Annotated in this window: 182 protein-coding genes and 4 tRNA genes; 110 read left to right on the forward strand and 76 right to left on the reverse strand. The window is 58.8% G+C overall.

Going from position 1 to position 180,249, the window contains the following annotated elements; all coding sequences use genetic code 11:
* Positions 1-215: 215 nt before the first annotated feature.
* The 50 genes from birA to bfr all read left to right on the forward strand — a co-directional run bounded on the left by birA (position 216) and on the right by bfr (position 36,807).
* Positions 216-1,175 carry a bifunctional biotin--[acetyl-CoA-carboxylase] ligase/biotin operon repressor BirA gene (gene birA, locus KGB18_RS21905; RefSeq protein WP_123720596.1) on the forward strand — a complete coding sequence of 320 codons (960 nt, stop codon included), beginning with the start codon at positions 216-218 and terminating at the stop codon, positions 1,173-1,175.
* Positions 1,165-1,914, forward strand: coding sequence for a pantothenate kinase (locus KGB18_RS21910; RefSeq protein WP_052967039.1), 750 nt, complete (start codon positions 1,165-1,167; stop codon positions 1,912-1,914). The genes birA and KGB18_RS21910 overlap by 11 nt, the downstream gene beginning before the upstream one ends.
* Before the next feature lie 7 nt (positions 1,915-1,921).
* Positions 1,922-2,362 (forward strand): hypothetical protein, encoded by a 441-nt coding sequence (locus KGB18_RS21915; protein WP_123720595.1) that lies wholly within the window; start codon positions 1,922-1,924, stop codon positions 2,360-2,362.
* 142 nt (positions 2,363-2,504) lie between these two features.
* A tRNA-Tyr gene (locus KGB18_RS21920) sits at positions 2,505-2,589 on the forward strand.
* A gap of 24 nt (positions 2,590-2,613) precedes the next feature.
* Positions 2,614-2,687: transfer RNA gene (locus tag KGB18_RS21925), tRNA-Gly, on the forward strand.
* A 26-nt stretch (positions 2,688-2,713) separates the two neighbouring features.
* Positions 2,714-2,789, forward strand: a tRNA-Thr gene (locus KGB18_RS21930).
* A gap of 84 nt (positions 2,790-2,873) precedes the next feature.
* Entirely contained in the window at positions 2,874-4,067 is a 1,194-nt protein-coding gene (gene tuf, locus KGB18_RS21935; protein WP_007896619.1) for an elongation factor Tu, read from the forward strand.
* A gap of 53 nt (positions 4,068-4,120) precedes the next feature.
* Positions 4,121-4,196: transfer RNA gene (locus KGB18_RS21940), tRNA-Trp, on the forward strand.
* Positions 4,197-4,241: 45 nt separating this feature from the next.
* Positions 4,242-4,610, forward strand: coding sequence for a preprotein translocase subunit SecE (gene secE / locus KGB18_RS21945; protein WP_007896620.1), 369 nt, complete (start codon positions 4,242-4,244; stop codon positions 4,608-4,610).
* 9 nt (positions 4,611-4,619) lie between these two features.
* The gene (nusG, locus tag KGB18_RS21950; protein WP_007896622.1) at positions 4,620-5,153 is read left to right on the forward strand and encodes a transcription termination/antitermination protein NusG; all 534 of its coding nucleotides are present in this window, start codon (positions 4,620-4,622) and stop codon (positions 5,151-5,153) included.
* Positions 5,154-5,270: 117 nt separating this feature from the next.
* Entirely contained in the window at positions 5,271-5,702 is a 432-nt protein-coding gene (gene rplK / locus KGB18_RS21955) for a 50S ribosomal protein L11 (protein WP_008008888.1), read from the forward strand.
* Positions 5,702-6,397 carry a 50S ribosomal protein L1 gene (gene rplA, locus KGB18_RS21960; RefSeq protein WP_007896626.1) on the forward strand — a complete coding sequence of 232 codons (696 nt, stop codon included), beginning with the start codon at positions 5,702-5,704 and terminating at the stop codon, positions 6,395-6,397. Before rplK ends, rplA begins: the two co-directional genes overlap by 1 nt.
* A 198-nt stretch (positions 6,398-6,595) precedes the next feature.
* Positions 6,596-7,096 (forward strand): 50S ribosomal protein L10, encoded by a 501-nt coding sequence (rplJ, locus tag KGB18_RS21965; RefSeq protein WP_007896629.1) that lies wholly within the window; start codon positions 6,596-6,598, stop codon positions 7,094-7,096.
* Positions 7,097-7,176: 80 nt separating this feature from the next.
* The gene (rplL, locus tag KGB18_RS21970; protein ID WP_008073881.1) at positions 7,177-7,542 is read left to right on the forward strand and encodes a 50S ribosomal protein L7/L12; all 366 of its coding nucleotides are present in this window, start codon (positions 7,177-7,179) and stop codon (positions 7,540-7,542) included.
* A gap of 220 nt (positions 7,543-7,762) precedes the next feature.
* Positions 7,763-11,836: a DNA-directed RNA polymerase subunit beta gene (gene rpoB, locus KGB18_RS21975; RefSeq protein WP_007896631.1), complete on the forward strand. Its 4,074-nt coding sequence runs from the start codon at positions 7,763-7,765 to the stop codon at positions 11,834-11,836.
* Positions 11,837-11,900: 64 nt separating this feature from the next.
* On the forward strand, positions 11,901-16,100 hold the full coding sequence (rpoC, locus tag KGB18_RS21980) for a DNA-directed RNA polymerase subunit beta' (RefSeq protein ID WP_007896632.1): 4,200 nt from the start codon (positions 11,901-11,903) through the stop codon (positions 16,098-16,100).
* A gap of 216 nt (positions 16,101-16,316) precedes the next feature.
* Entirely contained in the window at positions 16,317-16,688 is a 372-nt protein-coding gene (rpsL, locus tag KGB18_RS21985; RefSeq protein ID WP_002555494.1) for a 30S ribosomal protein S12, read from the forward strand.
* Positions 16,689-16,806: 118 nt separating this feature from the next.
* Positions 16,807-17,277 carry a 30S ribosomal protein S7 gene (rpsG, locus tag KGB18_RS21990; RefSeq protein ID WP_002555493.1) on the forward strand — a complete coding sequence of 157 codons (471 nt, stop codon included), beginning with the start codon at positions 16,807-16,809 and terminating at the stop codon, positions 17,275-17,277.
* Positions 17,278-17,307: 30 nt separating this feature from the next.
* Positions 17,308-19,413 carry an elongation factor G gene (gene fusA, locus KGB18_RS21995; protein WP_038981309.1) on the forward strand — a complete coding sequence of 702 codons (2,106 nt, stop codon included), beginning with the start codon at positions 17,308-17,310 and terminating at the stop codon, positions 19,411-19,413.
* A 31-nt stretch (positions 19,414-19,444) separates the two neighbouring features.
* Positions 19,445-20,638, forward strand: a complete 1,194-nt coding sequence (gene tuf, locus KGB18_RS22000; RefSeq protein ID WP_007896660.1) for an elongation factor Tu — start codon at positions 19,445-19,447, stop codon at positions 20,636-20,638.
* A gap of 157 nt (positions 20,639-20,795) precedes the next feature.
* Positions 20,796-21,107 carry a 30S ribosomal protein S10 gene (gene rpsJ, locus KGB18_RS22005; RefSeq protein WP_003186070.1) on the forward strand — a complete coding sequence of 104 codons (312 nt, stop codon included), beginning with the start codon at positions 20,796-20,798 and terminating at the stop codon, positions 21,105-21,107.
* 80 nt (positions 21,108-21,187) lie between these two features.
* Positions 21,188-21,823, forward strand: coding sequence for a 50S ribosomal protein L3 (gene rplC / locus KGB18_RS22010; protein WP_123720594.1), 636 nt, complete (start codon positions 21,188-21,190; stop codon positions 21,821-21,823).
* A 12-nt stretch (positions 21,824-21,835) separates the two neighbouring features.
* Complete coding sequence (rplD, locus tag KGB18_RS22015; protein ID WP_007896707.1) at positions 21,836-22,438, forward strand: 50S ribosomal protein L4; 603 nt, start codon at positions 21,836-21,838, stop codon at positions 22,436-22,438.
* On the forward strand, positions 22,435-22,734 hold the full coding sequence (gene rplW / locus KGB18_RS22020; protein WP_002555488.1) for a 50S ribosomal protein L23: 300 nt from the start codon (positions 22,435-22,437) through the stop codon (positions 22,732-22,734). Before rplD ends, rplW begins: the two co-directional genes overlap by 4 nt.
* A gap of 14 nt (positions 22,735-22,748) precedes the next feature.
* Positions 22,749-23,573: a 50S ribosomal protein L2 gene (rplB, locus tag KGB18_RS22025; protein WP_003176423.1), complete on the forward strand. Its 825-nt coding sequence runs from the start codon at positions 22,749-22,751 to the stop codon at positions 23,571-23,573.
* Positions 23,574-23,589: 16 nt separating this feature from the next.
* Positions 23,590-23,865: a 30S ribosomal protein S19 gene (gene rpsS, locus KGB18_RS22030; protein ID WP_002555486.1), complete on the forward strand. Its 276-nt coding sequence runs from the start codon at positions 23,590-23,592 to the stop codon at positions 23,863-23,865.
* Positions 23,866-23,878: 13 nt separating this feature from the next.
* On the forward strand, positions 23,879-24,211 hold the full coding sequence (rplV, locus tag KGB18_RS22035; protein WP_003103908.1) for a 50S ribosomal protein L22: 333 nt from the start codon (positions 23,879-23,881) through the stop codon (positions 24,209-24,211).
* A 13-nt stretch (positions 24,212-24,224) separates the two neighbouring features.
* Positions 24,225-24,911 (forward strand): 30S ribosomal protein S3, encoded by a 687-nt coding sequence (gene rpsC / locus KGB18_RS22040; protein WP_003176422.1) that lies wholly within the window; start codon positions 24,225-24,227, stop codon positions 24,909-24,911.
* A 12-nt stretch (positions 24,912-24,923) separates the two neighbouring features.
* Positions 24,924-25,337, forward strand: coding sequence for a 50S ribosomal protein L16 (gene rplP / locus KGB18_RS22045; protein WP_007896757.1), 414 nt, complete (start codon positions 24,924-24,926; stop codon positions 25,335-25,337).
* The gene (rpmC, locus tag KGB18_RS22050; RefSeq protein WP_002555481.1) at positions 25,337-25,528 is read left to right on the forward strand and encodes a 50S ribosomal protein L29; all 192 of its coding nucleotides are present in this window, start codon (positions 25,337-25,339) and stop codon (positions 25,526-25,528) included. Before rplP ends, rpmC begins: the two co-directional genes overlap by 1 nt.
* A 2-nt stretch (positions 25,529-25,530) precedes the next feature.
* A complete protein-coding gene (gene rpsQ, locus KGB18_RS22055; protein WP_003176419.1) occupies positions 25,531-25,797 on the forward strand; it encodes a 30S ribosomal protein S17 in 267 nt (88 codons plus the stop codon).
* 23 nt (positions 25,798-25,820) lie between these two features.
* The gene (gene rplN / locus KGB18_RS22060; RefSeq protein ID WP_002555479.1) at positions 25,821-26,189 is read left to right on the forward strand and encodes a 50S ribosomal protein L14; all 369 of its coding nucleotides are present in this window, start codon (positions 25,821-25,823) and stop codon (positions 26,187-26,189) included.
* Positions 26,190-26,200: 11 nt separating this feature from the next.
* Complete coding sequence (gene rplX, locus KGB18_RS22065; RefSeq protein ID WP_003176416.1) at positions 26,201-26,515, forward strand: 50S ribosomal protein L24; 315 nt, start codon at positions 26,201-26,203, stop codon at positions 26,513-26,515.
* A gap of 20 nt (positions 26,516-26,535) precedes the next feature.
* Positions 26,536-27,075 (forward strand): 50S ribosomal protein L5, encoded by a 540-nt coding sequence (rplE, locus tag KGB18_RS22070; protein WP_003176415.1) that lies wholly within the window; start codon positions 26,536-26,538, stop codon positions 27,073-27,075.
* 13 nt (positions 27,076-27,088) lie between these two features.
* A complete protein-coding gene (gene rpsN / locus KGB18_RS22075) occupies positions 27,089-27,394 on the forward strand; it encodes a 30S ribosomal protein S14 (protein WP_003176414.1) in 306 nt (101 codons plus the stop codon).
* 209 nt (positions 27,395-27,603) lie between these two features.
* Positions 27,604-27,996, forward strand: coding sequence for a 30S ribosomal protein S8 (gene rpsH / locus KGB18_RS22080; protein WP_003186040.1), 393 nt, complete (start codon positions 27,604-27,606; stop codon positions 27,994-27,996).
* Positions 27,997-28,008: 12 nt separating this feature from the next.
* Positions 28,009-28,542 carry a 50S ribosomal protein L6 gene (gene rplF, locus KGB18_RS22085; RefSeq protein ID WP_123720593.1) on the forward strand — a complete coding sequence of 178 codons (534 nt, stop codon included), beginning with the start codon at positions 28,009-28,011 and terminating at the stop codon, positions 28,540-28,542.
* 10 nt (positions 28,543-28,552) lie between these two features.
* Positions 28,553-28,903 (forward strand): 50S ribosomal protein L18, encoded by a 351-nt coding sequence (gene rplR / locus KGB18_RS22090; RefSeq protein WP_003186037.1) that lies wholly within the window; start codon positions 28,553-28,555, stop codon positions 28,901-28,903.
* 3 nt (positions 28,904-28,906) lie between these two features.
* Positions 28,907-29,407, forward strand: coding sequence for a 30S ribosomal protein S5 (rpsE, locus tag KGB18_RS22095; protein ID WP_003186035.1), 501 nt, complete (start codon positions 28,907-28,909; stop codon positions 29,405-29,407).
* A gap of 2 nt (positions 29,408-29,409) precedes the next feature.
* Complete coding sequence (gene rpmD / locus KGB18_RS22100) at positions 29,410-29,586, forward strand: 50S ribosomal protein L30 (RefSeq protein ID WP_003186033.1); 177 nt, start codon at positions 29,410-29,412, stop codon at positions 29,584-29,586.
* Between the two features lie 3 nt (positions 29,587-29,589).
* On the forward strand, positions 29,590-30,027 hold the full coding sequence (gene rplO, locus KGB18_RS22105) for a 50S ribosomal protein L15 (RefSeq protein ID WP_007896782.1): 438 nt from the start codon (positions 29,590-29,592) through the stop codon (positions 30,025-30,027).
* On the forward strand, positions 30,028-31,356 hold the full coding sequence (gene secY, locus KGB18_RS22110; protein ID WP_008073883.1) for a preprotein translocase subunit SecY: 1,329 nt from the start codon (positions 30,028-30,030) through the stop codon (positions 31,354-31,356). It begins immediately after the preceding gene.
* A gap of 27 nt (positions 31,357-31,383) precedes the next feature.
* Positions 31,384-31,500: a 50S ribosomal protein L36 gene (gene rpmJ / locus KGB18_RS22115; protein WP_002555468.1), complete on the forward strand. Its 117-nt coding sequence runs from the start codon at positions 31,384-31,386 to the stop codon at positions 31,498-31,500.
* A 130-nt stretch (positions 31,501-31,630) separates the two neighbouring features.
* Entirely contained in the window at positions 31,631-31,987 is a 357-nt protein-coding gene (gene rpsM, locus KGB18_RS22120) for a 30S ribosomal protein S13 (RefSeq protein WP_003186020.1), read from the forward strand.
* Between the two features lie 30 nt (positions 31,988-32,017).
* A complete protein-coding gene (gene rpsK / locus KGB18_RS22125) occupies positions 32,018-32,407 on the forward strand; it encodes a 30S ribosomal protein S11 (RefSeq protein ID WP_002555466.1) in 390 nt (129 codons plus the stop codon).
* Positions 32,408-32,425: 18 nt separating this feature from the next.
* On the forward strand, positions 32,426-33,046 hold the full coding sequence (gene rpsD / locus KGB18_RS22130; RefSeq protein ID WP_003176404.1) for a 30S ribosomal protein S4: 621 nt from the start codon (positions 32,426-32,428) through the stop codon (positions 33,044-33,046).
* Between the two features lie 22 nt (positions 33,047-33,068).
* Positions 33,069-34,070 carry a DNA-directed RNA polymerase subunit alpha gene (locus KGB18_RS22135; RefSeq protein ID WP_003186012.1) on the forward strand — a complete coding sequence of 334 codons (1,002 nt, stop codon included), beginning with the start codon at positions 33,069-33,071 and terminating at the stop codon, positions 34,068-34,070.
* 42 nt (positions 34,071-34,112) lie between these two features.
* Positions 34,113-34,499, forward strand: a complete 387-nt coding sequence (gene rplQ, locus KGB18_RS22140) for a 50S ribosomal protein L17 (protein WP_007896790.1) — start codon at positions 34,113-34,115, stop codon at positions 34,497-34,499.
* 239 nt (positions 34,500-34,738) lie between these two features.
* Complete coding sequence (locus KGB18_RS22145; protein WP_223570463.1) at positions 34,739-36,187, forward strand: catalase; 1,449 nt, start codon at positions 34,739-34,741, stop codon at positions 36,185-36,187.
* A gap of 155 nt (positions 36,188-36,342) precedes the next feature.
* Entirely contained in the window at positions 36,343-36,807 is a 465-nt protein-coding gene (bfr, locus tag KGB18_RS22150) for a bacterioferritin (protein WP_123359019.1), read from the forward strand.
* 71 nt (positions 36,808-36,878) lie between these two features.
* Here the strand turns inward: bfr and uvrA are convergent, their stop codons facing one another.
* Complete coding sequence (uvrA, locus tag KGB18_RS22155) at positions 36,879-39,713, reverse strand: excinuclease ABC subunit UvrA (protein WP_123720591.1); 2,835 nt, start codon at positions 39,711-39,713, stop codon at positions 36,879-36,881.
* A gap of 191 nt (positions 39,714-39,904) precedes the next feature.
* On the opposite strand from uvrA, the gene KGB18_RS22160 reads away from it, so the two are divergent.
* Entirely contained in the window at positions 39,905-41,302 is a 1,398-nt protein-coding gene (locus KGB18_RS22160; RefSeq protein ID WP_052967046.1) for an MFS transporter, read from the forward strand.
* A 9-nt stretch (positions 41,303-41,311) separates the two neighbouring features.
* On the forward strand, positions 41,312-41,836 hold the full coding sequence (locus KGB18_RS22165) for a single-stranded DNA-binding protein (RefSeq protein WP_223570464.1): 525 nt from the start codon (positions 41,312-41,314) through the stop codon (positions 41,834-41,836).
* 70 nt (positions 41,837-41,906) lie between these two features.
* Here KGB18_RS22165 and KGB18_RS22170 read toward each other — a convergent pair whose 3' ends face one another.
* From KGB18_RS22170 to KGB18_RS22215, 10 genes are all read right to left on the reverse strand, one after another.
* The gene (locus KGB18_RS22170; protein ID WP_123720590.1) at positions 41,907-44,111 is read right to left on the reverse strand and encodes an OsmC domain/YcaO domain-containing protein; all 2,205 of its coding nucleotides are present in this window, start codon (positions 44,109-44,111) and stop codon (positions 41,907-41,909) included.
* A gap of 108 nt (positions 44,112-44,219) precedes the next feature.
* A complete protein-coding gene (locus tag KGB18_RS22175; protein ID WP_223570465.1) occupies positions 44,220-45,377 on the reverse strand; it encodes a glutathionylspermidine synthase family protein in 1,158 nt (385 codons plus the stop codon).
* A 12-nt stretch (positions 45,378-45,389) separates the two neighbouring features.
* Positions 45,390-46,115, reverse strand: coding sequence for a DUF1190 domain-containing protein (locus tag KGB18_RS22180; protein ID WP_223570466.1), 726 nt, complete (start codon positions 46,113-46,115; stop codon positions 45,390-45,392).
* Between the two features lie 19 nt (positions 46,116-46,134).
* Positions 46,135-46,563 carry a DUF350 domain-containing protein gene (locus KGB18_RS22185; protein ID WP_123720587.1) on the reverse strand — a complete coding sequence of 143 codons (429 nt, stop codon included), beginning with the start codon at positions 46,561-46,563 and terminating at the stop codon, positions 46,135-46,137.
* A 14-nt stretch (positions 46,564-46,577) separates the two neighbouring features.
* Positions 46,578-47,252, reverse strand: a complete 675-nt coding sequence (locus KGB18_RS22190; protein WP_223570467.1) for a DUF2491 family protein — start codon at positions 47,250-47,252, stop codon at positions 46,578-46,580.
* On the reverse strand, positions 47,239-48,273 hold the full coding sequence (locus KGB18_RS22195; protein WP_123720585.1) for an ion channel: 1,035 nt from the start codon (positions 48,271-48,273) through the stop codon (positions 47,239-47,241). Before KGB18_RS22195 ends, KGB18_RS22190 begins: the two co-directional genes overlap by 14 nt.
* Before the next feature lie 72 nt (positions 48,274-48,345).
* Positions 48,346-48,909, reverse strand: a complete 564-nt coding sequence (locus tag KGB18_RS22200) for a rhomboid family intramembrane serine protease (RefSeq protein ID WP_223570468.1) — start codon at positions 48,907-48,909, stop codon at positions 48,346-48,348.
* A 164-nt stretch (positions 48,910-49,073) separates the two neighbouring features.
* The gene (locus KGB18_RS22205) at positions 49,074-49,772 is read right to left on the reverse strand and encodes a PspA/IM30 family protein (protein ID WP_123720583.1); all 699 of its coding nucleotides are present in this window, start codon (positions 49,770-49,772) and stop codon (positions 49,074-49,076) included.
* A gap of 24 nt (positions 49,773-49,796) precedes the next feature.
* Complete coding sequence (locus KGB18_RS22210; protein WP_030131197.1) at positions 49,797-50,378, reverse strand: YjfI family protein; 582 nt, start codon at positions 50,376-50,378, stop codon at positions 49,797-49,799.
* A 278-nt stretch (positions 50,379-50,656) separates the two neighbouring features.
* Positions 50,657-51,205: a cysteine hydrolase family protein gene (locus tag KGB18_RS22215; protein ID WP_123720582.1), complete on the reverse strand. Its 549-nt coding sequence runs from the start codon at positions 51,203-51,205 to the stop codon at positions 50,657-50,659.
* Between the two features lie 102 nt (positions 51,206-51,307).
* Between KGB18_RS22215 and KGB18_RS22220 the strand changes: the two genes are divergently transcribed.
* The 3 genes from KGB18_RS22220 to KGB18_RS22230 all read left to right on the forward strand — a co-directional run bounded on the left by KGB18_RS22220 (position 51,308) and on the right by KGB18_RS22230 (position 54,376).
* A complete protein-coding gene (locus tag KGB18_RS22220; RefSeq protein ID WP_123720581.1) occupies positions 51,308-52,303 on the forward strand; it encodes a GlxA family transcriptional regulator in 996 nt (331 codons plus the stop codon).
* Positions 52,304-52,518: 215 nt separating this feature from the next.
* On the forward strand, positions 52,519-53,628 hold the full coding sequence (locus tag KGB18_RS22225) for a DUF3182 family protein (RefSeq protein WP_223570469.1): 1,110 nt from the start codon (positions 52,519-52,521) through the stop codon (positions 53,626-53,628).
* Positions 53,618-54,376 carry an alpha/beta hydrolase family protein gene (locus tag KGB18_RS22230; RefSeq protein ID WP_223570470.1) on the forward strand — a complete coding sequence of 253 codons (759 nt, stop codon included), beginning with the start codon at positions 53,618-53,620 and terminating at the stop codon, positions 54,374-54,376. The genes KGB18_RS22225 and KGB18_RS22230 overlap by 11 nt, the downstream gene beginning before the upstream one ends.
* A 129-nt stretch (positions 54,377-54,505) precedes the next feature.
* Here KGB18_RS22230 and KGB18_RS22235 read toward each other — a convergent pair whose 3' ends face one another.
* The 4 genes from KGB18_RS22235 to KGB18_RS22250 are packed head-to-tail and all read right to left on the reverse strand — an operon-like array spanning position 54,506 to position 58,492.
* Complete coding sequence (locus KGB18_RS22235) at positions 54,506-55,492, reverse strand: lysylphosphatidylglycerol synthase domain-containing protein (RefSeq protein ID WP_123720579.1); 987 nt, start codon at positions 55,490-55,492, stop codon at positions 54,506-54,508.
* Positions 55,489-56,775, reverse strand: a complete 1,287-nt coding sequence (gene clsB / locus KGB18_RS22240) for a cardiolipin synthase ClsB (RefSeq protein ID WP_123720578.1) — start codon at positions 56,773-56,775, stop codon at positions 55,489-55,491. Before clsB ends, KGB18_RS22235 begins: the two co-directional genes overlap by 4 nt.
* Positions 56,772-57,569, reverse strand: a complete 798-nt coding sequence (locus KGB18_RS22245; RefSeq protein ID WP_123720577.1) for an endonuclease/exonuclease/phosphatase family protein — start codon at positions 57,567-57,569, stop codon at positions 56,772-56,774. The genes clsB and KGB18_RS22245 overlap by 4 nt, the downstream gene beginning before the upstream one ends.
* Positions 57,566-58,492, reverse strand: a complete 927-nt coding sequence (locus KGB18_RS22250) for a DUF72 domain-containing protein (RefSeq protein ID WP_123720576.1) — start codon at positions 58,490-58,492, stop codon at positions 57,566-57,568. The genes KGB18_RS22245 and KGB18_RS22250 overlap by 4 nt, the downstream gene beginning before the upstream one ends.
* Positions 58,493-59,200: 708 nt before the next feature.
* Between KGB18_RS22250 and KGB18_RS22255 the strand changes: the two genes are divergently transcribed.
* Positions 59,201-61,321, forward strand: coding sequence for a mechanosensitive ion channel family protein (locus KGB18_RS22255; RefSeq protein ID WP_223570471.1), 2,121 nt, complete (start codon positions 59,201-59,203; stop codon positions 61,319-61,321).
* A gap of 133 nt (positions 61,322-61,454) precedes the next feature.
* On the opposite strand, the gene KGB18_RS22260 is transcribed toward KGB18_RS22255, so the two are convergent.
* Positions 61,455-65,771, reverse strand: a complete 4,317-nt coding sequence (locus tag KGB18_RS22260; protein ID WP_223570472.1) for a DEAD/DEAH box helicase — start codon at positions 65,769-65,771, stop codon at positions 61,455-61,457.
* Between the two features lie 325 nt (positions 65,772-66,096).
* Between KGB18_RS22260 and KGB18_RS22265 the strand changes: the two genes are divergently transcribed.
* Both KGB18_RS22265 and KGB18_RS22270 read left to right on the forward strand, forming a co-directional pair.
* Positions 66,097-66,981, forward strand: coding sequence for a sugar nucleotide-binding protein (locus tag KGB18_RS22265; protein ID WP_123720572.1), 885 nt, complete (start codon positions 66,097-66,099; stop codon positions 66,979-66,981).
* Positions 66,974-67,903: an NAD-dependent epimerase/dehydratase family protein gene (locus tag KGB18_RS22270; RefSeq protein WP_123720571.1), complete on the forward strand. Its 930-nt coding sequence runs from the start codon at positions 66,974-66,976 to the stop codon at positions 67,901-67,903. The genes KGB18_RS22265 and KGB18_RS22270 overlap by 8 nt, the downstream gene beginning before the upstream one ends.
* Before the next feature lie 239 nt (positions 67,904-68,142).
* Here KGB18_RS22270 and KGB18_RS22275 read toward each other — a convergent pair whose 3' ends face one another.
* The 5 genes from KGB18_RS22275 to KGB18_RS22295 form a co-directional block, all read right to left on the reverse strand.
* Positions 68,143-68,841: an OmpW/AlkL family protein gene (locus tag KGB18_RS22275; RefSeq protein WP_223570473.1), complete on the reverse strand. Its 699-nt coding sequence runs from the start codon at positions 68,839-68,841 to the stop codon at positions 68,143-68,145.
* 249 nt (positions 68,842-69,090) lie between these two features.
* Positions 69,091-69,609, reverse strand: a complete 519-nt coding sequence (locus KGB18_RS22280; protein WP_123720598.1) for a DUF3299 domain-containing protein — start codon at positions 69,607-69,609, stop codon at positions 69,091-69,093.
* An 11-nt stretch (positions 69,610-69,620) separates the two neighbouring features.
* The gene (locus KGB18_RS22285) at positions 69,621-70,886 is read right to left on the reverse strand and encodes an ABC transporter permease (RefSeq protein WP_223570474.1); all 1,266 of its coding nucleotides are present in this window, start codon (positions 70,884-70,886) and stop codon (positions 69,621-69,623) included.
* A gap of 1 nt (position 70,887) precedes the next feature.
* The gene (locus KGB18_RS22290; RefSeq protein WP_052967069.1) at positions 70,888-71,598 is read right to left on the reverse strand and encodes an ABC transporter ATP-binding protein; all 711 of its coding nucleotides are present in this window, start codon (positions 71,596-71,598) and stop codon (positions 70,888-70,890) included.
* Between the two features lie 134 nt (positions 71,599-71,732).
* Positions 71,733-72,335, reverse strand: a complete 603-nt coding sequence (locus tag KGB18_RS22295) for a DUF2796 domain-containing protein (protein ID WP_223570475.1) — start codon at positions 72,333-72,335, stop codon at positions 71,733-71,735.
* Positions 72,336-72,470: 135 nt separating this feature from the next.
* Between KGB18_RS22295 and KGB18_RS22300 the strand changes: the two genes are divergently transcribed.
* Complete coding sequence (locus KGB18_RS22300; protein ID WP_123720566.1) at positions 72,471-72,818, forward strand: hypothetical protein; 348 nt, start codon at positions 72,471-72,473, stop codon at positions 72,816-72,818.
* 29 nt (positions 72,819-72,847) lie between these two features.
* On the opposite strand, the gene trxA is transcribed toward KGB18_RS22300, so the two are convergent.
* From trxA to KGB18_RS22315, 3 genes are all read right to left on the reverse strand, one after another.
* The gene (trxA, locus tag KGB18_RS22305; protein ID WP_223570476.1) at positions 72,848-73,720 is read right to left on the reverse strand and encodes a thioredoxin; all 873 of its coding nucleotides are present in this window, start codon (positions 73,718-73,720) and stop codon (positions 72,848-72,850) included.
* 193 nt (positions 73,721-73,913) lie between these two features.
* On the reverse strand, positions 73,914-74,570 hold the full coding sequence (locus tag KGB18_RS22310) for a class I SAM-dependent methyltransferase (RefSeq protein ID WP_123720564.1): 657 nt from the start codon (positions 74,568-74,570) through the stop codon (positions 73,914-73,916).
* Positions 74,567-75,031 (reverse strand): YbaY family lipoprotein, encoded by a 465-nt coding sequence (locus KGB18_RS22315; protein ID WP_223570477.1) that lies wholly within the window; start codon positions 75,029-75,031, stop codon positions 74,567-74,569. Before KGB18_RS22315 ends, KGB18_RS22310 begins: the two co-directional genes overlap by 4 nt.
* A 117-nt stretch (positions 75,032-75,148) precedes the next feature.
* On the opposite strand from KGB18_RS22315, the gene nrdR reads away from it, so the two are divergent.
* From nrdR to KGB18_RS22375, 12 genes are all read left to right on the forward strand, one after another.
* Positions 75,149-75,613: a transcriptional regulator NrdR gene (gene nrdR, locus KGB18_RS22320; protein ID WP_007906838.1), complete on the forward strand. Its 465-nt coding sequence runs from the start codon at positions 75,149-75,151 to the stop codon at positions 75,611-75,613.
* Complete coding sequence (ribD, locus tag KGB18_RS22325) at positions 75,610-76,743, forward strand: bifunctional diaminohydroxyphosphoribosylaminopyrimidine deaminase/5-amino-6-(5-phosphoribosylamino)uracil reductase RibD (protein ID WP_223570478.1); 1,134 nt, start codon at positions 75,610-75,612, stop codon at positions 76,741-76,743. Before nrdR ends, ribD begins: the two co-directional genes overlap by 4 nt.
* A gap of 47 nt (positions 76,744-76,790) precedes the next feature.
* A complete protein-coding gene (locus tag KGB18_RS22330) occupies positions 76,791-77,468 on the forward strand; it encodes a riboflavin synthase (protein ID WP_123720561.1) in 678 nt (225 codons plus the stop codon).
* Positions 77,469-77,484: 16 nt separating this feature from the next.
* Positions 77,485-78,576 (forward strand): bifunctional 3,4-dihydroxy-2-butanone-4-phosphate synthase/GTP cyclohydrolase II, encoded by a 1,092-nt coding sequence (ribBA, locus tag KGB18_RS22335; protein WP_007906834.1) that lies wholly within the window; start codon positions 77,485-77,487, stop codon positions 78,574-78,576.
* 91 nt (positions 78,577-78,667) lie between these two features.
* Positions 78,668-79,144: a 6,7-dimethyl-8-ribityllumazine synthase gene (gene ribE, locus KGB18_RS22340; RefSeq protein WP_003228649.1), complete on the forward strand. Its 477-nt coding sequence runs from the start codon at positions 78,668-78,670 to the stop codon at positions 79,142-79,144.
* Positions 79,141-79,641 (forward strand): transcription antitermination factor NusB, encoded by a 501-nt coding sequence (gene nusB, locus KGB18_RS22345; RefSeq protein ID WP_038981348.1) that lies wholly within the window; start codon positions 79,141-79,143, stop codon positions 79,639-79,641. The genes ribE and nusB overlap by 4 nt, the downstream gene beginning before the upstream one ends.
* A gap of 18 nt (positions 79,642-79,659) precedes the next feature.
* Positions 79,660-80,625: a thiamine-phosphate kinase gene (gene thiL / locus KGB18_RS22350; RefSeq protein WP_123720560.1), complete on the forward strand. Its 966-nt coding sequence runs from the start codon at positions 79,660-79,662 to the stop codon at positions 80,623-80,625.
* Complete coding sequence (locus KGB18_RS22355; RefSeq protein ID WP_008073949.1) at positions 80,622-81,125, forward strand: phosphatidylglycerophosphatase A; 504 nt, start codon at positions 80,622-80,624, stop codon at positions 81,123-81,125. The genes thiL and KGB18_RS22355 overlap by 4 nt, the downstream gene beginning before the upstream one ends.
* 23 nt (positions 81,126-81,148) lie before the next feature.
* Positions 81,149-81,883, forward strand: a complete 735-nt coding sequence (locus KGB18_RS22360; protein ID WP_223570479.1) for a substrate-binding periplasmic protein — start codon at positions 81,149-81,151, stop codon at positions 81,881-81,883.
* Positions 81,884-82,093: 210 nt separating this feature from the next.
* The gene (ribA, locus tag KGB18_RS22365) at positions 82,094-82,711 is read left to right on the forward strand and encodes a GTP cyclohydrolase II (protein WP_052967080.1); all 618 of its coding nucleotides are present in this window, start codon (positions 82,094-82,096) and stop codon (positions 82,709-82,711) included.
* Positions 82,708-83,127 carry an MFS transporter gene (locus tag KGB18_RS22370; protein ID WP_223570480.1) on the forward strand — a complete coding sequence of 140 codons (420 nt, stop codon included), beginning with the start codon at positions 82,708-82,710 and terminating at the stop codon, positions 83,125-83,127. The genes ribA and KGB18_RS22370 overlap by 4 nt, the downstream gene beginning before the upstream one ends.
* Positions 83,127-83,927 (forward strand): cobalamin-binding protein, encoded by an 801-nt coding sequence (locus KGB18_RS22375; RefSeq protein WP_123720558.1) that lies wholly within the window; start codon positions 83,127-83,129, stop codon positions 83,925-83,927. Before KGB18_RS22370 ends, KGB18_RS22375 begins: the two co-directional genes overlap by 1 nt.
* A gap of 137 nt (positions 83,928-84,064) precedes the next feature.
* Here the strand turns inward: KGB18_RS22375 and KGB18_RS22380 are convergent, their stop codons facing one another.
* The 4 genes from KGB18_RS22380 to KGB18_RS22395 form a co-directional block, all read right to left on the reverse strand.
* Complete coding sequence (locus KGB18_RS22380) at positions 84,065-85,948, reverse strand: TonB-dependent receptor domain-containing protein (protein ID WP_223570481.1); 1,884 nt, start codon at positions 85,946-85,948, stop codon at positions 84,065-84,067.
* Positions 85,949-86,117: 169 nt separating this feature from the next.
* Positions 86,118-88,016, reverse strand: coding sequence for a 1-deoxy-D-xylulose-5-phosphate synthase (dxs, locus tag KGB18_RS22385; RefSeq protein WP_223570482.1), 1,899 nt, complete (start codon positions 88,014-88,016; stop codon positions 86,118-86,120).
* 91 nt (positions 88,017-88,107) lie between these two features.
* Positions 88,108-88,995, reverse strand: a complete 888-nt coding sequence (gene ispA / locus KGB18_RS22390; protein ID WP_123720555.1) for a (2E,6E)-farnesyl diphosphate synthase — start codon at positions 88,993-88,995, stop codon at positions 88,108-88,110.
* Complete coding sequence (locus tag KGB18_RS22395; protein ID WP_007894317.1) at positions 88,992-89,234, reverse strand: exodeoxyribonuclease VII small subunit; 243 nt, start codon at positions 89,232-89,234, stop codon at positions 88,992-88,994. The genes ispA and KGB18_RS22395 overlap by 4 nt, the downstream gene beginning before the upstream one ends.
* A 363-nt stretch (positions 89,235-89,597) precedes the next feature.
* Between KGB18_RS22395 and KGB18_RS22400 the strand changes: the two genes are divergently transcribed.
* Positions 89,598-91,028: a PLP-dependent aminotransferase family protein gene (locus tag KGB18_RS22400; RefSeq protein ID WP_123720554.1), complete on the forward strand. Its 1,431-nt coding sequence runs from the start codon at positions 89,598-89,600 to the stop codon at positions 91,026-91,028.
* A gap of 31 nt (positions 91,029-91,059) precedes the next feature.
* On the opposite strand, the gene KGB18_RS22405 is transcribed toward KGB18_RS22400, so the two are convergent.
* From KGB18_RS22405 to KGB18_RS22485, 17 genes are all read right to left on the reverse strand, one after another.
* Positions 91,060-91,374 carry a hypothetical protein gene (locus tag KGB18_RS22405; protein WP_148710192.1) on the reverse strand — a complete coding sequence of 105 codons (315 nt, stop codon included), beginning with the start codon at positions 91,372-91,374 and terminating at the stop codon, positions 91,060-91,062.
* Positions 91,375-91,459: 85 nt separating this feature from the next.
* A complete protein-coding gene (locus KGB18_RS22410) occupies positions 91,460-92,242 on the reverse strand; it encodes a methyltransferase domain-containing protein (protein ID WP_223570483.1) in 783 nt (260 codons plus the stop codon).
* Positions 92,239-92,973, reverse strand: coding sequence for a cupin domain-containing protein (locus KGB18_RS22415; protein WP_123720551.1), 735 nt, complete (start codon positions 92,971-92,973; stop codon positions 92,239-92,241). The genes KGB18_RS22410 and KGB18_RS22415 overlap by 4 nt, the downstream gene beginning before the upstream one ends.
* Before the next feature lie 60 nt (positions 92,974-93,033).
* A complete protein-coding gene (locus KGB18_RS22420; protein ID WP_123720550.1) occupies positions 93,034-93,933 on the reverse strand; it encodes a DMT family transporter in 900 nt (299 codons plus the stop codon).
* Positions 93,934-93,996: 63 nt separating this feature from the next.
* Positions 93,997-94,620, reverse strand: coding sequence for a 2OG-Fe(II) oxygenase (locus KGB18_RS22425; RefSeq protein WP_223570484.1), 624 nt, complete (start codon positions 94,618-94,620; stop codon positions 93,997-93,999).
* Between the two features lie 3 nt (positions 94,621-94,623).
* A complete protein-coding gene (locus KGB18_RS22430) occupies positions 94,624-95,862 on the reverse strand; it encodes a hypothetical protein (protein WP_223570485.1) in 1,239 nt (412 codons plus the stop codon).
* Positions 95,862-96,851, reverse strand: coding sequence for a hypothetical protein (locus KGB18_RS22435; protein ID WP_148710190.1), 990 nt, complete (start codon positions 96,849-96,851; stop codon positions 95,862-95,864). The genes KGB18_RS22430 and KGB18_RS22435 overlap by 1 nt, the downstream gene beginning before the upstream one ends.
* Before the next feature lie 214 nt (positions 96,852-97,065).
* Positions 97,066-97,806 (reverse strand): SDR family NAD(P)-dependent oxidoreductase, encoded by a 741-nt coding sequence (locus KGB18_RS22440; RefSeq protein ID WP_223570486.1) that lies wholly within the window; start codon positions 97,804-97,806, stop codon positions 97,066-97,068.
* A 695-nt stretch (positions 97,807-98,501) separates the two neighbouring features.
* On the reverse strand, positions 98,502-99,248 hold the full coding sequence (locus tag KGB18_RS22445) for a helix-turn-helix transcriptional regulator (protein ID WP_201062061.1): 747 nt from the start codon (positions 99,246-99,248) through the stop codon (positions 98,502-98,504).
* Between the two features lie 237 nt (positions 99,249-99,485).
* Positions 99,486-100,013, reverse strand: coding sequence for an inorganic diphosphatase (ppa, locus tag KGB18_RS22450; protein ID WP_008052339.1), 528 nt, complete (start codon positions 100,011-100,013; stop codon positions 99,486-99,488).
* A gap of 113 nt (positions 100,014-100,126) precedes the next feature.
* On the reverse strand, positions 100,127-100,939 hold the full coding sequence (locus KGB18_RS22455) for a zinc-dependent peptidase (protein ID WP_123720543.1): 813 nt from the start codon (positions 100,937-100,939) through the stop codon (positions 100,127-100,129).
* 6 nt (positions 100,940-100,945) lie between these two features.
* Positions 100,946-101,602, reverse strand: a complete 657-nt coding sequence (locus tag KGB18_RS22460; RefSeq protein WP_223570487.1) for a DedA family protein — start codon at positions 101,600-101,602, stop codon at positions 100,946-100,948.
* Between the two features lie 339 nt (positions 101,603-101,941).
* Positions 101,942-102,403, reverse strand: coding sequence for a GNAT family N-acetyltransferase (locus KGB18_RS22465; protein ID WP_052967090.1), 462 nt, complete (start codon positions 102,401-102,403; stop codon positions 101,942-101,944).
* A 112-nt stretch (positions 102,404-102,515) separates the two neighbouring features.
* The gene (gene eutC / locus KGB18_RS22470; protein WP_187326413.1) at positions 102,516-103,340 is read right to left on the reverse strand and encodes an ethanolamine ammonia-lyase subunit EutC; all 825 of its coding nucleotides are present in this window, start codon (positions 103,338-103,340) and stop codon (positions 102,516-102,518) included.
* A gap of 8 nt (positions 103,341-103,348) precedes the next feature.
* Complete coding sequence (locus KGB18_RS22475) at positions 103,349-104,743, reverse strand: ethanolamine ammonia-lyase subunit EutB (protein ID WP_123720540.1); 1,395 nt, start codon at positions 104,741-104,743, stop codon at positions 103,349-103,351.
* A 202-nt stretch (positions 104,744-104,945) separates the two neighbouring features.
* A complete protein-coding gene (eat, locus tag KGB18_RS22480) occupies positions 104,946-106,316 on the reverse strand; it encodes an ethanolamine permease (protein ID WP_095054601.1) in 1,371 nt (456 codons plus the stop codon).
* A gap of 267 nt (positions 106,317-106,583) precedes the next feature.
* Positions 106,584-108,104, reverse strand: a complete 1,521-nt coding sequence (locus KGB18_RS22485; protein WP_052967093.1) for an aldehyde dehydrogenase family protein — start codon at positions 108,102-108,104, stop codon at positions 106,584-106,586.
* Between the two features lie 494 nt (positions 108,105-108,598).
* Between KGB18_RS22485 and KGB18_RS22490 the strand changes: the two genes are divergently transcribed.
* From KGB18_RS22490 to KGB18_RS22505, 4 genes are all read left to right on the forward strand, one after another.
* The gene (locus KGB18_RS22490) at positions 108,599-110,512 is read left to right on the forward strand and encodes a sigma-54-dependent Fis family transcriptional regulator (RefSeq protein WP_123720539.1); all 1,914 of its coding nucleotides are present in this window, start codon (positions 108,599-108,601) and stop codon (positions 110,510-110,512) included.
* A 158-nt stretch (positions 110,513-110,670) separates the two neighbouring features.
* A complete protein-coding gene (mpl, locus tag KGB18_RS22495) occupies positions 110,671-112,020 on the forward strand; it encodes a UDP-N-acetylmuramate:L-alanyl-gamma-D-glutamyl-meso-diaminopimelate ligase (protein WP_008009026.1) in 1,350 nt (449 codons plus the stop codon).
* A complete protein-coding gene (gene ubiX, locus KGB18_RS22500; RefSeq protein ID WP_007894343.1) occupies positions 112,017-112,649 on the forward strand; it encodes a flavin prenyltransferase UbiX in 633 nt (210 codons plus the stop codon). The genes mpl and ubiX overlap by 4 nt, the downstream gene beginning before the upstream one ends.
* Positions 112,642-112,926, forward strand: a complete 285-nt coding sequence (locus KGB18_RS22505) for a YceK/YidQ family lipoprotein (protein WP_008009029.1) — start codon at positions 112,642-112,644, stop codon at positions 112,924-112,926. The genes ubiX and KGB18_RS22505 overlap by 8 nt, the downstream gene beginning before the upstream one ends.
* A gap of 151 nt (positions 112,927-113,077) precedes the next feature.
* Here KGB18_RS22505 and KGB18_RS22510 read toward each other — a convergent pair whose 3' ends face one another.
* The 3 genes from KGB18_RS22510 to KGB18_RS22520 form a co-directional block, all read right to left on the reverse strand.
* Positions 113,078-113,719 carry an oxidoreductase gene (locus KGB18_RS22510; protein WP_030129552.1) on the reverse strand — a complete coding sequence of 214 codons (642 nt, stop codon included), beginning with the start codon at positions 113,717-113,719 and terminating at the stop codon, positions 113,078-113,080.
* Positions 113,720-113,746: 27 nt separating this feature from the next.
* Entirely contained in the window at positions 113,747-115,462 is a 1,716-nt protein-coding gene (locus KGB18_RS22515) for a C13 family peptidase (protein WP_223570488.1), read from the reverse strand.
* Between the two features lie 113 nt (positions 115,463-115,575).
* Positions 115,576-116,031, reverse strand: a complete 456-nt coding sequence (locus KGB18_RS22520) for a MaoC family dehydratase (RefSeq protein WP_052967098.1) — start codon at positions 116,029-116,031, stop codon at positions 115,576-115,578.
* 195 nt (positions 116,032-116,226) lie between these two features.
* On the opposite strand from KGB18_RS22520, the gene KGB18_RS22525 reads away from it, so the two are divergent.
* Genes KGB18_RS22525 through KGB18_RS22535 form a run of 3 tightly spaced genes read left to right on the forward strand, consistent with a single transcriptional unit; the run spans position 116,227 to position 117,903 of the window.
* Entirely contained in the window at positions 116,227-116,589 is a 363-nt protein-coding gene (locus KGB18_RS22525; RefSeq protein ID WP_038981371.1) for a CidA/LrgA family protein, read from the forward strand.
* Entirely contained in the window at positions 116,586-117,302 is a 717-nt protein-coding gene (locus tag KGB18_RS22530; RefSeq protein WP_008009037.1) for an LrgB family protein, read from the forward strand. The genes KGB18_RS22525 and KGB18_RS22530 overlap by 4 nt, the downstream gene beginning before the upstream one ends.
* A gap of 10 nt (positions 117,303-117,312) precedes the next feature.
* Entirely contained in the window at positions 117,313-117,903 is a 591-nt protein-coding gene (locus KGB18_RS22535; protein ID WP_201062066.1) for an LON peptidase substrate-binding domain-containing protein, read from the forward strand.
* 179 nt (positions 117,904-118,082) lie between these two features.
* Here the strand turns inward: KGB18_RS22535 and KGB18_RS22540 are convergent, their stop codons facing one another.
* Complete coding sequence (locus KGB18_RS22540; RefSeq protein ID WP_223570489.1) at positions 118,083-119,399, reverse strand: bifunctional DedA family/phosphatase PAP2 family protein; 1,317 nt, start codon at positions 119,397-119,399, stop codon at positions 118,083-118,085.
* Positions 119,400-119,590: 191 nt separating this feature from the next.
* Positions 119,591-120,289 (reverse strand): DNA-3-methyladenine glycosylase, encoded by a 699-nt coding sequence (locus KGB18_RS22545; protein WP_123359087.1) that lies wholly within the window; start codon positions 120,287-120,289, stop codon positions 119,591-119,593.
* Between the two features lie 189 nt (positions 120,290-120,478).
* On the opposite strand from KGB18_RS22545, the gene KGB18_RS22550 reads away from it, so the two are divergent.
* The 13 genes from KGB18_RS22550 to KGB18_RS22610 all read left to right on the forward strand — a co-directional run bounded on the left by KGB18_RS22550 (position 120,479) and on the right by KGB18_RS22610 (position 133,058).
* On the forward strand, positions 120,479-121,750 hold the full coding sequence (locus KGB18_RS22550; protein ID WP_201087468.1) for a glutamate-5-semialdehyde dehydrogenase: 1,272 nt from the start codon (positions 120,479-120,481) through the stop codon (positions 121,748-121,750).
* 1 nt (position 121,751) lies between these two features.
* Positions 121,752-122,441, forward strand: coding sequence for a nicotinate-nucleotide adenylyltransferase (gene nadD, locus KGB18_RS22555; RefSeq protein WP_223570490.1), 690 nt, complete (start codon positions 121,752-121,754; stop codon positions 122,439-122,441).
* Between the two features lie 72 nt (positions 122,442-122,513).
* Entirely contained in the window at positions 122,514-123,008 is a 495-nt protein-coding gene (gene rsfS, locus KGB18_RS22560; RefSeq protein ID WP_038981377.1) for a ribosome silencing factor, read from the forward strand.
* Between the two features lie 9 nt (positions 123,009-123,017).
* Positions 123,018-123,485: a 23S rRNA (pseudouridine(1915)-N(3))-methyltransferase RlmH gene (gene rlmH / locus KGB18_RS22565; RefSeq protein WP_007937439.1), complete on the forward strand. Its 468-nt coding sequence runs from the start codon at positions 123,018-123,020 to the stop codon at positions 123,483-123,485.
* A 10-nt stretch (positions 123,486-123,495) separates the two neighbouring features.
* On the forward strand, positions 123,496-125,391 hold the full coding sequence (mrdA, locus tag KGB18_RS22570; protein ID WP_052967105.1) for a penicillin-binding protein 2: 1,896 nt from the start codon (positions 123,496-123,498) through the stop codon (positions 125,389-125,391).
* A 31-nt stretch (positions 125,392-125,422) separates the two neighbouring features.
* Positions 125,423-126,526 carry a rod shape-determining protein RodA gene (gene rodA, locus KGB18_RS22575; RefSeq protein WP_201121367.1) on the forward strand — a complete coding sequence of 368 codons (1,104 nt, stop codon included), beginning with the start codon at positions 125,423-125,425 and terminating at the stop codon, positions 126,524-126,526.
* Positions 126,527-126,543: 17 nt separating this feature from the next.
* Positions 126,544-127,554: a lytic murein transglycosylase B gene (mltB, locus tag KGB18_RS22580; protein ID WP_052967106.1), complete on the forward strand. Its 1,011-nt coding sequence runs from the start codon at positions 126,544-126,546 to the stop codon at positions 127,552-127,554.
* Positions 127,554-128,564, forward strand: a complete 1,011-nt coding sequence (locus KGB18_RS22585) for a septal ring lytic transglycosylase RlpA family protein (RefSeq protein ID WP_223570491.1) — start codon at positions 127,554-127,556, stop codon at positions 128,562-128,564. Before mltB ends, KGB18_RS22585 begins: the two co-directional genes overlap by 1 nt.
* 183 nt (positions 128,565-128,747) lie before the next feature.
* Positions 128,748-129,905, forward strand: coding sequence for a D-alanyl-D-alanine carboxypeptidase family protein (locus tag KGB18_RS22590; protein ID WP_223570492.1), 1,158 nt, complete (start codon positions 128,748-128,750; stop codon positions 129,903-129,905).
* Positions 129,906-129,985: 80 nt separating this feature from the next.
* On the forward strand, positions 129,986-130,261 hold the full coding sequence (locus KGB18_RS22595) for a DUF493 domain-containing protein (RefSeq protein WP_052967109.1): 276 nt from the start codon (positions 129,986-129,988) through the stop codon (positions 130,259-130,261).
* Positions 130,261-130,908 (forward strand): lipoyl(octanoyl) transferase LipB, encoded by a 648-nt coding sequence (gene lipB, locus KGB18_RS22600; protein WP_223570493.1) that lies wholly within the window; start codon positions 130,261-130,263, stop codon positions 130,906-130,908. The genes KGB18_RS22595 and lipB overlap by 1 nt, the downstream gene beginning before the upstream one ends.
* A 1-nt stretch (position 130,909) precedes the next feature.
* Entirely contained in the window at positions 130,910-131,932 is a 1,023-nt protein-coding gene (lipA, locus tag KGB18_RS22605; RefSeq protein WP_007946663.1) for a lipoyl synthase, read from the forward strand.
* Between the two features lie 175 nt (positions 131,933-132,107).
* A complete protein-coding gene (locus KGB18_RS22610) occupies positions 132,108-133,058 on the forward strand; it encodes an LD-carboxypeptidase (protein WP_223570494.1) in 951 nt (316 codons plus the stop codon).
* Between the two features lie 115 nt (positions 133,059-133,173).
* Here KGB18_RS22610 and KGB18_RS22615 read toward each other — a convergent pair whose 3' ends face one another.
* The 5 genes from KGB18_RS22615 to leuS form a co-directional block, all read right to left on the reverse strand.
* Complete coding sequence (locus KGB18_RS22615) at positions 133,174-134,496, reverse strand: lytic murein transglycosylase (protein ID WP_223570495.1); 1,323 nt, start codon at positions 134,494-134,496, stop codon at positions 133,174-133,176.
* 62 nt (positions 134,497-134,558) lie between these two features.
* Positions 134,559-134,723, reverse strand: a complete 165-nt coding sequence (gene arfA / locus KGB18_RS22620; protein WP_003176285.1) for an alternative ribosome rescue factor ArfA — start codon at positions 134,721-134,723, stop codon at positions 134,559-134,561.
* Between the two features lie 189 nt (positions 134,724-134,912).
* Positions 134,913-135,950, reverse strand: a complete 1,038-nt coding sequence (holA, locus tag KGB18_RS22625) for a DNA polymerase III subunit delta (protein WP_007894408.1) — start codon at positions 135,948-135,950, stop codon at positions 134,913-134,915.
* Between the two features lie 39 nt (positions 135,951-135,989).
* Entirely contained in the window at positions 135,990-136,595 is a 606-nt protein-coding gene (gene lptE, locus KGB18_RS22630) for an LPS assembly lipoprotein LptE (RefSeq protein WP_223570496.1), read from the reverse strand.
* An 89-nt stretch (positions 136,596-136,684) separates the two neighbouring features.
* Positions 136,685-139,291: a leucine--tRNA ligase gene (gene leuS, locus KGB18_RS22635; RefSeq protein ID WP_123720525.1), complete on the reverse strand. Its 2,607-nt coding sequence runs from the start codon at positions 139,289-139,291 to the stop codon at positions 136,685-136,687.
* A gap of 280 nt (positions 139,292-139,571) precedes the next feature.
* On the opposite strand from leuS, the gene KGB18_RS22640 reads away from it, so the two are divergent.
* Together KGB18_RS22640 and KGB18_RS22645 are read left to right on the forward strand one after the other, a co-directional pair.
* Positions 139,572-139,892 (forward strand): hypothetical protein, encoded by a 321-nt coding sequence (locus KGB18_RS22640; protein ID WP_123720524.1) that lies wholly within the window; start codon positions 139,572-139,574, stop codon positions 139,890-139,892.
* A 106-nt stretch (positions 139,893-139,998) separates the two neighbouring features.
* A complete protein-coding gene (locus KGB18_RS22645; RefSeq protein ID WP_123720523.1) occupies positions 139,999-140,760 on the forward strand; it encodes a YdcF family protein in 762 nt (253 codons plus the stop codon).
* A 37-nt stretch (positions 140,761-140,797) separates the two neighbouring features.
* Here the strand turns inward: KGB18_RS22645 and lnt are convergent, their stop codons facing one another.
* The 5 genes from lnt to miaB all read right to left on the reverse strand — a co-directional run bounded on the left by lnt (position 140,798) and on the right by miaB (position 146,238).
* Positions 140,798-142,321, reverse strand: a complete 1,524-nt coding sequence (gene lnt, locus KGB18_RS22650) for an apolipoprotein N-acyltransferase (RefSeq protein WP_201062076.1) — start codon at positions 142,319-142,321, stop codon at positions 140,798-140,800.
* Positions 142,322-142,335: 14 nt separating this feature from the next.
* On the reverse strand, positions 142,336-143,175 hold the full coding sequence (locus KGB18_RS22655) for an HlyC/CorC family transporter (protein ID WP_007894419.1): 840 nt from the start codon (positions 143,173-143,175) through the stop codon (positions 142,336-142,338).
* A gap of 5 nt (positions 143,176-143,180) precedes the next feature.
* On the reverse strand, positions 143,181-143,675 hold the full coding sequence (ybeY, locus tag KGB18_RS22660; RefSeq protein ID WP_201062077.1) for an rRNA maturation RNase YbeY: 495 nt from the start codon (positions 143,673-143,675) through the stop codon (positions 143,181-143,183).
* The gene (locus KGB18_RS22665) at positions 143,668-144,684 is read right to left on the reverse strand and encodes a PhoH family protein (RefSeq protein WP_201087469.1); all 1,017 of its coding nucleotides are present in this window, start codon (positions 144,682-144,684) and stop codon (positions 143,668-143,670) included. Before KGB18_RS22665 ends, ybeY begins: the two co-directional genes overlap by 8 nt.
* Positions 144,685-144,909: 225 nt before the next feature.
* Entirely contained in the window at positions 144,910-146,238 is a 1,329-nt protein-coding gene (gene miaB / locus KGB18_RS22670; protein ID WP_038983596.1) for a tRNA (N6-isopentenyl adenosine(37)-C2)-methylthiotransferase MiaB, read from the reverse strand.
* 134 nt (positions 146,239-146,372) lie between these two features.
* Between miaB and KGB18_RS22675 the strand changes: the two genes are divergently transcribed.
* Entirely contained in the window at positions 146,373-146,702 is a 330-nt protein-coding gene (locus KGB18_RS22675; RefSeq protein ID WP_007894425.1) for a DUF1820 family protein, read from the forward strand.
* 193 nt (positions 146,703-146,895) lie between these two features.
* Here KGB18_RS22675 and KGB18_RS22680 read toward each other — a convergent pair whose 3' ends face one another.
* The 4 genes from KGB18_RS22680 to KGB18_RS22695 all read right to left on the reverse strand — a co-directional run bounded on the left by KGB18_RS22680 (position 146,896) and on the right by KGB18_RS22695 (position 150,430).
* The gene (locus tag KGB18_RS22680) at positions 146,896-147,450 is read right to left on the reverse strand and encodes a tetratricopeptide repeat protein (RefSeq protein ID WP_008070087.1); all 555 of its coding nucleotides are present in this window, start codon (positions 147,448-147,450) and stop codon (positions 146,896-146,898) included.
* 224 nt (positions 147,451-147,674) lie between these two features.
* Positions 147,675-148,958, reverse strand: coding sequence for a glutamate-1-semialdehyde 2,1-aminomutase (hemL, locus tag KGB18_RS22685; RefSeq protein WP_052967419.1), 1,284 nt, complete (start codon positions 148,956-148,958; stop codon positions 147,675-147,677).
* Positions 148,959-148,976: 18 nt separating this feature from the next.
* Complete coding sequence (thiE, locus tag KGB18_RS22690; RefSeq protein WP_008070084.1) at positions 148,977-149,600, reverse strand: thiamine phosphate synthase; 624 nt, start codon at positions 149,598-149,600, stop codon at positions 148,977-148,979.
* Positions 149,601-149,632: 32 nt separating this feature from the next.
* A complete protein-coding gene (locus KGB18_RS22695; RefSeq protein WP_019581334.1) occupies positions 149,633-150,430 on the reverse strand; it encodes a hydroxymethylpyrimidine/phosphomethylpyrimidine kinase in 798 nt (265 codons plus the stop codon).
* Between the two features lie 426 nt (positions 150,431-150,856).
* Here KGB18_RS22695 and KGB18_RS22700 point away from each other — a divergent pair, with 426 nt between their 5' ends.
* The 4 genes from KGB18_RS22700 to KGB18_RS22715 all read left to right on the forward strand — a co-directional run bounded on the left by KGB18_RS22700 (position 150,857) and on the right by KGB18_RS22715 (position 157,292).
* Positions 150,857-153,211: a hybrid sensor histidine kinase/response regulator gene (locus KGB18_RS22700; protein ID WP_223570497.1), complete on the forward strand. Its 2,355-nt coding sequence runs from the start codon at positions 150,857-150,859 to the stop codon at positions 153,209-153,211.
* A gap of 95 nt (positions 153,212-153,306) precedes the next feature.
* Complete coding sequence (locus KGB18_RS22705) at positions 153,307-154,956, forward strand: acyl-CoA dehydrogenase family protein (RefSeq protein WP_223570498.1); 1,650 nt, start codon at positions 153,307-153,309, stop codon at positions 154,954-154,956.
* A gap of 129 nt (positions 154,957-155,085) precedes the next feature.
* Positions 155,086-156,585: an AMP nucleosidase gene (gene amn, locus KGB18_RS22710; RefSeq protein ID WP_161794734.1), complete on the forward strand. Its 1,500-nt coding sequence runs from the start codon at positions 155,086-155,088 to the stop codon at positions 156,583-156,585.
* A gap of 71 nt (positions 156,586-156,656) precedes the next feature.
* Positions 156,657-157,292 carry a pseudouridine synthase gene (locus KGB18_RS22715; protein ID WP_123720516.1) on the forward strand — a complete coding sequence of 212 codons (636 nt, stop codon included), beginning with the start codon at positions 156,657-156,659 and terminating at the stop codon, positions 157,290-157,292.
* Here the strand turns inward: KGB18_RS22715 and KGB18_RS22720 are convergent.
* Complete coding sequence (locus KGB18_RS22720) at positions 157,287-157,496, reverse strand: DUF2788 domain-containing protein (RefSeq protein WP_007894445.1); 210 nt, start codon at positions 157,494-157,496, stop codon at positions 157,287-157,289. The genes KGB18_RS22715 and KGB18_RS22720 overlap by 6 nt on opposite strands.
* Before the next feature lie 248 nt (positions 157,497-157,744).
* Positions 157,745-158,224, reverse strand: coding sequence for an Lrp/AsnC family transcriptional regulator (locus KGB18_RS22725; RefSeq protein ID WP_007894448.1), 480 nt, complete (start codon positions 158,222-158,224; stop codon positions 157,745-157,747).
* A gap of 437 nt (positions 158,225-158,661) precedes the next feature.
* Here KGB18_RS22725 and KGB18_RS22730 point away from each other — a divergent pair, with 437 nt between their 5' ends.
* Positions 158,662-159,705, forward strand: coding sequence for a DUF6515 family protein (locus KGB18_RS22730; RefSeq protein ID WP_123720515.1), 1,044 nt, complete (start codon positions 158,662-158,664; stop codon positions 159,703-159,705).
* Here KGB18_RS22730 and KGB18_RS22735 read toward each other — a convergent pair.
* Both KGB18_RS22735 and KGB18_RS22740 read right to left on the reverse strand, forming a co-directional pair.
* Positions 159,699-160,595, reverse strand: coding sequence for a cation diffusion facilitator family transporter (locus KGB18_RS22735; RefSeq protein WP_123720514.1), 897 nt, complete (start codon positions 160,593-160,595; stop codon positions 159,699-159,701). The two genes, KGB18_RS22730 and KGB18_RS22735, sit on opposite strands and share 7 nt — an antisense overlap.
* 41 nt (positions 160,596-160,636) lie before the next feature.
* Entirely contained in the window at positions 160,637-161,056 is a 420-nt protein-coding gene (locus KGB18_RS22740; RefSeq protein WP_123720513.1) for a polyribonucleotide nucleotidyltransferase, read from the reverse strand.
* Positions 161,057-161,417: 361 nt separating this feature from the next.
* Here KGB18_RS22740 and hrpB point away from each other — a divergent pair, with 361 nt between their 5' ends.
* On the forward strand, positions 161,418-163,937 hold the full coding sequence (gene hrpB / locus KGB18_RS22745; RefSeq protein ID WP_223570499.1) for an ATP-dependent helicase HrpB: 2,520 nt from the start codon (positions 161,418-161,420) through the stop codon (positions 163,935-163,937).
* A 98-nt stretch (positions 163,938-164,035) separates the two neighbouring features.
* Here hrpB and KGB18_RS22750 read toward each other — a convergent pair whose 3' ends face one another.
* Positions 164,036-165,118: an endonuclease/exonuclease/phosphatase family protein gene (locus tag KGB18_RS22750; RefSeq protein WP_201062082.1), complete on the reverse strand. Its 1,083-nt coding sequence runs from the start codon at positions 165,116-165,118 to the stop codon at positions 164,036-164,038.
* A gap of 74 nt (positions 165,119-165,192) precedes the next feature.
* Entirely contained in the window at positions 165,193-165,867 is a 675-nt protein-coding gene (locus KGB18_RS22755) for a YciC family protein (protein ID WP_123720510.1), read from the reverse strand.
* 177 nt (positions 165,868-166,044) lie between these two features.
* Here KGB18_RS22755 and KGB18_RS22760 point away from each other — a divergent pair, with 177 nt between their 5' ends.
* From KGB18_RS22760 to KGB18_RS22770, 3 genes are all read left to right on the forward strand, one after another.
* The gene (locus KGB18_RS22760; protein ID WP_201062084.1) at positions 166,045-166,797 is read left to right on the forward strand and encodes a DUF2076 domain-containing protein; all 753 of its coding nucleotides are present in this window, start codon (positions 166,045-166,047) and stop codon (positions 166,795-166,797) included.
* Between the two features lie 214 nt (positions 166,798-167,011).
* Positions 167,012-167,491 carry an NYN domain-containing protein gene (locus KGB18_RS22765; RefSeq protein WP_030129509.1) on the forward strand — a complete coding sequence of 160 codons (480 nt, stop codon included), beginning with the start codon at positions 167,012-167,014 and terminating at the stop codon, positions 167,489-167,491.
* A gap of 22 nt (positions 167,492-167,513) precedes the next feature.
* Positions 167,514-168,125, forward strand: coding sequence for a PolC-type DNA polymerase III (locus KGB18_RS22770; protein WP_007895390.1), 612 nt, complete (start codon positions 167,514-167,516; stop codon positions 168,123-168,125).
* Between the two features lie 120 nt (positions 168,126-168,245).
* Here KGB18_RS22770 and KGB18_RS22775 read toward each other — a convergent pair whose 3' ends face one another.
* Entirely contained in the window at positions 168,246-168,701 is a 456-nt protein-coding gene (locus KGB18_RS22775; protein ID WP_123720508.1) for an Lrp/AsnC family transcriptional regulator, read from the reverse strand.
* Positions 168,702-168,864: 163 nt separating this feature from the next.
* On the opposite strand from KGB18_RS22775, the gene yedA reads away from it, so the two are divergent.
* Complete coding sequence (gene yedA, locus KGB18_RS22780; RefSeq protein ID WP_201062086.1) at positions 168,865-169,791, forward strand: drug/metabolite exporter YedA; 927 nt, start codon at positions 168,865-168,867, stop codon at positions 169,789-169,791.
* Between the two features lie 65 nt (positions 169,792-169,856).
* Positions 169,857-171,191, forward strand: a complete 1,335-nt coding sequence (locus KGB18_RS22785; RefSeq protein WP_038981420.1) for a DEAD/DEAH box helicase — start codon at positions 169,857-169,859, stop codon at positions 171,189-171,191.
* Positions 171,192-171,343: 152 nt separating this feature from the next.
* Here KGB18_RS22785 and KGB18_RS22790 read toward each other — a convergent pair whose 3' ends face one another.
* Both KGB18_RS22790 and KGB18_RS22795 read right to left on the reverse strand, forming a co-directional pair.
* On the reverse strand, positions 171,344-172,585 hold the full coding sequence (locus KGB18_RS22790) for a TIGR03862 family flavoprotein (protein ID WP_223570500.1): 1,242 nt from the start codon (positions 172,583-172,585) through the stop codon (positions 171,344-171,346).
* Positions 172,586-172,864: 279 nt separating this feature from the next.
* On the reverse strand, positions 172,865-173,785 hold the full coding sequence (locus KGB18_RS22795; protein WP_123720505.1) for a histone deacetylase: 921 nt from the start codon (positions 173,783-173,785) through the stop codon (positions 172,865-172,867).
* Between the two features lie 229 nt (positions 173,786-174,014).
* On the opposite strand from KGB18_RS22795, the gene KGB18_RS22800 reads away from it, so the two are divergent.
* The 3 genes from KGB18_RS22800 to KGB18_RS22810 all read left to right on the forward strand — a co-directional run bounded on the left by KGB18_RS22800 (position 174,015) and on the right by KGB18_RS22810 (position 176,150).
* Positions 174,015-174,584: a GNAT family N-acetyltransferase gene (locus tag KGB18_RS22800; RefSeq protein WP_123498613.1), complete on the forward strand. Its 570-nt coding sequence runs from the start codon at positions 174,015-174,017 to the stop codon at positions 174,582-174,584.
* 106 nt (positions 174,585-174,690) lie between these two features.
* Positions 174,691-175,560: an acyl-CoA thioesterase II gene (tesB, locus tag KGB18_RS22805; protein WP_007895344.1), complete on the forward strand. Its 870-nt coding sequence runs from the start codon at positions 174,691-174,693 to the stop codon at positions 175,558-175,560.
* Positions 175,557-176,150 carry an HAD family hydrolase gene (locus KGB18_RS22810; protein WP_223570501.1) on the forward strand — a complete coding sequence of 198 codons (594 nt, stop codon included), beginning with the start codon at positions 175,557-175,559 and terminating at the stop codon, positions 176,148-176,150. The genes tesB and KGB18_RS22810 overlap by 4 nt, the downstream gene beginning before the upstream one ends.
* 127 nt (positions 176,151-176,277) lie before the next feature.
* Here KGB18_RS22810 and KGB18_RS22815 read toward each other — a convergent pair whose 3' ends face one another.
* The 3 genes from KGB18_RS22815 to KGB18_RS22825 form a co-directional block, all read right to left on the reverse strand.
* A complete protein-coding gene (locus KGB18_RS22815; protein ID WP_223570502.1) occupies positions 176,278-177,237 on the reverse strand; it encodes an alpha/beta fold hydrolase in 960 nt (319 codons plus the stop codon).
* Positions 177,237-178,130: a neutral zinc metallopeptidase gene (locus KGB18_RS22820; RefSeq protein ID WP_123720501.1), complete on the reverse strand. Its 894-nt coding sequence runs from the start codon at positions 178,128-178,130 to the stop codon at positions 177,237-177,239. Before KGB18_RS22820 ends, KGB18_RS22815 begins: the two co-directional genes overlap by 1 nt.
* A 136-nt stretch (positions 178,131-178,266) precedes the next feature.
* The gene (locus KGB18_RS22825; protein WP_223570503.1) at positions 178,267-179,124 is read right to left on the reverse strand and encodes a neutral zinc metallopeptidase; all 858 of its coding nucleotides are present in this window, start codon (positions 179,122-179,124) and stop codon (positions 178,267-178,269) included.
* A gap of 205 nt (positions 179,125-179,329) precedes the next feature.
* On the opposite strand from KGB18_RS22825, the gene KGB18_RS22830 reads away from it, so the two are divergent.
* Positions 179,330-180,106, forward strand: coding sequence for an IclR family transcriptional regulator (locus tag KGB18_RS22830; protein WP_123720499.1), 777 nt, complete (start codon positions 179,330-179,332; stop codon positions 180,104-180,106).
* Positions 180,107-180,249: the final 143 nt, after the last annotated feature.

The following is a 180,249-nucleotide window of genomic DNA, read 5'->3' on the forward strand; positions in this document are numbered from 1 at the left end:
TCCCGAACTCAGCAGTGAAACGATGCATCGCCGATGGTAGTGTGGGGTTTCCCCATGTGAGAGTAGGTCATCGTCAAGATTAAATTCCGAAACCCCTATCTGCGTATGCAGGTAGGGGTTTTGTTTTGTCCGCAGGAAAATCTCGCTTCTAGGGTTTCTATGCAACAGCCCGGGGCATGGCTATCATGCGGGCCTCATTGTGAGGCGAGACTTGCATGCTGACGTTGTTAAAGCTTCTTAAGGATGGTCGATTCCATTCGGGCCAAGCCCTGGGTGCTGCCTTGGGCGTCAGTCGTAGCGCTGTATGGAAGCAGCTTCAGCACTTGGAAGCTGAGCTCGGTTTATCCATTCATAAAGTGCGCGGTCGCGGCTATCAACTAGCTGCGCCGTTGACACTGCTTGATCCTGCGGAAATAAGCGCGCGGGCGCCTTCTTGCGAGTGGCCCATTCTAGTCTTCGATTCAATTGACTCTACCAACGCTGAAGCCTTGCGAGCTATCGAGCGTGGCCAGCCTGCGCCATTTCTGGTGCTCGCTGAGCGGCAGACGGCTGGTCGTGGGCGGCGTGGACGCAAATGGGTGAGCCCGTTCGCGGAAAACATCTATTACAGTCTGGTACTGCGCATTGATGGTGGGATGCGGCAGCTGGAAGGCTTGAGTCTTGTTGTCGGGCTTGCCGTAATGCAAGCCTTGCGAGGGCTTGGTATTTCAGGTGTGGGGTTGAAGTGGCCGAATGATGTTCTGGTGGGTCAGCAAAAGATTGCAGGAATACTGCTCGAATTAGTGGGGGATCCTGCTGATGTGTGTCACGTGGTGATCGGTGTCGGAATAAATGTGAACATGCAGATGACTGATGAGGTTGATCAGCAGTGGACGTCCATGCGCCTCGAGTCGGGTAAGGCTGTTAATCGCAATCATCTGGTTGCGGAGTTAGGGTTGATGCTCCAGACCTATTTAAATCGCCACCAGGCCGGCGGATTTCCTGCTATCCAGGCGGAGTGGGAGCAAAATCATCTATGGCAGGGGCGGGCGGTATCGTTGATTGCCGGTGTTAGTCAGATAGATGGTGAGGTGCTGGGTATCGATGGCCAAGGTGCCTTGCGCTTGAAGGTGAATGGTGTGGAGAAGGTCTTTAGTGGTGGCGAGCTCAGTCTGAGGTTACGTGATGATTCTTGAGCTCGATTGTGGAAACAGTTTCATCAAGTGGCGTGTGCTCGGCGAGGATGTCAGGCGGGTGATTGGCGAGGGGGTCGTTGATTCAGATCTCGCGTTGCTGGAGAGCTTGAAAGGCCTCAAGGGGCTCGCTCTCATGCATTGTCGCTTGGTCAGTGTCAGAACCGCCGAAGAGACCAGTGCGCTGATTTCTCTGCTGACCGAGGCTTTTGGCGTTTCCGTAGTGTGCGCGACACCGGCTCGGGAGATGTCCGGGGTTCGAAACGGCTATGAGGAGTTCGAGCGGCTAGGGCTTGATCGCTGGCTTGCAATGCTCGGAGGATTTCATCTGGCTTCGGGTGCTTGTCTGGTGCTCGACTTTGGTACGGCGGTTACGGCTGACTTTATTGCAGGGGATGGTGAGCATCTCGGAGGATTTATCTGTCCGGGGATGCCTTTGATGCGCAACCAGCTGCGTACCCATACCCGTAGAATTCGCTATGGAGATCTTGCTGCCGAGCGCGCTTTGGAGAGTCTTGTTCCTGGGCGCACAACCGTCGAAGCGGTCGAGCGTGGTTGTTTGCTAATGTTGAGAGGGTTTGTCCTGACTCAGCTAGAGTTGGCGCGCAGCTATTGGGGAGATGATTTCGCAGTCTTTCTGACTGGCGGGGATGCTGATCTGGTCTCCGAGATTGTGCCCGAAGCCAGGGTGGTTCCAGACCTGGTATTTGTAGGTTTGGCGATGGCGTGTCCCTTGTCCTGAGGTTTTTATGCGTTGGTTGTTTCTGCTGCTGCTTGTTCTCAATGTGTTCTATTACATCTGGCACCAACAAGAGGCTCCTCTGCGCGCAAAGGATGTAACCCCTTTGAGTTTGTATCGGGGTTCGCAGCAGGACATTCGCTTGTTGAGTGAAACGACTGACGCGGCTCGTGATAAAGGAAAGCCTGCCCAGGCAGACGATGGATGCCTCTATCTTGGCGGTTTTACTCGTCAGGAAGCGGCTCAGGCGGTCGAGCGGCGATTGAGTGGCATGGAAATCAAGTTCGAGTCCTTGCTGAGGGCCCCCGCCGAGTCTGATGGTTACTGGGTGCGCATAGCCCCGGAAAGCCGGCGTTTGCTGAGTGACTCGCAGTTGCAAAACCTTTCTAAAGAATTCAATGAGTTAAAACATAAAATAATGCCGTGCGAGGGGGTTGCACCCATCGAATAGTTTGCATAGAATGGCGCCCGCTTCGCAGTGAAGACCTTTAACGGTCAGCAGTGTGAAGCGAGGTCAACGCAGCTAACCTCAGGTTTTTAATGAGAAAATGCTTGACAGAAGGCTGGCATGATATAGAATGCCGGCTCGCTTAGGAGGGGTTCCCGAGCGGCCAAAGGGATCAGACTGTAAATCTGACGTCTACGACTTCGAAGGTTCGAATCCTTCCCCCTCCACCATTTTTAGCGAGAGCTGCAAGCTCCGCGGGTATAGTTTAGTGGTAGAACCTCAGCCTTCCAAGCTGATGATGCGGGTTCGATTCCCGCTACCCGCTCCAAGTTTGCAGGTCCTGCAAAGTGTTACGCTCTTGTAGCTCAGTTGGTAGAGCACACCCTTGGTAAGGGTGAGGTCAGCGGTTCAAATCCGCTCAAGAGCTCCATATAACAAGGCAGATATGAAAATATCTGCCTTTGTTTTAATGGCTGATAGTACTTGCTTAATTCTTCTGCTAGGGGTGATTTCGATGGCTAAGGAAAAGTTCGAGCGTAACAAGCCGCACGTCAACGTTGGAACCATTGGTCACGTAGACCATGGCAAGACAACTCTGACCGCCGCTTTGACCCGCGTCTGCTCCGAAGTGTTCGGTTCGGCAAAGGTTGACTTCGACAAGATCGATAGCGCCCCAGAAGAAAAAGCTCGTGGTATCACCATTAACACTGCTCACGTTGAGTACGATTCGGCTGTGCGTCACTACGCGCACGTTGACTGTCCAGGTCACGCCGACTACGTAAAAAACATGATTACCGGTGCTGCGCAGATGGATGGTGCGATTCTGGTTTGCTCGGCCGCTGATGGTCCGATGCCGCAAACCCGTGAGCACATCCTGTTGTCCCGTCAGGTTGGCGTTCCGTACATCGTTGTCTTCCTGAATAAGGCTGACATGGTTGACGATGCTGAGCTGCTGGAGCTGGTTGAGATGGAAGTGCGCGATCTGCTGAGCACTTACGATTTCCCAGGTGATGACACGCCGATCATCATTGGTTCGGCGCTGATGGCGCTGAATGGTCAAGACGACAACGAGATGGGTACTACCGCCGTCAAGAAGTTGGTCGAGACTCTGGATAGCTATATTCCGCAGCCTGAGCGTGCTATCGATAAGCCGTTCCTGATGCCGATCGAGGATGTGTTCTCGATCTCCGGTCGCGGTACTGTTGTGACTGGTCGTGTTGAGCGTGGCATTGTCCGCATTCAGGAAGAAGTTGAGATTGTTGGTCTTCGTGACACTGTCAAAACTACTTGCACTGGTGTTGAAATGTTCCGCAAGCTGCTCGACGAAGGTCGTGCGGGTGAGAACTGTGGTGTTCTGCTGCGTGGTACCAAGCGTGATGATGTTGAGCGTGGCCAGGTTCTGGTCAAGCCCGGCACTGTCAAGCCGCATACCAAGTTCACTGCTGAGGTTTACGTTCTGAGCAAGGAAGAGGGTGGTCGTCATACGCCATTCTTCAAGGGCTACCGTCCGCAGTTCTACTTCCGTACAACTGACGTGACTGGTAACTGTGAGCTGCCAGAAGGTGTTGAAATGGTGATGCCAGGTGACAACGTTCAAATGACCGTTACCCTGATCAAAACCATCGCGATGGAAGATGGTCTGCGTTTCGCTATCCGTGAGGGCGGTCGTACCGTCGGCGCTGGTGTCGTAGCAAAAGTCATCGAGTAAGTTGTTGTAATGTCTTTTTCGGGCCGGCATAATGGTCGGCCTGATTTTGTTTTAGGTCAGTAGCTCAATTGGCAGAGCGACGGTCTCCAAAACCGTAGGTTGGGGGTTCGATTCCCTCCTGACCTGCCAGATTCACTTGGTGTGTCTGGCTTTCTTTTCACAGGATCTTCATAGATGACTCCTAAAGCTGAAGCTCAAGGCTCTCGCTTCGATCTGCTCAAGTGGCTAGTAGTAGTCGCTTTGGTGGTTGTTGGCGTTGTTGGCAATCAGTATTACTCTGCTTCGCCGATCCTGTACCGCGTACTCGCTTTGCTTGTCATTGCTGCTGTAGCTGCCTTTGTAGGCCTGCAGACAGTCAAGGGCAAGTCTTTCTTTGTACTGGTTAAGGAAGCTCGCACCGAGATTCGTAAAGTCGTATGGCCAACTCGCCAAGAAACCACGCAGACCACGCTGATTGTTGTGGCTGTTGTTCTGGTTATGGCGTTGCTGTTGTGGGGGCTTGATTCCCTGCTCGGCTGGCTTGTTTCCTTGATTGTCGGCTAAGGGTGTCCCGTGGCTAAGCGTTGGTACGTTGTGCATGCTTACTCCGGTTACGAGAAGCATGTCATGCGCTCGTTGGTAGAGCGCGTAAAGCTGGCTGGCATGGAAGATGGCTTTGGCGAAATTCTGGTTCCCACTGAAGAAGTGGTTGAAATGCGTAATGGCCAGAAACGCAAAAGCGAGCGCAAGTTCTTCCCAGGTTATGTGCTGGTCCAGATGGACATGAACGAGGGTACTTGGCACTTGGTCAAGGATACTCCTCGGGTGATGGGTTTCATCGGCGGTACTGCTGACAAGCCTGCACCGATCACTGATAAAGAGGCAGAAGCAATTCTGCGTCGCGTTGCTGATGGTAGCGACAAGCCGAAGCCGAAGACGTTGTTCGAGCCAGGCGAGTCGGTACGTGTCAATGACGGGCCGTTTGCTGATTTTACTGGCACGGTTGAAGAAGTTAACTACGAGAAGAGCCGGATCCAAGTGGCAGTGCTCATTTTCGGTCGCTCTACTCCGGTAGAGCTAGAGTTCAGCCAGGTCGAAAAGGTCTAGTTGAGCAAGCATCCCAACCCCGCAGCCCTAGGCTGTGGGGTTTTGTCGTCACTGGGATAAACGCGCAAGTAACCGGGGAGCCTTTCGAGGCGTTCGAACCCGTAATTGGAGTGCCTCATGGCCAAGAAGATTACCGCTTACATCAAGCTGCAAGTGAAGGCCGCTCAGGCTAACCCAAGCCCACCTGTTGGTCCTGCTTTGGGTCAGCACGGCGTGAACATCATGGAATTCTGCAAGGCTTTCAACGCCCGTACTCAGGGTATTGAGCCAGGTCTGCCGACTCCAGTGATCATCACTGTCTACAGCGACCGTAGCTTCACTTTCGAAACCAAATCCACACCTGCTTCGGTTCTGCTGAAGAAGGCTGCTGGTCTGACTAGCGGTTCTGCTCGTCCGAACACCGTTAAGGTTGGCACCGTGACCCGTGCTCAGCTGGAAGAAATCGCGAAAACCAAAAACGCGGATCTGACTGCAGCTGATATGGAAGCAGCCGTGCGTACTATCGCCGGTTCTGCTCGTAGCATGGGCCTTAACGTGGAGGGTGTGTAATGGCTAAGTTGACCAAGCGTCAAAAGGCTATCGCCGGCAAAATCGAAGCAGGCAAGTCCTACAACTTTGTAGACGCTGCTGCTCTGCTGGCTGAGCTGTCGACTGTCAAGTTCAGCGAGTCGTTCGACGTTGCTGTGAACCTGGGTGTTGACCCGCGTAAATCCGACCAGGTCGTTCGTAGCGCTACCGTGCTGCCACACGGCACTGGCAAGACTGTTCGCGTTGCTGTGTTCACCCAGGGTCCAGCTGCCGAGGCTGCTCTGGCTGCCGGCGCTGACCGTGTAGGTATGGACGACCTGGCTGCGGAAATGAAAGGCGGCGACCTGAACTATGACGTAGTTATCGCATCCCCGGATGCCATGCGCGTTGTTGGTCAGTTGGGTCAGATCCTGGGCCCACGCGGCCTGATGCCTAACCCTAAAGTCGGCACTGTAACTCCAGACGTAGCTACCGCGGTTAAAAACGCCAAGGCTGGTCAGGTTCGTTATCGCACCGACAAAAACGGCATCATCCACACCTCCGTTGGCAAAGTCGGCTTCGATGCCGTCAAGCTGAAGGAAAACGTTGAAGCCCTGATCGCTGATCTGAAGCGTATCAAGCCAGCTTCCTCGAAAGGTATTTACGTCAAGCGCGTTACCCTGAGCACCACCATGGGTCCAGGTCTGGTCATCGACCAAGGCTCGCTCGACGCGTAAGACACAGGTTGGCGCAAGCGATTGCGCCAATTGAAAGATTGGGGTCCCTGCCTGGCGGGGGCTATCCAAGACCGTAGGCGACGCAAGTCTTAAACCTCAAGCCTACGCAGATGGTGCTCCCGGTTCCTTACCGAATCAGACACCAAAACGACATCCGGCTTCGGTTGGATGAAACGGTAACAAGCAGGAGTTAAACCCGTGGCAATTAAACTCGAAGACAAGAAGGCCATCGTCGCTGAAGTCAACGAGGCTGCCAATGTTGCCCTGTCTGCTGTTGTGGCTGATGCCCGCGGCGTGACAGTTGGCGCTATGACCGGACTCCGTAAAGAGGCTCGTGAAGCTGGCGTTTACGTACGTGTTGTACGTAACACCCTGCTCAAGCGCGCCGTTGCTGGCACTCAATATGACGTGCTCAACGACGTGTTCACCGGCCCGACCTTGATTGCATTTTCGAAAGAACATCCGGGCGCTGCTGCTCGTATCTTCAAAGAATTCGCAAAAGGTCAGGATAAGTTCGAGATCAAGGCAGCTGCGTTCGAGGGCAAGTTCCTCGCAGCTAATCAGATCGACGTACTGGCAAGTCTGCCGACCCGTGACGAAGCAATTTCTCAGCTGATGAGCGTGATTCAAGGCGCAACCAGCAAATTGGCTCGTACTCTGGCGGCCCTTCGCGACCAGAAAGAAGCTGCCGCAGCCTAAGGCTGAGCGACTCCTTTCAGCGTTTATTGTTTATTTCGATGGCCGCGTAGGCTGTCACCCCAATACAGGAATTTATAGTCATGTCTCTGACTAACGACCAAATCATCGAAGCAATCGGCGAAAAATCCGTTCTGGAAATCGTTGAGCTGATCAAGGCCATGGAAGAGAAGTTCGGCGTTTCCGCTGCCGCTGCTTCCGCTGGTCCAGCTGCTGTTGCTGCCGTTGTTGAAGAACAAACTGAATTCAACGTCATGCTGACCGAAGCTGGCGAGAAGAAAGTTAACGTGATCAAGGCAGTACGTGAACTGACCGGTCTGGGCCTGAAAGAAGCCAAGGCTGTAGTTGACGGCGCTCCTGCCATGGTTCTGGAAGCTGTTTCGAAAGACGCAGCTGACAAAGCCAAAGCTACTCTGGAAGAAGCAGGCGCTAAAGTCGAGCTGAAGTAAGCATCGACTTTGCACCTCCAGCCCGAGCGTTAAGCGAAAGGCTGATGGCTGGTGGCTCTTGCCACCGGCCTTTTTCCGTTATTGGCAGCCGACTGGGTCGGTGCTGGTAACGAGCTGTAACCACCCGATGCGGTGGCGCAAACCATGGGGTTTGCACGATTTTCTGGCTGCTCCCGTCGGGAGGGGCCAAACAAGCAGGTGACCAAGCTGGGGAACGCTGATGGCTTACTCATATACTGAGAAAAAACGTATCCGCAAGGACTTTAGCAAGTTGCCGGACGTCATGGATGTGCCGTACCTCCTGGCCATCCAGCTGGATTCGTATCGTGAATTCTTGCAAGCGGGAGCGACTAAAGATCAGTTCCGCGACGTGGGCCTGCATGCGGCCTTCAAATCCGTTTTCCCGATCATCAGCTACTCCGGCAATGCTGCGCTGGAGTACGTCGGTTATCGCCTGGGCGAACCGGCATTTGATGTCAAAGAATGCGTATTGCGCGGTGTAACTTACGCCGTACCTTTGCGGGTAAAAGTGCGCCTGATCATTTTCGACAAAGAATCGTCGAACAAAGCGATCAAGGACATCAAAGAGCAAGAAGTCTACATGGGTGAAATCCCCCTGATGACTGAAAACGGTACCTTCGTAATCAACGGTACCGAGCGTGTAATCGTTTCCCAGCTGCACCGTTCCCCGGGCGTGTTCTTCGACCACGACCGTGGCAAGACGCACAGCTCCGGCAAACTGCTGTACTCCGCGCGCATCATTCCTTACCGCGGTTCGTGGCTGGACTTCGAGTTCGACCCGAAAGACTGCGTGTTCGTGCGTATCGACCGTCGTCGCAAGCTGCCTGCATCGGTACTGCTGCGCGCGCTGGGCTATACCACTGAAGAAGTGCTGGACGCGTTCTACACCACCAACGTCTTCCACGTGCAAGGTGAAAACCTCAGCCTGGAACTGGTGCCTCAGCGCCTGCGTGGTGAAATTGCTGTCCTGGATATCCTGGATGACAAAGGCAAAGTTATTGTCGAGCAAGGTCGTCGTATCACTGCTCGCCACATCAACCAGCTGGAAAAAGCAGGGATCAAAGAGCTGCAAGTGCCTCTGGACTACGTCCTGGGTCGCACTACCGCCAAGGTCATCGTGCATCCGGCAACCGGCGAAATCCTGGCAGAGTGCAACACCGAGCTGAACACCGAAATCCTGGCAAAAATCGCCAAGGCTCAGGTTGTTCGCATCGAAACTCTGTACACCAACGATATCGACTGCGGTCCGTTCGTCTCCGACACTCTGAAGATCGACTCCACCAGCAACCAATTGGAAGCGCTGGTCGAGATCTATCGCATGATGCGTCCTGGCGAGCCGCCAACCAAAGACGCTGCCGAGACTCTGTTCAACAACCTGTTCTTCAGCCCTGAGCGCTATGACCTGTCTGCGGTCGGCCGGATGAAGTTCAACCGTCGTATCGGTCGTACCGAGATCGAAGGTTCGGGCGTGTTGTGCAAAGAAGACATCGTCGCGGTACTGAAGACTCTGGTCGACATCCGTAACGGTAAAGGCATCGTCGATGACATCGACCACCTGGGTAACCGTCGTGTTCGCTGCGTAGGCGAAATGGCCGAGAACCAGTTCCGCGTTGGCCTGGTACGTGTTGAGCGTGCGGTCAAAGAGCGTCTGTCGATGGCTGAAAGCGAAGGCCTGATGCCGCAAGACCTGATCAACGCCAAGCCAGTGGCTGCGGCGGTGAAAGAGTTCTTCGGTTCCAGCCAGCTCTCCCAGTTCATGGACCAGAACAACCCGCTGTCCGAGATCACCCACAAGCGTCGTGTCTCTGCACTCGGCCCTGGCGGTTTGACTCGTGAGCGTGCTGGCTTTGAAGTGCGTGACGTACACCCGACTCACTACGGTCGTGTATGCCCGATTGAAACGCCGGAAGGTCCGAACATCGGTCTGATCAACTCCTTGGCTGCCTATGCGCGCACCAACCAGTACGGCTTCCTCGAGAGCCCGTACCGTGTGGTGAAAGACGCTCTGGTCACCGACGAGATCGTGTTCCTGTCCGCCATCGAAGAAGCTGATCACGTGATCGCTCAGGCCTCGGCCACGATGAACGACAAGAAAGTCCTGATCGACGAGCTGGTAGCTGTTCGTCACTTGAACGAGTTCACCGTCAAGGCGCCGGAAGACGTCACCTTGATGGACGTATCGCCGAAGCAGGTAGTTTCGGTTGCAGCGTCGCTGATCCCGTTCCTCGAGCACGACGACGCCAACCGTGCGTTGATGGGTTCGAACATGCAGCGTCAAGCTGTACCAACCCTGCGCGCTGACAAGCCGCTGGTCGGTACCGGCATGGAGCGTAACGTAGCCCGTGACTCCGGCGTTTGCGTCGTTGCTCGTCGTGGTGGCGTGATCGACTCCGTCGACGCCAGCCGTATTGTGGTTCGTGTTGCTGATGATGAAGTTGAAACCGGTGAAGCTGGTGTCGACATCTACAACCTGACCAAGTACACCCGCTCCAACCAGAACACCTGCATCAACCAGCGTCCGCTGGTGAGCAAGGGTGATCGGGTTCAGCGCAGCGACATCATGGCCGACGGTCCGTCCACCGATATGGGTGAGCTGGCTCTGGGTCAGAACATGCGCATCGCGTTCATGGCATGGAACGGCTTCAACTTCGAAGACTCCATCTGCCTGTCCGAGCGTGTTGTTCAGGAAGACCGTTTCACCACGATCCACATTCAGGAACTGACCTGTGTGGCACGTGACACCAAGCTTGGGCCAGAGGAAATCACTGCAGACATCCCGAACGTGGGTGAAGCTGCACTGAACAAGCTGGACGAAGCCGGTATCGTTTACGTAGGTGCTGAAGTTGGCGCAGGCGACATCCTGGTTGGTAAGGTCACTCCGAAAGGCGAGACCCAACTGACTCCGGAAGAAAAACTGCTGCGTGCCATCTTCGGTGAAAAAGCCAGCGACGTTAAAGACACTTCCCTGCGTGTGCCTACCGGCACCAAGGGTACTGTCATCGACGTACAGGTCTTCACCCGTGACGGCGTTGAGCGTGATGCTCGTGCACTGTCGATCGAGAAGACTCAACTCGACGAGATCCGCAAGGATCTGAACGAAGAGTTCCGTATCGTTGAAGGCGCCACTTTCGAACGTCTGCGTTCCGCTCTGGTCGGCCACAAAGCCGAAGGCGGCGCCGGTCTGAAGAAAGGTCAGGAAATCACCGACGAAGTTCTCGACGGTCTTGAGCATGGTCAGTGGTTCAAACTGCGCATGGCCGAAGATGCTCTGAACGAGCAACTCGAGAAGGCTCAGGCCTACATCGTTGATCGCCGCCGTCTGCTGGACGACAAGTTCGAAGACAAGAAGCGCAAACTGCAGCAGGGCGATGACCTGGCTCCAGGCGTGCTGAAAATCGTCAAGGTTTACCTGGCAATCCGTCGTCGCATCCAGCCGGGCGACAAGATGGCCGGTCGTCACGGTAACAAAGGTGTGGTCTCCGTGATCATGCCGGTTGAAGACATGCCGCACGATGCCAATGGCACCCCGGTCGACGTCGTCCTCAACCCGTTGGGCGTACCTTCGCGTATGAACGTTGGTCAGATCCTTGAAACCCACCTGGGCCTCGCGGCCAAAGGTCTGGGCGAGAAGATCAACCGGATGGTCGAAGAGCAGCGTAAAGTTGCTGAACTTCGCACCTTCCTGGACGAGATCTACAACCAGATCGGCGGTCGTAACGAAGATCTGGATAGCTTCTCCGACCAGGAAATCCTGGATCTGGCGAAGAACCTGCGTGGCGGCGTACCAATGGCCACTCCAGTGTTCGACGGCGCCAAGGAAAGCGAAATCAAGGCCATGCTGAAACTGGCAGACCTGCCAGAAAGCGGCCAGATGCAGCTGACCGACGGCCGTACCGGCAACAAGTTCGAGCGCCCGGTTACTGTTGGCTACATGTACATGCTGAAGCTGAACCACTTGGTAGACGACAAGATGCACGCTCGTTCTACCGGTTCGTACAGCCTGGTTACCCAGCAGCCGCTGGGTGGTAAGGCACAGTTCGGTGGTCAGCGTTTCGGGGAGATGGAGGTCTGGGCACTGGAAGCATACGGTGCTGCTTACACTCTGCAAGAAATGCTCACAGTGAAGTCGGACGATGTGAACGGTCGGACCAAGATGTACAAAAACATCGTGGACGGCGATCACCGTATGGAGCCGGGCATGCCCGAGTCTTTCAACGTGTTGATCAAAGAAATTCGTTCCCTCGGCATCGATATCGATCTGGAAACCGAATAACACGTGACGCGAATCGAGAGCGGGGCAGGATTGCCCGCTCTCTGCTCCGCCAGGAGGAAAGGCCTTGAAAGACCTACTGAATTTGCTGAAAAACCAGGGTCAAGTCGAAGAGTTCGACGCCATCCGTATTGGATTGGCATCGCCTGAGATGATCCGTTCGTGGTCGTTCGGTGAAGTTAAAAAGCCGGAAACCATCAACTACCGTACGTTCAAACCTGAGCGTGACGGCCTGTTCTGCGCCAAGATCTTTGGCCCGGTAAAGGATTACGAGTGCCTGTGCGGTAAGTACAAGCGCTTGAAGCACCGTGGTGTGATCTGCGAGAAGTGCGGCGTTGAAGTCGCGCTGGCAAAAGTTCGTCGTGAGCGCATGGCGCACATCGAACTGGCCTCGCCAGTTGCCCACATCTGGTTCCTGAAATCGCTGCCGTCCCGTATCGGCTTGCTGATGGACATGACCCTGCGTGATATCGAACGCGTTCTCTACTTCGAGAGCTATGTCGTTATCGATCCAGGCATGACCACCCTTGAAAAGGGTCAGCTGCTCAACGACGAGCAGTACTTCGAAGCGCTGGAAGAGTTCGGCGACGATTTCGATGCCCGCATGGGTGCCGAAGCTGTCCGCGAACTGCTGCACGCTATCGACCTGGAACACGAGATTGGCCGCCTGCGTGAAGAAATTCCGCAAACCAACTCCGAAACCAAGATCAAGAAGCTGTCCAAGCGTCTGAAGTTGATGGAAGCCTTCCAGGGTTCCGGCAACCTGCCAGAGTGGATGGTGCTGACCGTTCTGCCGGTTCTGCCGCCAGATCTGCGTCCACTGGTCCCGCTGGACGGCGGTCGCTTCGCGACTTCCGACCTCAACGATCTGTATCGTCGAGTGATCAACCGTAACAACCGCTTGAAGCGTCTGCTCGATCTGTCCGCTCCGGACATCATCGTGCGCAACGAAAAGCGTATGTTGCAGGAAGCTGTCGATGCACTGCTCGACAACGGTCGTCGTGGTCGCGCTATCACCGGTTCCAACAAGCGTCCTCTGAAATCCCTGGCTGACATGATCAAGGGTAAGCAGGGTCGTTTCCGTCAGAACTTGCTCGGTAAGCGTGTTGACTACTCCGGTCGTTCGGTAATTACCGTTGGCCCGACCCTGCGTCTGCACCAGTGCGGTCTGCCGAAGAAGATGGCTCTCGAGCTGTTCAAGCCGTTCATTTTCGGCAAGCTGGAAATGCGTGGTCTTGCTACCACCATCAAAGCTGCCAAGAAGATGGTCGAGCGCGAGCTGCCAGAGGTTTGGGACGTTCTCGCTGAAGTGATTCGCGAACACCCGGTTCTCCTCAACCGTGCACCGACCCTTCACCGTCTGGGTATCCAGGCGTTTGAACCGGTACTGATCGAAGGTAAGGCTATCCAGCTGCACCCTCTGGTCTGTGCTGCTTACAACGCCGACTTCGACGGCGACCAAATGGCCGTGCACGTACCGCTGACACTGGAAGCCCAGTTGGAAGCGCGTGCGTTGATGATGTCGACCAACAACATTCTGTCGCCAGCCAACGGTGAGCCAATCATCGTTCCGTCGCAGGACGTTGTATTGGGTCTGTACTACATGACTCGTGAAGCGATCAACGCCAAGGGCGAAGGTCGTGTGTTCGCGGATCTGCAGGAAGTTGACCGAGTGTTCCGTGCCGGCGAAGCCGCACTGCACGCCAAGGTCAAAGTGCGGATCAACGAAACCGTCAACGATCGTGATGGTGGCAGCGTCAAGAACACCCGTATTGTCGACACCACTGTCGGCCGTGCGCTGTTGTTCCAGGTTGTTCCACCTGGCCTGTCGTACGACGTCGTCAACCAGCCGATGAAGAAAAAGGCGATCTCCAAGCTGATCAACCAGTGCTATCGCGTGGTTGGTTTGAAAGAGACCGTGATCTTCGCTGACCAGTTGATGTACACCGGTTTTGCATATTCGACCATCTCCGGCGTTTCCATCGGTGTTAACGACTTCGTTATCCCGGATGAAAAAGCCCGCATCATCGGTGCAGCCACCGACGAAGTGAAAGAGATCGAAAGTCAGTACGCCTCCGGCCTGGTAACCCAGGGCGAGAAGTACAACAAAGTGATCGACCTTTGGTCCAAGGCGAACGACGAAGTTTCCAAGGCGATGATGGCCAACCTCTCGAAAGAGAAAGTCATCGACCGTCATGGCGTCGAAGTCGACCAAGAGTCTTTCAACTCGATGTACATGATGGCCGACTCGGGCGCACGGGGTTCTGCTGCGCAGATCCGTCAGCTCGCCGGTATGCGTGGCCTGATGGCCAAACCGGACGGTTCCATCATCGAAACGCCGATTACTGCGAACTTCCGTGAAGGTTTGAGCGTACTTCAGTACTTCATCTCCACTCACGGTGCTCGTAAAGGTTTGGCGGATACCGCGTTGAAAACTGCGAACTCCGGTTACCTGACTCGTCGTCTGGTAGACGTGGCGCAGGATCTGGTTGTGACCGAGATCGATTGCGGCACCGAGCATGGCCTGGTAATGACTCCGCACATTGAAGGCGGTGACGTTGTTGAGCCGTTGGGTGAGCGCGTATTGGGTCGTGTCATTGCCCGTGACGTATTCAAGCCAGGTACCGAGGAAATCATCGTTCCTGCCGGCACTCTGGTAGACGAGAAGTGGGTCGAGTTCATCGAGCTGAACAGCATCGACGAAGTGATCGTGCGTTCGCCGATCAGCTGCGAAACCCGCTACGGCATTTGCGCCAAGTGCTACGGCCGTGACTTGGCTCGTGGTCACCAGGTGAACATCGGTGAAGCGGTCGGCGTTATCGCTGCCCAGTCCATCGGTGAGCCGGGTACCCAGCTGACCATGCGTACGTTCCACATCGGTGGTGCGGCAAGCCGGACCTCCGCAGCCGACAGCGTTCAGGTGAAGAATGGCGGTACCGTCCGTCTGCATAACCTGAAGCACGTTGAGCGAGTGGATGGTTGCCTGGTTGCTGTGTCCCGTTCCGGTGAGCTGGCGATCGCTGATGACTTCGGTCGTGAGCGCGAGCGTTACAAGCTGCCGTACGGTGCTGTGATTTCGGTTAAAGAAGGTGACAAGGTCGACGCTGGCGCAATCGTGGCCAAGTGGGATCCGCACACTCACCCAATCGTTACCGAAATGAAAGGTACCGTGACCTACGTGGGCATGGAAGAAGGCATCACGATCAAGCGTCAGACTGACGAATTGACCGGTATGACCAACATTGAAGTACTCGACGCCAAAGACCGTCCAGCTGCCGGTAAAGATATCCGTCCTGCTGTGAAGATGGTTGATGACAACGGCAAGGATCTCTTGCTGCCGGGTACCGACGTAATTGCTCAGTACTTCCTGCCTGCTAACGCCCTGGTTGGTGTAGCGGACGGTGCGAAAATCGCGATCGGTGATGTTATCGCTCGTATTCCGCAAGAGACTTCGAAGACCCGTGACATCACCGGTGGTCTGCCGCGCGTTGCCGACTTGTTCGAAGCCCGTCGTCCGAAAGAAGCCTCGATTCTGGCTGAAGTCAGCGGCACCATCGCGTTCGGTAAAGAGACCAAAGGCAAGCGCCGTCTGGTTATCACCCCGAACGACGGTAGCGATCCGTACGAAGAGCTGATTCCGAAGTGGCGTCACCTGAACGTCTTCGAAGGCGAACAGGTAAACCGCGGCGAAGTTATCTCCGACGGCCCGAGCGATCCACACGACATCCTGCGTCTGCTGGGTGTGAGTGCGCTGGCCAAGTACATCGTGAACGAGATCCAGGACGTTTACCGTCTGCAAGGCGTGAAGATCAACGATAAGCACATCGAGACCATCCTGCGTCAGATGCTGCGTAAAGTTGAAATCGCTGAATCCGGCGATTCCAGTTTCATCAAGGGCGACCAGATGGAATTGACTCACGTTCTGGTAGAGAACGAGCGTCTGGCTGGCGACGAGAAATTCGTTTCCAAGTTCACTCGCGTACTGCTGGGTATCACCAAGGCGTCGTTGTCCACCGAATCGTTCATCTCGGCGGCTTCCTTCCAGGAAACCACTCGCGTACTGACCGAAGCGGCGGTAACCGGCAAGCGCGATTACCTGCGCGGCCTGAAAGAAAACGTAGTCGTGGGTCGTTTGATCCCGGCGGGTACCGGTCTGGCTTACCACAGCGAGCGCAAGCGTCGCCGTGATGCTGACAAACCGTTGCGCGTAAGCGCCAGTGAAGTGGAAGCTGCACTGACCGAAGCGCTGAACTCAAGCGGTAACTGAGTTCTGCGATAAATGAGCGTAAGGCCCTGGCCGTTCCGTTCATCGAATCGAGACAATTTGTCGAGGTTGGATGAGCGGGGAGGTCGGGGCCTTGCCTTGACTGGGGGCAAGATCCTCTTTAGACTCTTGTACCCCTAAATTTGGCGGGAATTCGTTCCTGCCATTTTGCTTTTCTTGCAAGACAATAGCGTCGCAAGACAACAGTGGAGCTAGTAGATGGCAACTATCAACCAGCTGGTACGTCAGCCGCGTAAGCGTATCGTCGAGAAATCCGACGTGCCTGCGCTGCAGAACTGCCCGCAACGTCGTGGCGTATGCACCCGTGTGTATACCACCACGCCGAAAAAACCTAACTCGGCACTGCGTAAAGTATGCCGTGTGCGTCTGACCAACGGTTTCGAGGTTTCCTCGTACATCGGCGGTGAAGGCCACAACCTGCAAGAGCACAGCGTGGTACTGATCCGCGGCGGTCGTGTAAAAGACTTGCCAGGTGTTCGTTACCACACCGTACGCGGTTCTTTGGATACTTCCGGCGTTAAAGGTCGTAACCAGGGTCGTTCGAAGTACGGTACCAAGAAGCCTAAGTAGTAGTGGCTTTTTGTAAAAACTGATTTTCTATTTTTCTGAGTCGATAAGAGTAAGGTCGGAGGCGTCCCGAAAGGGCACCGATTCCGAGCGAACCTGAAGACCGTTTGAGGGCTTATCCATGCCAAGAAGACGCGTAGCAGCCAAGCGCGAAGTGCTTGACGATCCAAAATACGGCAGCCAGATCCTGGCCAAGTTCATGAACCACGTAATGGAAAGCGGCAAGAAAGCCGTTGCCGAGCGTATCGTTTATGGCGCGCTGGAAAAGGTTAAAGAACGCAAGAACAGCGATCCCCTGGAAATCTTCGAGAAAGCTCTCGACGCCATCGCTCCGCTGGTCGAAGTAAAGTCGCGCCGTGTAGGCGGTGCTACTTACCAGGTTCCGGTCGAAGTTCGTCCGTCCCGTCGTAACGCTCTGGCAATGCGCTGGTTGGTAGACTTCGCCCGTAAGCGCGGCGAGAAGTCTATGGCTCTGCGTTTGGCTGGCGAACTGTTGGACGCTGCCGAAGGCAAAGGTGCTGCAGTTAAGAAGCGTGAAGACGTGCACCGTATGGCTGAAGCCAACAAGGCTTTCTCGCACTACCGCTTCTAATTTTAGCGTCACTAATTTTGCGAGGGCTTTATGGCTCGTACTACACCGATTAACCGCTACCGTAACATTGGTATCGTTGCTCACGTGGATGCTGGTAAAACCACCACCACCGAGCGCGTCCTTTTTTACACTGGCAAAAGTCACAAAATGGGCGAGGTGCATGACGGCGCCGCGACCACAGACTGGATGGTGCAGGAGCAGGAGCGTGGTATTACCATTACTTCTGCTGCTATTACCGCCTTCTGGCAGGGTTCCGAGAAGCAGCACAAGGACCAATACCGCTTCAACGTCATCGACACCCCGGGCCACGTTGACTTCACTATTGAAGTTGAGCGTTCCCTGCGTGTTCTCGACGGCGCGGTCGTTGTGTTCTGCGGCACCTCGGGTGTTGAGCCTCAGTCGGAAACCGTATGGCGTCAAGCCAACAAGTACGGCGTTCCACGTCTTGTTTACGTAAACAAGATGGACCGTGCTGGTGCCAACTTCCTGCGCGTGATCGGTCAGATCAAGCAGCGTCTGGGTCACACTCCGGTGCCAATCCAGTTGGCCATCGGTTCCGAAGACAACTTCCAGGGTCAGATCGATCTGATGGCCATGGAAGCTGTTTACTGGAATGACTCTGACAAAGGCATGGTTCCAGTTCGTAAGCCTATCCCTGCTGAACTGCAGGAACTGGCTGACGAGTGGCGCGGCAACATGGTTGAGGCTGCGGCCGAAGCCAGCGAAGAGCTGATGAACAAGTACCTCGAAGGTGAAGAACTCACCAACGCGGAAATCAAGGCCGCTCTGCGTCAGCGTACTATCGCTGGTGAGATCGTTCTGGCTGTTTGCGGTTCTTCCTTCAAGAACAAGGGTGTTCCCCTGGTTCTCGACGCCGTTATCGACTACCTGCCTGCTCCTACCGACATTCCTGCCATCAAGGGTACTGACCCGGATGACGAGACCAAGGAAATGGAGCGTCACGCAGACGACAGCGAGCCGTTCTCGGCTCTGGCGTTCAAGATCGCTACCGACCCATTCGTGGGTACCTTGACCTTCGTTCGAGTTTACTCGGGCGTGTTGGCCTCCGGCGACGGCGTGATCAACTCGGTTAAGGGCAAGAAAGAGCGCGTGGGTCGTATGGTGCAAATGCACGCAAACGCCCGTGAAGAAATCAAGGAAGTACGCGCTGGTGACATCGCGGCCTTGATCGGCATGAAGGACGTCACCACTGGTGAAACTTTGTGCAACGCTGACAAGCCAATCATCCTGGTTCGCATGGACTTCCCGGAGCCGGTTATTTCGGTTGCTGTAGAGCCTAAGACCAAGGACGACCAGGAAAAAATGGGTATCGCTCTGGGCAAACTTGCTCAGGAAGATCCATCTTTCCGCGTCAAGACTGATGAAGAGACTGGTCAAACGATCATCTCCGGCATGGGCGAGTTGCACCTGGACATCCTGGTTGACCGGATGCGCCGTGAGTTCAACGTCGAAGCCAACATCGGTAAACCTCAGGTTTCCTATCGTGAGCGCATCACGAAGAACTGTGAAATCGAAGGTAAGTTCGTTCGTCAATCCGGCGGTCGTGGCCAGTTTGGTCACTGCTGGATTCGTTTTGCGCCGGCTGATGAAGGTCAGGAAGGTCTGCAATTCGTGAACGAAGTAGTGGGTGGTGTGGTTCCTAAGGAATACATCCCGGCTATCCAGAAGGGTATCGAAGAGCAGATGAAGAACGGCGTTGTTGCCGGCTATCCGCTGATCGGCCTGAAGGCTACCGTGTTTGATGGTTCCTACCACGACGTCGACTCCAACGAGATGGCGTTTAAAGTGGCTGCTTCCATGGCAACCAAGCAACTGGCCCAGAAGGGCGGTGGTGAGTTGCTTGAGCCGATCATGGCGGTAGAGGTTGTTACGCCTGAAGACTATATGGGTGACGTGATGGGCGACCTTAACCGTCGTCGCGGCATGATCCTGGGTATGGAAGACACGGTCTCCGGCAAAGTGATTCGCGCCGAAGTTCCGCTGGGTGAGATGTTCGGTTATGCGACCGACGTCCGTTCCATGTCCCAAGGTCGCGCAAGCTACTCTATGGAATTCAAAAAATACAATACAGCTCCGTCGCATATCGTCGAAACTGTTACCAAAAAACAAGGCTGATTCAGCCCCTTTAGGCTAGGAGTTAATTGTCGTGGCTAAAGAAAAATTTGACCGTACCCTCCCGCACGTCAACGTTGGCACCATCGGTCACGTCGACCACGGTAAAACCACGCTGACCGCTGCTCTGACTCGCGTCTGCTCCGAAGTTTTCGGTTCGGCCGTTGTTGCTTTCGACAAAATCGACAGCGCTCCGGAAGAAAAGGCTCGTGGTATCACCATCAACACCGCGCACGTTGAATACAACTCGCTGATCCGTCACTACGCTCACGTTGACTGCCCAGGTCACGCTGACTATGTGAAGAACATGATCACCGGTGCTGCTCAGATGGACGGCGCTATCCTGGTTTGCTCGGCCGCTGATGGTCCGATGCCACAAACCCGTGAGCACATCCTGCTGTCCCGTCAGGTTGGCGTTCCGTACATCGTTGTCTTCCTGAACAAGGCTGACATGGTTGACGACGCTGAGCTGCTGGAACTGGTTGAGATGGAAGTGCGCGATCTGCTGAGCACTTACGACTTCCCAGGTGACGACACTCCGATCATCATCGGTTCGGCTCTGATGGCTCTGAACGGCCAAGACGACAACGAAATGGGCACCACTGCCGTTCGTAAACTGGTTGAGACTCTGGACAGCTACATTCCAGATCCAGTCCGTGTTATCGACAAGCCGTTCCTGATGCCAATCGAAGACGTATTCTCGATCTCCGGTCGCGGTACTGTTGTAACTGGCCGTATCGAGCGCGGTATCGTCAAGGTTCAGGATCCACTGGAAATCGTTGGTCTGCGTGACACTACCGTCACCACCTGCACCGGTGTTGAAATGTTCCGTAAGCTGCTCGACGAAGGTCGTGCTGGCGAGAACTGCGGCGTTTTGCTGCGTGGTACCAAGCGTGACGACGTTGAGCGTGGCCAGGTTCTGGTTAAGCCAGGTTCGGTTAAGCCGCACACCAAGTTCGAAGCTGAAGTCTACGTTCTGAGCAAAGAAGAAGGCGGTCGTCACACTCCGTTCTTCAAAGGCTACCGTCCACAGTTCTACTTCCGTACTACTGACGTGACTGGTAACTGCGAACTGCCGGAAGGCGTTGAAATGGTAATGCCAGGCGACAACATCAAAATGGTTGTCACCCTGATCAAGACCATCGCAATGGAAGACGGTCTGCGTTTCGCTATCCGTGAAGGCGGTCGTACCGTCGGCGCTGGCGTCGTAGCCAAAATCATCGAGTAAGCTCTTTTTTGAGTAAGCTTCGATGAGTTGAAAAAGCCCCCGCTTAGCGGGGGCTTTTTTATTGGGTTGACACCTATATGGGGCGTCTATAGAATTGCGCCTCCTTTTAACGGGCGTATTGCGCTCGGTGGGAATAGCAGCCGGAGTCTGAAATCCAATGCAAAATCAGCAAATCCGTATCAGGTTGAAGGCTTTTGACCATCGCCTGATCGACCAATCCACCCAGGAAATCGTGGAAACCGCGAAACGTACTGGTGCTCAAGTGCGTGGTCCAATTCCACTGCCTACCCGTAAAGAGCGGTTCACCGTTCTGGTCTCCCCGCACGTCAACAAAGACGCGCGTGACCAGTACGAGATCCGTACTCATAAGCGCGTTCTGGACATCGTCCAGCCAACGGATAAAACCGTTGATGCACTTATGAAGCTTGATCTTGCGGCCGGTGTGGAAGTGCAGATCAGCCTCGGCTAAGACTCGGTCTTAGTCGTGTAACGCTCTGAAATGGGCGGCCATAGCGGGTGAAAGCCCCGTACACTCATGAGGTTTACAACATGACTATTGGTGTAGTCGGTCGTAAATGCGGTATGACCCGTATTTTCACCGAAGAAGGTGTCTCCATTCCGGTCACGGTCATTGAGATCGAGCCGAATCGCGTCACCCAGTTCAAAACTGAAGAGAGCGATGGCTATCGTGCAGTGCAAGTCACTGTAGGCGAGCGTCGTGCTTCGCGTGTTACAGCTGCTCAGGCTGGCCACTTCGCTAAAGCGAACGTTGCCGCTGGTCGTACCGTAATGGAATTCCGCCTTGAAGAAGGTGAGTACCAGGCCGGCGATCTGATCAACGCTGAAATCTTCGCTGCTGGTCAACTGGTTGATGTAACCGGTCAGTCCAAAGGTAAAGGCTTCCAGGGTACGATCAAGCGTTGGAACTTCCGCGGGCAAGATAATACCCACGGTAACTCCGTGTCCCACCGCGTTCCAGGCTCTATCGGCCAGTGCCAGACTCCTGGTCGTGTATTCAAGGGCAAAAAAATGTCCGGTCATATGGGCGCTGAGCGCGTGACCGTGCAGTCCCTCGAAGTAGTGCGCGTGGACGCTGAACGCAATCTGTTGTTGGTCAAGGGTGCTGTTCCTGGCGCTACTGGCGGCAACTTGGTTGTACGTCCAGCAGCCAAGGCTCGCGGTTAAGGGGAAGCTGACATGCAATTAAATGTAAATGACGCTCAAGCGATCGAAGTTTCCGAACTGACATTTGGCGGCGAATTCAACGAGACGCTGGTTCACCAAGCAGTCGTGGCCTACATGGCCGGCGGCCGTCAAGGTAGCAAGCAGCAAAAGACCCGTTCCGACGTTCGTGGTGGCGGTAAGCGCCCATGGCGTCAGAAAGGTACTGGCCGTGCTCGTGCCGGTACTATCCGTAGCCCAATCTGGCGTGGCGGCGGTACCACTTTCGCAGCTCGTCCTCAGGATCACACCCAGAAGCTGAACAAGAAGATGTATCGCGCAGCAATGCGTTCCATCCTTGCTGAGCTGGTGCGTACTGATCGTCTGGTTGTGGTTCAGGACTTCGCTGTTGATGCACCGAAGACCAAAGATCTGCTGAACAAACTGACCGGCATGGGCCTGACTGACGTCTTGATCGTGTCTGAAGTGGTTGATCAGAACCTGTACCTGGCTGCTCGCAACCTGCCACACGTTGATGTACGTGACGTGCAAGGTTCCGATCCAGTTAGTCTGATCGCATACGACAAGGTGTTGATCACCGTGTCGGCCGTGAAGAAATTCGAGGAGCTGCTGGGATGAACCAGGAACGCGTATTTAAAGTTCTGCTTGGCCCGCACGTTTCCGAGAAGGCTACGGTTCTGGCTGACAAGAAAGGCCAGTTCGTTTTCAAGGTTGCGACTGACGCAACCAAGCTGGAAATCAAGAAGGCCGTCGAAAGCCTGTTCAGCGTGAAAGTAGAGCGTGTTACTACCCTGAATGTTCTGGGTAAGAGCAAGCGCACTGCTCGCGGTCTGGGCAAGCGTAATGACTGGAAGAAGGCAGTTATCTCCCTTCAGCCAGGCCAAGATCTCGATTTCAGCAGCAGTGCTGAGTAAGGAAGGGGTGCATCATGGCAATCGTTAAATGCAAACCGACTTCCCCTGGCCGCCGTTTTGTGGTCAAGGTGGTCAACCAGGAGCTGCATAAAGGCGCTCCTCACGCACCGCTGCTCGAGAAAAAATCGAAGACTGGTGGTCGTAACAACAATGGTCGTATTACCACTCGTCACATCGGTGGTGGCCATAAGCAGCATTATCGTCTGGTCGATTTCCGTCGCAACGACAAAGATGGCATCTCTGCCACTGTCGAGCGTATTGAATACGATCCAAACCGTACTGCTCACATCGCTCTGCTGCTGTACGCAGATGGCGAGCGTCGCTACATCATCGCCCCTAAAGGCGTGAGTGCTGGTGACCAGCTGATCGCAGGTGCTTTGGCGCCGATCAAGCCGGGCAACGCTCTGCAACTGCGTAACATTCCAGTTGGTAGCACCGTACACGGCATCGAATTGAAGCCAGGTAAAGGCGCGCAAATCGCTCGTTCCGCTGGTGCTTCGGCTCAGCTGATCGCTCGTGAAGGTGTCTACGTGACCCTGCGTCTGCGTTCTGGTGAGATGCGTAAAGTGCTGGCTGAATGCCGCGCGACCCTGGGTGAAGTCTCGAACTCCGAGCACAGCCTGCGTTCGCTGGGTAAAGCTGGTGCCAAACGCTGGCGTGGCGTTCGCCCAACCGTTCGTGGTGTTGCCATGAACCCGGTTGACCACCCACATGGTGGTGGTGAAGGTCGTACCTCTGGTGGTCGTCATCCGGTATCGCCATGGGGCTTCCCGACTAAGGGCGCGAAGACTCGTGGTAATAAGCGTACCGACAAAATGATCGTCCGTCGTCGCAAGTAAATAGAGGGATACGACAGTGCCACGTTCTCTGAAAAAAGGTCCTTTTATTGATCTTCACCTACTGAAGAAGATCGAAGTGGCGGCGGAAAAGAACGATCGCAAACCAGTTAAAACCTGGTCGCGTCGTTCGATGATCCTGCCACAAATGGTCGGTCTGACCATTGCAGTGCATAACGGTCGTCAACATGTTCCAGTTCTCGTGAACGAAGACATGGTCGGCCACAAACTGGGCGAGTTTGCCGGTACCCGCACATATCGTGGGCACGTGGCAGACAAGAAAGCCAAGCGTTAAGGGGTAAGGAACGATGGAAGTAGCCGCTAAGTTGTCGGGCGCTCGAATCTCCGCCCAGAAAGCCCGCTTGGTCGCCGACCAGATCCGCGGGAAGAAGGTGGGCGAAGCGCTCAACCTGTTGGCTTTCAGCAGTAAGAAAGCCGCCGAGATCATGAAGAAAGTGCTGGAGTCGGCCGTAGCCAACGCCGAGCATAACGAAGGCGCAGACGTTGATGACCTGAAGGTCAGCACCGTTTTCGTCAACGAAGGGCGTTCGCTGAAGCGAATCATGCCACGTGCCAAAGGCCGTGCTGATCGCATCGTCAAGCGGTCTTGCCATATCACTGTCAAGGTTGCTGACAAGTAACGGAGTCGAAGAGATGGGTCAGAAAGTACATCCCATTGGCATTCGCCTGGGAATCGTCAAGGAGCACACCTCCGTCTGGTACGCAGACGGTCGGACTTATGCGGACTATTTGTTCGCTGATCTGAAGGTGCGTGAGTATCTCCAAGACAAACTAAAAAGCGCGTCCGTAAGCCGTATCGATATCCATCGTCCGGCTCAGACTGCACGTATCACCATCCACACCGCTCGTCCAGGTATCGTTATCGGGAAGAAAGGTGAAGATGTTGAGAAACTGCGTCAGGACCTGACCAAGCAAATGGGTGTGCCTGTGCACATCAATATCGAAGAGATCCGCAAGCCGGAGCTCGACGGTATGCTGGTTGCGCAGAGCGTAGCTCAGCAGCTGGAGCGTCGCGTAATGTTCCGTCGCGCTATGAAGCGCGCTGTTCAGAACGCCATGCGCATTGGTGCCAAAGGCATCAAAATCCAAGTGAGCGGTCGTCTCGGCGGTGCTGAAATCGCACGTACTGAATGGTATCGCGAAGGTCGTGTGCCACTGCACACCCTGCGTGCCGACATCGACTATGCCAACTACGAAGCTCACACCACTTACGGTGTGATCGGTGTAAAGGTTTGGATCTTCAAAGGCGAAGTAATTGGTGGTCGCCAAGAAGAACTGAAACCACAAGCACCAGCGCCTCGTAAAAAAGCTGCTAAGTAAGGGGTACGCCAAATGTTGCAACCAAAGCGTACGAAGTTCCGCAAGCAGATGACAGGCCACAACCGTGGTCTGGCTCAGCGCGGTAGCAAAGTCAGCTTCGGCGAGTTCGCGCTGAAGTCTGTAGCTCGTGGTCGTCTCACCGCTCGTCAGATCGAGTCAGCGCGTCGTGCTCTGACCCGTCACGTTAAACGTGGCGGCAAGATCTGGATCCGTGTATTCCCGGACAAGCCTATTTCCAAAAAGCCACTCGAAGTTCGGATGGGTAAAGGTAAGGGTAGTGTGGAGTACTGGGTTGCCCAGATTCAGCCAGGCAAAGTCCTGTATGAAATCGAGGGTGTTTCTGAAGAGCTGGCGCGTGAGGCTTTTGCCCTGGCTGCTGCAAAGCTGCCGCTCGCCACCGCCTTTGTTAAACGGACGGTGATGTGATGAAAGCGAATGAACTTCGTGAAAAATCCGCACAGCAGCTGAACGAGCAACTGCTCGGCTTGCTGCGCGACCAGTTCAATCTGCGTATGCAGAAAGCAACTGGCCAGTTGGGGCAGTCTCATCTGCTCTCGCAAGTTAAGCGTGACATCGCTCGCGTGAAGACTGTGCTCAACCAGCAGGCAGGTAAGTAATCATGGCTGAAGCCGAAAAAACTGTCCGTACGCTGACTGGCCGTGTTGTCAGCGACAAGATGGACAAAACCATCACCGTTCTGATCGAGCGTCGCGTTAAGCACCCGATCTACGGTAAATACGTTAAGCGTTCGACTAAGCTGCACGCGCACGACGAAACCAATCAGTGCCACATCGGCGACAAAGTCACTATTCGTGAAACTCGTCCTTTGGCCAAGACCAAGTCTTGGGCGCTGGTTGATGTTCTCGAACGCGCTGTGGAAGTCTAAGGACTAGGGGTCGGAGAAATTATATGATTCAGACTCAATCCATGCTCGATGTGGCCGATAACAGCGGCGCTCGCCGTGTTATGTGCATCAAGGTGCTGGGTGGCTCCCATCGTCGTTACGCTGGTATCGGTGACATCATCAAAGTTACCGTGAAGGAAGCAATTCCTCGCGGTAAAGTGAAAAAAGGCCAAGTGATGACTGCTGTAGTAGTCCGCACTCGCCACGGCGTTCGCCGTGCTGATGGCTCCATTATCCGCTTTGATGGCAACGCTGCTGTTCTTCTGAACAACAAGCAAGAGCCGATCGGCACCCGTATCTTTGGGCCAGTGACCCGTGAGCTTCGTACTGAGAAGTTCATGAAGATCGTCTCGCTCGCCCCAGAAGTGCTGTAAGGAGATCCGACATGCAAAAGATTCGTCGTGACGACGAGATCATCGTGATCGCCGGCAAAGACAAAGGTAAGCGCGGTAAGGTGCTTAAGGTTCTCGCTAACAACCGTTTGGTTATTGGCGGTCTGAACCTGGTTAAGCGTCATACCAAGCCTAACCCGATGTCGGGCGTGCAGGGCGGTATCGTCGAAAAAGAAGCTCCGCTGGATGCTTCTAACGTCGCCATTTTCAACGGCGAAACCAACAAGGCTGACCGCGTTGGTTTTAAAGTAGAAGACGGCAAGAAAATTCGTGTCTTCAAGTCGACCCAAAAAGCGGTTGATGCTTGAACACTGCTAGGTAGAAGACCATGGCACGACTAAAAGAGATTTACTGGAAGGAAATCGCACCGAAGCTTAAGGAAGAACTTAAGCTTTCGAACGTGATGGAAGTTCCACGCGTTACCAAAATCACCCTGAACATGGGTCTGGGCGAAGCGGTCGGTGACAAAAAAGTCATCGAGCACGCTGTTGCCGACCTGGAAAAGATCACCGGTCAGAAAGTCGTTGTGACTTACGCTCGGAAATCCATCGCTGGCTTTAAAGTCCGTGAAGGTTGGCCGATCGGCGTCAAAGTGACTCTGCGCCGTGAGCGTATGTATGAATTCCTGGATCGTCTGCTGTCGATCTCCCTGCCTCGGGTTCGCGACTTCCGCGGCCTGAATGCCAAGTCCTTCGATGGTCGTGGTAACTACAGCATGGGCGTTAAAGAGCAGATCATCTTCCCGGAAATCGACTACGACAAGATCGATGCTCTCCGCGGTCTGGACATTACCCTGACCACCACTGCCAAGAACGATGATGAAGGTCGCGCTCTGCTGCGCGCTTTCAAATTCCCGTTCCGCAACTGATTGGAGTAGGAAAATGGCCAAGATGAGCATGAAAAACCGCGAGCTGAAGCGTCAGCTCACGGTTGCCAAGTACGCCAAAAAGCGTGCAGCACTGAAAGCTATCATCGTTGATCTGAACGCAAGTCCAGAAGCGCGTTGGGAAGCTACAGTAGCTCTGCAGAAGCAGCCACGTGACGCAAGCGCTTCGCGCATGCGTAACCGCTGCCGCCTGACCGGTCGTCCACACGGCGTTTACCGCAAGTTCGGCCTCGGCCGTAACAAACTGCGTGAAGCTGCTATGCGTGGTGACGTACCTGGTCTGGTTAAAGCCAGCTGGTAAGCACTATCAAAGTCTCGGTGCTCGGGGTCGCAAGATCCTGACCATCGGTGACCTTGAACTTGAATCAAGCCCCTATTGGGGCTTGATTCATTTGTGGGGTGTGTCTAGAATACCCGGCTCGCCTGAGCCCGTGCTTTTTTTGCATGGATGTCCTCGGCGACAAGTAGTAGCCGCAAGGCTAATTTTTTTGTATTAGGAGCGTCTAGCCCATGAGTATGCAGGACCCGTTAGCGGACATGCTAACTCGAATCCGTAATGCCCAGATGGCTGAAAAGTCCGTCGTAAGCATGCCATCTTCTACTTTGAAGGTAGCTGTTGCCAAAGTCCTGAAGGACGAAGGTTACATTGCGGGTTATCAGATCAGCAGCGAAATCAAACCACTGCTGTCCATCGAGCTGAAGTACTTCGAAGGCCGTCCGGTCATCGAAGAAGTGAAGCGCGTTAGCCGTCCAGGCCTGCGTCAGTACAAGTCCGTCGATGATCTGCCAAAAGTTCGTGGCGGTCTCGGTGTGTCTATCGTCTCCACCAACAAAGGTGTGATGACGGATCGTGCTGCGCGCGCTGCCGGTGTCGGCGGCGAAGTTCTTTGCACTGTGTTCTAAGGGGGGATAAGCATGTCACGCGTCGCTAAGAACCCCGTTAAGCTGCCAGCCGGTGTCGAAGTCAAATTCGCAGGCCAACAGCTTTCGGTGAAGGGTGCCAAGGGTACTCTCGAACTGAACATCCATTCGTCCGTTGAGATTGTTGAAGAAGCTGGTGAGCTGCGTTTTGCTGCTCGCAATGGCGATCAACAGACTCGCGCAATGGCTGGTACCACTCGTGCGTTGGTTAACAACATGGTCCAAGGCGTAAGCCAAGGCTTCGAGCGCAAGCTCCAGCTGGTCGGTGTTGGTTACAAAGCGCAAGCAAAAGGCACAGTGCTGAACCTGGCTCTTGGCTTCTCGCACCCAGTGGATTATGAACTGCCGCAAGGCATCACCGCTGAGACTCCTAGCCAGACCGATATCCTGATCAAGGGCATCGATAAGCAGCTGGTAGGTCAAGTGGCCGCCGAGATCCGCGACTTCCGTCCACCAGAGCCGTACAAAGGCAAAGGTGTGCGCTACGCGGACGAAGTCGTCCGTCGTAAAGAAGCCAAGAAGAAGTAGGGCATAGCAAATGACCGACAAAAAAGTTACTCGACTGCGTCGCGCTCGCAAAGCACGCCTGAAAATGCACGAACTCGAAGTCGTGCGTCTCTGCGTGTTCCGCTCGTCGCAGCACATCTACGCCCAGGTCATTTCGGCCGACGGCAACAAAGTCCTGGCAAGTGCCTCGACTTTGGATAAAGAACTGCGTGATGGGGCCACTGGCAACATCGACGCGGCCACTAAGGTTGGCCAGCTGGTCGCTACGCGTGCTAAAGCCGCTGGCGTCTCGCAGGTGGCTTTCGACCGCTCTGGCTTCAAGTACCACGGCCGCGTCAAGGCGCTGGCTGATGCTGCTCGTGAAGCTGGGCTGGAGTTCTAAGTTATGTCAAATAACGACCAAAAGCGCGACGAAGGCTACATCGAGAAGCTGGTTCAAGTTAACCGCGTAGCCAAAACCGTTAAAGGCGGCCGTATCTTCACTTTCACCGCGTTGACCGTGGTTGGTGATGGTAAAGGGCGTGTTGGCTTCGGCCGTGGCAAGTCGCGTGAAGTGCCTGCTGCGATCCAGAAGGCAATGGAAGCTGCTCGCCGCAACATGATCCAAGTTGATCTGAACGGCACCACTCTGCAGTACGCAATGAAGTCCGCCCATGGCGCTTCGAAGGTGTACATGCAGCCTGCTTCTGAAGGTACCGGTATCATCGCTGGCGGCGCTATGCGTGCTGTCCTCGAAGTTGCTGGCGTTCAGAACGTTCTGGCCAAGTGCTACGGCTCGACTAACCCGGTAAACGTGGTTCACGCCACTTTCAAAGGTTTGAAAGCTATGCAGTCTCCTGAATCCATTGCCGCCAAGCGTGGCAAAAGCGTCAAGGAGATCTTCTGATCATGGCTACCGTTAAAGTTACGCTGATCAAAAGCATGACCGGCCGCATCCCTAACCACAAACTGTGCGTTAAGGGTCTGGGTCTGCGTCGCATCGGTCACACTGTAGAAGTACTTGATACTCCCGAGAATCGCGGGATGATCAACAAGGCTTACTACATGCTGCGTGTCGAGGGTTAATCGATGAAACTCAATGATCTGAGTCCAGCGCCGGGTTCCCGTCGCGAAAAGCATCGTCCGGGCCGTGGTATCGGTAGTGGTTTGGGCAAGACCGGTGGCCGTGGCCACAAAGGTCAGTCCTCCCGCTCCGGTGGCACCATTGCTCCAGGCTTTGAAGGCGGTCAACAGCCGCTGCATCGTCGCCTGCCGAAGTTCGGTTTCGTTTCCCTGAAAGCCATGGATCGCGCAGAAGTGCGTTTGTCCGAACTGGCTAAAGTGGAAGGCGACATCGTCACCGTGCAGTCCCTGAAAGATGCCAACGTGATCAACGTCAACGTACAGCGTGTGAAAATCATGCTGTCCGGCGAAGTTACTCGCGCTGTTACCATCGGAAAGGGAATCGGCGCCACCAAAGGTGCGCGTGCGGCTATCGAAGCAGCTGGCGGCAAGTTCGAGGAATAAATGGCTAAGCAAGGTGCTCTCTCTGCGCTCGGCAAAGGCGGTATGTCTGAACTCTGGGCTCGTCTGCGTTTTCTATTCTTGGCGATTATCGTCTACCGAATAGGCGCACACATCCCGGTTCCAGGTATCAACCCGGACCGACTCGCGGACCTGTTTCGACAGAATGAGGGGACCATTCTTAGCTTGTTCAACATGTTTTCCGGCGGCGCGCTGGAACGGATGAGCATCTTTGCACTGGGGATCATGCCGTACATTTCGGCATCGATCATCATGCAGCTGATGACCGCCGTCAGCCCGCAGCTGGAACAGTTGAAGAAGGAAGGTGAAGCTGGGCGTCGCAAGATCGCTCAGTACACCCGCTACGGCACTGTCGTCCTCGCTCTCGTTCAGGCAATTGGCATGTCCATTGGTCTGGCGGGGCAGGGCGTTTCGTTCACTGGTGACTTTGGCTTCCATTTCGTCGCGGTATCCACTTTTGTGGCTGGTGCGATGTTCATGATGTGGCTGGGTGAGCAGATTACTGAGCGTGGTGTTGGCAACGGTATCTCGATGTTGATATTCGCAGGTATCGTCGCCGGTCTTCCGAGAGCGATCGGGCAGTCTTTCGAGTCTGCGCGTCAGGGTGATATCAACATTTTTGCCTTGGTTGCCATCGGTTTGCTGGCAGTAGCGATTATCGGTTTCGTGGTGTTCATTGAGCGTGGTCAGCGTCGTATTGCTGTTCATTACGCCAAGCGTCAGCAGGGCCGTAAGGTCTTTGCTGCGCAGACTAGCCACTTGCCGTTGAAGGTGAATATGGCCGGTGTTATTCCAGCCATTTTCGCGAGCAGCATTTTGCTGTTCCCGGCTTCGTTGGGTACCTGGTTTGGTCAGTCTGAAGGTATGGGCTGGCTGCAGGACATCTCGCAGTCGATCGCTCCTGGTCAGCCGTTGAATATTCTGCTGTTTAGTGCAGGGATTATTTTCTTCTGCTTCTTCTATACGGCGTTGATGTTCAATCCGAAAGACGTAGCGGAAAACCTGAAGAAGTCCGGTGCCTTTATTCCGGGCATCCGTCCAGGTGAGCAGTCTGCGCGCTACATTGATGGCGTTCTGACTCGTTTGACCCTGTTCGGTGCTCTATATATGACGGCCGTGTGCCTGTTGCCCCAGTTCCTGGTGGTTGCAGCAAACGTTCCGTTCTACCTTGGCGGGACCTCGTTGCTGATCGTGGTCGTGGTTGTGATGGACTTCATGTCTCAAGTACAATCGCACCTCGTTTCGCACCAGTACGAATCCCTGATGAAGAAAGCCAACCTGAAGGGTTACGGCAGCGGCATGTTGCGCTGAGTACCCATAAGGTTCGAGGAGTTGGTGATGAAAGTTCGTGCATCGGTGAAAAAGCTGTGCCGTAACTGCAAGATTATTCGCCGCGAAGGTGTTGTTCGAGTAATTTGCAGCGCGGAACCGCGTCACAAACAGCGCCAAGGCTGAGTGTGATTGTGCTTCAAGCCCGGCAGCTAGTGCGCTGCCGGGTTGATTATTTGTTATTACAGCGATATTATCTCGCGCCCTATTTCTTGGCTTCCGGGGCGTAGGTAGCTGTCAATTGGAGTCCCACTGAATGGCCCGTATTGCAGGCGTTAACATTCCAGATAACAAGCATACTGTTATCTCGCTGACCTACATCTATGGTGTTGGTCGCACTACTGCACAGAAAATTTGTGCAGTGACTGGGGTAAACCCAGCCGCAAAGATCAAAGATCTGAGCGACGAGCAGATTGAACAGCTGCGTGGCGAAGTGGCGAAGTTCACCACTGAAGGTGACCTGCGTCGCGAAATCAACATGAAAATCAAGCGTTTGATGGACCTCGGTTGCTATCGCGGTCTGCGTCATCGTCGTGGTCTTCCAGTGCGCGGTCAGCGTACCAAGACTAACGCGCGTACCCGTAAAGGTCCGCGTAAGCCGATCCGCAAGTAATCGCCCCAGCGAATCGACAGGAAATTAATCATGGCTAAACCTGCTGCTCGTCCTCGTAAAAAAGTTAAAAAGACAGTGGTTGATGGCATCGCCCACATCCATGCTTCTTTTAACAACACAATCGTGACCATCACCGACCGTCAAGGCAACGCTCTTTCCTGGGCTACCTCCGGTGGTTCGGGTTTCCGCGGTTCCCGCAAGTCCACCCCGTTTGCTGCTCAAGTAGCTGCTGAACGTGCTGGTCAAGCTGCGCTGGAATACGGCCTGAAAAACCTCGACGTTAACGTCAAAGGTCCAGGCCCAGGTCGTGAATCTGCAGTCCGCGCTTTGAACGGCTGTGGCTACAAGATCGCCAGCATCACCGACGTGACGCCAATCCCGCACAACGGGTGCCGTCCGCCGAAGAAGCGCCGCGTGTAATCCAGGAGATTGTAAAGAATGGCTCGTTACATTGGTCCAAAATGCAAACTCGCTCGTCGCGAAGGCACCGATCTCTTTCTGAAGAGCGGCGTGCGCGCGATCGAATCGAAGTGCAACATCGAAGCAGCACCTGGTATCCACGGCCAACGCCGCGGTCGCCAGTCCGATTACGGCACCCAACTGCGTGAAAAGCAGAAGGTCCGTCGTATCTACGGCGTTCTCGAGCGTCAATTCAGCGGCTACTACAAAGAAGCTGCTGGCAAGAAAGGCGCAACTGGCGAAAACCTGTTGCAGCTGCTCGAATGCCGTCTGGACAACGTTGTATACCGTATGGGTTTTGGCTCTACTCGTGCCGAATCCCGTCAGCTGGTATCGCACAAGTCGATCAGCGTTAACGGTCAGACCGTAAACGTTCCGTCTTACCAGGTTCGTGCTGGTGACGTGGTCGCAGTTCGCGAGAAAGCAAAGAACCAACTTCGCATTGTCCAAGCTCTCGATCTGTGTGCCCAACGTGGCCGCGTAGAATGGGTAGAAGTAGACACTGAGAAGAAGTCGGGCGTTTTCAAGAACGTTCCAGCTCGCAGTGATCTGTCCGCCGACATCAACGAAAGCCTGATTGTCGAGCTCTACTCCAAGTAAGGGCTAGAAAATAGGTGCATCCATGCAGATTTCGGTAAATGAGTTCCTGACACCCCGCCATATTGATGTGCAGGTTGTCAGTCCAACCCGCGCCAAGATCACTCTCGAGCCTCTCGAGCGTGGTTTCGGCCACACCCTGGGCAACGCGCTGCGCCGCATCCTGTTGTCCTCAATGCCCGGCTGTGCAGTAGTCGAGGCCGAGATTGACGGTGTGCTCCACGAGTACAGCGCCATCGAAGGTGTACAGGAAGACGTAATTGAAATCCTGTTGAACCTTAAAGGTCTGGCTATCAAGCTGCACGGTCGAGACGAAGTTACGCTGACCTTGTCGAAGAAGGGTTCGGGGGTGGTTACCGCTGCCGATATTCAGCTGGATCATGATGTCGAGATCGTTAACCCCGATCACGTAATCGCTAACCTGGCGTCTAACGGCGCCCTGAACATGAAGCTCACCGTAGCTCGTGGTCGTGGTTATGAACCGGCAGACTCGCGTCAGAGCGATGAAGACGAAAGCCGCAGCATCGGTCGCTTGCAGCTTGACTCTTCGTTCAGCCCGGTTCGCCGTATCGCATACGTGGTGGAAAACGCCCGTGTCGAACAGCGTACTAACCTGGACAAGCTGGTTATTGATCTGGAAACCAACGGTACCCTGGATCCTGAAGAGGCTATCCGCCGTGCTGCAACCATTCTGCAACAGCAGTTGGCTGCGTTCGTCGATCTCAAAGGTGACAGTGAGCCAGTGGTTGTCGAGCAGGAAGACGAGATCGATCCGATCCTGCTTCGCCCGGTTGACGATCTGGAACTGACTGTACGTTCGGCTAACTGCCTTAAGGCGGAAAACATCTACTACATCGGTGACCTGATTCAGCGTACCGAAGTAGAGCTGTTGAAGACTCCGAACCTTGGCAAGAAATCCTTGACTGAAATCAAGGACGTTCTGGCCTCCCGCGGTCTGTCCCTCGGCATGCGCCTCGACAACTGGCCGCCTGCAAGTCTTAAGAAGGACGACAAGGCGACTGCCTGATCGTCGTAATCACCGAACGTTGTGTTTGGTAAGGAATGAACCATGCGTCATCGTAAAAGTGGTCGTCACCTGAGCCGCACCAGCTCGCACCGCAAGGCCATGTTTCAAAACATGGCGGTGTCGCTGTTCGAGCACGAGCTGATCAAAACTACACTGCCAAAAGCCAAAGAACTGCGCCGCGTTGCTGAGCCGCTGATCACTTTGGCCAAGACAGACAGCCTGGCTAACCGCCGTCTGGCTTTCGACCGTACTCGTTCGAAAGCTATCGTTGGTAAGCTCTTCAACGACCTGGGCAAGCGTTACGCTACCCGTGAGGGTGGCTACCTGCGCATCCTCAAGTGCGGCTTCCGCACTGGCGACAACGCGCCTATGGCGTACGTCGAGTTGGTTGATCGTCCTGTCGGCGGTGAAGCTGTATCCGCTGAGTAAGACGTCAGTCTGAAACAAAGAACCGGGCCTAGTGCCCGGTTTTTTGTGCCTGTAAGAAACGCGCTGTTTGTACAAGCTTCCTTGCGGTTCACGCCGTCAGTATATGAGGGGGATTGTTGGTAGTATTTTTCTATTGATGTCTGCAAATTAATGAATTTGTAGGTGTCATGATTGATGGTTAATACTCCCTCCCACGCCGATTAGCCGGCAGTTACAAAACTGACAGAGGATGAGATCGCATGAGCCAAAACAGCACGCTTACGACCGCCAGTGGCGCTCCTGTCGCCGACAACCAGAATTCCCGCTCCGCCGGCCCTCGTGGCCCTTTGCTGCTCGACGATTTCCATCTGATCGAGAAGCTTGCTCATTTCAACCGTGAAAACATCCCTGAGCGTCGTGTGCACGCCAAAGGTTCGGGTGCCTACGGTACGTTCACCGTGACTCGCGACATCACTCAGTACACCAGTGCCAAGCTGTTTGAGTCCGTCGGCAAACAAACCTCGACCTTCCTGCGGTTCTCTACTGTGGGCGGCGAACGCGGTTCGGCCGACACCGAGCGTGATCCACGCGGTTTTGCCCTGAAGTTCTACACAGAGGAAGGCAACTGGGACATCGTCGGTAACAACACGCCGGTGTTCTTCATCCGTGATCCGCTGAAATTCCCTGACTTTATCCATACCCAGAAGCGCCTGCCGCAAAGCAATCTGAAAAGCGCGCAGATGATGTGGGATTTCTGGTCGCACTCGCCTGAGGCGTTGCACCAGATCACCATTTTGTTCTCGGACCGCGGCATCCCTGACGGCTATCGCCACATGCATGGCTTCGGCAGCCACACCTACAGCCTGATCAACGCCAATGGCGAGCGTCACTGGGTGAAGTGGCACTACAAAACCAAACAGGGGATCAAGAACCTCGCTCCGGCAGAAGCCGCGCGCCTGGCGGGTACCGATCCGGATTACGCACAACGTGACCTGTTCGGCGCCATTGAGCGCGGTGATTTCCCGAAATGGAGTGTCAATATCCAGATCATGACCGAGGCCCAAGCCGAGGCTCATTACGAGAACCCGTTCGACGTGACCAAGACCTGGTCGCAGAAAGAGTTTCCGTTGATCGAGGTGGGCGAGCTGGAGCTCAACCGCAATCCGCTGAACTACTTCGCTGAAGTCGAGCAAGCTGCGTTCGGTCCGAGCAATATGGTCCCGGGTGTCGGTCTGTCGCCTGACCGCATGCTGCAAGGTCGCGTGTTCGCTTACGCCGATGCCCATCGCTACCGTGTGGGCACCAATCACCAGCAACTGCCGGTGAATGCGCCTCGTAGTCCGGTCAACAGCTACCAGCGCGACGGTTCCATGGCATTTGGCGCCAATGGCGGTGCAGCGCCGAACTACGAGCCGAACAGTTACGTAGAATCACCGAAACAGGCACCACGCTACGCGGAACCTGCTTTGGCCTTGAGCGGCGCGGCTGATCGTTACGATCATCGCGAAGACACCGACTACTACAGCCATGCGGGTGCGTTGTTCCGTTTGATGAGCGAGGAGCAGAAAAACCTGCTGATCAACAACATTGCCGGCGCAATGGCAGGAGTTTCCAGCGATGTGGTTGATCGCCAGTTGCAGCATTTCTTCAAGGCCGACCCATCGTATGGAGAAGCAATCGCAAATGCACTCAACGTACAGCTTAACTAAGTCTAAACGATAAGCAGAACCGCCCTCATTTGGGCGGTTTTTGCGTTATTTAAGCTGCTTTTCTAAGAATATCTTCGCTTTTATAGCGTCGGGCGAGTGACCTTCCGGTCGGGTTGGTTCAAACTACAGACTTTAAAGCAGGGAGATGTAGGGCGATGCAAGGTCACCCAGACGTAATCGATTACCTCAACACGTTGCTGACAGGCGAACTGGCAGCCCGTGATCAATATTTCATCCATTCGCGGATGTACGAGGACTGGGGTTTCACCGAGCTCTACGAACGTATCAATCACGAGATGGAAGAAGAGGCGCAACACGCTGACGCTCTGATGCGTCGGATCCTCATGCTCGAAGGTACTCCACGTATGCGTCCGGACGATCTGGATGTCGGCACCACCGTGCCTGACATGCTCGCCGCTGACCTGCGTCTGGAATACAAAGTTCGTGCAGCTCTCTGCAAAGGCATCGAGCTTTGCGAACTGCACAAGGATTACGTCAGCCGCGAGATCCTGCGCATTCAGCTGGCCGATACCGAAGAAGATCACACCTACTGGCTCGAGAAGCAGCTGGGTCTGATCAAGCTGATTGGTCTGGAAAACTATCTGCAATCGCAGTTCTGATGCTGTTGTAGGCGCGTACAAAAAAGCCCCTGTCACCGATGAAGTGACAGGGGCTTTTTCGTGGCCCTGATTCAGGCCCTGTCGCGAGCCAGCAATGGTTTGAGATAGAAGCCAGTGTGAGACTGCTTCATCTCCGACACTTCCTCTGGCGTACCGACGGCAATGATCTGGCCGCCTTTGGAGCCACCTTCCGGCCCCAGGTCCACCAACCAGTCGGCGGTCTTGATCACATCCAGGTTGTGCTCGATCACTACCACGGTATTGCCGTGGTCGCGCAGACGATGCAACACGTCGAGCAGTTGCTGGATATCCGCAAAGTGCAGTCCGGTGGTCGGCTCATCAAGGATGTATAGGGTCTTGCCGGTATCGCGCTTGGACAGCTCGCGAGACAGTTTCACCCGCTGGGCTTCACCGCCGGACAGCGTCGTCGCCGATTGCCCCAGCTTGATGTAGGAAAGACCTACGTCCATCAGCGTCTGAAGCTTGCGCGCCAAGGCTGGAACCGCGTCGAAGAACACCCGGGCTTCCTCGATGGTCATCTCGAGGGTTTCGTGGATGCTCTTGCCCTTGTACTTGATCTCCAGCGTTTCGCGGTTGTAACGCTTGCTCTTGCAGACGTCGCACGGGACATAGATGTCCGGCAGGAAGTGCATTTCCACCTTGATCAGGCCATCGCCCTGACAAGCTTCGCAGCGTCCGCCCTTCACGTTGAAGGAGAAACGCCCTGGTCCGTAACCGCGGGATCGGGATTCCGGCACGCCGGCGAACAACTCGCGAATCGGCGTGAACAGCCCGGTGTAGGTCGCCGGGTTGGAGCGCGGCGTACGACCGATCGGGCTCTGGTCAATGTCGACGACTTTATCCAGATGTTCCAGGCCTTTGATGCTCTCGTGAGCTGCAGCTTCCAGGGTTGTTGCCCCATTGAGTGCGGTAGCGCTCAAAGGAAACAGTGTGTTGTTGATCAGCGTCGATTTGCCTGAGCCGGACACACCGGTCACGCAGGTCAGCAGACCGATCGGAATCTCCAGATCGACATTGCGCAAATTGTTGCCGCGAGCGCCTTTGAGGGCCAACGACAACTTCTTGTTACGCGGTGTGCGTTTGGCTGGAACTGCGATCTTTACCCGGCCCGACAAGTACTTGCCGGTCAGCGAATCAGGGTGAGCCATGACCTCGGCCGGCGTACCTTCGGCGACGATATGCCCACCGTGCACACCCGCGCCCGGGCCGATATCCACCACATAGTCGGCCAGACGAATCGCGTCTTCGTCGTGCTCGACCACGATCACCGTGTTGCCGATGTCGCGCAGGTGCTTGAGGGTGCCCAGCAACCGGTCATTGTCCCGTTGATGCAGGCCGATCGACGGCTCATCGAGGATGTACAGAACCCCCACCAAGCCGGCGCCAATCTGACTGGCCAGACGAATCCGCTGGGCTTCGCCGCCGGACAGCGTGTCGGCACTGCGGTCGAGTGACAAATAGTCGAGGCCAACGTTGACCAGGAACTGCAGCCGCTCGCGGATTTCCTTGAGAATCTTGTCGGCGATCTCGCCACGGCGGCCGGTCAGTTTCAGCACGCCGAAATACTCACAGGCGTCGCCGATCGGCAGATTAGTCACCGCCGGCAAGGTCTTCTCGCCAACCCACACGTGCCGCGCCTCGCGACGCAGACGAGTGCCGCGGCAATCCGGGCAGGGCTGGGTGCTGAGGAATTTGGCCAGTTCTTCACGGACCGAAGCCGATTCGGTTTCGCGGTAGCGGCGTTCCAGGTTCGGCACGATGCCTTCGAACGGGTGCGAACGTTTGACGATGTCGCCACGGTCGTTCAGGTATTTGAAGTCGACGTTCTGCGAGCCACTGCCATGCAGGATGAATTTCTGCTGATCGGCCGGCAGGTCGTTGAACGGCACTTCAAGGCTGAACTTGTAGTGCGAGGCCAGCGAGCCAAGCATCTGGAAGTAATAGACGTTGCGCCGGTCCCAGCCGCGAATCGCACCTTCGGCCAGGGTCAGTTCACCGTTCACCAGTCGTTTGGTGTCGAAGAACTGTTTAACCCCCAGGCCATCGCAGGTCGGGCAGGCGCCGGCCGGGTTGTTGAAGGAAAACAGCTTGGGTTCCAGCTCGCTGATGGCGTGGCCGCAGATCGGACAGGCGAAGCGCGCGGAGAAGATGATTTCTTCGCCAGGCTCGTCATCCATTGGTGCTACCAGCGCAATGCCGTCCGCCAGTTTCAACGCAGTCTCGAACGACTCAGCCAAACGCTGTTGCAGATCGGCGCGAACCTTGAAGCGGTCGACCACGACATCGATCGAGTGCTTCTTCTGTTTATCCAGCTTTGGCAACTCGTCCAGCTCGCAGAGCCTGCCGTTGACGCGGGCCCGTACAAAACCCTGGGCGCGCAGCTCTTCGAAGACCGAGAGGTGCTCGCCCTTACGCTCGCGGATCACCGGGGCCAGCAGCATCAGTTTGCTGCCCTCCGGTTGTGCCAGCACCAGGTCGACCATCTGGCTGACGGTCTGGGCTTCCAGCGGAATGTCGTGGTCCGGGCAGCGCGGAATACCGACGCGAGCGTAGAGCAGGCGCAGGTAATCGTAGATTTCGGTAATGGTGCCAACCGTCGAGCGCGGGTTGTGCGAGGTCGACTTCTGTTCGATGGAGATCGCTGGCGACAGACCTTCAATGGTGTCGACGTCAGGTTTTTCCATCATCGACAGGAACTGCCGGGCGTAGGCCGACAGCGATTCGACATAGCGGCGCTGGCCTTCGGCGTACAACGTGTCAAAGGCCAGGGACGACTTGCCGGATCCGGACAGGCCGGTGATAACGATCAGTTTGTCCCGTGGCAGGGTCAGGTCGATGTTCTTCAGGTTGTGGGTTCGGGCCCCACGAATCAGGATCTTGTCCAAAGTGGCCTCGCTCGGCGGGCGTCGAAAACGTAGGAGTATACGGCCAAATACTGGATGGATGCACACTATCAAATGCGGGGCGCGCAGCCTTGCATGAAGACTGCGTCATCTGTGCGCGTCATAGCGTCGCGATATACCCCGTCAATCGATGGGACTGGTAGAATCGCCGCCGGTTCACATGAGGTTTTTCCATGCACGATCCCCACAGCGAACGCATGAGTGGCAGTGAGACCCGCGCAGCAAGCGGTCTGGCCCTGGTGTTCGCCTTCCGTATGCTTGGCATGTTCATGGTGTTGCCGGTTCTGGCGACCTATGGGATGGATCTGGCAGGAGCGACCCCGGCCCTCATCGGGTTGGCGATTGGCGCTTACGGCCTGACCCAGGCGATCTTTCAGATTCCTTTTGGCTTCATTTCCGACCGCATCGGTCGTCGTCCGGTGATTTACCTGGGGCTGATCATCTTCGCCCTGGGGAGTGTGCTGGCGGCCAATGCCGATTCGATCTGGGGTGTCATCGCTGGACGCATCCTGCAAGGCGCTGGGGCGATTTCCGCAGCGGTCATGGCGTTGCTGTCGGACCTGACCCGGGAACAGCATCGGACCAAAGCCATGGCCATGATCGGCATGACGATTGGTCTGTCGTTCGCTGTCGCCATGGTTGTAGGACCGTTGCTGACCCGTGTCTTCGGCCTGTCCGGGTTGTTCTTCGCCACCGGTGGCATGGCGCTGGTCGGCATCGTTATCGTGATGTTCATGGTGCCGCGTGCAACCGGGCCGTTGCAGCACCGCGAGTCCGGCGTTGCGCGACAAGCGCTGATACCGACACTCAAGCACCCGGACCTGCTGCGCCTGGACTTGGGTATTTTTGTGTTGCACGCGATGTTGATGTCGAGCTTCGTTGCATTGCCCCTGGCCCTGGTCGAAAAAGCCGGGCTGCCCAAAGAGCAGCACTGGTGGGTCTACCTGACCGCGCTGCTGATCTCCTTCTTCGCCATGATCCCGTTCATCATCTATGGCGAGAAGAAACGCAAAATGAAACGAGTTTTATTGGGCGCAGTGCTGACGCTGATGCTCACTGAGCTATTCTTCTGGCAGTTCGGCGATAGCTTGCGGGCTCTGGTGATTGGTACGGTGGTGTTCTTCACCGCGTTCAATCTGCTGGAAGCCTCCTTGCCATCGCTGATCAGCAAGGTTTCACCGGCAGGCGGCAAGGGCACGGCGATGGGGGTTTATTCCACCAGCCAGTTCCTCGGTTCGGCGCTGGGCGGGATCCTCGGCGGCTGGATGTTCCAGCACGGCGGTTTGTCGGTTGTATTCCTCGGATGCGCCGGCCTGGCTGCCCTCTGGCTGGCCTTTGCTGTTACCATGCGCGAACCACCTTACGTCACGAGCCTGCGCTTGCCGTTGTCGCCCGAGGCGATCCGCGAAGCGGGTCTGGTCGAGCGCCTGAAGGCCGTCGTAGGGGTAACAGATGCAGTGATCGTCGAAGATGAAGCGGCGATTTACATCAAATTGGACACAGAACTATTGGATCGCACCACCCTTGAGCGCCTGGTGAACAACCCGGCCGGGGCAGCGTGCGTAGCCTAGGAGAACGTTATGGCCCGTGGGGTTAACAAAGTCATATTGGTCGGCACTTGCGGCCAGGATCCCGAAGTTCGCTACTTGCCTAACGGTAACGCCGTGACCAACCTGAGTCTGGCGACCAGCGAACAGTGGACCGACAAGCAAACCGGTCAGAAGGTCGAGAAGACCGAATGGCACCGTGTGTCGATGTTCGGCAAGGTTGCCGAAATTGCCGGCGAATACCTGCGCAAAGGTTCGCAGGTGTACATCGAAGGCAAGCTGCAGACCCGCGAGTGGGAAAAAGACGGTATCAAGCGTTACACCACTGAAATCGTGGTCGACATGCAAGGCACCATGCAACTGCTGGGCGGCCGTCCACAGCAGGGCGATCAACAAGGCGGGGGCAATAACTACCAGCAGTCCGCCCCGGTTCCACGCCAACAGGCTCCGCGTCCGCAGCAGTCGGCACCGCAACAGTCGCGCCCGGCTCCACAGCAGCAGGCCGCTCCTCAGCCGGCTCCGGATTTCGACAGCTTTGATGACGATATCCCGTTCTAAAAAGCTGCAATCCAGTAAGTAATAAAAAAAGCGAAGCCAGTGATCTGGCTTCGCTTTTTTGTGGGCGCTGTTAACTGAATAAAGTGGCTACATTGGCCCGTGCCGAGTGCAGTTTCTTGTAGCTATCGATCAACCGCAGGTGCCTGTCGAGCCCCTCCAGTTTCATGCTGGTCGGCGTCAAGCCATGGAAGCGCACTCTGCCGTCCACCGATCCGATCGCTGCATCCGTCCGCTCGTTGCCAAACATCCGGCGGAAATTGGCCTCGTAGTCTTCCAGTTCCAGGTCTTCGTCCAGCTTCATCTCCAGCACCACATTGACGGCCTGGTAGAACAAGCCACGTTCAACCGTGTTGTCGTTGTACTGCAGGAACATTTCCACCGCCTCTTTCGCCTCTTCAAATTGTTGCAAGGCGAGATAAATCAGCAGCTTCAACTCCAGGATCGTCAGCTGACCCCAAGCCGTATTGTCGTCAAATTCGATGCCGATCAAGGAGGTGATGTCGGTGTAGTCGTCCAGCTCACTTTCCACCAGGCGCTCAACCAGCGCTTGCAGTTCGTCTTCGTCCAGGCGATGCAGGTTCAGGATGTCGGCACGGAAAAACAGCGCTTTGTTGGTGTTGTCCCAGATCAGATCGTCCGCGGGATAGATTTCCGAATAGTTCGGCACCAGGATGCGGCACGCCTTCGCGCCGATATGCTCGTAGACCGCCATGTACACTTCTTTGCCCATGCCTTCGAGAATGCCGAACAAGGTCGCGGCTTCCTCGGCATTCGAGTTTTCACCCTGGCCGGAGAAGTCCCACTCCACGAATTCGTAATCCGACTTGGAACTGAAGAAGCGCCACGAAACCACGCCGCTGGAGTCGATAAAGTGCTCGACGAAGTTATTCGGCTCGGTCACTGCGTGACCTTCAAAAGTCGGCTGGGGCAAGTCGTTGAGGCCTTCGAAGCTGCGACCCTGCAGCAATTCGGTCAGGCTGCGTTCCAGCGCCACTTCCAGGCTCGGATGCGCACCGAACGAGGCGAACACGCCGCCGGTACGCGGGTTCATCAACGTGACGCACATCACCGGGAATTCACCACCCAGGGATGCATCCTTCACCAACACGGGGAACCCTTGCTCTTCCAGCGCCTGAATACCGGCCAGTATCCCGGGGTACTTCGCCAGCACATCGGCCGGCACATCCGGCAGTGCAAATTCACCTTCGATGATTTCGCGTTTTACCGCGCGCTCGAAAATCTCCGACAAGCACTGCACCTGGGCTTCGGCCAGCGTGTTACCGGCACTCATGCCGTTGCTCAGGAACAGGTTTTCAATCAGGTTGGACGGGAAATACACCACCTCGCCATCCGACTGGCGCACGTACGGCAGCGAGCAAATGCCGCGCTCTTCATTGCCTGAGTTGGTATCGATCAGATGGGAACCACGCAGCTCGCCGTCGCGGTTGTAAATCTTCAGGCAGTACTCGTCGAGAATTTCAGTTGGCAGCTCATCTTTACGGCCAGGCTTGAACCAGCGTTCGTCCGGGTAGTGCACAAACGCTGCATTGGCGATGTCTTCGCCCCAGAACTGGTCGTTGTAGAAGAAGTTGCAGTTGAGTCGCTCGATAAACTCGCCCAATGCCGACGCCAACGCGCCTTCCTTGGTCGCACCCTTGCCGTTGGTAAAGCACATCGGCGAGTGCGCATCGCGGATATGCAGCGACCATACATTGGGCACGATATTGCGCCACGAGGCGATTTCAATCTTCATGCCCAAGTCAGCCAGAATGGCTGACATATTGGCGATGGTCTGCTCCAGCGGCAGATCCTTGCCCGCGATATAGGTGCTCGCCGCTGAACTCGAAGCAGGCATCAACAACGCCTGGGCATCGGCGTCGAGGTTTTCCACCTCTTCGATCACAAATTCAGGCCCGGCTTGCACCACTTTTTTCACGGTGCAACGGTCGATGGAACGCAGGATGCCCTGGCGGTCCTTGTCGGAGATGTCCGCCGGCAACTCGACCTGGATCTTGAAAATCTGGTTGTAGCGGTTTTCCGGATCAACAATGTTGTTCTGCGACAGACGGATGTTATCCGTGGGGATATTGCGCGTGCTGCAGTACAACTTCACAAAGTACGCCGCACACAACGCCGACGAAGCCAGGAAGTAGTCGAATGGACCAGGTGCCGAGCCATCGCCCTTATAGCGGATAGGTTGATCGGCCACCACCGTGAAGTCATCGAACTTGGCTTCAAGCCGAAGGTTGTCGAGAAAGTTGACCTTGATTTCCATGGGGGGATTACCAGAATAACGGGCTAGACGATTTGGCCGCCATTATCCGGTATTTCAGCCGTAAGTCTTGCGGGCATCGTACTTATGTCCACACCGGCGATGGATGGATCAGTCGAGTATCAGGTGCGGCAAAAACCGGCTTGAATCCTTGGTGATCAAACTGTTGTCTTCCCGCACGCCAATACCGGCCGCCTGATCGCCGATCACCCAAGAGCCAACCAGCGTAAAGCTCTCGCCAAACTTCGGCAGCGGGGCGAACTCCTGAAGGATAAACGGCGCGTCGGTGTAGGGACCGTCCTCTTTCACGATCAGACCATCAGCGGTTTGCAGCTCGATGTTGGCGCCTTCTCGAGAAAAAAACGGTTTGCGCACCCAACCTTTGGGTACCGCTTTGCCCGGGTAGGTATCCAGGTGCGCCGCGAGCAGATTCGGGTGACCTTTGTTGAACTCCCACAGCAGCGGCAGGATGCCCTTGTTGGAAATGATCGACTTCCAGGCCGGTTCGAAAAACTGTGTATCGCTCTGAGCAATCGCTCCACCAAAGGGTTCGTGGAAGATGAATTCCCAGGCATGCAGCTTGAACAGGTGAGGAATCCAGCGATCTTCTAAATCGACGAAACGTCCTTCATTGGTGAGGCCAATGTCTTCGAGGTCGATATGCCGTGATTCGATGCCGACCTTTTCCGCGATCAAGCGCAAGTAGTCGGTGGTGCCTTTGTCTTCGACCGAGTCTTTCATCGAGGCGAAATAGAAGGGCTGTTTGAGCTGCAGCTGGGCAAAAGCCTGATGCAGCTTGGTGTCGATGCTGTTGAACTGGTCGGCATGCTTGGGCAGCAAGCCGCGTTCGATGCATTGCTCCAGCCAGCCCCACTGAAACGCCGCGGCCTCATACAGGCTGGTCGGCGTATCGTAGTTGAGTTCCAGCAACTTGGCCGGCCCGCTGCCGTTGTAGGAGAAATCCATGCGCCCATACAGGTGCGGGTGGCCTTCGAGCCATGAAGTGCGAACCATATCGAAGAATGGCGCTGGAATGCTCAGGCGCTCCAGCAGCTCCTCGCTCTGAACCACGCGGGCCACCAGGTCCATGCACATGTCATGAAGCTCGGTGGTCGGGTCTTCGAGATCGTTCTCGATCTGTTTAAGCGTGAACTGGTAATACGCGCTCTCGTCCCAATAAGGTTCGTCGTCGATGGTATGGAACAGAAAGCCGAGACTTTCGGCGGTCTGTTTCCAGTCATGACGCTCGGCGCAAAGGATTTTCTTCATGGCCCTGTTTCCTTAACTGCTCGAACCGCCAGAACTCTTGCTTGATCCACCCCAGCCACTGCGTGCACTGGCCTGGCTGCCGAAGCCGCCGCGAGAGGTGGCCGAGGCCACAGACGCCGCCTTGCTGCGGGTAATGGTGTCGCTGTAGCTGCTGGTGCCGTACCGCACCTGATTGGACCTGTTGAAGGTTGAACCTGACGATACCCGCTGACTGAGTGTCGAGGACGAGTAGCTGCCGCGATCATCGCGATAGCGGTAGACCGGTTCGGAGTAAAAACTGTTGCGGTTGTTGCTGAGCATGTTGCCGATCAACAGCCCGGTCAGCAGGCTGCTGCCGGAGAATCCCGACCCAGCGGCAGTCGCTTCCGAAGCGGGTAATTTTGACTTGGCTGCGTCTACTTCGGATTGCGTCACTTCGCCATCGGCACTCAGCTCGAAACCGCCGAGCTTGGGGATGAACTTGCCGGCGGAATCCTGCTGACACCAGTCGGCGACAAAGTCGGCGTCGCAATCAGCCTGGTTGTCGTACACCGGCGCAATGCTTCGATGCTGGGTCATGGCCTTCATGTAGGCGTCAGAACAGATATCGACCGGGAGCTTTTCATCCGCGCACTGCTGAACGGACTGGAAGTTGTATTTTTTGTGTATCTCGTAGGTTTTTTCCGTTGGCCCGCAGCCTGAGATCGCCATGGCGACCGACGCGGCCAGGGAGAGCTGAACGTACTTGCTTCGTTTCATCGGGATCTCCGTGGCGCAATCAGTTCTGGGAAGGGGTCATGCACGCGGCGTTCAACATGCCGACGCTGATGGCCACTGCCGCGACATAGATGCCCGCGGCGATTTCGCCCTTTTTAATGCGTTCAGAGGCGCCTTTGAGCACCAGGCTGGTCATCAGGAACGCCAGCAGTTGTACGAAAGCGGCGATCACTGCCCAGACGACGAAATCCAGAAGGCTGATCGAGTAGGCAATCACATTGCTGGCCGGAATGGCGAAGCCGATGATGGCGCCACTCAGCGCGATCGCGGCCGCAACGTTACCCGAACGGATCAGTTCGAACTCTCTGTGCGGGGTGATTCGGGTGTAGATGAACTGGAACAGCGCGAACAGCACGGCGGCGCCGAGGATGTACGAAACAAACCCGAGCACGGCGGCTTTGTTCAGGGAGATGGAGAGCGCTTCAAGCATGGACTTCTTCCTTTTTAAAAAGTGTTCAGGTCAGTGGTGTACAGCGAAATGCCCAGCGAAGTGCTCAAGCTGATGGTGCCTTCGGCGTCTTCTTCGACGGAAAACAGCAGGAATTCCCGGCGATCGGTCAGGCCGGTTTCGCGGGCGTACAGCATCGAACGGTGCTCGATGCTGTAGGACTCATCCGGGTTTTTCAGGTGTTCGCTCAGTGCCACCAGTTCTGTCTGGCCGCTCTCGGTGCCCCATTCGCGGGTGTATTCGACGCCGTTGTGGGTGTAGGTCGGCAGGCCGATCAGGCTTTGAGGACCGGCCAGTCGACGCAGCTCCGCTTCACTGTTGATGGTGACGTAACTGAGGTAATTGAACAGGATCACCGACTCGACCTGTCCGGCGATGTCACCGGTGGTGTGCACTTGCAGCCAGTAGTCTTCGTCGTTCATGTAATAGCGTGACAGCCAGGTCGACTGCCCGAGATCAACAGTGCCAGCGCTCCAGATCTGTTGGGAGCCAGGGATGACCACGGTGGTGTTACCGTCGAGCAACAACTTCAGGGTGGTGTCGAACATCACCTCTTTGCCCAATGCCAGGCCCAGCGGGCCGATGGCGGGCAGGGTTTCGTTGGCTGTCCATTTCGATTCTGTATTCGCTTTCGGGGCCTCAAGCCCCATCAACTGTTTAAACCATCCCATTGGTGATTTCCTTGAGGCGAGTGGAGGCGATGTAGAAGAGCTCGCCGCCCTCAACGCGAGTGGCGCCGGGCGGGTTGATCGAAGGCTGTCGGGCGCCTTTGGCGCGGTAGCCGATAAGGGTAGCGTTGTGGCGCTCTTTCATCTGTGCGTACAGATCGCCGAAGGTTGCTTCAAAAGTCTCGGGCAGTCTCATCAGGTATTGGGTAGCGCCTTGACCCACGCACAACAGTTCATTGATGACCACTGATGAGCCCGGATCCTGAGAGGCGCGCACCAACATTTCGATGGCCATGCTTGAGGTGCATTCCAGGCTGGGCGCGTAGGCGCTGGCGAGCGCAGCGATTTCACTTTCATTGAAGTGGGCGACCACATGCCCGACAGGGCTCAGTTGATTGACCGCCAGCACGGTGGCCAGGGTCAGATCGTCTGAATGGGTTCGCACCAGGACGCGTTCGGCACCGGGAACGCCGGCCCGCAGCAAAAGCGCGGCAGAGGACAGGCTTTCGCCTTTGATAAAGTTCGCTTTGCCCGGCATGGGATTTTCTTCGAGGTCGCAATCGCAAATGACGATCAGGTTGTCATTGGAGGTTTCGTCCTGCAGTAACAATTCAATGACCCGCTCGCTGGATGCGCCTTCCCAGCCGATGAGAACGGTATGGCCGACCTTGCCGGTGAAATCGCCTTTGCCCTTCATGCCTTTTCTCCATACATCGATGACGCTGCTGGTGGTTTTGCCGATGGCTGCCGTCAGCAGCGCAATGCCCCCGAGCATGACCCAGGTAGCCACGAAAATTCGTCCCGCCGATGTCTGCGGCGCGAGATCGCCATAGCCGACGGTGAGCGTGGTGGTGAGATAGAAGTAGGTAAACGTGGCGGGGGCGATGAGGTGTTGTTCGCCCAGAAGCACCAGGCCGATATAGGCCGTGCTCAGGTGTATGCCCAACGCAATGGCCAGGCCTGCCCAGCCGAACCGATGGAAGAAGGACGAGGCGTACGTGCGCAATAAAAGGAAAATCGACATTACATCCCTGACTCCATGGGGGGCTCATTCCTGGCGACGTAATCGCTCTGGCGTCTAAGTGCTCAAATGCGGTTACCGGGCGGCATTAAACCTGCTGCGCGGCGTAGATAACAGTACCTTGGCTGCAATAAATCCGGCGATCGCACCAAAGATATGCCCTTCGAAGGACATGCCTTGGCGAGGAAAGAAGCCAAAAATCAGGCCGCCATAGAGCAGGACCACGACACTGGCCGTTATCAGGTTGCTCCAACTCCTCTGGAACCAGGCGCGCGACAGGAGGTACGCCCACAGCCCGAATACCCATCCGCTGGCGCCGATGTGCACGCCTGCAAAACCGAACAACCAGACCAGCGAACCGCCCAACAGAATAATGATGGCGCTGACGGCCATGAACCGGCTGAGCCCTTCGACAATGACCAGGGTACCGAGGATCAAAAACGCAATCAGGTTGGTGCTCAGATGCGCAAAGGACCCGTGCAAGAAAGGCGAGGTGATGATGCCGACCAGTCCCTGCAGTGTTCTCGGCACCAGGCCGAAGGCAATAAGGCTGTGGCCAGTCGCCACATTGAGCAGTTGCAACGCGACCATGAAGAGGGCCACGCCTGCGATTGTCTTGAACCCCTTCAGGGCATCCATCCGTGACCTCGACTCAACTCGACTCGACGAAAATTGAAACGCAACCCATTGTGGGAGCGAGCCTGCTCGCGAAGCGTTTTGTCAGGCAACATTGATGTCGACTGACACTCCCTCTTCGCGAGCAGGCTCGCTCCCACAGGTTATGCATCCGGCACTTGAGTCGATTACTCAGCCGATTTTTTCTTCAGGCGTTCCAGAATCGCATTGGCGCTGCCTTCGTTCGGCGTGATGCCGGCTTCGCGCAGCTTGCGCTCCAGGTCGGTGCCGGTCGACGCATCGGCCAGTTGGTCCTGGGCTTCCAGTTCAGCGGCGCGTTGTTGCTGCTTGGCTTGCAGGCGGTTCAGCGTACCGACGGCGGTTTCCAGCTTGCCGTTGGCGCCGCCACTGGCGATCGAAGCACTGACCTGGGCTTTCTGTACGCTTTCACGCGCCTTGGCCATGTCCACTTGCTGACGCAGGCTTTTGATGCGGCTTTCAGCCTTGGTGATGTCTTTGCGCATGTTGTCCGCGTAACCGCCGAATTCGGTGGCCTGCTTTTGCTCGACATCCAGTTCGTTGGTCAGGGTAGAAATGGCTTCGGCCACTTCCAGTGCCAGGTCTTCGCGGTTGGCCTGGATCGCGGCCAGGGCCTTGGATTCCAGGTCCTTGATCTTGGCGTTGTGCTCGCTGACGCGATCAGCCGACAGTTTGTGCTTGGCCATGATGGTGACCAGCTCACGCTTGGCGTTGGCCAGCGCGCTGTCAGCATCACGAATTTCCTGGTCGAGGATGCGCAGGGCCTGTTGGTCGACGATCGATTCGCCGACTTCGTTGGCACCGCCACGCAGCGCGGTGAACAATTTGCTCCAGATGGACTGAGTCATTGGATATTTCCTGTTCCCGAAAAATTAGATGAAGAAACGTTCAAAGGCTTCGCTGGCGCGCTGGACGTTGTCGACGAGGGTTTTGACCTCGGTCACGACGTTGGTCAGGCTGGAGTCGGAGCTCAGTGCGCCGAACATGTTGTAAACGACCTGCCCGTTGGGCATCGACTCGATACCGATCGAGGACAGCGGGAACATTTCCCGGCTACGCAGAACGGCGTCATTGAATGCCGGTACGTCGTTGATGGACTCGACATCGACCAGAACGGTATCCACGATGACCTGATCGCCAACCACCGCGATGTAAATCGGCAAGCCACCGAAATCGTTCATTTCCAGCTTGATGCTGGACTCGGAGCCTTGAACGAGGGAGAGGGTGATGTCGTTCGAAACCACTTCGTCGAGGGCCTGAAGGGCGCTGTAGAGGCGATCGATATTCCAGTTATTACCTGCGCTCATGTAATTCTCCGACATGAATGAGCCAGCCAGAATCGGTTGGCGTAGCTGTTTCTCCATCTGCTTGAGCAGGCTTCGGTTTTCGGGAAGCACCCAAGTCTCGTGTTTCACATAACCGGCGGCACCCAGGCCCGCGCGCATCTGCTTCATGTAGAAGCTGGATGGTTTTTTTGCGGACGGTTTCGAGCGCTCTCCCTTTTGGCTCGCTGAATCGGTGACAGATCCGGTAGGCGGATCTGATGGAGAGCTGCTTTTCATGATGCTGACCCCGTTGTGAAAAACTCACGCGTGAGAAACACTACAGGCAATTTTTGCGGACCTCAATAGCTCACGCGTGAGATTTTTTCGACTGTTGCACAGGTGTATGACAAAAGAAGGTCTATCACTCAATGCCAGTCAGTTAAGCCCGCTCCCACAGGTTCCTCATCTTAATCAGCCAGAAAATCGTCAGTGGACACCACGCTGGCATAAGCAAAACCCAAGGCCGACATAAAGGCGGCATGAACGTGGGCGGCCGGGACGGTGACGCCATTGAATTCCAGGTCACGGGTGGCGCAGGCATCGTGGACGACGGTAACGGTGTAACCCAAGTCGGCCGCGGCTCGGGTGATGCCGTCGATGCACATGTGACTCATGCTCCCGACCACCACCAAGTGCTCGATGCCTTGCTGGTCGAGGATGGCTTCCAGTTCGGTCTCGCGGAACGAGTTGACGAAATGTTTGAGCACCACCGACTCGTCAGCGCGGTTGAGGACTTTGGGGTGCAGCTTCGCGCCGTTGGAGCCCGGCGCGAAGAACGGTGCGGCGTCGGAGGTGAATTCGTGGCGGATGTGCACCACCTGATCGCCGGCCTCGCGAAACGCCTGAATCAACCGTGCGGCGTTGTCCGCTGCGGCGTCGGCGCCCACCAGCGGCCACTTGCCCTGAGGGAAGTAGTCGTTTTGGATATCGACTACGATGAGTGCTTGTTTGGCCATGGGTGTTTCCTCGAAGTGTGTATTGGGCGTGGCATCAAGTATTGGGTTTAGCGGGCGGCTCGAGGATTGGCCGCACCGACAATAGCAGGGGGAAAACTGACAATGGGTGTAGAAAGGGCAGTCGCCGAACTGGGAGTGCTGATCTATCCCGGTGCGCAGATGGCGGCGGTGCATGGGCTGACGGACCTGTTCGGCGTGGCCAACCGGATCGCCGCCGAGCATCAGGCGGCGCAGCTGCCGTTGCTGCGGGTCAGTCACTGGCAGGTCGATGGCGATCAAGTGCCCGAGCGGGTCTATGATTCTCATCCCGGCCCGGCCGGCGCATTGGTCGCCGTGTTGATCCCTCCCTCGATCGGAGGTTTTTCCGAGGGTCAGGCGCCCCAAGGGTTGATTCGCTGGCTTCGTCAGCAACATGCCAACGGTGCGACCCTCGGCGGGGTCTGCGTGGGTTCTATACTGTTGGCCGAAAGCGGCCTGCTCGATGGCCGTAGCGCGACTACCCACTGGACCTCGGCCAAGGCTTTCGCCGAGCGTTATCCGGCGATCAAGCTCAAGGCCGATACGCCCATTGTCGACGATGGCGACCTGATCACCACTGCCGGGTTGATGGCCTGGTCAGAGCTGGGGTTGCGATTGGTGAACCGCTTGCTCGGGCCGAGCATTGCCACCGGCACGGCGCGGTTTCTGGTGGTGGAACACAGCGACAGCGCGAGCGAGTGTGGCAGTAACTTTTCACCGATTCTCAACCATGGCGATGCGTCGATTCTCAAGGTCCAGCATTGGCTGCAAAGCACCGGGGCGACCGATGTCTCGTTGGCGGCGATGGCCGAGCGGGCGGGGCTGGAAGAGCGCACCTTCCTGCGGCGTTTTCGTGCGGCAACCGGGTTGAAACCCACCGAGTACTGCCAGCACCTGCGAGTCGGCAAGGCGCGGGAAATGCTCGAATTCACCAACGGCACCATTGATCACATTGCCTGGACCGTGGGTTACCAGGACCCGAGTGCGTTTCGGGCAACGTTCAAAAAGATTACCGGGCTGGCGCCGAGTGATTACCGTGGGCGGTTTGGTGTGTCTGCGACCGCGGCAGTGGCTCGGTAGCGAGCATTACCACAGATCTAAAAATGTGGGAGCAGGTTTTGAGTCGTGCAAAATGCCGGGAGCATTGAAAGGTGTCGTGCAGAATAAAACAGGCCTTGTGCTACCACCTATTTCGCAATTGGCTGATTTAAAAACTATTTTTCTCCAGCCGCCATTGGCCTGATCTCTGCACCTCCTTCAGCTACATTTATCAGACGTAGATTGAAGGGGAACGCATGACCCCAACAAACCGCAAGAAACTGGTACTCGCCCATTCAGTGCGACCCAGTGCCTCGCTACACGAAGTCGAAACCAATCGCGCGTTGGCCCGTTGGCTGGCGCAGGTCGTCGGGCTCGAATATGGCGGCAGTTACGACCCGCAGCTGCATAGCGGCCGGGATATTTATCTGTTGCCGACCCAAACGCTGGTGGGCGTTGCTGCCGCCCGGCAACTGGGCGTCAAAGGGCCGGAGGATTTGTGGGGCGGTTACGTCGACCACGATTTCATCTGCACCAAAGCCATCAGCCATGGGTTGTTGAATCGCTATGCGTTCGCGCCCGAAGGCTGGTCGTCGTTGTTTTCCGACCGGGTACGCAGCGTCGTGCTCGATGGCCTCAGCGTGTTCTCCCTGGAGGATGCTCGCCCGGCGGCGGAGCACCTGCTCTACAGCGGTCCGATCCGCATGAAACCTATTCATGCCTGCGCCGGACGCGGTCAGGAAGTAATCAAAAGCCTCGACCAGTTCGACGCCATCCTTGCTCGCCCCGATGCCAAAACATTGTTCACCGAAGGTGTGGTGCTGGAACAAGACTTGACCGAGGTGGTCACCCATAGTGTCGGTCAGAGTTTTATCGGCGACAAAGTGCTGAGTTATTGCGGTGATCAATACTTGACCGAAGACGGTCAGGGCGAGCAGGTTTATGGAGGGTCCAATCTGTTGGTGGTGCAGGGTTATTACGAGGACCTGCTGGCGCTGGAACTACCGGAAGACACGAGGCTGGCGATCCAGCAAGCGCAGGTATTCGACAGCGCGGCCGATGAAGCCTACCCCGGTTTCTACGCCTCGCGGCGCAACTACGACATCGCCCAAGGGCTGGATTGCGACGGCAAACAACGCAGCGGCGTGCTCGAACAATCCTGGCGCCTGGGCGGTGCCAGCAGTGCTGAAGTCGCGGCACTGCAGAGCTTCGTCAACAACCCCGGCTTGCGAGCGATTCGCGTGTCGTCGATCGAAACCTATACCGATCAACCTCTGCCGGCCAACGCCATTGAGGTCTACCGCGGGTCAGCGGAACACAGTGACTTTCTTCTCAAGTACGTAACGGTCAAATCCTATGACGGCTAGAAGCGAAACCATTCAGATCGACATTGACGAAGAACAGATGAGCGGAACCTTCCTCAGCCCCAAATCGAAAGTCCCGGGTGTGCTTTTTGTTCATGGCTGGGGTGGTAGTCAGGAGCGCGACCTGGAGCGCGCCAAAGGCATCGCCGGGTTGGGTTGCGTGTGCCTGACATTCGACTTGCGCGGCCATACTGGCGGGACCGGTATTCCGTTATCTCGGGTAACCCGCGAAGACAATCTGCGTGACCTGTTGGCAGCCTACGACCGCTTGCTCGCCCATCCGGCGCTCGACACGTCGGCGATCGCCGTGGTCGGAACCAGTTATGGCGGTTATCTGGCCTCGATCCTGACGTCGTTGCGCCCGGTGCGCTGGCTGGCGTTGCGGGTGCCGGCGTTGTATCGAGACGACTTTTGGCACACACCCAAGCGTGAGCTGGACAAGCTCGATTTGCGCGATTACCGCAGCACGCGGGTCAGCGCCGACAGCAATCGCGCGCTGCATGCCTGTTCGCAATTTACCGGGGATGTGTTGCTGGTGGAGTCCGAGACGGACGCCTATGTGCCCCACGCGACCATCATGAGTTACCGCGCGGCGTGTCAGCAGACCCACTCGCTGACTCACCGGATTATCGACGGTGCCGATCACGCCTTGAGCGAGCCTGTCTCACAACAGGCGTATACCAGCATTCTGGTGGGCTGGATCACGGAAATGGTGGTGGGCGAGCGGTTGAGCATTATTCAGTCGAGTTGAGATTTGCGGTGTTCTTGCGATCATTCGCGAGCAGGCTCGCTCCCACATTAGACCGCGTTCAGACAGGCAACGCGGATCAAATGCAGGAGCGAGGTTGCCCGCGAAGGCGTCATCCCCCAACGCCACACCTCACCCCGGTTTTTTCGAAATCCGCAACGACTTGGCCTTGGCCTCCACCACCAGGTACATCACCACGGTAATCAGCAGTGGCAGCAGGAAATAGATCGCCCGATAAGCGAGCAACCCCGCCACCAGACTTCCTCGTGAGGCCTCGTGTTGCAGCAACGCCACGAACACCGCCTCCAGCACGCCGAGCCCGGCCGGAATGTGGGTAATAACTCCGGCAAAGGCGCTGATCAGCAACACGCCCAGCACCAGCGGATAGTCCAGCTTGCTCGGCAGCAGGGTGAAGATTACCGCCGCCATCAGCGACCAGTTGAGCGCGCCGAGGGCCAGTTGCAGGACCGCCATGTGCAGCGACGGCAGATTGATTTCCACGCCGCGAATCGACCATTGCCGTCGCCTGGAAAACCGACAGGCGGCCAGATACCCCGCGCTCAACAGCAGCAATAACACGCCCACGCCTTGCAGGGCACCGCTGCTCAGTTTCCAGCCTGGCGGCATTCGCACCAGTCCGCTGCTGAACACTGTGCCGGCAATCACCATGTAGCCGAACCAATTGGTCGCCAGGCTCAGCCCGAGGATTTTCGCGATGTTGCTTTTGCTCACGCCGAGCCGCGAATACAACCGATAACGCATGGCGACCCCGCCGACCCAGGCGCTCAGGTTAAGGTTGAAGGCATAGCTGATGATGCCCACCGGCAGGATCTGCCGCCAAGTCAGGTCCTGCCGGATGTAAGTACGGCCAATCAAGTCGAAACAGGCGTACACCAGAAAACTCATCAACGTCAGTCCGGACGCGATGATCAGTGTGCGCACCTTGAAATCGGCCAGGGTATCGAACACTTCGCCCCATTCGATGCGTTGGGCAAGCATCGTGAACAGCACGATCAACGCCAGAAAAAACAGCATCGTCAGCGGCTTTTTCCAGCGGTGCCAGTGGGATTTTCGCGGTGTGTCGGAGTGAGGGGCAGGCTGCGCATCAGAATGACTCATGCCTTATCGCTCCCGGTCGGATGGATGAAGGGTTTCAGGCGCGGTTTATGCGCCGGCAGCCAACCGGCCCACGCCGGGAAATGCCGCAGGAAGTGAAACACCAGAAAACCAATGGTCATGTGCCAGACCCGTCCGCGAGGCGCCTTGTCCGCCGACATGACCTTGCAGTGGTTGCTGCTTAATTCGTCGAGACGCTCGAACAAGTCGCGGTTGAAGGCACGGTCGCGGATCAACACGTTGGCCTCCAGGTTCAGCGACAGGCTCAGCGGGTCGAGGTTACTTGAGCCTACGGTGCTCCAATCCTCGTCGACCAGGGCGACTTTGCCATGCAGGGGACGGTCGCAATATTCGTAAATCGCTACCCCGGCCCGCAGCAGATAGTCATAGGTCATGCGCGCGGCGAGCCGGGCCACCCGCAAATCCGGTTGCCCCTGAAGAATCAGGCGCACCTCGACCCCTCGGCGCGCCGCGTTGCGGATCTCCCGCAGCAGCCGATAGCCTGGAAAGAAGTAGGCGTTGGCGATCACCACGCGATGCCGGGCACTGCGCACGACCTGCAAGTACACCTCTTCGATATCGCCCGGGTGTTCGCCATTGTCGCGATACACCAGCCGTACCTGACCATCATGATCGCTGACCGCCAGTTCCGCGCGCCTCTGTCTGCGGCGTTGCCACCAGTATTTGGCCCGGGCCGGGCGACCGCTTTGCAGCAAGGTGAAATGATGAATATCGGCCACCGCCGGGCCTTGCACTTCAACCGAATAATCCTGTTTGGCCTCGGGGCCGAAGTCGGCCAAATGGTCGGCGGAAAAGTTGATTCCGCCGAGGAACGCAATCGTGCCGTCGACCACCACAATCTTGCGGTGCAGACGACGGAACCAGTTGGTACGGATGCCAAAGTGACGCGGGGCGGGGTCGAATATTTGCAGGCGCACACCTGCATTGCTCAGGGCCGCGAGGTACTCCGTACTCAATTCGCCACAACCAAAACCGTCGAGGCTGACGGTGATGCGCACACCGCGTTGAGCCGCTTCAATCAGGATCTGTTGAAGCTCATTGCCGACCTTGTCCTCGAACACAATGAAGGTCTCCAGCAGGATTTCACTCTGGGCCTGGCGCAGCGCTTCAAACACCCGTGGAAAGTATTCCTCACCGTTCTCCAGCAATTGGACCCGGTTGTTACCGTGCCAACCGTATTCGACGTTAACGACCGCCGGCTCACGCACGGGCGGCGGTGTGGAAACGTGTTCGATCGTGGTTTTTTCCATCAATGGGCCGGTCATAGCTCGATCTCCACCGATAGCGGTGCATGGTCGGAAAGGTGTGACCAGGGCCGTGCCGCCAGTACTTGCGGATGGCTGGCCTTGAGGTTGCGCACGTAGATGCGGTCCAGGCGCAACGCCGGCAAACGCGCCGGGAAACTACGCGCCGGTTTGCCATGCAGTTCGGCAAAGACTTCACGCAAGCCGCAGGGCTTGAGCAGCGCATCAGCGCGCAGGCGCCAATCATTGAAGTCGCCGGCGATCACCACCGGGGCATCCTCCGGCAACTCTTCCAAACGTTGGGTCAGCAGCTTGAGTTGTGCCGTGCGGTGACTTTCGCGAAGCCCCAGATGGACGCAAATGGCATGCACTTCCCGGCCATCGCCGGGCATCCGCAGCACGCAATGCAGGATTCCACGGTTCTCATGGCCGTGGATGGAAACGTCGAGGTTGTCGTGACGAATAATCTGGAATTTCGACAACAGCGCATTGCCGTGATCGCCCGCCGGATAGACCGCGTTGCGCCCATAGGCAAATTGCGGCCACAAGGTATCGGCAAGGAATTCGTACTGGGGCATCGCCGGCCAATTGAGGTAGCGCTGCGGGTGATATTCGTGAGTGCCATGCACTTCCTGCAAAAACACCACGTCAGCGGACACACTGCGTACTGCTTCGCGCAACTCGGGCAGGATGAAGCGTCGGTTGAGCGCGGTGAAACCCTTGTGGGTGTTGACCGTCAGCACGGTGAAGCGGCTCACGGCGCTGATGATGGGTTGCTGTTCATCCGTTGTGCCGACCGGTTCGGGAACGCTCATGGCAGCACTCCTTCGGCAACTGGCTCACCGGGGGCGGTGGCAAGGTCCTTGTCGAGATGGAAACGCTCAAGCAGGCGGCGGGCATCGAAGGGCGCCCGGACCTTGATGTCGTTATCGAAATAGCAGAACACTTCCCGGGATCTGCGCGTCTTGGTTTTTTGCCGGGGCGCGATCAATTGCGGATCTGCCGGTTGCTGTCCGTGATACCAGGCATCGATCCGGTCGCCCCAGCGTTTCAGCGCTTGTGGGGTGTAACCGCTGGCGTAGAGCTCTTCGGCACCGTGCAGGCGCAGATAGACGAAATCACTGGTGAGGTCTTCGCGGTACGGCCATTTACCGGCGGTGTCGGCGATGACCAGCGCGGTGTTGTAGCGTTTGAGCAGACGGACAAAGGCGGGATCGACAAAGCTTTCGTGGCGAATTTCCACGGCATGGCGCAGCGGTTTCTTGCCGTAGGCCTTCATGCTGGCGTGACCGTTCAAGCGTGGCTCATGCTGGCGGGCGAGGGCGGCGGCTTGTTCCGTGTCGTGGGGTAATTGTTCGAGAAAGCTTTCGAACAATTCAGGGTCGAATTTGAAGTTGGGCGGAAACTGCCAGAGGATCGGGCCGAGTTTTTCCTTGAGTTCCAGCACCCCGGAGGCAAAGAAATTCGCCAGCGGCTTATGAATGTCCCGCAAGCGCTTGATGTGGGTGATAAAACGCGGCGCCTTGACGCTGAACACGAAGCCCGCTGGGGTTTCGTCGTACCACTGGGCATAACGTTCTGGCCGTTGCAGGGCGTAAAACGATCCATTGATTTCGATGCTGTTCACTGCCCGTGAAGCGAATTGCAATTCGCGCTTCTGGGTCAGCCCCTTCGGGTAGAACTCCCCCCGCCAAGGCGTGTAGCGCCAGCCTGAAATACCAATATGAATCGCCGCCATGTCGCCTCCCGTCTATGTAGCCCTCGGACAGCCTCTGTCTTTTGATGACTGCCGGGTGTACGAGAAAGTTTCGACGGGGGTACGGACGGTAAATCCCAAAAACGCCACACATCAAATAATGTGGGGCTTGCCCGCGATGAGGCCAGAACATTCAACATTGATGTCGACTGTTAGACCGCCATTGTGGGCAAGCCCGCTCCCACAAGGTCCATCAATGACCGGTGGCCATACGGGCCGAACCCTCAGCCGGTTCGGCATACACCGGACCCAATCGGTCAAGACGCCCGCTCCAGGCAGTCAGTCGTCCCGATGGCGAAAGCGCTGAGGGGCAGCGCGAGCAAGGCGATGGGCATGGCTGCAACTCCGGTGGGGATTGATGGAGCGCAGTGTCGGGGTTTGGGTCGTGCGGAAAAATACAGGGATGGGTATTTGATATTTGCGTGCTGGTCAAATATCGAGCGTCTGCCCATCAAACCCTGTAGTGAGGGGGCTTGCCCCCGTTGGGCTGCGAAGCGGCCCCAAAACCTGCCGACCAGTTCCTCCTGACCCACCGTATTGGCTGGATTTACGATTGCTTCGCAGCCGAACGGGGGCAAGCCCCCTCGCCACAAAGTATCTGTAGTGTTCGATATCTAATGGTCCAAAACCGAACTTGGCCGCCATTTGCCAATCAGTTCCTTACAGACCCTTGTGAAGGAGCTCCGCGTTTTGTTCAAGTTCAAGACCGCGATACTACTGGGGGCGTTGCTGTTTGTGGGCAGCAACGAACTGGAAGCCGCCACGTTGCCAGGCGTTGCCGCTGCAACTGAAGAGCCCGCCAAGGCTGAGCCGCTGGTCCAGGGAGGCCTGCTCGGGGCCATCAGCTCCAGCATCGACGACGTTCAGGACAAACTCGATCTCAACCAAAATCTGGTCGACGCCTGGCGTCTGCGCGCCGATCGGGCGGCGGATGAAGTGGACAAACTGGTGAATCAGCCATCGTCCCGTTCTTCCTGGGGCGTGGCCGCTGATTTCCTGTTGTTGTCCGGTGTGTGGCTCGGCACGTTTGCCTTGCTCACGGTACTCGGCGGCATTCTGGCCAGGCATTTGAACCTGGGCCGGTGGTTGCGAACGCGCGAGCGCAGCCAGGACCTGCTCAAGTATTTGATGCCTTTCACCTTGCCCGCCGTGATCTGTCTGCCGCTGACCCTCTACGTCAGCCATTTTCTGCAAGCTTCGGTCGGTCGCGCCCTCGCGCTGTGTTTCGCCTACGCCACCAGCAGCGGCATTTTCTCGACCTCGATGCTGCTCTGCGTGATCGTCATGTTCAATACCGGTCATAAGCGCCCGGCGGTGCAGATTATCCGTGACTACTGCCCCAGACCGCTGTTCATGATTGGCTTCCTTGCGGCGCTGAGCGATGCCTTGACCAGCCCGCAGATCGCCCGGCAATTGGGCGGCAACATCACCAGCAGCATCGCGGTCTTCACTGGGCTGTTCGCGTCGATCATCTTCGGTTTGCTGGTGATTCGCCTGCGTCGTCCGGTGGCGCATCTGATCCGTAACCGCCCATTGACCCAACGCCTCAAACAGCCCTCATTGCAAGAGTCCCTGCGAATCTTTTCGGGGCTCTGGTACTGGCCGATCCTGCTGATGGTGCTGGTCTCTGCGATCAACCTGATCGGCGTCGGCGAGGACAATCAAAAGGCCCTGCGCTGTGCGTTATTCACCACCGTACTGCTGATTGCGATGGTGTTTCTCAGCACGATTTTCCAGCACTTGTTCAAGACTCGCCGGGCCGAAGCGATCCAGCGCAGCAGTGCTTACAAGGAGCGGTTTCTCAGCTTGCTTCACGCCTTGCTGCGGATCGTCATGGCCGTGGCGTTCATCGAAATCCTCGGGCGAATCTGGGGCGTGTCGCTGTTCGAGTTTGCTGAACGCAACTCCGTGGGCCGAGCGATCAGTAATTCGTTAAGCAGTATCGGCATGATCTTTCTGGTGACGTGGTTGCTCTGGGTGGTGCTCGACACCGCGATTCAGGAAGCCTTGAAACCACCGGTCAGCAAACGCTCGGCGCGCCAGCCGAGCACACGGGTGAAAACCATCCTGCCGCTGCTGCGCAACGCGATCAAAATTATCCTGGTGGTGATTTGCGCGATCACCACCATGGCTAATCTGGGGATCAATGTTGCGCCGCTGCTGGCCGGTGCCGGGGTGGTCGGTCTGGCGATTGGTTTCGGCTCCCAGCAACTGGTGCAGGACGTAATCACCGGATTGTTCATCATCATCGAAGACACTTTGTCGATCGGCGATTGGGTGGTGCTCGATTCCGGCCACGCCGGCACTGTCGAAGGCCTGACCATTCGCACCCTGCGCCTGCGCGACGGCAAGGGTTTTGTGCACTCGGTGCCTTTCGGTCAGATCAAGGCCGTGACCAATCAATCGCGGCAGTTTGCATTTGCATTTTTCTCGGTGCAGTTCACCTACGACACCGATGTCGACAAGGCCATAGAACTGATCCGCGAAGCCGGGGATTCGATTCGTGACGATGCGTTTCTCAAGTACAACCTGCAAGGGCCGCTGGATGTGTTCGGGGTCGACAAAATGGACCTTAACGGCGTGGTGTTGACGGCGCAGTTTCGTACCGTGTCGGGTGGGCAATATGCGGTGAGCCGGGCGTTCAATCAGCGTTTGAAAAAGCTTGTGGATAACAGCCCATGGGTGCATTTCGCGCAGACTTATCCACAGCAGGTTTTGATCCCCAAAAGGCATGTGGATGAGCCAGAAGATGATGGGCCGACGCGGGAGGGTTCGCCGGTGTTGTTGCCGGATCAGCCGCGTACCCAATGATTTGTGTTGATGCGGATGGCCCTATCGCGGGCAAGCCCGCTCCCACAGTTTTTTCTGTTGTTCACAAATATTACATTCACAGAAGATCCCTGTGGGAGCGGGCTTGCCCGCGATGGGGCCGGTCCGGACAACATCAATGCCGGATCAGTTTGCTACGCACCTCGGCATTGGCCTGCTGATCCAGTTCCAGCCAGAACTGCTGCTTGCCGGCGATCTCGGCGGCGGCCGGTATGCCGTCGCGATACACCAGTCGATTGCTCGCCAGCGCCGGCACTTTCGCGCCTGGCAACAAGGTGCCGGCGAGGTTCAGTGGATCCACCCCGCACACCGCGATCAGACTTCCGTCGTGCGGTCGCCGCCTGACTTCGCGCAGCAAGGGAATCGCCTCGGGCAGCGCAAATTGTTCCCCCGCCAGACCACTGACAAACCGCCCGCCACGAATCTCGCCCCGAGCCTCGAGCCGATGGAATGTGCGCAGTAATTCTCGCCAACTCGGCAACCAGTCCGCCTCGCGTTCCAGCAAGCGCCAGAACACCACGCCGTAACGGCGCAGCAAGGTCATGGCGATGTGTTCCAACGTTTCTCTGGGGGTTGAAACCGGGCGGTGGTTATCCACAACCGGCGCGGCAGCACCGCGGCGCAGCAACGCCCAGCGTCCGGCATCGTCCATCCCGCCGACAAACGCTCCGCGCCCGCGTCGGCTGCTGCGATTCTGGCGTTTGCTGGCCGGGGTAATCAGCGCTCGCAGTCCGGCGAAGCTGTCGGCGTTAACCAGCCCGGCACCGACCAGTTCCTGCAAGGCGATTTCCAGTTCTGAGCGCAGCAGATGGGCTTCATGAATCAGCTCATCGAAAAACAGTGCGCCATGTTGACTGAGCGCTTCATGGACCTTTTGTGTTTTGGGCGACAGTTCGCTGACCGGTGTCTGCTCGGTCAAGCTGCTCCACAGCCCGACCTGACTGCGCGGCAGCAATAGAATCGGTGTGCTGCGCAATGCCGTGCTGGTGCTCTTGTTGCGTGTGGTCAGTCGGGTCCAGACCAGTTTGCCGCTGCGGCATAACTCATCCAGCCAGATCGCCGAATAGTCTTTGATACGCGCCGGCAGAATGTCGCTGTCCCACGCCGAAGCGGCGGCGGGGTAGCCTTCGAACTGGCTGATGATCGCCGGCAATACCGCGCGGCCCTGACCTTGGCTCGCGGCGGAAAGATGCTGCCAGTCGAACAGAAAACGCATGAAATCCTGCAACGCCACCGGCTCGATTTCCCGTCGCAGTCGTTTGACCGTGTAGCGATGAATCCGCGCCAGCAGATGCCGTTCACACCATTCTTCTTCAGGGGCGCCTGGGGTGAATTGTCCGCGCAGTACATAGCCTTCGCGCTCCAGTTGCGCCAAGGCCTGAGTGACTTGTATCGCCGGTAATCCAAGCGGTTCGGCAATCGCTTTCAGCGGCAACGGACCAAACGCACTGAGCCGTGCACGAATCAGTTCCAGCACTGCTTCGTCCGGCTCCCAGGTTTCATCGAAACCGGGCAATGCCTCCAACGGTGGAGCCAATGTGGCTTGTGGATAAATCGCCCGCAGGCAGGTCAGCCGTTCCAGCGCCAACCACAGCGATTGCGCGGCGTTGATCTGCAAACGGCTGGCGCGGCCACTGTCGGCCAGGGTATTCAGCCAATCGAGCCAATTCGGGTTGGCCTGAGCCTCGGCATCGGCGATGCACGCCAGGCTCATCAGCGCTTCGTGCATTTCATCAATGCCGGTTGGCGTAGGCCAGGCTTCATCACGCACCGCGGTAATCGCCTCGGCGTCCAGCGCACCGAGATCATCGGTGGACTGCGGATCACTCCAGCGACGGCTGAGCACTGCCTGAGTACGGCGCTCTTCCAGCGGAGCATCGTCGAGAAAGGTGTAGGGGCGGGCGCTGAGAATCTCCGCCGCCAGTGGCGAAGGTGCTGGCAGATCACGGCTGATCAGGCGGATGTCGCCCTGTTCCATGCGCCGCAACAATGCCAGCCAGCCTTCGCTGTCCATGGCTTCGTGCAGGCAATCGTCGAGGGTTTGTTCCACCAGCGGATGATCGGGAATCTCGCGCTCGCCGGCGAGGTTTTCCACGCAGGCGATCTGATCGGGAAACACGCTGGCAATCAGGTCTTCGCTTTTCATCCGCTGGATCTGCGGCGGTACTTTGCGTCCGCCGCTGTAACGCGGCAGTGCCAAAGCGACCCCTGCGTTCCAGCGCCAGCGCACGCCGAACAGTGGCGCCTCAAGCACCGCTTGAATCAAGGTATGTTCGGCACTGTTGCTGTGCAGATAACGCCAGACGTCCTCCAGTTCGAAGCTGTGACCGGTGGACAGCGACAACACGATGGCGTCCTCGCTGGCTGCGGCTTGCAATTCGAAGTTGAAGGTGCGGCAGAAACGCTTGCGCAGGGCCAGGCCCCAGGCGCGGTTGATGCGGCTGCCGAACGGCGAATGGATGATCAGCTGCGTACCGCCGGACTCGTCGAAAAACCGCTCCATCAGCAGCGTGTCTTGCGACGGTAAGGCGCCGAGGGCCTGCCGTGCCCGGGCCAGGTAATCCACCAGTTGCTCGGCACTGGCGAGATTCAAGCCGAGGGTGTCGGTCAGCCAGTCGACGGCCGGCTGCAAGTTGCCGGGCGTGGCGCCGAGTCGCTCATCGAGTTGCGCTTGCAGGCGGGCCACGGCGAATGACAGTTCATCACTGCGCCCGGGTGCTTCACCGAGCCAGAACGGAATGGTTGGCGGTTGTCCCTGAGCGTCTTCGACCCGGACCTTGCCGGTTTCGACCCGCAGGATTCGATACGACGTATTGCCCAACTGAAAGATATCCCCGGCGATGCTTTCCACCGCGAAGTCTTCGTTGACGCTGCCGATGTTCAGCCCTTGAGGCTCCAGCAAAACGCTGTAGTCGGCGTTGTCCGGAATCGTCCCGCCGCTGGTCACGGCAGTCAGCTTGGCGCCTCGACGGCCGCGCAGGGTGCGGCTTACGGCGTCCCGGTGCAGATAAGCGCTGCGAATACCCATGCGCCCGTTGTAGCCTTCGGCGAGCATTTGCAGCAGTGCCTGATAGTGCTTTTCGTCGAGCGTGGCGTAAGGCGAGGCGTTGCGCAGCATTTCCAGCAGCGCCTGTTCCTGCCATTCCTGGCAGCTGACCTCGGCGATGATCTGCTGGGCCAGCACGTCCAGCGGCGCTTCGGGGATCAGCAACGTGTCGAGTTCACCACGGCGGACGCAATCGAGCAGGGCGGCGCATTCGATCAGGTCGTCGCGGGTGGTGGCGAATAAACGGCCCTTGGGCGTGCCGCCAACCTGGTGCCCGGAGCGGCCGACCCGTTGCAGAAACCCGGCAATCGAGCGCGGTGAAGCGATCTGGCACACCAGATCGACGTCGCCGATATCGATCCCCAATTCCAGCGAAGCAGTGGCGATCAGCACTTGCAGTTCGCCGCGCTTGAGCCGTTGCTCGGCGTCCAGGCGAAACTCTTTGGCCAGGCTGCCATGGTGGGCCGCTACCGCGTCCTTGCCGAGGCGTTCGCTCAAGTGTCGACTCAGGCGTTCGGCCAGACGCCGGGTGTTGACGAAAATCAGCGTGGTCCGGTGTTCACGGGCGAGGGCGGCGAGTCGGTCATAGACCAGTTCCCAGACGTCGTTGGCCATTACCGCCGACAACGGCACGGGCGGCACCTCTATATCGAGATCCCGTGGGCGGGCGTGGCCGATGTCGATGATTTCGCAGTCGCGATCACGGCCGACCAAAAAGCGCGAGACCGCTTCGATGGGTTTTTGCGTGGCGGACAGGCCGATACGCACCAGCGGCTGCGAGCAAAGCGCCTGCAAACGCTCCAGGCTCAGGGCCAGGTGGCTACCGCGTTTGCTGGCGGCAATGGAGTGGATTTCGTCGACGATCACCGTGTGGGTGGTGCCGAGCATTTGCCGTCCGGAGTCGGAGCCGAGCAGCACGTAAAGGGATTCCGGGGTGGTCACCAGAATGTGCGGCGCGGTTTTGCGCATGGCCGAGCGATCTTTTTGCGGCGTATCGCCGGTGCGCACGGCGGTGCTGATCGACACGTCGGGCAAGCCCATCACCCGCAACTGTTCGGTAATGCCGGCCAGCGGATTTTGCAGGTTGATCTGGATGTCGTTGGACAGCGCCTTGAGCGGTGAAACGTAGACCACCAGGGTTTCGTCCGGCAGGCCGTCCGGGCTCTCCAGGCCACGATGGACCAGATCGTCGAGCACGGCCAGAAACGCGGTAAGGGTTTTGCCGGAACCGGTGGGCGCGGCGATCAGGGTCGAACGGCGCTGGCGGATCAACGGCCACGCCCGGGCCTGGGCGGCGGTGGCCGTCGCGAAGGTGTTGCTGAACCAGGCGCTGACGGCGGGGTGAAAGCCTGCCAGAGCAGCGTCCGTGGGGATGGGCAGATTCATGTCCTGATTTATGCGGGCGAGTCGGGGAAGATGCAAGTACCGCTCACGACCTTTGCCGGCCTTTAGGGCCCCATCGCGGGCAAGCCCGCTCCCACAGTGTTCTCTGTTGTTCACAAATGTTGCATTCACAGAAGATCCCTGTGTGTGCGGGCTTGCCCGCGATGAGGCCAGTAGCAGCACCACAATTCCCAGGGATCTACACTTTACGGATGACGGTTGCGCACTAAACCCGCAAAATGCAACGATTCCGGCAATTATTGAGGACATCGCCTGCGGGCGCTGTCGATAAAGCCATCGTTCCAATCAGACTGGGCCTGCTGACTCTATGCGAATGCGCCTTATGTTACTGGGCGGCGGAAATGCCCTTGGGCAGGCGCTGATTCGCCTCGGTGCGGAGGAAGACATCGGTTTCCTCGCCCCCCGCCCACCGCAAGACGGCTGGGACGCCGCGAGCCTGACGCAACTGCTCGACGATACTCGTCCGGATGCGTTGATCAATCTCGCCTATTACTTTGACTGGTTCCAGGCGGAGGCCGTCAGCGAACAGCGTCTGGCCGGGCAGGAGCGAGCCGTCGAACGGCTGGCCGAGCTGTGCCAGCATCACAACATTGTGCTGCTGCAACCGTCGAGTTATCGCGTGTTCGATGGCTCCCGGGCGACCGCTTACAGCGAAAAAGATGAACCGGTACCGCTGGGCCTGCGTGGTCAGGCCTTGTGGCGAATCGAACAAAGCGTACGGGCCACCTGTCCGCAGCACGTACTGCTGCGTTTCGGCTGGCTGCTCGATGACAGCCCCGACGGTACCCTCGGGCGATTCCTGAGCCGGGCCGAGAAAGCTGAAGAACTGCTGATGGCCGATGACCGCCGCGGTAATCCGACGCCGGTGGACGATGCCGCCCGGGTGATCATTTCGGTGCTCAAGCAACTCGATTGTTCCGCGCCGCTGTGGGGCACTTACCACTACGCCGGGCATGAGGCGACCACGCCGCTGGCACTGGGGCAGGCGATCCTTACCGAAGCACGGGCCCTGCATCCGCTGGCCATTGAAACACCGACCGCCCAGGCTCACGCCGCGCGGCCCGACGCCGCCGAAGAACCGCAACACGCGGTGCTGGCCTGCAAGAAAATTCTGCACACTTTCGGGATCAAGCCTCGCGCCTGGCGCGCGGCACTCCCGGGCTTACTGGATAGGTTTTATCGCCATGGCTGACAGCCCTGTTTTAATCACCGGCGGTGCCGGTTTCATCGGTTCGCACCTGACTGACGCCTTGCTTGCCAAAGGGCATTCGGTGCGCATTCTCGATGACCTCTCTACCGGCAAACGCAGCAACCTGCCGCTGGACAACCCCCTCGTCGAACTGATCGTGGGCGACGTCGCCGATGCCGCTCTGGTGGCGCAGGCAATGGTCGGTTGCAGCGCTGTGGCGCACCTGGCCGCGGTGGCCTCGGTGCAAGCTTCGGTGGATGACCCGGTAAAAACGCATCAGAGCAATTTCATCGGCTCGCTGAATGTCTGCGAAGCCATGCGTCAGACCGGCGTTAAACGAGTGCTGTACGCGTCCAGCGCAGCGGTCTACGGCAACAATGGCGAAGGCGAGTCGATTGACGAAGACACGCCCAAGGCACCGTTGACGCCGTACGCGGCAGACAAGTTGGCGAGCGAGCATTATTTCGATTTCTATCGCCGTCAGCATGGTCTGGAACCGGTGGTTTTTCGCTTCTTCAATATCTTCGGCCCGCGCCAGGATCCATCCTCGCCGTATTCCGGGGTGATCAGTATTTTCAGCGAGCGTGCGCAGAAAGGCTTGCCGATCACCGTGTTCGGCGATGGCGAGCAGACTCGGGATTTTGTCTACGTCGAGGACCTGGTGGACGTGTTGGTGCAAGCCATCGAGAAGCCGCAAGTCGAAGTCGGCGCGGTGAATGTCGGCTGGAATCAGGCTACGACTCTCAAGCAAATACTTGAAGCCCTTGAAGCGGTGGTCGGCAAGCTGCCGCCCGTGAGCTACGGCCCGGCGCGTTCCGGTGATATCCGCCATTCACGCGCGAACAACCGACGTTTGCTGGAGCTGTTTACCTACCCGGAGCAAACACCGATGAGCGTCGGCCTTGCGCGGTTGCTGGGTCACTGAAGTTTTACACTGCCATGAAAAAGGCGCCGTTGAAGGCGCCTTTTTTGTGTGTCGAATATTACGGTTATGGCGGGTGCTGTCCCTGTGGCGAGGGGGCTTGCCCCCGTTGGATTGCGGAGCAGCCCCCACCGCATTTTGACTGACAGTCCTCATCGACTGGATGGCGCCTGCTGCGCAGTCGAACGGGGGCAAGCCCCCTCGCCACAGGAATCGCTTTCGCCATTACAGCGGTGGGTTGCTTAAAACTTGTAACCCAAACCAACCATGTAAATGAACGGGTCCACATCAACGTCGACCTTGGCCCGGGTGCCCGGTGCGACGGCGTTGTTTTCCACGGTCGCGGTGGTGTCGATGTCGATGTAACGTACTTGGGCGTTGATCATTACGTTGTCGGTCAGCATGTAGTCGGCACCGATCTGCCAGGCCAGACCCCAGGAGTTTTCCGCCTTGAAGTTGCTGAAGCCGTTGGCGGCGGCTTCGCTGCCGACGTGCTCGTCGTAGATCCAGGTGTAGTTGATACCGCCGCCGATGTACGGCTGGAACGCGGACTTGGCGTCCAGCGGGTAGTAGACCAGGCTCAGGGTTGGCGGCAGGTGTTTCAGGGTGCCGAGTTTGCCGTTGGCGGCGCCGAGGGCGGTGCCTTTGAGCTTCACGTCATGCTCGAACGGCGAGGCCGCGAGCAATTCGATCCCCAGGTTATTGGTGATCATGTAGGCGAAGTTCAGGCCCAGTTGCGTGTCGCTGCTCATGGTGGCCTTGCCACCCAGATCGGCGCCCTTCAACGGGCCTTGATCGACCTTGACGCTGGAGCTGTCGGCTTCCGGGTTGACGGTGATCGCACCGGCCCGAACGATGATGTCACCGGCGGTGTGAGCATGGGCGAGCGGGGCTGCGAGCGCGAGGGCGAACAGCGAAGCGCAGAGCAAGGACTTGTGCATGGAAGCTCCAAAGGACGTCAAAAATGTTCGATGTCCAATGGTAGGGATCCAACTGATACGGTCTTTTGATTCAGCTCAATGAAACAGTGATGGGCCGGATTTTTGCGGAACCTTTGATGGCCTCATCGCGGGCAAGCCCGCTCCCACAGTGATCTCTGTTGTTCACAAATACTGCATTCACAGAAGATCCCCTGTGGGAGCGGGCTTGCCCGCGATGGCAATTTTGTTGGCGACACATAACCACCGGATTTACTCCGGCAGCTCATACACATAAATCTTGTCCGCCTCCATCTGATACCCGGCATCCGCCAACTCGCTGGTGGATGCCTTGACCTGCAATGCGCCTTCGATCCAGTACGGTTGATACAGCTCATCAAGCTTCACGCCGACTTCGCTTTTGACATGCACGATCTGGTTCGACGGAGGCGGCGGTACGTGGATGCAGGCGCCGAAATACGGCACCAGCAGAAACTCCGTGGTGCGGCCTTCTTCACTCACTTCCAGCGGCACGATGTACCCCGGCAAACGAATATTCTTGCCGTCGAGGCTCTTCACCACCGGCGCGTTCGGCATGTCCTGCTTGGCCGCTGGAGCCGATTCTGCGGATAACGCATCGCTCATCTTCGACAGGTCATGCAGCGGCGTCATGTTCGGCACTTCTGGCGCGGCATCCGGCGGGATCATTTCCGACCAGGTCAGGTCCTTCGGCTCGGCCGCCCACAACGGAAGGGCAACCAGCATCAATAGCGCAAGCACAGCGCGGGGCATCATTAATGTCCTCATAGTCGGATCGACAGGCCATCGGCCAAGGATTGGCGATACGCGCGCCAGGCCGGCACGCTGCCCATCAGCAGCGCGGCGATCAGGATGCCACCGAGTAGCGTCCATTCATATTCACTCGGCCAGGCCAGCGGCAAGTACAAGCCATAATTCGCCTGCACGTAACCCTGCGCCACAGCGATGCACACGTACAGCAGCGCCACACCGGTAATCACTCCGAACAACGCCAGGGCAAAGGCTTCCAGCACCAACAAGGTCGCGATGTGCCACGGCCGAGCGCCGACCGAACGCAGAATCGCCATCTCACGGCGCCGCTCATTGAGGCTGGTGAGGATCGCCGTGAGCATGCCGATCAACCCGGTGAGCACCACGAACAGCGAGACGACGAACAAGGCTTTTTCCGCCGTACTCATCAAACTCCACAGCTCTTGCAATGCCACACCCGGCAGGATCGCCAGCATCGGTTCGCCACGGAATTCGTTGATCTCCCGTTGCAGTGCAAACGTCGAAATCTTGCTGTTGAGGCCGAGCATGAACGCGGTGATCGCTTGCGGCGTCAGGTCCATGTTGCGCGCCTGATCGGCACTGATTCGGCCGTTACCACGTGCCGGCACGCCGTTGTGCCAGTCGATGTGGATGGCTTCCATCCCGCCGAGGCTGATGTGCAGCGTGCGGTCCACCGGGGTACCGGTGCGTTTGAGAATGCCGACCACGGTGAATGGTTTGTCGTCGTGTTTGACCAGGCTGATCACCGCCACGCCATGGGCCAGCACCAGTTTGTCGCCGAGCTTGTAATGCAGCGCATCGGCCACTTCGGCGCCGAGTACCACTTCGAATGGATCGCTGGCGAAAGCGCGGCCGTCGGCCAGTTCGAGGTGCTGTTGATGGCCGTACTGGTAATGCTCGAAGTACGCCTCGGTGGTGCCCATCACCCGATATCCGCGATGGGAATCGCCGAGGGACATCGGGATCGCCCACTTCACTTTCGGGTTGTTGGCGAAATGTTCAAAGCTGTCCCAGCGGATGTTGTTGGTGGCATTGCCGATGCGGAACACCGAGTACAACAGCAGATTCACCGAACCGGAACGCGCGCCGACGATCAGGTCGGTGCCGCTGATGGTGCTGGCGAAACTGGCCTTGGCCTCGGTGCGTACCCGCTCCACGGCCAGCAGCAGGCAGACCGACAGGGCGATGGCGAACGCGGTGAGGATCGCGGTGAAGCGACGGTTAGCCAGACTGGCCATGGCTAGACGAAACAAATACATCTCAGACCTCGGACGGGGTGGCGGCGCGATTGAGATCGGCCAGCGACAGGTGGCGATCGAACAGCGGCGCGAGACTCTGGTCATGGCTGACAAACAACAGGCTCGACCCGGCTTCGCGGCATTCGGCGAACAGCAGGCGAATGAAGTTCTCGCGGGCGTCGTAGTCCAGCGCCGAGGTCGGTTCGTCGGCGATTACCAGTTCCGGCTGACCAATCAACGCACGCGCGGCGGCGACCCGTTGCTGCTGGCCGATGGACAGCGAATCGGCGCGGCGGCTGAGCAGGCTTTGATCGGTCAAACCCAGGTGGGCGAGCAGGGTGGCTGCCGCCTGATCGACACTGCCGTGACGCTGTTTCGCCCGTTCGGCCCGCAGCTTGGAGAAGTGACAGGGCAGCTCAACGTTCTCACGCACTGAGAGAAATGGCAGCAAGTTGAACTGCTGGAAGATGTAGCCGGTGTGATCGACGCGGAAGTGGTCGCGTGCGCCGGCAGAGAGCTCTGTCAGCTCCTGGCCGAGCAGGCGAATGCTGCCGTGATCAGGCTTTTGCACGCCACCAAGCAGGCCCAGCAGGGTGGTCTTGCCGCTGCCGCTGGGGCCTTTGAGGAACAGGGTTTCACCTGGCATGAGGCGAAACGCCGGGATGTCCAGCAGCGGCGGATGACCGGGCCAGCTGAAGCCCAGGTCGGACAGTTCGATGAGTGCTTGGGTCATGTAAAACCGGTCAGGTTGGTGGTGAACCCTGTGGGAGCGGGCTTGCTCGCGAAAGCGGTGTGTCAGTCACATCATTGCTATATGTGCTGCCGTCTTCGCGAGCAAGCCCGCTCCCACATTGGATTGGTGTCGGATCAGAATCTCAGGGCGGCAGCCTTGGCCGTCACTTCAACCCCTTGCTGTCCGCTCGGGCTGATCAGTTGTACCTGAATCTTCTGGGTGGCCGGGAATGTGTTGAAGATATTCGCCAGATCCAGGGTCTTCAACGCGCCCGGGGCCGAGCAGCTGAATTGGTAATGGGCATGGATCTCGCTGTGGTCATGGTGATGTTCGTGACCGTCCTTGGCCGCCTCGTGATCATCTTCGTCATGGTCGTCGGCATCCGGCTTGTCACCGAACAACGGACTTTCCAGTTCCTGAGTCGCGACCACGCAACCGGCGGCTTTCGGCAGGTTGAACAGCACCAGCGGTTTTTCCAGCTGCGCGCGAACGGTGGCGACTTTGGCCTTGTCGGCGTCGGTGGTGGCGGCGTGTTCGAAACCCACCAGGTTCATCGCCGGGCTTTCCAGTTCAAGTTCCAGAGTCTGGCCATCCAGCGCCGCGTTCAGGCGACCGACGCCATGTTCGTGGGCGCTGAGGCTGCCGTGTTCATCATGATCGTGATCATGCTCGACCGCCGCATGGGCGACAGCCAGCGGCAACAAGGCAAACGGCAAAGCGAGCAGCAGACGGCGCATGACGGGTCTCCGAAAAGTAAAATGAAAAATTTGTTATGTAATCTTATAACGAAAGTGCCGAGAGTTTGACCGTCTGCTTGGCGTTGCGCAAGACCCATGGGAGCATGCGAGTCAGGTATGTGCAGGAGCAGACTTATGTTGCGAATACGCGGAAGCATCGGCGACTGGCCGGTGGATTTGACCCTGGAACTGGATGAGGGCGACTGGGCGCAGCTTGGTGCGCAGTTGCAGGCAGCAAAGCCCGAGGCGAGTGCTACGCCCGCCAAACCGGTGAATCAGGACGATGCGCTGTGGCAGATCGCCCAAGAGCTGCTGCGCAAGGCCGGGCAATTGAGCGGGCCGGATCTGCTGGAGCAGCTGGAAGGGCTGACCGGCAGTGCAGCGGCGGGCAAGCGCTTGTTGGTGCGCTTGCGCCACTGCGCAAACGTCAAAGTGGTGAGCGGCGGGGATACGCCGCTATACAGCTGGATCAAGCCAGCGTAGGCGCTGCCGCAGGCTGCGATCTTTTGATTTTAATAAAGCGCAGCAAACAACTTGCGACGGTACGTGGTCACCAGCGGGTGATCGTTGCCCAGCAGTTCGAACACCTGCAGCAAGGTCTTGTGCGGCAAGCCTTCGTTGTAGCTGCGATTGCGGATGAACAGCTTCAGCAAGGCATCCAGCGCCGCGTCGTATTGCTGACGGGCCAGTTGCTGGATCGCCAGTTGATAGACCGCTTCATCGTCCTGCGGATTTTTCGCCAGACGCGCTTTCAGGTCTGCCGCGTCCGGCAAATCCCTGGCCTGACCGAGGAACTGGATCTGCGCCTTGGCGCCGGCCAGCGCTGCCTTGTGCTCATCGGTCTTGACCGCGTCGAGCACGATTTGCGCTTCACCCAGTTCGCCGCGCTCGGTGAGGCAGCGGGCATAGAGAATCAGCGCCTTGGCATTGGTGTTGTCTTCAGCCAGCAGTACTTTGAGCGTGGCTTCGGCGTCGGCGTAACGGCCGTCATCGAACAGCGCCTGAGCCTGTTCGAACGGGTCGGCCGCAGCGGGCGGCGGCATTTGCACGTGGGGTTCGAGCATCGTGCGCACAGCCGATTCCGGTTGTGCACCGGCAAAACCGTCCACCGGTTGACCGTCCTTGAACAGCACCACAGTCGGCAGGCTGCGAATGCCGAAACGCGCAACAATGTCCTGCTCGATGTCGCAATTGACCTTGGCCAGCAGCAACTCGCCCTGATAGTTCTCGGCGATGGTTTGCAGCATCGGCATCAAGGCCTTGCACGGCGCACACCATTCGGCCCAGAAATCCACCAGCACCGGTTTGTGAAAAGAGTTCTCGATCACCGACTGGTCGAAATCGGCAGTCGTGGCGTCGAAAATGTACGGCGTTTCCTGACTCATGGGGGATCTCGTAAAAACGTGAATGTGGTCACTATAAGGCTTGGTGGGGGGTGGCTGAAAGCGGGGTGGCCATTGAGTGATGTGTTGCCTGACGGGACACCTTCGCGGGCGAGCCTCGCTCCTACAGGTTCACCCTGATTTCGAAATCAACACCAACCCCTGTAGGAGCGAGGCTTGCCCGCGAAGCTTTTAGCTAACCACGCCGCGCGTGATAAAGACTCACATACCGAAACTCTTCAGGTTCGGCCAGATCCGGCAAGGTCATCGCTTCCAGCATTTCAAGGCGCTGATACAACGGATGGCGAAAATCCCTCACGCGCGAATCCGCCACCAACGCTTCCCGGCCACGGCTGAGAAACTCGTCGAGCAACGGCAGGTTTGCCCGGTCGTACAACACATCGGCCACCAGAATCAGATCAAACCGATCGGCCTCGGCGAAAAAGTCTGTCGAGTAGCTGAGTTGCACGCCATTGAGTTCGGCATTCGCTCGACACGCGGCAATCGCCAGCGGGTCCAGGTCACAGGCCACCACTTCCAGTGCCCCGGCTTTCACCGCCGCAATCCCGGCTATCCCAGAGCCGGCGCCGAAATCCAGCACCCGTTTACCTTCGACCCATTGCGGGTGCTCGGCGAGATAGCGAGCCACGGCCAGCCCACTGGCCCAGCAGAAACTCCAGTACGGCGGCTCGTGGAGAATCCGCCGGGTTTCTTCCGGGCTGAAGGCACGGTCCATGTTATCGCCGTCGATCAGCCAGAGTTTCAGTTCGGTGCCCGGTAACTCACAGGCTACAAGCTGTGCGTCGCCGAGCAGTTCACCTAACGCCTGTTGCAGGTCGAGCGGTGCAATCATGGTGCTTTGACGAATTGCAGCTGACCCAATACCTGGGTGGTTGGCTGTGTGATCATTTGCGCCGGCAGATGCAGAATCAACTGTCCGGACTGGCTGGCGCGGCCGCGAAGCTCGACGCGGGCACCGGTTGGAAAGGATTCAGGGTTGAAGCGCAGGCGAAACGGCAACGCCTGATTGGTGCCGATCAGGTTGGAACTGGCGAGCAATAGTTGCGGACGATCCTTTTCGTCGACCACCAGCAACGCCAGTTCGACTTCGGCACCGGCCGGCACGCCCTGCAGGGTGCCGCTCAATTCACGTTGATAAGCCGGCAGGGGGCCGAGCTCGGCCGACGCCTTGGCTTTCTTCTGCGCCTGTTGCGGTGCAGGGCCGGGCGTTGGTGGTTGGGGCTTGGGCGCATCACTGCCACAGGCCACCAACAGGCTGAAAAGACTGAGCAAAATGAGTGGTCGTAAAGACATTGGCGGCTCCAGCAAGCGAAATCCATATACAGCCAGTCTGTATACCGCAAACCCTATGGCTTGTCTTGCCACGGGGATGCGCTACCATGGCCCTCCCATTTTTTGTTGCCTGCCACCATGCACTGTCCCTTCTGCGGTGCCAACGACACCAAGGTCATCGACTCGCGTCTGGTCGCCGAGGGCGAACAGGTGCGCCGCCGGCGTGAATGCCTGGCCTGCGGCGAACGTTTCACGACGTTCGAAACCGCTGAACTGGTGTTGCCGCGCCTGATCAAAACCGACGGCAGTCGCCAGCCGTTCGACGAAGAAAAACTCCGTGCCGGCATGCAGCGGGCGCTGGAGAAGCGCCCGGTGAGTGTCGAGCGCCTCGAATCGTCGCTGGTGCACATCAAACACAAGCTGCGCGCCACCGGCGAGCGCGAGGTCAAATCCCTCGTGGTTGGCGAACTGGTGATGGCCGAGCTGAAGAAGCTTGATGAAGTCGCCTATATCCGCTTCGCTTCGGTGTACCGACGCTTCCAGGACCTCAACGAGTTCCGCGAAGAGATCGATCGCCTCGCCCGTGAGCCGGTGAAAGAATGACCACACCTCCCGAACAAGCCATCCTCGACGCGCATTACATGGCCCGGGCTCTGGAACTGGCGCGCAAAGGTCATTACACGACGCATCCCAACCCTCGTGTTGGCTGCGTGGTGGTGCGTGACGGGCAGATTGTCGGCGAAGGCTGGCATGTGCGCACCGGCGAACCGCACGCCGAAGTCCACGCCCTGCGCGCCGCTGGCGACAAGGCGCGGGGCGCCACGGCTTACGTGACCCTCGAACCTTGCAGCCACCACGGCCGCACGCCGCCTTGCGCCGATGCGCTGGTGAATGCCGGTGTGGCGCGTGTCGTTGCGGCGATGCAGGACCCGAACCCGGAAGTCGCCGGTCGTGGTCTGCAGCGCCTGGCCCAGGCCGGTATCGCCACTGAAAGCGGCGTGCTGGAAGGCGAGGCGCGCAAGCTCAATCAAGGCTTCCTAAAACGCATGGAACACGGCTTGCCGTTTGTGCGGGTCAAGTTGGCGATGAGCCTCGACGGTCGCACGGCGATGGAGAGCGGCGAGAGCCAGTGGATCACAGGTACAGCGGCGCGTTCGGCGGTACAGCGTTTGCGCGCCGAGGCCAGCGTGGTGCTGACCGGCGCCGACACGGTACTGGCGGACAATGCGCGCTTGACCGTACGTGCCGACGAGTTGGGTCTGGACGCTGAACAAACCGCGTTGGCCATGAGCCGTCCGCCGCTTCGCGTGCTGATCGACGGTCGCCTGCGGGTGCCGCTGAATGCACCGTTCTTCAAGGCGGGTCCGGCACTGGTCGCCACGTGTGTCGCGGTGGAAGAACAGTACGCCAACGGCCCGGAATGCCTGATCGTGCCGGGCGATGATGGCCAGGTCGATCTGCATCAGTTACTGGTCGAACTCGCCAACCGTGGCGTCAATGACGTGCTGGTTGAAGCCGGCCCGCGACTGGCTGGCGCGTTTGCCCAGCTCGGGCTGGTGGACGAATTCCAGATCTTCATCGCCGGCAAGTTTCTCGGCTCCTCGGCCCGTCCCTTACTGGACTGGCCACTGACGCAGATGAAAGACGCGCCTGAGCTCAAAATCACCGAAATCCGTGCGGTTGGCGATGACTGGCGAGTCACTGCCATCCCTGCGCCATCGGCGAGCGTATAATTCCCGGCCATTGCTCTAGCGCTGGCTCTGTTCTCGAGGAGGACTCCATGTTTACCGGCATCATCGAATCCATCGGCAGTATTCGTGCATTGACCCCAAAAGGCGGAGATGTGCGGGTTTACGTAGAAACCGGCAAGCTCGACCTGAGCGACGTCAAGCTGGGCGACAGCATTGCCGTCAATGGCGTGTGCCTGACGGCGGTTGAACTGCCGGGCAATGGCTTTGCGGCGGACGTCAGTCGCGAAACCCTCGACTGCACCGCAATGAATGATCTCAAAAGCGGCAGCCCGGTCAACCTGGAAAAAGCCCTGACTCCGACCACTCGCCTCGGCGGGCACCTGGTCAGCGGTCACGTCGATGGCGTGGGCGAAGTGGTTGCCCGCACGGAAAATGCCCGCGCCGTGGAATTTCGCATCCGTGCCCCGAAAGACCTGGCCAAGTACATCGCCCATAAAGGCTCGATCACCGTCGACGGCACCAGCCTGACCGTGAACGCAGTCGATGGCGCCGAGTTCTTGCTGACCATCATTCCGCACACCCTGAGCGAAACCATCATGGCGTCGTACCAGCCAGGTCGCCGGGTGAATCTGGAAGTCGACTTGCTGGCACGTTATCTGGAACGCCTGTTGTTGGGCGATAAGGCCGCAGAGTCTGACTCTTCGCAAAGGCCGTCCAGTAACATCACCGAAAGCTTTCTGGCCGCCAACGGCTACCTCAAATCCTGACCCAAGGGGGTGCCTTGTGGCGCTCAATAGCATCGAAGAACTGGTTGAAGACATCCGCCAAGGCAAGATGGTCATCCTCATGGATGACGAAGACCGCGAGAACGAAGGCGACCTGATCATGGCCGCCGAGTGCTGCCAGCCTGAACACATCAACTTCATGGCCAAGCACGCCCGTGGCCTGATCTGCATGCCGATGAGCCGCGAGCGCTGCGAACTGCTCAAGCTGCCGTTGATGGCGCCACGCAACGGTTCCGGTTTCGGCACCAAGTTCACCGTGTCCATCGAAGCTGCCGAAGGCGTGACCACCGGTATCTCCGCGGCCGACCGTGCGCGCACCGTGCAAGCCGCTGCCGCCAAAGACGCCAAGGCTGAAGACATCGTCAGCCCCGGCCACATCTTCCCGCTGATGGCCCAGGCCGGCGGTACGCTGGCCCGCGCCGGTCACACCGAAGCTGCCTGCGATCTGGCGCGCATGGCCGGTTTCGAGCCGAGCGGTGTGATCTGCGAAGTGATGAACGACGACGGCACCATGTCCCGTCGCGCCGAACTCGAAGCGTTTGCCGCTGAACACAACATCAAGATCGGCACCATCGCCGACCTGATTCACTACCGGATGATCCACGAACGTACCGTTCAGCGGATTGCCGAGCAGCCGCTGGACAGCGAATTGGGCCAGTTCAACCTGGTGACCTATCGTGATTCGGTAGAAGGCGACGTGCACATGGCCCTGACCCTGGGCACCGTGTGCGCCGAAGAGCCGACGCTGGTCCGGGTGCACAACATGGACCCGCTGCGTGACCTGTTGATGGTCAAACAACCGGGCCGCTGGAGCCTGCGCGCCGCCATGGCTGCGGTTGCCGAGGCTGGCAGCGGCGTGGTGCTGTTGCTCGGTCACCCGCTCGATGGCGACGTGTTGCTGGCGCATATCCGCGAAACCGCGGATCACAGCGCAGTGAAAAAACCGACCACCTACAGCATCGTCGGTGCCGGTTCGCAGATCCTTCGGGACCTGGGCGTGCGCAAAATGCGCCTGATGAGTGCGCCGATGAAATTTAATGCGATATCCGGTTTCGATCTGGAAGTTGTAGAATACGTGCCCTCCGAATAATGACCGGCAATTTGCGGGCCTGTATTCGCGGTTAACACATCACTGAGGGACGCGTAGAAAACGCGTCCCGGCTCTTTAAGAGATCTAACGAATGACCCTGAAGACCATCGAAGGTACCTTCATCGCCCCTAAAGGCCGCTACGCTTTGGTAGTGGGCCGTTTCAACAGCTTCGTCGTTGAAAGCCTGGTCAGCGGTGCAGTTGATGCCCTGGTTCGCCATGGCGTGAGCGAAAGCGACATCACCATCATCCGTGCGCCTGGCGCCTTCGAAATCCCGCTGGTTGCGCAGAAAGTCGCTCAGAAGGGCGAGTTCGCGGCAATCATCGCCTTGGGCGCAGTCATTCGTGGCGGTACTCCGCACTTCGAATACGTGGCTGGCGAATGCACCAAGGGCCTGGCCCAGGTGTCCATGGAGTTCGGCGTACCGGTCGCTTTCGGCGTACTGACCGTTGATTCCATCGAACAAGCCATCGAACGTTCCGGCACCAAGGCCGGTAACAAAGGTGCTGAAGCTGCCCTGTCCGCCCTGGAAATGGTCAGCCTGCTGGCGCAGTTGGAGGCCAAGTGATTAGCGACGATAGCGATCGTTTCAACCCGCGCGATCCAAAGCCTGCGGATGCCGGCAAGCCATCGAAAAGCGTCAAGCGTCGCGAAGCACGTCAGCTCGCGACTCAGGCGCTGTACCAATGGCATATGGCCAAGCAATCGCTGAACGAGATCGAAGCGCAGTTCCGGGTCGATAACGATTTCAGCGATGTCGATGGCGCCTACTTCCGTGAAATCCTGCATGGGGTTCCGGCTCAGAAGGACCGGATCGACGCCGCACTGGCGCCATGCCTGGACATCACCATCGAAGAGCTGGACCCGGTTGAACTGGCGGTTCTGCGCCTGTCCACCTGGGAGCTGCTTGAGCGCGTTGATGTGCCGTACCGCGTTGTGATCAACGAAGGTATCGAACTGGCCAAGGTCTTCGGTTCCACCGACGGCCACAAGTTCGTCAACGGCGTGCTCGACAAGCTGGCCCCGCGTCTGCGTGAAGCTGAAGTGAAGGCGTTCAAGCGCTGATCGGCGCTTGAGTTTGCGATGGGCGAGTTTGAGCTGATCCGCAATTTCTTCGCCGCCGCGCCTTGTGCGCAGGGCGGCGAAGGCGTTGCCCTCGGGATCGGCGACGACTGCGCCTTGCTGGCTGTTCCCCCCGGGGAGCAGTTGGCGATTTCCACCGACACACTCGTGGCCGGTGTGCATTTCGCAGACCCCTGCGACCCGTTTCTGCTCGGTCAGCGCTCGCTGGCTGTGGCTGTCAGTGATCTGGCCGCCATGGGCGCCACTCCCATTGCCTTTACCCTTGCCCTGACCTTGCCGACGGTGACCACCGATTGGCTGGAAGCCTTCGCTCGTGGTTTGAACCTCATGGCGCAAAATTGCGGTGTGGCGCTGGTGGGTGGAGATACCACCCGCGGGCCGTTGAGCCTGACCATGACTGTGTTCGGTCGAGTGCCGGCCGGTTTGGCGTTGACCCGCAGCGGCGCACAGCCGGGCGATTTGCTCTGCGTGGGCGGTGAGCTGGGGAACGGTGCGGGCGCATTGCCGCTGGTGCTCGGTCAGCGAATGGCTGACCCGGCCATCGCTGATCCGTTGCGTGCCCATTACTGGTCGCCGCAACCGCAGCTGGGTCTGGGCATGGCGTTGCGCGGCAGAGCCACTGCGGCGCTGGACATCTCCGACGGCCTGCTCGCCGACTGCGGGCACATTGCCCTGGCGTCGAAAGTCGGGGTTCAGGTAGAGCGCAGTAAGCTGCCGTTGTCGAAGGCGCTGCTGGCCTTCCTCGGTCAGTCTGGCGCTGAGCAAGCCGCCCTGAGCGGCGGTGACGATTACGTGCTGGCCTTCACCTTGCCGCCCGCCGAGTTGCCATCGTTGCTGGCGGACGGCTGGCCGATCCATGTGCTTGGGCGGGTCGTAGCAGGGCAGGGCGTGACACTGCTGGATGCCGACGGACACGACATCACCCCGCCAATCCGGGGTTATCAACATTTTCGGGAGACACCGTGACAGATCATCCCAAACAGGTCCCGGCGGAGTTCGTACCGCCGTCGGTCTGGCGCAATCCTTGGCATTTCCTGGCGTTCGGCTTCGGCTCGGGCACCCTGCCAAAAGCGCCGGGCACCTGGGGTTCGTTAGTGGCGCTACCCTTCATTCCGTTGTGGCAGATGCTGCCCGACTGGGGCTACTGGCTGATGCTCGGCATCACCATGCTGTTCGGCTTCTGGCTGTGCGGCAAGGTCGCCGATGATTTGCGCGTGCACGACCACGAAGGCATCGTCTGGGACGAAATGGTCGGGATGTGGATCACCCTGTGGCTGGTGCCGGAAGGTTGGTATTGGTTGCTGGCGGGGTTCCTGATGTTCCGCTTCTTCGACATCCTCAAACCTTGGCCGATTCATTGGATCGACCGGCATGTGCACGGTGGTGTCGGGATCATGCTCGACGACGTGCTGGCAGGCGTATTTGCGTGGTTGGCGATGCAAGGGCTGGTGTGGTTTTTCGTCTGAGGCGTCAAGTGGGAAAACCGGGGATGGCGCGACGCGGGTTGCTGCTGATGGTTTTCGCGGTGTTTTGCTCGCTCGCCCGGGCGGAGGATGCACCGACGCCGTCCGTGATTCATCTGGCCAGCGAAGCCTGGGAAGACTATACAGCCGCCGATGGTCATGGCTTGGGCTGGGACGTGTTGCGCAAAGTGTTCGAGCCGGCGGGCGTCAAACTGGATATTCGAACCGAACCTTATACGCGCGCCATGGGCCTGGCACAGCGTGGCGAAGTGGACGCTTGTGTCGGTTCTTATCGGGAAGAGGCGAGCGACCTGCTTTATCCGCACTGGAATTTCGATACCGATCACATCTACGCATTGGGCCTGGCCAGCAATCCGGCACCGACCCTGGATACCTTGGGCGACTACCGATTGGCGTGGGTGCGCGGCTACAAATATCAGGCTTATCTGCCCAATGTGCAGCGCTATAACGAAGTCGTGCGGCGGACGGGAATTTTGTCGATGCTGACCCACAACCGCGCTGATTACTACGTCGATGCGCTGACCGAAGTCGATTACGTCGTTAGCCGAGCCCAAGACCCATCGCAGTTTCGTCGCACGCATATTGCGGAATTACCGCTGTTTCTGTGCTTTGCCGATACACCTCGGGCCCGCACGTTGATGGCGCTGTTCGATCAGCGCATGGAAGTGCTGGTAAAAAACGGCCAGTTGAAACCGATCTTTGCAAAGTGGAAACAGCCGTACCCGTTTGGCACAGACTGAATACGGTCAATGTGGGAGCAACTGTCTTGATGACCTTTATTTTGAAGGCATATTGATAGACAGCTGAACTCCCACAGGGTCGTTGGCTTGGTCTCTTGATCAAACATTTTGATCGTTATGCCCCATAATTCAGCCTAAGCGTCTGCAGGAACGTGCTGTTACAATGCCGCCTCTGCGAATCTTCAGTACTTATAGATCAGGAGCACACCGGTGCCTGTCGTTTTTGTCGCCGCTTCCAAGCTGCCAACGCCTTTTGCGCAATTCACCATGCATGGCTTTCTCGATGAAGAGAACGGGCGCGAGCACGTGGTGCTGAGCCTGGGTGATTTTGCCGATGGCGCTCCGGTACTCGGCCGGTTGCACTCCGAATGCCTGACGGGCGATGCTTTGTTCAGCCAGCGCTGCGACTGCGGCTCGCAACTCGAGGCAGCCTTGCAGGCAATCGCCCGTGAAGGCCGTGGCGTGTTGCTCTACTTGCGTCAGGAAGGTCGCGGCATTGGCCTGTTGAACAAGATCCGCGCCTATGAATTGCAGGACGGCGGTGCCGATACTGTTGAAGCCAACGAGCGTCTGGGTTTCGCCGCCGATCAGCGCGACTACGCCATGTGCCTGCCGATGCTGGAGCACCTGGGCGTGAAGTCCCTGCGTCTGATGACCAACAATCCACGCAAGGTCAAAGCCTTGACCGACATGGGCATCGTGGTTGCCGAGCGCGTGCCGCTGCACACCGGGCACAACCCGCACAACAAACTCTATCTGGCGACCAAGGCCAGCAAGCTCGACCATATGATGGGCAACGAACATCAGGGCGAGGTTGACCGGGCGTGACCCGCGGTCAGGTACGGCGGCGACTGTCCGTCAACTGGTGGCAATACCTGGCGCTGGCCTTGGTGCCACTGTTCGTGATCAATGGTGTATTCGGCCAAAGCGAGGCGATTCTGCCGGTGCTGGCTATGCCATTGTTCATCGCCGGTGTGGCCTCGATGTTTGTCAGCCTGAAGTTCTTTGGCGGCTACAAGCACGCACTGATCGCCACCCAGAAAGCCCTCGATACCCCTGAAGAACCCGATGCCTGGATCGCCCTGGCCGCAAAACGCCGCACCGCGTTTCTGGCTGCCGGCCTGCCCGCCTGGATCGGTGCGCTGGCGGTATTCGTCGGTCTTGAAGCTGTGCCGCTGGTGCTGCTGGCGCTGTCGACCGCGGTGCTGTTCTACCTCTACCGTATCCCGCGTCAACTCGGCTGATGCGCAGCGTCTGGCTGGCGGTGTTGCTGCTGGCCGTCAGCGGTTCGGCGACTGCGGTCGAGCGGGTTGTCAGTCTGGCACCGTCGCTTTCTGAAATTGTCATTGAGCTGAACTCGGCTGACCTGCTGGTCGGTGTGCTGGATGCCGGCGAACGTCCCGCTGAACTCAAAGACATTCCTTCTGTTGGCAGTTACGGCCAGTTGGACATGGAACGACTGCTCAGCCTCAAACCCGATCTGTTGCTGCTCTGGCCGGGCAGTGTGGGGCCGGCTCAGCGTGAGCAGCTAAAACGGCTGAACATTCCCACCTATGTCGCCGAACCCCACAACCTAGAGCAACTTACCGCCCAGATTGAAGTAATCGCTACGCAACTCGGCAGAGCGGAGCGTGGCGTTTCATTGGCCGAAAATCTGCGTCAACGCCTCGATTCCCTGCGCCAGCGCTATCGAAGGGATGAACCGTTACGGGTGTTTTATCAAGTCTGGGACCGGCCGCTGTACACCGTGGGCGGCGGGCAGATCATCAGCGATGCGCTAGCGGTGTGCGGGGCGCGCAATGTGTTTGCCGACCTGACGCAGCCTGCTCCGCAGGTCAGTGTGGAGGCGGTGCTGCAGCGCAATCCCGAGGTGATTCTGGCCAGTGATCAGGCGCAGCTTGATGCGTGGAAGACCTGGCCTCAGGTGACGGCGGTGGCGCAGGGGCAATTGCTGCTGGTGACGGACAAAGGCCTGGAGCGGCCGAGTGGGCAGATGATCGAAGCGACTGCCAAGTTGTGCCAGTTGATCGCGCCCGACCTCTGAGACCGAGGTGCCTGCTTCGCGAGCAAGCCCGCTCCCACATTGATCTGTGTCATGCACAAAATGTATGTCTGCACGCGATTAACTGTGGGAGCGGGCTTGCTCGCGAAGAGGCCAGATCAAACACAGCAAGTTTCAGCTTAGAGCTCCGGCGTCCACGTCACCCCGAACATCCACGCCCGGCCTTCCTCGCGATACCCATACTGACTGCCGTCATGGCTGTACAACGCCCGGCTGTAGCCCTTGTCCAGCAGGTTGTCGACCTTCAATTCCAGCTTGATCTCGCGATTCAGCGCCCAACTGCTGCGCAACCCCAACAACGCATACCCGCCTAACGGCTGCTGGTTGTTCTCGTCGTCATAACTGCTGCTCACCGCTTGCCAACTGGCCCCGAGGCCGAGCCGGTCGAACTGCCGATCCAGATCCAGGCTCAAAGTCCGCCGTGCACGACGGGCGAGGGTGTGGCCGCTGTCGCGATCCCGTGGGTCGATGATCGCCACGCCGAGGTTGCTCTGCCAGCCGAACAGCTCTTGTTTCAAGGCCGCTTCAAAACCGTTGATGCGCGCCGAAGCGACGTTCGCCGGACGATTGTTGCTGCCGAAAATAATCGCGTCTTCCAGATCGGTGCGGTACAGCGAAGCTTCCAGGCGACTGGTTTCTGTCAGCTGACTGCGCCATTGCAGCTCATAACTTTTCGAGGTTTCGGGCTTCAGGTCCGGATTGCTGAAGTCCGGGTAGTACAGATCGTTGAAGGTCGGCGCGCGGAAGCCTTCACTGTAGGTCAACAGCACATCGTTGTCCGGGTTCAGCGGCAGAGTGAACGTGCCGCTCCAGCTGTTCTGGCTGCCGAACTGCTGGTTCTGGTCGCGACGCAGGCCCAGTTCGGTAGAGAAGCTGTCCGCCTGATAGCGATGCTGGATAAACGCTGCGCGATTCCAGCGGCTGTCTTCGTCGAACGCTGTGCTGCTGTTGATTCGGTCTTCGTACCAGTCGCCGCCGAGGATCAGGCTGTTGCGCTCATCCAGGGTCAGGTCGTTCTGCCAGTTCACCGAATCGCGGTAAGTGTTGAACACGCTGCGCTCGTCGCTGAGCTTGTCGAGCGTCTTCTCGCGGTTTTCGCTGTGTCCGAACTCGACGCGGGTTTTCCATTGGTCATTGATCCGCGCGTCGACATAACTGCTGACGCTGCTCACAGAGAACTCGCTGTAGGGCTGCTGCTGGAGCGATTCGAAGGTGTTCATGTCGAAGCGGCCGAACGGGTTGTCGAACGCGCTTTTGCCTTGGTTGTCCAGCAGGTTGGCGCCGACTTCGATGTCATCGGTGAGGGCGTGACTCAGGCTTAAGCTGACCGATTTATTGCGGTATTCATCGTGATCGCCATCACTGGGATAAGACTGGTGGGTGCGATTGATGCCTGCCGTTTCATCAAGGCTGGCACCGAGATTGAAGCGGGTCTGCGCGTCGCCGCCGGACAATCCGAGGCTGCGCTCCCAGGTCTGGTTGCTGCCAACCCCAACGTGCATGCGTGGTTGCAGGCCTTGTTCGTCGCCACGGCGGGTGAAGATCTGGATCACCCCGCCAATCGCATCGCTGCCGTAAATCACCGAGCGGGAGCCGCGCAGCACTTCCACGCGCTCGACCTGTTCGATGTTGATGTGTTGCAGGTTGCTGTCGCCGGAGGTCGAGTTGCCGATGCGCTGCCCGTCGACCAGCACCAGGCTTTGCGCCGACTTGGTACCACGAATGTAGACCCCCGGCAGACTGCCGCGCCCACCGGTTTGCCCGACCTGCACGCCCGGTACGCGGCGCAGCAGGTCAGTGACACTGCTCGGTTGCAGACGATCGATGTCTTCGCGGGTGAACACCGTGTTGGCAGCGCTGCTGTCGTTGCGCGCTTCGACCTGACGGTTGGCGCTGATCAGTACGTCCGGCAGTTTCAGGGCCTGGTCGCGTTCGAAGGTGTCGGCCAAGAGTTGGCCGGCCGGCAGGAGGGTCAGCATCAGGGCAAAAGGGGAGAGTTTCATGAGCAGTCCGTTGACACACTTTAAAGCGAACACATTCTGAAGGTTGCATAAAACCAATGTGGGAGCGGGCTTGCCCGCGATGACGGTGTGTCAGTCAATGAATAAGTTGACTGTCATTCCGCTATCGCGGGCAAGCCCGCTCCCACAGGGTTTTGCGTATGCCTAATGTTTAGATATTCAGCAGTTGCAAGCGCTGACGCACTGCTTCTTCGATCCCAACCTCATCCAGCCCACACTCCGCCAGCATTTGCGCAGGCTTGGCGTGCTCGACGTAGATGTCCGGCAAGCCCAGATGCAGCACCGACTTGAGGATGTTTTCGCGGGCAAGGAACTCGCTGACCGCGCCACCGGCACCGCCCATGATTGCGTTCTCTTCGATGGTCACCAGCAGTTCGTGACTGCCAGCGATTTCGCGAACCAGTGCTTCGTCGAGCGGTTTGACGAAACGCATGTCGACCACGGTCGCATCCAGTTTCTCGGCGACTTTCAGTGCCTCGGCCAATTGCACGCCGAACACCAGCAGGGCGACTTTGCTGCCCTGACGGCGAACGACACCCTTGCCGATTTCAATCGGTTCGAGGTCTTTCGTGATCGGCGCATTCGGGCCGGTGCCGCGCGGATAACGCACCGCCGCCGGGCCGTTGTACAGGTGGCCGGTGCTGAGCATTTTGCGCAGTTCGTTTTCGTCGCTCGGGGTCATCACCAGCATGCCGGGGATGCAACGCAGGAACGACAGGTCGAAGCTACCCGCGTGCGTCGGGCCGTCTTCACCCACCAGGCCAGCGCGGTCGATGGCGAACAGAACGTCGAGGTTTTGCACCGCGACGTCATGAATCAGTTGGTCGTAAGCGCGTTGCAGGAACGTCGAATAGATCGCCACCACCGGTTTGGCGCCTTCGCAGGCCATGCCGGCGGCGAGGGTCACGGCGTGTTGCTCGGCAATCGCCACGTCGAAATAACGCTCCGGGAAGCGCTCGCTGAAGGCCACCAAGTCGGAGCCTTCCTTCATCGCCGGGGTAATCCCGACCAGACGCGGATCGACCGTGGCCATGTCGCACAGCCATTCACCGAACACACCGGAATACTTCGGCCCGCCGGCTTTCTTCGGCGCGGCGGCCGGAGCATCCACAGGTTCGAGCTTGGTGATGGCGTGGTAACCGATCGGGTCGACTTCCGCCGGAGCGAAGCCTTTGCCTTTCTTGGTGACCACGTGCAGGAATTGCGGGCCTTTCAGATCGCGCATGTTGCGCAGGGTGGCGATCAGGGTCGGCAGGTCGTGGCCATCGATCGGGCCGATGTAGTTCCAGCCCAGCTCTTCGAACAGCGTGCCGGGGACCAGCATGCCTTTGGCATATTCTTCGGTACGACGGGCGATTTCCCAAGCGCCAGGCAGGCGCGACAGAACCTTTTTGCTGCCTTCGCGCATGCTCGCGTAAGTGCGGCTGGAAAGGATTTTCGCCAGATAGTTCGACAGCCCGCCGACGTTGCGCGAGATCGACATGTCGTTGTCGTTGAGGATCACCAGCATGTTGGCGTCCACTTCCGGCGCGTGGTTCAGCGCCTCGAAGGCCATGCCCGCGGTCAGTGCGCCGTCGCCGATCACTGCAATCGCCTTGCGATCACTGTGTTGCAGGCGGGCGGCAATCGCCATGCCCAGCGCTGCGCTGATCGACGTGCTGGAGTGGCCAACGCCAAAGGTGTCGTACTCACTCTCGGAACGACGCGGGAAGGCGGCAACGCCGTCCTTCTGGCGCAGGGTACCCATGCGCTCGCGACGGCCGGTGAGGATTTTGTGCGGGTAGGCCTGATGACCCACGTCCCACACCAGCCGGTCATCCGGGGTGTCGAAGACGTAATGCAACGCGATAGTCAGCTCGATGACGCCCAGGCCGGCACCGAAATGCCCACCGGTCTGACCGACCGTGTAGAGCAATTCCAGGCGCAACTCATCAGCCAGGGTTTCCAGCTCGGCTTCGCCTAACCGGCGCAGGCCGTCCGGCGTGTTGGCACGGTCGAGCAGGGGCGTGGTCGGGCGCTTGCGGGGAATCTCATGAAACGTCGTGGGCATCAGGCGAATCGTTATAGGTATAAAAGATGCGGCAGTTTACCTGATGCATCGCCCCCTGCCCACGCGTTGGTTTTTTTTGGCGGATACGCCGTCAGCTGCGGCGATCGACGATGTACCGGGCCAGATCGCGCAATGGCTCGGCCGCCGCGTCAAACGGTCGCAGCGCGTGCAGGGCCTGGTCGCGCAGTTCCAGGGCATAGGCCTTGGCCGCGTCGAGACCGAGCAGGGCCGGGTAGGTCGGCTTGTCCCGGGCGATATCGGCGCCCTGGCGTTTACCTAGGGTTTCGGTGTCACTTTCGACGTCAAGAATGTCGTCCTGGACCTGAAATGCCAGGCCAATGGCCTGTGCATAACTCTGCAGGGACTTCAGTTCGTCCTTCGCGGCATTACCGCTGGCCAGGGCACCGAGCTTGACGCTGACTTCAATCAAAGCGCCGGTCTTGCGCCGATGCATGTATTCAAGGGCTTTTTGATCGAGCTTCAGGCCCACCGAGCCGAGATCGATGGCTTGCCCGCCGACCATGCCCGCCGGGCCTGCCGCCAACGCCAGGGCGCTGACCATCTGCAGACGGGTTTCGGCGTCGCAGCTGCTCAGGTGCGGGTCGAGCAGGGCGCTGAAGGCCAGACTCTGCAAGCCGTCACCAGCGAGGATTGCACAGGCTTCATCGAATTTTTTATGCGTAGTCGGCTGGCCGCGACGCAGATCGTCGTCGTCCATGGCCGGCAAATCATCGTGCACCAGCGAATAGGCGTGGATCAGTTCAACCGCACAGGCCGCGCCGTTGGCTTGCTCGGCCTTGCCACCCAGCGCCTCACACGCGGCGTAGGCCAGCAACGGACGCACACGTTTGCCGCCGTTCATCACGCTGTAGCGCATGGCTTCGTAGAGGCGGGCGAGTTCAGGGCTCGGAGGGCTGAACAGGGTTTCCAGTGCGGCATTGACGCGAGCCTGGCTGGTCGCCGAATACGCAGCAATCATTCTGGCTGATCCGCGTCGAAGGGTTCCTCGGCCAGCTCACCATCACGCTCGAGCAGCACTTGAACCTTCTGCTCGGCCTGAGCCAGCGCCGCCTGGCAATCGCGGGTCAGCCCGATGCCCTGCTCGAAAGCGGTCAGCGAGTCTTCCAGCGACAATTCGCCGTTCTCCAGACGCTCCACCAGCGTTTGCAGGTCAGCGAGAGATTGTTCGAAATCCAGTGCAGCTTTTTTGCGGGCCATGGCGGCTATTTCCGGTTGACGTTAAACCGGCGCGACACTAGCAGAGAGAGGGAGTTGGGGCAAATAGGCGGTAAGTGTGACGGCGGTGCTGACACAATTGGCGGCGATAGGTTAACGCTCGACCGGTTGTCAGGAGCAGGCAAAAATCTGAGCGGTGATGAGAGAAATCGGAGGGCGATCAGGATCGCTGCAGAAGTTGGAATAGGCGAGGCAATTTTTGAGCGCTGGCGTAAACTTTGCTTACATAATCTCAGGGTCCAGTCTCGCACGCGAGTGTTGGCGCGATGGCCTGTCGATCATCGGCCTGCGCTTTGCCAGGCATCAGGAAGGCCATGATGGCGGTGGTTTCATTAAGGGAATGAGATGTTTGAGATAGATCGCAGTAGTAAGGCGCTGTTAGTGGACCAGATCCGAAGCGCAATTATTAGCCGCATTGAATCTTTTCAATGGGTTCAAGGCAGCAGGTTGCCGTCGGTCAGGGCGCTGTCCAAACAACTGGGCGTCAGTAACTTTACGGTGAGCAGCGCTTACGAGGACCTCGTGGCGCAGCACATTATCGAGTCCCGACCCGGGGCCGGTTATTTTATTCTGGCGACCAATCCAGCGGGAACCCTCAAGGACCTGGACGAGTTGATCCCGCCGTCCAGCCTGCATGCGGGGTTTCTGTACCGCGCGCTGGATCCTTCCCAGTACGATATTCCCGTCAGTTCAGGTTACTTTCCTCCGTCCTGGCTGGCTGAAGCTGTGCCTGTTTCTGTTACCGGGCGGTTGATTCGTAACACGCTGTCTTGCAGCGTCCCGGCGCCCGCAGCGGGGAGCCAGGCGTTGCGCTCGGTGATTGCGCGCAAGTTGCGAGAGGTTCACATCAATGCCTCCAGCAGCCAGATTGTGGTGACGGTGGGCGCTACCCATGCGTTCTCGCTGATTCGTAATGTCATGCTCAGGCCGGGTGATTACCTGCTGGTCGAGGACCCAAGCTACTTGTTGCTGCAGTTGAAGCTGATCAAGGGGCGGGATTTCAACATCATCACGGTGCCACGAATGGGTGATGGTCCGGACCTGGAGGCCATGGAGGCCATGCTGATCAAGTACCGGCCAAAACTGTTTCTGACCCAGACCCTGATCCACAACCCCACTGGCGGCAATACCTCCCCGGCCAATGGGTTCAAGATTCTTTCGCTGGCCGAGAAATATGATTTTCATATTGTTGAAGACGATATTTTCGGCTCGTTGTCTGCCAAGCAAACACTTCGACTGGCCAGCCTGGATGGTTTGAATCGCACGTTTTACATCAGTGGTTTCAGCAAGGTGCTCAGTCCTGCCCTGCGCCTTGGGTATGTGGCGGCACCACCGGCTTTTGTCGAGCGTCTGGTGGAGCAGAAGATGTATAACTTGTTGTGCGGCTCATCTCTGGACGAAACCATCGTGACTTACACTCTGGAATCCGGGCGCTATCAACACCATCTGGATGCCCTGCGTCAGCGGGTGATGCAGGAGCGTGTCAGGGCGCGGGAGTGGCTGGGCAAGGTCGGCGTGGTGTTTGACGAACCCGGCGTGGATGGCTTGTTCCTGTGGGGACGTTTCCCCGCGCACGTGGATATTCGCCGTCTGATTGAACAGGCCCATGACGCCCGCATCTTTCTGGCTCCAGGGTCGTTGTTCAGCAACACCCGGGACTACGATCAGTACATCCGCCTGAACGTCAGCCACTGCAATGACATCCAGTTCAAGCGTTTCATCGAGTCTCAGACCTGCAGCGAAACAGCCCGCCGAGTCACCGAACACGGCGTTTGAGACTACCCGGGTCAGCCTGATGACATTCGATCTAGCTGCCCGGCGGTGTTTCACAGGTGAAGGGAGGGCGGTGCATCGACTCCCGATTTTGCTGCCAGCTTTTGAAGTATTCCACCAGGGTGGCCACTTCACCCAGGTCTGCATAGGAGTAGATGACGCCGTTGAGGATCTGGACTTCGTCATTATCGTGCAGGGCTTGAATGAGCGAATCCTCGACGATTTCCGAGCCGTTGACGGCCAGACTGATGTCATCGATCCAGTACAGCGGTTTACCGTCCTGGCTCGACCACACTTGGGCATCGGCGTAAAAAGACTTCAGCGCTAATCCATTGGTTTTCATAGACATATCGTTATTCCCGGTGCGACGGTAAGCATCGCCCGCCGTCTGCTGATGCTCAATGTGCCGCTCTTTTTCAGACAGGTTCTGTGGGTTATGACTTTTTCTCCGCTCTGAAACGCAAGCGTGTGTAGTCCACCATCCATCGGCCATCGGAGTTCAGCAGGTCATTGGCCAGTTCCTCCGTCACTTCTTCCAGAAAACCCGCGCGGTCCTCAACGGGCAGCACCGTCAGGTAAGGGCTGCCAAAGGTTTGTATCCATTCGGCAATGGGGTAATCCAGCACTACCGGTCGTTCGAACCAGCTGATGAAGCTGACGTGAAACCCGGCGTTTTCCAGCACCTGTTGGTATTCACCGGCGGTGGGCAGGTACCAGGGGTCAATGTCTTGTGCATCGATGGATCTACGTTCGAGGGCACCATGAATCGCCTGACGGATCAGTAAGGCATTCTTGGCGCCGGCGAATTCACCGACAAAACGCCCACCGGGTTTGAGTGCCATAAAGGTCCCATGGGCGACTTGATCGGCACGTCGCATCCAGTGCATGGCAGCGTTGCTGAACACCGCGTCGAACTCTTGGTGAAAGATCAGCTCCTCGGCATTCCCCAACCTCACATCCAGGCCGCGCAAACGTGCGGCTTTCACCAGTTCCGGGCTGTAGTCGAAACCCACCATGTCAGCGCCTTGCCGAGCCAATTGCTCGCTCAAGTAGCCGTCGCCACAACCGATGTCCAACACCCGCTCGCCGGGAGTGAGAGCCAACAGTTCCACCGCGGCATTTGCCAGATGAGCGACGAAACGGGCGTTGTTTTCATACTGCGAGGCGTCCCATTGTTGCAGTTCAGAGGTGGGGCGAAAAAAGCTCGAAGAGGTCATGGGCGGGTTTCCGTCTGGGTATGGAGATGCTGTAACTGCTGGGCCGACAGCCCCTCGATCAAGGTTCTGTTGAGCATGGTGTGGTTGGTATCGGTGGGGCCGGTATCGGAATCAGGATGGAAAATCACGATGCGCAAGGCCTGTTCGGCGCTCTGAAAACTGTGCAATACGCCAGGCGGGATGACGAACACCATGCCCTCCTCAAACGGCAGAACACCCTGTTCGGTTTCGCACTGGCCATTACCCGACAAGATCAGGCCTGCACGGAGCGAGGAGTGGGTGTGAGGTGTCTGGGAGACATGGGCGGGCAAGTGCAAAAAGTTCAGGCAGGGATCACCGTCGATGGGTGGTGAGAGCAGCAGGCTATTGGTGCAGCCATCGAGATAAAGCAAGCGTCCCCGATCTTCCACTGGGCCACCCAGCAATGTCGTGCCGCGGTAGCCACTCTGGCTGACGATCAGCGCCCGGCCTTCTCCCTGTACATGTATGCGGCCGGGGAAACTGCCAAAGAACCCCGCACCCAATTCGAAGTGGTGATGGTCGACGGTGACCTCCAGGCGACCGCTATAAACAATAAAAAAGTGAGTGGCGGATTCCGCCAGCCACTGTTCCCCGGCTGTCCACAGGGTGATGTTGGCTTGATGCCGGGCATCGCTGAACGACAGAGTGACGGGTGAATCCAGAGGGGCTACCAGCATGACGTTGGGGTCGATCAAGGTCATTTCGGACATGGGGATACCTGCAGGAACACGTTGGGTGGAGCGCGCTGGTTAGCCAGCGCGCGGTCCTGTTCAGATGCGCTTGGACAGCCAGACCAGCACGATGACGATGGCGCAGACGGCCGGGGTCAGCCAGTTCCAGGACTCGCCCATCAGGATGATCGAAAAGGCAAAAGTGAAGAACGGTTGCAGTAACTGCAGCTGGCTGATGCGCTGGATGCCACCCAGGGCCAACGCGCGGTTCCAGGAGAAGAAACCCAGCAATGAGTTGATCAGAGCCAGAAACAACAGGGCTGCGACGCCTTGTCCAGGCAAGTTGGCGATGGTCTGGCTATCAAAGAGCCAGAGGCTGACCGGAAGCAGCACCGGCAGGCTGATGACCAGGGTCCAGCACATGACCTGCCAACCTGGCAGTTCTTTGGACAGTGCACCGCCCTGGGCATAGCCAAAACCGGCCAGCAGTACAGCGCCCAGCAGCGCCAGGTCGCCGATGTAGATGTCTGAAACGTCCGACTTGATGACGGTGTAGGCCATCACCACCAAGAAGCCCAGGCTTGAGACCGCCCAGAACATTTTGGATGGGCGAGTGCCTGTGATGAGGGTGCCGAAGATCGCTGTGGACAGCGGTAGTGCGGCGAGCACCACGCCGCCATGGCTGACCGGCACGTACTGCATGCCCAGCGCGGTGAGGATCGGAAAGCCGTAAACAATCCCGGTGGAGGTCAGCAACATTCGCTTGATTTGCGAGCGATTGGGAAACTTTGCCCGACCGATAAGCAAAAAGGGAATTGCCGCAAACGCAGCCAACACCGACCGAAAGAACCCGACTTGCAGGGCACTCAGGTCGCCAGCGAGCATTTTTGCCGCTGGCAAGGTCATGGCAAAGGCCGCGACCGAAATGAGGCCCAGGAAATAGGCTTGCAGGTCTTGATTCTTTGTTTCTTGAAAACTGGCTACGTTGGTTTGCGTCATGGGACGTTTCCTTCTGGCTTCGTCGGTCGTACGTCCACCCGGCGGGGTGGACGTACACTCCGATCAGATCTGTTTGTTGTTGAGGTTGGGTTTGTCCAACGGGCTGGTGCTCAGGAAAAACACCAGGGAGGAGCGTGTGCCGCTCTCCACTTTGCGCACGCCGTGGGGAATCTCGCAGCGATTGATCAGCACATCGGCGTAGCCGGTCTTGAATTGCGACTCGCGGCCTTCATGCTCGATGAAAAACTCGCCGCCTTCGTATTGTTTGCCGAACTGGATCACCACGGAGTAGCGATATTCCAGGTTGCTGTAGGTATCGATGTGCTTGCCGATGAAGTTGCCGGCTTCCAGCAGATTGGACTGGCAGCGACGGATAAAACACTCGGCTTCCATGATGCCGTTGAAGAACTCGCGACTTTTTCCCGAAGAGAGGATCTGCACCACACGTTTTCCGTAAGGGTCGTTGCGATATACGGGTAACTGGCCTTTTTGATCCTCCATGAAGCGCCCCACCGCGAGAAAGTTTTCTTCGCCCACATCGCCGATTTCGATAATGGTTTTCGGGATGACCTGGCACGCCGCTTCCATGTACTCCAGCTCTTCTTGAGAAAACAGCTGTGAGGCTTTGAGGGAGGCGTAGGCGTTGTTCTGCAGTTCGTGGTTCGCAGCTTGAATCGTCTCTTGCATTGCTCAGACTCCTTGAGAGGTGGACGTTGGGTACAGGCTGTTTGGGGTATTGAGAGAAGCAGGTTCCCGAGGGGTAAACGGCTCGACCACCCCTCGGCACAAATGGTCGCGAATCAGGTACAGCCCCGCCATGAACCCCCAGACTTCGAGGAACGGCCCATAAGGGGAGGGCTGTTGTTCGACGCTGGCGCGATAATTGGCGATATGCCGGTAATGCACGTTGGGGCGGCGGTGGTGTGCGTCGTGGTTGGGCAAGTCTTGCGGGTACACATACAAGCGCACCGGCAGATCGTAGAGCGCACATTTCAGCACCCAGACGGCATGCGCGATGACCCCGTGCTCTGGCGGTGTACGGCCCTGGAAACGACCCCAAGTCAGTCGGCCATAGTGATTTTTCTCGGTGCTCCGGGCGTCCCGGCGATAAAACCACAGGTGCTCGGTAAACAATTGCAGCCACATGGAGTGCTCAAACAACACCGCGCGTGGGATCACATACATCAAGCCAAAGGCTTCCAAGCCACCAGCCGCCCACAGTAGCGTCAGCAATACGCCCCAGAAGCAGCCGCGAAACAGCGCTTCACGACGATCAAGACGAACGAAGCTGTCAAGCAGCGTTCCACGCCATTGGCGCATCAGGTAAACGGGGCGAAATGGGGTGCAGCAGACTCGCCACCAATAGACCGGTTCAGGCATCCCCGGGTAGAACCCTTGCTCACGGATGAAGCGCTGGTCGGGATCGGTGTCGGAGCACAACACATGGATATTGTGGTGTTCGCGTACATGGCTCTGGTTATAGGTGTCCCAATCCTGGTACAGCAGCGGCGTGGTCAGAAAGAGCCTGGCATAGCGCTGCGCGCGAGCCTTGTCCTTGAGCACCGCACCGTGGGTCAGGTAGTGGAAAGTGGCTTGCATACTGCGCAATCGATTAACCATCAGGACCCAGCCCACCAGCACCAGCAACACTGCCGTACCGGTGGCGAAAGCACCCTCCAGAACGGCTTGGCCAAGCATCACCAGGGCGATCATTACTAACCAGGTGAACAGCAAATGAGCCACCAGAAAGCGCTCGCCGCTCTCGTTCATTGCGCTCTTTAACGCCTCGGGTGCAAGTGCCTGCCCCTTGCCAGTCAGCCAGGTCCAGAAACCCTGGAAAGGCAAATGGGCATAGCTGGCACGAACATCGCCCTGTGGCCCGTACTGACAGTAGTAAGTGCATTGACTTGCACTTTCACGGGCGTTCATCAGTAAACCCTGGTCAAGTAAAGGACAGGAATGGTGCTGTACAACCAATAGAAGGGTTGCATGCGATTATGGTCCGCACCGATAACAATGGGGTTGGTCCACTGCTGGGCAAACACCTTGCCGATGGCCGCATACTCCGCACCCTGGGCATACAGGATCTGCATCAGCTCTTCGTTGCTGCGCTGCTGGTGCCACGCCTGATAGAGCGGCAGTCGAGCACTGAAGATTGAGGCATAGTCGAGATCGTCCTCAACGATGCAGCCATTGTCCTGGTGTGCCAGGCGCCGTTGTGCTTCGGCCGTCAGTGCATGCCAGCAGTCCTCGCCACCGGCGGCTTCGGCAATCATGATCGACTCGGCACCAGGGCCGAGAGCGTCCAGGATTTTTTGCTGGCTGATTCGCAATTTGTGAGCGAAGCCTTCGCGTGTTTCCTTGAGGCGGTTCAGGGTACTGGCGTCAAACCCTTCAAAATCCCCGGCCGCGACGGCGATCCGTGCATCGATGCCGTGCTTTTGCAGCACTGCTTGCAGGTCAGGCAGGGTCTTGACCACGCGTCCGGCCACCAGCCCGATGCCTTCGCCCAGATGCTCGAAGGTATAACGCAGGCGGCCATTCTTGTTTTCGTAGCCGTAATCAGGGCACACCGGGGAGACCAGGGTAATGGTTTCACCGGCCAGTCCTTTGGCCAGGGCCTGGGCGAAACGCGCTACAAAGTGTGGCGCTGATTGGGCAAATGACAGGCGCTCAAAGGCCTGCTCAAGATCCACCACCAATTCGTCCGGCAGTTCTCGCATGGCGGGGTATCGCACTTTCAGGGCCGGGGTCGTGGCGGTGTTGTCGTTGATCGCACACAACAGCAAATTCAATAGCGAAGGACGGCTTTGGTTGATGTACGGCTTGTCCAGAATCAAGGTTTTCTTGCCCTGAGTGGAACGAACCTGCCATTGAAAGCCGGGGAATTTGGACTGAATGAAACGATAAAACGGCATGTAACGAGGAAGGCCCGTATGGCCATCGTCCGAGTGTTGGAACTGGGCATAAACAGCTGACAACTTTGACACTTCACTTTCAATGCAAAGTGCCTGTACCAAGTCAGCCGGTGGCTGCTGGGAGAGTGAAATAGGTGACAGCACACGTTTGCTGATCAACTTGTGGGTTAGTTTGTTTCTTACATAGTAGTGGGCGAGAGATTGGCTCATGGGATCACCGGTACGAAAGTTCCTGATCAGCGGGCATTAGTTCAATAAGATTAATATTGACGTGGGAGGGCTGATGCAGGGCCCAGAGGATCGAGTTGGCAACATCCATCGGCTCAAGCGGCGTCAGTGTGCTGTACACGCGGTCGGCTCTGGCTTGATCGCCGGCAAACTGAACCAAGGCGAATTCTGAGCGGGTTTTACCCGGTGCGATGTTGGTCAACCGGACCCGCGCGCCCACCAGTTCGGTGCGCAGGCATTGTCCGAAGTGGTCGACAAAGGCCTTGGATGCCGCATAGACATGGCCCCCGGCGTAGTGATAATGAGCGCCAATCGAGGTCAGGTTGATAATGTGCCCGCACCCACTTTCCATCAGCTTAGGTAGTACCGCCCGAGTGACATTGATCAAGCCGTGAACATTGGTCTCCAGCATGGTGGATATTTGAGCATCCGAGACTTCCAGTAACGTTCCTTGTCCCTGAAGTAAACCGGCGCTATTGATGAGTTTGCTAAAGGTGGCAAATGCATCGGGAAGTTGTTTCAACTGTGTGTTGATCGAGTCGATGTCACGAACATCGCAGCTAAGGGGGTAAAAACGTTCACCCAATTCATCGGCCAATGCATTGAGGCGCTCGGTTCTGCGCCCGATCCCAACTACCTTGTTTCCCTGCTCTATCAACTTCCTGGCACAGGCCAGACCAATACCTGATGTCACTCCGGTGACAACCACTGTTTCATCAGTGTTCAATTGAAGCTCCTTTTTTATTGCATTTTTTATCGGCAATTGGCGAACTGAGGCGTGGGTGCCTGATGAAGACCTGCAGATTAGGGAGCTTGGCGAGGGATGTACCGGTACGGCGACGGGCATGGGCAACGAACTGTATCGTTGCGCGACCATGACAGTTGGAGGCTTGTTTTGTTTCGATAGCGCGCAGGCGCGCGTGCGCGCACAGATCGATGCCTGATGGGAGGCCTCACCAGGGGGAGGGGAACGAGGGAGATTTGGTCAGGAGAGTGTTGGGGGGAATATTGCGGGCATTAAAAAGCCGGCTTGTGGCCGGCTTCTCGGGGACTGGCTTGGTTTATTTTTGGTAAACCGCGCCAGCCTTCAAAACGTACACCCGGATCTTGCGTCCGGCTGTGGGACTTGGCGAGAAAGTCATCTGCCTTGTCGGTGCGATCTGAGCCTGAAGAAGGGTCGATGCGCAAATGTGGGGCGCAGCATACTGATTTTTTTGAGAAATTCCCAGCTTGGTATGCGAGGTAGAAGGATTGCGCTGTGTAGCAGCTGCCGAAGGCTGCGTTCGGCTGCGAAGCAGTCGTAAACCCGGTAACCATGGACTGTCTGCCACAGTGAATGGTTTGCGACTGCTGCGCAGTCGAACGGGGCGATGCGGCGTTCCGACAAGCCCCCTCGCCACAGTGGATCACAGGGTTGCGTGCTTACAGGAAGGGCACGGAAGGTCTGCGTTTGTTGAGCGTCGACCACCAGAATACCCACCCCAATACCCTTATGTTTTGCTTGTCGATCTGCTCGGCACTGAAGATCTCGTCCGGATACTCGGCTTTGTTATAGCTGCGCAACCGCAGCGCATTCCCCGGCATTCGATGCAGGTATTTGATCCGTAACATCCCGTCATGCTCGATCGCATAAATCTCCCCGTCAATAACCTGAGTCAGCCCGCGGTCGATCGCGAGTGTCGAACCGTCTTCAATCTTTTCGCCCATGCTGTTGCCGATCATGTGGGTACAAATGGCGTCGGCGTGGTTGATTTCCAGGGAGTCCAGATGGCTGCGGGGCAGGCGGATGGATTGGCTAGGGTCTTTGACGACGTGAGTTTTGTTGGAGCCCGGGGCGGTGGCTGTTTCTTTGTAGAAGGGCAGCTCGACGTCGATGGGCTCGATCACCGTGTAGATGCCGCGGATGGCCTGTGCGTCGAAGGTGTTGCCGGACTCGTCGAGTACGCGCAGGCGTGAGGATTCTTTCGGGCCTTCGCCGGTTTTCAGCCAGTCGCTGTTTACAGACAGTAGTCTGGCGACCTCTTCCATGCGGTAGGCGGGCACACCGCGGGTGTACCAGTTATGGATATTTTGCGCTTCCGTGTCGAAGAAAGCGGCAAATCCTGTGGTTGTGATTTTCGCTGCTTCAAGGAGCGCTTTAAACCGTGGGCCGCTAGTGTTCTTTTTCATAAACACGAGTTTACTGGCGCGGGATGGGGGTTTGAATAAACGACCTGTTCAAATTTCGAGGGAAATTTAAGACTGGATGTAAGGAGCTTTTAGTGGAATTTAAACAGGCAAAAACCAGAGCCAATAAGCGTTCCACGTACCGTTAAAGGTGAGAGTCTGAGCGGAGCGCCCACAAAAAACCCCGGATCAACCGGGGTTTTTCTTCAAACGTCGCAGCTAGAAGCTTACCGCGGCTTCTCAGCCTTTATAGGCAGCAACCGACTTGGTGATCGCGTCGCGGGCGGCATCTGCGCCGGCCCAGCCTTCGATCTTCACCCATTTGCCTTTTTCGAGATCTTTGTAGTTCGCGAAGAAGTGCTCGATCTGCTGAATCAGCAGCGGAGGCAGATCGGTGTATTCCTTCACATCGACGTACAGCTGGGACAGCTTGTCGTGTGGAACCGCGATCACTTTGGCATCGCCGCCGCCGTCGTCGGTCATGTTCAGGATGCCGACTGGACGCGCGCGGATTACCGAACCTGGAGCAACCGGGTAAGGGGTCACGACCAGCACGTCGAGGGGATCACCGTCGTCGGCCAGGGTGTTCGGGATGTAACCGTAGTTGGCCGGGTAGAACATCGGGGTGGCCATGAAACGGTCAACGAACAGGCAATCGCTGTCTTTGTCGATTTCGTATTTGATCGGCGCGTGGTTGGCCGGGATCTCGATCGCGACGTAGATGTCGTTCGGCAGGTCTTTGCCAGCCGGAATCTTGCTGTAGCTCATTGGGCGGTGCCCCCGTTAGTTGACCAAAAACACTTGGCCGGATTGACCAAAAAGTGGCGGCGATTATAGGCATATTCCGCCTTCGACGCTATGGACCAGAGGTCGTGTAGACCTTAGTCGTGTGCCTGATAGACAGGGTTCTCTGCCAGAAGTTGCCGCAGTCGGGCCAATGGATCCTGCCGATAAAACAGCTTCAGCTGCTCATAGACCTGTGGATAAGCCTCGTGCAGCAAATCCGGGGCACTGAAGAAATATTCGCTGGTGACCGCGAAGAATTCGGCGGGGTTTTCCGCTGCGTACGGGTCGATGGCGGTTTGCGCGTCAGGGTTGCGGTCCAGTTGCTGATCGAGGTCGTCATAGGCTTCTTGCATGACTTTGGCCCAGTCGCTGACGCGCATATCGGCATGCAGCGGGGGCAGGCCATTGGCGTCGCCATTGAGCATGTCGAGTTTGTGCGCGAGTTCGTGAATGACCAGGTTATAGCCTTCCCAGCCACCGCTGGCCATCACGCCGGGCCAGGCGAGGATGATCGGGCCTTGCTGCCAGGCTTCGCCGCTGTGTTCGCCGTCCCATTCGTGTTCAACGCCGCTGGCATCGCGATGGCGCTGGGGGCTGAGGAAATCGTCGGGGTAGAGGATGATTTCGTGAAAGCCCTGATACCAGTTCAGATCGCCCAGATGCAGCAGCGGCAATTGGGTCTGTGCGGCGAGTAGCAGACGTTGCTCTTGGTGAAGCTCGACGCCGGGCAGGGCGGTCAGGTGTTTGTCTTGCAGGAACAGCACGCAGGCTTCCCGCAGCCACTGGTCTTCGGCTGCGCTGAGGCCATCGAGAAAGCTCAGGTGATGGCGCACCCGTTGCCACATGTCGTCGGCAATCGGATGCCTGGCCAGGGTGCGCTGGCGTCGCCAGGCGCTAAGGGACCACATCGTGAGTCAGCGGGGTTCGGCTTTGGATGCGGTATTAGCGAGGCGGCTACGGATCACGCCGATGATCATCGGTAGCAGCGAAACCAGGATGATACCCACCACCAGCAGCGACAGGTTTTTCTTGATGAACGGTACGTTGCCGAAGAAGTAACCGAGGGTTACCAGACCGCCCACCCAGAGGATGGTGCCGAGGACGCTGAAGGCAAAGAACCGTGGGTAAGGCATTTTGCCAACGCCGGCGACGAACGGGGCAAAGGTACGGATGATTGGCATGAAGCGCGCCAGGGTCACGGTTTTGCCGCCGTGTTTGTCGTAGAAGTCGTGGGTTTGTTGCAGGTAGTCGCGGCGAAAGATTTTCGAGTTCGGGTTGCTGAACAGCCGTTCGCCGGCGGTGCGGCCGATTACATAGTTGGTGCTATCACCGAGAATTGCCGCCAGCATCAGCAGGCCGCCCAGCAGCACCGGGTCCATGCCGCCACCGGCCGCCACGGCGCCCGCGATGAACAGCAGAGAATCGCCCGGCAGGAATGGCATCACCACCAGACCGGTTTCGCAGAAGATCACCAGAAACAGAATGGCGTAAATCCATGCCCCGTAGTTGGTCACCAGCAGGTCGAGGTAAACATCGAGATGCAGGATAAGGTCGATCGGGTTGAAATCCATGGAAAGCACCTGTGGTGATGGCCCGACTCTGCAGGCCTGTGCGGATGGCTGGGCGTAAGACTACAGCTAAGTGTGATTTTTCTTACGAGCCGGAAGAATGGGCATTATACGGGGTGACAAGTGAAAAACGCGTCGAGTTTGTAGCGGGGGATGTCGATGGGTCGACCATAGGTCTGTTGGCTTTGCACAATCCTTGTGGCGAGGGAGCTTGCTCCCGCTGGGAGTGCGAAGCGCTCCTGGTCCGACTACGCGGTGTATCAGGATAATCGCTTTGGTGGGTTTACGACTGCTGCGCAGCCGAACGGGAGCAAGCTCCCTCGCCACAAAGGCCCCGGTGCGTTACAGCTCCTCACTGATCGGCAACACGTAGTTCTTGAACTCAGTATCTTCCTTGAACCCAATGGATTCGTAGGTTTTCTGCGCGACGTCGTTATTGCTGCTGGTGGAAACGCGCATGCGCACGGCATTGGTCTCCTTGGCCATTTTTTTCGCGGTGCGGATCAGGTTATCGGCCACCAACTGGCGGCGGGCGTCTTCGGCGACGTAGATGTCGTTGAGGATCCACACGCGTTTAAGCGAAAGAGACGAAAAGCTGGGGTACAACTGACAAAAACCCATCAGCTTTTTGTCGTCGTCATCGGCCAGGGCCAGGTAGATCACCGACTCCTTGCGCCGCAGGCGTTTCTCGAGGAACGCCCGGGACGAGTCCGGATACGGCAGGGAACCGTAAAACTCACGATATTTGACGAACAACGGGGTCAGCAGGTCGAGGTGTTCGAGGGTCGCTTGAATAATCCGCATGGTAGGTCTCGTCTTCAAGTGGCTGTCTTACGTGGTGACGGCGACGGGAAACCCTGGCGGCCGTGCATCGATCCTGCCTGAAACCTGAATAGAAACGCAATGCGGAAACGGTTCAGGTATCCGACGGGCTCAGTAGGAAATTACCTTTCATATCTGCACCAATGTCCGACTCCAGCGTCTGAACCTGGGCTTCGTCCTTCAGACTGACCCCTGATAACTGCCGCCGACAGGCTTCGCGCATCAAATACAGCAAGCGGTGTGCCGCCATGCCGTAACTCAAGCCTTCGAGCCGAACATTCGAGATGCAGTTGCGATAGGCATCTGTCAGTCCGACTTTGGGATTATAGGTGAAATACAACCCCAGGCTGTCTGGCGAGCTCAAGCCGGGGCGTTCGCCGATCAATATGACCACCATCTTCGCGCCCAGCAGCTCGCCAATCTCGTCGGCCACCGCGACTCGGCCCTGTTCCACCAGAATCACCGGCGACAGGGACCAACCCTCAGCGGCTGTCTGTTCTTCCATGCGCGCTAGAAACGGTAAGGTGTGGCGATGAACGGCCAATGCCGAGAGGCCGTCGGCCACCACAACGGCCAGATCCACCCCGCCAGGATGGCTCAGCGCGTAGTCGCGCAGGGTCTGCGCCGACTGATCACTCAGCTTGCGCCCCAAATCGGGGCGCTGCAGATAGCTGTTCCGGTCCGTGGCGGCGCTGTGCAGCAGCAAACTCTCACGTCCACGCTCGGCCAGTTGTGAGCTAAGCCCCAGGTGGTCGAACGGCAGGTGCACCGCATCCCGGGCCTGTGCATGGGCGTACTGAAAATCCAGCTGCGCGCTGGTCGGCATGCTGGTGCCTGTACGACCGAGGGCGATACGTGCCGGGGTCAGGCGACGCAGTTCCAGCAATGGGTTTTGCGGATCGACAGGTGGTTTATCCATCTCAATACTCATCCCAGTTGCGCCATGGCCTGACGGAAGGCCGGCGGCAGGTTGTCGCCGAAGTGAATTTTGCCGTCTGCCTGGGTGAAGATGCCCATGTTCGCCAGCCACTGTTCAAACTCCGGCGCCGGTTTCAGGCCCAAGGTTTTCCGGGCGTAGAGGGCGTCGTGAAACGATGTGGTCTGGTAATTGAGCATGATGTCGTCGGAACCGGGAATGCCCATGATGAAGTTGATCCCGGCCACGCCCAGCAGGGTCAGCAGGGTGTCCATGTCGTCCTGATCTGCCTCGGCGTGATTGGTGTAACAGATGTCGCAACCCATGGGCACGCCCAGCAGCTTGCCGCAGAAGTGGTCTTCGAGACCGGCGCGGATGATCTGTTTGCCGTTGTAGAGGTATTCCGGGCCGATGAAGCCTACGACGGTGTTCACCAGAAACGGTTTGAAATGGCGTGCCACGGCGTAGGCGCGGGTTTCGCAGGTCTGTTGATCGATGCCGTGGTGGGCGTTGGCAGACAGGGCGCTGCCCTGGCCGGTCTCGAAATACATCAGATTCTGGCCCAACGTGCCGCGATTCAGGCTCAAGCCCGCGTCATAGCCTTCCTGCAAGACGTTCAGGTTGATACCGAAGCTGGCGTTGGCCGCTTCAGTGCCGGCGATCGACTGGAACACCAGGTCCAGCGGAACACCGCGATTCACCGCCTCGATGGAGGTGGTGACGTGGGTCAGCACGCAGGCCTGTGTAGGAATTTCGTAGCGCTGGATGATCGCATCAAGCATTTCCAGCATGGCGCAGATCGAAGCGATGCTGTCGGTGGCCGGGTTGATGCCGATCATTGCGTCCCCGTTGCCGTACAGCAGACCGTCGAGAATGCTCGCGGCGATCCCGGCCGGTTCGTCGGTGGGGTGATTGGGTTGCAGGCGCGTAGAGAGCCGGCCGCGCAGGCCCAGAGTGCCGCGGAATTTCGTGACCACGCGGATTTTCTGCGCCACCAGCACCAGGTCCTGCACGCGCATGATCTTTGACACGGCGGCGGCCATTTCCGGGATCAGGCCCGGAGCGAGAGCGCGCAGGCTCTGTTCGTCGGCGGCGTCGCTGAGCAGCCAATCGCGAAAGCCACCGACAGTGAGGTGGCTGACCGCTTTAAAAGCCTGTTTATCGTGAGTGTCGATGATTAGTCGGGTGACTTCATCGGTCTCGTAAGGAATCAGTACTTCCTGCAGGAAGTGAGTCAGCGGGATGTCAGCCAGGGCCATCTGCGCAGCCACTCGCTCGCCATCGTTGAGGGCGGCAACGCCGGCCAGAAAGTCCCCGGAGCGCGCCGGGCTGGCTTTGGCCATGACGTCTTTCAGACTGTCGAAGCGGTAAGTCTGGGCGCCGACGGTATGGGCAAATACGGCCATGGGACGGTGTCCTCCTGATTCAATAAATAACTCAAATGCACCGTCGAACCCCTGTGGGAGCGGGCTTGCTCGCGAAGGCGTTCTGACATCCAACATGTGTGGTGAATGACACTCCGCCTTCGCGAGCAAGCCCGCTCCCACATGAGAACTGCGTGCACTTCAATATGGCAGGCGCCGGGAATCAGCCCGGCGCCGGTGCAACTCAGACGCCTTCGAGCATCGCATCCGCCGGCGCGTCGGAACGCTGCTTGGCGGTCAGTTGGAAGTACAGGTAACCGGCCGCCATGAACCCGAGGAACACACACCCGATCAAGGTGTTGAACCACGCCATCGCCACCAGGCACACCACGGCCAGAAACAGCGCGATCCCCGGTACGATCGGGTAGCCCGGTGCACGGAAGGTGCGTTCCAGGTTCGGCTCGGTTTTACGCAACTTGAACAGGCTCAGCATACTGATGATGTACATCACGATGGCGCCGAATACCGACATGGTGATCATCGCAGCCGTCAGCGTCATGCCCTGCAGATTGACCAGACCGTCGCTGTAGATCGCCGCGATGCCGATCACGCCGCCCGCCAGAATCGCCCGGTGCGGAGTCTGGAAGCGCGACAGTTTGGCCAGCCCTTTGGGCAGGTAGCCGGCGCGAGCCAGGGCGAAGAACTGTCGCGAATAGCCAAGAATGATCCCGTGGAAACTCGCCACCAGGCCGAACAGGCCGATCCACACCAGCATGTGCATCCAGGTCGAATTATTGCCGACCACGGCTTTCATCGCCTGAGGCAGCGGATCGTTGATATTCGACAATTGGCGCCAGTCGCCAACACCGCCAGCCATCACCATGACGCCGATGGCCAGGAACACCAGGGTCAGAATGCCACTGACGTAAGCCCTGGGAATCGTGCGTTTCGGGTCCTTGGCTTCCTCGGCGGCCATGGCGGCGCCTTCAATGGCGAGGAAGAACCAGATCGCGAAAGGGATTGCCGCAAAGATGCCGGGGATCGAGGCCATGGTGAATTCGTTGGAACCCGACCAGCCGTTGAGTACGAAATTGCTGAAGCTGAAGCCCGGTGCGACCACGCCCATGAACACCAGCAATTCGGCGACCGCCAGCACGGTGACCACCAATTCGAACGTGGCAGCGATGCTCACGCCGAGGATATTCAAGCCCATAAACACGAAATAGGCGCCAACAGCGGCGATCTTCGGGTCCAGTTCCGGGTATTGCACGTTGAGGTAGGCGCCGATGGCCATGGCAATTGCCGGTGGCGCAAAGACGAATTCGATCAGGGTCGCAATGCCGGCGATCAGTCCGCCTTTTTCACCGAAGGCCCGACGGCTGTAGGCAAACGGCCCGCCAGCGTGGGGAATAGCGGTGGTTAATTCGGTGAAACTGAAGATGAAACAGGTGTACATCGTCGCCACCATCAGGGCGGTGACGAGAAAACCCAGGGTGCCTGCGGTGCCCCAGCCGTAACTCCAGCCGAAATACTCGCCGGAAATCACCAGGCCGACGGCAATGCCCCATAGATGCAGGGTGCCGAGTGTGGGTTTGAGCTGTGTAATAGAAGTCATAAGTCCTCTCTGTCTTTTTTATTGTTTGATCTGTTTGGACTTTCAGGTATGGCGTTTATGTGTGATGCGGGCACGCAAAGCCCATGCCAGACCAGCAGGGCGATGATTTACGGTGTATTTAAGGACGCCATCGCGGGCAAGCCCGCTCCCACAGGGTTAGGTGGTGAATCCACTTTTGGGGGCTGACCCAAATCCAATGTGGGAGCGAGCCTGCTCGCGATGACCATCTGAAGGGCGACACAGAAACACCTGTATCGCCCCCGGTTTTTAGAAGAAACCCAACGGATTGATGTCGTAGCTCACCAGCAGGTTTTTGGTCTGCTGATAGTGATCGAGCATCATTTTGTGGGTTTCACGACCGACGCCGGACTTTTTGTAGCCACCGAACGCGGCGTGCGCCGGGTACAGGTGGTAGCAGTTGGTCCACACGCGACCGGCCTTGATGGCGCGGCCCATGCGGTAGGCGCGGTTGATGTCGCGGGTCCAGAGGCCGGCACCCAGGCCGAACTCGGTGTCGTTGGCGATGGCCAGGGCTTCGGCTTCGTCCTTGAAGGTGGTGATGCTTACCACCGGGCCAAAGATTTCTTCCTGGAACACGCGCATTTTGTTGGTGCCCTTGAGCAGGGTCGGCTGGATGTAATACCCGGTCGCCAGGCTGCCCTCGAGTTTTTCCACCTTGCCGCCGGTCAGCAGCTCGGCGCCTTCGCCCTTGGCGATTTCCAGGTACGAAAGGATTTTGTCGAATTGCTGCTCGGACGCCTGGGCACCGACCATGGTGTCAGTGTCCAGCGGGTCGCCACGTTTGATTTGCAGGACTTTGTTCATGACCACTTTCATGAACTCGTCGTAGATCGACTCTTGCACCAAAGCGCGGGACGGGCAGGTGCAGACTTCGCCCTGGTTGAAGAATGCCAGCACCAGGCCTTCAGCGGCTTTCTCGATGAAAGTCGGTTCGGCTTGCATGATGTCTTCAAAGAAGATGTTCGGCGACTTGCCACCCAGCTCCACGGTGGACGGAATGATGTTTTCAGCGGCGCATTTCATGATGTGCGAGCCGACCGGGGTCGAGCCGGTGAAGGCGATCTTGGCGATGCGCTTGCTGGTGGCCAGGGCTTCCCCGGCTTCTTTGCCGAAACCTTGCACCACGTTGAGCACGCCGGGTGGCAACAGGTCGCCGATCAGCTCCATCAGCACGGTGATGCCCAGCGGGGTCTGCTCGGCCGGTTTAAGGACCACGCAATTACCGGCGGCGAGGGCCGGGGCAAGTTTCCAGGCGGCCATCAGAATCGGGAAGTTCCACGGAATGATCTGCCCGACCACGCCCAGCGGTTCATGGATGTGATAGGCCACGGTGTTGCCGTCGATCTCGGCGGCGCTGCCTTCCTGGGCGCGGATGCAACCGGCGAAGTAGCGGAAATGGTCGGCGGCCAGCGGGATGTCGGCGTTGAGGGTTTCGCGAACGGCCTTGCCGTTGTCCCAGGATTCGGTGATCGCCAGCACTTCGAGGTTCTGTTCGATGCGATCGGCGATTTTCAGCAGGACCAGCGAGCGTGCCTGGGCGGACGTGGCGCCCCAGGCATCGGCGGCGGCATGGGCAGCGTCCAGGGCCTTTTCGATGTCTTCGGCTGTGGAACGCGGGAATTCGGCAATAGGTTGGCCGTTGACCGGCGATGTATTGGTGAAGTACTGACCTTTGACAGGCGCGACGAACTCGCCGCCGATGTAGTTACCGTATTTGCTCTTGAACGAAACGATAGCGCCTTCAGTACCGGGGTGAGCGTAACGCATGATGGGTTTCTCCTTGGCTTTTGTGCTTATAAGGGAGGACGCGCTAAAGCGCTGCATTAAGCGTAGAGCAAAGGTCGGGCCAGCGCCTTGCAGGTCAGGTAAATCAAGGCCTTGCGTGTTTTTTGTCGGACGGATGGGCGGCGTTTGTGACGCTTGCGGTACAGCCCCTGTGACACTTTGTACCGTTTGTGGCGCAGCCTGTGACGGGCAGGTCTTGCCAGCATTGCAATGCGTCGATGGCTGGAGGATGCTGGGCCTCAAATTGCCACACAGGTAATCCTCTGTGATGAGGGGCGATGTGTGGTGCGGGGTTTGTGTGGCGAGGGGGCTTGCCCCCGTTGGGCTGCGAAGCAGCCCCTAAAACCAGTCACCTCTATTTCCCGGATACACCGCATACACAGGATTTACGACTGCTGCGCAGCCGAACGGGGGCAAGCCCCCTCGCCACAGGAGTGGCCAGGTAAGTACTCACCTATCGGGGAGAATAATAAGAAATGCACGACAACCATTTGAGTCGCCATGCCCAGCAAGTGCTGACCGTGACCCAAGGTAAATCCCACCTGCACGGCCCCGGCAGCGATCCGTCCATTGCCCGTTCCTGGCTGCGTTGTCTTGAGGACTATCACCTCGACCCGGCCCTGACCATGGCGCCGACGGTGCTGGAACATGGCCGCGTGCTGGAAAGCCGCGAACGCTTGCAGCAAGTGCTGCAGATCGCCGGCAACGAAATGACCAGCCTCCACCAGCAACTTTCCGGCGCCGGCCACGCGGTGCTGCTGACCGACGCCCGCGGGGTGATCCTCAACTGCGTCACCGCGCCCGCAGAACGGAAGATTTTCGAGCGCGCCGGCCTTTGGCTCGGCGCCGACTGGAGCGAAGCCTGCGAAGGCACCAATGGCATCGGCACCTGCCTGGTGGAGCGCCAGTCCCTGACCATCCATCAAGACGAACATTTTCGTGGCCGTCATACCGGCCTGACTTGCTCGGCGAGCCCGGTATTTGATCCTCACGGCGAGCTGCTCGCGGTGCTCGACGTGTCTTCGGCGCGTCATGAGGTTTCGCGTCAGAGCCAGTTCCACACCATGGCCCTGGTCAATCTGTCGGCGAAGATGATCGAGAGCTGCTATTTCCTGCGTTACTTCGACAATCAATGGTTGCTGCGTTTTCACTTGCAGGCCGAATCCGTCGGGCTGTTCAGCGAAGGGTTGCTGGCGTTCGACGGGGAAGGGCGGATTAGTGCGGTGAACCAGAGTGCGCTGAATTTGTTGGGGCATATTCGTGGCGGGCTGTTGGGTAAACCGGTGGAGGCGTTTTTCGACTGCTCGCTGGATGAATTGCTCGGCCGCGCGAGCCCTAGTGCCAGCGCCAGTTGGCCATTGCGCACCCGTGACGGGCGGCGGCTGTTTGCCGTGTTGCGCGGGCAGCCGCGCAGTATTCCGGTGCCGGTGGTGCAAAGCCCGATGGTTGCCGAGCGTCCGCGCTTGTCAGGCATTTGCCTGGGCGATGCCGCGTTGCAGGCCGATTTTCGCAAGGCCCTGCGGGTATTCGAGCGTGATGTGCCGTTGCTGATCAATGGCGAAACCGGCTCAGGCAAGGAGGCCTTCGCCAAAGCTGTGCATCAGGCCAGTCAACGGGCAGCAAAATCTTTCGTTGCACTCAATTGCGCGGCGATTCCCGAAAGCCTGATCGAAAGCGAACTGTTCGGCTATCGCGGCGGCAGCTTCACCGGTGCCCGCAAGGAAGGCATGCGCGGCAAGTTGCAGCAGGCCGATGGCGGGACGTTGTTCCTCGATGAAATCGGTGACATGCCGCTGAGCATGCAGACCCGGCTATTAAGGGTGCTGGAAGACCGTCAGGTGGTGCCGATTGGTGGCGAGCCGGAATCGGTCAATGTGCGGATCATCAGTGCCACTCACCGCAATCTGCTTGAAAGGGTGCAGGACGGCAGTTTCCGCGAGGATTTGTATTACCGGCTCAATGGGCTGGAGGTCGCATTGCCGGCGCTGCGTGAGCGCGCTGACAAATCACAGTTGCTCGACTTTTTGCTGGCCGAAGAGGCGGGTGGGGAGACGGTATTGATCGACGGGCCGGCGCGGCAGGCCTTGCTGGATTTTGCCTGGCCGGGGAATGTGCGGCAGTTGCGCAATGTGCTGCGAACCCTGGCGGCGCTGTGTGACGGCGGGCGGATCGGGCTGGGGGATTTGCCGGCGATGATTCGCCAGGCCCGGCAGGTACCGGCGTCGGCAGTTGAAGAACCGTCCGAGTATCCGCTGGACGATGCCGAGCGGCTGGCGTTGCTGACGGTGCTGGAGCAGCAGCGCTGGCACATGACGCACACGGCTGAGCAGCTGGGCGTCAGCCGCAATACCCTTTACAGAAAGCTGCGCAAACACGGTATCGCCCGGTAAACCGCGTCGCGGCCAATCGCGGGCAAGCCCGCTCCCACAGGGTCTGCGCTGCCCTTGTGGGAGCGGGCTTGCCAGCGATGGCGTCAGTGTGGGCGAAACACAAGGTGCGATTTTCCCCTCCCTACGCTAACCTGCGGCCATGTTTTACGAGGTCGACTATGCACATTCATATTCTTGGTATTTGCGGCACTTTCATGGGTTCGATGGCGGTTCTGGCCAAAGAGCTGGGCCATCACGTGACGGGCTCCGATGCCAACGTCTATCCGCCAATGAGCACGCAGCTGCAAGCCCAGGGCATTGAGTTGACCCAAGGTTACGACCCGGCGCAGCTCGATCCGGCCCCGGACCTGGTGGTGATAGGCAATGCCATGTCCCGTGGCAACCCGGCCGTCGAGTACGTGCTGAACAAAGGCCTGCCGTACGTCTCCGGTCCGCAATGGCTGGCGGATCACGTATTGCAAGGTCGCTGGGTGCTGGCGGTTGCCGGCACTCACGGCAAAACCACCACCAGCAGCATGCTCGCCTGGGTTCTGGAACACGCCGGTATGAGCCCGGGTTTCCTGATCGGCGGCGTGCCGCAGAATTTCTCGGTGTCGGCGCGTCTGGGTGATACGCCGTTCTTCGTGATCGAAGCCGACGAATACGACAGTGCATTCTTCGACAAGCGCTCGAAATTCGTTCACTACCGCCCGCGCACGGCGATCCTGAACAATCTTGAGTTCGATCATGCCGACATCTTCCCTGATCTTCCGGCGATCGAGCGTCAGTTCCACCACTTGGTGCGGACCATCCCGAGCGAAGGCCTGGTGATCCATCCGACCACCGAGCCGGCATTGCTGCGCGTGATCGAAATGGGCTGCTGGACCCCGGTGCAAACCACCGGTGCCGGCGGTCAGTGGCAAGTCAAACTGCTCAGTGAAGACGGCTCGAAATTCGAAGTGATGTTCGAAGGCGCCGTTCAAGGCGTGGTCGAGTGGGACATGACCGGTCAGCACAACGTCGCCAACGCCTTGGCCACCTTGGCTGCTGCGCGTCACGTCGGCGTAGTACCGTCGATGGGCATCGCTGCACTGAGCGCGTTCAAAAGCGTGAAGCGCCGGATGGAAAAAGTCGCGGAAGTCCGTGGTATCACCATTTACGACGACTTCGCTCACCACCCGACCGCCATCGCCACCACCCTCGACGGTCTGCGCAAACGCATTGGCGACGCGCCGTTGATCGCGATCATCGAGCCGCGCTCCAACTCCATGAAGCTCGGCGCTCACCGCGATGGCTTGCCGGAAAGTGTGGTCGATGCCGATCAGGTGATCTGGTATTCGCCAGCCAACCTCGGTTGGGATCTGGGTGCCACAGCAGCGTTGTGCACCGTGCCGTCGATTGTCAGCGACTCGCTGGAAGGCATCATCGAGCGCGTGAAGAGCCAGGCCCAGCCCGGCACTCACGTGGTGATCATGAGCAACGGCGGCTTCGGCGGCCTGCACGGCAAACTGGCCGAGGCGCTGCAATGAACAACGGCCCGGAACGCATCACGCTGGCGATGACCGGCGCTTCGGGCGCCCAATACGGCTTGCGCCTGCTCGACTGCCTGGTGCGTGAAGACCGCGAGGTGCACTTCCTGATCTCCAAGGCCGCGCAACTGGTGATGGCCACCGAGACCGATGTCTCGCTGCCGTCCAAACCGCAAATGATGCAGGCCTTCCTCACTGAATACACTGGCGCTGCCGCTGGGCAGATTCGGGTGTACGGCAAGGAAGACTGGATGTCGCCGGTGGCTTCGGGGTCTGGCTCGCCAGCGGCGATGGTGGTGGTGCCGTGTTCCACCGGGACCTTGTCGGCTATCGCGACCGGGGCCTGCAACAACTTGATCGAACGGGCTGCCGACGTGACGTTGAAGGAGCGCCGCCAGCTGATTCTGGTGCCGCGCGAGGCGCCATATTCGAGCATTCATCTGGAGAACATGCTCAAGCTGTCGAACATGGGCGTGACCATTCTGCCGGCGTCACCGGGCTTCTATCACCAGCCGCAGACCATCGATGACTTGATCGACTTCGTCGTGGCGCGAATTCTCAACTGTTTAAACATCCCGCAAGACATGCTGCCGCGCTGGGGCGAACACCATTTGAGCAGCGATGAATAAGCTGCTGATTATCCTGCTGGCTTTGCAATTGGCGGGTTGCGCCACGGCGCGCACGCTCGATGCCGCCAAGCCTGGAGCGCCGGTGGTGTATTCGGGGACGCGTCTGGATTTGTATGCGATGAATGGCGGGTGCTGCGCCATGGACCGATTCGGTGCAGAAGCGCCGAGTTATCCGGGTGTTGACCTGCCGGCCAGTGCGTTGCTCGACACGTTGCTGTTGCCGCTGTCGTTGTTGACGGTGATTGGCGTGAGTTTTCAAGCGACGGGTGGTTTGTAACCTGCGACCCCTGTGGCGAGGGGGGCTTGCCCCCGTTCGGCTGCGAAGCAGTCGTAAATCCAGGCAACGCGGTGACGCTGAAGAAACGGAGGGCCGCTACGCGATCCAACGGGGCAAGCCCCCTCGCCACAGGTCCGCGGTAGGCCTGAAATTATTTGCCTAACTTGCGCAACTCATCCGACTCGACAATCCGCACGCCATCCTGCTCTTCCAGCGCCAGGCGCCACATGGCGCGGGCCAGTTGGCAGGCTTCGATGCCGTGGTACTTGCCCGGAATCAATCGCGACAACGGACCGGCGACTTTCTCGCCCAGTCGTGGCTCGACGCGATCGCCCAGCAACAGCGAAGGCCGGCAAATGGTCAGCTGCGGCCAATTCTGCGCGCGCAATGCGTGCTCCATCTCGCCTTTAACCCGGTTGTAGAAAATCGAGGAGCGTCGATCGGCACCCAGAGCGCTGATCACGATCAAGTGCCGCGCACCCATTTCCCGTGCACGTTTGGCGAAAGCCACCACCATGTCCAGGTCCACCGCGCGAAACGCTTGCTCGGAGCCGGCCTGTTTGATCGTGGTGCCGAGGCAGCAGTAGGCAATGTCGACGCGACCGTTCAATTGCGGCAAAAACACCGCCGGGTCGCCGACCGGGTTTTCCAGGTGCGGATGCTCTGCCAGTGGCCGGCGTGAGGGGGCCAATACTCGTGTAATCGTTGGCTCGTTGAGCAGACGGTCAAGCAAATGTTCACCGGTTAACCCGGTAGCTCCGGCAAGCAATACATGCTGAGGCGTCAAGTACATAGTAATTCCCCCTTGATACTATTCAGCTTAGTTGCTCTTTTCATCCTTGCTGATAGAGACACTTTGCAGTGCTTTTCGTGCCTGTTGTTTGCGCAACAGTTGCCAGTGGCTGAGAACGGTTTTCGGCGCCCAGATCTGTGGCTCGGAAGCTTCGAAGCTGTCGGCCAGTTCACGCTCGGCCACGGTGGCGCTGGCCAGTTTGAAGGCTTGCTCCAGATCGTCGGTCTGGTTCAGCGCCTGGGCGAACAACGCGTCGCCGAAATAAGTGAAGTTGGCTTCTTCCGAACACCCAAAGGACACTCGATCGGCGCGTGAGGCGGTCATGATCAGGGTGCGTTCGTCCTTGAGGGCGGGGATGAAGCCGCCGGAATAGCAAGACGAAATCACAATGATCTTGTCGCGCTTCTTCAGGGGCGCGAGGACGGCGGCGAGTTCGTCGGCCGGCAAGTCGGCCAGTTCCATGCGCGGCTGGTCGAGCACCAGTTCGTGTTCACTGGAGCCATGGCTGGTCAGATAAATGAACAGCAAGTCTTCCGGGCCGCTGCGCTCAGCCAGGGTCTGGGCGGCGCGGCGCAGGTTTTCCCGGGTGGCCATCGGCCTGTCGCCGAGGTGATCGCGATGGTTGACCAGGCGGATCTGGCCGAAGGCGCCGAAACGGCTGGCGAGCATGTTGGCGACGTAGTCGGACTCGCGCAGGAACACGCTCTGCTTGCCGTCGCCGCCCAGGGTCAAGGTGTACAGTTCGACCGCCGGGGTCGAGGCCGGCACGTTGGCCAGCGCATCGTCGAGCAAGCGACCTTGAGCCAGCAAGCCGAGTTCGAGAGGGTCGGGCAGCAGCTTGCCGTCGGCGTCGCGCACGCGCTGACTATTGACCCAGGTGCCGCTCTGTACCGTGCCATCGGTCAGCACCAAAGTACCTTTGCCCTGATAGTTGTCGCCGTCGAACTGGCCGATATAGAAGCTGCCATCGGCCAGGTTCAAGCGCCCCTGGCCGGTGAAACGCCAGTCGCTGAACTGACCGATGTAATGACTGCCGTCAGCGCCGATCAACTCGCCCTTGCCGCTTAGCACGCCTTCTTTGAAGTGACCCAGCCAGACATCGCCATCGGCGTTTTCGTAGCGGCCCTTGCCGTGCAGTTGATTGTTCTTGAAGCCGCCGACATAGATATCGCCATCGGCGCTGTTGAAGGTGCCATTGCCTTCCAGCTGGCCGTCGGCGAAATGCCCGGTGAACTGATTGCCGCTGGCATCGCTGCGCTGGCCTTCGCCGTTGGGTTTGCCGTGGGCGAATTGACCTTGGTACTGGCTGCCGTCTTCGAGTTCCAGACGACCGAGCCCTGAATATTGATCGGCCTTGAATTCGCCGCGGTAGGTCATGGCATTTTCTTTGAGGGTGCCTTCACCCTCGCGTCGACCTGCCTTGAAACCGCCGGTATAGCTGCTGCCAGTGGTGGTCAGCGTGCCTTGGCCGTCGAATAGCCCTTGCTGGAATTGCCCGCGATAGAGCTCGCCGTTGCTGCCATGCCATTCGCCTTGGCCATGCCATTGGCCTTTGTCGAACTGGCCGGCGTACCAGCTGCCGTTCGGGTAATCGATGCGGCCTTCACCTTGCAGCAAGCCATTGACCAGATCACCGCGATAGCGTCCGCCGTCCGGCAGGCGGGCATCGGGAGGCAACACCGATTCGCCGTCGCCGCAAGCGGTGAGCAACAGGGTCAGAGCAAGGAGTGCAAGTGGGCGCATAGCGGGATCCGGGCAATTAGACGACCGAGTATGCCGCAGCTATGTGTCGCATTTATAGAGACACGGCAGAGACACGGCGCGAAACAGCGTTGCTGCTTCGCATCCGGGATGCTTTACACGAAGCAGAGGGACAGTGGCTCGGCGATATACGCCGGTTTGTCCGACCCTTCGATTTCAAGCGTGGCGGTGGCCTTGAGTAACCATTGGCCGGGTTTCTTCTCGATGACCTCGTTCATGTCGACCTTGAGTCGCACCCTGGAATTGACCTTCACAGGCTGGATGAAACGCACGCTGTCCAGACCGTAGTTGACCACCATCTTCGCGCCTTCGGGCAGGATGAGGATGTCTTCCATCAGTTTGGGGATCAGTGACAACGACAGGAAACCATGGGCAATGGTGCTGCCAAAAGGTGTTTGCGCAGCTTTGACCGGGTCGACATGGATGAACTGATAATCGCCTGTGGCTTCTGCGAACAGGTTGATGCGTTCCTGATCGATGGTGAGCCACTGGGAACGTCCGAGTTCCTTGCCGACATAATCTTTGAGCTCCGCAACTGGAACATAGGGCATTGAGACTCTCCTTGGGTTCATCGGTTTTTTAGTTTTTCGAGCGGGGGGATGACCTCCCTTGCGAACCACTTTAGATCAACATGACAAATTGTTCCGGTCAACTATCCATGCTTTTGGCGAATGCCGATTCATAGCGTTGGCGTGCTTATAATGTCGGGCCCCTTCTTTGTGGGGAAAGCGCGTGGGAGAGGATGGATGTTGTTACGTGGCCTGACCTGGCTGGTGCTTTTTCAATTGCTCGGCACCGCCCTCAATCATCTGTTTTTGCCGGTACTGCCGGGGCCGATCATTGGCCTATTGTTGCTGCTGGGATATCTGATTATCCGCGGTCAAGTCGGTGAGCCCCTGAACCTCGCCGCCAGCAGCCTGCTGCGTTATCTGCCGTTGCTGCTGGTGCCGCCGGCCGTGGGCGTGATGGTTTACGCCGCCGACATTGCTGCGGATTTCTGGGCGATCACCGGAGCGCTGGTGCTGTCGCTGCTGTTGTCGATGGCCTTCGCCGGCGTGCTGATGCAGCGCATGGTCAAGCCTCACGCTCATCGCGAGGACGGCCAATGATTTTCGATTGGCACGGCGCCTGGGCGTCGGTGATTCATCATCCATTGTTCGGTATTGGTATTACGCTGGGGGCGTATCAGTTGGTGCTGGCAGCGTTCGAGAAAACCCGCTGGGTTTTTCTGCAGCCGGTACTGGTTTCCATGTTGCTGGTCATCGCTGTGCTGGTCGGTTGCGGCCTGAGTTACGCCGAGTACCGCAAGAGCACCGAGATCCTCAGCATCTTGCTCGGCCCGGCCACTGTTGCGCTGGCGGTACCGCTGTACCTCAACCTGCGGCGGATCCGGCAGTTATTCTGGCCGATATTTACTACGCTGGTGATAGGTGGTGTGGTCGCCACGGGCATGGGTGTGCTGCTGGGCTGGTGGTTCGGCGCCGAACACATGATCCTGATGACCATGGCACCCAAATCGGTGACCTCGCCGATTGCCATGCTGGTGGCGGAGCAGATTGGTGGCGTCGCGGCGCTGGCGGCGGTATTCGTATTGATTACCGGGGTGATCGGGGCGATCTTCGGACCGAGTCTTTTGACCCGTCTCGGTGTCCACAGCCCAGAGGCCCGCGGCATGGCCCTGGGCATGACCGCCCACGCGGTTGGCACTTCGGTGGCTTTGCAGGAAAGTGAAGAGTGCGGTGCCTTCGCGGCACTGGCGATGAGTCTGATGGGCGTGGCCACGGCGGTATTCCTGCCGTTGGCGGTGTCGATGGTGGTGTAAGGAAATGTCTATGAGTCTGCCGCTTTTTCCGCTGAACACGGTGCTGTTTCCGGGCTGCATCCTCGACTTGCAGATCTTCGAGGCGCGCTACCTGGACATGATCGGTCGCTGCATGAAACAGGGTGGCGGCTTCGGCGTGGTGTGCATCCTCGACGGTGAAGAAGTCGGCATCGCCCCTGAAGGCTACGCGCGGGTGGGGTGCGAGGCGCTGATCACCGACTTCCACCAGCAGGACAATGGCCTGCTGGGTATTCGGGTGAAGGGCGGGCGGCGTTTCCACGTTGTGCGCACCGAGGTGCAGCGCAACCAGTTGATCGTCGCCGAAGTCGAGTGGCTGGAAGACGAGCCCGAGCAACCGCTACAGGATGAGGACGCCGACCTGGTCGCGCTGCTCAAGGCTTTGGCGGAACACCCGATGGTCGAAGCACTGAGCATGGGTACCGAAGCGACAGGGCAACAGTCGCTGGCCAACCAGTTGGCGTATCTATTGCCGTTTGCCGAGGTGGACAAGATAGACCTGCTGCAACTTGATGATCCGCAGCAGCGGCTGGATGCGATTCAGGCGTTGCTGGATGAGTTGCAGGGTGAGTTGTTTGCCTGACGTCCGCTAGAAGATCGCAGCCCGTAGCAGCTGTCGAGCCTGCGAGGCGGCGTTCGGCGGCGAAGCCGCCGCAAAACCGACAATGCCGTCTTTCAGGCAAACCGCATAAGCAGGATTTGCGAGGACTTCGTCCTCGAACGCCGCCTCGCAGGCTCGGCAGCTGCTACAGGGTTACGGCATCAATACGCATACCTCAACATCGCATGCGGCATGTGCCTCAACACAAAGAAACCGAACAACGCTACCAATGAAGGCAGCACCAGCCACCAGATTTTCGGCGGCATGGCGGTGAGCGAGGTCTGGCGTTGAGTCAGCCAAAGGCTGGCCGCACACACGCATGCCGCCAGCATCGCGCCGGCCAGTACATCGGTCGGCCAGTGCGCGCCCAGGTACACCCGTGAAAAGGAAATCGTCAGCGCCGGCAAGCAGCCCACCAATAACCAGGTCAGGCGCATGCGCGGCGGTTGTCCGCGACCCGCCAGCACCGCGAGCGTCAAGAACAGCGCGAAAGAGCCCGAGGCATGACCGCTGGGCATGCTGTAGCTGGTCAGTGGATCACTCAGCACTTCCGGGCGCACGCGGGCGAAAAAGTGCTTGGTCGCGGTGTTGCCCAGCGCGGTGAACAGCAGGGTGCCGCCGGCGAAGATCGCGTGTCGCCATTGTCGTGTCAGTAACAGCAAGACTGTCAGCAGCGCGCTGAGCATAAACATGTTGCGGAATTCGCCAATCAACGTGAACACCACAGCCACTTCATCGAGCACCGGGCTGCGGTGTTCCTGTATCAGGGTCATCAATCCCTGGTCGAGGGCGGTCAGGTGCGGGTAGCCGATGAACAGGCCGATCAGGATCAACAGGCTCATGCTGCTGATCCAGATGGTCGCCCGGCGATGGCGGCGCAGGCTGCTGTTTGCGCTCAGACCGACCATCACCGCAATGCTGCTGGCGACAATCCCGGCTTCAAGCCAGAAACCTTCCGGCAATGGCAAGCGGATCGCCGCCCCGGTGGCCCAGCCCGGCAGGAGATAGGCGAGGCTCCAGCCCGCGGCAGCCAACAGGCTGACGACGGCGAAGCGCGGGAAGGGCATGTCGAACATCCCGGCGACCATTGGCAGCATTGGCCGCAGCGGGCCGATAAAGCGTCCGACCAACAGGCTGGCGATGCCATAACGCTGGAAATAAGCCTCGGCCCCGGCCATCCATTCCGGATGATGGCGCAACCCCGGCAAGCGACGGATGTTCTGGTGGAAATGTCGCCCTAAAAAGTACGAAACGATGTCGCCCAGCACGCCGCCGAGGAAACCCAGCAGCAGCGTTTCACCCAATGACAACGCGCCACTGCCGGCCAGCACCGTCACGGCAAACAGCAACACCGTGCCAGGCACGATCAGTCCGACAATCGCCAGGCATTCCATACAAGCCACTACGAACACTGCCGCGGCCAGCCATTGCGGATTGACTGTCAACCAACCGGTCACGCTATCGAGCCATGGGCCCATAAAAACAACTCCATCTGATTCAATTGGCCCTTGGTGGGCGAGCACAATTTAAACAACACCATAAAACCCTGTGGGAGCGGGCTTGCCCGCGATGGCGCCGTGACAGTCAGCCTTAATGTCGACCGGTATGGCCCTATCGCGGGCAAGCCCGCTCCCACAGGGATCTCCTTTGCATCAAGATTCAGCAGGTATCAGGACAACAAAAAATAATCGCGACCTTCGACTTGCCCCCGGCGCAGCGGGTTGCGCGTGCAGTAAAGTGCGTAAGCCGCATCAACAAAACGGTACATCAAATGTTCGTCGCGCCCGTGGGGAATGCCCAGGCGTGTGGTCTGGATGATGTGCCCGGGCGCCGGCCCGACATCTTCCACCAGCAGCACTTCATGGTCGAAGCGCTTGGCATCCCAGACCGGCACCTTCAGCCCCAGCGCCTTGCAGAGCAGCGTCTGCCCGGCACACAGTTTTTGCGAGGGGCGAGGGCGGCCTTGGGCATCGGGATTGTTCAATAGCATCTGCGCCAGGCTCGCCGGCCCGCTCAGTTCGTCGACCCATGGATAGGCGGATTTGATCAGCACTGCATTGCCTGGCCCCTGAGCGCTGAAGTTCAGGGAATCGCCGCCGCGGGCGTAATACATATAGATGTGGCCGCCATCCAGAAACAAAGCCTTACGCTTTTCTGTGTAGCCAAGGGAGGCGTGGCTGCCTTTTTCTTCGCAGTAATAGGCTTCGGTCTCGATAATCCGGGCACTGAGCCACAGGTCGCCGACCCGATGACGGATGATTTTGCCCAGTAAATCCCGGGCCAGCGTTTGGGCATCGCGATCGAAAAATGCATCCGGCAGCCCCTTGGGCTGGCGCGTAGTGGATGCAGAAACAGGCAGGTTGGTCATGATGAACAGCGTTTATCAGGGCTGATTGAGTCGTGATGATAACAATATGCAGCTTAATCCCGGCTGAACGTCGGCAAATTGCGCTCCATTTCGACCATCCGCCTGTCACCGCTGTTAGTCCCGGGACGCGACAGCTATAATCTGCCGCTTTACTCTTTACCAAGACCTTAGCAAAGACCATTGCAGACCATGACTGAGTCCGTTCTTGACTACATGACCCGTTTGGGTCGCGCCGCCCGCGAAGCTTCCCGCGTGATCGGCCGTGCCAGCACCGCGCAGAAAAACCGCGCCTTGCAGGCGGCTGCCAATGCGCTGGACGCGGCACGCGCCGAGCTGACGGCAGCCAATGAGCTGGATTTGGCCGCCGGCCGCGCCAACGGTCTCGAGCCTGCTCTGCTTGAACGCCTGGCACTGACCCCTGCGCGCATCGACGGCATGATCGTCGGTTTACGCCAGGTCGCGGCATTGCCGGACCCGGTTGGGGCAATCCGCGACATGAGTTATCGCCCGTCTGGCATCCAGGTCGGCAAGATGCGCGTGCCATTGGGCGTGATCGGGATCATCTACGAATCACGGCCGAACGTGACCATCGATGCCGCCAGCCTGTGTCTGAAGTCCGGCAACGCGACCATCCTGCGTGGCGGCTCCGAGGCGATTCATTCCAACCGTGCGATTGCCGCCTGCATCCAGCGGGGCCTGGCCGAGGCCGGTCTGCCGGCCGCGGTGGTGCAAGTGGTCGAAACCACCGACCGTGCCGCCGTCGGCGCACTGATCACCATGCCGGAATACGTCGACGTTATCGTGCCCCGTGGTGGCCGTGGCTTGATCGAACGGGTCAGTCGCGATGCCCGCGTGCCCGTCATCAAGCACCTGGACGGCATCTGTCACGTCTACGTCAGTGCCCATGCCGATCTGCCGAAAGCCCAGCGCATTGCGTTCAACGCCAAGACTTATCGTTATGGCATCTGTGGCGCCATGGAAACCTTGCTGGTGGATGAATCGGTTGCCAAGGAGTTCCTGCCATCGATGGCTGCCCAGTTCCGCGAAAAAGGCGTCGAACTGCGCGGTTGCGAGCGCACTCGGGCGATCATTGAGGCCGTAGCGGCCACTGAAGAAGACTGGCACACCGAATACCTGGCGCCGATCCTCTCGATCCGTGTGGTCGACGGTCTGGATCAGGCCATCGAGCACATTAATAAGTACGGCTCCCATCACACCGATTCGATCGTCAGCGAAAACCTGGCCGACACCCGGCGTTTCGTGGCCGAAGTCGATTCGTCTTCGGTCATGATCAACACCCCGACGTGCTTCGCCGATGGCTTCGAATACGGATTGGGTGCCGAGATTGGCATTTCTACTGATAAGCTGCACGCCCGCGGCCCGGTGGGCCTCGAAGGGCTGACCTGCGAGAAGTACATCGTGGTCGGTGACGGTCAGTTGCGCGGCCAGGAGTCGGTCTGACTTGGGCGACTTCAACCCGTCAGCCCAAGTGACCGCCAGCGAGCCCCAGCCTCGACGCATTGGCGTACTGGGCGGGACCTTCGACCCGGTGCACATCGGCCATTTGCGTGGTGCGCTGGAAGTCGCCGAATCGCTGGCGCTTGATGAGTTGCGTCTGACACCCAGTGCCAGGCCGCCTCATCGCGGTACGCCGCAAGTGTCGGCGAAGGACCGTCTGGCGATGGTCAAGTGCGCGGTGGCCGGTGTGCCACCGTTGGTGGTGGACGCTCGCGAATTGCAGCGGGACAAACCGTCCTACACTATCGATACCCTGGAACTGATGCGTGCCGAATTGGCCGCCCCAGACCAGGTTTTTCTACTTTTGGGCTGGGACGCATTTTGCGGCCTGCCCACTTGGCACCGCTGGGAAGAGTTGCTCCAGCATTGCCACATCCTGGTGCTGCAACGCCCGGATGCCGACAGCGAACCGCCGGATGCCTTGCGCAACCTGCTGGCAGCGCGCTCGGTGAGCGACCCGCTGGCCCTCAAAGGGCCGAGCGGACAGATTGCATTCGTCTGGCAGACGCCGCTCGCGGTATCCGCCACCCAGATCCGTCAACTGCTGGCCAGCGGTAAGTCGGTACGTTTCCTGGTGCCCGACGCGGTCCTGGCCTACATCGATGCGCACGGGCTTTACCGTGCGTCGAACTGAAAAAGGGCGCGCTTCAAGGCACGTGAATGCGTGTATCGAAGCGCCCGAACATACGAGCAAAACGAGTTTTATATGACTGACAAAGACGTAAACAAAGTAAAGCGCAAGGGCACATTCAAGAGCGCTCCGCTGCCAGTAGTGGCTAATACCGGGCCGGAGCTGCGCGGCGAAGAGCTGGTCAAGGTCGCCGTAGCGGCCCTGGAAGACGTCAAAGCCCAGGATGTTCTGGTGATCGACGTTCGTGAAAAGCAGAGCATCACTGATTTCATGATCATCGCTACCGGTACTTCCAACCGTCAGATCGGCGCGATGCTGGATAAGGTCCGCGAGGCGGTCAAGGCCCAGGGCGTCAAGCCGTTGGGTGAAGAAGGCAAGGGCGACAGCGACTGGGTGTTGCTGGATATGGACGATGTCATCGTGCACATGATGACTGCCAGCGCTCGCCAGTTCTATGACCTGGAGCGTTTGTGGCAGGGTGCCGAGCAGAGCCGTGCCGGCAGCGCCGCGCACCACAGCCCGGAAAACACCCATGAGCATTTCATCAAGCTCAACAAAGACCAGCAATAAGGGACCGCTGTGCGACTGCGACTGATCGCCGTCGGTTCACGCATGCCCAAATGGGTGGAAGAAGGCTGGCATGAATATGCCAAGCGTCTTCCGTCCGAGCTGGCGCTGGAACTGGTGGAAATTCCGCTCAACACCCGCGGCAAGAACGCCGACGTGGCGCGCTTTATCCGTCAGGAAGGCGAAGCCATGCTGGCCAAGGTCGGGCCGAACGAGCGCGTTGTCACCCTCGAAGTCCACGGCAAGCCCTGGAGCACCGAGCAACTGGCGGTCGAACTCGATCGCTGGCGGCTGGACTCGCGCACGGTGAATTTCATGGTCGGCGGCCCCGAGGGGCTGGCGCCGGAAGTCTGTGCCCGGGCGGATCAACGCTGGTCGTTGTCGCCGTTGACGTTGCCGCACCCATTGGTGCGGATTCTGATCGGCGAACAGCTGTATCGTGCCTGGACAGTCCTGTCCGGCCACCCTTACCACAAGTAGTTCTGCCCTCATGCCCCAGCCGATCCGCATCAAGGACCACGAAAAAGACGCCCGTCTAGTGCGTGGCCGCGTCGTGTTCGGGGCCATTGCAGTGGTGGCGCTGATTGGCGTGCTGATCGCGCGGCTGTATTTCCTTCAGGTGATCCAGTACGAGTACCACTCGACCCTGTCGGAAAACAACCGCGTCCATGTGCAGCCGATTCCGCCGACTCGCGGGTTGATTTTCGACCGCAATGGCGTCGTAGTGGCCGACAACCGGCCGAGCTTCAGCCTGAGCATGACCCGCGAACGCTCCGGCAACTGGCAGCAAGTGCTCGACGTGATCGTCGAGGTGCTGGAGCTGACGCCCGAGGACCGGGTGATCTTCGAGAAGCGCATGCGTCAGGGGCGCCGGCCGTTTGAGCCGGTGCCTATCCTGTTCGAACTGACCGAAGAGCAGATCGCCCGCATCGCGGTGAACCAGTTCCGCCTGCCTGGTGTGGAAGTGGTCGCGCAGCTGGTGCGGCATTACCCGCAGGGCGCGCACTTTGCGCACTCGGTGGGTTACATGGGGCGGATCAACGAGAAAGAGCTGAAGTCGCTCGATCCGGTCAACTACAGCGGCACCCACCACATTGGCAAGACCGGCATCGAGCGTTTTTATGAGCCCGAATTGCACGGCCAGGTGGGTTACGAGGAAGTCGAAACCAACGCACGAGGCCGTGTATTGCGCGTGCTCAAGCGTACTGATCCGATTCCCGGCAAGGACATAGTCCTGAGCCTGGACATCAAATTGCAGGAAGCCGCCGAAGCCGCACTGGGCGGTCGCCGTGGCGCGGTGGTGGCGCTGGACCCGAAAACCGGCGAAGTGCTGGCGATGGTCAGTCAGCCGAGTTTCGACCCGAACCTGTTCGTCACCGGCATCAGCTTCAAAGCCTATTCCGAGTTGCGCGATTCCATCGACCGGCCACTGTTCAACCGCGTGTTGCGCGGTCTGTACCCGCCGGGCTCGACGATTAAACCGGCGGTGGCGATTGCCGGTCTGGATGCGGGCGTGGTTACGGCGTCGAGCCGGGTCTACGATCCCGGTTACTACCAATTGCCCAACTACGATCACAAATACCGTAACTGGAACCGTACCGGCGACGGGTACGTGGATCTGGACACGGCGATCATGCGTTCCAACGACACCTACTTCTATGACCTGGCCCACAAGCTGGGGATCGATCGGTTGTCGGCGTACATGAGCAAATTCGGCATTGGCCAGAAGGTCTCCCTGGACATGTTCGAAGAGTCGCCGGGGTTGATGCCGACCCGGGAATGGAAGCGCGCGACCCGTCGTCAGGCCTGGTTCCCGGGCGAGACGCTGATTCTGGGGATCGGTCAAGGCTATATGCAATCGACTCCGTTGCAACTGGCGCAGGCCACAGCGCTGGTGGCCAACAAAGGCGTCTGGAACCGTCCGCACCTGGCGAAGACTGTCGAAGGCGAGCGGCCGAAGGACGAAAACCCCATGCCGGACATCGTCCTGCGTGACCCGTCGGACTGGACCAAGGTCAACCACGGCATGCAGCAGGTGATGCACGGTGCCCGCGGTACGGCGCGCAAGGCCTCCATCGGTGCTCAATACCGGATTGCCGGCAAGAGTGGTACGGCTCAGGTGGTCGCGATCAAGCAGGGTGAAAAGTACGACCGCTCCAAGGTTCAGGAGCGTCACCGCGACCACGCCTTGTTCGTCGGCTTCGCGCCGGCCGACAACCCGCAAATCGTAGTGTCGGTGATGGTCGAGAACGGCGAGTCCGGTTCCGGCGTCGCCGCACCAGTGGTGCGTCAAATCATGGACGCCTGGCTCCTGGACCAGGACGGCCGACTGAAAGCCGAATACGCCAGCCCTATCAGTGCGGAGGCTACGGCCCGTGAAGAGTAATTTCGATCGCATCCTCTCCAGCGAGGATGTGATGCGTCGCCGTGCGACGCTGCTGCAACGCATGCACATCGACGGCCCGTTGCTGATTCTGCTGCTGACCCTGGCTGCCGGCAGCCTGTTCGTGCTGTATTCGGCCAGTGGCAAAAGCTGGGATCTGCTGGCCAAGCAAGCCACTTCCTTCGGCATCGGTCTGGTATCGATGATCGTCATCGCCCAGTTCGAGCCGCGCTTCATGGCCCGTTGGGTGCCGGTCGGTTATGTGATTGGCGTGCTGTTGCTGGTGGTGGTGGATGTCATGGGCCACAACGCCATGGGCGCCACGCGCTGGATCAACATTCCGGGGGTGATCCGCTTCCAGCCCTCGGAATTCATGAAGATCCTGATGCCGGCAACCATCGCCTGGTACCTGGCCAAGCGCTCCTTGCCGCCACAACTCAAGCATGTGGGCATCAGCCTGTTTCTGATCGGATTGCCGTTCATTCTGATCGTGCGTCAGCCCGACCTTGGCACTTCGTTGTTGATCCTGGCGGGTGGCGCGTTCGTATTGTTTATGGGCGGCCTGCGCTGGCGCTGGATTCTCAGCGTGATTGCTGCCGCCGTGCCGGTGTCTGTAGCCATGTGGTACTTCGTGATGCACGACTACCAGAAGCAACGCGTCCTGACGTTCCTCGACCCGGAGAGCGATCCGCTGGGTACCGGCTGGAACATCATTCAGTCGAAAGCCGCCATCGGTTCCGGCGGAGTGTTTGGTAAAGGCTGGTTGCTCGGCACCCAGTCGCACCTGGACTTCCTGCCGGAAAGCCACACCGACTTTATTATTGCGGTGATGGGCGAAGAGTTCGGCCTGGTGGGCATCTGCGCATTGTTGCTGATTTACCTGCTGTTGATCGGTCGCGGGTTGGTGATTACCGCCCAGGCTCAGACATTGTTCGGCAAATTGCTCGCGGGCAGCCTGACCATGACGTTTTTTGTTTACGTTTTCGTCAACATCGGTATGGTCAGTGGCCTGTTGCCGGTTGTGGGGGTGCCGTTGCCGTTCATTAGCTACGGAGGAACTTCGCTGGTGACGCTACTGTCAGCGTTTGGGGTTTTGATGTCGATCCATACCCATCGTAAGTGGATCGCACAGGTTTGAATAAGGTGAAGATTTCAATGCAAGTAATGCGTGGCTGGGCGACTCGGTACGCGCCATGGGTCGGCCTGGTAAGCATCCTTGGCACAGCGCAGCAAGCGTTGGCCGGCGATTACGAAGGCTCACCCCAGGTGGCCGAGTTCGTCGGTGAAATGACCCGCGACTATGGCTTTGCCGGTGAACAGCTGATGGGCGTGTTCCGCGAAGCCGAGCGCAAACAGTCGATTCTGGACGCGATCTCCAAACCCGCCGAACGGGTTAAACAGTGGAAAGAATATCGCCCGATGTTCATCACCGATGCGCGCATTGCCCGTGGTGTGGACTTCTGGCGTCAGCACGAAGCGGTCCTGGCTCGTGCCGAACAGGAATACGGCGTGCCGGCGCAGGTGATCGTCTCGATTATCGGCGTCGAGACCTTTTTTGGTCGAAATACCGGTAATTTCCGGGTAATCGATGCCTTGTCGACCCTGGGTTTCGACTATCCTCCCCGTGCCGAATTCTTCCGCAAGGAATTGCGTGAATTCCTGCTGCTGGCCCGCGAAGAGCAGGTGGACCCGTTGACCCTCAAAGGCTCCTACGCCGGGGCCATGGGCTTGCCGCAGTTCATGCCGAGCAGTTTTCGCGCCTATGCTGTGGATTTCGACGGTGACGGCCACATTAATATCTGGAACAACCCGGACGATGCCATCGGCAGCGTCGCCAGTTATTTCAAGCGTCACGGCTGGGTCGCCGGCGAACCTGTGGTCAGCCGCGCCGATGTGCGTGGCGATCAGGTAGACGAGGGTTTGACCGCAGGCATTGAACCGACGAAAACCGTCGGGGAGTTGCGGGCGCTGGGCTGGTCGAGTCATGATGCGCTGCGCGATGATATGCCGGTCACGGCTTTCCGCCTGGAAGGTGACAATGGCCCCGAATACTGGATGGGCCTGACGAATTTTTACGCGATCACGCGTTATAACCGCAGCGTGATGTACGCCATGGCCGTACATCAACTGTCTGAACAGCTGGTCCAAGCACGGGGCGTCAAGTAATGCGGGCATTGCCTATGAATAAACCCCTGAAGCTCATGGCATTCGCCGCGTTGACGGTTCTGGTCGCCAGTTGTTCGACCAGCCGTGCGCCGGCTCAGAAGTCTCCGACCGCCGCTCGTTCGGCACCTGGCCTGGATATCAACCGGGCTCACAAGGATGGCGCACCCTGGTGGGACGTCGACGTATCGCGCATCCCGGATGCCACGCCGACCCTGCACAGCGGCCCTTATAAAGCCAACCCGTACACCGTGCTGGGCAAGACTTATTTCCCGTTGCAAGAATCCAAGACCTACGTGGCCTCGGGTACTGCGTCCTGGTACGGCACCAAGTTCCATGGTCAGAACACCGCCAACGGCGAGGTGTATGACTTGTATGGCATGAGCGCCGCGCACAAGACCTTGCCACTGCCAAGTTACGTTCGGGTCACCAACCTGGACAACAACAAGAGCGTGATTCTGCGGGTCAACGATCGTGGGCCGTTCTACTCGGACCGGATCATCGACTTGTCCTATGCAGCGGCCAAGAAGCTCGGCTATGCCGAAACCGGTACCGCGCGGGTCAAGGTCGAAGGCATCGACCCGCAGCAATGGTGGGCACAGAAGGGCCGTCCGGCGCCGTTGATGCTTAATGAGCCGCAAGTGGCGCAAAGTGCCGCGCCGACTGTGACGGCCTCCACCGGCACCGTCGAGCAGTGGACGCCACCGCCGCAGCAGCACGCCGCGGCCGTTGTGCCTGTGCAGATCGATGCAAAAAAAAACGCTTCTGTACCAGCCTCTGGCCAGTATCTGCAGGTGGGCGCGTTCGCCAACCCGGACGCTGCAGAACTCCTGAGATCGAAGCTCAGCGGGATGGTGAGCGCTCCGGTGTTCATCAGTTCGATCGTGCGTAACCAGCAGACCCTGCATCGGGTGCGCCTGGGGCCGATCGGCTCGCCGGGTGAAATCCAGCAGGTGCAGAACAGCGTGCGGCTGGCCAACCTCGGTTCGCCGAGCCTGGTCAGCGCCGAGTAGTACCTGGTACTTGATTGACGGTTCGCCTGCGGTTTGGGGGGGCGAACCGGGTTGTTGGCTCGTTGAAGAATAAAAGCCCGGCAAGGGTTGCAGAGTGAGCAACTGAACACGCGACAACTTTTTAGAGAGTTGTCTGATTAGTTTTGCCCTAGGGCAGTTTCCATTAGCGATTTCGAGAGACGGATGAATATCACCACCTTTGCCAAACGCCTGTGCCTGCTAGTCCCGCTGCTCCTCTCGCCTGCCGCTTTTGCGGTCGAGATGATGCCGTCGCCACCGCAACTGGCCGCCAAAGCCTACGTACTCATGGACGCCAGCAGCGGCAACGTGCTGGTAGAGAACAACGGTGACCAGCGTCTGCCGCCGGCCAGCCTGACCAAGCTGATGACCGCTTACATCGCGACCCTGGAAATCCGTCGCGGCCAGATCGGCGAGAACGACCCGGTGACCGTCAGCGAGAACGCCTGGCGTACCGGCGGTTCGCGGATGTTCATCAAGGTGGGTTCGCAAGTCACCGTCAGTGATCTGTTGCACGGCATCATCATTCAGTCGGGTAACGACGCCAGTGTTGCGCTCGCCGAGCATATCGCCGGCAGCGAGGATGCCTTCGCCGATCTGATGAACAAAACCGGCGCCGAACTGGGCCTGACCAACACCCACTTCATGAACCCGACCGGCCTGCCAAACCCTGAGCACTACTCGTCGGCTCACGACATGGCAGTGCTGGCTCGCTCGATCATTCACGAAGACCCGGCTCACTACGCGATCTACTCGCAGAAAGAGTTCTTCTGGAACGGCATCAAGCAGCCTAACCGCAACCTGCTGCTGTGGCGCGACAAGACCGTCGACGGTCTGAAAACCGGTCACACCGACGAAGCCGGCTACTGCATGGTGTCTTCGGCCGTACGTGATGGCATGCGCCTGATCGCCGTGGTGTTCGGCACCAACAGCGATGTAGCCCGCGCTGCTGAAACCCAGAAGCTGCTGACTTACGGTTTCCGCTTCTTCGAAACCCAGACCTTCTATCAGAAAGGCGCCGAGCTGGCTCAGGCACCTGTCTGGAAAGGCACTACCAATCAAGTCAAGGCCGGCCTGGCTCAAGACCTGACCATGACCCTGCCAAAAGGCCAGCTGAAAAAGCTCGCCGCCAGCATGACCATGACCCCGCAACTGGTCGCGCCAATCGCCAAGGGCGATGTGATCGGTAAAGTTGAAGTGAAACTGGATGACAAGGTGGTGCACAGCGCCGACCTGATCGCTCTGGACGCAGTCGACGAGGGTGGTATCTTCCGCCGCATGTGGGATAGCATCCGTCTATTCTTCTACGGCTTGTTCAACTGAATTAGTGTGGACCTGCATGGCCCCGTTCCAATCCGGAGCGGGGCCATGTCCGTTGCCACGGCTTACGAGGCCGTTACGCCATGACAGACACTGAAGTAAAGGCGCCAAAAATCGAATTCCCCTGCGCGGATTACCCGATCAAGGTAATCGGCGACACCGGCGTGGGTTTCAGGGACAAGATCATCGCGATCCTTGAGAAACACGCCACCGTTGACCACAACACCTTTGCCGAACGGCAGAGTACCAACGGCAAATACACGACCATCCAGTTGCACATCATCGCCACCGGCCAGGAACAGCTGTACGACATCAACAGCGAGTTGCGGGCTACCGGTTTCGTGCACATGGTGCTGTGATGTCTGGCACGCTGGGCTTTCGCGAACTTGGTCAGATGGCTTACGAGCCGGTCTGGCATGCCATGCAGCGCTTCACCAACGAACGCGGCAGCGATGCCGCCGACGAAATCTGGCTGGTGGAACATCCGCCGGTATTCACCCAGGGCCAGGCCGGCAAGGCTGAGCATCTGTTGCTGCCGGGGGATATTCCGGTGGTGAAGGTCGATCGCGGTGGTCAGGTGACTTACCACGGTCCCGGCCAATTGGTGGCCTACCTGTTGCTGGACGTGCGCAAGCTGGGGTTCGGCGTGCGTGACCTGGTCAGCCGCATGGAGCGATGCCTGATCGAGCTGCTGGCCAGCTACGACGTGACTGCAGTGGCCAAGCCGGATGCGCCGGGTGTCTATGTCGATGGCGCGAAAATCGCTTCTCTGGGTCTGCGGATCCGCCACGGTTGCTCCTTTCATGGCCTGGCCTTGAATGTGGATATGAACCTGGAACCGTTTCGACGGATTAATCCCTGCGGCTATGCCGGGCTGGCAATGACCCAGCTGCGCGATCACGCAGGATCGATTGAATTTGCCGAGGTAAGTGCCCGGCTGCGCGCGCAGCTCGTCAAACACCTCGACTATGCTGAGCAGACGACCCTAACGGGCGGAATCGACTGATATGACTACTGATGCAGTGCAAACCATGATCCCGACGCTCGATGTCACCGAGCGTCCGGCCCCGCGTGCCAAGGTTGAAGCCGGCGTCAAGCTGCGCGGCGCCGAGAAGGTTGCACGCATCCCGGTGAAGATCATCCCGACCACTGAACTGCCGAAGAAACCCGACTGGATTCGCGTGCGCATCCCGGTTTCCCCGGAAGTCGACCGCATCAAGGCCCTGCTGCGTAAACACAAGCTGCACAGCGTTTGCGAAGAGGCGTCCTGCCCGAACCTGGGCGAGTGCTTCTCCGGCGGCACCGCGACCTTCATGATCATGGGTGACATCTGCACCCGTCGCTGCCCATTCTGCGACGTCGGCCACGGTCGTCCGAAACCACTGGACGTCAACGAGCCGGAAAGCCTGGCCATTGCCATCGCCGACCTGAAACTCAAGTACGTCGTAATCACTTCGGTAGACCGCGACGACCTGCGTGACGGCGGTGCCCAGCACTTTGCCGACTGCATCCGCGAAATCCGCAAGCTGTCACCGAACGTGCAGCTCGAGACTCTGGTCCCGGACTACCGTGGCCGCATGGACGTCGCGCTGGAAATCACCGCCGCCGAGCCGCCGGATGTGTTCAACCACAACCTGGAAACCGTGCCGCGCCTGTACAAGGCTGCGCGTCCGGGTTCGGATTACCAGTGGTCGCTGACCCTGCTGCAACGTTTCAAGCAGATGATGCCGCACATTCCGACCAAATCCGGTTTGATGCTGGGCCTGGGCGAAACCGACGAAGAAGTCATCGAAGTCATGAAGCGCATGCGCGAACACGACATCGACATGCTGACTCTGGGCCAATACCTGCAACCGTCCCGCAGCCACTTGCCGGTCCAGCGCTTCGTGCACCCGGATACCTTCGCCTGGTTTGCCGAGGAAGGTTACAAGATGGGCTTCAAGAACGTCGCTTCCGGCCCGTTGGTACGTTCCTCGTACCACGCTGACGAGCAGGCGAAACTGGTCAAGGCCGAGCTGATGTCGTCCTGATCCCGTTTTGAGAGCAAAAAAAGGCCCGCAAGGCTTCTCAGGCCTTGCGGGCCTTTTTTTAGCAGTGCCCACGGCGATTACAGTCTTTTCCTGCAAACCGTGGTGCGATGACCCTCTTCTGTTTATTCCCGTTCCTGACTACTGTGTGCTTAAGCGTTCACAGGGAGAATCATGGATGACTGCTCGACCGACCCACACCCTTTGTCCTCATGCTCCCGTTTCGGCCTTGCCACCTGCAGGGCTGATCGGCGTGATTGCGCCCGCCGGCCCCGCAGCGCTGGACACCGATAAAGCCATTGCCTGGATGCGCGCTCGCGGCTATTCGCTGCGCGTGTTTCCCGGCGTTTATGAGCAAGAGGGTTATCTGGCCGGCAGCGATGATGTGCGGCTCAATGACTTGCATGGCGCATTCGCCGACAGCGAGGTCGATGCCATCATCTGTCTGCGTGGTGGTTACGGTACGCCGCGTTTGCTCGATCGCATCGATTTCGAATTACTACGCAACAACGCCAAGCCGTTTATCGGCTACAGCGACGTCACTGCACTGCACTCGGCCATCAGTCGCTATGCAGGGTTCGTGACCTTCCATGGCCCGATGCTCAACGCTGACCTGCTGGGTGACAAGCAGCAACCCACCGAGTTTTCGTTTTTCAACATGCTGCGCGGGCAGGTGAAGGCGGGCAGTGTGCTTTCTCACCCGGTGGCCTGGCCGTTGACCACCATCGAGCCCGGTATCGCTCACGGGCGTTTGCTGGGGGGCAATCTGTCGATGATCGCCGCGACCATGGGCACGCCTTACGAGATTGATGCCGAGGGTGTCATTCTGTTCATCGAGGACATTAACGAGCCGCTGTATCGCATCGACCGGCTGCTGACTCATTTGCGTCTGGCTGGCACGCTGCACAAGCTGCGTGGGGTTCTGGTGGGGGATGTGGCGGGGGTTGATGCGATTGCGCTGGAGAGATTGCTCAAACAGACCTTTGCTCCTTTGCGGATACCGGTGCTATCCGGATGGCGCAGCGGGCACTGTGATCCGAATTTGACGCTGCCGATGGGCGCGCTGGTCAGGCTGGATGCGGGGGACAAGACGTTGGTGTTGGAGCAGGATGTAGTCATCAGGCGGTAGAGTTCGTCGCCTGTTAGTCAGTCATCGCGGGCAAGCCCGCCCCCACAGGGTTTAAGGTGTACGCAATGTTGTGATCACCTATGAACCTGTGGGAGCGGGCTTGCCCGCGATGCTTTTAGCGGCTACGCAACCCTTCCAGCAACTTGTGCGTCGGATAGCCATCCGCCGGCCAGCCGAAGAACTGCTGGGCGGCGCGGATCGCCTTACGGGTATTGGCACCAATAATCCCGTCGGCGGTCCCTGCGTCGTAGTTCTGGGCGCTCAGCAGGTTTTGCAGTTCGATTCGCTCGGTACGGCTCAGCGGCAAGTCATCTTTCGGCCATAGACCGCTGATCAAGCCGCCGCCATTGAAACGTTCGGACAACAGACTCACGGCCAAGGCGTAGGACGAAGAGTTGTTGTACTTGAGAATCGCGCGGAAGTTATCGAGGACCAGGAACGCCGGGCCGCGATAGCCTGCCGGCAGCAGCAGGGCGGCCGACAGGTGTTCGGAACCTGCTGGAACCTGGCCGCCATTGGGCAGGGTCACCCCCAGTTGTCGCCATTCGGCAACGCTCTTGCGAATCGTGCCATCGGCCAGGGCGTAATTGAAACCGCTCGGCAATTGCGCTTCGAAGCCCCAGGGTTGGCCTTTCTGCCAGCCAGAGCTTTGCAGGTAGTGCGCGGTCGAGGCCAATGCATCAGCGGAGCTGTTCCAGATATCGCGGCGGCCATCGCCGTCGAAGTCCACGGCGTGGGTATTGTAGGTGGTCGGAATGAACTGGGTCTGACCCATGGCGCCGGCCCAGGAACCAAGCATTTTCTCAGGTTCGATATCGCCCTGTTGCAGGATTTGCAGGGCAGCGATCAATTGTGCATGGGCAAAGCCTGGACGTCGACCTTCATAAGCCAGGGTCGCCAGGGAATTGATCACCGACTTGGTGCCCTGGAACTGACCGAAGTTACTTTCCATGCCCCACACCGCGACCAATGCCTGACGGTCGACGCCGTAGCGCTGCTCAATGCTTTGCAGGATGTCGGCGTACTGGCTGACCAGTGCCTGACCTTTGCGCACCCGCAGCGGCGACAGCGCGCCATCGAGGTATTCCCACACCGGGCGAGTAAATTCCGGTTGGCTGCGATCGGCACGGATCACGCTGTCGTCCATGTTGACATTGGCAAAAGCACGATCGAACAGGTCGGCGCGAATACCGGCGGCGAGGGCGTCTTTACGGAAACCCGCCTGCCATTCGGCAAAGGTCTGGGTAGGCTGGATGTCGAGATTTTCACCGGTTGGCACCACCGGCGGAATGATCGCAGGGGCCGTCGCAACGGTGCGGGTCTGAAGCGGTTGGGCGTCGGCGGCGGTGGGTTTTTCCGCGCAGGCGACAAGCAGAACGAGGCTGGAGGCAGCTATCAGTTGGCGAAGAGGCCAACGACGGGAAAGACAAAGGGGCATGCACAGGTCCAGAGGATACGAATCAGGTGCAGACCTTAACATGTTGAGCGATGGCTTGCCTTTCAGGCCGCCAGAAAGTAAGAAGCCTCCCAGCTATTAGACTGGAAGGCTTCGCGGCGGTAGCTGCCTTTGCCCTTGCCGGCTCGTTCCTGACGGCTGCGGAACAGTGGCTGGGCGATGATGGATTTGGCCTTGTTGGGGCCATGCTTCGATGGCTTTTTGCTCATGATGATTTCTCGCAACTGAGTGGGTTTTGCGGGGGGAATAATCTGCCGAAGTAGGGGTTCTGTCTATAGGGCAAATGCAGGTGTGTTTTGTAGGAAACGAGATCAAAAGATCGCAGCCTTCGGCAGCTCCTACATGGGTCGCGTTCATCTGTAGGAGCTGCCGAAGGCTGCGATCTTTTGATTTTGCTTTTACTCGGCAGGCAACGACAATCTCTGTCCCGCCATCAACAACGTCAACCGACTAAGGCTCATCCACGGCGAACCCGCCGCCTGGCCTTTGATTTGCGCATCGATGCGCTGTGCTTCGAGCAGCAACTGCGCCCAGCGTTGCGCAGAGTAACGTTGCAGCGCCTTGCTCATCAGCGGTTTGCGTTTGTCCCAGATCGGCGGTCGGGCCTGGCTGAAAGCTTTGTCCAGCGGCACGCCCTGGCTGTATTGCAGCGACAGGTTGGCCAGCAGACGCAGCTCTCGGGCCAGCGCCCAGAGAATCACCGGCGGTTCGACGCCTTCGCCGCGCAACCCTTCGAGCATGCGCAGGGCGTGAGCAGCCTCGCCATTAAGAATCGCATCGGTCAGGCCGAAGACATCGAAACGCGCGCTGTCGGCCACCGCCGCTTGCACGGTTTCGACGGTGATCTGGCCACCCTCGGCCATCAGCTTGAGCTTTTCGATTTCCTGGGCGGCAGCCAGCAGGTTGCCTTCGACTCGAGCGGCGATCAGTTCGACAGCGTCCTGGCTGGCGGAAAGCCCAGCCTGGGACAGGCGTTGACGGATCCAGCTCGGCAACTGGTTGGTGTCCACGGGCCAGATCTGCACGAACTGAGTCTGCGGACCTTCGATCAGTGCCTTGCCCCACTTGGTCTTTTGCGCGCTGCCGTCAAGCTTGGGCAGGCTGATCAATAGCACCGTGTCTTCAGCCGGGCGCGAGCAATACTCGATGAATGCCGCAGCGCCTTTGTCTCCGGGTTTGCCGGAGGGCAGACGCAGTTCCAGAAGACGTTTTTCGGCGAACAGCGACATGCTGGCGCCGGCCTGCAGCAGCGTACCCCAGTCGAAACTGGCGTCGGCGGCGAAGACCTGGCGTTCATCGAAACCTTGTTGGCGGGCAGCCGCGCGAATGGCGTCGGCGGCTTCCTGACACAGCAGCGGGTCATCGCCACTGATGACGTAGACCGGCGCGAGGGCGCCTTGCAGGTGTTTACCGAGTTGGGCGGGGGCGAGTTTCATAAGAAGAAGCGTACGGGGCGCCTGAGCGCCCCGTAAGGCTTATTGCTGCGGCAGTTCGACAGGCGACTGACGCGGCGTCTGCGCTTCAGCCTTCTGCGCCGCTTCCAGTGCGTCGGCTTCAGCCTTGGCCCTGGCGTCAGCGGTCTGTTGCATCTGTTCCAACTGAGTCGGGGTCAGCTGTTGCAGGCGCAGCATCATGCGTTGAACCAGTTCACGACGCATTTCCTTGCGGGCATCGTTGGCTTCCTGGTCAGAACCCACCAGGTTGTTGCCGTCATGGATGAAGACTTTCTGTACTTCGAGCTTGTCGCTCAGCAGTGGCAGGTTGCCCTGACCCCGGATGTCGTAGCTCAGCACCGTGCTCATCTGGTACTCGCCAGTACGGCCGGCGCCCGCGTAACTGAGGATGCGCTGGCTTTCCTGCTCATCGGCCAGAAACAGCTTGTAAGGCGCGCTGCTGTAGACCTTGACGCCACTGCTTTCCAGCACCTGACGCAGTTGCGTCACGGTTTCGCCGTAGGCATTGCGGGCACTCAGATCGAGTTCCTTGATTGCCAGTTCAGTGGTGCCGGTGCCGCGCAGCTGGAAACCGCAGGCGCTCAGCAGGACTGCAAGGCCCATCACCAGCAAATTGCGTTTGATCATCTTGTTGCTCCCCTTGAAACCATGTGGGCCGGTCAAGCGGCCCGAAAGGTTTTACTCGGCGCCAGGCATGACCTGGCGCCCGATCCAATTTAGCTGGCGACGATATTGACCAGTTTCCCGGGCACTACGATCACTTTGCGAATAGTCAGGCCATCGACGAAGCGCAGGACATTTTCGTTGGCCCGTGCGGCAGCTTCGACTTCTTCACGGCTGGCGCTGGCCGGCATTTCGATGTGGCCGCGTAATTTGCCATTCACTTGAATGACAAGCTGCAGGCTGTCTTGCACCAGGGCGTTTTCGTCCAGTACCGGCCAACCGGCGTCGATTACCGGGTCAGCATGGCCCAGTCGATGCCACAGTTCGTGGCTGATGTGCGGGGTGATCGGTGCCAGCAGCAGGACTACGGTTTCCAGACCTTCGTGAATCAGTGCGCGATCCTGTTCGGTGCCTTGCGCGGCTTTCTCCAGCACGTTCATCAGCGTCATCACCTGGGCGATGGCGGTGTTGAATTTGTGGTTCTGGCCGACGTCGTGGCTGGCCTGCTTGATGGCCTGGTGGATCGAACGGCGAATGGCTTTCTGCTCGTCGTTCAGGCTGGCGACGTCCAGTTTGCCCGGCAGGCCCTGAGTGACGTGCGCTTGAGCCAGACGCCAGACGCGTTTGAGGAAGCGGTGCGAGCCCTCTACGCCGGAGTCGGACCATTCCGCGCTCATGTCGGGCGGGGAGGCAAACATCATGAACAGGCGGCAGGTGTCTGCGCCGAACTGGTCAATCATCGACTGTGGGTCAACGCCGTTGTTCTTTGACTTGGCCATCTTCTCGGTGCCACCGATTTCCACCGGCAGGCCGTCTGCGATCAGCTTGGCGCTAATAACCTTAGCCTTGCTGTCGCGCTCGAGTTCCACGTCCGCCGGGTTGAACCAGGTGTAAGCACCATTGGCTTCGCGACGATAGTAAGTCTCGGCGATTACCATGCCTTGGGTCAGCAGGTTCTTGAACGGCTCGTTGGAGCTCACCAGGCCTTCGTCGCGCATCAACTTGTGGAAGAAGCGCGCGTAGAGCAGGTGAAGAATCGCGTGTTCGATGCCGCCGATGTACTGATCCACCGGCAACCAATGGTCGGCCGCCGCTTTTTCCACCAGACCACCTTCATAGTGTGGCGAGGCGTAGCGGGCGTAGTACCACGAGGACTCGACAAAGGTGTCCATGGTGTCGGTTTCACGCTTGGCCGGTGCCCCGCATTTCGGGCAGCTGCACTCGTAAAACTCAGGCATGCGTGCCAGTGGCGAGCCGGCGCCATCGGGCACGACGTCTTCTGGCAGCACAACCGGCAGTTGATCTTCCGGGACCGGCACATCACCGCAGGTGTCGCAGTGGATGATCGGGATCGGGCAGCCCCAGTAGCGCTGACGGCTGATGCCCCAGTCGCGCAGGCGGAACTGGGTGCGCGAGGCGCCGAGGTTTTTCTTGATCAGCGCCACTTCAATGGCGTCGAAGGCGCCGGCGAAGTCGAGGCCGTCGAATTCGCCGGAGTTGATCAGCGTGCCGTGCTCGCCGTACGCATCCTGCCACGGGGCCGGGTTGGTCTCACCGGAACTTGTGCGCACCACGGATTTGATCGGCAGGTTGTACTTGGTGGCGAACTCGAAATCACGTTCATCGTGAGCCGGAACAGCCATCACCGCGCCATCGCCGTAATGCATCAGCACGTAGTTGGCGACCCATACCGGGAGCTTCTCACCGGTCAGTGGGTGTTCGACGAACAGCGAGGTAGGCAGACCTTTCTTCTCTTGAGTGGCGACATCGGCTTCGGCGACGCTGCCGCCCTTGCATTCAGCGATGAACGCTTGCAGCTCAGGGTTGTTCTGCGCGGCCAGGGTAGCCAAATGGTGTTCGGCGGCCACGGCAACGTAGGTCGCGCCCATCAGGGTGTCTGGACGGGTGGTGAATACTTTCAATGCGCCGGTTTCGCCGATGGAGGCGACGTCGAACGGGAACTGCACTTCCATACCGCGGGATTTGCCAATCCAGTTGCGCTGCATGGTCTTGACCTGCTCAGGCCAGCCCGTCAGTTCGTCGAGGCTTTCCAGCAGCTCATCCGCGTAGGCGGTGATCTTGAAGTAGTACATCGGGATTTCGCGCTTTTCGATCAGCGCGCCGGAACGCCAGCCGCGACCGTCGATCACCTGTTCGTTGGCCAGAACGGTCTGGTCGACCGGGTCCCAGTTCACGGTGCCGCTTTTTTTGTAAATCACGCCTTTTTCGAACAGGCGAGTGAACAGCCATTGTTCCCAGCGGTAGTAATCGGGCTTGCAGGTGGTCACTTCGCGCGACCAGTCCACCGCCAGACCCAGGCTGCGCAGCTGGCTTTTCATGTAGGCGATGTTTTCGTAGGTCCACTTGGCGGGCGCTACGTTGTTCTTCATCGCGGCGTTTTCTGCCGGCATGCCGAAGGCGTCCCAACCCATGGGTTGCAGGACGTTCTTGCCTTGCATGCGCTGATAGCGGGAGATCACGTCGCCGATGGTGTAGTTGCGCACGTGCCCCATGTGTAGCTTGCCGCTGGGGTAAGGGAACATCGACAGGCAGTAGAACGTCTCCTTGCCTGGCTGTTCACTGACTTCAAAGGACTTTTGCTCGTCCCAGAACGACTGGGCGGCGGCTTCGATTTCACGGGGCTGATATTGTTCGTGCATGGCTACTTTTGAACTGAATAGGGGTGGCCTAATCCTCTTCAATGCAACGCTGGACGGTGAGAACGTCAAATCGACGTTTCGGTGCCCAGGCGAGCTGGAAGTGGAGTTACAGGAAGCGCCGTAGCATACATGACCGCACTCTACCGAGGGAAACCCTGATTACACGCAAGGACGCGGCCAATGACCGCTCCGAGGGCCGTTGGTCGCGGCACTCAGCCGGTTTTTTCAGCGAGGCTAAGCTCTAAAAGGGGAGTGAGTCTTATCTTCAATGAGGTGATGGATGGTTGAGTCACAGCAAAAAGCTACAAAACCGGAGCTGTACGAAAGACTGATAGACCGTCTCGCAATGGCCCTGGATGTGGCCAAAACCGCCGGTCGGCTTCGCGATGAGCGTCCCCTGGAGCTGGAGCTGCGTGGTTTGAGCCCCGCAGAGTTTGAACTGGTCAAGGCCTATCTGGACCGTAGTGAGCGTGAGTCGCACGGATGCTTGTCAGCAGCAATGAAGCAACTCGAGGCACCACGTTCGGCCAAGATCATCTGGCTCAAGGATAAGGCACCCGGCAAAGGCGCGGTAAAGGTCCGGTCTTTGCAATTCAAGTAAGGGCACTTGAATCCGTGGGATATGCTTTTTTGAAGCAAAGTCCTTACACATTTGTTGTCGCGTTGCGTCAATCCACTTAGGCTTCGGGCATCTATGGAGATGCCCGATGCCTTTTCGTTATTTCATTAAACAACTTCTACTGCCGCCCGGCATTTTATTGCTGCTGCTGATACTTGCCTGGTGGTGGCGCCGCTCAAGGCCGAGGCTGGCGGGGTTGTGTTTCATCTTGGGCGTGGGCGGCTTCTGGTTGATGAGCCTGCCGGTGGTGGTGGAGTGGAGTGCCAAGGCCCTGGAGCGCGAGCCGCCGCTGGCGCGCGAAGAATGGGCAACCCTGGGCCAGCGCGCTGATGCGATCGTGTTGCTGGGTTCAGGGCGTGAGCGTGGCGACCCGGCCTGGGGTGTTGACCAGCCGACGGGTGTAGGCCTGGAGCGCGAACGCTATGCCGCGCGCTTGGCCAAGGCGTCCGGCTTGCCGATTCTGACCAGTGGCGGCCTGCACTACGGCACACCACCGACCGAAGCGAAGCTGATGGCGGACTCATTGCTCGATGATTTTGGCGTGACAGTGCGCTGGCAGGAAGGGGACAGCCGCACGACCTGGGAAAATGCGCAATTCAGTGCCCAGGTGTTGTTGCCGGAGGGGATCAAACGGGTGGTGGTCGTGACTCAAGCCTGGCACATGCCGCGAGCGGTCTGGAGTTTCCAGCAGTCCGGATTTGAGGTGGTTCCCGCGCCAGTGGGGTTTTTAGGCGTGGACAATGCCCGGCCGCTGGGCGGCTGGATGCCGGAATTCAAATCGATCTGGCAGAGTGGGCAGTTGATGAATGAGGCGGTGGGGCAGATAGGGTATTCGTTGTTTTATCGCTGATCTGTGGCGAGGGGGTAAGCCCCCTCGCCACAGAAGGTCAGACGGTCTTCGCCATCCGGTTGGCCACCAGCGCCCAACCAAATAACAACACGCAAACGATGATCAACGGCCACGAACGCCATTGCAGGTACGGCGTCAGGTTGTGCATCGGCACCACTTCGCCATACAGAATGCCTTGTTCGAACTGCGGGATCTGCGCAGTGATCTGGCCAAACGGGTTGATCAGGCCGGTCACGCCGTTGTTGGTAGCGCGGATCATCCAGCGGCCGGCTTCAAGTGCGCGCATCTGCGCCATCTGCAAATGTTGCAGAGGGCCGATCGAGGTGCCGAACCAGGTGTCATTGCTGATAGTCAGCAGCAAATCGCTGCGGGCGGCGAGGCCTGCGGCGAATTCCGGGTAGACCACTTCGTAGCAGATGAACGGCGCAATCTGATAACCCTTGGCTTGCAGCAGTGCTTGATCGGCCGGCCCACGGGCAAAGTCGGACATCGGCAGGTCGAAGAAGGCGATCAGGCCGCGCAAGACTTCCTGCAATGGAACGTATTCACCGAATGGCACCAGTTTCTGCTTCAGGTAAGTGCCATCGCCTTCACCGACAACGGTAATGCCGTTGAAGAAGCGCTTCTCGTGATGGACTTCCTGGCGAATCGGCACGCCGGTAATCAGCGCCGATTTACGCTCGGCGGCGAAACTTCCCATCATGTTCAGGTAGCCCTCGGCGGACTCCTTGAGCACAGGGACCGCCGTTTCCGGCCAGATCAGCAGGTCGACGCGTTTGGAGCTGAAGCTCATGTCGCGGTACAGCGCCAGCTGCGCATTGAGCTGCGACGGGTCCCACTTCATGCTTTGTTCAATGTTGCCCTGAAGCGCCGCGACGCTCAGTGGTGCGCCCGCCGGGCTGGTCCAGGCATGTTCCTTGAGCGCCATGCCGGCCACCCATGGGCCAGCCAGCAGCAACACGCCGACAGCGATGAAGCCTTTGCGGCCAGTGCGCACCAGCCGCATAGCGTTGTAGATCAGTGCAGCCGTCAGGGCCAGGGTGAAGGAGATCAGCCACATTCCGCCGACCGGCGCGAGCCCGGCCAGTGGGCCATCGAGCTGGCTATAGCCGGAATAGAGCCACGGGAAGCCGGTAAGGAACCAGCCGCGAAAGGCTTCCTGACCCACCCACAACGCCGCAAATGCCAAGGCATCGGCCAGCGGCGCCTCGTTACGGCGCAACCAGCGCGCCCAAATCCAGGCGGGCAGGGCGAAGAACCAGGCAATTGCGGCGGTGAAGAGCAGCATCAAGAACCCGGCCAGCAGCACCGAAGCGCCGCCGAAGTTGTGAATGCTGTAGTAGATCCAGCTGGTGCCTGCGGCAAACAGGCCGAAACCGAAACACCAGCCACGGCCCAGAGCCTGGCGGGGGCTCAGTTCACGCAAACCGGCGTAAAAGAAACCGACCGCCAGCAATGCCAGCGGCCAGATATCGAACGGCGCCAGGGCCAGAGTGGTGAGTGCACCGGCCGCCACGGCCAGCAGGTTACCGGGCCAGCCGGGGCGGGTCATACGACGCATTTCAATCCTTAGAATTACCGGGCGATAGGTGTCAGACGCAGCAAGTGAATCCGACGGCTGTCGGCGTTCAGGATGCGGAAGCGATAGGCGCCGATTTCAGTGATTTCGTTGCGTTTTGGCAGGTGCCCGAATGCGCTCATCACCAAGCCACCGACGGTGTCGAATTCATCGTCGGAGAATTCGCTGTCGAAGAACTCGTTGAAGTTATCGATTGGCGTCAGGGCCTTGATCAGGAAGTCACCGCTGGGCAGTGGCTTGATGTAGCTGTCTTCTTCGACGTCGTGCTCGTCTTCGATGTCGCCGACGATCTGTTCCAGCACGTCTTCGATGGTCACCAGACCGGCCACGCCGCCGTATTCGTCAATGACGATGGCCATGTGGTTATGGTTGGCGCGAAACTCGCGCAGCAGCACATTCAGGCGCTTGGACTCGGGTACGAACGTGGCCGGGCGCAGCAGATCCTTGATGTTGAAGCTGTCGCCGTTTTCCTTGAGGATCAACGGCAGCAAGTCCTTGGCCAGCAACACGCCCATCACGTCATCGTGGCTTTCGCCGATCACCGGGTAGCGGGAGTGGGCCGAGTCGACCACGGCCGGCAGGAACTCGCGAGGTGTCTGGGTCGCCTTGATGCTGATCATCTGCGAGCGAGGGACCATGATGTCCCGCACCTGCAGGTCCGCAACCTGGATGGCGCCTTCGACGATGGCCAGCGCTTCGCTGTCCAGCAACTTGTTTTGATGTGCGTCGCGCAGCAGCTCCAGCAGCTCCTGGCGGTTCTTCGGCTCGTGGGCAAAAGCCTGGGTGAGCTTACCCAGCCATGACTTCTGCCCGTTGCTCGATCGATCTTCGCTCATAGCGATTACTCTGAATCCTTTGTTGTTACGATTGGGGATATGTCTGTTTCGTCGTCCGCATAAGGGTCCGGATGACCCAACTCTGCAAGCAACGTTCGTTCCAGTGCTTCCATTTCTTCGGCTTCGTCATCATCTATATGGTCGTAACCAAGCAGATGCAAGCAGCCGTGAATGACCAGATGCGCCCAGTGGGCCGTTAATTCCTTGCCTTGTTCCGCCGCTTCGCGCTCGACCACTGCTACGCAGATCACCAGATCGCCAAGCAAGGGAATGTCGAGAAACTCATCGGGGACATCGGCCGGAAACGACAAAACGTTGGTGGCGTAGTCTTTCTGACGCCAGGTGAAGTTCAGTTCACGGGCTTCCTCCTCGTCGACCAAACGGATGGTCATTTCGGAGTCGGCAGTACGCTGGCGCAGGGCCAGTTCGCACCATTGACGGAATTCGGCTTCGCTTGGGGCAGACGCTTCGGTAGCCAGTTGCAGATCAAGCTCAAGCATCGGGGCGAGTGTCCTTGGGAGAGAACTTCGCCGGTTCGTCGGCTGTGCGATTTTCGAAGCGCTCGTAGGCTTCGACAATTCGCTGCACCAGCGGATGGCGCACCACGTCCTTGGGCATGAAGTGGGTGAAGCTGATGCCCGGTACGTCTTTCAACACCTCGATCACATGATGCAGCCCGGACTTGGTGCCTTTCGGCAGGTCGACCTGGGTGATGTCACCAGTGATGACGGCGGTGGAGCCGAAGCCGATCCGGGTCAGGAACATTTTCATCTGCTCGACGGTGGTGTTCTGGCTTTCGTCGAGGATGATGAAGCTGTTGTTCAGCGTACGACCGCGCATGTAGGCCAGCGGCGCGACTTCGATCACTTGACGCTCGATCAGCTTGGCGACGTATTCGAAACCGAGCATTTCGTAGAGTGCGTCATAGAGCGGGCGCAGGTACGGGTCGATTTTCTGGGACAGGTCGCCGGGCAGGAAGCCGAGCTTTTCGCCCGCTTCAACCGCCGGACGGACCAGCAGAATGCGGCGAATTTGCTCGCGCTCCAGCGCGTCTACCGCGCAGGCAACGGCCAGATAAGTCTTGCCGGTACCGGCCGGGCCGATGCCGAAGTTGATGTCGTTACCGAGGATTTCCTTCACATAGCGCACCTGATTCAAGCCGCGAGGGCGAATCATGCCTTTCTTGGTGCGCAAGGCGACGGACGGTTCGGCGGGGGAGTGGTTGTCCAGTTCCTCGACAGCCGATTCCTGCAGGAACAGGTGAACCATGTCCGGCGACAGCTCGGTACCTTTGGTTTCCCGGTACAGGCGGCGCAGCAGGTTTTCCGCGGAGGTGGTGTGCTTGGGCTCGCCGATCAGTTCGAACTGGTTTCCGCGGTTGCGGATCTCGATAGCGAGGCGCTGTTCGATCAAGCGCAGATGCTCGTCGAATTGCCCGCACAGATTGGCGAAGCGGCGAGCTTCAAAAGGCTCGAGGATAAAACGATGTGGTTCTATGGGTGCGTTCAAGGTCGTATTTAGCCGCCCAGGGGCAATTATGATGAATCAAGGATAGCGCCAGTCGCCTGGGTGCGAAAGCTCTTAAATAAGATGCCGGTTGGCGCTTGATCTGTGGCGAGGGGGCTTGCCCCCGTTCGGCTGCGAAGCAGTCGCGAAATATTCGGGATCGCTTCGCAATACAACGGGGGCAAGCCCCCTCGCCACAATAGCCCGGCTCCCACAGGTGACGAGGTGTTATTGGATCAGCGAGCCCCGCAGCGAGTGCGGTTGCGCGGCATCGATGTGCACGTCGGCGAACTGGCCGATCAGGGTCGGATTGTCGCAGCGGAAGTTGACGATACGGTTATTCTCGGTCCGGCCTTGCAATTCACCGGGGTCTTTTTTCGAATAATCGGTTACCAGAATCCGCTGAATGGAGCCCACCATTTGTCGGCTGATCTCGAAACCTTGCTGGTTCAGGCGATGTTGCAGGGCATTCAGGCGTTCTTTTTTCAGTTCTTCCGGTGTTTCGTCAGCCAGATCGGCGGCCGGCGTGCCCGGGCGCTGGCTATAAACGAACGAGTAGGAGAAGTCGAAACCGACGTCTTCGATCAGCTTCATGGTCTGTTCGAAGTCTTTCTCGGTCTCGCCCGGGAAGCCCACGATAAAGTCAGAGCTGATGCAGATCCCCGGCACGGCGGCCCGCAACTTGCGCAGTTTGGATTTGTACTCCAGCGCGGTGTGGTTGCGCTTCATCGCCGCGAGGATCCGGTCGGAACCCGATTGCACCGGCAAATGCAGGTGTTTCACCAGTTCCGGTACGTCGGCGTGGGCCTGGATCAGACTGTCGGAGAATTCCAGCGGGTGCGAAGTGGTGTAGCGAATCCGGTCGATGCCATCGACAGCCGCCACCACCCGGATCAGTTCCGCCAGATCGGCCAGGCGACCATCGTGAGTGGTGCCTCGGTAACCGTTGACGTTCTGTCCCAGCAAGGTCACTTCACGCACGCCGTTTTCGGCCAAGTGAATGATCTCGGCAATCACGTCGTCGAACGGTCGGCTGACTTCTTCACCGCGCGTATAAGGCACCACGCAGAAGGTGCAGTACTTGCTGCAGCCTTCCATCACCGACACGTAGGCACTCGGACCGTCGATGCGCGGCTCGGGCAAGTGGTCGAATTTTTCGATTTCCGGGAACGAGACGTCGACTTGCGGCAGTTTGGTCAGGCGCGCGGCGTCGATCATTTCCGGCAGGCGGTGCAGGGTCTGCGGGCCGAATACCACGTCCACGTACGGCGCGCGATCACGGATGGCAGCACCTTCCTGGCTGGCCACGCAACCGCCGACGGCGATGACCATGTCCGGGTTAGCCAGCTTCAATTCGCGCCAGCGGCCCAGCTGGGAATACACCCGGTCCTGGGCGCGTTCGCGGATCGAGCAGGTGTTGAGCAGGATCACGTCGGCGTCTTCAGCACGAGCGGTGACTTCCAGGGCCTGATGTTCACCCAGCAGATCGACCATGCGCGAGCTGTCGTACTCGTTCATCTGGCAACCGTGGGTTTCGATGTAAAGCTTCTTGGCCATGGACAGAGTCATCACGTGATTCAAAGAACCGCGCATTATAGGGAACATGCACCAAGGTTCCTACCGTTGCGCGTCCGGCGGCTATGCTATAGTTCGCGCCCTCATTTTTATCCCCGATGTGTTACCCGCCCACCATGACCAAACGTGAAGCTCCAATCTACAAGGTGATTTTCCTCAATCAGGGCCAGGTGTACGAAATGTATGCCAAGCAGATCTATCAAAGTGATCTGTGGGGCTTCCTGGAAGTGGAAGAGTTCGTCTTTGGCGAGCGCACGCAAGTGGTCGTCGATCCGAGCGAAGAGAAGCTCAAGGCTCAGTTCGAAGGCGTTGTGCGCAGTTTTGTGCCGATGCATTCGATCGTGCGCATCGACGAGGTCGAGCGCCTAGGCACCCCGAAAATCAGCGAAGCCCGCGGTGCGGTCGGCAATGTCATGCCGTTTCCGATGCCGATGCCTGAGAAGTAAGCCACGGATTGAGTGGCCGGGCTTGTTGTGGCTAGTGGTGCTTGTTGTGGCGAGGGAGCTTGCTCCCGTTGGGCTGCGAAGCGGCCCTGAAATCAGCCTCCGCTACCTTCCAGACAGACCGCGTGTGCTGATTTTACGACTGCTACGCAGCCGAGCGGGAGCAAGCTCCCTCGCCACAGGGGCCAGCGTCAATTCAAGGCAGTGGCGAAAACGGCGTACGCCCATCGGCGCTCTGCAATTCCATCAGGTATTTACGGAAAATTTGCCCCAGCACCTGGGTAGCGACTTCCAGATCTTCGCGGGGCATTTTCTCGGCGACTTCGTCGGCGGTGTCCAGCGCCTCTTCGGCACCGTTGACCGCGGCCATTTTCAGCACGATATACGCCTGAACGTTATTGGCCGGTACGCCTTCGCCGTGGAAGAACATGGTGCCGAGTTTGAATTGCGCCTGGGCGTGGCCTTGCAGCGAGGCTTTTTCGAAGTAGCTCAGGGCTTGATTGAGGTCGCGCGGCGCGTTTTTGCCGTCGTAGTAGAACTCACCCAACTCGTATTGCGCTTGCGCATCCCCTTCATCCGACGCTTTCTGACAGGCGGCGAGCGCTTGCGTCAGGTCTTGTGGCTGAGTATTGAGGGTGCAACGACCCATCGCCGGGATCAACAACGAGTTGCCGCCTGCTTGTGCGAGCGCGAGCAGGGGCTGAAGGAGCAACAGGCAGCCCAGTGCAAGGGTGCGGCCGGTGCGGTTCATGGGAATCGACTTACCTCTGAGGGGCGCGCGGACCCGTCGAGGGATCCAATAAGCGCGCATTATGAAATAAGCGGGGCCAACCTTACAAAGTCTTTACTCGTTTTTCTGCTGCGCGGGGAATATATCGCCCACTTTGCGGAGAATTATTGGCAGATGAGTAGGAAAAAGGACGCGAATGTAGGTGAAAGCTGACGCTGGCAATCGCCAACGTCAGCGTCGCAGCTTTATTTCAGTGCGGCGAATGCACGCTCGGCGGCGTCCAGTGTCAGCTTTAACTCGGTTTCGCCGTGGGCGATCGAGGTGAAACCGGCTTCGAAGGCGCTTGGCGCCAGGTACACGCCGCCTTCGAGCATCAGGTGGAAGAAACGCCCGAACAGACCGGCATCGCTGGCCATCACATCTTCAAAGGTCACGATGTCGTCGGCACCGCTGAAGTACAGGCCGAACATGCCGCCGGCCTGAGTGGTCACGAACGGAATACCGGCGGCGTCGGCGCGCTGCTGCAGGCCATCGAGCAGACGGCTGGTGTAGTCGCTCAGCTCGGCGTGGAACCCAGGACGACTGATCAGGCGCAGAGTGGTCAGGCCAGCCGCCATCGCCAGAGGGTTACCCGACAATGTGCCAGCCTGGTAGACCGGCCCCAGTGGGGCGATTTGCTCCATGATCTTGCGTTTGCCGCCGAAGCAGCCAACCGGCATGCCGCCACCGATGATCTTGCCGAAGGTGCTCAGGTCCGGCGTGACGCCGTAATGAGCTTGGGCACCGCCGAGGGCAACGCGGAAACCGGTCATCACTTCGTCGAAAATCAGCACCACGCCGTGCTTGTCGCACAGGGTCCGCAGGCCTTCGAGGAAGCCCGGTGCCGGCGGTACGCAGTTCATATTGCCCGCCACTGGCTCGACAATGATGCAGGCCACGTCCTGGCCGACTTCGGCGAGCATGGTTTCTACCGCGTCGATGTCGTTGAACGGCAGGGTCAGGGTGTGTTTGGCGAACGCCGCCGGTACACCGGCCGAACTCGGCACGCCTTGGGTCAGGGCGCCGGAACCGGCCTTGACCAGCAGGCTGTCGGAGTGACCGTGGTAGCAACCTTCGAATTTGATGATGCTGTCACGGCCGGTGAAACCACGGGCCAGGCGGATGGCACTCATCGTCGCTTCGGTGCCGGAGCTGACCATGCGCACCATTTCCATCGACGGCACGATCGAGCAGACCAGATCGGCCATTTCGGTTTCCATCGCGGTCGGGGCGCCGTAGGACAGGCCGTGTTCCAACTGTTTGCGCACCGCGTCCAGCACGTCCGGGTGGCTGTGGCCGAGAATCATCGGCCCCCAGGAACCGACGTAGTCCACATAACGCTTGTCGTCTTCGTCGGTGACGTAGGCGCCTTCGGCGTGTTTGAAGAACAGCGGCGTGCCGCCAACACTCTTGAACGCACGAACAGGCGAGTTCACGCCTCCGGGAATGTGTTTCTGGGCATTGGCAAACAGGGTTTCGGAACGAGACATGATCGGGCTCTCAGAAAATCAGGATTTGAACAATTCATTAAAGGCGCGGGCGCGGCGCGTTACTTCAGCCGTGCTCTCGGCGCCAAACAGACCATGCACCACCGCCAGCAAGTCGACCCCGTGGGCAACCAGTGGCGCAGCGTTGTCCAGAGTGATGCCGCCAATCGCACAGATCGGCAGGTGCAGTTTGCTGCGGGCCTGATCAAGCAGTTCGAGGCTGCAGGCCGGTGCGCCGGGCTTGGTGTTGGAGTTGAAGAAGCGGCCGAAGGCGACATAACTGGCGCCTTCTTTGGCGGCTTGTTCGGCGAGTTCGAGTTGCGCGTGGCAGGTCGAACCGATGATCGCCTGACGACCGAGCAATGCCCGAACCGGCATCAACGGGCCATCGGTCTGGCCCAGGTGCACGCCGACGTTCAGGCGCGCAGCCAGTTCGGCGTCGTCGTTGATGATCAGATGGGTCTTGTAGCGTTCGCACAGATCGCGCAGGGCTTCGGCCTCACGCAGGCGGCGGGCCTCGTCGCTGCTCTTGTCGCGGTATTGCAGCAGGGTGACGCCGCCTTCAAGCGCCGCCTCCACGTACGAAAGAAATTTCCCGGCCAGTAACTGGCTGTCGGTAATGGCGTACAGGCCACGTAGTTTCATCGGACAAGCCTCACCGCAATACTAATAAAAAGTTACGAACAGAAGTCCAGTGGCAAGCGGCGCGGCACGAACTGGCCTTTGCCCAGCTGCTCCGCATCACGCAAGGTGCGCCAAGTGTAGTCAAGCGCGCTCTGTACGGCACTGGCGAGGTGTTCACCCTGGGCCAGGCGACCGGCGAGGGCGCTGGCCAGCGTGCAACCGGAACCGTGATAGCTGCCGGGCAAGCGCTGGCAGGTAAAGGTTTCGCGGCGACCGTCGCGGCTGTACAGGCGATTGTGTATCTCGTGTTCGTCGCCATGACCGCCGGTGATCAGCAGGTGTTTGACGAACGGCAGGAGTTTTTCAGCGCACTCGTCTGCGGTGCCTTCGGGCAGTTCGGCGAGGATGCGGGCTTCGGGAAGGTTGGGGGTGGCAATGATCGACAGCGGCAACAGGCGTTCGCGCATGGCGTAGCCGACTTCGTCCTTGCCCAGTCGTCCGCCGCCGCCAGCACGCAGCACCGGGTCGCAGACCACCGGCAAATGCGGGTGCGCTGAAAGCAGTTCGACCACGGTGTCGACCATTTCCAGGGAACCGAGCATGCCCAGTTTGACGGCGGCGACTTCTGAGTCGTTGAGCACGGCGTTGGCCTGGGCCAACACCCACTCGCGATCGAGAACGCGGAAGTCAGTGACGTTGACGGTGTCTTGCACGGTCAGGGCGGTGACGGCCGGAGCCGCATGACAACCCTGAGCGAGCAGGGCTTCGATATCTGCCTGCAAGCCGGCGCCACCACTAGGGTCGTGGCCGGAGAGACAGAGGACAACGGGGCGAGAGCTGTAGATATTCATGGTGCGCGAGCTTACCACCAAACATGTTTTTTCGGGTGTTGTGGCAGCCATCGCGGCCGATACATTGTGGTTGGGGGCTTGCCCCCGTTTGGCTGCGAAGCGGTCGTAAACCGGCCGATGCGGTGTTCCAGGCAGAAGGCAAAGGGGGCGCTTCGCACCCCAACGGGGGCAAGCCCCCTCGCCACAAGGAATCGCTATGCACTGAGGCATTGTCACAACCTGACCAAGCCAACAGCTCTAACTCAATGTATAGAGCTGGAACGCTTGTTCTAGAGCCTTTGTAGGAAAAATTTCAATGGTGTTCAATGGCCATCAACGGCTATGCTAGAGTGGATCCAAACCAATAACAGGTATACCGGTTTTACGTCTACTCAAAAGGAATGGGGGGCTTCCTGACAGAACCGGACAGGCCACGCTGGGGCTTAAATGCGCTATTTGCTGATGTTGCTGTTGTGCTTGCCCCTCCTGGCGAGCGCCGTCGAATTCGACGAGTTCACCCAGAGCCTTCCCCTGGGCCGAACGATGCAGGTTTATGAAGACGCGGGCGGTCAGGCGACCATCGCCGATGTCCGTGCGCAAGCGGCGGCCGGGCAGTTCAAACCCCACGATAAAGCTACGCTCAACGCCGGTTATTCGCGTTCGGTCTTCTGGCTGAAAATCGACCTGCAGTACCGCCCGACCAACCCGTCGGCACAACAGACCTGGTTGCTGGAGTTGGCCTATCCGCCCCTCGATCACCTTGATCTCTACTTGCCCGATGCTGTCGGTGACTATCAATTGGTCCGACAGACTGGCGATGCATTGCCGTTTGCCACTCGCGAGATCCGTCAGAACAACTATCTGTTCGATCTGAACTTCGCGCCTGGGCAGGCGCAAACCGTGTACCTGCGCCTGCAAAGCGAAGGGTCGGTTCAGGCGCCCGTCACCTTGTGGTCGAGCACCGCTTACCTCGAACAGCAGCCGGTCCGGCTCTATGTGCTAGGGCTGATTTACGGTGTGTTGCTGGGGATGCTGGTCTACAACCTGTTCATCTATCTCAGCGTGCGCGACACCAGCTACCTCTATTACATCGTTTATATCGCCTCGTTCGGCTTGTATCAGCTGTCGGTGAATGGCGCGGCCGTGGAGTATTTCTGGCCGAACAATCCGTGGTGGGCCAACGCCGCGACGCCGTTCTTCATTGGCTGTTCAGGATTGTTCGGCAGCCAGTTCGCCCGCAGCTTCTTGCAGACGGCCACCCACAGTCGCTGGCTCGACCGCTTGCTGCTGGCGTTGATTGCGTTCAGTGCGCTGGTGGTCGGGTTGTCATTGATGACCAGTTACGCCCTGGCCCTGCGTCTGGCGACGCTGCTGGCGTTGGTCTTCACCGTGGTGATTTTCGCCGCCGGGATTTTCGCCTGGTGGCGTGGCCTGCGGGTCGCACGGTATTTCATCATTGCCTGGTCGGCGTTCCTGCTCGGTGGCATCGTCAACACCCTGATGGTGTTGGGTTACTTGCCCAACGTATTCCTGACCATGTACGCCAGCCAGATCGGCTCGGCGATCGAAGTGGCGCTGCTGTCCCTGGCCTTGGCCGATCGCATCAACGCCATGCGCGAGCAACAGGCGCAGACGCTGTTCGATGCCGGCCAGAAGCTCGAAGTGCTGAACCAGCAACTGGCTCACAGTAACAAGCTCAAGGACGAATTCCTCGCCACCCTGACCCACGAACTGCGCACACCCATGAACGGTGTGATTGGTTCATTGGAGCTGATGCAGACCGTCGAGATGAACCCTGAGCTGGAGCAATATCAGCAAACGGCTGCCGGTTCGGCGCGGGACATGATGCGCATGGTCAATGGCATCCTCACACTGACCGAATTACAGGCCGGCAAGCTCAAGGTCTACCCGGACACATTCAGTTTGCGCGGTGTGGTCGAGGCCTTGCGCCTGCAGTTCGATGGCAATGCATCGAGCAAGTCGCTGGACTTCAAGGTCGAGGTTGCACCGGGGCTGCCGGATCGCTTGCACGGCGACAGCGGCAAGCTGACGCAATGCCTGGAATGCCTGCTGGATAACGCGATCAAATTCACCCGGATCGGCGGATTGGCGCTGCGGGTGACGGGCAAACCTGTGGCGCCCGATCGGCTGGCGCTGTCCTTTGCGGTGATCGACACCGGCATTGGTTTTACCGATTTGGACGAGGCAACGCTGTATCAACGCTTCTTCCAGCTCGACGGCTCGATGACCCGTGAATACGGTGGTTTGGGCGTTGGCCTGGCCATTTGTCGGCAACTGGTCGAATTGCTCGGCGGGCGCCTGAGCCACCGCTCGGAACCGGGACGCGGCAGTCGCTTCCAGCTGGACGTCGAATTCGAGCTGCCGATGGAATCTACGCCTTCGATTATCCGGCAAACCTCCCACCTGCGTTTGCCCCAGGACTGCACGGTGTTGCTGGTCGACGACAACAGCATCAATCAATTGGTGATGCGTGGCATGTTGCTCAAGCTTGGGTTCCGCGTGCGCACCGCCGACAGTGGCATCGCTGCGCTTGATCACTTGCAGCGTGAAACCGTTGATGCGGTGCTGCTCGATTGTCAGCTGCCGCCACTGGATGGCGCCTCGATCTGCAGCCGGATCCGCGCCTTGCCGGGTTGCGCCGAATTACCCGTGTTCATGATTGCCCTGAGTGCGGACCGGGCCTATTGCCCGAGCGACACCTTGGTCGACTATCTGAGCAAACCGGTGAAATTCGCGGATCTGCAGGCGGCGCTTTATCGGCGGGTGCTCTGTCCGGGGTAAGGCGAAAGTGCCGACAGTTAGGCAGATATGCCACTTTGTTCAACCTCGGGGCGGTGCTTAACTGAAGTCCCTTGGCTGACCAAAGGAGCCCCGTCATGAACCTGCATCAGTTCGCCGAAACCCACGAAGTCACCAACCAGCCTCCATCGCTGGACGGCACCAACCTCTATCGCATCGACCTGCCTTTGCAGGAGTGGTCGCGGCGTTTCGATGCCGGTTGGGCCGAGTCGCGGATCGACGCTTACGGCGCATTGGCCGGCGGGCCGCTGATGGACGCGGGGTTTGCGGCCAATCAGAACAAACCGGTGTTCGTCAGCCATGACCGCTACGGCCATCGCGTCGACCTGGTGGAATTTCACCCGGCCTACCACGAGTTGATGCGCACGGCGGTGGAGCATGGCCTGACAGGCTTGCCCTGGACCGATCCGCAACCGGGCGCCCACGTTGCCCGCGCGTCCATGACCTATTTGCACAGTCAGGCTGAAGCCGGCAGCGGTTGCCCGCTGACCATGACCTTCGCCAGCGTCCCGGCGATGCGCCTGCAACCGGATCTGGCCGAACAATGGTTGCCGAAAATCCTCGCCACCGAATACGACTCACGCAATGTCGGCATGGCCCACAAGGTCGGGGTCACCATCGGCATGGCCATGACCGAGAAACAGGGCGGCACCGATGTGCGGGCCAACACCACCAAGGCGTATCCGGTCGGCGCCAGTGGTCCCGGTCAGGCGTATGAACTGGTGGGTCACAAGTGGTTCTGCTCGGCGCCGATGTGCGACGCCTTTCTGACCTTGGCCCAGACCGACAAAGGCTTGACCTGTTTCCTGCTGCCGCGTCATCGCCCGGACGACACACGCAATCAGTTCTACATCCAGCGGCTGAAGAACAAACTCGGCAACTGGTCCAATGCCTCCAGCGAGGTGGAATTCCGTGGGGCCCTGGCCTGGATGGTCGGCGAAGAGGGGCGGGGTGTTCCGACCATCATCGAAATGGTCGCTATGACCCGCTTCGATTGCATGGTCGGCTCCAGCGCGCTGATGCGCCAGGCGTTGACCCAGGCCAGCCATCACTGCGCCCACCGCAAGGTTGGTGGCAAGTTGCTGAGCGAGCAACCCTTGATGCAAAACGTACTGGCCGACCTGGCCCTGGAAAGCGAAGCGGCGTTGGCCTTGAGTTTGCGCATGGGGCGGGCGCTGGATCATCTGGATGACGAGCACGAAGCGAAATTCGCCCGACTGGTGACAGCGGTGGGCAAGTACTGGATCTGCAAGCGCGCGCCCGCGATGATCAATGAGGCTGCCGAATGCATGGGCGGCGCCGGTTATGTCGAAGAAAGCATCCTGCCGCGTTTGTATCGTGAGGCACCGGTCAATTCGACGTGGGAAGGTTCCGGCAACGTGCAATGCCTCGACGTATTGCGCGCATTGTCGAAAGAGCCGGGCGTGCTTGATGTGCTGTTCAGCGAGTTGGGCGACGGTCATGGCGACAAACGCCTGGCCGCGCACATCAGCCAATTGCAGGCCGCGTTCAAGGACACCGCTGATATTCAATACCGCGCCCGCCAGCTTACCGAAGACATCGCCTTGGGGCTTCAGGCCAAGCTGTTGCTGGAGGCGGGGAATGCGGCGGTCAGTGATGCCTTCATTGCCAGTCGCCTCGGTTCGGCCGGTCGGGTGTATGGAACGTTGCCGCGCGGGCTGGATGTGGAAGCGATTGTGGCCCGGTCGACCCCGCAAGGTTTCTGACAACAATTTGATCAACATCACTGAAACCTGTGGGAGCGGGCTTGCCCGCTCCCACAGGGTTTATCTGTGTCTCAGAATTGATGTGCAGCCAACACGCCACTGTTCCCGTGAAGCGACGATGCAGGCAAGATGAAGGTCTGCAAGTCAGAACACAGGAAGCTGATCGTGACCGAAGCGTTTATTGTCGTTCAAACCGCCGAGCAAGCCGTGGATCGGCTTGCTGCCTTGCACGAGCGTGCAACCACCGCGCTGAATCAGGCGCTCAAGCGTTATCTCAAGGATCGTGTCGAGCCGGACGCAGAGCAGCGTGCTCTGTTTCGTTATCCCGAGTTGCGTCTGACCTACCTTTGCCAGGGCGAAGTCCCACAGACCACTCGCGCCTATGCCAAGGTTCAACTGCCGGGAACCTACAGCGTTACCGTCACCCATCCCCGCGCTTTCCGCAAATACCTGCTGGAACAACTTGTCCCGTTGATGCACGACTTCACCGTGACCGTGGAAGTCGGCGTCAGTCAGCAGAACATTCCGTATCCGTATGTGGTTGAGCAGGGCGATGAACTGGCCGGCTCCGGTGTCACGGCGGCGGTGCTGGCGCGAGTGTTCCCGAGTACGGATTTGTCGGCCGCGACCGATGGCATTGCCGATGGCTTGTACGATTGGGAAAACACCGACCCGCTGCCGCTGGCCCTGTTCGACGCCGCGCGGGTGGATTTCTCCCTGCGCCGACTGGTGCATTACACCGGCAGCGACTGGCGCCATGTGCAGCCGTGGATTCTGCTGACCAACTACCACCGCTACGTCGACCAGTTCATTGTTCATGGCCTGGAGCAACTGCGCAACGATCCGCGTTTTGTGCGCATGGTGTTGCCGGGCAACGTGATCATCGAAAAGGGCATGGACCATGGCGAAGCGTCGGCGATTGCCGCGGGCGTGGTCTGGCATCGTTACCAGATGCCGGCCTATCACCTGATCGCCAGCGACGGCCATGGCGTGACTCTTGTGAACATCGGCGTCGGCCCGTCCAACGCCAAGAACATCACCGACCACCTGGCGGTACTGCGTCCGCATTGCTGGCTGATGATTGGTCACTGTGGCGGCTTGCGTCAGTCGCAGACCATTGGCGACTACGTGCTGGCCCACGCCTACATGCGCCGCGACGGGATTCTTGACCGGGTTGTGCCGCCGAACATTCCGATTCCGGCCTTGGCCGAAGTGCAGATGGCGTTGCAGCAAGCGGCGGCCAACATCACCGGTGAGAAGGGCGACGAGCTGAAGAAGCGCCTGCGTACCGGCACCGTGTTGACCTACGACGACCGTAACTGGGAACTGCGCTGGGCACAGGAGCGTCCGCTGATCAACCTGTCCCGCGCCGTGGCGGTGGACATGGAAAGCGGCACCATCGCCGCGCAGGGTTACCGCTTGCGGGTGCCATACGGCACGTTGCTCTGCGTATCGGATAAACCGTTGCATAGCGAAATCAAACTGCCGGGTTCGGCCAACGCCTTCTATGAACGCGCGGTCAGCCAGCACTTGAAGATCGGCATTGAAGCGGTGGATCTGTTGCGCACCGAGCTCAACTCGCTGCACTCGCGCAAACTGCGCAGCTTCGACGAGCCGCCGTTCCGCTGATTGTTCTCATGGTCATTTGATGGTTGGGGCACTAGCATTAGCAGCCCTGACCGTTAGATGTTCCTTTTCCCATGTCTCGTCCACAACGTCCCGTCTCTCGCCGCCCTGGCGCGAACAACCCGCAATCAGCCCCGCGCCGTGTCGCCAAAGCGCCGCCGGCCGAGCCGAAGCTGATTCTGTTCAACAAACCTTTCGATGTGCTGACGCAATTCAGCGACGGCGAAGGGCGGGCGACGCTCAAGGATTTCATCGAGATTCCGGGGATTTACCCGGCAGGACGGCTGGACCGCGATAGCGAAGGCTTGCTGTTGCTGACCAATGACGGTCAGCTTCAGGCGCGAATTGCCGACCCGAAACACAAATTGGCCAAGACTTACTGGGTACAAGTGGAAGGTGAGCCAACCGCTGAGCAGTTGCAGCGCTTGCGCGATGGCGTCGAGCTGAACGACGGCATGACGTTGCCGGCCGAAGCGCGACAGCTGGATGAGCCTGAGCTGTGGCCACGTAACCCGCCAGTGCGCTTTCGTAAAAGCGTGCCGACCAGTTGGCTGGAGCTGGTGATTCGCGAAGGCCGCAACCGTCAGGTACGGCGCATGACCGCGGCGGTCGGCTTGCCGACGTTGCGCCTGGTGCGGGTCAGGATCGGTGACTGGTCGATCGAAGGGCTCGATCAGGGCCAGTGGAAGGAAGTGCCAGCGCGCTTATAGAGTGCCGGATTCGATCAGGCCGATCACCACGCTTTTGATCACGAATGCGGCCACACCCAGCCCCAGTACGAAGAACAGAATGAACGAGCCGAAGCGCCCGGCCTTGGATTTTTTCGCCAGATCCCAGACGATGAAACCCATGAAAATGATCAGAATGCTGACCAGTCCAGTCATCATCCACTCTTCGAGTACTGCAGGATCCATTGAACATCTCCAGCGTGGGTGGGGCTAAAAGGCGCTGGAGTATACGCCATGGGGGATTGGCGGAGCATTGACCTGCGGCAGTGTGCCGCACTGTGGCGAGGGGGCTTGCCCCCGTTGGGTTGCGCAGCAGCCCCAAAACCAGCCAATGAGTTGTACCTGACACGCCGCGTTCTCTGATTTTACGACCGCTGCGCGGCCGAACGGGGCGATGCGGCGTTCCGACAAGCCCCCTCGACACAAAGGCATTCTCAGCTGCGCAAATGAGTCAGCGGCAACTCGGTGCTGTTGAGCACCTGATTCAACACAAAACTCGATCGCACACTCGTCACCCCTTCAATCCGGGTCAGATGCCCTAGCAGCAGTTTCTGATAGTGATCCATGTCCGGCACCACTACCTTGAGCTGATAATCCGCATCCATCCCCGTCACCAGGCTGCATTCCAGCACCTGCGGCAAGGTGCGAATGGCGGCTTCGAAGTTCTCGAAACGCTCGGGAGTATGGCGGTCCATGCCGATCAGAACATAGGCTGTCAGGCTCAGGCCAAGCATCTTGCGGTCCAGCAAGGCGACCTGGCGGGTGATGTAACCGTCGTCTTCCAGTTGCTTGACCCGCCGCGAGCAAGGCGAAGGCGACAGGCCGATGCGTTCGGCCAACTCCTGATTGGAGATGCGCGCGTCGCGCTGTAATTCCGCCAAAATGCTCAAGTCGTATCGGTCGAGTTTGCTCATCAATCTGGCCTTTGTCATAACTATTGCGGCGGATTATCTATCCTGAGTTAAAAATTGCGCAAGTGATGTTTATTTGAGCAATCTTCGCAATCCTCTGTCGTCGCTCCGGGCCTATTCTTATCACCAGAATCACTGCTCGGACAAACAGTCCAATGCGGCTCGCCCAATCAGGCCAGCTGCGGTCGCCACCCCCACCGGGGATGTGTCGGCCCCCGAGCTACACACTGTCCAGAAGACGGCGTGAGGTGAGCCGACGTCATAAGCGTCGAGCACGGACGAAGTTCTCAAAGGGAGGCCGACGGGTCTCCCTTTTTTATTGCCCGGAATTTGGCAGCGAACCCTCAATAAATAAATTGTGTGACTGATAACCTGTTGCAGAACCGGCCTGTGCTTTTCCCAGTCTTATGTACAGGCCCTAACCCGCAGTGAGGAAAAGCATGAAGTCGCGCATCTGGCGTTTGACCGGTGTTGGTTTGCTGTGTGTGAGTGTCAGTGCGCAATCGCTGGCCGATGAGCCGCAATATCGTGGTCCCGATAGCGGGGAGCGTGGGGCGGATCATCAGGGCAAAGGTCAGGGTCATGACGGTAACAATCAGCCTCGCCAGCAGAGCAACGAAATCATTCGTGGCGATAACAGCCGCAAGTTCGAGCTCCACGACCAGAATCAGGGCGGCGAGCGTCAGAACCGTCCCTCGCACGATCCCAATACTCAGGGTGGCCAGTGGCAGAACCGTGTACAGCACGACTCCAATGTTCAGGAGCGAGCGCCGCAACAACCCGGTAACAATCTGCCGATCCAGGGCCGGCCCGACACCGTGCGCCAGACCCAGGAGCCCCGGCGTGGCTACTATCAGGACGAACCGCGGCGCAACAATGACAACCGGAATTGGCAGACTGGCGGTCAGGGCTCGCGTCATGATGACCGTCGCTGGCCCGGTCGCCCGGATGGGCACGGCAATGGCTGGGGCCCCGGCCCGCAGTATCGTCCGGGGTACGTGATCGATCGCTTCCCGGAGCGCAACTACCGCGTGCCGTATCGTGGCCAGGATTATTTCTATTCCGGCGGTTACTGGTATCGCCCGCAAGGCCCGCGTTATGTGGTGGTTCAACCGCCTCGCGGGATTCGTGTCCGCTACTTGCCCGATTACGCCCGCGAAGTGTGGATCGGCGGGGCACTGTTGTTCCTGGCGGCCGGCGCGTATTACGCCTACCAGGCGAGCACGCAGGAGTACGTCGTGGTCGAACCACCCGTGCAGCCGCAACCGGTGAGCAGTGGTTATGACGTGGTGGCGTATCCGGCCAACGGCCAGTCGCCAGAGGAGGTCAGTCGGGACGGTTACGAGTGTTATCGCTGGGCTGTGGAGCAGAGCGGTTTCGATCCGCGCGCCGTCACCTATCAACCGGATCCGTCGGTGGTGCAAGCCTACCGACAGGCACAGGGCAACTGCCTGAGCAGTCGCGGTTATCAGGTGAGTTACTGAGCCCTGGCGGCGTTCACCACTTCCTGCGGGTCGGCGTGCACCAGCACTTCGGCTCGCGGGTAGGCGGCGTGAATCGCATCGGCGGCTTGATCGCTGATGCCGTGGGCGACTGACAGGGTCAATTCCCCCGGCAATTCCAGATGCAACTGTACGAACCAATGGTTGCCGGAGATCCGTGTGCGCAGATCGTGGGCGCCCAGAACCCCCGGCACGCTGCAGGCCAGTTCAAGCATGTGGCGGCTGACATCCGGTGGCAGTTCTTCATCCATCAGCACTGCAAAACTTTCCCGGGCGATGTGAATGGCGCTCCAGAGGATGTAAGCGGCGATCCCCAGGCCGAACCAAGGGTCGACTTGAGGCCAGCCAAAGCCGGCCAGCACCAGGGCCACCAGGATGCTTCCGTTGAGCAGCAGGTCCGAGCGGTAATGCAAAGAGTCGGCGCGCACGGCGTTGGAGCCGGTTGCTTTGATCACCCGATGCTGCAATATCAGCAGGGCGATGGTCAGCACGAGGGAAAACACAATGACCCCGATGCTGAGCCACGGCGCACCCACCGGCTCTGGATGTTTCAACCGTTCGATCGCCTGCAAGGTAATCAACACCGCGCTGCCGCCGATGAACAGTGCCTGAGCCATGCCGGCTAATGATTCAGCTTTGCCATGCCCATAACGATGATCGTCGTCGGCCGGGCGCAAGGCATAGTGCACGGCCAACAGGTTGAGCAGCGAAGTGATGCCGTCGAGGGCCGAGTCGGTCAGCCCTGCGAGCATGCTCACCGAACCACTCAGCCACCAGGCGATGGCTTTGGCGACGATCAATATGCACGCCACCGCCACCGAGGCGCGCGTCGCCAACCGTAGCAGGCGGGCGTGTTCGGTACTGGTGGTCATAGGTGCGGCGTTTCCTTTAAGTGTCCCTTCGAACGCATAAATTATGCGGCCGGTTGCAGGCCGAACATGGCCAGTTGCTGGGTGCTGCCCTTGTGCTGGATCAGGCGTGGATCGTCCAGCGGGAAGCTGCGGCCCAACTCAGCTTCGAGAATAGTCTGCAACTTATGGTTATCGACCTTGCCGTCGGCACCGATGGCTTCCTTGAGTTTTTCCGGAGCCACCTGGGCGGTCCGGCCAGGCTCGAAGTAAATGGCGCCCGTAGCGAAGTCCACCGCAAAGGCGATCAGGCCGGGGATGATGTAAAACAGCAGACCCACGGCATCCAGCGCGGCGATGGCCGGGTCGATCTTGCCGTCGATCTGGCCGCGACGATCCGGGTAGAAAATCGAGCCGCAGGCCGTTACCTGGGTCAGCAAGGTCGCGACCAATACACCGCCGATCAAGCGAAAGGGAGCACGCATGTGAAATCTCCTGAGTCATCTGGAAACGAAGGGGCGTCTGTATGAATTAGGACCGCGACAAACACCGAGCAGTTCGCCGTTATACTCGCCGCGGCAGGACGTGCCCACAGTAAATTGCGGCCGCGTCTCACCCCCACCGGGATAGTTGAGTATTGAAGTTGTTTTTTCCAGATCGACCACGCGTGACGGCTAATAAATTTTATAGGGGTTCGGCCCTCCGGGCTGAAGCTGTGGACGCGCCATGCTGCGTTGCGGGACTTGGTAAGGAAACGACCCTTACCGGCGTCCCGCGCCTTGCCTGGCACGCCCACAGCTTCAACGCGACTCGCAATTTACTGTGGGCACGCCCTGGGGAGCCAGCATGATTTCTTTGCCGATTGATGAAGTTTTACCTGCCCTGCGTGAAGCCCTCGCTACACGCCACGAAGCCGTGCTCGAAGCACCGCCCGGCGCCGGTAAAACTACCCGCGTGCCCTTGGCCTTGCTCAATGAGCCGTGGCTGGCCGGGCAGACCATTCTGATGCTCGAACCGCGCCGGTTGGCCGCGCGGGCGGCGGCGGAGCGGTTGGCCAGTGAACTGGGCGAGAAGGTTGGTGAAACCGTTGGCTACCGGATTCGTCTCGACAGCAAAGTCGGCCCCAACACCCGCATCGAAGTGGTCACCGAAGGCATCCTCACCCGGCGCTTGCAGGATGACCCGGCGCTGGAAGGCGTGGGCTTGCTGATTTTCGATGAGTTCCACGAACGCAGTCTCGACGCCGACCTGGCGTTGGCCCTGAGCCTCAATGGTCGGGAGCTGTTTCGTGACGATCAGCCACTGAAAATTCTGTTGATGTCGGCAACCCTGGAAGGCGAACGCCTGGCCGGATTGCTGGACGATGCGCCGATTCTGCGCAGCGAAGGTCGCATGTACCCGGTGGCGATGCGCTGGGGTCGACAGTTTCAACCCGGTGAATTCATCGAGCCAAGGGTGGTGCAGACCATCCTCGACGCGCTGAACGATGAGACCGGTAGCCTGCTGGTGTTCCTGCCGGGGCAGGCGGAAATCCGTCGGGTGCATCAGCAACTCGCCGATGCACTGGGCGATAGCACACAGGTTTTGCTCTGCCCGTTGCATGGTGAATTGGACCTCGCCGCCCAACGCGCCGCGATCGATCCGGCGCCCGCCGGCAAACGCAAAGTGGTGCTGGCCACCAACATCGCCGAGACCAGCCTGACCATCAACGGTGTGCGCGTGGTGATCGATGCCGGGCTGGCGCGAGTGCCGCGTTTCGACCCCGGCAGCGGTATGACTCGCCTGGATACTCAGCGCATTTCCAAAGCGAGTGCCACGCAGCGCGCGGGCCGGGCAGGGCGGTTGGAGCCCGGGGTGTGTTATCGGTTGTGGTCGCAGGATCAGCACGAGCAACTGGCGGCTTACGCCAGTGCGGAAATTCTCTCGGCGGATCTGGCCGGGCTGGCCTTGCAACTGGGGCGTTGGGGCGTGACGCCGAGTCAATTGGTGTGGCTCGATGTTCCTCCGGCAGCGGCTTATGCACAGGCTCAGGATCTGCTTGAACGTTTGGGCGCGCTGGAGGGGGACGCCCTGACTCGGCACGGTCAGGCTATGGCCGAACTGCCGGCGCATCCACGGATCGCTCATTTGCTGTTACGTGGTCAGGCGCTCGGCCTGTCGAACATGGCCTGCGATGTCGCGGCACTGCTCGGTGAACGGGATATTTTGCGTGGCGCTGGCGCGGATCTGCACAGCCGATTGGTGCTGTTGTCCGGCGAAGAACGGGCCGCACGCGGCGCTCAGGGTGGTGTTCAACGGGCCCGGCAACTGGCGCGGCAGTATCGCGGTTACCTGCGGGGCAAAGCGTCGGAACCGGTCGGCGATCCGGATCATCCGCGCTGGCTCGGCGCGTTGCTGGCGTTGGCTTATCCCGACCGAGTCGCCCAACAACGGCGGGCCGGTGGCGCTGAATATCGATTGGCCAACGGTCGTGCGGCGCTGTTTGCTGAAGCGGACAGCTTGATGAAGCAACCGTGGCTGGTGATTGCCGATCTCGGCAGTCGTCAGGGCCAGCGTGAAGAACGGATTTATCTGGCGACGGATTTCGATCCAGCGTTGTTCGATTCAGTGCTGGCCGAGCAGGTGCGTTGCGTCGATCAACTGGATTGGGATGAGCGCGAAGGCGTGCTGCGGGCCGAGCGTCAGCGCAAGGTCGGCGAGTTGATTCTTAGCCGTGAGCCGCTGACCGGGCTCGACGAAAGCGCCCGCAGTCAGGCGCTGGTGAACCTGGTGCGACGCAAAGGTCTGGAGCTGTTGCCGTGGACTCCGGAACTGCGTCAGTGGCAGGCACGAGTTGCGTTATTGCGGCAGTTGGACCTTGGCAGCAAGGGTGAGAGTGAGTGGCCGGATGTCAGTGACACCGCTCTGCTCAAAAGTCTCGAACACTGGTTGATGCCCTATCTGGGCAAAGTCTCGCGGCTCAGTCATTTCGCCAATCTGGACCTGTCGAGCATCGTTCACAACCTGCTGCCCTGGCCGCTGCCGCAACGGCTCGAGGAGCTGGCGCCACATCATTTGAGCGTGCCGTCGGGCTCATCGATTCGTCTGGATTACAGCGAACAGCCGCCGATTCTGGCGGTGCGTTTGCAGGAGCTGTTCGGCCTGGCCGAGACGCCGCGCATTGCCGGTGGCCGGCAAGTGGTGAAACTGCATCTGCTGTCTCCGGCGCGTCGGCCGGTGCAGGTGACTCAGGACCTGGCGAACTTCTGGCGCAGTACGTATGCCGAGGTGAAGAAGGATTTGAAGGGGCGTTATCCGAAGCACTACTGGCCGGATGATCCGCTGGTGGCCGAGGCGACGGCGCGGATCAAGCCTCGTAAAAGCTGAAGATCAAAAGATCGCAGCCTTCGGCAGCTCCTACATTGGAATGCGATCCCTTGTAGGAGCTGCCGAAGGCTGCGATCTTTTTCACTAACGCCACAAATCTAAGGCGCTGCCGGCAACAGAAACCGTGCAATCACTGGTAAGTGATCGGAAATCCGTAACGTATCGTCCTGTCTCACCCGCGCTTCGACCCGTTTGATGTGCGGGCTGTAAAACAGGTAATCGACGGTCCGGTCCGGGCCGTTCAAGCCCGGGTCATTCGGGTAATGGGTCAGCCATTGCGCCCGGTCGATACCGCTGGCTTCGTTGTTGGTGGGGATCATCGGGTATTTGTCCCACAGCACATGCAGCGCACTGTCGGCGGAGTAGGGCGTGCGTTGTTCAGCGGACAGGCGTCGATACTGGCCCAGCGGCAACAGGTTGAAGTCACCACCGATCAGCCACGGCGTGCCGCGGCTTTCATATTTGTCGAGGACCTTGGCCACGGCTGTCACCTGGCTTTGCAAGGTTTCGTCGAGCGCGGTGGTGGCACGGTCCAGATGGGTGTTGAACACGGCCATTTGGCCGCCGTTGCTTAATGGCAGGTGAGTGACCAGCAAGGCGTTTTTCGGCTTGAACAGACGGCTGATGAAATGGGTCGGTGCGACCGGTAATTGCAGGCGTTCGGCGTGTTCGATCTGGTAGCGGCTCAGGGTTGCCAATTGCCGGCCAACGCTGCCGTAGATGTGCGGTTCAGGTACGAAGTCGGCTTTCCAGTCGAAGGCCTGCGTGCTGCACGGATACAGGTCGGTGACTCGATCCTGAAGCAATTTGAACTGGTTCTGGTAGTCACTGGCCTTGGCACCGTCATCGAGCTCCTGCAACAGCACGATGTCCGGTTGCTCGTCGCGAATCACCCGCGCCACTTCGTCGAGGCTGAAGGCCATGTCTTCAGGTGTAGGGCTCTCGTCGTTCCCGGCGGCCAGGTCGTTCCAGAACACGTAGCGCTTGCCTGCCAGATACTGGACGTTCCAGGTCATCACCTTCAGCGCCTGGCCGGGCACCAGCGTCGGCGCCTGGGCGTTGCAACTGACCGGCAGCACTTCCTTGGCCTGGGGGCGCCAGGTCAGGCTGTAGATCAGCAATGCAATCAGGCCAATGGCAATCAGCAGGCCCAGCAGGGTGTAGCGCAGTAGACGGGTCATGGCTCGGCTTATAGCGTTACAAAATTGACCCCGAGCATAACCGAGAGCAGCGCCCAAGCCCAAGGGTAGAGCGCTTAGAGCGCTCCGTCAGCTTTCTCGGGTGCATCGGCGATCAGCATGAACAAACGGAACACCACCACGCTGGTGAACAGTTGCAGAAAGCTGTGGGCGCTGTCGATCAGCAGTGAGATCACCGGGTTCTGCGGATCAGGGTAAACCGCCAGCGTCGCCCCCTTGAGTACCCACAGCGGGCCCATCACGCACAGAATGCACACCAGAATGCGCAGGAAGTTTCCGCGGGTCAGGCGCAGGCTTTCCTTCATCGCCGCCAGCGGTGCCAGGCCGCGCAGCACCAGCAGGTACTCGCCGAACGCCAGCGTCACCATCAACCAGATGCCCGGCAGGAAATACAGCGACAGGCCGATCAGGATCAGCAGCGTATTGAGGGCGGTCAGCAGGGCGAAGCGCGGCCACAGGGTCGCGGAGGTCGCCAGCAAGTCGCGGGTGCGCGGCGATTCGCCCCGGCTGCGGGCATCGAGAAACAGGATCAGTGCGGCGGTGTACAGCGGATACACCAGCAGGCCGACCAATACACTGATGCCGGGGAAACTGTCCGGCTCGGTGGAGTGGTCGACCACTTGTTGCAGCAGCGCCTCGAAAATCACCAGCGGCAGGCACAGCTGCACGATCTGGCGCAGATTGCGCTTGAAGAAATACAGAGAGTCACGCAGTACGTCGAACGGATTCATCAGTCGGTATCGCAGGTTGAAAGCAGTGCCTCACTTTAACCGATGAAACCCTTTGGGGCGCAAACGTAAACGTTCGGTAAAGGTCATTGAAACATCCTGTATCAGCCCCATTACTGGTGAGCACCTTATCCACCGTGGATGAGGGCGACGATTTTCCCGGCAATCTATGAGGTCGCCATGAACAGCGAAGAACAAACCCTGATCGATGGACTGTTTTCCCGGCTGCAACAGGCCGAAACGGATTCAGCCCCGCGCGACGCCCAGGCCGAAGCGCGGATCAAGGAACACCTGACTCGCCAGCCAGCGGCGGGCTATTTCATGACCCAGGCGATTCTGGTGCAAGAGGCAGCCATCAAGAGCCTCGACGAACAGAACAAGCAACTCACCCGACAAGTCCAGCAATTGCAAGCTGAACTGCAATCGGCCAAGGCGCAGACGGCCGCTCCAGCGGCGACCGGCGGTGGCTTTTTGTCGAGCATCTTCGGTGGTGGCTCCCGTGATCCGCAGCCTGCACCGACTCAAAGCGCAGCCCCGTCGAATACTGGCGGCTGGCGTGAACCGGCGCGGCCATCGTTCAATGCCCAGCCGCCACAGCAGAATTTCGGTGCCGCACCGCAGCCAAATTACGCACCACAACAGGCGGCCGGCAGCGGTTTCCTCAGCGGTGCATTGAAAACGGCAGCGGGCGTGGCCGGTGGCGTGATGCTCGCGCAGGGCATCAGCAGCCTGTTCCAGCACAATCAGCAGCCGGAAGTGGTTGAAGTCATCAAGGAAGAACCGGCTCAGGTCAACGATCAGAGCGGTGACAATGGCTCGGGCGAAGATCAGCGCGTGGCTGACAACTCCTATGATCAGGGCGGTTTTACCGACGCCGACTACAGCGATGACAGCTCATCGTTCTTCGGTGGCGACGACGATTCCTTCGTCTGATACAGCTGTGGCGAGGGAGCTTGCTCCCGCTGGACTGCGTAGCAGGCCCCTTGGGTTTTAAAGCAAGGGGCCGCTTCGCACCCCAGCGGGAGCAAGCCCCCTCGCCACACGGCCGATTATTCGCGGAACAATCCTTCGGGCTGGCATACTGGGCAACTTTTCGGGCCTGGTGCCTGATCCTGCCCGCGCTTCGGCACGCTAATGAGGATGTACGGTGAAAAAAATCGCAGTGTTCGCCGATGTCCAGAACCTCTATTACACCGTGCGTCAGGCTTATGGTTGCCACTTCAACTACGCCGCGCTGTGGGCTGACGTCAGTAAAGAAGGGCAGATCGTCGAGGCCTATGCCTATGCGATCGATCGTGGCGACAGCAAGCAGCAGCAGTTTCAGCAGATCCTGCGCAATCTCGGTTTCATCGTGAAGCTCAAGCCCTACATCCAGCGCAGCGACGGTTCTGCCAAAGGCGACTGGGACGTGGGCATCACCCTCGACATCATGGACGCCGCCGACCATGTCGACGAAGTGGTGCTGGCCTCCGGCGACGGTGATTTCGACATGCTGCTGGAGCGCATCATCAGCAAGCACGGTGTGCAAGCGGTGGCCTATGGCGTACCCGGTCTCACCGCCAATTCGCTGATCCGCGCCGCCAGTCGTTATGTGCCGATCGAAGGCGCGTTGCTGCTCAAGAATTGATTTTTACGGAGTTGAAACAGGTTTGGAACGCATAGCAGTCATCGACTTTGAAACCACCGGACTCTCCCCGAGCAGCAGCTGCCGGGCCACGGAAATTGCCGTGGTGATTCTTGAACAGGGGCGCATTGTCGAGCGTTACCAAAGCCTGATGAACGCTGGCGTGCGGGTGCCGGCCTTTATTGAGCAACTCACCGGCATCAGCAACGCCATGCTGCGCACCGCGCCCTCGGCCGAGCAGGTGATGAACGAGGTCAATGAATTCGTCGGCATCACACCGCTGCTGGCGCACAACGCTGCGTTCGACCAGAAGTTCTGGGACTACGAGCTCGGGCGAATCAAACGCACACGCTTGCAGAACTTTGCCTGCTCGCTGTTACTCGCCCGCCGCCTGATGCCCGCCGCGCCGGACCACAAACTCGGCACCCTCACCACTTTCGCCAGCCTGCCCAATACCGGCAAGGCTCACCGGGCCATGGCCGATGCCGAGATGGCGGCCAACCTGACGGCGCACTTGGCTGAAGAGTTGCGGCGCAAGCATGGGCTGCGGGAGTTGTCCCATGATCTGCTCGTCAGTTTGCAGAAAGTGCCGGCGGCGAAGATCAATGAGCATTTGAAGCGGTATCGCGGGTTTTAAGACCCATCACAAATCCTGTGGGAGCGGGCTTGCCCGCGATGAGGCCATCACATTCAACATCTTTGTTGACTGACAGTCCGCTATCGCGGGCAAGCCCGCTCCCACAGGGGCCGTGCAACATCACGATTTGCCATTCCCTTCCAACTGCCCCAACGGCACGCGCTTCTCGATGGCACTGGACAGCACGATCGAGGTCTTGCTGAATCCGAACGTGGCGATCCGGTTGATCAACTCTTCCAGCTCCGGCATCGACCCTACCGCCGCTTGCATGATCACGCATGGATCGCCGGTGACGCGATGGCATTCGGTGAGCTGTGGGATTTTGATCAGTTCGTCGTAGGTTTTCTGATTGCCGTGCTGGTTCAGGCGCAGTTCGATGACGCACTGGATCGGCAGGCCAATTTTGGACATGTCGACTTTCGCCTGGTAGCCGGTGATCACCCCGCAGGCCTCAAGTTTGGCCACGCGCTCGGCCACCGCCGGAGCGGACAGGTTCACCTTGCGCGCCAGCTCGGCGTAGGACGCACGACCGTTTTCCAACAGGGCGCTGAGGAGCATGCGGTCGTATTTGTCCATCATGGCATTCCTGAAAAAAGGCTGACTTTCGAAAGCACGGTTTATAGCGCTGAACTCCGTGTTTTGAAAAGTGTACCGGTGCGATAAACAGGTTTTGTAACTTATTTTCTGCCGTTGGCCTTTCTAGAATAGCTGCTCTCTTTGTCTTGTTCTCGAGCTGCCCATGCCTGGCATACGCCGTTTTTCCTTACCGCTGATCGCTGCTTTTTTCGCGCTGTACGTGATTTGGGGATCGACCTACCTGGTGATTCGAATCGGCGTGCAGTACTGGCCGCCGTTGTTGCTCGCCGGTATCCGCTTCGTGATCGCCGGGACGTTGATGTACGCGTTCCTGCGCTGGCGCGGGGCGCCGGCACCGACGTGGGCGCAGTGGAAAGCGGCGGGGATTATCGGGATTTTGCTGCTCACGTGCGGTAACGGTGCAGTGAGCGTGGCTGAACACACCGGTGTCGCCTCCGGCGTTGCCGCGTTGGCGGTGGCGACGGTGCCACTGTTCACTTTGTTGTGTGGATATTTCTGGGGCGCGCGTAATACCCGTCTCGAATGGGCCGGGATTGTGCTCGGGCTGATCGGTATCGCCATGCTCAACCTCGGTTCCAATTTGCAATCGAGCCCGTTGGGCGCGGCATTGCTGGTGTTCGCGGCAGCGTCATGGGCTTTCGGTTCGGTGTGGAGCAAACACTTGCCGTTACCGCAGGGTGCGATGGCCAGTGCGGTGGAAATGCTGGTGGGCGGCGTGGTGTTGTTGATCGGCAGCGCGGTGAGCGGTGAGCATCTTGAGGCCATGCCGCCGATCGAAGGCTGGGCGGCGCTGGCGTACCTGACCATCTTCGGTTCGATCATCGCCTTCAACGCCTACATGTACCTGTTGAAACATGTGCGTCCGGCGGCGGCCACCAGTTATGCCTACGTCAACCCGGCGGTGGCGGTGTTGCTGGGTATCGTATTTGTTGGCGAGACCATTGGTATTGAAGAAGCGCTGGCCATGACAGTGATCATCAGTGCCGTGGTGTTGATCGGGTTGCCGCAGTGGCGCCGAGGTGCCGATCGGCCTGCGGTAGTTGTGCCGACAGAATCCCGAGCGAATTAGGGTAAACTGCGCGCCATTGCACACTCGTTTTGCACAACCGCGCTGAATTTTCCTACGGTACTCCCATGACTTTCGCCACCCTTGGCCTGATCGAACCCTTGCTGCGCGCTCTCGAGACGCTCGGCTACCAGACCCCTACGCCGGTGCAGACACAAGCGATTCCGGCGGTGCTGGCCGGTCGTGACCTGATGGCAGCAGCCCAGACCGGTACCGGCAAGACCGCCGGTTTCGCCTTGCCGTTGCTGCAATTGCTGGCCATGGAAGGGCCGAAAGTCAGCGCCAACTCCGTGCGCGCACTGATCCTGGTGCCAACCCGCGAGTTGGCCGAGCAGGTTCACGAAAGCGTGCGCCAGTACGCCGAGAACCTGCCGTTGAGCACGTACGCGGTGTACGGCGGCGTCAGCATCAACCCGCAAATGATGAAGCTGCGCAAAGGCGTCGACCTGTTGGTGGCGACTCCGGGCCGCTTGCTCGACCTGTTCCGCCAGAACGCGCTCAAGTTCAACCAGTTGCAAACCCTGGTGCTGGACGAAGCCGATCGCATGCTCGATCTGGGCTTTTCCGAAGAGCTGGGGAATATCTATAAAGCCCTGCCGAAGAAACGTCAGACGCTGTTGTTCTCCGCGACCTTCTCCGACGCCATCCGCACGCTGGCCGGGCAAATGCTCAACGACCCGCTGAGCATCGAAGTCAGCCCGCGCAACGTCGCTGCCAACACCGTCAAGCAATGGGTGGTGACGGTGGACAAGAAGCGCAAGTCGGAACTGTTCGTTCATTTGATGCGCAAAGGCAAGTGGAAGCAGGTGCTGGTATTCGCCAAGACCCGTAACGGCGTAGACGCGCTGGTGGAAAAGCTCCAGGGCCTGGGCATCAATGCCGACGGCATCCACGGCGACAAACCTCAGGCGACCCGTCAGCGGGCACTGGATCGTTTCAAGGCCAGTGAAGTGCAGATCCTTGTAGCCACCGACGTGGCAGCGCGTGGTCTGGATATCGAAGATTTGCCATTGGTGGTCAATTTCGACCTGCCGATCGTGGCAGAGGACTACATCCACCGTATCGGTCGCACCGGTCGTGCGGGCGCAACCGGGCAGGCTATTTCGCTGGTGTGCGCCGATGAGGTGAATCAGCTGTCAGCCATCGAGATGTTGACCCGTCAGACGTTGACTCGCCAGATGGAGCAGGATTTCGAGCCTGAGCACCGCGTGCCGGATACCGATGCCAGCGGTCAGGTCGTCAAGAAGCCGAAAAAACCGAAGAAGCCCAAGACCTCCAGTGGCGGCAAGCGCAATTTGGGCAAGTGGGTTGAGAGCGGGGATGCTTCGGCGCCGGAGCCTTCGATCAAGCCTGTGCGAAAAGTGCCGGTGTTTAATACCGGGCCGCGTAAGCGTAAGCCTTGATTAGCTGCGGCGCCTGTTAAGCCGTCATCGCGAGCAGGCTCGCTCCCACTTTGATCTGCGCTACATGAAGATCCAGTGTGGGAGCGAGTTCTTTCTGAAAGAATGCGATCAGTGTGGGAGCGAGCCTGCTCGCGATGGACGCGCCTCGGTCTTCAATCCTTGCGCCGCAACCACTCCACCATCCCCAACCCAGCCGCTCGCCCACTGGCGAAACACGCGGTCAGCAGATAGCCGCCGGTCGGCGCTTCCCAATCGAGCATTTCCCCCGCGCAGAACACGCCGGGCAGTTGCTTGAGCATCAAACGTTCATCCATCGACTCGAACATCACGCCTCCCGCGCTGCTGATGGCTTCGTCCAATGGCCGGGTTTTCACCAGCGTCAGCGGCAATGCCTTGATCGCCTTGGCCAGCAATGCCGGATCGGTAAAGTAGTCGGCCGGTGTCAGTTCCCGCAGCAACGCCGCTTTCACGCCATCAAGCCCAAGCTGACTGTGCAGGTGTTTGGACATGGAACGGGAGCCGCGAGGCTTGCTCAGCGCAGACTGGATTTTATCCACAGGCTTGCCCGGCAGCAGATCGAGGTGAATGGTTGCCGAACCATGTTGATTGATCGCTTCGCGGATCGGTGCCGACAGGGCGTAGATCAAACTGCCTTCAATCCCGGTGGCAGTGATCACGCATTCTCCGAGTCGCGGCACATCGTCATTGAGGCCAATGGCGATGTTTTTCAGCGGGGCGCCTGCGAATTTGCTGACCATCAATTCGCTCCACGCCTGCACCTCGAAGCCACAATTGCTCGGTTGCAACGGCGCCAGTCCTACACCGCGCTGTTCCAGCGGCAGCATCCAGGCACCGTCCGAACCGAGGCGCGACCAACTGCCGCCGCCGAGCGCCAACAGGGTCGCGTCGGGTTGAACAGTTTTTTCGCCTTCGGGACTGTCGATGCGCAAGTCACTGTTGTCATCCCAGCCGAGCCAGCGATGGCGGGTGTGGATAACTACGCCGGCATCGCGCAGGCGTTTGAGCCAGGCACGCAACAGGGGTGCGGCTTTCATGTCTGTGGGAAACACCCGGCCGGAGCTGCCGACAAAGGTTTCGATGCCCAGGTCATGAATCCATTGGCACAACGCTTCGGCGCCGAAGGACCGTAACAGCGGCGCAATCTGCGGTGCCCGTTCGGCATAGCGTGAGAGGAACGCCGGGTAGGCCTCGGAGTGGGTGATGTTCATGCCGCCGACCCCGGCGAGGAGGAATTTTCGCCCCACTGAAGGCATGCCGTCGTACAGGTCGACTTTGATCCCGGCCTGGCTCAGCACTTCAGCCGCCATCAAACCGGCGGGGCCACCGCCGATGATGGCGACGTGAGGGGGGAGGGAAGTGGAGGGCTGGGTCATGGCGAGAGCTGCGGTATGGCGGAGTAGCCGCGCATTCTAGCAGTACACAATAACTGTGGGAGCGGGCTTGCCCGCGATAGCGGACTGTCAGGCAACAATGATGTTGAATGTACCGGCCTCATCGCGGGCAAGCCCGCTCCCACAGGGATCATTGGTGTGTTCAAGAGCTGATCAAAAAACAACCACTCCGTTGCACGCTATAGGCAGCATGGCCTGCAGACCCTTTCACTCAGGTTATCCACAGGCGGTTCCACAGGCATTGTGGGTAAAGCCCACAAATCAATGACAACCTGATGACTGCCAGACCCGTTGGGCGCTGTGATGGAGGATTCCATGGCGGCGCGCCAGGGCTTTGCGGTCCTTGCTGTAGCCGCCGCCGATCACGCCGACAACCGGAATATCCCGGCCCAGGCAATGGCGCATCACGCTTTCATCGCGAGCGGCGACGCCTTCGTCTGTCAGCTTCAGATAACCCAGTGCGTCATCCTTATGCACGTCGACACCAGCGTCGTACAGCACCAGGTCCGGTTGGTAGAGCGGCAGCAAATAGTTGAGTGCGTCGTCCACCACCTTCAGGTAATCGGCATCGCCCATGCCCATCGGCAACGGAATGTCCCAATCACTTTCGGCTTTGCGTGCAGGAAAATTCTTTTCGCAGTGCAGGGAAACGGTCACTGCCTCCGGAGTGTTGTGCAGAATCCGTGCAGTCCCGTCACCCTGATGCACATCGCAGTCGAAGATCAGCACGCGATTTACTCGGCCACTTTCCAGAAGGTAATGGCTGATCACCGCCAGGTCATTGAAGATGCAGAACCCGGCGGGATGATCGTAATGTGCGTGATGAGTGCCGCCGGCCAAGTGACAGGCCAAACCATGCTCCAGTGCCTGTTCGGCTGCCAGCAATGAGCCTCCGACCGCTCGCACCGTGCGCCGGGCCAGCGCTTCGCTCCAGGGCAAGCCGAGGCGTCGCTGATCTTCGCGGGACAATTCGCCGTCCATGTAGCGTTCGATATACGCAGGGTCATGAGCGAGGGCGAGAATCTCCGCTGGGCAGAGGTCCGGGCGCAGCAAGTCGGTGTCGCGGGTCAGGCCACTGTCCACCAGGTGATCGCGCAGCAGGCGAAACTTGTCCATGGGGAAGCGGTGATCCGCCGGGAACTCGGGGCTGTAGTCTTCGTGGTAGATCAATGGCAGGGGCATGGCTGATTTATACAGGAAGGCATGTAGGAATGAGTGAAGGATCCTAGGGTCTGTATGAAAACTCGCCGAGCGGCGATCAGGCAAGGCAAAAACAGGCGAGGACGCGGAGTTTAGGGGACCTAAATGAGCATTCCGAGCCTGTTTTTAACGCAGCATGATCGTCGCGCAGGCAGTTTTCGTGCAGTGCCTACCAGCGATGTAGACTTGCGGGATAGGAAAGGGGGAAGAGATGGAGCCGATACTGGAGCTCGAAAGCGCACGACTGTTGTTACGGCAGTGGCGTGACGAGGATTTACCGGCGTTTGCGGCGATGTGCGCCGATCCACAAGTGATGCGTTATTTTCCGGCACCCTTGAGTCGACTGGAAAGTGCCTCGTTGATCGGGCGGATTCGCGGGCATTTTGCCGAGCACGGTTTCGGCCTCTGGGCACTGGAGCGCAAGGACACCGGGGCGTTCATCGGGTTTACCGGGCTGGGTGTGGTCGGCTTCGATGCGCCATTCACGCCGGCCATCGAAATCGGCTGGCGCCTGGCGCGTGAGCACTGGGGGCTGGGTTATGCCGGCGAAGCGGCGTGGACCGCTCTGCGCTGCGGGTTTGACCGGTTGGCGCTACAAGAGGTCGTCGCATTCACCACCAAGACCAATCTGCCATCCGAGAAAGTCATGCAAGCAATCGGCATGCACCATGCCCCTGCCGATGACTTCGAGCACCCGCGGCTTGCAGCCGATCATCCGCTGCGCCCGCACGTGTTGTACCGCATCACCCGTGAGCAATGGCTGCAAACCTTGCATGGATAAGCAGGCGCGGACGTTTACAATGGCCCTCATGTTGAACCGGGCCATAAACTGAATCGACCGCCGCAGCCAAGACTGCGCGGCATTGCGTTGTGTGAGGAGAGTCTGAATGAGCCAAGTGTTGGAAGATCTGGTAGACCTGCTGACCCTGGAACCGATTGAAGAAAACCTGTTCCGTGGCCGCAGCCAGGACCTGGGTTTTCGTCAGTTGTTCGGCGGCCAGGTACTCGGCCAGTCCCTGTCGGCGGCCAGTCAGACCGTCGAGCCGGCGCGCCATGTGCATTCGATGCACGGTTATTTCCTGCGCCCGGGCGACGCCAAATTGCCGGTGGTGTATCAGGTCGATCGGGTGCGTGATGGCGGCAGTTTCAGCACGCGTCGGGTGACGGCGATCCAGAAGGGCAATCCGATTTTCACCTGCAGCGCCTCGTTCCAGTACGACGAAGAAGGCTTTCAGCACCAGACTGAGATGCCGCAAGTGGTCGGCCCGGAAAACCTGCCGTCGGAGCTGGAGCTCACCCAGCAGCGCGCGCACCTGATCCCTGAGCACATGCGCGAAAAACTGCTGTGCCCGAAACCGATCGAAGTCCGACCGGTGACCGAAAAAGACCCTTACAACCCGCAGCCTGCCGATCCCATCAAATACGTCTGGTTCCGTGCCGACGGTGCCTTGGCTGACACCCCTGCGCTGCACAAATACCTGCTGGCCTACGCTTCGGACTTCGGTCTGCTGACCACCTCGATGCTGCCCCACGGCAAATCGGTCTGGCAGAAAGACATGCAGGTCGCCAGCCTTGATCACGCATTGTGGTTCCACGCCGACCTGCGCGCCGATGACTGGTTGCTGTATGCCATGGACAGTCCGTGGGCCGGCAATTCGCGCGGATTCTCCCGTGGTAGCGTGTTCAACCGTGCCGGGCAACTGGTGGCTTCGGTCACTCAGGAAGGCCTGATTCGTCATCGCAAGGATTGGGCATGAGCCTGGCTGAGGTGCGGCACTGGGTGTTCGACATGGACGGCACCCTGACGGTGGCCGTGCATGACTTCGCGGCGATTCGCGTGGCGTTGGCGATTCCCGCCGAAGACGACATCCTTACCCATCTCGCGGCACTGCCGGCTGATGAAGCGGCGGCCAAACACGCGTGGCTGCTGGAGCACGAGCGGGATCTGGCATTGGGTTCGAAGCCGGCACCGGGCGCGGTGGAACTGGTGCTTGAGTTGGCCGGACGCGGTTATCGTCTGGGCATTCTCACGCGCAATGCTCGCGAGCTGGCCCATGTCACGCTGGAGGCCATCGGCCTGGCCGACTGCTTTGCGGCAGAGGATGTACTGGGCCGCGATGAAGCACCGCCCAAGCCGCATCCTGGTGGATTGCTGAAACTGGCCGAAGCCTGGCAAGTGCCGGCGAGCGAAATGGTGATGGTTGGTGATTACCGCTTCGATCTGGATTGCGGGCGTGCGGCGGGGACGCGGACGGTGCTGGTGAATCTGCCGGATAATCCGTGGCCGGAATTGACTGATTGGCATGCAGCCGATTGCGTGGCGTTGCGAGAAATGTTGCTGGCTTGAAGGCCCGATCGCGAGCAGGCTCGCTCCCACATTTTTAATCTCCATGAAATGCAAATTTGCATCCGGCGCAGATCTACTGTGGGAGCGAGCCTGCTCGCGAAGGTGTCAGATCAGACACCACAAACACTCACTGACCGAACAACGCCTTCTGCCCCTCAGGCGACGTAAACATCCCGTCCCCATTGTGCCCGACCCCAGGCACTTCGATCAGCTGCTGACTCAACCCTTGAGAATGGCGTCGCTTCAGATAATTGAAATAGTTGCGCCCACGAATCAATCGAGAAGCACCCTGGGCTTTAGCCTCACAACTTTTATCCAGCGCCGGATGATTCGGGTCGGTGTCCTGCTGCCCGAGTAAATAAACGATGTCACGTTTGACGTAGCTTTCTTCAAGTTGCGCAGGTGTTTGCCCATTGGCATAAGCGGGCAGATCCGCCAGCCCGTACTTCCAGCGATTGAAATTCGGACACCCCGCGTGACTGAACGCCACTGGCCGTTGCTCATTGAAGTAGGCGTATGACGAAGGGTTGGCGATCACATAGCGCACTTTCACGCCCTCGGTATCGAGGGCTGGCTGAGGGTGACCCAGCAAGGCATAACGCTGAACCACCTGAGCGCCACCGGAGTGACCGGCGATGACGATTTGCTTCACGTCCGGAAACTGTCGCCGATCACCCAGCCGAGCGATGATTTCGTCGAGCGCCGCATAGGAGCTCAGCGTAAACGGCGCAGTGGATAAGCCGCCGGCCATCCAGTCATTGCCTTGCCAGCGTAAAACGCTGTCAGACACCGGTTGGCTCGCAATGTCGGTTTCGTTGAGAAACTGCGGGGCGAGTACCAAGGTGTTCGCGCTTTGCCCGGCCTGCTCGGCTGCGTGTTCGGCGCTTTTGCGGTAGGTTTCCGCATTGCGTAATCGACCATGGACGATGATCAGTACGCGTTCGATTTTCGCCGGCGTCGGGCCAATGCTCACCGCAATTTCCCCGGCGCTCAGCAGCAAGCGCCCGGAACTGATCGCCTTGACCCCTTGCTCGGCAGCCTGAGTGCTTGCGCAGGTGATTAACAGAGCCAGCAGCCACTTACGCATCACAGATTCTTCGCTGCAAAGGTGTCGCACTGGCCAACCTGGCCTTGTGCGAATCCGGCCTTGAACCAGCGTACTCGCTGGGCCGAAGTGCCGTGGGTGAAGGAGTCCGGCACCACGCGGCCCTGACCTTGCTGTTGCAAGCGGTCGTCGCCGATGGCGTTGGCGGCGTTCAAGGCTTCTTCGATGTCACCGGGTTCCAGCCAGTTCAGACGTTTTTGCGCATTGTTGGCCCAGACGCCGGCCAGGCAATCGGCCTGCAACTCCTGGCGCACCAGCAAACCATTGTCGCCTTCCATCTGCCGGCCCTGTTGGCGAGCGGTCTCAATCTTCGCTGAAACACCGAGCAAGGTCTGCACATGGTGTCCGATTTCGTGAGCGATCACGTAGGCCTGGGCGAAGTCTCCCGCGGCGGAAAAACGTTGGGACATCTCTTGGAAAAAACTCATGTCGAGGTAGACCTTCTGGTCAGCGGGGCAATAGAAGGGGCCTGTCGCCGAAGTCGCCAGGCCGCAGGCCGAGTTGACGCGATTGCTGAACAGCACCAGGGTCGGATCTTTGTATTGCCGATCCGCCTGCTGGAAAATCTGGCGCCAGGTGTCTTCGGTATCGCCAAGGATCGAGCGCACGAATTCGGCCCCTTCATCATTGGCCGGTGGCGCCTTGCGGGTTTGGGTGGGGGCCGGAGCTGATTGCTCGCTCATCTGCCCGGTCAGTTGGCCGAGGATCTGCATCGGGTCCTGGCCGGTGATCCAGCCGATCCCGACGATCAACAGGATCGCCGTCAGGCTCAGGCCCTTGCCTCCGCCGAAGCGCATCCCACCGCCACCCCCACCGACATCATCGCCACGAGCATCAACCACGTTGTCGCTGCGTCGGCCTTTTTTCCAAAGCATGGGGGAATCCTCGTTGAACATGGTGATGAGTGTTGCTGGTGAGTGAGAGCGGCGCCAGTCCGGTCGTCTGACAGCCCTAAGCGACGCCGGTTCTATACCGCTGGGGAGATTAGCGATTTACATTGCAAGGCGTGCACTACAGTTGCGTGGCCGCGAAGGTATCGCAGGCGTCGATCCGGCCTGCGGCGAAGCCGGCCGAGAACCAGGTCACCCGTTGTGCGGAGGTGCCGTGACTGAACGTCTCTGGCCGTATCACGTTGGTTTTGGCGTGTTGCAGTTGGTCGTCACCGAAGACCGTAGCGGCCTGCAGCGCCGCGTCGATATCACCGGCCTCAAGCCACAGCAGGCGTCTTTGCGCATGGTGCGCCCACACACCGGCCAGGCAATCGGCTTGCAGCTCGGCGCGAACTTCCAGACCCCCATCGCCGGTGACTGGTTGACGGTGTGTCTGGGCTTTCTCGAGCGGGGCGGAGAGTCCCAGTTCCAGCTGCACGTGATGTCCGATTTCGTGAGCGATGATGTAGGACTGTGCGAAGTCGCCGATCACCGAAAACTGCTGGGCCATGACGCGAAAGAATTCCAGGTCCAGATACACCTGGCGATTGGTCGGGCAATAGAACGGGCCGCTGGCTGTGTTTGCGAAGCCACACGCCGAGGTCACTCTTTCACTAAAGAGGGTCAGTGTGGGTTCCGGGTACTGCCGGCCGGTTTGCGCAAAAAGTTGTTTCCAGGTGTCTTCGGTATCGCCCAGCACGGACTGAATGAACATCAGCTGGGAATCTTCAGCAACCCTGGCAGCGGATTGATGAGGCGGTGTATCTGGCAGGGTGGGAACGTCATCCGGCGTCGTACTCACCGTTGAGTAAAGTCCTGCGCCTGCCAGGGTGGCGACGGCCACTGTGGCGCCAATCATTTTCCCTGTGGTTTTGCGGGCATCCTTGCCCTCCCGAGTGTCATTTACGTTGTCGCTGCGTCTTGCTCTGTTCCATAACATGTTTGTGGTCTCTCATAGATTGGGGCGTGTATCGCCGCGTCTATGAATAACCGCACTGGCAAAGAGGCGTGGATGAAATGTGTAAGGGGTCGTGAAACCCACATGCTTTTGGCGTGCAAAGGGGGCGGTCATCGGACATGGGTTCCAGATTTCGCATTCAGCGAGTTGTCTTCTAGAATCGGGCAAATTTCATGTGGAACCTCCCATGGCCGGCAGTCAGATCGAACGTGTTTTCAGCGTATTGGAAAGCCTCACCAGTGAACCTCGTGGCCTGCCGATGCAGACGCTGGCAGAGCAACTGGATATCCCCAAAAGCGCGACCCATCGCTTGCTCGCCGAGCTGATTCGGCTGGGCTACGTGCGGCAGAACCCAGAGAATTTGCGGTATCACCTGTCGACCAAGTTGGTGGCCCTGGGTTTCCGCTACCTGTCGAGTAGCGGCGCGGATATCGTTCAACCGGTGCTTGATCGCCTCGCCCATGAAACCGGTGAGCTGGTGCGCCTTGGAGTGATCGAAGGGGAGCGGCAGATCTGGATCGCCAAGTCCCAGGGCGCCCGATCCGGCTTGCGTTATGACCCGGACATGGGCCGCGATGCACCGTTGTTTTACACTGCGTCGGGGCATGCGTGGCTGGCGTGCATGAGCGATGCCGAGGCCTTGTCGCTGGTGGAACGCCAGGGCATTGAGCGGCCCAAGGACCTCGGGCCGAATGCACCGCGCTCCAACATCGAATTGCTCGAGCGCCTGCGTCTGGCCAGGGAGCAGGGCTATGCCTGGGTCGAGGAAAGTTCGGCGGTAGGCACGTCGGCGATTGCAGCAGTGGTGCGGCATCCGGGTGATGGCCGGGTGATCGGTGTACTCAGCATCGCCGGGCCGAGTGCGCGGATGCCGGGGGCGCGGTTGCATGAACTGGCGCCGCTGTTGTTGAAGTTTGCAGAGGAGTTGTCGGCGGCGAGTCTGGCGTCGGAGTTGTTCGTTTAATTCAGCCCCAGTCCATTGTGGGAGCAACTGTCTTGATGACCTTTATTTTGAAGGCATATTGATAGACAGCTGAACTCCCACAGCTTTAGGCCATGCGATGCCCTACAGGAACACCGCGACCCGTTTAGGCCAAGGGTTCTTTC

The organism is Pseudomonas sp. BF-R-26 (genome assembly GCF_019947395.1).
Lineage (GTDB): Bacteria > Pseudomonadota > Gammaproteobacteria > Pseudomonadales > Pseudomonadaceae > Aquipseudomonas > Aquipseudomonas farris.

Coding starts and splice junctions, on each gene's coding strand:
- thiE (WP_008070084.1), bottom strand. CDS start 149,600: ATGAAACTACGTGGCCTGTACGCCATTACCGACAGCCAGTTACTGGCC.
- KGB18_RS22235 (WP_123720579.1), bottom strand. CDS start 55,492: ATGAGTCATTCTGATGCGCAGCCTGCCCCTCACTCCGACACACCGCGA.
- miaB (WP_038983596.1), bottom strand. CDS start 146,238: ATGGCCAAGAAGCTTTACATCGAAACCCACGGTTGCCAGATGAACGAG.
- ubiX (WP_007894343.1), top strand. CDS start 112,017: ATGAACAACGGCCCGGAACGCATCACGCTGGCGATGACCGGCGCTTCG.
- KGB18_RS22810 (WP_223570501.1), top strand. CDS start 175,557: ATGAGCCTGGCTGAGGTGCGGCACTGGGTGTTCGACATGGACGGCACC.
- KGB18_RS22290 (WP_052967069.1), bottom strand. CDS start 71,598: ATGACCCAAGCACTCATCGAACTGTCCGACCTGGGCTTCAGCTGGCCC.
- KGB18_RS22200 (WP_223570468.1), bottom strand. CDS start 48,909: ATGGATGCCCTGAAGGGGTTCAAGACAATCGCAGGCGTGGCCCTCTTC.
- KGB18_RS22190 (WP_223570467.1), bottom strand. CDS start 47,252: ATGGGATGGTTTAAACAGTTGATGGGGCTTGAGGCCCCGAAAGCGAAT.
- lnt (WP_201062076.1), bottom strand. CDS start 142,321: ATGCGTCGTATGACCCGCCCCGGCTGGCCCGGTAACCTGCTGGCCGTG.
- KGB18_RS22380 (WP_223570481.1), bottom strand. CDS start 85,948: ATGAAACTCTCCCCTTTTGCCCTGATGCTGACCCTCCTGCCGGCCGGC.
- rplV (WP_003103908.1), top strand. CDS start 23,879: ATGGAAGTAGCCGCTAAGTTGTCGGGCGCTCGAATCTCCGCCCAGAAA.
- KGB18_RS22585 (WP_223570491.1), top strand. CDS start 127,554: ATGCGGGCATTGCCTATGAATAAACCCCTGAAGCTCATGGCATTCGCC.
- KGB18_RS22510 (WP_030129552.1), bottom strand. CDS start 113,719: ATGTACTTGACGCCTCAGCATGTATTGCTTGCCGGAGCTACCGGGTTA.
- secY (WP_008073883.1), top strand. CDS start 30,028: ATGGCTAAGCAAGGTGCTCTCTCTGCGCTCGGCAAAGGCGGTATGTCT.
- yedA (WP_201062086.1), top strand. CDS start 168,865: ATGCCTGGCATACGCCGTTTTTCCTTACCGCTGATCGCTGCTTTTTTC.
- KGB18_RS22215 (WP_123720582.1), bottom strand. CDS start 51,205: ATGGCCAAACAAGCACTCATCGTAGTCGATATCCAAAACGACTACTTC.
- holA (WP_007894408.1), bottom strand. CDS start 135,950: ATGAAACTCGCCCCCGCCCAACTCGGTAAACACCTGCAAGGCGCCCTC.
- rplO (WP_007896782.1), top strand. CDS start 29,590: ATGAAACTCAATGATCTGAGTCCAGCGCCGGGTTCCCGTCGCGAAAAG.
- KGB18_RS22760 (WP_201062084.1), top strand. CDS start 166,045: ATGAACAGCGAAGAACAAACCCTGATCGATGGACTGTTTTCCCGGCTG.
- KGB18_RS22400 (WP_123720554.1), top strand. CDS start 89,598: ATGTTTGAGATAGATCGCAGTAGTAAGGCGCTGTTAGTGGACCAGATC.
- rpsQ (WP_003176419.1), top strand. CDS start 25,531: ATGGCTGAAGCCGAAAAAACTGTCCGTACGCTGACTGGCCGTGTTGTC.
- rplB (WP_003176423.1), top strand. CDS start 22,749: ATGGCAATCGTTAAATGCAAACCGACTTCCCCTGGCCGCCGTTTTGTG.
- KGB18_RS22485 (WP_052967093.1), bottom strand. CDS start 108,104: ATGCGTTACGCTCACCCCGGTACTGAAGGCGCTATCGTTTCGTTCAAG.
- rplW (WP_002555488.1), top strand. CDS start 22,435: ATGAACCAGGAACGCGTATTTAAAGTTCTGCTTGGCCCGCACGTTTCC.
- rpmD (WP_003186033.1), top strand. CDS start 29,410: ATGGCTACCGTTAAAGTTACGCTGATCAAAAGCATGACCGGCCGCATC.
- KGB18_RS22435 (WP_148710190.1), bottom strand. CDS start 96,851: ATGCCGTTTTATCGTTTCATTCAGTCCAAATTCCCCGGCTTTCAATGG.
- KGB18_RS22160 (WP_052967046.1), top strand. CDS start 39,905: ATGCACGATCCCCACAGCGAACGCATGAGTGGCAGTGAGACCCGCGCA.
- KGB18_RS22820 (WP_123720501.1), bottom strand. CDS start 178,130: ATGCTTTGGAAAAAAGGCCGACGCAGCGACAACGTGGTTGATGCTCGT.
- KGB18_RS22680 (WP_008070087.1), bottom strand. CDS start 147,450: ATGAACCGCACCGGCCGCACCCTTGCACTGGGCTGCCTGTTGCTCCTT.
- mltB (WP_052967106.1), top strand. CDS start 126,544: ATGCAAGTAATGCGTGGCTGGGCGACTCGGTACGCGCCATGGGTCGGC.
- KGB18_RS22525 (WP_038981371.1), top strand. CDS start 116,227: ATGTTGTTACGTGGCCTGACCTGGCTGGTGCTTTTTCAATTGCTCGGC.
- fusA (WP_038981309.1), top strand. CDS start 17,308: ATGGCTCGTACTACACCGATTAACCGCTACCGTAACATTGGTATCGTT.
- secE (WP_007896620.1), top strand. CDS start 4,242: ATGACTCCTAAAGCTGAAGCTCAAGGCTCTCGCTTCGATCTGCTCAAG.
- rpsN (WP_003176414.1), top strand. CDS start 27,089: ATGGCCAAGATGAGCATGAAAAACCGCGAGCTGAAGCGTCAGCTCACG.
- KGB18_RS22245 (WP_123720577.1), bottom strand. CDS start 57,569: ATGAGCGTTCCCGAACCGGTCGGCACAACGGATGAACAGCAACCCATC.
- KGB18_RS22415 (WP_123720551.1), bottom strand. CDS start 92,973: ATGTCCGAAATGACCTTGATCGACCCCAACGTCATGCTGGTAGCCCCT.
- KGB18_RS22285 (WP_223570474.1), bottom strand. CDS start 70,886: ATGTATTTGTTTCGTCTAGCCATGGCCAGTCTGGCTAACCGTCGCTTC.
- lipB (WP_223570493.1), top strand. CDS start 130,261: ATGTCTGGCACGCTGGGCTTTCGCGAACTTGGTCAGATGGCTTACGAG.
- KGB18_RS22755 (WP_123720510.1), bottom strand. CDS start 165,867: ATGAATCCGTTCGACGTACTGCGTGACTCTCTGTATTTCTTCAAGCGC.
- KGB18_RS22520 (WP_052967098.1), bottom strand. CDS start 116,031: ATGCCCTATGTTCCAGTTGCGGAGCTCAAAGATTATGTCGGCAAGGAA.
- KGB18_RS22405 (WP_148710192.1), bottom strand. CDS start 91,374: ATGTCTATGAAAACCAATGGATTAGCGCTGAAGTCTTTTTACGCCGAT.
- nrdR (WP_007906838.1), top strand. CDS start 75,149: ATGCACTGTCCCTTCTGCGGTGCCAACGACACCAAGGTCATCGACTCG.
- ribE (WP_003228649.1), top strand. CDS start 78,668: ATGACCCTGAAGACCATCGAAGGTACCTTCATCGCCCCTAAAGGCCGC.
- KGB18_RS22430 (WP_223570485.1), bottom strand. CDS start 95,862: ATGAACGCCCGTGAAAGTGCAAGTCAATGCACTTACTACTGTCAGTAC.
- KGB18_RS22615 (WP_223570495.1), bottom strand. CDS start 134,496: ATGCCCCTTTGTCTTTCCCGTCGTTGGCCTCTTCGCCAACTGATAGCT.
- KGB18_RS22455 (WP_123720543.1), bottom strand. CDS start 100,939: ATGTGGTCCCTTAGCGCCTGGCGACGCCAGCGCACCCTGGCCAGGCAT.
- KGB18_RS22700 (WP_223570497.1), top strand. CDS start 150,857: ATGCGCTATTTGCTGATGTTGCTGTTGTGCTTGCCCCTCCTGGCGAGC.
- rpsL (WP_002555494.1), top strand. CDS start 16,317: ATGGCAACTATCAACCAGCTGGTACGTCAGCCGCGTAAGCGTATCGTC.
- ribD (WP_223570478.1), top strand. CDS start 75,610: ATGACCACACCTCCCGAACAAGCCATCCTCGACGCGCATTACATGGCC.
- KGB18_RS22410 (WP_223570483.1), bottom strand. CDS start 92,242: ATGACCTCTTCGAGCTTTTTTCGCCCCACCTCTGAACTGCAACAATGG.
- KGB18_RS22230 (WP_223570470.1), top strand. CDS start 53,618: ATGACGGCTAGAAGCGAAACCATTCAGATCGACATTGACGAAGAACAG.
- KGB18_RS22825 (WP_223570503.1), bottom strand. CDS start 179,124: ATGTTATGGAACAGAGCAAGACGCAGCGACAACGTAAATGACACTCGG.
- KGB18_RS22375 (WP_123720558.1), top strand. CDS start 83,127: ATGCGCAGCGTCTGGCTGGCGGTGTTGCTGCTGGCCGTCAGCGGTTCG.
- rpsG (WP_002555493.1), top strand. CDS start 16,807: ATGCCAAGAAGACGCGTAGCAGCCAAGCGCGAAGTGCTTGACGATCCA.
- rpoB (WP_007896631.1), top strand. CDS start 7,763: ATGGCTTACTCATATACTGAGAAAAAACGTATCCGCAAGGACTTTAGC.
- rplP (WP_007896757.1), top strand. CDS start 24,924: ATGTTGCAACCAAAGCGTACGAAGTTCCGCAAGCAGATGACAGGCCAC.
- KGB18_RS22730 (WP_123720515.1), top strand. CDS start 158,662: ATGAAGTCGCGCATCTGGCGTTTGACCGGTGTTGGTTTGCTGTGTGTG.
- tesB (WP_007895344.1), top strand. CDS start 174,691: ATGAGCCAAGTGTTGGAAGATCTGGTAGACCTGCTGACCCTGGAACCG.
- ispA (WP_123720555.1), bottom strand. CDS start 88,995: ATGATTGCTGCGTATTCGGCGACCAGCCAGGCTCGCGTCAATGCCGCA.
- rpsH (WP_003186040.1), top strand. CDS start 27,604: ATGAGTATGCAGGACCCGTTAGCGGACATGCTAACTCGAATCCGTAAT.
- KGB18_RS22750 (WP_201062082.1), bottom strand. CDS start 165,118: ATGACCCGTCTACTGCGCTACACCCTGCTGGGCCTGCTGATTGCCATT.
- KGB18_RS22675 (WP_007894425.1), top strand. CDS start 146,373: ATGACCAAACGTGAAGCTCCAATCTACAAGGTGATTTTCCTCAATCAG.
- KGB18_RS22550 (WP_201087468.1), top strand. CDS start 120,479: ATGACTGAGTCCGTTCTTGACTACATGACCCGTTTGGGTCGCGCCGCC.
- KGB18_RS22790 (WP_223570500.1), bottom strand. CDS start 172,585: ATGACCCAGCCCTCCACTTCCCTCCCCCCTCACGTCGCCATCATCGGC.
- KGB18_RS21910 (WP_052967039.1), top strand. CDS start 1,165: ATGATTCTTGAGCTCGATTGTGGAAACAGTTTCATCAAGTGGCGTGTG.
- leuS (WP_123720525.1), bottom strand. CDS start 139,291: ATGCACGAACAATATCAGCCCCGTGAAATCGAAGCCGCCGCCCAGTCG.
- KGB18_RS22310 (WP_123720564.1), bottom strand. CDS start 74,570: ATGATTGCACCGCTCGACCTGCAACAGGCGTTAGGTGAACTGCTCGGC.
- KGB18_RS22695 (WP_019581334.1), bottom strand. CDS start 150,430: ATGAATATCTACAGCTCTCGCCCCGTTGTCCTCTGTCTCTCCGGCCAC.
- KGB18_RS22505 (WP_008009029.1), top strand. CDS start 112,642: ATGAATAAGCTGCTGATTATCCTGCTGGCTTTGCAATTGGCGGGTTGC.
- KGB18_RS22180 (WP_223570466.1), bottom strand. CDS start 46,115: ATGAAACGAAGCAAGTACGTTCAGCTCTCCCTGGCCGCGTCGGTCGCC.
- KGB18_RS22490 (WP_123720539.1), top strand. CDS start 108,599: ATGCACGACAACCATTTGAGTCGCCATGCCCAGCAAGTGCTGACCGTG.
- lptE (WP_223570496.1), bottom strand. CDS start 136,595: ATGATCAAACGCAATTTGCTGGTGATGGGCCTTGCAGTCCTGCTGAGC.
- thiL (WP_123720560.1), top strand. CDS start 79,660: ATGGGCGAGTTTGAGCTGATCCGCAATTTCTTCGCCGCCGCGCCTTGT.
- KGB18_RS22420 (WP_123720550.1), bottom strand. CDS start 93,933: ATGACGCAAACCAACGTAGCCAGTTTTCAAGAAACAAAGAATCAAGAC.
- KGB18_RS22830 (WP_123720499.1), top strand. CDS start 179,330: ATGGCCGGCAGTCAGATCGAACGTGTTTTCAGCGTATTGGAAAGCCTC.
- KGB18_RS22225 (WP_223570469.1), top strand. CDS start 52,519: ATGACCCCAACAAACCGCAAGAAACTGGTACTCGCCCATTCAGTGCGA.
- eat (WP_095054601.1), bottom strand. CDS start 106,316: ATGACTTCTATTACACAGCTCAAACCCACACTCGGCACCCTGCATCTA.
- lipA (WP_007946663.1), top strand. CDS start 130,910: ATGACTACTGATGCAGTGCAAACCATGATCCCGACGCTCGATGTCACC.
- rpsJ (WP_003186070.1), top strand. CDS start 20,796: ATGCAAAATCAGCAAATCCGTATCAGGTTGAAGGCTTTTGACCATCGC.
- KGB18_RS22460 (WP_223570487.1), bottom strand. CDS start 101,602: ATGGATTTCAACCCGATCGACCTTATCCTGCATCTCGATGTTTACCTC.
- KGB18_RS22800 (WP_123498613.1), top strand. CDS start 174,015: ATGGAGCCGATACTGGAGCTCGAAAGCGCACGACTGTTGTTACGGCAG.
- rplK (WP_008008888.1), top strand. CDS start 5,271: ATGGCCAAGAAGATTACCGCTTACATCAAGCTGCAAGTGAAGGCCGCT.
- KGB18_RS22395 (WP_007894317.1), bottom strand. CDS start 89,234: ATGGCCCGCAAAAAAGCTGCACTGGATTTCGAACAATCTCTCGCTGAC.
- rpsE (WP_003186035.1), top strand. CDS start 28,907: ATGTCAAATAACGACCAAAAGCGCGACGAAGGCTACATCGAGAAGCTG.
- dxs (WP_223570482.1), bottom strand. CDS start 88,016: ATGCCCACGACGTTTCATGAGATTCCCCGCAAGCGCCCGACCACGCCC.
- rplE (WP_003176415.1), top strand. CDS start 26,536: ATGGCACGACTAAAAGAGATTTACTGGAAGGAAATCGCACCGAAGCTT.
- rpsK (WP_002555466.1), top strand. CDS start 32,018: ATGGCTAAACCTGCTGCTCGTCCTCGTAAAAAAGTTAAAAAGACAGTG.
- KGB18_RS22205 (WP_123720583.1), bottom strand. CDS start 49,772: ATGACTCAGTCCATCTGGAGCAAATTGTTCACCGCGCTGCGTGGCGGT.
- birA (WP_123720596.1), top strand. CDS start 216: ATGCTGACGTTGTTAAAGCTTCTTAAGGATGGTCGATTCCATTCGGGC.
- rplF (WP_123720593.1), top strand. CDS start 28,009: ATGTCACGCGTCGCTAAGAACCCCGTTAAGCTGCCAGCCGGTGTCGAA.
- rodA (WP_201121367.1), top strand. CDS start 125,423: ATGCGTCGCCGTGCGACGCTGCTGCAACGCATGCACATCGACGGCCCG.
- KGB18_RS22210 (WP_030131197.1), bottom strand. CDS start 50,378: ATGAAGCAGATGCGCGCGGGCCTGGGTGCCGCCGGTTATGTGAAACAC.
- KGB18_RS22795 (WP_123720505.1), bottom strand. CDS start 173,785: ATGCCCCTGCCATTGATCTACCACGAAGACTACAGCCCCGAGTTCCCG.
- KGB18_RS22515 (WP_223570488.1), bottom strand. CDS start 115,462: ATGCGCCCACTTGCACTCCTTGCTCTGACCCTGTTGCTCACCGCTTGC.
- KGB18_RS22425 (WP_223570484.1), bottom strand. CDS start 94,620: ATGCAAGAGACGATTCAAGCTGCGAACCACGAACTGCAGAACAACGCC.
- KGB18_RS22295 (WP_223570475.1), bottom strand. CDS start 72,335: ATGCGCCGTCTGCTGCTCGCTTTGCCGTTTGCCTTGTTGCCGCTGGCT.
- tuf (WP_007896619.1), top strand. CDS start 2,874: ATGGCTAAGGAAAAGTTCGAGCGTAACAAGCCGCACGTCAACGTTGGA.
- mrdA (WP_052967105.1), top strand. CDS start 123,496: ATGCCCCAGCCGATCCGCATCAAGGACCACGAAAAAGACGCCCGTCTA.
- rplD (WP_007896707.1), top strand. CDS start 21,836: ATGCAATTAAATGTAAATGACGCTCAAGCGATCGAAGTTTCCGAACTG.
- KGB18_RS22170 (WP_123720590.1), bottom strand. CDS start 44,111: ATGGAAATCAAGGTCAACTTTCTCGACAACCTTCGGCTTGAAGCCAAG.
- KGB18_RS22330 (WP_123720561.1), top strand. CDS start 76,791: ATGTTTACCGGCATCATCGAATCCATCGGCAGTATTCGTGCATTGACC.
- KGB18_RS22655 (WP_007894419.1), bottom strand. CDS start 143,175: ATGAGCGAAGATCGATCGAGCAACGGGCAGAAGTCATGGCTGGGTAAG.
- KGB18_RS22545 (WP_123359087.1), bottom strand. CDS start 120,289: ATGACCAACCTGCCTGTTTCTGCATCCACTACGCGCCAGCCCAAGGGG.
- KGB18_RS22260 (WP_223570472.1), bottom strand. CDS start 65,771: ATGAATCTGCCCATCCCCACGGACGCTGCTCTGGCAGGCTTTCACCCC.
- amn (WP_161794734.1), top strand. CDS start 155,086: ATGAAGGTCTGCAAGTCAGAACACAGGAAGCTGATCGTGACCGAAGCG.
- eutC (WP_187326413.1), bottom strand. CDS start 103,340: ATGGATAAACCACCTGTCGATCCGCAAAACCCATTGCTGGAACTGCGT.
- KGB18_RS22535 (WP_201062066.1), top strand. CDS start 117,313: ATGAGTCTGCCGCTTTTTCCGCTGAACACGGTGCTGTTTCCGGGCTGC.
- KGB18_RS22220 (WP_123720581.1), top strand. CDS start 51,308: ATGGGTGTAGAAAGGGCAGTCGCCGAACTGGGAGTGCTGATCTATCCC.
- KGB18_RS22315 (WP_223570477.1), bottom strand. CDS start 75,031: ATGTCTTTACGACCACTCATTTTGCTCAGTCTTTTCAGCCTGTTGGTG.
- KGB18_RS22705 (WP_223570498.1), top strand. CDS start 153,307: ATGAACCTGCATCAGTTCGCCGAAACCCACGAAGTCACCAACCAGCCT.
- rplN (WP_002555479.1), top strand. CDS start 25,821: ATGATTCAGACTCAATCCATGCTCGATGTGGCCGATAACAGCGGCGCT.
- rplL (WP_008073881.1), top strand. CDS start 7,177: ATGTCTCTGACTAACGACCAAATCATCGAAGCAATCGGCGAAAAATCC.
- KGB18_RS22815 (WP_223570502.1), bottom strand. CDS start 177,237: ATGCGTAAGTGGCTGCTGGCTCTGTTAATCACCTGCGCAAGCACTCAG.
- KGB18_RS22645 (WP_123720523.1), top strand. CDS start 139,999: ATGCCTTTTCGTTATTTCATTAAACAACTTCTACTGCCGCCCGGCATT.
- KGB18_RS22465 (WP_052967090.1), bottom strand. CDS start 102,403: ATGCGGATTATTCAAGCGACCCTCGAACACCTCGACCTGCTGACCCCG.
- KGB18_RS22135 (WP_003186012.1), top strand. CDS start 33,069: ATGCAGATTTCGGTAAATGAGTTCCTGACACCCCGCCATATTGATGTG.
- KGB18_RS22740 (WP_123720513.1), bottom strand. CDS start 161,056: ATGCGTGCTCCCTTTCGCTTGATCGGCGGTGTATTGGTCGCGACCTTG.
- KGB18_RS22610 (WP_223570494.1), top strand. CDS start 132,108: ATGACTGCTCGACCGACCCACACCCTTTGTCCTCATGCTCCCGTTTCG.
- rplC (WP_123720594.1), top strand. CDS start 21,188: ATGACTATTGGTGTAGTCGGTCGTAAATGCGGTATGACCCGTATTTTC.
- rplQ (WP_007896790.1), top strand. CDS start 34,113: ATGCGTCATCGTAAAAGTGGTCGTCACCTGAGCCGCACCAGCTCGCAC.
- rsfS (WP_038981377.1), top strand. CDS start 122,514: ATGACTGACAAAGACGTAAACAAAGTAAAGCGCAAGGGCACATTCAAG.
- rplX (WP_003176416.1), top strand. CDS start 26,201: ATGCAAAAGATTCGTCGTGACGACGAGATCATCGTGATCGCCGGCAAA.
- bfr (WP_123359019.1), top strand. CDS start 36,343: ATGCAAGGTCACCCAGACGTAATCGATTACCTCAACACGTTGCTGACA.
- rpmJ (WP_002555468.1), top strand. CDS start 31,384: ATGAAAGTTCGTGCATCGGTGAAAAAGCTGTGCCGTAACTGCAAGATT.
- KGB18_RS22300 (WP_123720566.1), top strand. CDS start 72,471: ATGTTGCGAATACGCGGAAGCATCGGCGACTGGCCGGTGGATTTGACC.
- rpsC (WP_003176422.1), top strand. CDS start 24,225: ATGGGTCAGAAAGTACATCCCATTGGCATTCGCCTGGGAATCGTCAAG.
- rplA (WP_007896626.1), top strand. CDS start 5,702: ATGGCTAAGTTGACCAAGCGTCAAAAGGCTATCGCCGGCAAAATCGAA.
- KGB18_RS21915 (WP_123720595.1), top strand. CDS start 1,922: ATGCGTTGGTTGTTTCTGCTGCTGCTTGTTCTCAATGTGTTCTATTAC.
- KGB18_RS22175 (WP_223570465.1), bottom strand. CDS start 45,377: ATGAAGAAAATCCTTTGCGCCGAGCGTCATGACTGGAAACAGACCGCC.
- rplR (WP_003186037.1), top strand. CDS start 28,553: ATGACCGACAAAAAAGTTACTCGACTGCGTCGCGCTCGCAAAGCACGC.
- KGB18_RS22360 (WP_223570479.1), top strand. CDS start 81,149: ATGGCGCGACGCGGGTTGCTGCTGATGGTTTTCGCGGTGTTTTGCTCG.
- mpl (WP_008009026.1), top strand. CDS start 110,671: ATGCACATTCATATTCTTGGTATTTGCGGCACTTTCATGGGTTCGATG.
- rpsD (WP_003176404.1), top strand. CDS start 32,426: ATGGCTCGTTACATTGGTCCAAAATGCAAACTCGCTCGTCGCGAAGGC.
- KGB18_RS22530 (WP_008009037.1), top strand. CDS start 116,586: ATGATTTTCGATTGGCACGGCGCCTGGGCGTCGGTGATTCATCATCCA.
- KGB18_RS22640 (WP_123720524.1), top strand. CDS start 139,572: ATGGTTGAGTCACAGCAAAAAGCTACAAAACCGGAGCTGTACGAAAGA.
- KGB18_RS22275 (WP_223570473.1), bottom strand. CDS start 68,841: ATGCACAAGTCCTTGCTCTGCGCTTCGCTGTTCGCCCTCGCGCTCGCA.
- KGB18_RS22735 (WP_123720514.1), bottom strand. CDS start 160,595: ATGACCACCAGTACCGAACACGCCCGCCTGCTACGGTTGGCGACGCGC.
- KGB18_RS22145 (WP_223570463.1), top strand. CDS start 34,739: ATGAGCCAAAACAGCACGCTTACGACCGCCAGTGGCGCTCCTGTCGCC.
- KGB18_RS22725 (WP_007894448.1), bottom strand. CDS start 158,224: ATGAGCAAACTCGACCGATACGACTTGAGCATTTTGGCGGAATTACAG.
- clsB (WP_123720578.1), bottom strand. CDS start 56,775: ATGACCGGCCCATTGATGGAAAAAACCACGATCGAACACGTTTCCACA.
- KGB18_RS22185 (WP_123720587.1), bottom strand. CDS start 46,563: ATGCTTGAAGCGCTCTCCATCTCCCTGAACAAAGCCGCCGTGCTCGGG.
- KGB18_RS22715 (WP_123720516.1), top strand. CDS start 156,657: ATGTCTCGTCCACAACGTCCCGTCTCTCGCCGCCCTGGCGCGAACAAC.
- arfA (WP_003176285.1), bottom strand. CDS start 134,723: ATGAGCAAAAAGCCATCGAAGCATGGCCCCAACAAGGCCAAATCCATC.
- rpmC (WP_002555481.1), top strand. CDS start 25,337: ATGAAAGCGAATGAACTTCGTGAAAAATCCGCACAGCAGCTGAACGAG.
- hrpB (WP_223570499.1), top strand. CDS start 161,418: ATGATTTCTTTGCCGATTGATGAAGTTTTACCTGCCCTGCGTGAAGCC.
- KGB18_RS22590 (WP_223570492.1), top strand. CDS start 128,748: ATGAATATCACCACCTTTGCCAAACGCCTGTGCCTGCTAGTCCCGCTG.
- KGB18_RS22195 (WP_123720585.1), bottom strand. CDS start 48,273: ATGTCGATTTTCCTTTTATTGCGCACGTACGCCTCGTCCTTCTTCCAT.
- KGB18_RS22785 (WP_038981420.1), top strand. CDS start 169,857: ATGACTTTCGCCACCCTTGGCCTGATCGAACCCTTGCTGCGCGCTCTC.
- KGB18_RS22265 (WP_123720572.1), top strand. CDS start 66,097: ATGCGAATGCGCCTTATGTTACTGGGCGGCGGAAATGCCCTTGGGCAG.
- KGB18_RS22165 (WP_223570464.1), top strand. CDS start 41,312: ATGGCCCGTGGGGTTAACAAAGTCATATTGGTCGGCACTTGCGGCCAG.
- KGB18_RS22280 (WP_123720598.1), bottom strand. CDS start 69,609: ATGCCCCGCGCTGTGCTTGCGCTATTGATGCTGGTTGCCCTTCCGTTG.
- KGB18_RS22540 (WP_223570489.1), bottom strand. CDS start 119,399: ATGGGCCCATGGCTCGATAGCGTGACCGGTTGGTTGACAGTCAATCCG.
- KGB18_RS22445 (WP_201062061.1), bottom strand. CDS start 99,248: ATGAAAAAGAACACTAGCGGCCCACGGTTTAAAGCGCTCCTTGAAGCA.
- KGB18_RS22270 (WP_123720571.1), top strand. CDS start 66,974: ATGGCTGACAGCCCTGTTTTAATCACCGGCGGTGCCGGTTTCATCGGT.
- KGB18_RS22250 (WP_123720576.1), bottom strand. CDS start 58,492: ATGGCGGCGATTCATATTGGTATTTCAGGCTGGCGCTACACGCCTTGG.
- hemL (WP_052967419.1), bottom strand. CDS start 148,958: ATGTCTCGTTCCGAAACCCTGTTTGCCAATGCCCAGAAACACATTCCC.
- ybeY (WP_201062077.1), bottom strand. CDS start 143,675: ATGCTTGAGCTTGATCTGCAACTGGCTACCGAAGCGTCTGCCCCAAGC.
- KGB18_RS22720 (WP_007894445.1), bottom strand. CDS start 157,496: ATGGATCCTGCAGTACTCGAAGAGTGGATGATGACTGGACTGGTCAGC.
- KGB18_RS22775 (WP_123720508.1), bottom strand. CDS start 168,701: ATGGACAAATACGACCGCATGCTCCTCAGCGCCCTGTTGGAAAACGGT.
- KGB18_RS22475 (WP_123720540.1), bottom strand. CDS start 104,743: ATGGCCGTATTTGCCCATACCGTCGGCGCCCAGACTTACCGCTTCGAC.
- KGB18_RS22595 (WP_052967109.1), top strand. CDS start 129,986: ATGACAGACACTGAAGTAAAGGCGCCAAAAATCGAATTCCCCTGCGCG.
- rpsM (WP_003186020.1), top strand. CDS start 31,631: ATGGCCCGTATTGCAGGCGTTAACATTCCAGATAACAAGCATACTGTT.
- ppa (WP_008052339.1), bottom strand. CDS start 100,013: ATGAGCTACAGCAAGATTCCGGCTGGCAAAGACCTGCCGAACGACATC.
- trxA (WP_223570476.1), bottom strand. CDS start 73,720: ATGAGTCAGGAAACGCCGTACATTTTCGACGCCACGACTGCCGATTTC.